Raw genomic sequence first — 230,686 nt, 5'->3', positions numbered from 1 at the left:
TTCCTCGTGGGCTTCGATAACCTTTTTAAAATGGATCCGTGTTCTCAACTCTTTAGTGGATTTCGATTCTTGGAACGATTTCATGTTTTTCTTATAGGCAAACAATGATTCGTTTTCTATTCCACCATTTTCTAGCAATCGGACACTGTACTTGTCACGGACAAGATCTCCCCCCCACTGCCCAACGATAGAGTGCTTGTCTTTAGCCAAGGCTTCCATCGCTGAGACATCTTTAAGATTGAGGGTGTGTTTTGACATCACATCAGAAAAAAACGTAAATGGTATTTCTCGTTTAAATCCGGCAACAAGCGCATTCATTACGGTTGATCCATTCACTCGATCGACATTGATCTTGTTGATGGAATAACCATTTAACAAAGTAGCTACTTGATTAGCATATACAGTGACATATCCATGTTGCTTTTCAACTTCAAAGATAGTAAAGTACTGCTCTCCATGCAAGTCATCAGCAACTAATTCTGTTTCCGGAATTAACAATGCCCATTTTGGATCTGAGGTTGGAAATTTAAAGGCAAGCTGATAGGTGCTGTTAGCTTCCTGGACGATTTCGGAGCTAAAAGCTTCGTTAAGAGGGAAGTTTCCCTCTTGTAGATAAATCATACTTTATACCTCCAATTCCCTTTAATTGTGATTTTTGAGACGGTACCTGAAACTGCAATACCGGATGTACCTGGAGCAATTTCGAAGAAACCACCTCTTTTTCTCAATGTATTTTTCAGATTTCCATTTTTGTCATAGACATTTTGTTTTTTATGACGGCAGTCAATTGTTGCTTTTGTATCAATCGTGAGTTGCATGGTTTGCTTCCCGATGGTGAGAGATACATCTCCATTGCCTTCAATTGTGATAACTGGTTCAGAGTATACAGTTCCTGGATTGTTTACTGTACCGTTACCTGCCAAAGTGACTACCGCATCATTATTTAAGTAGCGGAATGGGTGCATCTTTAACTTGATTTCTAAAGTCCAAGCATGCAAACCGTTCTGTTTAAATGATGCGCTCTGAAAATCAGCATAAAAAATAGAGCCTGGTCGATGACTGAACTCTATTTTATTTTCCTCTGGTTTGAATTGATTGACAATCATTTCGATTTCGCTTGTTTTGACAACGTATAGACTTACTGTCTTATCGTACCCGTCATAAGCTCCATCATAAAGATTGTAATCTCCGTTAGCTCCGTAAATTGTATTTGATTCGACCCTTGGTGTGGCCGTCTGGTCTTCTCCGAAATCCGTCACATAGCAGTTTGGGATTGATCCAGTGTCAAATCCATTTATAATTATGTTAAACATTAGATTCCCTCCCTTGCCATGATTTTAGAATATCTTTGATAGCTGTTTTGCGCTAAAACATCACCGTCCAGATAGGTTTCTGACGGTTTTTCAAGGATAGCAGTAAGGATCTTTTCTAAACTTGCTCTCAGAATTGCTATCTCAGCAACGATATTTTCACCAGTGTAGCTATTTCCGTTTGATGTTTCTTTAAATAAAAATTGCTGGCTGGCATTTTTCATTTCTCGCAAGAATTTGGCATCTTCCGGAATTCCGACCCCTGTTGCATATCTTGGGAAACCGAGATTTTTCATCAGTCGTTTAGTTCTGTCAGCTCGCAATACTTTTGATCCACGAGGCAGATTGAGGACAACATCTCGTCCGTCTGGTATAAATGAGCTTCCGTCTGGTAATGTTACCATTTCTTTATAGACCGCATTTCGCTGGTCATTGACCATTGCAAGACCACCTTCGTGAAAGTCTGTACCATCTTTAAAACCAAGTGCTGCCGCTGCTCCTCCAATCATACGCTTCACAACATCAATGTATACCGTCTTACCTTGCACACTATTGATATTTGATTGAGCGCTCCAAACAGGTCCTGCAGTGTTATCTTGTGCATTGATAGCTTTCACCGGGCTTGGTGTAGCGTTCCAAGCGTTTTGATTTTCAATAGCTTGTCGAGCAGCAGTTATGGCTCCGGTCGAATCACCTAGCTGTGGCTTGACTGGAGACGGTGTGTTGTTCCATTCTTGCTGTTTGGCAATCGCTTGATTAGCAGCGTTAGTTGCACTGCTTGGATCTGCAGTGATTTGTTTGGTAGGTACAGAAAAGTTATTATACAGCCCTAAAGCTCCCATAGCTTGGTTGCTTCCTAATGTAACACCATCTGGAGTAGCGATTAGATCTGTCTTGTGCTGTGTTGGCAATGTTGTAATACTTGCTAATGCACTAGCAATTGCTGTTTGTGTCTTGTCATTTGCGTCAAGGTTAACTACAGGATTCATTCCTGTTAATGCTTGAGCAGCAAGCTTAACACGTTCCATCTTATCACTAGCAGCATCCTTAACAATCAATTCCTTTTCTGCTGGTGTCAATTGATTCCAATGCTCTAAAACGGCTTTCGCACGTTCGCCAGACTCAAGAAATGCTGTGTTTTTCATCAACAATTCTTTTACTTCTGCCGGCATAGCATTGTATTGATCCAGCAATGTTTTGTTATCAAGAATGGCTTGCATACCTTGATGATTTCCAACTACTAACTCTTTTTCTGCTGGGGTCAAGCTGTCCCATTTACCGACTTCGACCAAGGCTTCACCGATTGTCATCTTGGCATTTGTTTCAAGATTGGCATGCTTGAGAATAAATTGCATATTCTCCCAGCCGTTTTCAGCCTGCAATGCTTTTGTGACTTCTTCCTGAGCATTGGTCTTGACTTGTCCAGTTTTAGGATCAAATACCATTCCGTTCCACAAGAGATTTGCATCTCTTGTCTCTTGTGACATATTCTGGACACTTTTAGCCACAAGACCGGATGAACGACCTACGATGTCAGCAAATTGATCTGCCTTAGCCATCATCTTATCGTAATCAAGTCCAAGTTCGGCCCAGCTCTTTCGTAACTCTCTAAAATACAAGTCACGTTGTCGATCATCACCAAAATTAAGCGGTACTTTTTCGCTCAGTTTCTTTTGAAGAGCGGCATACTCACGGCCAAATGCTTCCATTTTGGACTTATGTTGAGCGCTTAACTCTTCCATTTTTTGGTTATATTCAGCTTTATTGAGAGTTCCTTTGTCATACTCTTCTTTTAAAGCTTTTGTCTGGTCTTCGTAAAGTTTGATCTCATCTTTCAACCATTTAGCAACGACTCCGGATCCTTTTCTTAGCTGGGTTTCGTTCAAGTCGTTGATTTGACCATTCATCGCTTTGATGATGGCTGTGCGCTCATCTGCAGAAAACTTCTGTATTTCCAGTTGTTTGTTGATAAATTGGTTCTCGTAGTCGTAAATGAGAGCTTGTTCTTCACGAGTGATCTTACGTTTTTTGTCAGACGCATTTTGATAGATCTGGATGATCTCATCAGTCATTGTCTGTACGTTTTTCTTCTGCTGTTCTGCTTGTGCTACAGCACGTTTTTGGACTTCTTCAGAAGCTCCAATTTTCTCAAGGTTTTTTTGGGTGCGTTGGAGATCCTTATCAATTGCCTTTTGCAGATCGCTCGAAAGTCCTTGCACACTCTTACGGACATTTTCAACGGCTTGAGATCCACCGTTTCCAAAACCAATCATTGCTTGATGGGCATCATCGATTTTAGCTTTTAATTTCGACAGTTCCTCTGCTTGGACCTTGTTTACCGAAGTTCCCCAGGTCCGAGTCCTCTCGTCTGCGTCTGCCATTTCTTTGGCCACTGCAGCAATCACACCAACAGCAACACCGCCTATTAGGACTCCCCAAGTGACAGGGTTCCCAAGCAGTGCGATCCCTTTTGCTAATAGACCAGTAGAAGCTACTGCACCTTCTGCAGCAGTACTTGTCGCAGTGATACCAGTAGTTGCGGTTTTAAATGCAGAAGAAAGACTGTTTCCTTGTTTAAACAATTCGAAGGTCTTGCCTAAAACAGACAACCCTCCACCGACTTTCCCAATACCTTGAGTAAGGAAGCCGATGCCTTTAGTAATACCACCGATCACACCGATACCTTTACCAAGAATTGACAAGGCTGGGCCTGCGCCTGCTGCAAGCAGTCCCCATTTGATGATATTCTGTTGTTGAGACTCGCTCATTTCACTAAATGCCTTAGCCATGTCCGCCAATTTTTGGATCCAAGGTTTTGCAGCTTGCAAGCCAGAATTCATAGCTTTCAAAAGTGGTCCACCAAATTCAATTGCCAAATCAGTGATCTGGTTTTTAAAAATTTTTAATTGAGATTCTGTCGTTTCATAGCGTTTTTGAGCTTCGGTAGTAAGAGCTGTATTTTCTTTCCACGCACTATTTGACCTACGGACAGCTTCTCCCATCTTGTCAGACGCAGAAGCTAGTGATTTGAGCATGTTCCCTTGACGAATTCCAGACATGTCGAGTTCAGCAAGGATACCATCCATGTTTTTGCCTTCTTCATGAGCTTTCTGGAGCCCTTTAATAAATGCTTGCAAAGCTTCAGCTGGTTTTTGCTTCCATGCAGTAGAAAATTGTTCTGCTGTCATTCCTGCTGTGCTTGCAATAAGTTGAAGTTTTTCTTTTGCTCCTTTGCCAACTCCAGCAACAGCTTTCCCGATACCAGTAAGTGTCTGGTTCATCGCAGTTCCACCTGCTTCAGCTTCTATACCTACGCTACTCATTGCAGTGGCAAGACCTAAAATTTCTGGTGTGGTCAGACCAGCTAGTTTACCGCCTGCTGCCAAACGATTGGTCATTTCGACAATATCACGTTCTGTTGTTGCAAAATGGTTACCAAGATCTACTACCGCTGATCCAAAGTGCGCAGACCATGTACCCAGATCTTTTCCAGAAACTTGCATGATATTTCCGATTTTAGCAATTGATGATGCTGCTTCTTCAGAACTCAAGTTGGTAGAAACACCAAGATTGATCATGGTCTTTGAAAAGTCCTTGATTGCTCCAATTGGCACCCCTAATTGTCCAGCTGCTTCTGCAACATTGGCAATTTCAACTGCACTTGAAGGCATTTCTTTTGCCATCTCACGAATACTAGCAGATAACTTATCAAACTGTTGCGGTGTTCCATCTACAGTCTTTTTGACTCCTGCAAATGCCGTTTCATAGTCGATTGCAGCTTTTAAGGCAAATCCAGCACTTGCAATCAATGGGGCACTGACACCTTTTGTCAATGTCCCACCAAAATCAGAAACTTTCTTACCGAATGTTTGAATGTGATCTCCACTTTTAACCAAATTCTTCCCAAGGGCTTCCATTTTACCTGAAAAGCTATTTTCACGGCCTACAGCCTTCAATGCTTGTTCAACTTTGTACAGTTGCCCTTCCATTGCTGATAACTTAGCATTTTCTCGCTCAATATCAGCAGCAGCTTTGTCAAATTTAGCAGATCCAGGATCGAGCTTGTCGAAGTTCTGCTTCATTTGATCGAGTACTTTCTTTTGTGCTTCAATGGCCTGTCCTAAAGACTTGTATTTTGCTTTGAGGAGTTCAGTACTCTTACCATTGTTTTTCAATGTGCTATCGAGCGCTTTGACATTATTTTGGAAATACTTCACAGCGTTCTTTGCACTTGTTAAGCTAGGATTGAACTTTGACACGTCCAGCCCTAGTTCGATATACATTTGTCCTAGTGGCGTTCCACCTGCCATTTTTCCTCCTTTTACAAACAAAAAAAGCCCAAAAAGGCTTTATGCTTCCATTTCTCCAAAAATGTCAGCTAGATCTAAAGACGCATTTTCGGTTTGATCTTTATCAAGATCAATAATTCCGATCAGATCTTCCCAGCTTAATTCCATCACATCATGGACATTCATGTTATATGGTCCATCAGCAACTTCCTTAACGAATTTGTAGAAACGTTTTAATGCGTTTTTAGGATCTATTTTTTCCCCTTTGGGTCCACATCACCCACAAGATGAGCATAGATTTCAGTAAACACTTCAATGATTTTTGCAAAATCAGTATGTTCCAGCAATTGCTCTACTGTCACATTTTCAAATAGTGACGCAATGAAGCCTAATTGTTGATCCAATTTTTCAACTTCTGTCTTATCTGATGTGAGTGAGTCGTTTAATACAAGGTAATCACGGTAATCACGAGTAGTAATTTCTTTACTAGAGTAAAGTACATCTTCTCCAGCTTCGTTCTTCATGGTAAATGTAATTTTTGACATTGTTTGCCTTTCTTTAATTAAAAAAGCACCGAATGGTGCTTATTTCATTTTGTCCAAGTTTTATTTAAAAATTCAATTTTATTGACATCATTATCCGAATGGTCATTATCCATCGCATAAAATATAGCTATGGTTGCCTCTTTCCCAGCTTGTATGACGACACTTTTATCCGATTGAACAGAAACGGTATCATCGTTAGACATAACGGAATCATAAGCAAGATAATTGCCTTTGTCATCGCTCGCAAGGAATTTACCTGGATTGAATTCAATATTCGATGAGTCGTTATTTTTTATAGTCAGTGTTGCCGTTACTGGGATGAAACTTTTAGAGTCATGGTTCATCGCAAGCATTCCGGAAGTTTGTTTTTTCGGTTCGCTGACAGCAATTTGAGTTTTGTCGAAAAGAACTCCGTCCCCAAATTTGTAGCTAGTCAATGAATTCATTCCAAGAACGAAATCATTTGCTTCCAGAAATAAATCGTGATCTACGTTTGATACGTATGTAGAGAGCTTATCTTTTACCATGACAGCTCTGTCTTTCTCTTCCTTTACGCTTTCCAATTCCTTGTGTGTCTTAGAAAGTTGGTTGTTGGAATTTACGAGCATAATAGCAAGTACAATGGAAACTAGAGTGATCATAATTGTTAATGTTATTAAAACTGTATTTTTCTTATTTTTCATAGCAAAACCTCCACAACTTATTATATCAATAATTGTAAAGGTTTACAACGATATAAAGATAAATAAAGGGGCTAAATGCCCCAATTATTATCCTGCTGCTGCCATACCAAGTTTTGCTTTCAATTTCTTGATTTTTGCTTCATCGCTACCAAAGTACATTGTACCGTACTTGTTCTTAGTTTGCTCGTCAGTACTTGCGCCTGCTGCAAATGATACATCTGTAGTAGCAAGCTCTTCAGCTTTATCTTTGATCGTGTTAAGATCGATTGCATCCATTGACAGATTTCCTTTGTAGAAACCGTAGTAAGCTCCACTACCATCTGCGGTATTTGATTCGAGCAAGATCGCAACATCTTTTGAAACTGTGTCAGCTCCAAAGTCAAGGATGTCATCATCGTTTTCATAGCCGAGAGCTTTAACGTAAAGCGCTACTGGAATGTCCAAGAGACCAAGATCTACTTTGACATCTCCAACCCCACGGTTGTTTACATGGTAAGCGATGTTGCTTCCGAATGTTTTTGTAGGGTCGACAGCAAGACCGGAGATTTTTGCGGTTTGAGTCGCACCTTCTCCTTTTTTACCTTGGATGATAAAGAGGTTTTCTCCCTCTGTGATGGTTTGATTCCCATCCAAAATTCGAACTGTAAGGCTTTTAAAACCAACTGTAGCAGTTCCTTGTTTTTGTTGTGTCATATTAAATTTCCTTTCTAATAATCGTCATACAGCTTGCTCTTCCCTTTGTAAGTTCTGGCATCTGCATAGCGTTTGATTTCAGGGATCCATTCATCTAGACCCCCAGCAATTTGGTAGAATCCTTGCGATTCCATCACCTTTTCGACTAACCCTTGCAATTTTTTGCATTCAAATCGGTTAATCGATTCAACGTTGATTTGATAAAGAAATGTTTTTGAAAAGCTCGTATTACTTCCCTGGTCACTTTGGATAGGTGGCCCTAGTGGGATAATAACAATACTCGTCTGATCTGTTGGTAAGGTTTCAGGACGCTCAAATGATTTGATAGTGATCTTAGAAAGTTCCTCATCGCTCATCAGAGCATCATATATTTCTGATATCTTGTCTTTAATCATCCAAGCCCTTCTCCTTTCAATTTAGTTGCTAACCTATATTTAAATTTTTCTTTGTTGGCTTCCGAAAATCTTCGGATAACACCGAATCCCCTTGGGTGGGCCTTTTTGGCATATCCAAATTCGTTCAAATGCTCCAACCGCCAACGTGATCCAGCGCCAAAACCAAGCTTAACCATTGGCACTCCTTCAAAAGCACCCGTTACATTTCCAACTGTTGCGCTTTCAATTGTTTCTCCGGTATCTTTAAAAACTTGTAGGGCAACTTTAAAGTCTTCAAGTGTTTCAGTTGCTGCGCCTTTCAAGGCTCTATTTGCAGATCTTCTTACTTTTGCATCGCCAAGCTTTGCTTCTAAATTCCGGATGACTTCATCGAAGCCTCTTAATGTAGCACCACTAGTCATTTGATCCACCAATAACAACAATTAAATAATCACGGTTGTCATAATCGGGACGAACGTCAATGATCTGCCATTTTTTATTTTCTAATCGGTGATCATTCACTTGTACAAAATGCTTATTATCAGGTTGATAGCTTGTTAAAGGATCTCTAATTTTTAAGGTCATCTTTGCAGTCATTGATTTTCCTGTTGAAATTTCGATATCCTTTAAACTAGGTGAGTAGATTTTTGCGAATGTATAAAATACTTTCTCAAAGCTCACATCCCGGCCATCTAATCCTTCAAGTACTTTTGAGTTATAAAACTCTACTGGAGTTCTTAATTCGCTTGTATTGGTTTCTGGCTTCTTGTATTTAAACTCAGGTTTATTCATCTTCCACAACTACATCTTCGTTTGTATTGTTCGAAGCTACTAAATCGTATTCTTTCACAAAATCAGGTAATTTCTTCATCAATTCGTTCTTTCGATCATCATCGACTTCAAAAATGTCTCCAACGTGTCGGACAACATTTTCTTTTAAGTCAAAGAAATCTTGGATTGTTTCTAGCACTCTTTTCCTCCTATTGGGTGGTTTTGAAGTGATAACTCAAGGAGTTCTCCTTGAAAATTTGCAAAGAAAAACTCGACCTGATCATTGTACAAATATCTTGCACGTTCCAAAACAAGCTCTTCAGTGCGAGAATCTGACAAATCAAAAGCTCCTGTTAAGTCGAGAATTGCTTTTTCGGATGAAACTAACATCCTTGAAAGATTCCCGTCTTCGGCATCATGAAAGATTTTCATCCGCTCCTTGAATGTTCCTAGAAGCGGATGAAGTTGTTTTGTTTCTTCCATTCGGTGTCACCACCTATTATTTAATTTTCAATACCCAGACAGCAGCAGTCTTTTCATCGTGAGCCTTACCGTAAGCAAATTGCTTAGCAGTATAGAGGTTCAAGTCTTCGAGAGCGTAAGTCTCTGTGAAACGACCAAACTCGATTCCACCACCTACGAATGCATCGTAGCGACCTTTTACGAATGTAGTCACTTTACCAGCGGTTTGAGCAACTGATTCAACCAAGATCAAGTTGTACGGCATTGCAGTCACATACGTTCCTTGAGCGTTCAAGGAAGTGTATTGTTTCTTGACATCCCACGCATCCGCTGGATTGACTACCATAACAACATTTCCTTCAACCGCCACTGGGTCACCGTTAGACTTAACAGAGTGATGTTTGTACACCGCAGTCAATTCTTTGACAACTGTTGCAGAGTCAGCAAATGTAAGGTTCGCAGTTTGGGCCTCTTTTTCTGCAAAAGTTGTTTTATTGCCAGCCGCAGTTCCAGTGAGGGTACGAGAAAGACCGATGGGCTTGCCGTCTCCGTCACCGTTCAAGAAAGCAGCTTCCAACGCAGCAGCGAACGCTTCTGTGATTTGAGCGGATACGAATGATTGCAACCAAGCAGGGCCGAATTTTTCAGAATCTTTAGGAATAACTACAAATGCAGTCAATTTATTTTGGATTGCTTCTTCTTCGTTGAATGCTTGTTTCAATTGGCCTTGAATTTCCCCGTTGATCTTGCCCCAAAGAGCTGTTCCGGTCTGAGTTGATTTGAGGAATTTAAGGCGGATGCCAGCATTGCGCAAGCCAATATGTTGCAAGAGCGGGCGAGATTTTACCATATCATCAAAGATACGGTCAATTGTTTCTTGTGGGAAGAGTTTTTCTACTCCTACAGGGGCAGTTTTGTCGATGTCGTTGAAGAATTCACGAGCTTCCGCAGTCAATTTAGCATCATAAGGGTTCATTGCTGAAACTTCCTCATGGGCAGCATGGCGAGCTTGCTCCATCATTTCGTTAGTCATCGACTCGATCATTTCATTGTAGAGCTTCGCTTGTTCTTCTTGAGGTGCGCCATTTGCTACAGCGTTCAAGAAGTTCTGACGAATTTCGTTGAATTTGTTAGATAATTTCATTGTCATTGTATTTTTCCTTTCTAAAATGCAAAAAGACTGAACCCTTTCGGTACAGCCTCGTTTGTGTTATTTTCTGGACTTTCTGGTAGGGTGAATCTTTTCTTTACAAATTCACTATTTTCAAAAGTCTCTTCTGCAATCTGTCGAGCTTCCAGCTTATTAGCTACCAGCTCAGCAATTTTATCAACATCAGGGGTCATTGCTGACTTCATTTTGTCAATAAAATCATGTGGGATCATTGGAGTTTCACTTGCAGCGAATGTAGGAGCAATTTCTCCAGCAAACATGATCCTGTCAGCAAATCCTTGATTTACTGCTGATTCAGCATCAAACCAGGTAGTCTTGTTCATCAGATCCAATAAATCATCTAATGCTTTTCCAGTTTTATCAACATAAGCATTTGCGATTGACTTATTAAAACCTTCAAGCACTCCAGCTTCATGAAGTAGAGTGTTGTGGTCTCCGTCAACTCGTGATGACACGTTATGGATCATGATTTGAGCAGTAGGGCTAATTTCTACTACATCACCAGCCATTGCGATAACGCTCGCTGCGCTTGCAGCAATTCCCACGATTTTAACAACTACTTTCCCTGAGTAGGCCCGTAATGCAGTATAGATTTCGCTACCTGCATATACATCTCCTCCCCCTGAATTGATGTGAACTTCGATGTCCTCACCAGTTTCCGGTAATACTACAGTTTTAGGAGCGGTACAGTCCCAACCAAACCAATCATAAAGCCAAACATCATCGTTTGACACGATTGTTCCTTTAATCGGAATCACTTTCATCTTCTTTCTCACCTCCCTTCTCTACATCCTCACCAAGTTGATAGTTCTTAGTGATCAGAGGCTTGTCGCCCCACGGTACAGCTTCAAGACCAAGTTCCTCACGGACCTCATTAATAAGCATGGAACCAGAAGAAATCAGCTTGTCAATACTTTGAGCAAGAGAGAATTTATCTCTTTGTCCTTCACCGACAATGACAAGTCGCTTATTGTCCTTGTACTCGCTTTTGCTTAGTAAAGCAAAGTTCAGACCATCGCTCATCTTCTTGACAAGCGACTGGTAGCAATAGCTATTAAACATCTTCTGACTATTTTCCAGATTAGCCATATCCCCATGCATCAGAGCAGTGGGAATCCCTAAGATGTCAGCTACCTCATCATCAAATTGCCTACGAAGCTTCTTGAGTTCATCTACTGATAGATTTGATGTCCCGGTAGTGTTGGTCAGTTCAGAATATTCCATTCCTTCTTGAGCTGGGACAATCGCTACTGTCTTGGTCGTAAATGATTTAAAGAGACCATCTGCATATCGTTGCATCTTTTCTCGTTTTGATTCGTCAAAACTTGCATTCGTTCTAGTGCTGAGTACTCCACGAATCTGATTGTTTCGTGCAAGTGCTTCGACTAGTCGGGTGTGTAGTTTTTCATAATCGTTAAAGAGTTGAGTGAAATATTCTTGAAGTCGATTGTTGTTGTATTGCAAGAAAACGACTTCATTCATCTTGAATGGTTTCTGGAAAGTATAATTTTGACAACTCACAGATGTGAATGTATCATCGAACACAGCATATTTCTGTCGGATGTACGAGTCGGCAATTAATAACTGATCGTCATTCGATAAGAAAATTAGCACTTCGTTTTTTGTCAATAAGCGATAAACCGCCTTTTGCCAAAACTCAGAAGCTGATTCATTCTTATTGGGCCTTACATTTAGCAGATAATCCCAATCAGTAGCCTTCTTTTTCCCATTATCGATGAATTTGAACTCAGATCTCGCAAAGATGCGGGCTACAAATTCAGCAGCCTTGTCAATCGACAGGCTCTTTAGTTGCAGATTTCCAAAGATCCGCTCCAGCTCATCAAATTCAAAACTTGGTTCCGGAACTTCTCGCTTGAATAAATTTAGCCATCCCAAGGCACCTCCTCCTTTCTAAAATTTTATGCCTACCACCCACCCGGATATTTTTTATCGTTTGAAGAAAGACTTTTTGGAGCGTTTGAGTTCCTTCTTGATTGATTCAAACTCTTTATTTGTTTGTTCGACATTTTGACCGCAAATATCTTCATGTCGTTTCACGGACTGGCTCAAAGTATTCAATTCAGCACTGATTGAACCAATCTTGTTCAATAGTTCCATGTTTTCTTTGCTTACTACAGCAAGCTCGCATTCAAGGCCTTGGATCTTTTGTTCGAGTTGTTGTTTCTTCTTCATTCGTTTGTTCATTTTGTTGTCCTTTCTAAAATTCCCAATCTTCGATCACATCAAGAAAGTCTCCAACAGTACTCTCCTGAATGATTTCTCTCTTGTAGAGAGCAGCAATAAAGGCATGGAAGCCGTCAGTCTTTCGTCTCAACGGTTCCTTTTTCAAAAATCTCTTGTTTCCGTCTTTGTCTTCTTTGACAAAGGTATTATCGGTATACCAGAGCATTGATTTGTCGTTTTCAAAAATAAATCTTTCATTCGCAAATCCATCTTCAATGATTGGAGCTACCTTCGACTGTATCGCTCCGGGATTTCGCAAGAATTCATACTCAAAATCAGCTTCTTCTAGCAATGGTTTTAGCAAGTCCATTCGAAATCCGTCTGCGCAGACAATTTCGATATTGTACAGCTTGCGCCACTGAATCAATTTATCAACAAGCAATCTTGGATCTATACTTGGACCGTCTACGATAGTGAAGAGCCCTTGCTCCTGCCATTCACGGATTGGAGCTTTGATTTTAAACATATCCAAAAATTGCTTTCTAGCAAAACTGTGTTGCTTCCAGATAAATTCATCACCGTTTTTAAAGAGTAGACCAACGCTGGCAAAGTCTCTGATGCTTGCGTAGTCGAAACCAGCGACACAAGATCTTCCTGAGAGATCTATGCCAGGGCTTCTCAATGCAGCCATTAACTTTTCACGAGTGGTCACATCTTTTTCGATGTCGGCTTCTGGCAGATTCATCCGCTTTGTCATAAATTCTTGTCTGCCTGATGGTTCTAATTCTAAGTCATCATAGTCAGCTTTCGTTCTAGCTAATAGACGTTTGGCATAAGGTGTTGTCTCATCCAGCATTGGATTCGCTTTTGGCCAATTAGTCATATCGTCCACTTCTTCCGGATCATCTAACTTGCAGATAAAAGGGAATAGGCGGAACTCGTCAAGCTCGCCATTCAAGATCTTCATAGATTTTTCAATCATCTTGTCGTAAAACCCTTCACGAACGTGTCCATTTGTACCGTTGTAAAAGGTTCGAGCATGGGCAATCTTACCAAGTCCTGATCGCTGGATTTTAACAGCAGAGTCATTTTCAAACTGGTGAATTTCATCGAATTCAAGGCAGCCATCACGAGCCGAGTCCATTGTCTTTGGGTTGTTTGTCCGATAAGAAAAGACCGAGTTATTCCCTCGGCCTGTAATAGACATCTTTGTCAAATAGTAATGGTCTTCCAATCCTCTTCGCTGGACAGTCTCATAAACTTCCTCAAATGAGACCTTGCCTTGCTTCTCAGAGTTAGCTGTGATAGTCACATCGTAATCTCTGACAGGATAGAGAGGACTGATGAAGAATGCGTCCCGGCTGGACATAAAACCATTCTTTCCTCCCCCACGAGCAAGGGTCAGCAATATTTCATCAAATTGAGGTTCGCCATCTTCTTTCCGAAAAAGAAAGATAAATGGCGTGATGAACTTTTGATACTTAGCCAGTGGAAAGAAATTCTTCTCGGTGAACTGGATATATTTCTCAATCAAATCATTGTCAAAATATAAATCATCCCTCGGATAGATTTTTTCTTTGATGATTTTGAATAAGAGTGAGCGTTCTTTGTTGACTTTGATTTTTCCTGATTTGGCAAGTTCGATGTATTCATCAATCAGAGGATGAGAAATCACAACAGATCACTTCCATCCGATGGTGGTTTCTTCTCGACTGGTGAATTTTCAACCTCAAAGTCAAATGATCGCTCAATCGCTAGTAGCTGATTGCTGGTTGTATTGATTTCTTTGATTAACGAGTTCGCTTTTTGAAATCTTTGCTGACCGTTATGGACAGTGATGACTAATCCATCTTGTTTGAGTCGTTCTTTCAACTCATACAGTAAACGGACCAGATAGAGATAGCGATGAACTTTCTCGTACTGAATCGCATCTTTCTTTCGTGTGCTGAAATTACCGATTTTGGAAAGTAACTGGTTTTCCAATTCTTTTATATTTTTTTCTGAGTATTCTTCCATGAGCCCCCTCCCCCTTAAAAAATAGTGCTTTGCATTTGGACAATCGACCCCTCCCACCGGTTCCCAGAGACCGATTTTTTTCGATTTTTTTCGACCGGGGGGTCTTTGAATTTTTCAAAATTTTAAATTTTCATCCCCACCATTCGTCCGAACGAAAATTTTTATTTTGCAGTTTGGATGATTTGCGAAATTGAAAGCGATTATGGCGCTTATTGTGACACTCCTTGCACAAAGTGCGAAGGTTGTCGATATCTAGAGCAAACTCTGGATAATATTCCAGCTCTTTGATGTGATCGACTTCGAGGTTATCTGTAGTCACCTTCCCCTCATCTCGACACCAGACGCATTCAAAATGATCTCGACTCATCGCTTCGAGTCTTAATTGTCTCCATGGTCTTGAAAGATAAAACTCTCTACGACTTTCTCTTGTCGAAACATCTACTTTCAATTCTTAAATCCTCTGTAACATTTCATACTTTCAATTATCTATTTCTGAAATTCATTATATTATTTCTGAAAACTATGTTGTTTTTCTCTCTTGAATTAGACATATCTTATATTCTGTCTGATTCGCCCCAGCTTTAAAAAGCCAGTAAAATAAATGAATAGCAGGTAACTAATAAAACCAATTAGCATTTTACTCGTTGTGTCTAATTGATAACTATAAATCAAAATTAGACATGGCTTTATCTCGTTGATCCTGTCTAATCCCAATATATCTCAGCGTAATTGCAGGAGATGAATGATTAAATAGATCCATGAGCATTGCCACATCTTTAGTCTTTTTATAGTAATGATAGCCAAATGTTTTTCTCATCGAATGGGTACCGATATTCTCGATCCCACACTCGATAGCTGCGGTCTTCAATATCCAATCGACTGTCCGCCTGTCCAGCGGTTTGTTTTTCCCGATGCGACTTTGAAACAGATAATGATGTAGTGGCATATCTTTGATGTATTCTCTGACTTCCTTCTTCAGAGTCTTTGTCATCTTGAGCTGTTTCCTTTTCCCGGTCTTCTGCTCTTTGATTTTGATATACCAACCTTGCACATCTTTTACTCGTATCCTCAAGATATCTCCTACGCGCAATCCGGAATTGATACCAAATAAAAAGAGTAAATAGTTTCGCTCATTCCATTCTCGAAGATATTCCTTCATTGCCTGGATATCATCTTTGTCACGAATAGGATCCACAATGTTCACAGTGCCACCTCCTTCCTAGGCAAAATAAAAAGCCAGCTTGTGCTGACTTGGTTGATATTAGGAGTACAGGATTCGAACCTGTGACACGCCAGTCATAACCCGACCGCTCTACCAACTGAGCTAACTCCTAACCCGTTTCATAAGGATCCATCGGTTCGGTTTTACCCGATGATATAATTTTACCATCTTATTTTTAAATTTTTTCCACACTTTCGACTGTATTTTTAACTTTTTTCCAAATTAATATTAATTTTAGTGTTCACAGATAGTTCATAGATTTTCTTTTCAAGCCCACTAAAAAATGGCTCGATCACTTCCTTGTAGGCAAGAGACTTACTACAGTGCAAGTATTTAATTGATGCCCCTTCCACTGTCAGAGTTCCATCGATGTAAACCTCTTTGATTGCAGCCCATTGTTTTTCGGGTGTTAGAATTTTGATAGTGCTGATTGCCTCTCGAAGTAATTCGAGACGATGTAGTTCTGGATCCGATTCTTTTTTGATAATATCGGCCAGGGCTTTCGGTGTCATTACCTTATTACTTTTGATTCCTGTATTTGGATCGGTTGGTTTCCAAGGCACTTCTATTTCTTCGATTCGTTCCTTGATTTCTTTTTCAAACGGATACTGTTGCAAAGCCAAAATTAAATACCCAAACCGACTTCTTAGATTCATTTACTATCCTCCCTGCAGTATACTTCTATAATTCCATTCAATCCTAAACTTTCACGATAAGCAAGTGCCTCGGATCTAGCACGGAATTCTTTCTCTGTATACTTTGCTGAATGTTTAGGATCGCTCCAACTTGAACGTCCATGGTATTTCCTAACAACATATACCCTCATTTATTGTCCTCCACATCAATGATATGATCAATAATACGCTTTAAATCTCTTATATTGTCAAATGGCAGCACTGCATCGTGAAGATCTTCAAAGTATGAATCTGTTTCAAAAAACTCTTCCCCAAGTATAGCTATCTCTAGCTTGCCATTTATTTGGGCAATAGATAGAATTCTATTCGCTCGTATTGGTATATGTACATTATCCAAACTCATCATTTCTCCTTTCTGTTTTTAAACGCTATCACACTGGCCCAGATCAAACCAGAGAGCCAGACTAGGCCGAATAATAAATAGATAAAGTTTTGTAGGTCCATGTTAATTCCCATCTATTTGTTATACAGTGTTACGTTGCTTGAGTGAGTGTAATATACCTCGCCATTTTCGAAAGTCACACGAATACTATCTTGTTCGTCATATTTTGCCCATTGCTGTACTTCACCTTCGACAATTCGTCCGTCAACTAGTCTGACTTTTGCGTATTTGAAAGTAAAAGTTGTTCCAAGAATATCTTTATTTCCACACCCCGATAGTGTTATAAAAGACAAACAAACAAAAACTGTGATCAATAATTTTTCTATCATATTTCTACCTCTTCCTCTTATGCTTCATTCAAATACTGGTTAAATACATCTTCGTCAAGAACTCCATTCTCAATTAAAGTCTCAACAGCAATTTCAATTTTAATCAAACGATTTAATTCTTTATTAGGCAATGAAGCCATGATAATCTCTTCCATTATTTCACCTCTACTATTTCTCCCGTGAATTTGTTTTCAAGACCTCTAAACAGTTCATATTCTCCGTTGTTATACGAATAAACTGCCGTCGTTGTCTCTTCCCACTGGCTTCGTGTATATGGGTATTTGTTTGGTCGTTTCATTCTGTTACCTCCTCGACTTTTTTTAGCAATCTTGTAAATCAAAATATTCCATCAGCTTGTCCTGCAATTCTCTTAGAGTCGAGCATTGTTCAAGAAAATCAGATATGTCGTTTATCGTGTCTTCTTTATTTAATGTATTTTCTACAACTGCATCAGCTACCCATTTTGGATGTGTCCCAGCATAAGAAAATTCATCCTGTGGTAACAACTCAAGCAACGCTTCATAGCGCTCCTCAAGAGCAATTAAAGAACCAAAGGCATCTATGTAGTCAGTATCTGCTTTCTTGCTTTCAAACACTTCTGGCTGATTTTGTTTCACAATTTCCGCATAGATAGCAGACCATTCTTTTTCTGAAAAACGTGATTTTTCAACCAATGCACCATATTCAATTTCTTTACCATCTACTGTTACTTTGTAATTCATTCCTTTACCTCCTCTAATTCAATTCCTTCACAATCAAAGACCCAACCAAATCCAGCTTGTTCCAATTTCTTCTTTGTAAGTTTTGAATAAGCTTTACTACTGTAAAAATAAATTGCATCTTCATCAGGATCTCTCATGATGTATTGACCGGATGCTTTTATTTTCACTTTGTAGCGTTTTTCTTTTTTTAACAATTCAGGGCTTTCCCAACGATTCCCAATTTTTGAGTAGTATTTGAGAATGTCTCTTGTTATGTCTATTCTGGTATTTATTGTAATACCTTCACCAAACCATCTGCAATTGTCATAATCATATCTTACAAGAAATATATATTCTTGCGCATTGTTTCTCAGAACATCTGCTTCAAATATCTCATTACCGTTTGCGTCTTCAAGTCCTGTTGATTGCATGAGTTCAACTTTATCCGCCCTACGTAAAAATGTGATCCCGTCCCCAATAGATTCAAATTCACCACGGTTAAAATTAATTTCATCCACTAAATACATTTTCTTGTCGGTCTTGTCATATGCTCTAAATTTTAGAATCATCTTGCACCTTCTGTGAAACTATTAACAATATTTTGCTGTTCAGTATCGATTATTTTGTTTTTATAATTCAATATCGGAGCCATAACATCATTCAGCAGTGCAGGCTTCAAAATGAGTTCATTTGTTGTCAAAAATATTTTACCGTTGATTTTGATTTTGATGTCATGACCGTTAGCAATATGTTCAAGGTCGTTTTTGGATAAATAGATTTCAAATCTACTCATTCTTCCACCTCCTCAATCTCAAACAGCGGACTATTAAACACTTCACCAAACCCAGCTTTTTCAAGCTCTTTGCGGGTGTGTTTTATAACAATACTTTCCCCCCCGCTAGCCATAAAAGTCCAATAACCTTCATCTAGAATATATGCCAAATAGCAAAACAGAGCTCTCAAGTTTTTCATCTTCACCAGATACCGCTTCTCTTTCTCGACTGTATAGCCATTGATCCAAGCGGCAGCAAGTGTTTCTTGATTACGTTCGTGATAAACCCATCTCAGAAGTTCTTCATCTTCTTCGTCTTCTATACACTTAAATAAATCTTGAAAATCCCAATCATTCTCTATAGCATATTTAATATAATCCGCAACAAACTGCGGTACTACCGTCTTCTGCGGTTCGTTTAGTTGTTCAATAAGTTTAATTGCTGCGTCTATCTCAATATATTCTGCCTTGTTACCGAAAAGATTCTTTAAACCTTTTATCCGTTCAATCAACTCTTGTTTATTCATTCTTCCATCTCCTTTGGTGGTTTCGGATAACTCATCCAAAATACTGTGTCTTCATCAGTGTCCTCAAAACCAATTCCTTCCCCATAATCAACCCATATATCAGTGTATATCTTTTGTGTGCTTGGATTATAGACAAGGACTTCTTCATCAATTTCTGGAGTTTTGCCTTCCCAAATAAATTCAATGCCATCATGAAAATATTCCTTTTCATCTTCAGCAATATTCCTTGTTGTTAACTTATTCCATTCATAAAGTGCCACAGTTATGTCTGATGTTCGTTTTGCATTAGCCATTTTTCTCCTCGCTTTCACACAACAAATCCTACTTATCCCATATCATTTTAGCTACCACTAAAATCAAAACAGAAATTACTAGGTCAGCTATTGCAGGCATAAAGACATAGAACCAGCTCCAAGAGATTACACCTAACAATTTCAAAGTTATTAATATCAAAGTTAACCAACTAATAAATCCCATTAATCTACCTCCTCAACTTCAAAGAGTGGATTTGTGAACACATCACCGAACCCGCCTTTTTGCAGCTTTTCCATTGTGTGATGTGAGCGAAGATCTAACGTGTTATTGTCATTGCCGATATACCAATATTTCTGTAAAACGTTCCATTTAAGATATTTGCAATTTTTATCGATATTCTTAACCGCTACGATATATTGTTTTTCTTTCTCGATATGATATCCGTTAACCCAAGCGTCAGCGAATACGTTTTGCCGATTCTTTTCATCTTCACAAAACCACAAATTTACTTCTTCGGGTGCATTTTCTAGCGCAAAATGTAAAGTCTTGTTTTGTCCTCTCACGCAAGAGATCCAGTTCGCCACCGGACGAGGAAGCGTAACTCTTTCTTTTGGTTCGTCTAGCTGCTTGACTAAGTCTAAGATCAATTTCTTTCCGATGGATGGACCGGAAGATAAATATAAAGTTTCTGCACTCTTGATTTTCCCGATTAATTCTTGCTTATTCATTCTTCCACCTCCTCAACTTTCAAGCTTTTTGATTTCACGTTCAACTAGCTCTTTACGTTTTTGTAATTCTTCTAGCTTTTGGGCGTCTAATGCTTTCTTGATAATTTCAAGCCGTTCAATATCAATCCTAAAATTTTCTAGGGAATCAACTTTTCGAGCATACTCTCTGAAATTATTCGCCCAATTCCATTCTTCCCAACCGAAACTATTGTTTAGTTCTCGCACTAAATCATTATATTTATTTCTTAAATCAATATTAATTTGACGCTGATAAAACATTACAAATGTCGCCATTACCAGGACTGACACACAAGCTAAGAACATCACCCAATACATAAGTTCTCCCATTTATTCCACCTCCTCAAACTTTACGAACGTCATCCAGTGGGTTGTTCCTCTTCGTTGTCCAAACAAAGGTTTAAATGGAATGACCTTTAGTATTTCTTTTACATTTACCTGGCAATCAGACCACTTAAAAATTAACGTTCCCCCTGTTTTTAAAACACGCATGCACTCTTCAAAACCTTTAGCCGAATCCTCAGACCAAGTGTCTTTATCAAGTTGTCCATACTGGGCTTTCATTATCGAATTAGGTCCAGCCCATTTTAAATGAGGTGGATCAAAAACAACCAAATTAAAAGTATTATTTTCAAATGGCATATCACGGAAATCGCCAATAACATCAGGATGTACGTTGACTTTTTTACCGTGTATTTCAAAGTTTTCTTTTCTGATATCCATGAAAGTTGTATGGCTTTCATTTTTATCAAACCAAAACATCCGACTACCGCAACAAGCGTCAAGTATTTTAATTTCTTCTGTCATTTTATCCTCCTAAATTGCTAAACGGGACTTCCCACTGATAATCATCATATTCATAACAAACGTCTTTGATAATTTCACCTTTTGAAATTTCAATTTCCTGAGTGAATTCCATGCCACACTCAAATGTAAAAATTTTAATGTCAACATCAAACTTGCTTGAAATTTCTTTATAATTTTCTGGAATAGCACTCCATGCTTGCTTGAAATTATCCAGTTCAACGATACAAAATTTTTCTTCAAGCCAAACTTCTATTTGTTTTTGATCAATAAATGCTCGTCTTGTGTTATTAATGTAAAAATAGGGAGCTGTGTTATTGAATTTAAGCAGAGTGCCATCATATTCATCTTCTAGCGTCACAGTGTCGTTTAATAGCATTTCTTTTAATGCTGATGCAATATTTTCGCTTCTTCCTCTTAATTTAAGAGATCCTTTGGCCCAATTTGGCATTATCTTTTCCTTCCTTGCTTTTTATATATTCGGCAAATCCTCTTCTTTTACGAATGAGCCATCAATCCATTTGCCTTTTCGGTCTTTGATTTCGTTATAGGCCCCAGTGAAGCATTCCAGAAATTCATAACCCAAAATATTGCTGATTGATTTCAAGTAGGCTACAATGCGCACAAGGTTGTGGCGACACATTTTTTTACTTGCTAAATCTTGAGATAGCTGAAATTCACTAATATTGGCATTTAGCAGTTTGAAGCAGTCCATTGCTTCTTTTGGTCTAACACTATCTGCGCTCTTAAAGATACTGTGCACATCTTCCTTGATTAATAATGCAAGCCCTACGATAACAACAGCACAATCACCAACGCTGTCTTTTGTTAGTGCTTCATTCTTTTTCAAGAATCCTGCACATAACTCGCCAAATTCCTCACTTAATTTTAAGGACTGTTTATCTAGCCGGCCCCCGTTTTCTATATCTCGATCAATAAACCATTTTTTTACTTTGTTTAAAATTAAATTCTCCATTTTTACCTCTTTCTATTTTTTCACAAGTTTTAAATTGCCAGTCTCTTTGCCTTTTTTGTTTAAATCTGCATAGAATTTCAATAGCAATTTATCTTTCCCTGTAATTTTGCTTAACTTCTTCAATGATCCGGTACATAAATAACGTCCGTTCTCATATAGCTTATAATCAGCTAACTCATCCGCATCACCCATGAGAGAGTTCTCTCCGATTTGAAAATATTGGCAAATCAGTAGTATGTGACGTTCGTGTACTTTTTTTTGGCCAGTCAATAGACTGCTTATTGTAGTCATTGAGTAGCCTATTTCTTCGGACAATTTTCTAGCTGTTAAGTTATGGCTTTTCATTAAGAGTTTGAGTTGCTCTTTGAAATGTTCTATCTGATTTTTGGTATAGCCTGACATGATACATTGCAATTCCTTTTTAATTATCAATTTCTACTGGATAGAATGTACCGAATGACTTTCTTAAAGCATTTCCTACCTGAATTGCTACCCCACGAGATGCGAATTTCATTGCTTTCGCTTCTTCAGAGAAAGATACATCCAAACCAGTGGTCCCAATCACTACAGATTTTACAAATGGTTTTGCTTGTTTTGATTCATGTTTTAAAATAAACATTACTTCCCATCCTGTTCTAATTTCTGTAGCATTTTATTTTTTGCTTCCTGCAAAGCTTTTTTCTCTCGATCACTTGTTTGATTGGTATAATTTGGTTTTGACCAATCTGGAACGTTTGATTGTTGCTTTGTTGGTTGTCCTTTTGTTTTGCTTTCCTGAAACTTCCGTTCTCGTTCGTTTACTGCTGCAATTGATAACAATCCATCATTTTTCCAATTTTGCAAAATAGCTCTAATATAGCTGAAATTTCTTTTACCATTGTCAGCGGCTAAACTGATAGCTTTTAAGACTACATCTGGTTCCATACCATCCAGAGTGATGAATTCTTTTAAAGTTTCAAATTGGATTCCATCAATTGGTGAAATACGAGACTGATATTCATCTACGATGATTTTGAGCGTATTTTTCTCTAAATCTTTCTCTATATCTATCTCTATTTCTTTCTCTATCTCTATCTCTAACTCTGGTGGATGTTCGTCCGACATTTGTCCGGACAAATGTCCCAATAATATTTTTTGTTTTTCCTTCTCAATTCTTCTGCGATAGTCACGCTTTCTATCAGCTTCTGTGTTCGATTTTCCAATAAATGATTCAATGTCTAGCATAAAAATAGCACCATTGTCCAAAACATCAATTAGGTTCATTTCCTTGAAAATGCTGACAGCTTTTTCTACTACTGCCACAGGATGCCTTGTTATTTTTGAAAGCATTTCAGAATTGAATGGGATTCGATCATTGAACATCAACTTACCGTTATTTTTCAAACTGCGGAGGTAAAGTTTGATTAAAATGTTAGAGTATAGAAAGCCATCTGGCATACTTTCTAGAATGATCATTTCATCGCTGTCATAGAAATTTTCTTTAACTCTTAGGTAGTAATATTTTTTGTTGTCCGACATTCTCATCACCTCCTAAAATGGTAAATCATCATCCTTGATACCCATTGGATTTCCTGCGAATGAAGGTGGCATCTGCTCAGCCATTGAATTCTGATTGGCTGAATTGTCACGTTTTTCAAGAAGCTGAAAGCTTTCAGTAACCACTTCTGTCACATACACACGCTGCCCTTGCTGATTTTCATAATTGCGAGTCTGGACACGACCGGTGATGCCGACAAGGTTACCCTTCTTGGTCCAGTTTGCAAAGTTCTCTGCCGACTTGCCCCAAATCACACAGTTGATAAAGTCAGCATCATATTCACCATTTTGGTTTTTAAAATTCCGATTCACAGCAAGTGTGAACTGCCCGACCGCTTGATTCTGAGGAGTGTATCGAAGTTCTACATCTCTAGTCAGACGACCGATAAGTACAACATTATTGATCATTTTTACCTCCAATCAATGTACATGCCTTTGCCAATGCGTCTAGCGTTGCTTTTTCCTTTGTCTGTGCTTTTTGCTGAAGTAGCATAGCTTTTTCTTTTTCAATTAGCCAGTCCATGTGCACCTTGGCTTTTTCCAAATCTTCGATACCATTTTTCCGACGATAGCGGAGCACATACTTGATGAGATTACCGAGATGATATCCGGTCAACTGCTCATCATTCATAAAATTGCGATGGACCTCGATAGCTTCGAGACCATTCCGCCCCTGGTAGTGTTTTGGAGTGTGTACGTTATCGCTCATAATTCAGACATTCCTTTCACTGTTCTTTTTTGATGAATTTCTGACATTCTCTTATTCCACATTTCACGCTGATATTTTGCTGATTTGTAATACTTCATTTTTGTCTTTTGGCGAACGATTACTTCACGCATCACATAGATTGCGAATACTGAAAGTAAAATGTATGTTACAAGAGCTACTGCTAAAATAATTTCAATTGTTGTCATTTTCTTCTACCTCTTTTGTTTCTTTTTGCGGGAAAAGTTCCCGGTTGAATTTGTTGATCATCACATCTTGAGCCTTATTGGTCTCTTTGATTTTTTCGATACTTTCGGCCCAATGACCTGTACTTTCAAAGTTCATTTGGACCGCATTTTCTAGATCCTTGATGTGTTGTTCTTGTTCGTACATGATTTTCATTGTTGCGCCTGCAAATAATAAGAATAGTGTTGTAAGTGATAAAACAGTAAATTTTAATTGTTTTAAGCTCACTCTAATCACCCCATCATTCTTAAAATCCAGAGCCATCTGATGAAGTTTATCTTCAAATTCGTTATCTGGCAATTTCATCAATTTGGCTTTTTCCTCTACTTTTAGCGGGCGATTGGCGTCTTGCCATTCCATCAATTTTAATAATCTTTTAATAGGATCCATTTCTTCTCCTTCAAATTGTGTTATAATTAGTTCGTAGTTCTTTCAAAGTGCCTTTCTCAAGGCGCTTTTTTATTTTTGCAAGCTTCGACAGAATCGCTGAACATCTTCCAAATTGTAGAGATACTTCCCGCCCTTTCCGGACTGTTGGAATTGAAATTTCCCTTGGTCTCTCCACTCTTCTAGCTTAGTTCTACCCCATCCGGTTGCTTCCTGTAGCTGTTTGATCGGCACCCATGTAATATGTCTGCTTGATCTGCGCTTAGCTTCTTCCATAGCTTTGATGTTGAGTGAAACCAGTTCTTCAAAGAGTTTATCTTTAAATTCTGTTCCAAATAGTTCTAGGACCATTTTTAAAATCCTTCCTATTCTTTATTTTTCTTTTGTTCTATAGCTCTTAAAATTATTTCGTGAGCTATATCTTTTGTGAGCTTTTGTAACTTAATCAAAGCTTCACTATAAGTTTCTGATTGTTCAATTAGCCAGTCAGATAACTTTATAATTTCATCTTCAAAATCCATCTCAAGACCGATGACCTTTCTATATTATTGTGTTAACTTACTATTGACATAAACGATTAAATAAGACCTCTTACTCCTTATGAAAATCGTCTGTCATTTTTTTATGAAAGGAGGAATCTTATGGTTTTAATTAATCAGATGTTACCGGATGAAGTAGGATTTTTATCCCACCGTTTTTCAAGCTCGGAAATCAAAAGAATAGAAACAAAGTCGAAAGCTCTTTTGAAATTTGCAACTTCAACAGATAACAAGACATTCATAGACTTGTTTGTGGTTTATGAAGATGGTCTAGTTATTCTGCATAAAAGTGAGACGTTTGAAATCTGGGCCAATAAAAAACCTAACTTCAAAACTGTTGATGGTGAAGTTATTGTGACTTTTTAATAATGAACGTCCCAGATTCTAGATTAAAAAGAACTTTACCATTTTCTGAACTAAGGACTTGTTTTTTAACAAGTTCTTTTTTAAATTTCATTTTCATCCCCCTTTAGTAATTTTTCTGATATATTGATATCTCTCGAGGACGTTCCCGACCATTAATGAATTCGACTTGAATCACAGTTTTGCCATTTCCGTCCTTTCTTGTTCCATAAAAAATATATAATGCTTGTAAACCGATATCTTCAGCTTGAAAATCAACTCCATTTAAAATAACGTGAGGTATGCTAGAATCACTGCTGATCTTAATTTCTAGATTTTCGATTTGCAATGTCTTTTTTAAAGGTTCGCTCATTTGTTTCTACCTACCCGACTAAACTCATCTGTCCATTACGATTTTTTATTTCAAGTTTGGTATTTGCTGATGGCTCCCAACTATCCCAATAGTCGAAAGCTTTTTCCTCGTCCTTGCGCTTCAATAAGTCGTAGCGTGGAATTCGGAAATAGTCCTTGAAGTCTTTAGCAGCCTGTGAAAATACGGATTGTGCGAAATGTCGGTCACGGTATGCCTGGCTGTCTTTACCACCTAGCAATGCCACGACTTTTTTCTTACGCATTTTTTCCAATGCTAGACAGACCGAAGGGTTGACCGGTTGCTCATTTTTCAGATAATCAACATCAGCTGATAAGATGGACTGGCCTTCTTTCAGCTTTTTTAATTCCTGGAGCGCATGGATCATTGCGTCTTCTACCACTAACTCGGTAGGTTGAATTATCACTTCATTCATTATTCAAATTCTCCTTCTAAAATGTTGCTTTCTTTGCGGATATCGTTTAGGTCGTTAAAAAATCGAAGACCTCGGCTGATAAAACTATCAAATTCATTTCGGATGATTCCGTCTGCTTTCAGAACTTTCTCTTCGTCTGCGTAGATTAGACCGCCCATGCTTGCTAAAAAGTCATTACCCTTCTGCAATAGGCTTGTGATGTTCTTGTAGGCTGAGATTTGCTTCTGTACGCTGTTGAGTTGCCCTTTCGATTCTTCAATCGCTCGAGTCAATTCATCGTACTGAGCAGATTTCTTATCGACCTCTTCACGCTGGGCCAGTGTGTCAGCCAGTTGTTTTTCAATGAATTCGGAGCGTTCTTCCATGGATTTCACGGTTTTAGAGAGTTCCTTATTCTTTTCCAGCAACTGCTTGTTTAGGTCCTGTGTGGCTTTGTAATCGTCCGGGATGACTTCCTTGATGGTTTCCTTGACTTCGGTCTTTGAAGACTTGATTTTCTCATTCTCGTCCCTTAGAAGTTTGTTTGCTTGTTGGCTGAGTTGAAGTTTTTTCTTAACTTCCTGAAGCTCACGTACTGTTGGGGTGTCACCATCTTCAATACGTTGAATCTGCTCCTCTCTCTCTTCTTCTGGAAGAGTTGCAATCAGATGAAGTGCTGTTGTTCCTAAATTTCGTAACGTTTCGAAATTTGGAAGTTCTTTTGCTATCTTCATTGATTTACTAGCAAAATCTTTGTCAATTCCAAGGTTAGTGTACCAATCCATGAATTCCCCATGTACCAGATTGTGCTCTTTCACATGGTTCAAGCGTCTGCCGATTTCCCAAATCGACTGGCCAGCTATTTGCTTGTGATGACTGATTTCAAGTTCTATCTGAGATAGATTATTTGATAAAGCTATTTCGTTCACACGCTTTTTCCTTTCTAAATTTGGTATAATAAAAATAAAACGAGGTGATAGTTATGAGACTAAATCCCGATTGTATTCGAGATATTCTTTTTGTTGTAGAAAATAATGCGACGTATTCAAATGATGTTTCTGAAGAAACGATTTTCAAAGAACTTACTCCAAAATATTCTCGAGAAGAAATCCTCTACCATGTACGACAATGCGAATACAGCGGATTATTCCTCAAAGTAGTACACTATTTTGGAGGTTTCTCCATTGAGGATCTATCACCTTATGGTCATCGTTTCATTAATGATATACGTCAAGATAATAACTGGAGTAAAACAAAGGAAATTGCCAAAAGTGTCGGCTCTTTTTCACTGGATGTTCTGAAAGATATTTCATCACAAGTTATTACCAACCTCATTTCAAATCAACTTGGCGGTAAATCTTAAGTAAACAGTAGCATGGTTGCTTTCAGCCGTGCTTTTTGTTTTGATTGCTTACACACCATTTAATTTTTGGTTATTCAAATAAATGCCGTCTTTTCTTATTTTTAGTTCTTTCATTCTTTTCTCCTACTCCTCAAATTTTTCCCATGACTCATTGATTCGCAATTTTTTGTTAATGCGAAGTTTTAAGTCATCGCTACCTTTTCCTTCTTTGAAAAGTTGAGTTATTGTAGCTGGACTTACACCTACGACAGTCGCTAAGTCTGATCGTGACCACCCTCTTTTTTCGAGAGCTTCCTCTACTAATGAATTCCATCGCTTATGTTGCTGGCTCATCATATCGGCTCCTTTCTGCTTTTTTGTAAAACAGTAAAAGAATTAGTTAAAAACTTTATAAAATTCCTTGACATTTTTTAAAATTAATTCTAAAATTAAGGCATAGTTAAAAGACATCTTAAAACCTTTTATCTTTAATGATTCTCGCTCGCCAAAGCTGTCATTTTTTTAAAAGATTTTATATGTTGTTTTGCTAACTCTTTTACTTTACAAAAACTATTTTAAAACTAATTCTAATTTTTGTCAATAGTTTTTAGAATTAATTTTAAATATTTTTTGTCGTATCTTAGAAAGGTTGATATATCAATGTTTTCGACGTTCGATAAAATTAAAGAACTTTGCCAAAAGCAAGGAATTTCGCTTAACCAATTAGAAGAAAAACTAAATTTTAGTACAAATTATCTTTATAGTATGAAAAAGGGAAATCCGAAAGCTGATAATCTCCAAAAAATCGCTGATTATTTTAATGTGTCCACCGACTACCTCTTGGGACGCACGGAAAATCCAAACATTGCGAAAGATGGTGATGCTTCTGCACCATTGGACCTCAGAGATATTGCTGCGCAATCTATGTTATTTGATGGGAAACCATTGACAGAAGATGACATAGATTTCATTACAGCAGTTCTGGAGGCGCATTTGAAAAATAAATAGAGGTATACTATATGACAGTACAAGAGCTTTGTGCCAAGGAAGGTGTGAATCTCTGCTACTTTGATGGAAGTAATTGGCACAGCCCTGGCTTCTTTAATCCTGCGCTGAATGTTCTAGCACTGGACTTTAATTTGTCAGTAGAAGATCAAAAACAAGTAGCTCTTCACGAGTTAGGACATAAAGAACATACTCCGGTTCAATATGAGCTGAACAGAGAGCTTTGCGAATTACAAGCTGACAGAAGCATGATCCATCACTTGCTTGAAGAAGAGCTGAAATTGATGGATGATGTAAGAGATTTCAATTATCTGCATTTTATGGAGAAATACAGCCTGAAGACCATCGCAAGTGAAACGATGGTCAAAGACGAATATAATTCACTAATTAGTTAAAAAGGAGAAAAATAATGGCTATTTTTGGAAAGAAACACGATGAATCAGAAGAAATTCAACTTTTTGAATCTACTGAAAATGAGAAGACATTTTTCTTTGCTAATCAAAAAACTCTAGTAAGAATTGATGATCATTTCATTCGCATAGCTCGACAAAATACAATCAGCAATGCTTTATTGCAAGGTTTAGATGGGGAAAAATCTATACTACTATCAAAGATTACTGCTTACCAATTGAAAGAACCGGGTAAAACAGTAGGCTATCTTCAATTGATTTTTCCTGGCAGTATTGAGCCTAAAGGTGGAGTGTTTGACGCTGTGAAAGATGAAAATACAATCACGTTCAACAAAGAAGATAAGGCTAAAATATTAGAAATCAAGAATGCTATTGAGGAAGCACTGATAAAGAGTTAAGACAAACAAAAAAGCCCTGCACTCGACATTTGGGGCGTAGAGTACAGGGATACTGTTAAGGCGTAAAAATAGGCTTGAAAAAGCCCTTTTCACTATGCCTATTGTACCAATAAATGAGGGAAAAGGCAATGGAAATTAAATCTTATAAAAAGAAGAATGGTGAAATGGCCTACGGATTTCGGATCTATGTAGGTAAGGAAAACGGAAAAGATAAGTACGTGAAGCGTCAAGGATTTCCAAGCAAAGCAAAGGCACGGGCAGCACTCCTACAACTTCAAGATGATTTGGAAAATGGGGAGCAAGCAAAGAAAGAAATTACAGTTGAGGAAGTTGCAAAGAAATGGCTCAAAGAGTATGCTGACACTGTTCAGGACAGCACCTATATCAAGACTGAAAGAAATATCAAAAATCACATTTATCCTGTCTTTGGTGGTCAAAAAATAGCTTCCATCACTCCTCTTCAATTGCAGGAGCAGGTCAATGAATGGTCCAGAAAATTGGTATATGGGCGCAAGTTGAAAGGTCTGATGAATAACATTTTCAAGTATGCCATCCGTTATGGCTATATTTCAGCCAATCCTGTTGATAGCGTGACCACACTTGTCAAAAAAGAGAGTGATTCTTCTAGTGATTTTTATGATAAAGATGAGCTAAAATCATTCATGAAATTAGTGGATGATACGGATGATCTGAAAAAGAAAGTCATGTTCCGTCTTTTTGCGTTCACAGGGGCCAGAAAAGGGGAGATTTTAGCTCTCAAATGGACTGACTGGATAGATAACACCTTGAACATAAATAAGGCCATTACAAGAGGATTTGAGGGCGAATCTGTGGGGGCTACTAAAAACAAGAGTAGTGTCCGACTGATTAGCCTTGATCAAAGGACAATTGATCTGCTATCAGAGTACAGAAAAATGAATCCTACTACCACTTTCATTTTTGAAAGTCCTGAAGGAAAGCCAATTCCTAGTTCACTACCAAGAAAATGGCTTTTGCAGATTGTCAAAGGGACTGAGGTAAGACCTATCAAGATTCACGGTTTTAGGCATACGCATGCCAGCCTATGCTTTGAAGCCGGAATGACATTGAAGCAGGTCTAGCATCGACTAGGACACAGTGATCTCAAGACAACCATGAATGTCTACACACATATCACCAAGCAAGCCAAGGATGATATTGGTGAGAAATTTGCTAATTATATAGATTTTTAAACCCATCAGCTATCAGGACAGACTCTTTTCAAAAAAAGGTCTGTTTTTGGGTCTGTTCATTTCAAAAAGGTATGGGAAAGAATAGAAAGTATAAAAATAAAAAACATTGAATTATCAATGTTTTGGGAAGTTTTAAGAAGTTTTAGAAAGTATATATGGAGCCGGTGGGAGTCGAACCCACGTCCAAACACCTGCCAGCATATTTGTCTACAACCATAGGTTATGTTTTCTTTTAACAGCTACATGACACATAACTCAAGCCCTGTAGTTGCGAGTCTATCAATCTCTTATCTAACTCCTAGACAAAGCTAGATCGTATCTCGCTAAAATTAAGACCTGTCATCAAACACGAGCGATTCGAATCGGGTCACGCCTGCTGGTGTTTAGGCAGCTAAAGCGTAAGAATTATTATTTTTTGCAGTTATATTTAACTGGCGTTTTACATCCGCTAGATGAGTTGCAAAATATGCCTCATAATGCCTGTCGAATCCGTAACGACCCCAAAACGAATACAATTAGTATATCAAAATGTATCTAAAAATGCAAAAGAAAAAAATTGAACAAGAAGGCTTCCACTGGGGAGCTCCTTGTTCAATTAACTGTTCTTATTGAAGATTCAACTTATATTTGCTGATATAGTGAATGGTGAAGTACATAGAAACAATCTTAATGACTTCATAGATGAGACCTGGAATGAAGTTTGCTCCCAAATCATCAATATTTCCATAAACCAATGCATATCCGACAGCATATGAATCTTTTAATGGATTGACTGCTGTACCGATGATACTTAACACAATACACAAGAGAAAGAAAAACAGAATAGCCTTCAATCCACGACGATTTTGGAAGAGTTGGCCAAGTGCGATTGATACATAAAATAGTAAGATTCCTGAAGCTGTGGTAAAAATCCACCAGATGATAATCCAATAAGCAATAGAATGACTAAAAGCCTCAGCGATAATACTAAATACAGGAGAGAGGTCTTGTCCAATGACAGCGCCCATCACAATAATTGTGATAAAACCACTAAAAAATAGAAGGAATAGGCAGTAAAGACTCGCTACTAAAGCTCCCACAAATTTAGACAAAATGATCGCATGAGGGCTAGCTGGAAGGGTCCAGGTCAAGTAACCTTCACGTCCGTATAAGTTGGAATAGAAACGACGAATAATAATATAGTAGTTACTAAGATAAAGACCAATGACTCCTCCAAAAATGAGAATCCCAAGAGTCCCCGTTATGATTTGCATACTATTGGTTTCCATATCCACAAAACCGTTTGTAGCACTTCCACCAATAACACCTGTAATCACTGACAAACCTAGTGCGATCAGGGTGATCAATAAATACCACTTAGCTGTCGATTTAAATTCATATTTTAATAATTTACCAAACATGGGGTCCTCCTAATAAACACGGAATTGATCACGGAAGATCTCATCGATTGATTTTCCGTGTTGATTGCGCAAAACAGTCGTATTTTCATGCAAGAGGATTCTTCCTTGGTTGATGAAAATCGCTTCATCCAAAACTTGCTCAATATCCGCAATCAAGTGAGTAGAAATCAAGACAGAAGAGTTTGGACGTCGGTTTTGAATAATGGTCCGCAAAATATAATCACGCGCTGCTGGGTCGACCCCACCGATTGGTTCATCAAGGACATACAAGTCAGCTTCACGACTCATCACCAAAATCAATTGTACTTTTTCCTTGTTCCCTTTTGAAAGGCTGTTCAATTTTTGATTTGGATGCAAATGCAAATCGTTGAGCAATTGGTAAGCTCGTTGGACATTAAAATCTGAATAAAAATCTTGGAAATAGCTAATAGCATCACTAATTTTTATATTTTCACTCAGATAAGTCGTATCCGGCAAATAGGAAACAACTTTTTTAGAAGCTGGGGATGGTAATTGACCATGAATATAGATATTTCCAAGGCTTGGTTGCAACAAACCATTAATCAATTTAATGATGGTTGTTTTCCCGCTACCATTAGGCCCCAAAAGGCCAATAATACGGCCAGGTTGGATGTTCAAACTAACATCCATGAGAGCAACTTCATGCCCATAATTCTTTGTCACATGGTCCAAGTAGACCAAAGGATACTGATTCATGTAAATCTCCTTTATTTTCTATTTATGCTATTATACCTTGTCCTCTTGATGATTGCAACTTTATCTGAAAATTTGCTAAGAATTTGAAAATGGTTGTTCAAAAATACAGGTGTAAACAAATCAGAGGTTAGGGAAGCCCCTAACCTCTTGTTTTCATGAATAGAATTTTTAACTAATTCCAAGTGCAATCCGTGCATAGCGGCTCATTTTTTCAACCGTCCAAGCAGGATACCAGACCAACTTCACATCCACAGACGTCACTTCTTCTACTTCTGCTAAAACATCATGAATCTGATCTGTCAGAAGATCCGCTAATGGACATCCCATGGTCGTTAGCGTCATATCAATAATGGTCGCTCCAGTTTCACCATCAAAATGGATCTCGTAAACAAGACCTAAATTAACAATGTCAATCCCAAGCTCAGGATCGATTACCTCTTCCAAAGCATTTAAGATTTTATTTTTAATTTCTTCAATTTGCTCAGTTGTATATGCCATATGACACTTCCTTTTTTTGTTATGTTACTCTCGATAGAATTGCTTGGCTCGGGTTAAAAAGGTCCCCCGGACCTAGGTCGCTTCTTCATTTCTAGGCGACCGTTAAAAATGTCCACTGGACCTAGGTCGCTTCTTCATTTCTAGGCGACCGTTAAAAATGTCCCCCGGACATTTTTAATCCTCAATAAAATCACGCAATGGTTTGCTTCTGCTTGGGTGGCGGAGTTTGCGGAGGGCTTTGGCTTCGATCTGACGGATCCGTTCACGGGTCACGTTGAAGACTTTACCCACATCTTCCAAGGTCCGCATTTTCCCATCATCCAAACCGAAACGTAAGCGAAGGACGTTTTCTTCACGGTCTGTCAGGGTATCGAGGACTTCATCTAATTGTTCACGTAGAACCACACGAGTGGTGTAGTCTACTGGATTTTCAATCACTTCATCTTCGATGAAATCTCCCAAATGGCTATCGTCTTCTTCCCCGATTGGCGTTTCCAAAGAAACAGGCTCTTGGGCAATCTTCAAGATTTCACGCACCTTATCAGGCGTCATATCCATGCGTTCAGCGATTTGTTCAGGCGTTGGGTCTTGTCCCAATTCTTGCAAGAGATTGCGTTGTTCACGAACCAACTTGTTAATGGTTTCCACCATGTGAACAGGGATCCGAATGGTCCGTGCTTGGTCTGCAATGGCACGAGTGATAGCCTGACGAATCCACCAAGTAGCATAGGTAGAGAACTTGAACCCTTTGGTATAGTCAAACTTATCAACGGCCTTCATCAAGCCCATATTTCCTTCTTGGATCAAATCCAAAAATTGCATTCCACGACCAACGTAACGTTTCGCAATGGATACAACCAAACGAAGGTTGGCTTCTGCAAGACGTTGCTTGGCTTCCAAGTCACCTTGTTCCACTAAGATAGCCAATTCTTGTTCTTCTTCATTTGTCAAAAGAGGAACAACCCCAATTTCTTTCAAGTACATCCGTACTGGGTCGTTGACCTTGGCAGAGTTGCTTCCAAGCAATTCCTCATCTGACAATTCTGGCTCTTCTTCATTGTTCAACACACGCGCACTTGGGTTACCATCTTTATCCGTGATCGAAATTCCTGCATCTTGAATCCGTTGCAAAAGATCTTCAATCCCATCTGCATCTAGTGTGAATGGAATAACCAACTTGTCATTAATTTCATCATCTGTTGCAGTTCCACTTTTCTTGTGGCTGCGAATAAACTCTGCAATTTGAACGTCCAATGTTGTAATATCTTTTTGTTCTTTAGCCATTCCTACTCCATTCTTCTTTTTTGAGCGATCAAACGCTCGAGTTCCAATAAAGCTTTTTCCGCATCCCCTGTCGAGGAAGCTTCCTTCACTTTATTTCCAATTTGTTGACTTTCTTTGCGAAGAAGCTCACGATTTCGCGTTTCTTCCACTTCTTCTAATTCACCATCCGCTATCTCTTCTGGCAAATCTTCTTCTACCATCCGGTACCAGGCGTGCTGGACCCCTTCAGGTTGCTCGGACAAATCCTGAGATGTGACTTCTCCATTTTGACAGAGTAATTGGTACAAGATCTGTAACTCCGGTGTGTCAAAGACAAAATCAGGTCGCAAACGGTAATCATTAAGCACCATTGGAAAATCTTTCATCCTACTTAATAAATGATTTTCCGCCTTGATCAAGCGCGTCATCCCACGATTAGGCAGGAGATCGACTGAAAAATTCGACGTTCTTGATCGTCCACCACTTTGATCCTCCTGCCGTTGATGCAAGCGACAATTATTGACAATCTGCTCAATCTGCAAATAATCAAAGTCTGGCAATAAATCTGCCAACTTATAAATATAGGTGTTTTGCGCTGTGATGGAGCGCGTCTGGGCGATCATCGGTGCCAGCTTCTCGACAAACTCAATCTGTGCCTGTAAGTTCTCAATATACTGGGGTTTCCAGTAGTGCATCAAGAATTCAACCTTACTGATCCGCGAATTCTTCAAGAGGGAAGCTAGATCTTCTGGGGAGGTCTTTTTGAGGTACTCATCGGGATCCATCTGATCAGGGATACGGACGATCTCCAACTCCAGATCCTGCAAGACATCCAAGGCCTTAGCGGTTGCTTCAAGTCCCGCCTTATCCCCATCATAGGTCAAAATGACCTTTTTGGTAAAATGAGACAGGTGCTGGACGTGCTCTGGTGTCAAGGCTGTCCCCATAGAGGCGACTGCATTTTCAATCCCAGCTCGATAAGCCGCAATGACATCCATAAAGCCTTCCATGATATACATTTCATGTTGCTTTTTGGCGCTCGTCTTAGCTTGATCCAAATGATAAAGTTCATAACTCTTATTAAATAGACGGGTACTTCGACTATTCTTGTACTTGGCTTGATGACTGCCATCATCCGTTAGTTTCCACAGTCTACCAGAAAAAGCAATGACACGTCCACTATCATCCGTCAAAGGAAACATAATCCGATCCTGAAAGGCATCAAAAACTGTTCCAGCATCTGAGATTGTGAATAACCCCGAATCGGTAATCACTTTCTCAGAGAACTTCTCAGAGAGATTTCGATAGAGATAATTCCCTTCTGCTGGGGCTAAGCCCAATTGAAAATGTCGGATGACCTCATCCGTCAATCCACGTTCATACAGATAATTTCGCGCTTCTTCTCCCATCTTTGTCGTCATCAGAATCGCCTGGTAGAACTTACTGGCTTCCTGATGAATCTCATAAAGTTCTTGGTTGGGATTGATAGACGTTGGTTGAGCCGGCCTTGCTTGGTACTGAAGCGCAATACCCGCTTTTTCTGCTACGATCTGGACCGCATCCATAAAAGCGACTCCACGGTATTCCTCAATAAACTTAAAGACATCTCCCGAGCGACCACATCCGAAACAATGGTAAAACTGCTTGTCTTCAACGACATTAAAAGAAGGAGTCTTTTCACCATGAAAAGGACAGAGCCCTAAAAAATTACGGCCAGCCTTGGTCAAAGAAACAACTTCTCCAATAACTTCAACAATGTTTACACTGTTTTTAATTTCTGCAATCAGCTCTTTATCAACCATAAACAGTGCCTCCATTTTACCATAGATTATCACTTTATATTTTATACTAAAAGTTAGTAAAAGTAAATTTTTTCCTACCGATTTCACACATAAAAGAAAAGATTTTCAACCTTTATCACTAATTTTAAAAAAATGAGGCATATTCCTTGTCAGTCGAATATTTTTCCGTTATACTATCAAAGTAAAAAATTATTATGAAAGGACATATTTAGGATATGTTAAAAGATTTGAAAGCTTTTCTCCTTCGTGGGAATATTGTTGACCTTGCTGTAGCAGTCGTTATCGGAGCTGCATTTGGAGCTATCGTAACATCACTTGTTAACGATATCATCACTCCACTTATTTTGAAACCAGCTATGAAAGCTGCCGGTGTTGATAAGATTGCTAATTTGTCATGGAACGGTGTTGCATACGGTAGCTTCTTGAGCGCTGTGATCAACTTCCTTGTTGTTGGTACTGTTCTTTTCTTCGTAGTGAAAGCTGCTGAAAAAGCTCAAAACCTTGGTAAAAAAGAAGAAGCTGTCGAAGAAGAAGCTCCTGCTCCTACTCAAGAAGAGTTGCTTGCTGAAATCCGCGACTTGCTTGCAAACAAATAATCAGATAAAAAGATCCGATCTTCTAGCTAGAAGATCGGTTTTTTTGTCTTTAACGGATGATAAAAACAAAAAACAGACCGAAGTCTGTTCTTGTATTCAATTAGAATTTTTTACGTTTACGAGCTGCTTCTGATTTACGTTTACGTTTTACAGAAGGTTTTTCATAGAATTCACGTTTGCGTGTTTCTTGAAGAGTACCAGCTTTAGTAACCGCACGTTTGAAACGACGAAGAGCATCGTCAAGAGATTCATTCTTACGTACTACTGTTTTTGACATATTTTTCACTCCCTTCAAGCCTAAAATCTTAATCATTTTATCACACTTTAAGGACGCTGTCAAGATCTTTTGAAACTTTTCTAGCCCTCCTAGCCTTCATATCATTTCTTTTTCCAACTTTTTCATTCTTCCCATTTTATGATACAATGGAAACAAAGAAAACCCTGAAGGAGATACTATGTCAGAAATTTATGATATTACAATTGTTGGAGGCGGACCAGTTGGTCTGTTTGCTGCTTTTTATGGCAATATGCGCCAAGTAAAAGTCAAACTGATTGATTCCTTACCTCAACTGGGAGGGCAACCAGCTATTCTCTATCCAGAAAAGAGTATCCTCGATGTACCTGGCTTTACCAATTTGACTGGTGAAGAATTGAGCAACCGCTTGATCGAGCAAGTCAAACGGTTTGATACGCCGATCTTCCTCAATGAAACTGTAGAGGATATTCGAAAAGAAGGTGACCTCTTCACTATCACTACTTCTCGCCAAGTACATCAGTCTAAAGCAGTCATCATTGCTATGGGTGGCGGTGCCTTTAAACCACGTGCCCTTGACATTGAGGGAGCTGAAGACTTTGATAACGTCCACTACCATGTTTCAAACATCCAGCAATATGAAGGACAGCAGGTGACCGTCCTTGGTGGTGGGGACTCTGCTGTGGACTGGGCTCTTGCTTTTGAAAAGATTGCTCCAACTACAATCGTTCATCGTCGGGACAACTTCCGTGCCCTCGAACACAGTGTAGAAGAGCTCAAACAATCTTCTGTCAGTATCAAAACACCATTTGTCCCTAGTCGCTTGATTGGCGAAAATGGCCATGCCACTCACCTTGAAATCACAAAAGTCAAATCCGATGAAACCGAACTCATCCCGATTAATCACTTATTCGTCAATTATGGCTTTAAATCTTCTATTGGAAACCTGAAAGAATGGGGTGTAGAATTGCAACGCCATAAAATCAAGGTGAACCAAAAGCAAGAAACTAGCCTTCCTGGAATTTATGCTTGTGGAGACTGCTGCTTCTATGAAGGAAAGATCGATCTCATCGCTACAGGCCTGGGGGAAGCTCCAACAGCCGTAAACAATGCCATCAACTACATCTATCCAGATAAAAAAGTTCAACCGACGCACTCAACCAGTTTATAATAAAAAGGCCTTTGGCCTTTCATAATGAGGATAAAGTCTTTTTAAAAAACTTTCCTTAAGTGAGTACGGACGTCAGCGAACTTCGTAGAAGTTCCATGACTAATTATTGAGCCCAAGGGCTCAATAATTCCGAGTGCCTGAAACAATATGTTTCAGGCACTTTTCTCACAGCGGAAAGTTTTTGTATTTTCTTGATTCATTCTAAAAATAGGAACTCATTTTTACTTACTTTTAGAATCGATTAACTTATTTTACTTTAAAATAGTTTCTTCAATCTAAAAAAGGCCTTTGGCCTTTTTTATTTGTCTAAATCGTCTGCGATCTTATTGATCTTACGCAAGCGGTGATTGACACCGCTTTTTGAAATAGGTTTTTGCAAACTATCAGCGATCTGCTGGATGGAATAATCTGGATGGTTCATCCGGATATAGGCAACTTCTTGCAGGTCACTTGGTAAGCTTCCTAGACCGACCGTATCCACAATTTTACTAATATTATTAATGGTTTTCATGCTAGCTGTGACTGTCCGCTGAATGTTGGCCATCTCGGCATTATTGGCCCGATTGAGGTCATTGCGCGTCTCTCTCATGACCTTGATAGACTCAAATTCCTGCATGGCTTGCATGGCCTCTACTACAATGAGAAAATCAATAATATCTTCCGCTCGTTGCAGATAGGTCACCACTCCTTTTTTCCGCTCGATGGTTTTTGCATCTAGTAAAAATCCTTGCATGAGAAGGGCAATTCCTTCCGCGTGGTCTGTATAAACAGAATGAATTTCCAGCTGGTACTTCCCTTTTTCAGGATCCTTGATGGAACCACTCGACAGAAATGCCCCCCGAAGATAAGCACGACTAGCTGCTTCATCTTCTAAAACACTAGCATCAATACCTGTCTCAATCCCAAAGAAGGCATCTGCCAAATGTAAGTCAGCCAGAATCTCTTCCACCTTTTCATCCAAGAATACTGTATAGACACGATTTTTTTTCAAATTGGTTTTTTGGTGGTGGCGAATATCCGATTTGGCCTCATAGAAATGATGCAACAATTCATAGATATGGCGGGCAATCTTGGCATTTTCTGTCGTCACCGAGAGCGTCAAGCCCCCCATTGAAATCCCAAGACTTCCAGACATCTTGATAATGGCAGCCAATTCACTCTTTTCAAATCGCTTGAGAGACAATAATTCTTCTTTTACACGAACCGTAAAACTCATTTTCTCACCTGCACGATCTGCATCAGCTCTTCGACCACTTTTTCGCCATCATGAAAGGCTCCTCCATTGACCAACTTCAAGAAATCAGAAGAAATCACTTGGGGAACTTGCGAGTGCAGCCCCTTGAAATCGTGCTCTACCTGCACCAAGTATTCATCAAATTTGTTACTGTTCATGTAAGCTGCGGGAACCTGATTGATATTGACAAGGACGGTATCGATGAACTTCTCTCCCAAATGTTTATGGAGAACGGCAACGTGGTCACTGTCTGTGAAATGCTCGGTTTCTCCTCTTTGGGTCATGATGTTACAAACATAGGCTACCTGAGCCTTGGTTTCAAGGATGGCTTTCCCAATTTCATCGATCATCAAATTTGGAAGGATCGAGGTAAAGAGCGAACCAGGACCTAAGACGACCATATCACTTTCAAGAATAGCTTCCACCACTTTCTTACTAGCCTTTGGCCGCTCTTGATCGAAGGTATTGGTCACATAGACATGATCAATCATGCCGGTGTAGTTGGCAATGTGGCTTTCTCCTACCACTTCTTTTCCATCTTGAAAGACGGCATGAAGGGTCAAGGGACTATCACTGGAAGGATAGATCTTTCCGGTCGTATGAAAGAATTTGGTTAACAACTGCATGGCATTATAGGTCGAGCCTTGCATCTCCGAAATCCCTGCAATGATCAAGTTTCCCAAAGGGTGTCCAGCCAAAGGTCCATCATCGTCTGCAAAGCGGTATTGAAAGACCTTCTCATAAAAACGAGGCATATCTGACATGGCAACCAGCACATTTCGAAGATCCCCAGGTGGTGTCAATTTTTGGATGTTCTTCCGCAATTCACCTGAACTCCCACCATCATCTGCAACTGTAACAATGGCAGTGATATCGACCGGTTTCTTTCTCAGACTATCGAGGATAACAGAAATCCCTGTTCCTCCTCCAATAACGGTTACTTTAGGTTTTCTCATGAGCGATTCACCGTTTCTTTCCGTCTGTCCTTGTCTCTATGACTGCAATTGACCTGCCAATTTTTTTCTAAATCATGCGCTAAGCGCTCTGCAAAGGCTACTGAACGGTGTTGCCCACCGGTACAGCCCATAGCGATGGTGAGAACGGATTTACCCTCACGTTTATAGGACGGTAAAATAGGAGCGATCAAGTCATGAAGATGACTGTAAAACTCCTCTGATTCAGGGTGATCCATGACATAATCATAGACTGCTGGATCTTGACCGGTTAAATTCCGAAGTTCCAATTTGTAGTAGGGATTTGGAAGGAAACGCACGTCAAAGACAAGGTCAGCATCGATCGGAAGGCCATATTTAAACCCAAATGACATGACCTCAACCCGAAAATCTGGCTGATTGTCTTGACTGGCAAATTGTTCTGCAATGGTTTTTCTCAGATTACGAGGTGTCAACTCAGTCGTATCCACTACATTTTGACTGATATTTTTTAAAGGGGACAAGAGTTCGCGCTCTAGGGTAATCCCATCTAAGACACGGCCATCTGCCGCTAATGGATGGCTACGACGGGTTTCCTTGTATCGTGCTACCAACTCACTATCAGTGGCATCCAAGAACAAGACCTTGAAATCGAGGTCTTCTTGATTGTCCAATTCATCCAAAATGGTGCGAATTTCATTGAAAAAAGAACGGCTCCGCATGTCCACAACAACGGCTAATTTATTGTTATCGGGACTGTGGCGCATGAGCTCAATAAATTTCAGCAAGAGCGCCGGTGGCATATTATCGATGGTAAAGTAACCCAAATCCTCAAACGATTGGATGGCGACGGTCTTTCCAGCACCGCTCATCCCTGTTACCATGACCAGTTGAATCTTACTTTCTGTCATTTTCTCCTCCCATAAATAAAACAGAGTGGCCTACAGTTTCCTGCTCTCCACTCTGTCTTTTTGTCTTTGAATGGTTATTAGGCTTTGATTTCCGCAATAACTTCAATTTCAACCTTCACATCACGTGGCAGGCGTGCTACTTCAACAGCAGATCGAGCTGGAAACTCTGTAGTAAAGACTGTTTTATAGACCTCATTAAAAGGTACAAAGTCATTCATATCACTTAAGAAACAAGTGGTTTTCACCACGTGGTCAAAGTCTGTACCAGCCTCTTCCAAAATAGCCCCAATGTTCTTTAAGACTTGCTCTGTTTGTTCTTGGATGGTTTCGCCAATGATTTCGCCTGTTTCAGGTGACAAGGGAACTTGTCCACTTGCAAAGAGAAGATTCCCTACGATTTTCCCTTGAACATAAGGTCCAATTGCTGCGGGTGCTTTATCTGTATGAATTGTTTTTGCCATAGTATTCTCCAAGTCTATTTACTTCTGCTGGTTTTCTTTTGCTAATTTTTCCCTTTGTAAACGCAATTTGCGCTTAGGATTTAGCGTATTAAAGAGTTCTTCTAGTTTTTCAGCATTCCAAACATCGGCTGCTGAAACAAAATTTCCATTTTCATCTCGAAAAGATATTGGTTTATCTCCCACTGAAAAAGCCTCACTTCTTATTTGGAATCCTTGATCCACTGGGGATCTATCTTAATCTACAAACTCAAATTCAAATTTACCGATCCGGACGATATCGCCATCTTTTGCCCCACGCGCACGAAGGGCTTCATCAACACCCATGCCACGCAATTGACGAGCAAATTTCATGACCGCTTCATCACGATCGAAATTCGTCATATTAAAGAGTTTTTCAAGTTTTTCACCAGACAAGACCCAAGCAGCATCGTCATCCCGACTGATGTCAAAGGCTGGCTGGTCTTCATCAAAGCCATAGTAGACTTCTTCTTGGGCCATTTCGTCTTCTGAATACAAGAGGAATTCTGGCGTTTTGTCTAACAATTCTGCCGTTGCTTCTAACAAGTTGTCCAAACCTTGATGCGCCAAACTAGAGATCGGGAAGATCTGTGGCAATTCATCAAACTCATCGTAATTGGCTGCCAATTTCTTCTTGAATTCTTTCAAGTTTTCTTGGCTCTCTGGCATATCCATCTTATTTGCCACGATAATCTGAGGACGTTCCATCAAACGAAGATTGTAGGTTTCAAGCTCTTTATTAATTTGAACGTAGTCTTCATAAGGGTCGCGTCCTTCACTCGCTGACATATCAATAACATGCAAGATAACACGGGTGCGCTCGATGTGGCGAAGGAACTGGGTTCCTAGTCCGACTCCTTGGCTAGCTCCCTCAATCAATCCAGGAAGGTCAGCGACTGCAAAGGATTCACCTGATGGCGTCCGAACCATTCCCAAATTTGGAACGATGGTAGTGAAATGATAAGCTCCAATCTTTGGTTTGGCTGAAGTGATCACACTGAGAAGGGTTGATTTTCCAACAGAAGGGAAGCCAACCAAACCAACGTCTGCCAAGACCTTGAGTTCTAATTCGAGTTCGCGTTCCTGACCAGGCTCCCCATTCTCAGAAATCTCTGGGGCTGGATTTTTAGGAGTGGCAAAACGAATGTTTCCACGTCCGCCACGGCCACCGTGGGCAACAATGTACTCTTGTCCATTCTCGACTAGGTCCGTAATGACCTTGCCAGTCTCAGCATCTCGGACTGTCGTTCCTTGAGGGACTCGTACATAGAGATCTTCTGCTCCCCGTCCGTGCATCCCTTTGGTCATTCCTTTTTCCCCATTTTGGGCTTTGAAATGCCTGTTATAACGGAAGTCCATCAAGGTACGCAAGCCTTCGTCTACTACGAAGATGACATTGCCACCACGACCTCCATCACCACCCCAAGGTCCGCCATTAGGGACATATTTTTCGCGACGAAAAGCCACCATGCCATCGCCGCCATTTCCAGCCTTGACCTTAATCTTGGCTGTATCTAAAAACATACTCATAAATAGATGATTTCCTTTATTTCTGTGTGCGTCTTAGTAAGAAAGAGCACCAATTGCGGTTGCAAATATTGCACCAACCGTTACAATCAACATAATCACAATGACCACCATCGTGATCATTTCAAATGGTGTTTTTTTACGTTTTCCGTTATCTCCAAAAGCCACTTCTAATACCTCGATTACTATAAATTCATTAGCCCTATTTTACCACGAAATAGGGGATTTTTCAAATCGAGCCTACACAAAAAGACCAGACAGAAGTCTGATCTTTCATTGATCATATTAAGAATCTTTTCTTACACGTAAAATACCAACCGATAGAATTGCTAGGAAGACACCCATGACAAGAACTACCGGTGTCATCTTTTCACCTGTACTTGGAAGAACTTTTTTCTTACCAGGTTTTGGGGCTTCTTCTTTAACAGAAGATGAAGATGATTTCAATGAAGAACTTGATGTGGATGTTGAGTTCGATTTAGAACTGGAACTCGTTGAAGATGATGAGCTTGATGAAGAACTAGAGCTTGATGAAGAACTAGAGCTTGATGAGGAGGTTGAGCTAGGTGTCGGTGGCGTTTGATCTTTCTCACCTAATCCCTCTCCGGATCCTGTTTCCAATCTCAATTCACGGGTTAAACTACGCGGTGCTGGGAAATTGGTTGCTGTCCATGTTAATGTATTATGGACAATATCGCCTACTTTCGTTCCAGGAGCTACTTTTGTAGAATATTCAATATACATTGGCCAATTGTAGTTATCACCAAATTCAATTGTAAAACCAGTGGTCTTTCCATCTGCATTCTTATTGAAAACAGCTTTTTTAGTAAAGTTATCAAGAACTGGAAGACTTAAAATCTGCGCTTCATTCTTAATGCCACCTTCTACAGGAGCAAACCGAACGGCACGCAAGCTACCTTTAACCAATGTTAAACCATCTCCGAACTGGTCTTTAATAACCATTCCACGAAGCATATCTTGGCGGGCATTTAAGATAATCCGCCATTTGATAATGGTTGGATCAGACTTATCTTGGTAACCGTATTTCATCTCATAGTCTCCAGCTTCTCCAGCTGTTTTTTCATAATTCAATGAAAAATCTGTATTTCCTAGTTTAAACTGGATTGGAGATGTTTTTGTAACTACTTCTGAGTCTACTTTTACATCAAAATGAAGAGCAACTCGTTTGTTGAGTGGATGAGATGCGAAATAATCATTAAAGGTAACGGTCACTGTTTTCTTAGCTGTATCAACGACAGCTTTCCCCACCGTCTGACCATTTGATTGACCTTCCTCAAGAACATTGAATTCCAGTGCTGTGTAGAGGGCTAATTCTTTTGGCAAACTAAGAGTTAAGGTATCACCAGCTTGAATAGTTTGCGAATCTGGAAAGGCTAAATAAATACTTGCTGACAATTTTTCATTTGTCAACACCTTGCTTCCATTTGTTAGCGTGTTACCGTCTTTCGTTAGACGTGCTGTCTGTGTATATGATGAGACTTCTGCAGCATGAACTGTTTTAGTCAAACCAGCTGTGAATAGAATCGTTAGCACTAAGGCAAGTGCCCATACAATTTGACGAACCTGTTTCATATATACCTCCTCTGCTCGCCTATTTGCGAGCCATGTTTTTTACAAGGTTAAAGTCCGATTTTTGCTTGAACAACTGCAGCAATGGTATCCACATAATAGTCCACTTCTTCATGAGTTGGTGCTTCTGCCATCACACGAAGGAGGGGTTCAGTTCCACTTGGACGCACGAGGATGCGGCCATTTCCTGCCATTTCCGCTTCCATTTTTTCAATGATTTCACGAATAGCAGGGACTTCCATCGCCTTGTCTTTCATGCTATTTTCAACTCGGATATTGACTAGTTTTTGTGGATAAATAGTTACTTCAGCAGCCAATTCAGATAATTTCTTGCCGGTTTCTTGCATGATTTTAGTCAATTGAACTCCTGTTAATTGACCATCACCAGTTGTATTGTAATCCATGATGACGACATGACCAGATTGTTCACCACCAAGATTGTATCCTGATTTGCGCATTTCTTCGACCACATAACGGTCTCCAACAGCTGTGATTTCTTTTTGAATTCCCTTCGCATCTAATGCCTTGTGGAAGCCGAGATTAGACATGACGGTTGTGACGATCGTATTTTTTTCGAGCAAGCCCTTGCTTGAAAGATAAGAACCGATGATGTACATGATCTTATCGCCGTCTACGATCTCTCCATTTTCATCAACAGCAATCAAGCGATCGCTGTCTCCGTCAAAGGCAAGACCAATCGCTGCACCTACTTCTTTGACTTTCTCTTGCAAATGCTCTGGGTGAGTAGAACCAACCCCATCATTGATGTTCAAACCATCTGGTTTTTCACCGATGACAGTCAATTGAGCTCCCAAATCTGCAAAGATTTGACGGGCACTAGTAGAGGCTGCACCATTTGCTGTATCTAAGACTACGTGCATGCCCTCGAGTTGAACGCCTGTCGATACAAGGAATTCTTGATACTTACGCAAGCCTTCCGGATATTCCATGACCGTTCCTAAACCTTGCGCACTTGGACGTGGAAGGGTATCTTCAGCGGCATCAAGTAAGGCTTCAATTTCAAGTTCGCGATCATCATCCAATTTGAAGCCATCACCACCAAAGAATTTGATGCCATTATCCAAGGCTGGATTGTGGCTAGCAGAAATCATAACTCCGGCGCTGGCTTTTTCCGTACGAACTAGATAAGCAACACCTGGCGTTGCAATCACACCCAACTTGTAGACGCGAATTCCAACAGATAAGAGCCCAGCAATTAAGGCATGCTCTAACATTTCACCAGAAATACGCGTATCACGTCCAACAAATACCAAGGGTGTTTCTTCTTCATGTTGGCTCAACACATAGCCACCGAAACGGCCTAGTTTAAAAGCCAATTCTGGCGTTAATTCTACATTTGCTTCTCCACGGACACCGTCCGTTCCAAAATATTTACCCATTCTTCATTACCTTTTTTACTTTCTAATTACTTGAACTGGAAGAGGTCGACGACGAACTGCTAGAGCTTGACGTAGACGAGCTAGTCTTTGTGGTTACTTTAATCCGTGTTTCACTCGGATTTACCAGACCTGGTAGAACATTTCCTTGGGCATCTACTGCATTTAAGGAAATAGTTCCGCTATAATTTCCACTAATGATTTCACTGGATGGGAAGACAGCTTCGACATGATCGATGCGACTCAAGGTTTCTTGATCGCTGGTCACTTCTACCTTGGTGGTTTCAAGAGTAATATCCGATACCGTTATTCCATCTACAATTTGATTGTCCGGGATCGTGGCCCTGACCGCAAACGATTTTTTGGCTTTCTTCCCGATTTTTACAGAAACTTTTTGAGGCTCTACGGTTGCGGTCAAACCAGCCGGAAGATCTTCCACAATCAACGGCACTTCAACGGTACCTTCCTTGGCCTTACGAAGATCTGCTACCACACGAAACTTCCGAGTGCCCGGTTGCATCTCACTAGCAAGAGCAACCCGGTTTGAACCTTTCAGAAAGACCGTTAGCTCTGATGTCAACCCACTGACAAAGTATGTCTTGTCATTATACTTGGCATCAATTGGAATATTGGTCAAGGTATTGGTGTAGGTCTCTGAGCTGACTTGTCTAGCGCTACTATTATTTTGAAAATTAAAGGAAGACGCATTGATAAACAAGATAAAGGACAATAAGACGGAGGCGAAAACATAAAGAAATTCTTTTTTCGATCTCATTTTGTCACCCTCCCAAATAGACGCTCTTTCCAACTAATCGTTTTATTCTCTTCAGGAACCAAGAAGGCTCTCAATTCTGATTCGAACTCTTCTAAAGTTAAATCGTGTCGGAAGGTTCCATTGTAGGTCACAGAGACCCCACCCGTTTCTTCTGATACCACAAAGGTAAAGGCATCCGAAACTTCAGATAAACCAATGGCTGCGCGGTGACGCGTTCCGAACTCTTTTGAAATTCCAGTATTTTCGGTCAAGGGCAGGTAGGCACAAGAAACAGCGATTTTATCATTGCGGACAATGACGGCTCCATCATGCAAGGGAGTATTAGGAATGAAGATATTAATCAGCAATTCTCCTGAAATTTCTGCATCTAGAGGAATCCCTGTGGAAATATATTCCTGAAGGGTTCTGGCTCCTTGAATGGCTACCAAGGCACCAATCTTACGTGGGCTCATATAAGCTACTGCCTTGACATAGGCCTGCACCATCTTCTCTTCCTGACTGACTTCACTCGTCGTAAAGAATTCTGTCGCTCGACCCAGACGTTCTAAACCAATCCGAATCTCAGGGGAGAAAATCACAACCAGGGCAATAACCCCATAGGTAATGACTTGATTGATCAGCCATGAAATAGTCGTGAGACCTAAGAAATTGGCTAAAAACTGCATCAAGAAAAAGATAATAACTCCACGAACCAAAATCATGATCTTGGTCCCAACGATGGCCTTGATCAAAAAATACAACAACCAAGCCACCAGGGCAATATCGATGATATTGATAATAATACTCCACCAATTCGGGAACAAACTGGTCCAAAATTGTGGATTTGTAAACTGTTGAATATTCATATTCTCATACCTACCACTTCTCTAAAAGACATCATCCTATTATAACACGTTTCAACAGATTTTTCTGTAACCTTCTGACGCTTTTTATGATAAAATATGATTTATGAAGATAAATACAACCTTGGGCCTTCTGGCAGGAAAGCTTTCCGGCTCTATTCTAGAAAAAATGGGGCGGGGATCAACCCTACCAGGTAAAGTAGCCCTCAAATTTGATAAAGATATTCTCAGTCAACTGGCAAAAAACTATGAGATTGTTGTGATTACAGGGACAAATGGGAAAACCCTGACCACTGCGCTGACCGTAGGTATTCTCCAAGAAGCTTTCGGACCGATTTTAACCAATCCAAGCGGGGCCAATATGATCTCTGGGATTACAACGACCTTCTTACGGGCTAAGCGTTCGAAATCAAATCGACCGATCGCGGTACTTGAAATTGACGAGGCCAGCCTCTCTCGGATTTGTGATTATATCCAGCCCAGCCTTTTTGTGGTCACCAATATTTTCCGGGATCAGATGGACCGCTATGGAGAGATCTATACGACCTACCAAATGATTTTGGATGCCATTCACAAGGTCCCAACTGCGACGGTTCTGTTAAATGGAGATAGTCCGCTATTTAATAGTCAGACCTTATCCAATCCGATCCAATATTATGGATTTGATACAGAAAAATCAGAGCCACAACTAGCCCATTACAATACGGAAGGAATCCTGTGCCCGCATTGCCACAACATCCTCAAGTACAAGCTCAATACCTATGCTAACCTGGGAGATTATATCTGTGAACACTGTGGTTTCCACCGGCCACCACTGACCTATGCCGTATCGGATCTCCTCTCTTTAACCCATCGATCTTCCAACTTCCGGATTCAAGGCCAAGACTACCACATCAATATCGGTGGTCTCTACAACATCTACAATGCCTTAGCAGCTGTCTCTGTTGCCGGATTCTTTGGAGTGCAACCTGAAGTCATTAAGCAAGGATTTGATCGCAGTCGCGCTGTCTTTGGTCGTCAGGAAACCTTTAAGATTGGGGATAAGGAATGTACCTTGGTCCTGATCAAAAATCCGGTTGGTGCGACCCAAGCCATTGAAATGATCAAACTAGCCCCTTATTCCTTTAGCTTGTCGGTCCTCCTCAATGCCAATTATGCAGACGGAATCGATACGAGCTGGATTTGGGATGCAGATTTCGAGCAAATCACCCAAATGGACATTCCAGAGATCAACGCTGGCGGAGTGCGCCACTCTGAGATTGCTCGACGACTTCGGGTCACTGGCTATCCTGCAGAAAAGATCACAGAAATGGCTGATTTAAAAGAGGTCTTCCAACGCATCAAGCAACAGGAAACCCCTCACGCTTACATTTTAGCTACCTATACAGCCATGCTAGAATTCCGTGAACTCTTGGCCCAAGAACACCTGATTGAAAAGGAGATGCACTAATGACTTATACTTCTCTAGAATCTTCTGATCAGGCACAGTATCCTTACAGCCTGCGCATTGCCCATCTCTACGGCAACTTAATGAATACCTACGGGGACAATGGGAATATCCTCATGCTCAAGTACGTTGCGGAAAAACTTGGAGCCCATGTCACAGTCGATATCGTCTCTCTCAAAGACCGGTTCGATCCTGATGCCTACGATATCGCCTTTTTCGGCGGCGGACAAGACTACGAGCAGACCATTGTATCTGAGGACCTACCAGATAAAAAAGAAGACCTCGAACGCTTCATTCATGACGACGGGGTAGTCCTTGCCATCTGTGGTGGCTTTCAGCTTCTAGGCCAATACTACATTGAAGCTTCTGGCAAACGCATTGAGGGCCTCGGTATTATGGACCACTATACGCTCAACCAAGTCAACAACCGCTATATCGGTGATATCAAAATCCATAACGAAGAATTTAACGAAACCTATTATGGTTTTGAGAACCACCAAGGTCGGACCTTCTTGGCTGAGGATGAAAAACCACTGGGCAAGGTCGTCTATGGAAATGGGAACAACAAAGAAGATGGATGCGAAGGGGTTCATTACAAGAACGTCTTTGGCAGCTACTTCCACGGTCCTATCTTGTCCCGAAATGCCAATTTGGCCTATCGCCTAGTGAGCACTGCTTTAAAAAATAAATATGGCAAGGACCTTTCCCTACCGGCTTATGAGGAGATTCTAAGCCTAGAGCAGCCGGAAGAGTACGCTGATGTGAAAAGCAAGGCCCCTGCTGAACAATAAGGAGATAATGATGAACAAAAATAATCTACACTACATTGCTTTATTACTTTTAATTTTATTGATTGCTGGTATTTCCCTTGCAAATATGCAAACGGTCACCGTGAATTTCCTCTTGATTCAATTTAAATTACCCTTGATCATTCTGATCTTGCTCTGTGTCCTCTTGGGTGCATTCGTCATGACCTTGGTTAATTTTTCAAAGGGCTTCTCCCTAAAAAAAGAACTCAAGAGCACTCAAAAGCAACTGGAAGAAGAAAAGAAAGAAATCAAGACAGAAGAAAAAGAAAACAACTAAAAAGCACCGATCGGTGCTTTTTTCATGCTGATGTACCTTCTTTTGCTTGTAATTTCTTGGCGATTACTAGAGCTAGGAGTGAAAAGAGAATGACGCCAGCTCCGAGCAGGAGAAAAGATTCTACACGGACACTTGGCAACCAAGTCATCAATCCTTTAGCTACGGGCATAAAGAGAATAGCTAGGGTAAAAATGGTGCTTAAGACCCGGCCCAGATAATCTCCCTCTACCTTGGTTTGAACCTGGGTAAAAAAGTGGATGTTCAAAATTGTCATAAAGAGTTCACAGACCAAATTTCCAGAAAAGGAAAGAAAAGGCGGAAGGGGCAAGCCCATCATGAAGACCCCTACTCCTGTTAAAATCAATAAGATAAGTAGCATTTCCATGCTTGATTTAAATTTATTGGCGATCAAAGCTCCGATGATAGAGCCAATAGCGCCCAAGGTTAAGATGGTCGCATAGGCTCCTTTGACCCCGTAAAGGCGATTGGAAAATGGGAGCAAAAACTCAAAAGCTGCAAAAAAGAAATTAACGCTGGAAGCCACCAACAAGAGAAAGAAAATCTCTTTCTGATGCCAGATATAGTGTAACCCCTCCTTAATATCCGAAAAAATATCTTTTCCTGTAAATTTTTTCTTCTCTTGAACCTTGGCTTCTTCTTTCGGAAGGAATGCAACTAGGACAAAGGCGATGAAAAAGGTCAGGGCATCCAGTAAGAGGGTCGCATGGAGACTGGCAAATTGTAAAACAAGGAAAGAGAACACAGGAGAGCTGACACCGACCACTTGTAAAACCAACTCCAAGTGGGCATTATAGGTCACAATCTCATCTTTCTCTACGACTTCTGTGATAATGGCTTTATTGGCAGGCCGAGAAAAAGCAAAGGCAATGGCCTGGACAATATTGGCAAAAATCAGGGCCGCAATCATCCAACGATCGTTCCTAATAAAAGAAATGCCCAAACAAAGGAGACCACAAACCAAGTCGGTCATCATCAAAATCTTGCGACGGGAAAAACGATCTGAGATCACGCCTCCAAATGGATTAGCTAGTATAGCTGTCACCAACTCTGAAATTTGATAAATCCCTAATACCGTTTTTCCCACCGTCCCCATCGAGGCCAGCCAGACACTATTCCCATAATCATAGAGCATATTCCCTATTTTATCGATAGCCCCACGAGCAATTAATTGGACTGCATGTCGATTCATAAAAAAACCTCCTTCATCTTCTGAAACTATTGTATCAGTTCATGAAAGAGGTTTTCATTTTGTCCCCTATTTGGGAAAATTAATGGTTCACAAATTTATCAAAGGATCCCTACTGTTCTTTTGATTGAAGCTGCTTAGCTACTAGCTGAGCCAAGAGTGAAAAGAGAATAACCCCAGCTCCAATCAAGAGAAATGATTCCATACGGACGCTTGGCAACCAAGTCATCAACCCTTTGGCGATGGGCATAAAGAGAACAGCCAAGGTATAAATTGTGCTCAAGACTCTCCCCAGATAATCATCTTCCACCTTGGTTTGTACTTGGGTAAAAACGTGGATGTCGAAAATGGTCACAAAAAATTCACAGACCAAATTTCCTGAAAAGGAAAGAAGAGGCGGAAGGGGCAAGCCCATTATGAACACTCCTATCCCTGCCATAAGCAGTAAAAACAGGAGAATTCTCATACTTGATTTCATTTTATTGGCAACAAGTGCTCCTAGAATAGATCCAATAGCTCCCAGCGTTAAAATGGTCGCATAAGCTCCTTTAACCCCGTATAGACGATTCGAGAAGGGAAGTAAAAACTCAAAAGCCGCAAAAAAGAAATTGACGCTAGAAGCCACTAATAAGAGAAAGAAAATCTCTTTCTGATGCCAGATATAGTCTAACCCATCCTTGATATCAGAAAAAATATCTTTCCCGGTAAACTGTTTCCTCTCTTGCACCTTAGCTTCTTCTTTCGGAAGGAAAGCCACTAGGACAAAGGCAATGAAAAAGGTCAGCGCATCTAATAAGAGGGTCATATGAAGACTGGCAAATTGTAGAACTAGGAAAGAAAAAACAGGTGAACAGACACTAATAACCTGTAAGACTAACTCCAAGTGAGCGTTATAGGTCACAATCTCTTCTTTCTCTACTACCTCGGTAATAATAGCTTTATTGGCAGGTCGAGAAAAACCAAAGGCAATGGCCTGAACAATATTGGCAACAATCAGAGCCGCAATCATCCAACGATCATTTGTGATAAAAGAAATCGCCAAACAAAGGAGTCCACAAACCAGGTCGGTCGTCATCAAAATCTTGCGACGAGAAAAACGGTCTGAAATCACTCCTCCAAAAGGATTCACGAGAATCCCTGTCACTAACTCAGAAATTTGATAGATCCCTAATACCGTCTTTCCTATAGTCCCCATCGAGGCTAGCCAGACACTATTTCCATAGTCATAGAGCATATTTCCAATTTTGTTAATAGCTCCACGACTAATTAATTGGACCGCATGTCGGTTCATAAAATCTCCTTTATCACTGTCCTATTTAGAACATTCATTTTTTACAAATTTATCAAAGTGTTCTTGATAATAGGCCACCTGCTCTGGCAGTCCCAGCACATCAAAAATGTGCATGGCTTCCCTCATTTGCTGCCGCCCTTCTTCTGTTTGCCCCTTCTGATAGAGGGCAAATCCCTTGAGATAATGAAAGACATTGCGTTCGTATAGCTTGATGCTCTTCCCGATAATCTTTTCTACATAGGCTTCAAAATAGCTGGCATTTTCAAAAGAACAGTGTTCTAAACAATGCTGGTAGCAATTCAGAGCAAGAATCAAGACCAGTTTGCGATGGCGACCAATTTCTTTGTAGAAATCTTCACGCTCCATCACTTCTCTCCCAAGCCGTGTGACATAGTCCACATCATAAAAGCTGTAGAGATTGCCAAAGAGGATCAATTCATACATGGTCCATTCTTCTGTCTGAAAGAGATAGTCCGCCACCTTGTCCAGATCACTCTGCTTCATCGTGTAGCTGGCATCTCTCTGGCAAATCAAGCCTTGTAACAAAATCCAGTTCAATTCAAAATAAAGGGGATTGGTCGAACTTGTAGCCTTTTCCAGTTGTTCTCTTTGAAGCCTTTGAAAACCAGCAATATCATTTGCATAGTAAAGCGGAATAATCTGAGCCATCAAGTCCACATGCTCATGGTGTTGAAAATTTCTGGCCTTATCCATAAAATTCTCAATCGTCACATGGATATTATCTAATATCTCAAAGAAACGCGAGACAGCTAAATCCGACTCGCCCAATTCAAAGCGGGATAACTGAGACGTCGAGCAGGCTTCTCCTGCAGCTTCTTTCAATGAATAATTTTTACTCATTCGAAATTCACGAAAAACTTTTCCTAAATCTTCCATTTGATTACCACTTAAATTCCTTTAAGTACCTTTCTAACTCTTGCAAGTATCCTTCGTAGAATCCCTGATTTTCTTTAACGGAAAAATCTAATTGTCTTAAGTAAGAAATCAGCCAATCAACCAATAGATCATACTGATGAAGAGGTAGGCGTTTCATCTGCTCTTCAACAAAAGAAATGGCCTCTTCGAAGCGCTGCTCTTCTAGGACTTGCTGAAGATAGTGAGCCCCGTTGATGAGTTTTCCTTCCTCATCCTCATACTGCCCCAAATCTAAATTTTGAATCTGTAGGCGCAAAGTTGTACCAATCATGTCGGCTACACCTTTAACCTGCTTCATAAACCAATCATTTTCAGTCGCCATTATGTTCTCCTTATACAAACTAGAAAACTATACTTACTGGGCTAGCGCTTCCCATTCTAGCATGGCTTCTTCTTGCGCGGCGGTCAGCTGGTCGATTTGCTACTGGCTCTCCATGAGTTCGCCAGCGTCAGTGGCCCGCAGCTTCTTTTAACGAATAATTCTTACTGATTCGAAATTCACGAAAAACTTTTCCAAGATCTTCCATCTATTCCACCTGCTCTGACAGTTCTGCCCACTCTTCCATGACCGCTTCCTGCTGGACAGTTAGTTGGTCCAGCTCGCTTTGCAGTTGAACCAAGTCAGCTGCATCGTTGGTGCTATGCATGGTTTCGGTAATGTCTTGGATTTTCTGGTCCAGCTCTTCCATCTCTGCTTCCAATTGCTCAATGCGACGAGTGATTTTCCGGAGTTCCTTTTGGTTTTGCTTTTGCAGATGATACTCATTGCTGGTGACTTCTTCGGCCGAGGAAACAGGCACAGCTTCTGCTTGTGCTGCCGCAAGGGCCTCTAACTCCGCTTTTTTCTCCAGATAATAATCATAGTCTCCTAGATAAAGAGTTGAGCCCTCTTCTGACAGTTCCAAGACCTGTGTAGCCACCCGATTGATAAAGTAACGGTCGTGGCTGACAAAGAGCAAGGTCCCATCAAAATCAATCAAGGCATTTTCCAGCACTTCCTTGCTGTCGATGTCCAAGTGGTTAGTCGGCTCATCGAGAATCAAGAAGTTGTTATTCTCCATGGACAGCTTGGCAAGAAGCAAGCGCGCCCGCTCTCCACCTGACAGCATGCCGACGGTTTTCTTGACATCATCCCCAGAGAAAAGAAAGGCTCCCAGGCGATTGCGAATTTCCACTTCTGGTGTCAGTTTAAAGTCATTCCAGAGCTCATCCAAGACACTGTTGTGAGGGGTTAGCTTACTCTGAGTCTGGTCATAGTAGCCTACCTCGACATTGGCCCCAAAACGAGCTTCTCCCTTGATAAAAGGAATCTGCCCGACAATAGACTTAATAAGAGTAGATTTCCCGATCCCATTTGGTCCTACAATAGCGACCGCATTCATCTTGCGGATATCCAGATTGATGGGCTCTGACAGGATTTGATCGTCATAGCCGACGGCTGCCTCTTCTACTGTCAGGACGACATTGCCTGATGTCTTATCGGAATGGAAAGTCATATGAGCAGACTTAGTCCCAGCTTCCGGCTTGTCTAGGCGCTCCATTTTTTCCAACTGCTTACGCCGAGACTGGGCCCGTTTGGTGGTCGACGCCCGCACCAAATTGCGATTAACAAAGTCTTCCAGCGCAGCAATTTCTTTTTGCTGCTTCTCGTAGTTCTTGGCTTCAGTCAGCAGTTTTTGCTCTTTTTGCTCCACAAAGCTGGAGTAATTACCGACATAGCGGTCCAAGGAGTGCTTGGTCAGGTCCAAGGTAATGGTAGCAACTTTATCGAGGAAATACCGGTCGTGGCTGACAATGAGAAGGGCCCCACTATAATTGACCAGATAGTTTTCCAACCAGGCGATGGTCTCAATATCCAAGTGGTTGGTCGGCTCGTCCAGTACCAAGAGATTTGGTTTTTCCAAGAGCATCTTGGCCAGAGCGAGACGGGTATTTTGCCCACCAGACAGCTCTTCAATCTTCATCTGCCACATGGACTCATCGAACTTAAAGCCGTTGAGAATCGCGCGGATATCTGCTTCATAGGTGAAGCCACCTGCCTGACGGAATTCTTCCGAGAGACGGTCATAGTCCTGCATGAGTTTTTCTAAGTCAGCCCCAGTTTTTTCCCCCATCTCAAGCTCCATCTGCCGCAAAGTTTTCTCCGTTTTACGGAGGTCGTCAAAGACATGGAGCATCTCATCGTAGATGGTATTGGACGACTCAAAGCGGCTATCCTGGGCCAGATAGGAGAGGGAAAGGTCGCGCTTTTTATTGATTTCCCCAGAAGTTGGTTCTTCTTCTCCCACCAAGATTTTCAAGAGGGTAGACTTGCCGGCTCCGTTCTTTCCTACCAGGGCAATCCGGTCCCGTTCATCCACTTGCAGGCTGATATTATCAAAAAGAACCTCCCCTGCAAAAGAGCGTTCAATTTTGTTGGCTTGTAAAATAATCATGTCCTTATTTTACTATCTTTTTTCAGATTAAACAAGGAAAGACGAGCCATCAAAAAAATCCTGAGCCCCTTGAGGCTCAGAACTTTTAGAAAGTATTTTAAAACTTATTCTTCCTTGTATAATTGTCGGACTGCTTCCACATCTGTATCCTGAATACTGTAGAAGGAACCAGCCGGTTGCATGACCGATTCTCCATCAGTGTGGTCCAGCCCAATCGCATGGCCTAACTCATGCTCAGCTGTATTGACAATCCGATCATAACTATAGTTATAGACATAATTTAAAAGATAATGGCGATTGAGACGCACTGTGATGTGGGTGAAGCGGTTGGTTAAGAGGTTGGTCTGAGAGGCAGTCTCTCCTGCAGCAGAAACGGATGCGTTATCCATTTCCGTCAAGACCACATTAGCCTCTTTTTCATTTGTAACCAACTTGAAGGTAAAGGATCCTGTTTGGTTCCAAGCCTCAATAGCATCCCGATAAGCTTTTACAAAAGTTTGACTGATATTGGGATCCAGGTAGACCGTGGCCTCCGCTTTCTCCCAGCGAGCACCGCTATGCTCATGATTGTCTGTCTGCGTAGTCTGTGAGCTAGGTGCCATCCCAAAGCGCGATGCAAACCCCTGATCTCCAAATAAATTGCCGACTTTATAGACAACCTTTTGGGCAGCTCGTCCAAATCCATCCATACCAGAACTAGGAGAATCTGTAAAATAGATGATCCCCACTAGAACGAGAAAACTGATGGCAATGGTCCAGAAAAATCCCCAAAAAAGACTCCAAGCCATGCGAAGGATTCCTATGAAAAATCGAAAAATGGTTCTCATACATTCTCCTTTCTCTTAAAGAAGGTATGCAATTGTAACACCCCATTCTTAAAAATAACTTAAATAACTGCGCTTTCCAGCTTATTGATGAACGGTTACTTTGCCTGTCTGATAATCCAGGCTAATCCCACTTTGAACATTGGGAACAAAGACATTGAACTCAAGGCTCCCATCACTCGATTTGGCTTCGATCTGTGATCCTAATGGAATCAGATCTTCTGGATGGTTGTAGATCAAGGTCACCCGATAGCGGATCCGCTTGTTCTTATCCAGTGCTTTTCGAACCAGGGTCTCATAGTAGTTTTGACCGGTGGAATGAGGATCATTGGCTTGATTGGACCAAGCCGTTTGCACAGCGATATTTTTGGGATTGCTAGTCGAGGCATCAAAACCTTTGAGATTGCCGATCAAGGCGTAGCCCAATAGGTGGCCCCGATCCACAGCATGGTCATACTCGCCTGACAGATTATGGACCTGATGCCAACCTGCTGGTTTCCAATCGGTTAGGCCACTACCTGTTGCATCCCGATCTCTGTACTGGCGAGTCGCCTTGGTCATAATAGCGTTCGCAACCGTCGGTACGGTCTTTCCATTCACTTCTTTTGTCTTGTTATCCGCATAGGGTTGACTAGCCACGCTGGCATCCAGATCTGTGCGATTTCCCTTAACTACAAAGGCTCCAGCACCGTTCCATTCCAAGTCATTCCCTAATTGTGAACGGGCAGATTTCGTTAGTACAGAGCTAGCTAACTCTTTACTAGGTGTTTCTTGTTGGCTACTAGTCACCACCGAAACAACCTGATCCGTCGCTTCTTTCACCGTCGGTTGATTAAAATAATAGCCCCCGATAGCTAGGGCCGTTGCGACCACAAAGCCCGCTAGGGTTTGTTTGGTTCGTTTGCTTACTGTTTGTTTTGCCATATCTCTCTCCAAAAAAGAGCAGCGCTAGATGGGTCATTGACTCGATTCGCTGCTCTCCTTTTTACTCAATTTTAGTTAAAAGCTTATTTGCCTGTTAGCTTTCCAATGATCTCTGACCAAGTGTCCGGAGAGAGAATGGACCATGGATTTTTCCCATCGCCAATCACTCCATAGCCAATGACCAAACCAACTGCAAAAATGATGATTCCAATCACAGCCAACAGGAGGACAATTCCTAGCTGTTTTCCAACATAGCGAAGATTAGTTTTCATCGTCTTCTTCCTCTACACGTTTCACGTCTGCACCTAGCGCCACCAATTTCTCATGGAATTGATAATAACCACGATCTAAGTGACTTAATTTGCTGACCTTTGTTTCTCCTTCTGCTACCAAGCCCATCAAGACCAAGGTTGCACTTGCTCGTAAATCGGTCGACATAACCTCTGCACCTTGGAAGCTTTCCCCTCCAACGATACGAGCTGTATCCCGCATAATATCCGAGTGAACGCCCATCCGACGCATTTCTTCCAAATGCTGGAAGCGATTCTCAAAGACCGTTTCAATCATGGTAGACTCACCTTTAGCCATGGCCATCAAGGCTGTGAATTGAGCCTGCATATCGGTTGGAAATCCTGGGTAGGGAAGAGTTTTAACGGTCACTGGACGGAGCTTACTGATATCCGATTGAATCCGAATTCCATTTTCTTCTTCGGTTACCGTTACACCCATCTCCTGCATCTTAGATAGAAGCGGACGGTTGTGTTCCCAAATGGCATCTTCGATTAAGACATCTCCACCAGTCATGGCTGCCCCAATCATAAAGGTTCCAGCCTCGATGCGGTCTTGCACAACATTGTGGTTTGCACCGTGCAAGCTCTCCACACCAACGATGGTCAAGGTCTCAGTTCCTGCTCCCTTAACATTAGCCCCCATTTTATTCAGCAAGAGAGCTAGGTCAACAATTTCAGGTTCCCGAGCTGCATTTTCAATCACAGTGACTCCATCTGCCAAGGTTGCGGCCATCATAATATTTTGTGTCGCACCTACTGATGGGAAGTCCATATAGACGTGTGCACCTTTGAGACGATCTGCTTTTGCTTCAATATAGCCGGCTGTTTGGGTAATTTCAGCTCCCATGGCTTCCAGACCTTTGAGATGGAGGTCAATCGGACGACTACCGATCGTACATCCTCCAGGCATGGAAACTTTGGCATGGCCATTGCGTGCCAAGACAGGACCTAAGACAACGATAGAAGCCCGCATCTTACTCACATATTTATAAGGCGCTTCCTCTGATAATTTTGCTTGCGCATCTACGACAACTGTATTGTCTTCTTCATTGAAGGTTACTTGTGCATTCAACCCACGAACAACATTGTTCATTGTAAAGACATCTGATAAAACAGGTACATTTTTCAAGGTTGTCACGCCCTCGCTTGCTAGAACTGTTGCAGCAAGAAGAGGAAGGACAGCATTTTTTGCTCCTTCGATTTTGACGGTTCCAACCAGTCGATTATGACCACCATTAACGATTATTTTTTCCATACGGGATTGTTCTCCAATTTCTTAAAGTCACGCTTTCTATCATACCATATTTTTTATAAAATGTGGCTAGAATTGGCCAATAAAAATCTGTCGACTCATCTCATAAACACTGATAAAAAATGAGCTCGCTAGATAGCCGATTCCGACGCTGATCATCAAGATCAAAAAACGGATTTTAACCGCATTTTCAGCACTTACTTTTAAAAACTTTTCCCATTGAACCAGGTTCATCAATAGGTAATAGGCAAAAAAGATAAACAATAGATGGCTTGAAAGATTAAAAATCATTTGAATCATACAGCTATTATACCATATTTGGTCCGTACTTTCTTCTTTTGATTCTCTCCCAACAAAAATAAGGTGAGGACATACCTCCACCTTATTTTGAATATCTTATAAACGATTTCCGACATTAATCCGGTTAATGGCGCGTTGAAGAGCAATTTTAGCACGACGTTCCATATCAACCGAATGCTGATCTTTGGCTTCTTCAATCGCTTTTTCAGCTCGCAGTTTGGCACGTTCTGCACGACTAATGTCAATATCTCGAGCACGTTCGGCAGAATCGGCAACAATGGTAATGACATTATCAGCTACTTCGATAATCCCACCATTGACTGCAATCCAATCAATATGTTTGTCATCGTCGACACGACGAACCTTTACTTGGTCTACAGCCAAAACCGCAATGGTATTGATATGATGAGGTAAAATCCCTAATTCACCATCAATTGTCTTGACAGATACAAATGCGGCATGATGATCATAAACCAGTCCATCCGGTGTAACGATTTGGACGTTCATTTGACTCATCTTTCACCTCTTCTTAGAATCCCATTTTTTCAGCTTTGGCAATCACATCTTCGATCGATCCAACACCACGGAAGGCATCTTCAGGAAGATGGTCATATTTTCCGTCCAAGATTTCTTTAAAACCACGAACAGTTTCTGCAACAGGTACGTATGAACCAGGTTGACCGGTAAATTGTTCGGCAACGTTGAAGTTTTGTGACAAGAAGAATTGGATCCGGCGAGCACGAGCAACCAAGGTCTTTTCTTCGTCAGACAATTCATCCATCCCCAAGATCGCAATGATATCTTGCAATTCATGGTAACGCTGAAGGACGCGTTTGACCTCAGATGCTACTGCATAGTGTTCTTCTCCTACGATTTCTGGAGAAAGGGCACGTGAGCTTGATGCCAATGGGTCAACCGCCGGGTAGATCCCCAATTGTACCAATTTACGTTCCAAGTTGGTTGTTGAATCCAAGTGGGCAAAGGCGGTTGCTGGCGCTGGGTCTGTATAGTCATCGGCTGGCACATAGATGGCTTGGATGGATGTAACAGAACCTTTCTTGGTTGACGTAATCCGTTCTTGCAATTGCCCCATTTCAGTTGCCAAAGTAGGTTGGTAACCAACGGCTGAAGGCATCCGTCCCAAAAGGGCTGATACTTCAGATCCGGCTTGGGTGAAACGGAAGATATTGTCGATAAACAAGAGAACGTCCTGACCTTCAACATCACGGAAGTATTCCGCAATGGTCAAACCAGTCAAAGCAACACGCATCCGTGCTCCAGGTGGCTCATTCATTTGTCCAAAGACCATGGCTGTTTTTTCAATAACGCCAGATTCTTTCATTTCCCAGTAAAGGTCATTCCCTTCACGTGTCCGTTCCCCAACACCAGTAAATACAGAAATACCACCGTGTTCTTGGGCAATATTATGGATTAATTCTTGAATCAAGACGGTCTTCCCAACTCCGGCACCACCGAAGAGTCCGACCTTCCCACCTTTCAAATAAGGGGCTAAGAGGTCAATAACCTTGATCCCTGTTTCAAGAATTTCTTCTGAAGTAGAGAGCTCGTCAAAGGATGGAGCTTTTTTGTGGATGGAGTCACGAGGAGCATCCTCAGGAAAAGGTTGATCCAAGTCAATGGTATCTCCAAGAACATTAAAGACACGTCCTAAGGTTTCTTTTCCGACAGGAACAGAGATTGGACGACCTGTGTCCAAGACTTCCATTCCACGTGTTAAACCATCAGTTGATTCCATGGCGATAGTCCGTACGACCCCATCACCAAGTTCCAAAGCTACTTCAAGAACGACTTTTGATTTTTGTTGGTCATTTTTATAGACTACAAGCGCATTATTGATCTCAGGAAGTTTATCTCCAACGGAAAAGGCAACGTCTACGACGGGACCTACGACCTGAGAAATTTTGCCTAAACTCATGTCATTCTCCTATTCTAAGTAATTTCTACTGCTCAAAAATTCTCTTTCGAGCATCTGTTTTTGTATATAAAATTGTATCCGACAACTATTCAAGGGCACTAGCACCTGCAACGATTTCGGTAATTTCTTGCGTAATCGCTGCTTGACGAGCACGGTTGTATTGAATCGTTAATTCATCAATGACTTTCTTGGCATTGTCTGTTGCAGTTTGCATAGCCATCATCCCCGCAGCATTTTCAGCTGTTTTAGCATCAATAATGGCACCATAGATCATGCTTTCAGCAAATTGAGGGAGCAATTGATCCAAAATGGCATCTCGACTAGATTCCAATTCTAGATTCAATACATAATCCTCATCTGCTTCATTGGGGTCCAAATCAATAATTGGAAGCATCTGTTCCACCCGCATTTGGCTGGTCAAACTGTTGACGTGATGGTTGTAACAGACGTACAACTCATCAAACAAGCCTTCCTGATACATTTGGACTGTTTTCGAAATGATCTTGCGAACTTCCTTAAAGCTAGGTTGATCAGGCAAACCACGCAATTCATAAACCGGCTGAATCCCACGGGCACGGAAGAAATCCGCACCGACACTTCCAATACAGATCACTTCAAAGTCATCTCCAGTTGGATGGTATTCTGCCTTCATTTCCATCATGGTTTTAAGGATGGAGGCATTGTAGCCTCCGACCAAACCACGATCAGATGTAATCACGATATAAGCTGTCTTATTTACCGGCCGACTCACCAACATCGGATGGGATTTGGCATTTTCTGTTTCATGTCCATGGAGCAAGTCTGTTAGTAACTTACGTACCTTAGCGGCATAAACCTGAAAATCCTTGGCTGCTTGCTCAGATTTCCCGAGTTTAGCAGCAGACACCATCTGCATAGCATTGGTAATTTGACTGGTATTTTTAGTGGATGCAATTTTATTTTTTATATCATTTAATGAAACTGCCATCTTCCACTCCTATTTCTATTTGAAATTTGACTGGTTGACAAATTCTGTAAGGGCTGCATCCAGTTCTTCTTCTGCTGGAAGATCATGTGTCGAACGAATCGTCTCAAAGATTTGGTTATAATGTGCTTCAAAGTAATCAAACAACTCTTCTTGGAAACGAAGAATATCGTCTACTGGAACACTATCTAAGAAACCATGAGTCAAGGCATACAAGATCACGACTTGTTTTTCAACTGTCAATGGTTCATGAACAGGTTGTTTCAAGACTTCAACTGTTCGGCGACCACGGTTCAATTTCGCTTGAGTCGCAGCATCCAAGTCACTACCAAATTTCGTGAAGGCTTCCAATTCACGGTATGAAGCAAGGTCGATACGAAGGGTACCCGCAACTTTCTTCATAGCCTTGATTTGGGCAGCTCCCCCTACACGGGATACAGAAGAACCTGCATCAATGGCTGGACGAATACCAGCATTGAACAAACTATCTTGCAAGAAGATTTGTCCGTCTGTGATCGAAATCACGTTGGTTGCGATATAAGCAGAAATATCTCCTGCTTGGGTTTCAATGATTGGAAGAGCTGTAATAGAGCCACCACCCAATTCATCTGAAACTTTAGCTGAACGTTCCAACAAACGGCTGTGGAGATAGAAGACATCCCCTGGGAAGGCTTCACGTCCTGGTGGACGACGAAGAAGAAGGGACAATTCACGATAGGCTACGGCTTGTTTTGACAAATCATCATAGACGATCAAAACGTGTTTACCGTTATACATGAACTCTTCTGCCATGGCAACCCCGGCATAAGGTGCCAAGTAGAGCAATGGAGATGGTTGAGAAGCCGAAGCGGTTACCACAATCGTATAATCCATGGCTCCGTATTTACGAAGAGTTTCTACTTGCGTACGAACTGTTGATTCTTTTTGACCAATCGCCACATAGATACAGATCATGTCTTGACCCTTTTGGTTCAAGATGGTATCGATGGCAATCGAAGTTTTCCCTGTTTGACGGTCCCCGATAATCAATTCCCGTTGACCACGTCCGATTGGAACAAGGGCATCAATGGCTTTCAAACCAGTTTGTAGGGGTTCTGAGACAGATTTCCGTTGCATAACACCAGGAGCTGGTGTTTCGACTGGACGGAATTTATCTGTCACAATCTCACCCAAACCATCTACTGGTTGGCCAAGTGGGTTAACAACCCGACCAATCAAGGCATCCCCTGCAGGGACTTCCATGATTTTACCTGTACGACGGACAGAGTCTCCTTCACGAATATCCGTGAAATCACCTAAGATGATGATCCCGACATCCGTTGTTTCTAAGTTTTGGGCCATCCCGTATGAGCCATTTTCAAAGATCAACAACTCACCACTCATGGCATTTTCAAGACCATGAGCACGGGCAATCCCGTCACCAATGTAGGTTACAACACCTGTCTCAGTGACGTCAAAGTTTGGCTTGAAATTTTCAATTTGTTGCTTAATTAAAGCGCTGATTTCTTGTGCGTTAATCGCCAAAATTCACACCACTTTCTATTTCAATTTAGATTTTATAACTTGCAATTGGTGTTTGAGACTGGTATCCAACGTTTTATGATTGGCTGTCACGACAAAGCCACCAATTAAATCTGGATCGATCTTTTGTTGGATCGAGCGAACTTGAATCCCAAATTTTCTTTCGATAATGGGGATTAGCTTTTGCTCTTGAACAGGATCCAAACCAGCAACCGTCGTAACAGTGACGACAAAAGCGTTGCTCAACAGTTGAATCTGATCCAAACAAATCGTTACAATGTCATAAAATAAGGCTTCACGATGATTGAGAATAACCACTTCAATCAAATGGTCGAGTAATTGTGAATCCGAGGGTTGAAAAAGTCTGAGACTTTTTGCTTTCTCTTCATCCTCTACACCGATATGAGCTAAGAAGTTAGCAAGTCCAGTCTCCTCAAAAATCCCCTTGATTTGGGTCAATTTTTCAAAGACTAGATCTTGTTCTCCTTTTTCAAAGACCAATTGAACAAAAGGCTGGGTATATTTCTCAATCACCATCAGTTGCTTTTTGTCCATTAGGCTTCTCCTAATTCATCAAGATAGCGATCGATCAGTTGGCGTTGACCTTCAGCATCCAGCTCTTGGCTCAACAATTTGCTGGCAAGATTGACAGTGAGATCTGCCACATCACCTTTGATACTGTTCAATGCTTCTTCTTTGTTATGCGCAATTTCTTGTTGCGCTTTTTCTTTCAAACGTACTGCTTCTTGAGTGGCTTCTGAAAGGATCTGAGATTTATTCTTTTCTGCAGTTTCCTTTGCATTTTCGACGATAGACGCAGCTTCTTTGCGGCTACCTGCCAACTCTTCTTCACGTTTACTTGCTAGTTCCTCAGCTTTTTGACGAGCTGATTCAGCTCCATCAATATCATCTGTAATCTTTTTGGCACGCGCTTCTAAAATTCCATTGATATTGTTCCATGCAAATTTCTTTATTAAAAAGATTAATAATAGGAAGGAACCAGCAATGAGAATAAAGTCACCAATAATTTCACTCATTGATACATGCATTCTTCTACTCCTCCTCTACTTACTCTTCACCATTAATTTTCTTACCAATATAAATTGATGACAACATGGTAAACACATAGGCTTGGATACATGAAATGAAAATCGAAAACGCTGTCCACGCCATGCTTCCAATAAAGGCAAATGGATACCAATAAACAGCTTGATGCGACAAAGTCACAAGCAAGCTTGCTAGTACCTCACCCGCAAAGATATTTCCGAAGATCCGAAGGGCCAAGGAGGCAAAGTTCGTTAATTCTTCCAAAATATTCATGGGGGTCATAAATCCGGGTGTCACAAAAGCCTTTAAATATTCCTTCACACCACGTCTGCGAATTCCTTCTACATGGGCGATTAAGGTGATCAAAAATGAAAAGGCAAAGTCATAACCCAGGTTAGCGGTTGGTGATGTCCACAAATTGTAACCATTGGTCGTTTCGATTTTAGCCATCAATCCAATGTTATTGGCTACTAAAAGAAAGAGGAAAAGAACAAACAAGAACAAGGAATAGTCCTTTATGTAATGTTCCCCAATATTTCCTTTTGTAAAGCCTACGACAAAGTCATATGCGTATTCCAGCACATTTTGTTTGCCTTTTGGTCGGATCGACATTTTTCGACTGGCCCAATAAATGAAGCCAAAAACGGCGAAAACAGAAATCAGGGTCATAGCAAGTAGGGTCAAATTAAAAGATACAGGTCCAAGAGTAATCGTTGGATTGATACTTTCTTCCAAGGTTTGACACCTCCTTTTCTAAAATAGAAGCGTCTATTTGATAATAAAGGCCATAACCAAGGTTACGAAGAAAGTACCTTCGACAAAGGCAACACCAAGAATCAAGAGGCTACGCAATTGACCGATAATTTCTGGTTGACGAGACGCAGATTTCAATAAGCTACTCATCATCAAACCTTCTGCCAGTGATACACCAAAACAGGCTAAACAAAGACCTAAAAATGTTAAATTCATGATGAATTCTCCTTTTATAAATTTTACCTCCTTAGTTTACTACTAAAAGATATAATAGTCAAATATTTCCTATAAAAGTAAGCGTTTTAGTGAAATTACGTTATTTTTTTAATATGATAATTTTTCCTATCTACGATTGATTTCTTTTAATTTTTAGACGCTTTGTCCACCTCTATTCATTTTTCCTTCTAAAAAACTCTCACCTGCTCAGCAGATGAGAGAATTCGATTATTTAAAGATAGACGTTTTGAAACTGTCTGTTTGTTGCAGTAATTTCTTAAAGATTTTTTCTTTCAAGGCAAGGGTATTGTCAAATTTGACAGAACCATTCTTCAAACTGGCCTGATCTTTTTCAACCGCAGTTGCAAAGGCTTGTTTTAAGTCATCATAAGTGCTATAAGTAGTCCCATCAACTTCAATAGCCTGAAGTCCATTTTTAGCACTGGTCACCACTTCGTTGAAGTAGGCTTTCTTCCAGTCTTCAAGGGTACTGAATGTTCCATCAGAAATCTTTTGAATGATGTAATCATCCCCTAAAGTCGCATGACCTGCTTGTTTGGATTCTTGTTTATACTTGTTTGAAGCATAGCCTAAGAAGCCTTTTTCATAACCATAGTAGCCCCAGAGTCTAAAGGTATTGTGTTTGAAGGACATGGCTCCAGGAGCCCCTTCACTGGTGTTTCCACCATAGATCCCTGTCATCATCGGCACCGTCACATAGGCTGAGCCAAAGTCTAATGGATTATAGACACCATTTCCAGGACCACGATTGGTCATGAAGTTGTTGGTGATGAGATCATCTACTGAATGTAAGGTGATGGCTTTTTCCTCATCACTCAAAGGACGCACCTTATCAAATTGATTCTTGGTATTAGCCCCTCGGTATTGTTTATCAACCTTCTTGAACCATGCATTGTTCAAGTCTTGACTGCCTTTATTGAGGACGGCTTCTCCTTCTAGGTAATCCAGAAGCATGAGAGTGTCATTATAGCCTTTCATATACCGATCAATTTCGTCACGTGACTTCAAATCATTTGGATTGGTATTGTACCATTGGTTTCCATCGTTAGGACGCTCATAGGCCATGTTGAGACCTAAGGCCTTGTATTCCCCGTTTGGATTGGATACGGATGGTGTTTGCAACATTCCTTGGGCAAAGGCTTCGATATCGGTTCCTTCGCGGTGTCTCCAACCACCTAAGTAAACCATACGGTCATTGACGTGCGTCGTTTCGTGCGTGAAGGCAGAGACCCCAAAGTCACTGATCATATCGGTCACCATGAAGAAGACAGAGTCATCTTTATATGGATTTCCGTAAATTCGCGCCACTGCTCCCATCCGCCAATCTGTCGCATGGTAACGATCGGTTGGACCATACAATTCACGGATTGGAGCCACATCCTTGCCACTGTTGGTATGTCCATAACGGTCTGTACTAATGCCCTTGTAGTTTTGGTTATCAAGGACAGGGGTCGGCACCATATTGTTGCTCTTCAAGAGCTGATTGCGAACCTTATCCGTTGCTAGACGTGACCAGAAATCTAGGTAATTCTGTTGGCCTTTCGCTACCTTGTCAATTTCCTCTTTGAAGGCCGTTCGTTCCGCTTCCGTGTTCTTGCCATATTTCTCGAAGGAACTATAGGCCATAGTGTTGTAAGTTGAAATCAAGAACATATGAGCATCTTTTAAGTTCAAGAGTGGCAAGATCATTTTACCGTGAACATCATTGTTTAAGCCCTCATAGGCTCTGTGTTTAGCAGACGCGAATGCTGGATTGGTCGTCTCAGGCTCCACAATATAGACATTGTCTTTGGTTGCTTTGATGAACCAATCGTTCAAGTCTGTCTCTTTTGTAAAGAGCTCCATATTGTACTTCAAGAAGTCATTGAGGTTACCAGAAAGAGTCGATTTAGCCACGACTTCACGGAAAGCATCGTGGGTACGAGTCCCTTTGATGTAGTCTTCTTTTGAGCCGATTTCAATCAAGCGGTCTAAGACATCAACATTCTTCCCATAGAAGTCTGGCTTGAACAACATGAGTTGCTTGAGATTGACATTATCGAATTTCACCCCGTAATAACGGTTGAGGTAAGAAAGACCCAAAAGAACAGCAGCCTTATTATCATCAATCTTCTTAATGAGCGCACGTTTGGCAGCTTCATCTGTATTTAATTGATGATCTTGGTTTTCAACCAGTTGTTTGACAAAGTGAGTCAGATTGTCCTTGACTTCTTGGAAGCTTTCTTCGAGGTAAAGGTTCTTGATGGCATTGACTTTGTTAGGTCCTGTTCGACCTAAGTGAGTGTAGATTGGATCTGATTGCAATTCTACTGGACTTAGTTTTCCTACGATGGCATCAATGAGATCGCTCCGGTCTTTGTCCACCATATTCGGTGTGTAGATCACTTCACCGAGCTCTGCTACACTGTACTCTTTGACTTGTTTGACCTTAGAATCTTTCGGCATCATGCTAAAGATATCTTTGGTCTTATCCGCGTAATGGATCAGGATGTGATCCGCATCCGCTAGTTTAGTGACAAAATCATTGCCCTTCATAGCGGTCACAGACAAGACTTCCTTGGTCAAGAGAGGACTCGTTGCAGCCAATTTATTCCCTTGGTCGACAATCCATTCTTTGTTGTAGAATGGTTGCAATTTAGCAATATTGCGGTAAGCTAACTCACGAGTCGCATCGTAAGCAGTGATGGCCTTGTATTGATCGTCTTTGCTAACAAGGTGATTGAGCGTATCTTCAATCGGTTTGCTGCTGGTGAATTTATCAGCAGTGATTCCCATTGCTTCGATTTTCTGCTCAGCTTCTGCCAGCGAGATGCTTGGGATTTTACGGGAGTTGTTAAAGGTTTTCTTCCCTTCACTCACGCCTTCCACACTGTAATTGCGCTTGGTTCTTGAATAGGTGAAGTAATCATCAGCGTCGATATCCGAATGTCCGAAGACCATCTCACCAGTTTTGACTTTCATCATGGTGATGTTGTCTTCAATAGTCCCCAAGGCCCAGTTGGTCCCTAGTAATCCACCAGATTGAACCGCTTCTTTGAGTTCAATTGAACCTTTAGCAACGGAGTTTCTGAGAACCCCTTCTTTACCGACTGTGTGGTTATTTCCACCATTTTGAGAGGAATAAACGAGACCTGCAGCTTTGGCTTTGTTCCCAGTGATTTCAGCATCAACGTAAGCTTTTTCAACAACACCTTTCCAGTTCTCGCCAACAACACCCGCTAGATAGCCACCTTTGTTCCCAGCAGCGTGCAGTTTCCCGATAAAGGCGACATTACTTACTTTCCCACTGCCATCAATTTTATTGACGATCCCTGCTACGTCATTGTTCCCAACAACACTTCCTGTTACTTTAACATTTTCAACAGTTGCATTGTTTTTGATAACACCTGCTATTGGGGCTACTCGATCTGTCCCAGGTAGGTCAATATTGACATTTTCAAGCAAGAGATTCTTAACCGAGCCACCTTCGATGTTCCCAAATAATGGTCTTGTAATGTTATGGATGGCAAATTTATTTCCATTCGTACTTTCCAAAATTCCCTTGAAGGCATTGGTCACATAGGATTTCCCTACTGGCTGGACATTAGCCGCATTCATATTGCTACCCAGTTTAAAGGTACCAGTCGGATTGGCTTGCATAGCTTTTACAAGTTCGTTGAAATTGTAGTAGACATCCCCTTCATGAGCTTTGGGTTTTGCAATATAGTGGACATAGTCCTCACTGAACTGGTTGTCCGCAGTCCGTTGGATGAGATCAGGAGCTTTGGCTGTTACTTTGTAGAGGGTCACGCCATCTACCGTTACTTCTTCAATTTTATCAACGGCTAGTTTTGTAACCTTATTATCATAGGTAGTGACCTTTAAGTAGTAAGGCTTCACATCTGATGGTGTTTCAGACAAGAGGCTGCTATCGGTCTCAAGACCTTGGTCATCCACGCTAATCAGACTGGTTTCCTTGATGTTTTTGATTTCAACTTTTTTAAGATCAATTCTCAGTGGTTTTTCCTTGAGAACTTCTTCTTCATCCCCATTTCCACGGTCATACACCATGGTCGTTGCGAGCGTATAATCCTTGTAGTAGTCCAAGTCCGCTAAAGCAGCTGCCAAGTCCGTCTCTGAAAGGGTCAGGGTTTTCACCACTTGATCACCCTTCTTCAATACAGCCTGGATGGACTTGATGGTCACACCGTCTGGTTTATCCAAATGATAAGTAGCTTTAGCACTGCGCTTCAATTCTTCCTTATCGACCTGGGTCAAAGTTAAGGTAGGCTTATCAAGTTCTTTGGTCCCTTGTTGAATGATCTGATCTTGGGCTTGTTCTACTACTTCTTCAGAAATTGTAGGAGCATCCGTTGTCTTAACTCCCTTAATGGTCTTGTAAACCTTGGTGATTTTCTTCTTCCCATTTTTACCGACTTGAGAAACCCTTTCGGATCCTTTTAGCAAGGTGGCATCTTGTTCGGTTACCGTCTTAAATGGAATTTCCTCATACGAAACATCCTCTGTTTGGCCTTCAATCGCCTTAGTCCCACGACTAATTTTTTCTGTCACAGGAGCTTTTACTGTTTCAGTTGTCGTGCTCACGGGTTCGCCAATCTTCTCACCATTGACCGTCTTATAAACACGACGAATCTCCTGGCTACCAGCCTCGCCTTTCTGAAGAAGGCTTTCTTCATCTGTGTAACGATTGGCATCCGTTACATACTCTGTTTCATATGGAAGGATTACCGTTTCTGTCTCTGTTACCGTCCCTTCCGTTACTTGATAGGTTGGGTTCTCCGGTTGAATAGGGGCTTCGCCGACATGGCCTTCTTCTTGTGTCCCTTTAGCTTCCACCACACCTGTATAGGCTGGGTTCTCTGGTTGAACAGGGGCTTCGCCGACATGGCCTTCTTCCTGCGTTCCCTTAGCTTCCACCACACCTGTATAGGCTGGAGTCTCTGGTTGAACAGGAGCTTCACCGACATGGCCTTCTTCCTGTGTTCCCTTGGCTTCTACCACGCCTGTATAGACTGGGTTCTCCGGTTGAACTGGGGCTTCGCCGACATGGCCTTCTTCTTGTGTCCCCTTGGCTTCCACCACACCTGTATAGGCTTGATTCTCTGGTTGAACAGGAGCTTCGCCGACATGGCCTTCTTCTTGTGTCCCCTTAGCCGTTACAACTGGAGAAGGGCTGGGTTGAGGGGTTGGTTGGGCATCTTCTTTTGTCCCAACAGCAAGAATTTGTGAAACTGGTTCTTTGGTGACCTTGCTTTCGACTACTCTGCGAACTTCTTGTCCATCTACCACACTCACTTCCGTCAATATGGTACGCTCCCCATTTTGGCCAGCAGTCAGCACCTTGGTTTGCCCTTTGGCTAATGTAGGATCAGCTTGCTTGACGGTTTCAAATGGCACAGGCTCAGTAGAGACTTCCAGGCTTGGTTTTTCAACTTGAGGAAAGGCTGGAGCGACTTCTGGCGTCACACGCGCTTGTGCTTCCACTTGTGGAATACCTGTACTTGTTTTGATCGTTCCTTCTACAGAAGGTTTCGTTTCCTGCATAGCCTTTGGCTCTCGTAAGCTCGTCTTTTGGACTGACGGGTAGCGCAGATAGCCCACATAGTCATAGCCATCAATTTGAATCACACCATCTGCAAGATCTTCGCTCGATGCGATCGCAAGATCCTGATTATAAGCGCGCAAGACTTGATTTTGTAGGGCTGCGACTTCAACTGGAAGTAGAAGACTTTGTCCCATGGCTCCAATCAAAAGGACGCCCATGACCTTCTTCCGGTGCTTTTTAGAGAGTAAGAGGACCGCAAAGGAAGCAGTGGCTAGACTTAGGCCAAATAGGGCGACTTCCTGACTTCCTGTTTGAGGAAGAACCGACTGAATTGCTTCCTTCTTCTTATAGACGAGATAGAAAGTATCTTCATTTTGATACTCTTCAGGGATTGCATGAATCACCTGTTCTTTTTCTTCAGCAGTTAGCTCTTCTTCTGTCACATATCCTAAGTGCACATGAGTAGGGAGGGTCACCTGATCTGCTTGGACAGGACGAGCCCCTAACAAGCTTCCTCCTAATAAAAAGACTCCAATGGCTACCGGACCAACACCGACAGATAATTTTCGAATCGAATATTTGGTCATTTTTTCAAACGTTTGTTTCGCTTTTTTCATCCTAAAATTCCTATATAGTAATATTTAACCCTCAAGCAAGGACCTGATTGTTTTTAGAGAGGTTGGGATCCTTTCTAGAAATAAGAACCTTCCCGGGATTTTTTACCTTTACCTATCTTATCTTTTTTCTTCTATTTTAGCAAGCTCTAAAACTCAAAAAAATAAACCGTTTTCTTTATAGGAAGAAAGCAACACAAAAAACGCCTCGAAAGGCGTTTGTATTATAGATCTATTTATAAGGATTGGTACAAATCATTGTATCGTTGACTAGCCGTATCCCATGAGAAGTCACGCGTCATAGCTTGCTCTTGGAGACCATACCAAGCCTGTTTGTCATTGTAGTAGACAGCCAAGGCTTCATCAACCGCCCAGTTAAACCAATAACCAGACAAATTATTGAAGCTAAAGCCTGTTCCACTTCCATCAACAGCATTAAACGGTTGAACGGTATCACGAAGTCCGCCGACTTCATGCACCAAAGGAAGGGTTCCATAACGCATGGCCATCATTTGAGAAAGGCCACACGGTTCAAAGCGACTTGGCATCAAGAAGACATCCGACGCTGCATAGATTTCTTGAGCCAATTGGACATCAAATGTGATATTCGCTGAAAGTTTATCTGGGTAGGCTTGACCAAACCAAGCAAAGGCATTTTCAAATCCAGGATCTCCTGTACCGAGCAAGACAATCTGAATATCCTTTTGCAAAAGTTGATGCAACTCTTCTACCACCACATCAAAACCTTTTTGACGTGTCAAACGAGAGACGATCCCAAACAAAGGAACATCATCGCGAACAGGTAGACCAACACGTTCTTGAAGAGCTCGTTTGCTAGCTGCTTTACCTGAAAGATCTGAGAGACTGAAGTGATGCGTCAAGAGTGGATCCGTTTCAGGATTATACAGATCCGCATCAATCCCGTTAACAATTCCGGTCACCTTGCCAGACTCCATTCGAAGGATCTGATCCAAGCCACAACCATATTCGGCAGTCATAATCTCATGCGCATAGCTAGGAGAAACGGTTGTTACACGGTCAGCATATAGAATACCAGCTTTCATCCAGTTCAGGCAATCATTCCACCGAAGCGTTCCATCTGCATAGCGTTCAAATCCAACTCCGAATAGGTCCCACAACATTCCTGGGTCGAACTGACCTTGGAATTCCAAATTATGGATAGTCAATACTGTTTTAATTCCATGATAAGCTTGAATCCAACGGTATTTTTCCTTCAGCAAGAAAGGAATCATCGCCGTATGGTAATCATGGGCATGAAGAACATCTGGAACGAAGTCAACTCGTTCCATCGTTTCTAAGGCCGCGAGCTGGAAGAAGGCAAAGCGTTCGCCATCATCGAAGTCACCATACACATGTCCTCTAAAGAAATAGTGTTGGTTATCAATAAAGTAAAAGGTGACGTCATCGCGCACAATGCGTTTCACACCAACATATTGACTTCTCCAGCCAACCTTGGTCTCAAAATGCAAGATATCTTCAATTTGATCTCCAAACTTAGCCTCTACCATATCATAGTAAGGGAGGATCACGCGCACATCATGACCACTTTTCGCTAAGGATTTAGGAAGAGCGCCAATAACGTCTCCCAAACCACCTGTTTTAGAAAACGGTGCTCCTTCAGCTGCAACAAATAATAGTTTCATTAGACAATATCCTCTGTAACAATCGTTCCTTTTTTAACCACGACAGGTGCTTCTTCTGTCCCACGAATCGTCACACCAGCAGCCACTTCGACACCCTTATCCAGGATGGCATGTTCGACGATTGCATTTTCATGAATCACAACACCAGGGAAGAGAAGACTACTGCGGACCTCTGAACCTTGATGAAGGTGTACCCGACGTGAAACAACGGATCGTTCAACGGTTCCTTCTACAATACTACCCGAAGCAAATTGAGACGATTTAATATGTGAAGTCTTGGAATAATACGTTGGTTCTTCATTCTTCACTTTCGTATACACTTTTTGATTTGGTGAAAAGAGCTTCATGAATTTTTGGTTTTCCAACATATCCAAGTTTGCATGGTAGTAGGATTCCACTGAATGAATATTGGCAAGGTAGCCTGTATATTCAAAGGCAAAAGCATTGTATTCCACTGCCAAATCACGCAAGATATAGCGCAATTTTTGTGGGTATTCTTTCTTGGCTTCTTCTTCAATTTTTTCAATCAACCAAGGAGTGTCCACAATAAAGACATCTGTTGACATGTTGTAGACTTCGTCAGGATCCTTGCCATCAAAAAGTCTTTGCTCTGTAACATGGTCTGTTTCATCAATTTTCAAGACAGCATTGACTTCAGAGATATTTTGAAGATGCAACTTTTTGTAAACAACTGTAATCGGACGGTCAACGCTATTATGCAAGTGGAAAACTTGATTGAGGTCAATATTCATCAAAACATCACAGTTTAAAGCAACTGTTTGGTTGGAACCAGACCGTTTCAAATAGGTCAATAATTGTTGGTAGTATTCTGGCCCTACCGTTGTATTTTCAACTGGAGTATTATAGATTCCGAGGTAATAGTGGCTCAATAAAGTAGACAAGCCCCACTCACGACCTGAACGAATATGGTCAAAGACCGAACTAATATTTTCTTGTTGGAAAATCCCAAAAACACTACGAATACCAGCATTCGCAAGACTAGACAATGGGAAGTCGATTAAGCGGTATTTCCCATCAAACGGTAGGGAGGCTACCGGACGATGGCTGGTCAAAGTGGACATATCATGATACCCAACTGTATTTCCTAAAATGGCTGAATATTTATCAATCTTCATCTGTTGCTACCCCCACTTTTTCATTGTAACCGACAACTTGTACTTCCTCTGTTCCATCAATCACGACACCTTCTGCAATGATTGCACCTTCTCCGATAATCGCGCGTTTCACGACAGCTCCTTTACCGATAATGGCATTGCTCATCACGACAGCATCTTCAACAACTGCTCCTTCACGAACTTGAGCTTCTGTTGATAAGATGGAGTGTTTGACTGTACCGTCTACCGAACAACCGTCGACGACAAGAGAATCTTCGATGTGACCATGTTCTCCAAAGAAGTTTGGTGGTGAAATAAGGTTGCGTGAATAGATTTTCCAGTGACGATCGCGACTATCCAAGGCATTATTTGGATCGATATATTCCATATTGGCTTCCCAAAGAGACTCAATCGTACCAACGTCTTTCCAATAACCATTGAATTCATAAGCATAAACACTTTCGCCTGATTCTAGATAAGTTGGAATGACATTTTTACCGAAGTCTGACATATCGATATCGCTCTTTTCAGCAGCAACCAACATATTGCGCAGACGAGCCCAGTCAAAGATGTAAATCCCCATGGAAGCCTTGGTAGATTTTGGTTCAGCTGGTTTTTCTTCAAATTCAACAATCCGATTATTGGCATCTGTATTCATGATTCCAAAACGGCTTGCTTCCTTCAAAGGTACATCTAGGACTGCAACGGTCAAACTTGCGTTATTATCCTTGTGCGCTTGAAGCATGTCATCGTAATCCATCTTGTAAATGTGGTCCCCAGATAGAATCAAGACATATTCCGGATTGATGCTATCGATATAGTCGATGTTTTGAAGAATAGCATGGCTAGTTCCTTCAAACCAACGATTTCCTTCACTAGCTGAATAAGGTTGGAGAATAGACACACCCGTATTGATTCCATCTAAACCCCAGCTGGAACCATTCCCAATATGGCTGTTAAGGGCAAGTGGTTGATACTGTGTAATCACACCAACATTGTGAATTCCTGAGTTGGCACAGTTTGAGAGAGCAAAATCGATAATCCGATAGCGCCCACCAAATTGAACCGCAGGTTTCGCGATGTTTTTGGTTAATTTTCCAAGACGTGTTCCTTGCCCACCGGCAAGAATTAAAGCGAGCATTTCATTCTTCATTGACTACTTCCTCTTTTTAAAGCTTGGACTCCCTTAGAGTCAACCGATCATCATTTTTTATCTGATGTTTTAGATTTCGTTTTGCGAACCTTCCGTTTCACCTTCCAAATGCTAGCTCCTAAAGCCGGCAAAGTAAAGGTCAAAGTTTGTTCATAATCCTTCCACAGTCCATCTTGAGACTGAACTGTCGGATTGTGCTCTTTCCAGACACCTCCCCATTCTTCTAATTCTGTATTCCAAATTTCTTCATAGACCGCTGATATAGGCACACCAATCGTAAAGTCCTTGCGTTCTACTGGTGCCATATTAAAGACGCACACCAAAAGATCACCCTTACGATTTTTCCGGATCATAGACAAGACGCTCTGATCCCGGTTATCTGCATCAATAATCTCTAAGCCATCAAAGCTATCATCAATCTCCCACAATTCCTTGTGTTCTTTGTAGAAATGATTGAGCTGAGAAGTGAAACGACGCATCTTAGCATTCATTTCATCCTCTAGATTGCCCCATTCCAATTGCTCTTCTGACTTCCATTCCAAAAATTGACCAAATTCTGAACCCATAAAGAGTAATTTCTTACCTGGATGGCAAATCTGATAGGTCAAGAGGTTACGGAGTCCAGCAAATTGATTGTAACGATCTCCCCACATCTTATGCATCAAACTCTTCTTACCATGCACCACTTCATCATGTGAAAATGGTAGTAAGAAGTTTTCAGAAAATGCATACATGAAACTAAAGGTTACCAGGTTAAAGTCAAATTTCCGGTAGATGGGATCTTCTTCGTAGAATCGAAGGATATCATTCATCCACCCCATATTCCATTTATAGTCAAAGCCAAGTCCACCTTCTTCTTCAGGACCCGTGATCTTTTGACCAGCAGAACTTTCTTCTGCAATCATCATGACATCTGGGTGTTCGTTCTTGATAATCGCATTCAACCGTCTAAGGAAATGAACGCCTTCGTAGTTGAGGTTTCCACCATCAATATTTGGTGTCCATGGACCGCTATCGTAGTCAAGATAGAGCATATTGCTCACAGCATCGACCCGAATCCCATCTAAATGATAGGTATCAATCCAAAACTTCAAACTAGAAATCAAGAATGACTGGACTTGATTCTTCCCTAAATCGAAGTTCAAGGCTCCCCATCCGTAGTTATGAGCACGATGTTCATCCTGGTATTCAAAGGTTGGTGTTCCATCATAATAAGCCAAGGCATCATCATTGATAATGAAATGTCCTGGTACCCAATCCACGATCACTCCGATATTGTTGAGGTGGCATTCTTCCACGAAGTCTTGAAACTCTTCTGGGCTACCATAAGTCTGCTCGAGTGCAAAATATCCCATGAGCTGATAGCCCCAACTCAAGCCCAATGGATGGGCCATCACTGGCATAAATTCCACGTGGGTGTAGTTCATCTCCACCAAATATGGAATCAATTCTTCTTTTAGTTGTTTGAAGGTATAGGAACTGTGATCCTCATTACGTTTCCACGATCCTGCGTGAACCTCATAAATATTAACAGGTCGTTCCTTAAAACCAAGTTTTTTGCGGCGTGCTCTCCAGAGACCATCTTTCCAGTTTTTCTCTGGAATGGTCTTAATAATAGATCCTGTATTGGGTCTCTTTTCCATCCATAATGCTAGAGGATCGATTTTTTGCACCTGATGACCATTTTGTCGAGTCACCAAATACTTGTATATATCTCCCTCTTTTGCATCGGAACAGAAGACTTCCCAGACGCCTCCTTCATTACGAACCATTGGAATTTTACGAGCTTCCCAATCAGTGAAATCACCAATCAGATCCACCGCCTGAGCATTGGGAGCCCAAACACGGAAGGTAAAGCCTTCTTGTTCTCCCCTTGTTTCCTTGTGAGCTCCTAAGTACTCTTGAAGATGGAAATTATCCCCTCTTCCAAATGTCCATAAGTCTGTGCTTCTATCCATATACTCACCTCTTTGTTTTTTGAAAGCGTTTTCTATTTGGTATTATTCTACTATAAAATCACTTAATTTTCAAGTTGATTCCTGTAAAATCATGTAAAATTATCAGGAAAAGTTTTTCCATTTTCTTTCCCGAACCTTTTCGATCCTTCCTTGGTCATCCTCCTTATCTTACTTACGATTATACTATATATACGAGGAAAATCAAACAAAAACCGAACATTTAAATCACTATTTTTATTACTAACTAGTTTATTACGAATAAAATGAACATTTTTATGAACAATGTAAAAAAAGACTAAGACAGATTTGTCTTAGTCTTGTTGAATTCTTAGTCTACGTTCACGTATTCTTTTGAAAGTTCAAGAACTTCTTCCATTGTTGAACATTCAGTAAGAGCACGGTTAGCGTATTCTTGCATTTTAGCTGTGTCGAGTTTCTTCATCAAGCTACGTGTACGAAGGACAGATGTAGCTGACATAGAGAACTCATCCAAGCCCATTCCGACAAGAAGTGGAACAGCAGTTTGGTCACCGGCCATTTCACCACACATACCAGCCCATTTGCCTTCAGCGTGAGCCGCCTTGATCACGTTGTTGATCAAACGAAGGATAGATGGGTTATATGGTTGGTAAAGGTATGAAACTTGTTCGTTCATACGGTCAGCAGCCATTGTGTATTGGATCAAGTCGTTTGTACCAATTGAGAAGAAATCAACTTCCTTAGCAAATTGGTCCGCAAGCATCGCAGCAGCTGGGATTTCAATCATGATCCCTACTTGGATATCATCTGCCACAGCAACACCTTCAGCAAGCAATTTCGCTTTTTCTTCTTCAAGAATACCTTTAGCTGTACGGAACTCAGTCAACAAAGCAACCATTGGGAACATGATCCGCAATTTACCGTGGACAGATGCCCGAAGCAAGGCACGCAATTGTGTACGGAACATTTGATTACCAGTTTCAGAGATAGAAATACGCAAAGCACGGTAACCCAAGAATGGGTTCATTTCTTTAGGAAGATCGAAGTAAGGAAGTTCTTTATCCCCACCAATATCCATTGTACGAACGACAACAGGTTTACCGTTCATACCTTCAAGAACAGCTTTGTAGGCTTCGTATTGGTCATCTTCTGTTGGGAAGTCTTGAGAATCCATGTACAAGAATTCTGTACGATAGAGACCAACTGCCTCTGCACCATTATCGTTTACACCTTCAACGTCTTTAGGGGTACCGATGTTGGCAGCCAACTCGAAGTGTTTTCCATCAGCAGTCACTGTTTGAGCATCTTTAAGGAGAGCCCATTCAGCTTTTTGTTTGGCATAAGCTTCACCAGCTGCTTTGAAGGCTGCGATTTGTTCTTCAGTAGGGTTGATCACCACTTCACCAGTGATCCCTGAAACAGCCAAAACATCACCATCTTTGACAAGTTCTGTAATGTTATTTGTACCCAAAACAGCTGCGATTTCAAGTGTACGCGCCATGATAGCTGAGTGACTGGTACGTCCACCGATGTTAGTAACAAAGGCTTTTACGTACTTTTTGTTCAACTGAGCTGTATCAGATGGTGTCAAGTCATGCGCTACCACGATTGCTTCTTCATTGATAGAAGCAGGGTTTGGCAATTTCTTACCAAGCAAGTTGGCAAGGACACGTTTGGTAACGTCGCGAATGTCTGCTGCACGTTCTTGCATGTAAGGATTGTCTTCCATTCCTTCAAAGATTGCAATGAACATGTCAGTGACTTCTTTCAAGCCAGCCTCTGCATTGATTTTTTTCGTACGAATCGTTTCTTTGATCTGACCAATCATTTCAGGGTCAGCGAGAACCATCATATGCGCATCAAAAACTTGCGCTGCTTCTTCACCAAGGCTTGCTACTGCATTCTCCCGAATAAGAGAAAGCTCGTTTTGTGAAGCTTCAAGAGCTGCATCCAAACGAGCTTCTTCTGCACTTGTATCTTCGACTGAAACAGTCTCAAATGATAAGTCTGGTTGAATGAGCAAATATGCCTTAGCAACGGCAACACCGTCAGATGCTGCAATTCCTTTTAGCATTTTTGTCATATTTTTAAGCCAATCCTTCTTTAGTCATTGTTTCTGAAATAGCTGCGATTGCATCATCAGCGTCAGCACCTTCAGCAGAAATTACAACGTCAGCACCTTGACCAACACCAAGGCTCATAACACCCATGATTGATTTCAAGTTAACTGATTTACCTTTGTATTCAAGAGTGATGTCTGATGCAAATTTGCTAGCAGTTTGAACCAACAAAGTTGCTGGACGTGCGTGGATACCTGTTTCTGCCACGATGTGGAAATCTTTAGAAGCCATAATTGGACTCTCCTTTTAAAAAATAGTTTTTGAGTTACCTTTTGATAACCCTTACAATTTGGTATTATATCATCTTTTGAAATTTTTTTCAAGATTTTTATCACTGACTTACAGAAAAAGACTGCGAAAAATCCCAATTTAGATACATTCTAAGAAGTACCTGAAGAATGGAGAACAAATCTTTTCAATTTTCTACTATATTATAAGTAACATTTTCCTCCGCTTTCAAATAAAAAGAAGCAAGTGTACCACAGGATATTGATTCACAAAAAAATTATAACTAATTAAAGATGCTTTAAAGCCTATTCCTATCCCATTTCTTGGAATTTCTCAATTTCCGTTCACCACAATATATTGTGTTTTAAAAACCCCATTTCATATCTTTGCACAATATTTAGTTTTATTTTGTTGACAAGTTGCTGGATTTTGTTTATACTGTTTACAGATTTATATTTCGATAGGAGAACGAAAAAGAAATGGTAACCATTTATTCAAAAAATAATTGTGTTCAATGCAAAATGACCAAGCGATTCCTCGATAGCAATCATGTGGAATACCGCGAAATTAACTTAGATGAACAGCCAGAATTTGTAGAGCATGTTAAGAACCTTGGCTTCAATGCTGCTCCAGTTATTCAAACACCGGATGAAGTATTTTCTGGTTTTCAACCAGCTAAGTTGAAGAAACTTTCTTAATAAACACAGTATTTTGCTTAAATAGGGTCTAGCGTTAGCAACCTAACACTAGACTTTTTACTTGGAAAGAGAGGACTTCTCCTCTTCATTTTTTTGAACTAGAAAAGGATTATTATGGGATTAAAATCTCTTGAAGATGTGACGTATTTTCGTCTTAACAATGAAATCAACCGTCCAGTAAACGGCCAAATCATGCTTCATAAAGATAAAGAAGCTTTGGATGCGTTCTTTAAAGAAAATGTTGTACCAAATACTAAAACCTTTGACTCGATTACAGACAAGATTCAGTACCTTCTCGAGCACAATTACATTGAGAGAGCTTTTATCGAGAAATACCGTCCTGAATTTTTAGAGGAATTGGCCCAATTTATCAAAGATCAAAACTTCCAATTCAAGTCCTTCATGGCGGCCTACAAATTCTATAACCAATACGCTTTGAAAACAAATGATGGAGAATACTATCTTGAAAGCATGGAAGACCGTGTCTTTTTCAATGCTCTCTATTTTGCTGATGGAAATGAAGCTATCGCGCGAGACATCGCAAACGAAATTATCCACCAACGCTACCAACCAGCTACTCCTTCTTTCTTAAACGCTGGACGTGCCCGCCGTGGGGAATTGGTATCATGTTTCTTGATCCAAGTAACCGATGATATGAATGCGATCGGACGTTCCATCAACTCTGCCCTTCAACTGTCTCGTATCGGTGGTGGGGTTGGGATTTCTCTCAGCAACCTTCGTGAAGCTGGAGCACCAATCAAAGGGTATGAAGGAGCCGCTTCTGGAGTGGTTCCAGTTATGAAACTCTTCGAAGATAGCTTCTCTTACTCTAACCAATTGGGACAACGCCAAGGGGCTGGGGTGGTTTACCTCAACGTCTTCCACCCAGACATCATCGCCTTCCTTTCAACTAAGAAAGAAAATGCTGATGAAAAAGTTCGGGTGAAGACTCTCTCACTTGGGGTCGTCGTGCCAGACAAGTTCTACGAGTTGGCGCGTAAGAATGAAGAAATGTACCTCTTCAGCCCATACTCTGTGGAACGTGAATACGGAGTACCATTTAACTACATCGACATCACTGAAAAATACGATGAGTTGGTTGCTAATCCAAATATCCGCAAGACTAAAATTAAGGCACGTGATTTGGAAACTGAAATTTCTAAATTGCAACAAGAATCTGGCTATCCATATGTAGTCAACATTGATACTGCTAACCGGGCAAACCCTGTTGATGGAAAAATCATCATGAGTAACTTGTGTTCAGAGATCCTTCAAGTTCAAGAACCAAGCTTGATCAACGATGCCCAAGAATTTGTTCAAATGGGAACAGACGTCTCCTGTAACCTTGGTTCAACCAACGTAGTTAACATGATGACTTCACCTGATTTTGGTCGTTCGATTCGTGCCATGGTTCGTGCTTTGACCTTCGTTACAGATAGCTCTCATATCGTAGCCGTTCCAACTATTGACCACGGAAATAAACTGGCGCATACCTTTGGTCTTGGAGCCATGGGACTTCATAGCTACCTTGCGCAACAATTGATTGAATACGGATCACCTGAGTCTGTTGAGTTCACAAGTATCTACTTCATGCTCATGAACTACTGGACTCTCGTAGAATCAAACAACATTGCGCGCGAACGTGGTGTTACCTTCCACAACTTCGAAAAATCTGATTATGCCAATGGTACTTACTTTGATAAGTACACGACTGGAGAATTTGTACCAAAATCTGATCGCGTCAAAGAACTCTTTAAAGATATCTTTATCCCAAGTGCTGAGGATTGGGCAGAACTGCGTGCTAAAGTTCAAGCAGATGGTCTTTACCACCAAAACCGCCTAGCTGTCGCACCAAATGGATCTATCAGCTACATCAATGACGTATCTGCTTCTATCCACCCAATTACACAACGGATTGAAGAACGCCAAGAGAAGAAAATCGGTAAGATCTACTACCCTGCAGCAGGATTGTCAACGGAAACGATTCCTTACTACACTTCTGCCTACGACATGGATATGCGAAAAGTCATCGATGTCTATGCTGCTGCAACTGAGCATGTAGACCAAGGTCTTTCACTGACTCTCTTTATGCGCAGCGATATTCCAAAGGGTCTTTACGAATGGAAAACTGAAAACAAACAAACCACTCGTGACTTGTCTATCCTTCGGAACTACGCCTTTAACAAGGGTATCAAGTCTATCTACTACGTCCGTACCTTTACAGATGATGGTGGAGAAGTTGGCGCCAACCAATGTGAAAGCTGTGTCATCTAATCCGCTATCCTAGATAGCTATCAAAAGTCGGTTCGCCGACTTTTTGTGCGGTATTCTATCAATTTATGGTAGAATAGTAACGATTGAATGAATAGAAAAAGAAAGTGATGCAAATGGAAACATACTACAAAGCCATTAACTGGAATGCGATCGAAGATGTCATCGATAAATCGACCTGGGAAAAACTGACAGAGCAATTCTGGTTGGATACACGTATCCCTTTGTCAAACGACTTGGATGACTGGAGAAAGTTATCTAATAAAGAAAAAGACCTAGTTGGTAAAGTCTTTGGGGGATTAACTCTTCTAGATACCATGCAATCTGAAACAGGTGTTCAAGCCCTTCGTGCGGATATTCGTACTCCCCATGAAGAAGCTGTCTTTAACAACATCCAATTTATGGAATCTGTCCATGCTAAGTCATACTCTTCTATCTTTTCTACTTTGAATACCAAGTCAGAAATCGAAGAGATTTTCGAATGGACCAACACCAATCCTTTCCTTCAAAGGAAGGCAGAAATCATCAACGAAATCTATCTCAATGGGACTCCCCTTGAAAAGAAAGTCGCCAGCGTTTTCCTTGAGACCTTCCTCTTCTACTCTGGTTTCTTCACACCTCTCTACTATCTTGGAAACAACAAATTGGCCAACGTAGCTGAGATCATCAAGTTGATCATTCGGGACGAATCAGTTCACGGAACCTATATCGGCTACAAGTTCCAACTTGGATTTAACGAATTACCAGAAGAAGAACAAGAAAAACTCAAAGAATGGATGTATGACCTGCTCTATACCCTCTATGAAAATGAAGAAGGCTATACAGAGAGCCTCTATGACGGTGTGGGCTGGACAGAGGAAGTCAAGACCTTCCTTCGCTACAATGCTAATAAAGCCCTCATGAACTTGGGACAAGATCCACTCTTCCCAGACTCAGCGGATGACGTCAACCCAATCGTTATGAACGGAATCTCAACCGGTACATCTAACCACGACTTCTTCTCTCAAGTCGGAAATGGTTACCTTCTCGGTGAAGTAGAAGCCATGCAGGATGACGATTACAATTACGGACTATAAGAAGAAAAACCTTTCCGTTTGGAAAGGTTTTTAAATGTAGACAACCTATTGTTTTACATAAAACAGATAGATGATTTTCAAAAAATGACTTTTATTTTTTAAAGATTAAAAACTTTCCGCCGTGAGAAAAGTGTCTGAGACATAGTAGTCTCAGACACTCGGAATTCTTGAGACCTTAGTCTCAAGAATTAGTCATGGAACTTCGTAGAAGTTCGCTGACGTCCGTACTCACCTAAGGAAAGTTTTTCAGAAGACTTTATCTTCAATCTGAAACCTTTCCAGACGGAAAGGTTTTTTTGTTGCAATCTTTTTCTAATTGGATCTGCTTCTTTTTTGAAAAAAGAGGTTGAACAAACATCCAACCTCTTCGATAATTACAATTTACCTGCTACAGCATCCAACAATTCTTGGATCTTGGCTTGGTTGCTTCCTCCTGCCATGGCCATGTCTGGTTTACCACCACCACGTCCATCGACGATTGGAGCCAATTCTTTGATCACATTACCTGCATGCACATCTTTTGTCTTGCTGGCTACAAGGACATTGACCTTGTCACCGATGGCTGCGACAAGAACAAGCACATCAGAGTAATCTTTTTGTTTCCAGTTATCCGCAAAGGTACGAAGGGCACCTGCATCTGATACAGAAACTTGGCTGGCAATGTAACGGTGTCCGTTTGCTTCTTGAACATTCTTGAAGACATCACCTGCTGCCGCTGCTGCTGCTTTTTCCTTCAATTCTGCATTTTCTTTTTGCAATTGACGGAGTTGTTCTTGAAGACCTTCCACCTTGTGAGGGACTTCTTTGAGTTGAGGAGCTTTCAAAGTTGCTGCGACTGCTTTCAGAGCATCTTCTTGTTCACGATAAGCTTCAAAGGCTTCCTTACCAGTCACTGCCAAGATACGACGAGTTCCTGATCCGATCCCTTCTTCTTTGACAATCTTGAAGAGACCAATTTCAGAAGTGTTACCTACGTGAGTACCACCACAGAGCTCAACAGAGTAATCACCAATAGTGACAACACGGACTTCCTTACCGTATTTCTCACCAAAGAGGGCCATGGCTCCCATTTCTTTAGCAGTATCGATATCTGTTTCAATTGTTTCGACTGCGATCGCTTCCCAAATCTTTTCATTGACTTGTTGTTCAATAGCTCGCAATTCTTCAGGAGTTACGGCTTGGAAGTGGGTAAAGTCAAAGCGAAGGAATTCTACTTCGTTGAGAGATCCTGCTTGGGTTGCATGGTTACCAAGGATATTGTGAAGAGCCGCATGGAGCAAGTGAGTCGCAGTGTGGTTCTTCATGACACGATGACGACGATTGGTATCGATCGCCAAGGTGTATTCTTGGTTCAAGGCAAGAGGAGCAAGAACTTCAACAGTATGAAGTGGTTGTCCATTTGGTGCTTTTTGAACATCTGTCACTGTCGCTACGACGTTTCCTGCAGCATCCAAGATTTGACCATGGTCCGCAACTTGTCCACCCATTTCAGCATAGAATGGAGTTTCTGCAAAGATCAGTGATGCAGTCCCTTCAGATACAGCTTCTACTTCTGCATTGTCCGCTACAATAGCCACCAACTTAGAAGGCAATTGGCTAGCATTGTAGTTGAAGCTACTTTCAACTGTAATGTTTTGAAGGGTTTCATTTTGCATCCCCATGGATCCGCCTTTAACAGCTGATGCACGCGCACGTTCTTGTTGTTCCTTCATGGCTGCTTCAAAACCTTCACGGTCGACTGTCATACCTGCTTCTTCTGCGATTTCTTCTGTCAATTCCACTGGGAATCCGTATGTATCATAGAGTTTGAAGACATCTTGACCAGCAATCACTGTTTGACCTTTGGCTTTCAAGTCTTCAACGATGGTTTGGGCAAAGTGTTGACCAGAGTTCAAGGTACGAGCAAATGATTCTTCTTCACTCTTGATAATTTTTTCGATAAAGTCTTGTTTTTCAAGTACTTCTGGGTAGTAGCTTTCCATGATCTTCCCAACGGTTGGAACCAATTTATACAAGAAGGTTCCTTCAATCCCCAATTTTTGACCATGCATGGAAGCACGACGGAGGAGACGACGAAGAACGTAACCGCGTCCTTCATTACCTGGAAGAGCCCCATCTCCAATCGCAAATGAAAGCGAACGGATGTGGTCAGCAATCACCTTGAAGCTCATGTTATCGCCATCTGGATCATAGGTTTTACCAGACATCTTTTCCACTTCACGGATGATCGGCATGAAGAGGTCTGTTTCAAAGTTAGTCTTCGCCCCTTGGATAACGGCTACCAAACGTTCCAAACCTGCGCCCGTATCAATGTTCTTGTGTGGTAATTCCTTGTATTCGCTACGAGGAACTGCTGGGTCAGCGTTAAATTGTGACAAGACAATGTTCCAGATTTCGATGTAACGGTCGTTTTCGATATCTTCCGCAAGCAGACGAAGACCGATGTTTTCAGGGTCAAAGGCTTCTCCACGGTCAAAGAAGATTTCTGTATCTGGTCCAGAAGGTCCCGCACCGATCTCCCAGAAATTGTCTTCGATTGGGATCAAGTGACTTGGATCTACACCAACAGCGATCCAACGGTTGTATGAATCCTTGTCGTCAGGGTAATAGGTCATGTAAAGTTTGTCTTTAGGGAAATCAAACCATTCCGGACTTGTCAAAAGCTCATAAGCCCAGGTAATGGCTTCATCACGGAAGTAATCTCCAATAGAGAAGTTCCCCAACATTTCAAACATGGTATGGTGACGGGCAGTCTTCCCTACGTTTTCGATATCGTTGGTACGGATGGCTTTTTGAGCATTGGTAATCCGTGGATTTTCAGGTTTGATGGTTCCGTCGAAGTATTTCTTAAGAGTGGCAACCCCTGAGTTAATCCACAAAAGCGTTGGGTCGTTTACTGGAACCAAGCTAACAGATGGTTCTACAGAGTGACCTTTGCTTGCCCAGAAATCAAGCCACATTTGACGGACTTGTGCACTAGATAATTGTTTCATATTTTTCTCCTAATTTTTTTAAGCTTAATTTGCGCCAGCTTCTAACATTTCGACATAATCGATGGCGACACAAAGTGAGATGACTAAATCAGCGTATTCATCCTCATAGACCGATACTTGGTAGGTAGAGGTTAGATGAAAGAGTTCCTTGCTAATCTCAGCGACGATTTGATCCCGATCATCGAATAATTTGAATTCTAGGTCCCAGATATTTCCTTGTACCCGAAGTCCCAAATCTTCGATATCGTATTTATCCCTGAAGAGCGTCAGTTTTTTATGGATAAAAAAGCGGTCCCCATCCTTCAACTCAACCACAAACTTAGGAAGAAGGCTGATTGTTTTTTTAACGATGTGGCTCACTTCTTGTCCATTCTTATCGTAGATGGTAAAAGTCTTGGGAATCTTAAGAAAAGATCCCTCAACCTGGTACTCAACATTTCCCAACTCATCTTTGATATCGAACCGCTCGCCACCCAATCGAAATTTTTGTTTCACTTGATAGGTTCGCATCTTTTGATCTCCTTTAAAAAGCTCCAGACAACTGCCCATAAACAAAAAACAAGCCACTAAACGAAGGGCGAAAAACCGCGGTACCACCTTCATTCAATGAACTTGTCATTCTTCATTTTATATGCAATTGTCTCAGCCGAGTAGCAAAATCATTTCTCTTCCATGGCTCGCACCCCCGCCACTTCTCTGATTCCGAGTAACAATGATTTATTCTCAACTATTTCATTATACAAGTTCCAAAAGGAACCGTCAACTATTTTTTAGATGATGATTTGCTATCGCTCGTTTGAACACCGATATTTTGCAAATATTGGTTAAATGTTGATTTGAAGGCATCATCTTTGACCTTGATATTAGCATTGGTCATCGCTTTTGCAATAATGCTACGGATGTAGTTGGTATCTTGCTTACGACCGTCAACAATGATCTCTTTCAAACGTTTTTCGTATTTCTTCCAGTCAGAACCTTTTTCTGTCTTCTTATTCAATTTGACAATATAGTAGCTAGCAGAATAGTTTTGACCTGCTGAAACTGTGATCACATCTGAAATCCCATTTTCATCCAACTTAAAGGCAGCTTCTTTGACTTGAGATGGAATATCTGCTGTTCCTGAATCGAACTTGACTTCGCCACCTTTGTCTTTTGTAGCAGTATCTGTCGAATTGTCTTTGGCGATTTGGGCAAAGTCTGCACCTTCCGCTTTAGCTGCTTCCAACACTTCTTTTGCTTTGTCTTCTGAATCTAACTTGATAATTTGTGCTGTTACTTCTGGTGTGTAAGATTCAAAAGCTGCCTTGTAGTCAGACTCTTTGATATCTTTCTTAGCAGCTTGGTTGACTGCATATTCTAACAACATATTGCTACGGATTTGTTTCTTCGCTGTTTCTTCCGTCAAGCCTTGTTGCGCCAAGTAAGCATCGAATCGGTTCCCCAATTGTTTCTTTTGTTTAGCCAATTCTTTATCGACTTCTTTATCAGAAACCTTTGATCCATATTCTTTTTCAAAGACTTTATTGATGGTCATTTGGAAAAGAACTTGTTGAGCACCTTGGTTGTTTTTGATTTCATTATAGAAATCAGAAACTGTAATCGTGTCCCCTTTCATGGTCACGATATCTTTGTTTGTGCCATTGGCACACGCTGCTAGTGTTACGACTGATAGCAAGGTCACAGCACCTGCTACAAGTTTTTTCTTCATGAAAATTATTCTCCATTCCTTTTTAAACTTCTTCTATTTTACCACAAATTAGAGAGAATACCTTAAATTTACCTAAAAAGAGCTAGGATCTGGCAAGGTTACAGTCTCTGTATTTTTCCGAATCATCAAAATACCATCTCCAAGTGGCACCAAACTAGCGGTCAAATCTGGATGATTGAGAGTCGCATGAAAGAGGTTCTGAAGCCCCCGGTAAATGGTTCGTTGCCCACGACGCACTTCCATGATGTCCTTGGCAACATCTCCTCCTTGGAAAATATCATCCAATACCACGACTCCCCCAACCTCTAAGAGTTCGAGAATTCGTGGCAAAAAGACGATGTACTTAGACTTAGCAGAGTCCATAAAGACAAAGTCATAGGTCTCTGTTAAATCCTGCAAGACATCTACTGCATCTCCTTCAAGCAAGGTGATTTGTTTTCTCTGATCGTATTTAGCCAGATTTTCCTTAGCAAAGCCAATCATCTCTTCATTCCGATCAATAGTGGTAATTTGTGCATCGGGAGCATTTTCGGCCATTAAGAGCGCTGAAAATCCAATTGCTGTCCCAATTTCCAGGATTTTCTTTGGTTGTAGGGCTTGCAGGAGTAGTCTAAAGTAAGCTACCGTTTCATGCGGAATAATCGGAATATTTTCCTTGCGGGCGAATGCTTCTAACTCCTCCAAGGCACCTGCTACCGGTTTTTGACGCGTGCGCATAAAGTCAACGATCTCGTCTTTAACCACTGGCCGGCGCATATTGTGGTTGGCATTTTTACTATAAGACTCTACCATCTTATGCGAGTCCTAATTTTTCTACTAGGGCTTCAAATTCATTCAACCGACGTTCAAAGACCGCAAAGGCTGCGTCCAAGTAGTCTTCTTTTTCCATATCCACACCTGCTTTGCGGATGACATTGAGTGGATAATCAGAATTTCCAGCTTTCAAGTAGTCGATATATTTATCACGATCTTCTTGTGTTCCATGAACAATCTTTTCAGCTAAGGCTGAAGCTGCTGCAAAACCTGTTGAATATTGGAAGACATAGTAGTTATAGTAGAAGTGAGGAATCCGAGCCCATTCATATTGGATCTCAGGGTTGTCTTCTTTTGAAAGACCATAGTATTTTTCATTGAGCTCTGCATAAAGGTTGTTCAAGAACTCACTAGTCAAAACGGTACCTTCTTGGTCTGCTTTATGGATGGCATGCTCAAATTCAGCAAACTGCGTTTGACGGAAGACGGTTCCACGGAAGCCATCCAAGAAGTGATTCAAAATAGCAAAACGAGTTGCATCGTCTTCTACTTCTTCTAACAGACGTTCGGTCAGGATATTTTCATTGGTTGTAGAGGCGATTTCGGCAAGGAAGATGGAATAGTCCCCATAGACATAAGGCTGGGTTTCACGGGTATAGCTAGAATGCATACTGTGACCAGTTTCATGCACCAAGGTGAAGAGATTATCCAATGTATCTTGCCAGTTCAACAACATGAAGGCATTGGTATCATAAGAACCACCTGAATAGGCACCTGAGCGTTTTCCTTGGTTGACATGCACATCAATCCACCGTTCGCTAAAGGCACGTTTCACACGAGAAAGGTAGTCCTCACCCAAAACAGCCAAGACTTCTTCTGCTTTGGCCAACGATTCTTCATAGGTAAACTTGTAGTCTGTATCGGATAATGGCGTATACATATCGTACATCTTCAAGTCTGAGATTCCTAGAATTTTTGAACGCAATTGCACATATCGTTGCAAGAGTGGCAAGTGTTTATTCACAGCTGCTACCAAGCTATCATAAACACTTTCTGGTACAAAGTTTTCAGAAAGGGCCGCTTCACGGGCAGATGAGAATTTGCGAACTTTGGCATTGAAGTTGTGAACTTTCACATTGGTTTGCAAGGTTTTAGCATAGGTATGTTGGTACTGTTCATAAACCTTGTAGAGACCTTCGTAAGCTTCTTTACGAACGGCACGATCTTTTGATTCTACCAAAGAAATATAGTTTCCATGGGTTAATTGAACTTCTTCGCCCTTGTCATCATGTACAGTTGGGAAAACAATATCTGCATTGTCCAAGATTTCAAAGGTTTCCCCACCAGCCGCAAAGATCTCACCAGCTCCTGCAAGTAATTCCTCTTCTTTTTGAGACAAGACATGTTCCTTTTTCTCTAGCAAACGATCAAAATAATGACCATATTGTTCCAAGGCTGGAACCTCACTCACAAAGTCCTTGTATTGCTCATCCGTAATGGCCATGAATTCAGGCTCATAGAAGGCAAAGGTTTCACCCATCAAGCTATAAAGAGACATCCCTTTTGATTGGTATTCTTGGTATTTAGCCACTCGTGTGTCTTGGTCATTTTTCATATGAGCATAGACATAGACCTTTTCCAAACGACGGCTCAATTCCAAATATGCATTGGTTGTATCCAACAGTGTTTGCGCTGAATCCAACAAATGACCAGCATAGTGGCTTGCTGCTTTAATATCTGCAGCTAAGCTTGCTGCTTCTTCTTCCCAAGCTTGATCTGTCGCAAAAATTGTCGACAAATCCCATTGGTATTTTTCATCAATTTCATTACGTTGTTTTACCATTTCGATTAATCCTCCAATGGTACTATTTTAGCATAAAAATGAACATTTCGGGAGGATTTCTATCTTAGAAAGTTAGCTTTTCTGTTGAGCATAAAAACGTGGGGGATAGAGGATCTGAACGGGTTGGATCCCTTGCGACTGATAATAGGTCATAAATTGCTGGTAGTAACCTTCTACATCCTCTTTAATTTGGAGCAAGTTCTGTGAAAGGATCGGACGACAAAGAGGATAAAAGAAATCCAGCCCCAGTTCCATCAGATGGTGTCCCTGCATATAGAGTTCTTCCTGAAGCTTCAGCCACTTTGGATGACGATAAAAGAGTTGCTGCTGGATATACGTTAAAAATGTCCGATCGAGCTCGACTGCCATTTGCCGCATGGGTTGCGAAAGATAAGGAGTCCGTAAGACTTCCAGTAAAGACCTTTGGCCAAAAGGAAAAATTTCTGTTTGATAATGCAATCGCCCTCGTAAATCCTCATGGATGAGGTATTGCAGACGTAACTCTTTCTTTGTCAAATCCAATTCCCAAAGATGGAACCCTCGATTCTGACTAAAATAAAGAAAGCCAGCCTGCAGCTCTGTTAGTCTTTTCTTGAGCCACAACTTTTTACCAAGTAACCAATAGACCTGATAACCGTAGGATCGATAAGCATCGCTTCTCTCCTTCAAGCGTTCTAAAGATAGGGAGCTGCACTGCACTTCCAAAGCTAAATTCTTGTCTACTACCAAAAGATCGGCAATTTGTTGAAAGTCTGCTAAATAACTTTCTACTTCTGTATGAGACTCCTTAGAGGCCCAGTCATAAAGACTGGCTTTCAATTCCAGATGTTCAAAACTCTCAGCTTCGTGATGATAGGGACAATGCTGTAATTTTACATGAGCAAAATGAGCCCGTAGAACCGAGCCATTTTTTAGACGCACTGGACTATGACAAGCCAAGCAATAGAAGGGACCTTCTGTCACAGCTGGGATCTCTTCCATACAGTTCCACCGCTTTTGATTGTTATCCATGGCAATAAACATAGGCCAACCTCCTCATCTATATCATTCGAAAAAAAAATAAGAAAAAGGCTGGAAATTCCAACCTTTTCTTCCTTTTATTCTTCAGAATCTGAATCTGAATCATCACTGTCGTCATCTGCAACAGGAGATTTACTCAATTCTTTCTGCATATCTTTCATCTCTTTGCGAGTACTTTCCAACTCTTCTCGAGCATCTTTCAAGCTTTCGATCAGAGCTTCACGGTCTTCTTTAGGAACGACAGTACTATCTGAACCGATGCTTTCCAAGCTTTCATTAAAGATATCTTTTTGGTTTTCTAATCCTTGCTTTAAGGTACTAATCATTGCATCGTATTGTTCTTTTGCAGAACCTGTCACAGAAGTACCTGCTTCTTCAGTAATAGAAACAGATTGATCCATTAATTTTGCAAACAACTTTTTAAAGTCTCCAACTGTTTTAGCCTTGCTGATTTCAGCGTCTGTTAAGAGGCTAGAAGATGAAGTCTCTTCTGAATCTGTTGAGGTATCCTTGCTTTTTGAAGTGTTGGCAGATTTGCTCGTCACTTTAGTAGTTGATTGACTATTTGAAGTTTCCTTCTTTGTGTCTTGTTTGTTTGAACAAGCAGCTAGGGAAACAATCGTCAAAAGAGCAGCTGTCGATAAGATCATTTTTTTCATAAAATGGTCTCCTTTATATTTATTTTACCTCATTCTACCATCGAATACTTTGATTGCCAAATCAATTACTAGTTCTTAATAATATCAAAAAAGCCGGACAAAACACTGTGAAATCAGTGTTTCTGTCCAACTCCTCGATGATTAGTCATACAATTGTAACAATTTCATTAGTCTACTTTGCCACCAAAAAGGCCGTGAGCCTTCCCTTGGGGCATTTTTAAGGCAAAGCTCAGCAAAAAGACGATCCCTACAACCCCTGCTAAAAAGAAACTCATGACTTGGTAACCGCCTCTTTCAATACAGAGGGCTGCGAGGGGTTGTAAAAGAATGGTTCCTAAATAACGAGCTCCTTGGACAATGGCCATAGCAAGAACCAAGTCTTTGCCATTTACCTGTTGGGCGATAAACCGTAAGGAGACCATAATCAAAACCATCCCTGTTGTATGCTTGGCTAAAAGAGTCAAAAGCACTTTTAAGAAGACAGGACTTGGAAGAGCGTAGACAACATATTGAGCAAAAATAATCCCGATTGGAAGAGCGATCAAAACCCGTAAAGGCCAGTGGTCCATGAATCGATCAGAGAAAAAGATCAAGGGAGCTTCCACTACGACGGAGATAGCCACAACTGTTGAGGCAATATGAACTGGTAGACCACTATCCATGAGTAGCTCAGGAATATAGGTATGACCAATATTTCCAACCCCTGAAGCCAAGCCAATCAAAATGATAAAGAAGAGGTAAGGTCCATTGTGAAGAAGGGGACGAATAGAAACTGGCTCTTTAACCTTTTCTTCTTTTTTCTCTCTTGTCTTCATCCGAACGGCACTTAGACAGAAAATGCTGAGTACAATGGTGATCAAAACCGTATAATAGACAGCTTGGGGGCTAAACTGATGATAGACCCAGCCGGCTATTTGAACACCGACCGAGTAGCCAATGGTTCCCCAAACGCGAATCTTCCCAAAAGCGTATGGACTTTGCGTTGCAAAAACTTCCATCATGGGAGCTGTCCCATTCAAACAGACTAGAACAATTCCGTAAAAAACGGTCAGCCAAAAGAGATTGGGGGCCCAAAGAAAACCGAAGACACCACCAATGATCACACTCAGACTGAGGGTCGTCATTTTTACGATTCCAAATCGCTCATTGATATAACCAAAGAAGGGTTGGGCTACCATGGATAAGAAAAAAGCAACCGATACCAAGGTCGACACTTGGGTTGCACTATAGTGCTTTCCCATCAAATAGACGGAAATGAGGGTCGTAAAGAGAGATGTGGACATAAAATAAAAACTATAGAGTAGCATATAAGCCGCATAAGAATTTCGGAATTTTTTCATATAAATCCTTTCTAAAAATATCGGAATGAGACAATGACAAAACCCAACTGACAATCAGTTAGGTTTTATTTTATTCTTTATTGTAGCGCTTTTGAGCATCTTTTTTGCGTCTCTCACGACTTTGTTTTTCAATCGAGAGAATGATGACAAGAATAAGAATGGGAATCAAGATCAGGAAGTGATCTAGCGAAAGCCATTTACTGTGCTTAGCCGTTGTCTTTTTCCCACTTGCTGTTTCTTTGACAAGCTCTGGCTTGGCTCCTTCTTCCACCTTCATATCATCTCGGATACCTTCAGACAAGGTGTAGAGATCATTATCTACTGTCAGATAGCCATCTTTTACCGCAAGGGTCGGTTCTTTAGCCCCTTTTTTAACCGTTGCATAGAAGGGTTTTTCAAGTGTATAGGTCTTGCCGTCAATCTTCTGGACACCTGCATCTAACAATTTTTTATAGCCAAAATCTTTATAGGCTTTTTCGATCAAGGCATTGCCAAACGGATGGCGATAATATTCCCCATCTTGGTCTGCCCAATCTCCTACGCCCATAATGACAGCAATTAAGCGCTGATTGCCCCGTTTGATGGTCGCGATATAATTGAAAGCTCCACGAGGACTTGATCCAGTTTTTAAACCATCCACACCTTTCAAAGCATACTTGGCTCCTGGCAATGAATAATTGTAGGTATCAAAGGTTTCCTCATACGGAGTCCCCTTTTTGACCGTGACTTGTGCTTGATTGGTATAGTTTAAAATATCTGGGTATTGATTGATAAAATGATAGACCAAAATTCCCAAATCACGCGCAGTTGTCTGGTTAGCCGCATCATTTGGATAATTGTTTACCTGATAGTAGCCTTGCAAGGTGGAGATGGCCGCCCCGCTTGGGTTATTCCAGACCGTATTGGTCATCCCCAATTCCTTAGCCTTGGCATTCATACGCTCGATAAAGGCATCTGGATCATTGTTGGACATGAGATTGGCCAACATGAGGGTCGATACATTTGAGGATGGAACCACTGTCATGGTAATCAACTCAGGAATTGTGTAGTCTACCCCAGCAACAATATTATTGTTGGAGATTTCATAGATCTTTCCGATCGCTTGGTCTGAAGCGGTCGCCTTGATCACTGTATCCTTACTGATCTTGCCATTTGCCATATCTTCAAACAAGAGATAGAGCGTCATGAGCTTACTCATGCTGGCAGGATCTCTGACTTCATCGATATTGTCTTTCCAAAGAACATTTCCCGTATTGCCATCAATAATGAGTGAGGAATGTGGACGGTTAATGGCTTGGACATTGTCATTTGGGTACATCTTTTGCGCCATATCCACCAATTCATCCGCACTAGCTAGAATTGGCTGGCATAAGAGACTCAGAAGGAGGCAAATATGGATCAAATATTTTTTTATCATAAACTATTCCTTTATAACAGACTATTCAGCTGGAGGCTAAAACAAGCTTCTAGCCCTCATGCCCTTTTCTCTTGTCTCCCAGTAGATGAAAAGAGCTAATCCCAGCAGATAATTACTTGTATTGTACCATACTTTGAAGCAGAAAAAAACCTATCTAGCACGAATAAATCGGCGATAGGTCCTGTTTTTTATCAACTTAACAAGCTCAAAGCTTCCTTATCCGCAATGATGGTCACATCTGGATGTCCCTGAAGGGCACTTGCAGGCACTTCTTCTGTCTTTTCACCCTCTACTGTTCCTTTAATCGCTTGGGCTTTCGATTCCCCATAAGCAAACAAAACAATCGATTTTGCTGCTAAGATATTAGCAATTCCCATCGAAATTGCCCTGGTTGGTACATCCTCAATTTTATCAAAGAAACGAGAGTTCGCTTCAATCGTAGAAGCATCCAACTGTACTAAATGGGTTTGGCTATCAAAGGATGTCCCTGGCTCATTGAAACCGATGTGTCCATTGCGCCCAACCCCTAGAATTTGAAGATCTACAGGATGTTCTTCTAAAATCTGATTATAACGTGCAACTTCTTGTTCGGCTGTTTCTTCTGCACCTATTGGGAGGTAGCTTTCTTTAAATGGTTTGGCATCAAAGAGATTTTTCTCCATGAAATAACGGTAGGATTGAGGATCATCTCCTGTTAATCCTACATATTCATCTAAGTTAACACTAATTAGATTAGATAAGTCCAAATCACTTTCACGAATTTGTTTGTAAAATTCAAGGGGACTGCTTCCTGTCGCAAGACCTATGGTTTGAGCTCCTTCCTGTAATTTTTCTTTAAACAGATCAAAGGCAACTTTTCCACCCTCAATTTGGTCCTGAACTTCAATAATCTTCATGCGATAGACCTCCTATATCTCTATAGTTTAATTATATGGTATAGACCAATTTTTGTCAAGTGAAACCGCTATCTTTTTTTGTATTTTTTCATTTTCAATTCGATTCGTGATATAATGAAAGGTATGATTGTATCACTATTATTCATCATTTTTTTGATAGGACTTCTTGTTTTTCTCTTATCTTTTTTGATTCACCGAAGAAAAGTCCTAAAGGCAATAATATTTTTGATAGGAACTTGCCTGATGCTTTTAGCTATTGGAACAACCATCTATCTACTCACAAATTTACTTTAAAGGAGCACAAATGAACACAAACGACTTTGACTTTGATTTACCTGAAGAACTGATTGCCCAAACCCCTCTTGAAAAACGCGATGCCTCAAAGCTCTTGATCCTAGATCGAAAAACAGGGCAATTCCAAGACCGTCATTTTGATGCAATTTTGGATGAATTGGAGCCAGGAGATGCTCTTGTCATGAACAATACGCGCGTTCTACCTGCCCGTCTTCATGGAGTCAAACCTGAAACAGGTGGTCACGTCGAATTCCTTCTCCTTAAAAACACCCAAGACGACTGTTGGGAAGTCTTAGCAAAACCTGCAAAACGCTTAAAAGTAGGTGCCACAGTCAGCTTTGGAGATGGTCGTTTGACTGCAACCGTTGAGGAAGAATTAGAGCACGGAGGTCGCATTGTTCGCTTCCATTACCAAGGGATCTTTTTAGAAGTTCTAGAAAGCCTTGGCGAAATGCCACTTCCTCCCTATATTCACGAAAAGCTCGCTGACCGCGAACGCTACCAAACCGTTTACGCCAAAGAAAATGGTTCTGCTGCAGCTCCAACGGCAGGTCTTCATTTCACCCAAGAATTGCTCCAAAAGATTGAAGCCAAAGGGGTCCACCTGGTCTATTTGACCCTTCATGTGGGCCTAGGAACCTTCCGTCCGGTATCTGTAGACAATCTTGAAGACCATGAGATGCACTCTGAATTTTACCAACTTTCTGAAGAAGCTGCTGCGACCCTTCGTCAGGTAAAAGCTGCAGGAAAACGCATTGTAGCTGTTGGAACGACTTCTATTCGAACCCTTGAAACGATTGGAAACAAATTTGATGGAGATATCCAAGCCGATTCAGGCTGGACCAATATTTTTATCAAACCAGGTTATGAATGGAAAGTCGTCGACGCCTTTTCAACCAACTTCCACCTTCCAAAATCAACTCTGGTCATGTTGGTTTCTGCCTTTGCCGGCCGTGAATTAACCCTCGAAGCATACCACCATGCTATTCAAGAACGCTACCGCTTCTTCAGTTTTGGGGATGCTATGTTCATCAAGTAAAGGAGTCCCTCATGAATAAAATTGAAAGCCGCCACCGCTTGATCCGCTCGATCATTTCTGAGCGTAGGATTCATACCCAACAAGAGCTCCAAGAAGCCTTAGAAGCCAATGGCGTTCTCGTTACCCAGTCCACCCTTTCACGGGATGTCAAATCCTTGAATCTAGTAAAAATTAACGAGGGGGATAGCTCCTACTATGCCATGAACACCATCGCTCCTTCCCGTTGGGAAAAGCGCCTGCGGATGTATATGGAAGATGCCTTAGTCATGTTGCGGCCCGTTCAAAACCAGGTCGTTGTAAAAACTCTTCCAGGTCTTGCCCAATCCTTTGGAGCGATCTTAGATGCATTGGAACTCCAAGAAATTGTAGCCACCATCTGTGGAGACGATGTCTGTTTGGTCATCTGCGAAGACAACCAAGGAGCTTTGGATTGTTTTGAAAAATTAAAAGAATTCACCCCACCCTTCTTCTTTAGTAAATAAAAAGTTTGGAAACCAAGTTTCCAAACTTTTTAAAATGTAGACAAACTATCTTAAAATAAGGTGAGCGATTCTGCAAAAAAATTAAAATGTGTTCTAATTTTTTGAATGAATGAAAAAAACACTGAAACTTTCCGCCGTGAGAAAAGTGCCTGAAACAAAATTGTTTCAGGCACTCGGAATTATTGAGAGTAAAACAGTTTGGGAAACTGTTTTAGCCTGAGCCCAGAAATTAAAGAGCGAGGGGGCTCAATACAAATTGAACACGGGCTGCGGATTGTGTCAAAAAGATAAGTTCTCCTAGAATCGAAAGATTCCGCGTCAAACTTCCTATTTTGACTTTACCCGCAGACGCCCTTAGTATCTTGATTTAGTCTTGGAACTTCGTAGAAGTTCGCTGACGTCCGTACTCACCTAAGGAAAGTTTTTAGTATAAGTTTGTCTTCAATCTGAAAGTTTAGAAACTTGGCTTCCAAACTTTTCATGTTGTAGCTAGGCGTTGAATGGCTTCTCGATAGATTTCCATCGCAGCGTAGAGATCGTCAATTTTTGCACATTCATTTGCTTGATGCTCAGTCTGCTCTGCACCTGGGAAAAGAGCCCCAAAGGCAACACAATTTTCCATGGTCCGCGCAAATGTCGCACCACCAGAAGACATAGCTGGCGTCTTATCCCCAGTTTCTTCCTGATAGACGGCCATCAAAGAGCTGACTAAAGGACTATCCAAAGGAACATATAAAGGAGCCAAATAATCAAACTCTTCATATTCCAACTGATAACTAGCCGCAATTTCTTGCAAACGAGCTACTAAGGCATCCTTGTCTGCTAAGACGGGGATCCGAATATCAATTCCGATTTCCGATTGTTCTTGATCGATCACAAGGGTCGCAAGATTAAAGGAAAGATCTCCACTTGGTTCGTCTGTAATTCTGCCAAATAGAGCCTCACCAGTTGCATCCTCACCAACAGCATCTGCGATAAAGAGCAAAGCTGGATGGGGTTGGATGAGGGACAGACTTTCCGCTAAACCGACTATGGCATTGACTCCTTCGGCTGCATCTTTAGAGTGCTTGGAAATACCCAAAACCGTTACAGAATTTTCTGTTTGGCTATACTGAACCCCACTTTGATCCAAAACAGGAAGCAACTCTTCCAAACGATGACCAGCATAGGTCGCCTTGTCTGGAACAACATTGAGGGCCTGACCAGCCTGTAAGGGAAGATCATCCCAACCTGGGCCATGCAATTTCACTTGTAATAAGCCTTTTTCAGCATAGGTTAAGGGGAAAGAGGAATCCGGTGCAAATCCAAGATCTGCTTGCTCTTCGATTTGGTTGTAGCGGTTCATACAGCGCCACAAGGTTTCTTCATCCGTCCCAAAGATAAAGCGGATTCGTTTGGTAAACTGGATGCCATCATCCATCAAACTCTTAACTGCGTAGAGGGCAGCAAGAGACGGTCCCTTATCATCCTGCACACCACGACCTACTAGATAATCACCGACAATGGTCGCTTCAAAAGGTGGCGTTTGCCAATCTTGTAAATCACCGGCTGGAACAACATCCAAGTGACAAAGAACGGCCAGGAGTTCTTCCCCCTGACCGATCTCTGCATATCCATAGTATCCTTCAGGATCTATATATGTTTGAAAACCTAATTCTCGAGCAAGCTCTAAGGTTTTTTCTAGGACATCTTGGATAGCTTGTCCAAACGGTGTTCCATTTTCCCCTTCATTTAATACAGAAGGATAAGAAATGATGGTTTGAAGCGAGTTTAAAAACTGCTCTTTCACATCGTCCTTAATTCTTTTTTTCATGAAACACCTACTTTATTCTATTGCAAGAATGGAACTACAGTTCCGAGTAGAAGAAGGGCAATGGTGATCACAACAATCGCTACAACCAATTTACCCATGAATTTCCACCATGTACTGATTTCAACACGTCCAAGAGCAAGAGCTCCCATTACGATACCTGAAGTTGGTGCGATCAAATTCAAGACACCAGATGCAGATTGGTAAGCTGTGACAATCAAGCTACCTGGTACGTTGACGAATTTACCAAGAGGTGCCATGATCCCCATTGTCGCGCTAGCAAGTCCAGATGATGATGGGATCAAGAATGACATTGGCAAGTAGAAAATGTAAGTCAAGACAATGAACAATTGAGATGAAAGACCTTTAAGTCCTTCTTCACCCCAGTGAAGGATTGTCGCAGTGATCATACCATCGTTCATAATGACTTGGATACCACGTGCTACTGCTACGATAAACGCAACACTCAAGAGGTCAGCTGCACCATTCATGAAGGATGAAATGATTTTATCTTCTTTCAAGCCATAAATGATACCCACAAGGATTCCCATGAAGGCAAAGAGCATAGCTGTTTGAGGGAAGTACCATGTACCAAGAGCATCTGTGTTACCGATCAATTGACCAAGTACTGGAATTTTATGGAGAGATTCGTTAAAGTTGTCAAAGAATGTAATACCCAAATCTTTGAATGGGATAAATCCAGCAACCATGATAACGAATGTTGAGATGAAGACGAGCAAGACACGTTTTTGTTTCTTGTTCATTTGTGAAGGAATTTCTTCACCACTTTCTACGTTGAAGTGTTTCAAATCTTCTTCACGAGTTGCATAAGTCAAGGATGCTTTAGGATCCTTTTGAACCTTGTCTGCATAACGGTATACATAGTAGGTACTAAGAGCAGTCATGACTACCCAGAAAATCACACGGAGCAACAATCCTGATGCACTTGAGATACCAGCTGTATCAGATGCAATAACCGTTGCAAATGGATTCAATGTAGAAGCCAAACATCCGATTTGAGAACCTAGAAGTACAATCGCAACCCCTGTCAAGCTGTCAAAGCCAACAGACATCATAACTGGTACGAGAAGTGGATAGAAGGCCATGGTTTCTTCACCCATACCATAAGTTGTCCCACCAAGGGCAAACAATGGCATCAAGATCAAGATCAACATTTTTTCGCGGCCTTTGTATTTACGAACGATTGAAGCAATCCCTACATCAAGGGTACCTGTTTCGTTCACAACACCAAGGAATCCACCGACCATCAAGATGAAGAAGGCTACGTCAATGGCTGCACTAGTTGGTGCTTTACCAAGCATGGCGTTGATTGGGGCCATCAAGACGTCCCAAATCCCTTGAGGATTTTGTTTCACAGCTTCATAACTACCAGCGATGATGGCTCCACCATCATCAACTTTGTATTGACCAGCTGGAATAATCCAAGTTAACACTGCCATAATGGCAATGATGATTAACAATACGGAAAAAGATGAAGGCATCTTAAATCCTTTTTTCGTTTTTTCACTCATTTGTCTTCCTCCTAACGCAACAAAGTGTGAGTGATGTTTTACAAGAGTCTCTTGTAAAACGCTTACCTATAGACTTATTCTATCACAATAAGCTTTAAAATACTAGTTTTTTCCTAATTTTTCATTAGTCTTTTTGGATGATTGTTCCACTTTCAGATTCAATCAAAGCTCCCAGGTTTTCAAGTGATGTAATAACTGCTTTTCCTTCTGGGCGACCATTTACAAAGGCAATGGCAGCTTCCACTTTAGGAAGCATGCTTCCTGGTGCAAATTGGTCTTGTTTGATATATTCTTCCAATTGAGCCACATTAACATGTTCCAATTTTGCTTGGTCTGGTTTGTTGTAGTTCACAAAGACATAATCGACACCAGTCAAGACGATGAAGAGGTCTGCTTCTACTAATTCAGCCAAACGTTGAGATGCGAAGTCTTTATCGATGACAGCTTCAACACCAGATAGGCTACCATCTGCTTCTTTCACAACTGGGATACCGCCACCACCGGCTGCCACAACGACTTGACCGTCGTTCAACAAAGTACGGATGGTATTGATTTCTTTGATATCCACTGGTTTTGGTGAAGCAACAACTTTACGCCAGCCACGACCAGCATCTTCTTTGAAAGTTGCTCCAGATTTTTCAGCTTCTGCTTTTGCTTCTTCTTCTGAGTAGAATGGACCGATTGGTTTGCTGAGATTGACAAAAGCTGGGTCGTTCTTATCAACAACGACTTGTGTCACAACAGAAGCCACATCTTTTTCAATTCCTTCTTCAAGAAGAGCATTTTGAAGAGCATTTTGAAGCCAGTAGCCAATGCTTCCTTCGGTCATAGCAACTAATGAATCAAGTGGGAAAGCAGGGTTCTTTTCAGAGTTTGCTGCCAAGTGTTGGAGCAAAAGGTTTCCTACTTGAGGACCATTTCCGTGAGTGATGATCAAGTCATCCCCGTTTTTGATTAATTTGACTAAGTGTTTTGCTGTTTCTACAAGTGCTTCTTGTTGAGCTTGTGCAGAAGGATCAGATGAGAGAATAGCATTTCCTCCCAAAGCAACGACGATTTTTCTTGACATAAGTTTTCCCCTTCTATAAAAAATAGGGGCAGGACTAAAGCTAGCAGTCCAGCCCCTATAGCTGTTGGTATACGGTTATAAAGTCTTAAACTTTTGGAATGTACAAGTTACCAAGAGTAGCTGCCATAACCGCTTTGATTGTGTGCATACGGTTTTCAGCTTGGTCAAAGTGACGAGCATATTTGCTACGGAACACTTCGTCAGTAACTTCCATTTCTTCTACGCCGAATTTTTCAGCAACATCTTTACCGTAAACAGTATTTGTATCGTGGAAGGCTGGTAAGCAGTGCAAGAAGATCAAGTCTTCGTTATCAGCTTTCTTAATCAAATCCATGTTTACTTGGTAAGGTTTCAAAAGGGCAACACGTTCTGCAAATTTGTCTTCTTCACCCATTGATACCCAAACATCAGTGTAAAGTACGTCTGCACCTTTCACTGCTTCGTCGGCATCTTCAGTGATCAAGATATGAGCGCCACTTTCTTTGGCAAATCCTTCTGCCAACTCAACGATTTCTTTTTCTGGGAAGAGTTCTTTTGGTGAGAAGATGTGTACGTTCACACCAAGGATAGCACCTGTTACAAGAAGGCTGTTTGCAACGTTGTTACGTCCGTCACCACAGTACACAAGTGTCAAACCTTCAAGGCGTCCAAAGTTTTCTTGAACAGTCAAGTAGTCTGCAAGCATTTGAGTTGGGTGCCATTCGTCAGTCAAACCATTCCATACTGGAACACCTGAGAATTCAGCCAATTCTTCAACCATACGTTGGCTGAAACCACGGAATTCAATACCGTCAAACATACGTCCAAGAACTTTAGCAGTATCTTCTGTAGATTCTTTTTTACCAAGTTGGATGTCGTTTGCACCTAGGTATTCTGGGTGAGCACCAAGGTCGATAGCTGCTGTTGTGAAGGCAGCACGAGTACGAGTTGAAGTTTTTTCAAACAAAAGCGCAATGTTTTTTCCAGCAAGATAGTGGTGTTGGATGTTGCGTTTTTTAAGGTCTTTCAAGTGAGCTGAAAGTCCGATGAGGTATTCTAACTCTGCGCGTGTAAAGTCTTTTTCTGCCAAGAAGCTACGTCCTTGGAACACTGAATTTGTCATTCTAATTGTCTCCTATTTCTTTCTAGTATTGATCAGTAAGAAGGAAGAGCTGATCCCTCAAGACCAGCTCTCGGTCTTCTACATTAGATTTCTTCACGTTCAAATGGCATTGACATACAACGAGGTCCACCACGACCGCGAACCAATTCACTTCCGCGGATCTTGATCAAACGAAGTCCGTATTCTTCTAATTTCTTGTTTGTGACTGTGTTACGGTCGTATACGACTACCACACCCGGTGCGATTGTAAGAGTATTTGAACCGTCGTTCCATTGTTCACGAGCAGCAGCAACTACATTGCCATCACCACAAGGGATCAATGTAACTTTTTCAACACCAAGGTTTTCAGCAAGCAATTCAGCCAAATCACCTTTTTCTTCAACAATCTTCAATGCTTCATTTTCATAGGTTACAGAGAAGACGCGAAGGTTCCCTTGGATTTCTGGGTGGATTGTGAATTTATCGTAGTCCACCATTGTGAATACTGTATCCAAGTGCATGAATTTACGGTTGTTCGCAAATTCGAAGGCCAATACTTTCTTGAAGCCAACGTTCTTCTTGAAGATGTTTACCAACAATTTTTCGATTGATGCAGCATCTGTACGTTGTGAGATACCAACTGCCAATACATCTTTAGAAAGCACCAACTCATCTCCACCTTCGATACGAGTATCTTCTTCACGGTTGTAGACAAGTTCAACTTTTCCACCATAAACTGGGTGGTATTTGAAGATGTATTTACCATACAAAGTTTCACGGTTACGTGTATCTGCGTACATGTGGTTCAATGATACTGCATTACCAATTGTAGCAAATGGGTCACGTGTGAAGTACAAGTTTGGCATTGGATCAATCGCAAATGGATAGTCAGATTCAACAAGGTCTGTCAATCCTTTGTCAGCTTCAGGAATTTCTGGAAGCTCAGCTTTTTGGAAACCAGCCATTGTTTTTTCAACCAACTCTTGGTTGTCTTTAATACCACGAAGGATTTCGCGAATAGCGTTTTTAGTTTGGCGTCCACGAATGTTCGCTTCATCAAGGTATTCTTCGATAAATTGTTCGCGAATTTCTGGAGTAGTCAATGACTCAGCTGCCAATTTTTCAAGATAAAGTACTTCGATTCCTTCATTACGAAGTGCTTCAGCAAATGCGTCGTGTTCTTTTTGAGCATCTTCCAAGAAAGGAATATCATCAAAAAGAAGACGTTCAAGATAGTCAGGCATCAAGTTTTCCAACTCTTTACCAGGACGGTGCAAACAAACTTTTTTCAGTTTTCCAATTTCTGAGAAAACATGAATTGGGTGTGTAGACATCTATAGTCCTCCTTTTTCTTCGAGCTTGTTCATAAGCTTTATTACAATTGTTATTATATCCTTTATTGTTACCGCTTTCATGAAGGATTCTACTTTTTTAATGCAAAGAATTTGGCATTTTCTTGAATTCTTCCTATTTTTTAGTTAATATGAAGCGTTTTCTTTGCATATTTTGTCTTTTATATTGTTTTTATGAATATATATTTTTTTGAAAAAATAAAAAAGATCAACAAATTAATTGATCTCTTTAAAACTCTTTAAAAAGTAGGCTGTATCTAGAAAGGTTAATTGTTTTCTCTCATACTGTATCTTATGAGAATCGATGAGTTTCTTTAAAACTTGATTGACGGTTTCTCGGGTTGTAGCCGCTAATTTGGCCATTTCCTTCATACTGATTGGAAATGGAAGTTGATTTCCTAAACTTTCATAGTCCTTGCACAAGATAGCTAAAGATTGAACCACACGCTCACTGGCACTAGCTGTCACGACATTACGTAGACGCAACTCTTGAAATTCTAAAATTGACGAGAGCTTTCTCGTAATAAAGAGCAACTGCTCCTTACTCTCTTGGGCAGATAATTCATAGAGGTTGACGGGGATAACGAAACAACGCAAATCTGTCACCGCACTAGCTGTATAGTGGTAACGCTCATCCTGAAACATCCCACCATAAGGGAACAGGGCCCCTTTCTTGATATAATCCATATAGGAAAATTGATCAGACGAATCGAATTGCTCAATGCGAGCAAAGCCTTTTGAAAGAAGAAAAATGCGATCCCGCTTATCTCCTGCATAAAATAAAATTTGTCCTTTTTGGATATCCCTAGCATGAATTTCAACAGCTAATTTATCAAATAGCTCCACTGGCAACGCAGAGAAGGCTGGATGCGAGCGGACCAACTGGTAATCTTCCTTTGTAATCATGTTTATACTTCCTCTTATTACTATTAATTAGTATAACATATTTTTTTGATAGAAGAGGGAAAGAAGCCTCTTTAAAACAGAAAAGTATTTCGAAACACCAAGTGAATTTTATGCTACTGTGATAGAAGAAAAGAGAGTGGGACAGAAATCGGTAATTCGTTAGAATTCGATTTCGTCGTCCTACCTCCGCACAGTTGAGTAGGGCTGTAAAAGCTGATGAAATCAGCGTAGTAGAGCCCACTCAACCACTGCGTCTTGCTCGATAATCCAAAGACAATTGAAGAGGCCAGGACTTTTGTCCCAGCCTCTTCCGTCAATTATTCATTCATATTCACACGATGCCATTCATTGATGACATAAGCTAGTTCTCCCAACTGATAAAGACCAACACCACTGATTTCAGAACTTTCTGGGGTCGTTCCACCCAGTCCTGCAGTATAGATGGCAACCAAATAAGGGGTCGATTCATGGACAATGGCATCCACATTGAGCGCTTCCGCAACATAGCCCGGTTTTTGTTGAATGACCAAATCTGGCAAGAATTTCTTATAGTACTCACCTGGGAAAGATTCCCCAATCAATTCCAACAAATCTGCATATTTTTCTTGATGATTCCAAAGATATTGCAAGACATGGATATAATAATCCGTTGTCGTTTTATTATCTTCGCTAAAGGTTTTGACTTCTGGTGAGCGAGATTGACCATAGCGACTGAATAACTTGCGCGCTTGCTCCATTCCCCCTAAACGATCTGCCAAGGCATAGGCTGGGGTATTTTCAGAGTAAACTAATGAATAGCGTTGCATATCAGGGATAGACATGGCTCCATCAAAGGCAGCAACGTAATTGTCATGTTCCCCTACATATTCATAGTAGGTATTGTTAATGTCAAACCGATCTGTTAAATTGAGTTTCCCCTTTGTGACCTCATCCACCACCAACATGTTCAACGGTAGCTTATAGGTACTTCCTGCCGTCATTGGTTGAAGATCATTCATAGCAAATTGCTCTCCTGTAATGGCATTGCGATACGTGAAGGCAACTTGTGACGGATCAATTCCACTTTCCGCTAGGAAATCCTGGACAACCTCTACCAACCCCTTATTAGCATAATCATAGACAAGGCCATAAGCACTCATCGTTTCCATGTCTGCATCGACCACTGCTTGCTTGGCTTCAGGAGATTTGACACGTGGTTTTTTCGTCTCAGGCGTAGACTTTTCTATATCTTTTTCTTTTGCTTCTTTTGTTTTCTTTTCTTTTTTTTCAATTGCTGATGCTGTTGGTTGCGTAACATGCAAGTAGCCCAGTGCGCTTGTTCCCCCTAAGCACAATAGAATACTGATCGCAATCATGATCGAGCGTAGATTAAAATATTTTTTCATACGAGATTAATTATAAAAGATTCTACTGAAAATAACAAGAATTATCAGAAATAGAAAACGATTTCTTTTTAAAAAGATTATTTCTTTTCATCAAAGGCTTATTTTCGTTTAAAGGAGCCCATAATTAGCTTAGCGATCTCACGCGCAATCGTCCGGAATAAGGAACTCAAGAAGGAATCCTTAGCTTTTTCAAGACTGGATTTTCTTGGGCGACCTGGACTGCGTTTTTGCTCTGCTTTTTCCGTCGCAGCTCGTTCTTTTTCTGCTTCTTTTTTCTCCTCTTCTTGTGCTTCCTTGCTTGCTTTAGCTGCTAATTTTTCATAGGCAGATTCCCGATCAATCGTCGTCGCATACTTTTGATGGAAAGGCGATGTCGTGATTAAGGCCAATTGTTCACTTTCATTTAAGAGGTCAAAACTCGATTGAGGAGAGAGAATATAAGCACGCTCAACAACACTAGGTTGCCCCTTCTCATTCAGGAAAGAAACCAAGGCTTCCCCTGTCCCTAATTCTGTGATCACTGTTTCTGTATCAAAGTCTGGATTCGGACGAAAACTTTGGGCAGCCACCTTGATGGCCTTCATTTCTTTTGGTGTATAAGCTCGAAGCGCATGCTGCACACGATTTCCAAGCTGTGCCAAAACAGATTCTGGTAGATCTTGAGGATTTTGGGTAATAAAGTAAATCCCTACACCCTTAGAACGAATCAGGCGCACGACCTGCTCGACCTTCTCAAGAAAGAGCTTGCTTGCATCCTTAAAGAGGAGATGGGCTTCATCAAAGAAGAAAACCAGTTTTGGCTTTTCGGGATCCCCAACCTCGGGAAGTGTTTCAAAGAGGCGAGACAACATCCAAATTAAAAAGGTTGAATACAATTTTGGTGAATGAAAGAGCTTTGTAGCCGAAAGAATATTGATATACCCACGCCCTGATGCATCGAGTTGCATAAAGTCATTTAAATCAAGTGCAGGCTCTCCGAAAAACTGATCCGCTCCTTCTTCTTCAAGAACTAAGAGGCTTCTTTGGATCGCACCGACAGATTGTTTGGTGATATTACCATATTGGGCAGAATAGTCTGAGCTGTGTTCATAGACTTCCTTTAAAAGGCTTTGCAGGTCCTTCAAATCAATCAAGGGCCAATCTTTCTCTTGAGCCACTTTAAAGACAATTGCAAGAATTCCTGATTGAGTTTCATTCAAATCAAGTAGACGAGAAAGAAGCAATGACCCCATTCCTTCGACAGTCGCACGAACAGGATGACCAGCTTGGCCAAAGACATCCCACAATCGAACAGGGAAGGCTTGCGGCTCAAACGGATCTGTGAGACCAAGCAGTTTGTAGCGTTCTTCCAGTTTTGGAGTCCATTGCCCCGCTTTGGCTAAACCAGATAAATCTCCCTTGATATCAGCTAGAAAGACCGGAATGCCCTCTTTGCTTAATTTTTCTGTGAGGACCTTGAGGGTAACTGTTTTCCCTGTCCCTGTTGCTCCTGCAATCAAGCCATGACGATTTAACATCCGCAAATAGATAGGCGTCTCAACGGCTCCTTTAGTAATGGTAATACTAGTCATTTCATTTCTCCCTGAATGTTTCAGTTTTCATTTTAAGGTTTATCTTTTCCTTGCCTAGGCCCTTCAAACCAGGCTTCAGACAAGTAAGACACACTCCTACTAGTGTATCATTTTCCTGACCAAACGCAAGAAATTATACTCCAATTTTTCGGATGCAAATAAAAAAATCTATAAGAGCCAATACTTGCTCTTATAGATTCCTTCATTTTATTATTTTGCTGCTGTAAACAATTCATTAACTTTATTCCAGTTGATCACTGAGAAGAAAGCTTTGATGTAGTCAGGGCGTACGTTACGGTATTTCACGTAGTAAGCATGTTCCCAAACATCCAAACCAAGGATTGGTGTTTTACCTTCAGAGATTGGTGTATCTTGGTTTGCTGTTGAAGTCACTTCGAGTTTGCCTTCTTTGTTGACAACCAACCATGCCCAACCAGAACCAAAACGTGTCGTTGCTGCTGCTGTGAAGGCTGCTTTGAAGTCTTCAAATGAACCAAATGTAGCATCAATCGCTGCAGCAAGTTCTGCTGAAGGAGCTGTTTGTTCTGGAGTCATCAATTCCCAGAAAAGAGCGTGGTTCAAATGACCACCACCATTGTTGATCACAGCTTGGCGAATATCAGCTGGAATGGATTCAACATCAGCTAACAAGCTTTCAAGGTCTTCTCCAATTTCAGGATGTTTTTCAAGAGCTGCATTCACATTGTTTACATATGTTTGATGGTGTTTATCATGGTGCAAATGCATGGTTTCTTCATCGATATAAGGTTCCAATGCATCATAAGCATATGGTAATTCTGGTAAAATGATAGCCATTTTATGGTCCTCTTTTCTTTATTACTGACTTGATGATAACGCAAACAGCTAAATTATTCAACTAATCTGCTTGCGATTTCATTCATCGTTAGATGCTATTAGCTACTTTCAACAGGGCCAAATCAAATAAGTAGTCTTTTTCATATGTTCCACTTTTAATCGCATAATCCGTCTCGATGAAGGTCATCATAGCTTGCTTCAAAAAGGACAGGGAAAGCCTGCGGCTATCCCGTAAGGCAAACTTTACCTGATAAGGATTGACCTTGCGTCCTGACAAGTCCGACAAGCTCGCTACAATTTGGCTTTCGGATTGGCCTTCTTCTGAGAAAATTTTAACTTGAGAAAACATTCGGAATTGCCCCAACAAAATAGCGATCAATTTTATTTCATCTTCTCCTTGTAAGCGAAGATCCTTAACCAAATTTCGGACTTGATCGATTTGGCGTTTGAGAATCATCTGTGTCAGATCAAAAATATTATCTTGCAAGGACTTTGGAACAACCTCCTCGATATCTTGGAGGGTAATCTGACCATCTTCTTTATAAGCCTGCAATAGAGCGAGATTCTTCTGTAACTCTCCAAAATCATAGCCAGATTTTAAGAGCAACTGGTCCAAGGAATCGCCCACAAAGTGTAAGCCCAATTCTTGCGCCTGACCAGAAAAATAACGCTTTAAATCTTGCTCTTTAGGAGTGGTCGCTTCAATGATTTGGGCATCCCGTTTTAGGAGTTTGACCAAGCGGCGCTTACTATCTAATTTTCCTTCTGCAAATATCACCAAACGGGTCGATTCAGAAGGATTTTCCAGATAATTTTCAAATTGCTTCAGATCTTCATCGGTTAAATTGCGTTTTTTGGCAGTGGTCAAATCCAATAAGTGATCCAAAATCACGATTTTTTCATCTGCAAAAAAGGGAAGACTGACCAAATCCAGCTCGACCTCAGCATAGGAGGCTTCCTTCATATCAAAATAAGAATAATTCAAATCTGAGGGATCATAGCCTATTTTTTTTAAAATGTCTTTTTTTAACCATTCAAATTGACCTACATCCTCACCCGTCAAAACAAGAATAGGAGGCAGAGTTTGAACCGTCAGATGTTTAGTGTCAATAATTGCTTGCATGAAACTCTCTTATCTTTATCAGTTTAGTGGATTTCGTGTTCAGTAGCCATCTTTTGTTCCAATGGTGGTTTTTCATCAGACAAATCAGGTGCTGCTACAAAATTAGGAATTTGCTCAAAGGAGTTGCCTCCAAAGCTCCCCCCTGTCGCTGTGACCTGTGGTTCAGAAGCCACTCCCATAGGAGTTTCTACTGGTTGTGGGAAGGTGTTTTTCCCTGGAAGCATCATGAGAATCAAGAGAGAAATAACTGTAATCCCCCAAAGAAATAGGAAAATATCTAGCCCCGTCAATAAATAGAGTAAAACCGGACCAAGATTCAAAAAGATCCAAGACCAATGGATTCCCGCATCCCGCAAGCGACGTACACAAATGGCTTGACTGGGTACTAAAATGAGGAAGTAAAAGAATGCTAAGAAAGCGAGCGCCCATAAACCTGTCTTAGAATGAACAGTTGAAAAATTGAGCGTTTCTTTAGCATTTTGATGGGATAAAGAGGTCACGATGTAAAAAACCCAAAGAGGCAAAGAAATCAGGGAATTCCAGAAAAAAGCTAGCCAAAAATGGGCCCGACTGGTCTTACTTGAAAAATCTGCATACTGTATCCAAAATTGCTTAAATGCGTTCATACAATTCTACCTTTACATCGATTTCACTTTCTATAATAGCAATTTTCAGCATAGAAAGCAAACCTCTCCTCGTCTCTATCGGACTGTTTCTACCCTCCAATGGTTCCATCCAATCAAGCGAATCGCTCCCCTTTCATCGGTACGAAAATAAGAAATAGAGCGTTCCTCTAGACGATCGAGCAATTCTTTGTGAGGATGCTGGTAGCGATTTTTCTTTCCAACAGAGATCAAGGCCAACTGAGGATGTAACTGATCTAAAAACACATCACTAGAGGAACCTTTAGAACCGTGGTGGCCTACTTTCAAGACATCTACTTGTAATTGTGGATCGTTTTTCAATAGTTTTTTCTCTCCAGCTTCTTCCAAATCACCCGTGAACAAAAATCGTTTCTGATAGAACTGCCCATAGAGGACAATCGAATCATCATTTTTACCATCCCCCACTTCATCAGGGGATAAGACTTCTAGATGATGATCAAAAATAGGAAGTTGATCCCCTCTCTGGACTACTTTAATCGGACTATGAAGCTGTTTCAATTTCTCTCGAAATTGAGAATTAGTTAGACTACCTGGACTGACATACACTTTTTTAACTGGGATTTGTTTGGCAACCTCCACCATATCTCCCATATGGTCCTGGTCTGTATGAGTCAAGACTAAAGCATCGAGTTTTCCAACACCTCGACTCTTGAGATAGGGAATCAAGGTTTGATCCGCATTGGCAGATTGACTGCGCTCTTGCCACTTTTCTCCACTTTTAAAAGTGACGCGTCCTCCGACATCAATCAATATGGTTCTTCCTTTCCAATCGCGTAAAAAGATACTGTCTCCTTGACCGATATCCACCATGGTAATCTCATTTTCTAAAGGATGTTTGGTCCAACAAAAGATGAGTAGAATCATGCCTATTAACAGGAAACGACGTTTTTTTTGCTTTCGAAGATCATACAAGATCCCTAAAAGAAGGAAGAGAGCAATCAGAGCTGCTCCCGTCGGCTGACCAAATACCAAAGGTAGCGACGTGAGCTTTGAAATCCAACGAATACACTCCTCTATGAGAAGAAAGAAACTGTTAAAAATTGTAAGGGGCTTTAGAATCGATAAGATAAATAGCACCGTTAAACCTGGAAGAAGAACAAGGTCAAATAAGAAAGAAAAGAGGAAGGTTAAAGGGAGTGACCAGGGTTGAAAAACACTAAAGTAATAGGTCAAAAGGGGCAAAATCCCCAGGCTAATCCAGAAACTTTCCACTAGTAGCTTTTTAAGTCCGGAATAAGAACTGGTATCTACCAAGGTCAAAATAAAGGCATAGGCACAACTCAAGACCCCTCCAGCTGTCAGGAGAAACTTGGGCATGAGCAACATTAAGATCATCAAGGTCATCGCCATATTCTCCATCCCTCGGACCCCCTTTTGAGAGAGGATCTTTTGCAAGAGACTGCGAACCACTGAAACTGAAAAACCTGTCAAGCCAGCATAGACCAAAGAAATTGGAACCATCCAGATATCAACTGTTTCTTGCAAGATTCCTAGACGTAAGAGAGCTTTCCGGATCCCATTGATGAAAAAGCCAACCTGCATCCCAGATAAGGCGAATAAATGGATGATTCCTAAACTCGTGTAAAGCTGGTCCATCTCTTCAAAATCCGTATCTAAATAGCCAAAAAGAAGGCCGGTCATATACTGGTTCATCGGTTGCGGAAAGTGCTCCTTGCTCCAAACAATAGCTTGGCGCCTCCATTGAGATAGCCAGTCAAAAACATTCCAAGTCTGTATAGGAAGCGCGGATTGGATCGCTTCAATTTTTATTTGATAGTGAATCCCCTGTGTTTGCAAATAAGACCGGTAGTCAAATCCTCTAAAATTTCGCTGCCCTTCTGGTTCTTCTATAACACCTTTATATGTCAACTCCAGCAAGTGGGTTTGACTTTGCCACTGCTGTTTTTCTTTTTCTGATTTTAAAGTGTAGAAGACTTGGTAGGTCCTTCCCTGATTTTTAGCACGAAAAGACAGGGCGTCCCCATTGATCTTGATGCTATCTGGAATCAGGCGTAAGTGGGATGGCTGACTTTCTGCTTGTACTGGATGATCCTGTAGTCGCTGAAAGACAAAGAAGGCCGCAAAACAAAGGGTTGCTAAAGCAAGCCCTAGCAAACTTGAGCGCTCCCCTTTATAGTGATGAACCGCTAAAACTCCCACTACTACTAGACCGCTGATCGAAAGCCAAGATGGTTGATAGGTACTAAAATACAGCCATAGGAGCAAAAAGGCGAGATGGACAAGCGAAAAAGGAAGGTCTTTAATCCACCGTGAAAGCATCTCTTAGTTTCTCCAGTGTTTTCTCTCCGATTCCTGAAACATTCTTCAGATCATCCACTGATCGAAAAGGACCATTTGCTTCGCGATAGGCAATAATGTCCTGGGCACGTTTCTGGCCAATGCCTGATACTGTCTGGAGCTCTGATTCAGTCGCTCGATTTAAATGGACCTTACCTGTTTTTTCTGCTGGCGCTGACGAAGTTGCAGAACTTTCTGAACTTCCAAGTGCTGGAACATCCTCTCCTTCTTTAGCCACATAGATCACTGCTTCATCGGAGAGTTTTTGCGCCAAATTGACCGATTGACTATTGGCATCGGCTGTCATCCCACCCGCCTTATAGATGGCATCGTGGACTCTGCTATTGGAGCGCAACTCATAGACCCCTGGTTGTTTGACGGCTCCTTTGACATCGACCGTAATGATCTCAGGTGCATCAGACACAGAAGTCGCCGTCTTTTCTTCTTTAGAACTAGCGGTCTGCACCTTTTCTTTGCTCGAAGTTGAACTAGAAGACTGATAAAGATCCGGTATGGTGGATGCACTTGACTGAGGTCGATGAAAAAGAAAATACCCTCCAAGTAAGAGTCCGATAGCAGTAAGGGCTAAAAAGAGCTTATATTCTTTGATTTTTTCAATGATATCCTCCATAAGAAACCTCCTCTCACTTTTATTATTCGTAAAAATAAAAAAAACTGAGAAAAACTCTCAGTTTTTTTACTTGTTTTTTCGATGTTTGTCCGGATCCCATACAAAACTGGCTAGGTAACTAAAGAGCAAGGTCAAGATGGCCACGACTAAGACAAGAGGAATCAAAAGGATTTTTAACAAACGAATCAAGATAAACGGTTTTGTTGGGGTGTTGATCGCTTGTGCTTCCGCATCCAAGCGGTCAAATTCCTCCTGGATACGGCGGGCAACTTCTGCCACTCCTTCGTCATTCATCTTTTTAATATCCGAAATATCAATGGGATGTCCAAAGTTCATATCAATGCGTTCACCTGTTGCCAACCCTTTCAAGTCTCTTGGACCAGTATAAGTCACTGGCATGATACGGACCTTCGCCATTTTGGCAATGATGGCAACACCACCTTTGACGTCTTGAGAATGACGGCTTCCACTTGGGAACATAATCAAAGAACGGTTGCTCTTTTTCAGCATATTGACAGGATACTTAATAGCTTCTGCTCCCGGATTTTCACGGTCGATCGGAAATGCCCCACACATACGAATCCACCAGCCAAAAATACGATTGGTGAAGAGTTCTTTTTTCGCCATAAAGATAAATTGCTTTGGCTTGGTTGCAAAGGCCATATAGACCGGATCCCACCAAGTCCGGTGAGGGGATACCAGGATGTAGTTCTCTTCCCGATCTGGAATATTGTCCTTATGATGGTAATGGGCATTCCCATTTAAAACCCACAGAATAAAGGCAACAAGGCCACGTAAATAGGTATAAAACATAGTTGTTCCTCAAATCCATTTCATTCGTCTCTCTACAAGATATTCCATCCTGTAAAAGGTTCTTTCTTATTATACCGTATCCTGATTTTGACCGCAAACCTTTTTTAGATAAAAAATGTCTCAGCGGACCGATTCTAGATAGTCTTTTTCTCAAAAAAATGATATCATATTGTCTATGGAAACGAATGAATTAAAGGGGTTATCCCTCAGTGAAGTCCGCAAGAAAATGGATCGCGGACAAACCAATGATTTTACAACGAATACAAGTACCAGTACCTGGCAAATCATCAAGCGCAACGTCTTCACCTTGTTTAATACCTTAAACTTTGTGATTGCCGTAGCCTTGGCTGCTGTACAGGCCTGGAGCAATATGATCTTTTTCGCGGTTATTTGCTTCAATGCCATTACAGGAATCATGACCGAGATGCGCGCCAAGCGGATGATTGATAAACTCAATCTCATGAGTCGTGAGCTGGTGACTGTCATTCGAGACGGGGAAAAAGATGCGATTCCACCAGAGAAGCTTGTCCTAGGTGATCTAATGCTTCTGTCTTCGGGTGAGCAGATCCCTAGTGATGCCGAAGTCATGTCTGGTATCGCTGAAGCCAATGAAGCTATGCTGACTGGTGAGAGTGATCTGGTCTTAAAAGAAGTTGGCGATGAACTGCTTTCTGGTAGTTATATTGCCAGTGGTCAAGTCTATGCCCGTGTCAAGCGAGTTGGAGCAAACAACTATGCCAACAAACTGATGATGGAAGCTAAAACCCTGAAGCCTATCAATTCGCGTATTCTTTATAACTTAGCGAAAATTTCTAGCTTCACTGGTAAAATTATCATCCCATTTGGCCTTGCCCTCTTCTTTGAAGCATTGTTGATCAAGATGCTGCCGATCAAGGATTCTGTCGTGAATTCTTCAACAGCTCTCCTGGGAATGTTGCCAAAAGGAATCGCCCTTCTGACAGTTACGTCTCTCTTGACTGCTGTCATTAAGCTCGGCATGCGCAAGGTACTTGTTCAAGAAATGTATTCCGTGGAAACTCTCGCACGTGTGGATACCTTGTGTCTAGATAAGACCGGTACCATCACTCAAGGGAAGATGACAGTCGAATCTCTCCATAGCTTATCGGATCATTTTTCTGAGGAAACCATCAAAGTTATCCTTTCAGCTTACATGCAATATAGCGAGGACACCAATCCTACTGCTCAAGCTATTCGCAAGGCTTATGGGGAGTTGGAGCATGCTTATACTGCGGAAAACATTATTCCTTTCTCAAGTGATCGGAAATGGGGAGCCATGCACCTATCCAACCTTGGAACCGTCTTTCTCGGTGCTCCTGAAATGCTCCTTAAAGAAAATCCCGCTCCTGTCGTCGAAGCACAAGCTCGTGGATCGCGCGTGCTCGTCTTGGCTCACAGTTCAGAACTGATCAGCATGCAGGAATTGAAACTGCCTGAAAATCTTGAAGGGATTGCGGTTATTGAGATTACAGACCCCATTCGTGAAGGGGCTTCAGATACTCTTGAGTATTTGCGCTCTCAAGGAGTGGATCTCAAAATCATCTCTGGTGACAACCCTGTGACGGTCTCTTATATCGCTCAACAAGCTGGCTTCAAAAATTATGAGAACTACGTCGATTGTTCAAAAATTTCTGATGATCAATTAGTGGATCAAGCAGAAGAAACAGCTATCTTTGGGCGCGTGTCTCCTCACCAGAAAAAACTACTTATCCAAACCTTGAAAGCTGCTGGTCGGATAACTGCTATGACAGGAGATGGGGTCAATGATATCCTTGCTCTTCGCGAAGCAGACTGCTCCATCGTGATGGCTGAGGGAGATCCCGCAACTCGTCAAATTGCCAATATTGTTCTTTTAAACTCTGACTTTAATGACGTTCCAGAAATTCTTTTTGAAGGCCGTCGTGTGGTGAATAACATTGGACGAATCGCTCCAATCTTCTTTATCAAAACGATCTATTCCTTCCTCTTGGCTATCATCTGTATTGCCAGTGCTCTCTTCTTTAACGTCAACTATTTGCTGATTTTCCCTTTCATTCCTATTCAAATCACCCTGATCGACCAATTCGTCGAAGGAATCCCACCATTTGTGTTGACCTTTGAACGCAATATCAAACCGGTTGAAAAACACTTCTTGAGACGTTCCCTTCTGTTAGCCTTACCAAGCGCCTTGATGGTCGTCTTTAGTGTCTTGTTTATTCACCTTTGGGGAGCAAGCCATGGTTGGTCTGCAGCCGATATGTCTACTGTATCCTACTACTTACTTGGCTCCATCGGTTTCCTATCCGTTATCCGTGCTTGCCTGCCGCTAAATATCTGGCGGGCCCTCCTCATCCTCTTCTCTGTAGTAGGATTCTACACATCTGCGGTCGTGTTAAAAAACTTGATCGAGATTTCCCTCCTTACAGCCACTACTTTCCCAGTTTATCTGGCATTGATGGCTATCTTTACAGGAGTCTTTATCCTCACTACGATTCTCCAAAAATATGAATTTGATTGAAAAAAGAGAGTGGGACAGAAATCGGTAATTCGTTAGAATTCGATTTCGTCGTCCCACCTCCGCACAGTTGAGTAGGGCTGTAAAAGCTGATGAAATCAGCGTAGTAGAGCCCACTCAACCACTGCGTCTTGCTCGACAATCCAAAAATAATTGAGAGGCTAGGACTTTTGTCCCAGCCTCTTTTTATGTTTTATCGATCTTTCCCCAAGCTTCTTTTCATGCTATAATAGAGCCATGACAGATATCGAATTAAAAGACGGCGAGCGCGTCAATCAACTTTTTTCAAGTGATGTGAAAATTATACAAAATCGGGAAGTCTTTAGTTATTCCGTGGATAGCGTCCTCCTCTCGCGCTTTCCAAAATTGCCCAAGCGGGGCTTGATCGTAGATCTCTGCGCTGGAAATGGGGCCGTGGGACTTTTTGCGAGTACTCGTACAGAGGCCCAGATCATTGGTGTCGAAATACAGGAACGTCTAGCGGATATGGCAACCCGCTCCATTGCTCTCAATGGCTTGAACCAGCAAATGTCCATGATCACCGATGATCTCAAGCATTTGCCTCAACATATCAAGGGGAGTAAGGTGGATATCATCCTCTGCAATCCTCCTTATTTCAAGGTGGATGAGCATTCCAATCTCAATGAGAGTGAACACTACCTCTTAGCTCGACATGAAATTACCACCAACTTAGATGAGATTTGCCATGTGGCCCAGCGGGTTCTCAAATCAAATGGTCGCTTAGCAATGGTCCATCGTCCAGATCGCTTTTTAGATATCATCGAAACCATGAAACGATACAATCTTGCACCTAAGCGGATCCAGTTTGTCTACCCCAAAGTGACTAAAGAGGCGAATATGTTATTGATTGAGGCGATCAAGGATGGCTCACTGGATGGTTTAAAAATTCTTCCTCCTCTCTTTATTCACAATGAAGATGGCAGCTATACAGACGAGATTCATGAGATCTACTATGGAAACTAAGGCTTACATGTATGTTTTAGAGTGTGCGGATGGCTCTCTCTACACTGGCTATACCACGGATGTCGAAAAACGCCTGAAGACTCACAATGCTGGAAAAGGGGCCAAATACACACGGGCTCGCCTCCCCGTTAAACTTCTTTACAAAGAATCCTATCCAGATAAACCCTCTGCGATGTCTGCCGAAGCTCTCTTTAAAAAGAAATCGCGCCAGGCAAAACTAAACTATATCAAAAAGAACCGTCGGACTCCATAGTCCAACGGTTTTTCATTTACAAAATGGTGATACGGTACTGATGACTCCGTGTCTCTTGAGGGTCCAACTGGATCACACCTTTTTTGTCTTCGAAGAAATCGCCCTCTTCTGCAGATGTGGAAATACCTGTCCAAGGCTCTAAGGCAATGAAGGGGCCCTTGTTATTGGTAGACCAAAGGACCAGATTTTCAAAATCTGCAAAATCAAATTCCAAACCTTTACCTGATTTTTTCGAGATAAGCTTCACAGATTTAGAGGTTAACTGATCTAAAATAATGGCATCTTTTTCAAATAGTTCATGTCGCAAAGGTAGGCTACGCTTATGATCGAAAAATGGCGTCCGCTGCAGGCGATCGACCAATCCAGTTTCTGTGAACAAGAGAGGGACGCTGCAGGTTTCTTCTTTTTCAAAAATCAACTCGTAGTCTTCATAGTCTTCATCTGCTAAAAGGGGACAATGAAAAGCTGGATGCCCTCCAATGAAATAAGGCATGACTTGATCAGACTCTAGATTTTGTACACGATAGGTGATGGTGATTTCTTTCCCTTGTAGTTCATAAACGATTTCAACTCGAAAATGGTAGGGATAATTTTGCAGGCTCTCGTCGTTAGAGGTGATTTCAAAGACAAGACGATGGTCTGTTTGTTCTTTAAGTTCAAACTCTCTCTTCCTAATGAGACCGTGTCTTGGCAGCTGACCTGTCTTCACTCCATCTTTTAGATGATACTGTACTTGGCCATTACGAACGCTTCCGCAAATTGGAAACAAAACAGGCGCTTGTCCCGACCAATACTCCGGATCCCCTTGCCAGAGATATTCTAAGCCTTCTTTATTACGAATGGAGCTCAATTCCCCTCCAAATGTCTTACATTGTACTTCTAGATCATCGTTTTTTAATGCAATCACCATGGACGCCACCTCTTTATGATTAATATAGTTATTATATTCATTATAACCTTTTAGCTAAGATTGTCAATTTTTATCTTTTTCGTTAAAAATTTTTAAAAATATAAGAAAAAAACCTTGACAAAGCTTAGAAATAATTGTAAACTTAATATGTTAACAGAAACATTCCGTTTTAGGAATCCGTTCTTTCTGTTTTCTGACTTTTTTAGGATGCTCCTTATCATGATACATTTTTTCTAAAAGAGTCAGTTATCATTTAGGTCTCCTTATAAATATACAAGGGTTAACAGCTAGTTAACCCTTGTATTTTTGATTTTCATTAAAAAGACGGCCTATTGCTAGACCGTTCTTAGGACTTATTTATCCCCTTTATTGCGGATGACAAATCCATTTTTCTTTTCACTTGACGTACGATGAGGACGTTTGTTGCCTTTGCCTTCAAAGTCCCGGCTGTTTTTATTGGACTTGCGTTTGAAATCACGTCGTCCACCTTCACGGTCATCTCTGCGATTTCGATCACGGCGTTGGTCTCCACGACGGCCATTTCCACGGCCACCTTTGCCTTTTCCACCAACGCCACCACCGGATGGTTTAAATGGCAATGGTTTTTCACGCGCAATTTCAACTTCTGGAAGACTATCTGGATCTTGAACGGTCAAGCTCAAGATATACATAGCCAATTCTTCAGGAGTGAATTCTGCAGCCAATTTGCGAGCATCCTTACCAAACTTCTCAAAGTTCGTTCGGATTTTTTCATCCTCAAAGTCTCGCTCAATTTTCTTCAGCGCTACTTGTTTTTTCGCTTGGAAGGCTTCTGCTGCTGTTGCAGGTTTCATTCCCTTCATCCGCTTTTTAGTCAAGTTCTCAATGATTTGCAAATAGCCCATTTCATTTGGCGAAACAAAGGTAATGGATTGCCCTGTTTTCCCAGCACGACCTGTCCGTCCGATCCGGTGAACATAGCTTTCTGGATCTTGTGGAATATCGTAGTTGTAGACATGGGTCACACCTGAAATGTCCAAACCACGTGCCGCAACGTCCGTTGCCACCAAGACGTCCAAGTTCCCATTTTTAAAGTCACGAAGGACACGGAGACGTTTGTTTTGATCCAAATCTCCGTGAATCCCTTCTGCTCGGAAACCACGGATCTTCAAGCCACGCGTCAATTCATCGACCCGGCGTTTAGTCCGACCAAAGACAATGGCAAGCTCCGGTTGCTCGACATCCATCAATCGAGTCATGGTATCAAACTTTTCGCCTTCTTTGACACGAATATAGTATTGATCGACCAAGTCGGTGGTCAATTCTTTGGCTGCGATCTTAACGTGTTCGGGTTCTTTCATAAACTGAACACCAATGCGTTTGATGGCTTCTGGCATCGTTGCTGAAAAGAGCAAGGTTTGGCGTGTTTCCGGAACACGGCTAATGATGGCTTCGATATCTTCCAAGAAGCCCATATTGAGCATTTCATCTGCTTCATCCAGGATCAAGGTTTCAATATGATCGAGTTTCAAGGCCTTGCGCTTGATCAAATCTAGCAAACGTCCAGGTGTTCCCACAACGATGTGAGCACCTGACTTCAAAGCTTTAATTTGCTTTTCAATGCTTGATCCACCATAGACAGAGCGAACTTTGACACCCTTACTGCGTCCAAAGCGGAAGAGTTCTTCCTGACTTTGAACCGCCAACTCACGCGTCGGAGCAATAACAAGGGCTTGGATTACTGTGTTATCGACATCAATCTTCTCCAAAGTTGGAAGACCAAAAGCAGCCGTTTTACCGGTCCCTGTTTGCGCTTGACCAATGACATCTTTTCCTTCAAGGGCCAAAGGAATGGTTTGTTCTTGGATGGGGCTTGCTTCTACAAAGCCAGCTTTTTCGATTTCTGCTAATAATTCAGCAGATAAGTTAAATTCGTTGAATTTCAATTCTTTCTTCTTTCTAAAAAGTGGTGCGAAGCCACTTTATCAAACTTCTTTCAATGCGAAAACGCACTGATTGCATAGGAAGTCACCTTCCCGGTCACCTGTCGCAAGACTCATCTAAAGAAAAACTAGTCCGTCTGTTTAAGACTACAATTTCTTTAGAGAAAAATGTTTTGCGTCCTAACGGATGTTGTTGGCTAGTATCGTTTTTCAAACAAATAGGCCACAAGATCCTACTTGCGGGAGTCTTCTTTCGAACAGAATCCTTCCATCTGTTCTGCCTCACCAGCATTTCTCTCATACAAGTTTGCAACTTATCTAGTATAACACAATGGACGACCAAATGATAGTCAAAGGAGAATAATTTTATTTTTTAGGAAAAATTTTTAAAAACTTGAAAATAGTCAAGAGGGCAGTTTCCCCTAGATTTAGCTGACTTTCTTCTGACACCGTTCAAGAATCCCTTTAAATAGGAGTATAAAAACTTCGGAAAAACTTTTTTTGGTAGTTCTTGCGTTTTTACAAATAAATATGTATAATACAGTTAGTATCTAAAATATTTCTGTATAAAGAAATAGGATCATTTTATCTGATTCAACGATTTATTCTAAGTTCTGATTTATTTAGAACCACTCAGTACTATTAAATCTACTCCTACTATTTCCAAGAAGATTTTGTACAGTCAATGAACTATTCACACTGCCCCTTCTTTGGAGAGGAGGGCAGGTGTCTAGATGGTTCCTATTTCTCAGATTATTCTAGATACGAAGAGGCTCGGATTTCTCCAAGCCTCTTTTTTATCTTTGTTTCACAATCCACCGCATAACCTTTCCCAAAATGAGCCATAATATAAAGCTACATACGGATACATAAATCCAAGCATTGGGATCCTTTGTCATCGGAAGAGGGATATTCATTCCAAAGAAACCGGTGATAACGGCTAAAACCGCCAACAAGGCTTCAAAGATGGTTAGGGTTGTCAAGTTGTCATTCAAGTTGTTGTTTAGGATATTGTTGTAAGATCCTGACAACTGTTGCAAGACATTGGAAATCAACTCAGTCATCGAAGCCAACTGACGCGCTTCGATCATGGCATCATCAAACTGCTCTTTTTCAACATCATTCATCCTGCGATAAATGGCATGCGCTTTAATATGTTCTAGCAACATCCGATTCTGCTTGGCTGCTGCGACCAGATACACCATACCGGTCTCAAGGTCAGACAGGGCATAAAGATTCTTGGTCGTCGTTGTCTTTCGAAGCAAACGATTGAGTTCATCCTTGTGCTTATCTAAGCGATCAATAATCGGATAATAAGCATTACTGATCATTTCAAGACCTGCAAAAAGCAACTTATAGATCGACAACTCCCCATGGCTTTCCAAATAGCGAACCATTTGTTCAATGATATAGGCATTGTCCTGGTTACTGATGGTCACGAGTCGCGTATCTTGAACGATAAAGGTCATAGGGATGGTTTCGTAGTATTCCTTGTCCTTTTCTAAATCCAATACATTGTAGATAAATGTGATCGTACCGTTTTCTCGATTATAATCCATATGGGCACGTTCGTTCTTATCCATCGCGTACTCAATGGTTTCTTTGTCAATCTCGTATTTTTTATAAAGATATGAGTTTTCAGCAATCATATCCGAGTCGATATTGATCCATTTCCGATCTTGACCCAATTGTTTTTCGATAAACATTCCGTCTCCTTTCTCAACTGTTCTCTATCAAAATGATATTTTTATTTAAAAACTGCACTGGCTAATGCTTGCTGGATTTCAATGACGCTGCTGTCACTCTTGAATTGTAAAACTTCTGAAGGCTCGACTGCAGAAGAGACCCAGATTTTTAATTCGGCATCCAAATCAAAATGACCAGAAGTTTCCACTGAAAAACGAGAGATAGAGCGATAAGGTAAGGACTTATAGGACGTTTTCTTTCCTGTTACTCCTTGCTTATCCACCAAGATCAAACGAAACTCTGTAAAGACGATTAAATCACGAATCAAGCTAAAAGCAAGTGTCACTTGCTCTCCCGGCACCAAGATATCTTCCAGATCTCTTTCTACTTTATCGACATTTTTTTGAGAGGCATTGCCCATCAAACCACTTAATAATCCCATCATTTCTCCTTTAAAAGCGAAAACGGACCTTATCCGTTTTCTTATTCTATTGTTATGGATCGGTTTTGAATCGTTCCTTACCCCATCTTTTCTTCCAGCTCAACGTCTGGATACTTATCTGCAAACCAACGGAGGGCAAAGTCATTTTCAAAGAGGAAGACTGGTTGGTCAAAGCGGTCCTTCGCCAAGATGTTTCGGCTTGAAGACATGCGCTCATCTAAGTCTTCTGGTTTGATCCAGCGAACGGTCTTTTTACCCATTGGGCTCATGACCACTTCGGCATTGTATTCATTTTCCATCCGGTGCTTAAAGACTTCAAACTGAAGTTGACCAACAGCACCTAACATGTATTCACCTGTTTGGTAGTTGGTGTAGAGCTGAATAGCTCCTTCTTGCACCAATTGCTCAATCCCTTTGTGGAAGGATTTTTGCTTCATAACGTTCTTAGCTGACACTTTCATGAAGATTTCAGGCGTAAAGGTTGGCAGTGGTTCAAATTCAAACTTGTTTTTGCCCACTGTCAAAGTATCTCCAACCTGATAAGTACCGGTATCGTAAACCCCAATGATGTCTCCTGCTACAGCATTGCTGACATTTTCACGGCTTTCGGCCATAAATTGAGTCACGTTAGATAACTTAGCGCCCTTACCAGTACGAGGCAGGTTGACGCTCATCCCACGCTCAAATTCGCCAGATACGATCCGCACAAAGGCGATCCGGTCGCGGTGACGAGGATCCATGTTGGCCTGAATCTTAAAGACAAATCCTGAGAAATCCTTATCATAAGGATCGACAAGTTCCCCATCTGTCTTCTTGTGGCCGTGTGGCTCTGGAGCAAACTTGAGGAAGGTTTCCAAGAAAGTCTGCACCCCAAAGTTAGTCAAAGCTGAACCAAAGAAGACAGGAGTTAATTCACCAGCTAAAATCGCTTCTTCTGAAAAGTCATTTCCAGCTTCTTGCAAGAGTTCGATATCATCTTTTACTTGCTCATAGAATGGGTTGTTAGCAAAGAGCTTGTCTCCATCTTCTAGACTCGCAAAGCGTTCATCCCCTTTGTAGAGTTCCAAACGTTGGTTATAAAGATCGTAAAGTCCCTCAAAGGCTTTTCCCATTCCGATCGGCCAGTTCATTGGGTAACTGGCGATTCCCAAGACTTCTTCCAATTCTTGTAAGAGATCCAGTGGCTCACGACCGTCACGGTCCAGCTTGTTCATAAAGGTAAAGACTGGAATGCCACGGTGTTTCACAACCTCAAACAGTTTCTTGGTTTGAGCCTCGATACCCTTGGCAGAGTCTACAACCATAACCGCGGCATCCACCGCCATCAAGGTCCGGTAAGTATCTTCTGAGAAGTCCTCGTGCCCTGGGGTATCTAGGATATTAACGCGCTTGCCATCGTAGTCAAACTGCATGACAGATGAGGTTACCGAAATCCCACGTTGTTTCTCAATGTCCATCCAGTCGGATTTAGCGAAGTTTCCTGTTTTCTTTCCTTTTACGGTACCGGCTTCCCGAATCTCCCCACCAAAGTAGAGCAACTGCTCAGTAATTGTCGTTTTACCAGCATCCGGGTGGGAGATGATGGCAAAAGTACGGCGTTTTTTAATTTCTTCTTGTACGTTCATGTTCCTAATTCTTTCTCTTCTTATTTTTTGATAAATTTACAAATTCATCTCTACATCGGATCTCTCCTCAATTTCTCTATCTGTCCTATTATAGCGAAAATAGGCACTTTTTTCAACGATGATTCTTCTTTGAGAGCAAAAAGAAAGACTAAAATCCGTAGATTCTAGTCTTCTTTTCACGGCTATCAAAAGGCACCAAATCCTCCGCCACCGCCACCATCAGAGAAGCCACCGCCGTCAAAGCCGCCACTGCCATCTGAAGAGTTAATAGAGAAGCTTGAAACACTATAGGAATCATCTGCATAGTTCATCAAGGTAGAGCCGTCTAGGAAGGTATTTGGGGAGGTTGTTAGCCAAAGAACAGTGTCCCAGTCTTCATATGGTAAGGGAATCTGATGATTTTGGAGTACCTGGCTCACTTTTTTTGCTTGGCCATACATGGTTGCATAGACTAAGATGCGATTCCATAGGATGACACTCTCAAGTTCTGCTTGGTTGAAATTTGGAATACTTTCGATCATATTTCGAAAGGCCATCCATTGGAATTGTGAATCCAAGTTCTCTAAGGATTGTAGATGATCTTCACGGATTTTCACAACAATATAAAATGGAATGAATAACAAAACCAAAAGTAAAATAATCCAAAAATAGAATGAAGATAGGTGTGAACCGAATCCAAGAGATAAGAAACACATGCTCACAAATAAGATCAGTAAGAGCCAAAAATGTAAGGCACAGCCTGTTTTAGAAAAAGCTTCTTCTTTCTCAGATAAGTCTCTAAAATAAGAAGGCAATCCTAATTTTGCAATTTCCTTTTCTACCCCTTTTGACAATTGCTGGGCATCCTTTTTTAAAAGCGATTGAACGGCACTTCCGACTTTTCGAATACGGTCTCGTTGTGTGTCTGATTTAGCAGCTCGAAAATCTTTTTTTAAGGCTGCTTTGTCGATTTTATACCTTGAAAATACTTCACTGATATTGATTTCAGATTCTTGATCAAAGATCATTTCAATAAACTTCAATTCAAAATCAGCCAAGCCTTCATAATGGAGACAGGTCAAGGTTTCCCCATTTTCATTCCTAGTCAAACGAAGATTTCCTCGATCAATGAGATCCAATATAGTTGCTTGGATGAGATGATTGAATTTTAATGGTCCTTTCTCTCTAGATATCACCATCCGTTCAAAATCAAGTTGATACAGTGCCTTAGCTAGGACAAGAGGAGGTAAATTCTGTGGTGGTTCGTATAATCGTACTCCTTTTGCAATCCGACGAGTTCTGGTACTGATAAAATACCGGATCCATGGAATGAAAGCGAGGATAAATAAAAGAATCGATACAATTGGTACAACCTTAAGTAGTAGTGTCCGATAGAGGAACGTTTTTTGTTCAATGGATTTCTCTTTTTTGAGAAATTTCTCTTTTCCATTTCCCTTGTTAATCTCATTTGCTTGGTCTCGACGCAGGGCTTCTGTCATTGGCCAATAGGCATGCAGTTCGAGCTTTCCATTTTTTGGAAAATCCTTTGTCCAAATATGATAACCAGTTTCAGTCCGTTCGACTTGGGCTGGTGGATTAAAGTAACCAGTATGGGCATACAGTTTTCCCTGCTTAGCATCCAAGCCATCCACATAAAAATCTAATTTCGCGACTTTCTCATCTCCATCTGAAATAGGAAACCAATTCAGTTCTGCAATATCCTTGTAGAAAGTCAAGAGATGATCAATCTTCCATTTCACTTTGATCTTGACCGTGCCACCGACGATACGGGCATTGTATATTTTTAATTGACGGCCATCTTCCAGGTCTGTTTCCTCTACACGAATCTCTCGTTTTTCCCCATCCACATAGGCTTCCACCTCAGGATTACGATGAATCTTAAACCCTTTTGGAAGAGGATCAGCGCTTCCTAAGGTCACATATTGACCATGATAGCCTGTCTGAAACTGATAGGTGATCTCTTGTGTAAATGTTGCCTGGCTATCTTCCTGCAATTGGAGGTGACCTACATAGGATTCAATCGAATAGCGAACTTCTTCATCCGCATATGCTGTCGTTATTGTACAAAACAAACTCCAAACGAGGGAGATCATTAGCAAGAAACGCTTCATATATTCTCCTTTGATATAAAACAGGGTTGAGACAGAGATGCCCCAACCTTTATACTGGTTATTTTCTCACTTTTACCCGCTCACTTCTACGATTGAAGATCTGATTAAAGAGTAATAAAGCAAGGGCTAAAATACTAGATACAACCAGGTAGTTGAGCCAGACTTTATCCCCTCTCATAATCGGAGGGCGGGCCATCAAACCATAATTACCTCCCGTCAATTGATTGACTCCAACCAGGAATAAATCTAAGGCAAAGGTATAGAGAACAATCTGCCTATTTTTTAAGAGGTTTCGATCATACCATCTCAAGAGATAAATCAAGGAATTGATCAGGAGACAGTAATGTCCGAGGAGGAAAGAAAAGCTCGTAATATGAGGGAAAGTGTAGGGGTCAAAGACTGGATAGCCCAAAGCAAAGATGGCTCCACTCACTCCCATCAAGGCAAAGAACTGTTTGCTTTTCCATCTGTCTGGCAAAAACAAGACCGCAAACATGGCCAATCGACAATGATAAAAAGGTAAACTGTTGGACCAAGGAATGTGGTAGGCAAAATACCAAAGATACAAGCAAATTAACTGGAAGGCTTGTAAGTATTGAAAGCATTTGCGAAATTGCTCATTCTGATAATAGCGAAGTGACATCATGATCGCTGTCACAATTAACAAGACCATCACACTATACCAAAGTGCTGAGATTGCTGGTGGTGCTGTTGATTCTGTAGTGAAAAAATGATGCATAAAGTCTCCTTATTTAAACAGATTCAGGTATTCTTCTTTTCTTACTGTACTGAACGATCGTATTGATGAGGATCAGTGTCCCCGTCATTAGGACTGTCACGATGAAATAGTTGAGCACAAGGCCATGGTCTCCTAGCACAGGTGGCCGACGCAGAAAGCCATAGTTTCCGCCCGTTACAAGGTTGGCTAGAACAATAATGGCATTGACTCCAAAAGTCATCTGACAGATCTTCCAAACAGCCCCTTCTTCCACCTGGTAGGATTGAACCAGATAGATTAGGCAGTTGGCCAAGAGGGCCCAGTGACCAAAGACATTGTTGATCGAGGAAACGTGAGGAAAAGGGTAGGGATAAAAAACAGGATGAACCAAGGCCATAATGGAGCCAAAGACTCCGACTAAGGCAAAATATTGCTTGAAGCTTCCCTTGGGGGCCAAAAGGATAATCCACATGGCCATCCGGCTATGATAGAAGGGAAGACTCTCTGAAAAAGGCAAGCGAGCTGCTAGATACCAAGAGTTGATAATGAGCAACTGAATCAATTGCCCCCAATACCAAAAGTTTTGATAGCCTTTAGAGTGAGCAAATCGAACGGACAGAACTCCCACCACTACCAAAGAAGTCGGCAATAAGAAATACCAGACACCCAATTGAGGAAGGGATGTTGGTTGACTAGTGAAAAATAAGTCCCAAAGTGCCATGATTTCTTTCCCTCATCTACTCTTTTTTCTATTCCGAACGCGAAACGACAGTCTCTTCAACCATCTTGTATTTGTACTTATAACGTTGATTGACCAAGCAAATACCAGCCACCATCACGATGCTGACCAAGAGGTAGTTCAAGAGAGCACCGTGGTCTCCAATGATTGGTGGACGTCGTAAGAAGCCGTAATCTCCTCTGGTCAAAAGATTGACCAAAAAGATGACTGCATTCATACCAAAGGTGATCTTAACAATTCGTAAAGTGTCCTGTTTTTCCGACTGATAAAAATCCTGTAGGTAAATCAAACTATTGGCAAACAAGGCCCAGTGACTAAAAATCAGGTTGAGTACAGTAATATGAGGGAATGGGAAGGGATCAAAGGCCGGATAAACCAAAGCCGCAATGGATCCTAGAACACCCAACAAGGCAAAATATTGCTTGATATAGGTCCCTCTAGGAGCAAAGAGGATCGCAAGCATAGCCAAGCGACAATGATAAAAAGGCAAATTATCCGTCAAAGGCATGTGGGCGAGAATATACCAGGCATTGATTGTCAAGACTTGGATCAACTGTGCCCAATACCAAAAGCGTTGGTAGCTTTTGGACTGCGCATATCTGATGGAAAAGTAGCCAACCACCAACAAAGAAGCTGGCAGAATGAAATACCAGAGCCCAAACTCAGGCGGGGCTGATTTTTGGTTCGTAAACAATAAATCCCAAAATGTCATTTTTCTATTCCTTTAGTTTATAGTAGCCTATTTTTGTATAACTTCCTTCACATTTGCTAGGCTTTTTCTAATTCCTCTACCAATTTGGCTAAATGCATGGAATTACTTCCCTTGATGAGGATTTGGTCCTGCTCTTTTAAGCTTTCCTTGACTTGTTTGACCATGTCCTCAAACTGGTCTTCCTCAGCTGTTTTTTTAAAATAATAAACATGTCCAAGTGGGAACATCTGACTCGCTAATTGAGCTAAGCCCGCAATGTCTTGCCCATAGAAAATAACGGTATCCAAGACATCCGGTGAGAGGCTGAGGATCATTTGGTTGTGCAGATCTACAGATTGCTCCCCTAGTTCTTTCATATCTGCAAGGACGGCTAATTTTCGGCCATTTGGATTCGCAGGAATAGTCGAGAAGGTTTCTAAAATCAAGCGCATAGCCGTCGGATTAGCATTGTAGACATCGGATAAGATATCTGCTCCGTTACTGGCCTTTTTCCATTCCGTGCGGTTGCGCGTCAATTGCAAGGTAGCAAAACTATCACGAATCGCCGCTTCGCTCACTCCTTCTTGCAGGGCAACATAAGCTGCAATCATGGCATTGGTCGCATTGTATTTTCCTGTTACTGGTAGATCAATCGCTTCTTCTAAGAAATTAGCGCGGAAAGTTAAGCTATCCTTTCGCTCTACCAACTCGGTAATAAAAATCTCCTCGTCTGGACCAAAGCGGACCACTTTTTGTTTTTCAGGGAGGTAGGCATTCACAATCGGATCAGCTGGAACCACCAGAAGGCCACCTTCTGGCATGCCATCCGCAATTTGGAGTTTTCCTTTTGCGATCTCACTTCGATCTTTGAAAAATTCCAAATGGGCTTCCCCAATTAAGGTGACAATAGCAGCCTTGGGATGCGCCAGTTCTGACAAGAGATGGATATCTCCTAGATGGTCTTGCCCCATTTCAAGGACGAGTTTGTCTGTCCCTTCTGGCATATGGAGAACCGTATAAGGAAGACCAATTTCATTATTATAGTTTCCCTGTGTTTTATAGGTCAGGTAGGTAGTGGACAAAAGCTGTGCCAACATATCTTTTGTAGTTGTTTTACCATTTGACCCTGTCACAGCAAAAACATCCACTTTTGTCTTTTGAAGATAGGCTGCAGCCAATATTTGAAATGCGCTCAATACATCTTCCACCAAAATATAAGGGTGGCCTTCGATCACTTTCTCTGAAAAAGTGGCTACGGCTCCATTTTCAAAAGCGGTCTCGATGAAATCATGACCATCACGCGCTCCCTTTAACGGAACAAAAAGGTCTCCAGTCCCAATCAAACGGCTGTCAAATTCAGGCTTAACGAGGGCCACATCTTCATATTGGCTGATATCATTTTTTGCATGTACTAGATGAGCAACTTCATGTAATGTGAGATTCATATCCGACTCCTCAGTTCTCCGTAGCGTCGTCCCCAAAGGTCTAGACGCTCGTTTCAAATTCTTCTCATTATACCATATTCTAGACCACAAAAAAAGTGGCTGGGACAGAAGTCCTAGCCTCTTGATTGTTTTTGGATTGTCGAGCAAGACGCAGTAGTTGAGTGGGCTCTACTACGCTGATTTTATCAGCTTTTACAGCCCTACTTAACTGTGCGGAGGTGGGACGACGAAATCGAATTCTAACGAATTACCGATTTCTGTCCCACTCTCTCTTTTCTTACAACAAATGCGCTTCGTGTTTTTGGAAGACTTCTTTTCCAAGCTCTACTAACTTGGTGATCAAATCTGTATAGTTGAGACCCATATTGTCCCAAAGCAAGGGATACATAGACCATTGGGTAAAGCCTGGCATGGTATTGAGCTCGTTTAAGAAGATCTCTCCTTTATCGGTATAGAAGAAATCACAACGAGCTAAGCCTAGACCACCGATCGCACGAAAGGCTTTTTCTGCGTTGGTTTGCATGATTTTCACAACCTCAGGGTCCAATTGAGCTGGAATCGCCATGGTAATTTTGTTATCGATGTATTTGGCATCGTAATCATAGAAGGCCACATCTTTGACAACTTCACCTGGAAAGGTACTTTTCACATCATAGTTTCCAAGGAGCCCAACTTCGATCTCACGCGCATTGACCCCTTGTTCTACCAAGACACGGCTATCGTATTTGAAGGCCAATTCAAGAGCAGTCCGAAGTTCAGTTTGGTTTTCAGATTTTGAAATCCCTACGCTAGAACCCATATTGGATGGTTTAGTAAAGACAGGATAAGAGAGAGTAGCTTCAATTGCAGCAATTTTCTCATCTATATCATCGCCTTCCACTACAGCTACATAAGGAACTTGTGGAATCCCTGCAGACTCCAAGACCCGTTTGGTCGTGATCTTGTCCATCGCGACACTAGAAGCCAAGATGCCACAGCCGACATAAGGCATTTTCAAGACTTCTAAGAAACCTTGAATGGAACCATCTTCACCCATCGGTCCATGAAGAACTGGAAAGACCACTGCTCCTTCCTTGTAAATTGCAGATGGTGCGACTTTCTTAGACCAGTCCACTGTATCGTTGGTCATCAATTTCTCATCATCCTCTGGTTTCTCTTCAAAAGCTTGCGTCTGGATGAAATCTCCTGACTGCGTAATAAAGTAGGTTTGAACCGAAAATGCTTGGTAATCAATCGCGCGCATCACGCTTTCTGCTGAAAGAACAGATACTTCACGTTCTGCACTACGTCCACCATATAACAGGATTAAGTCTTGTTTACTCATAGTTTCTCCCTAATTGTTCCCTTGATTTCTTACTTGATAGTATACCACAATGATAGCCCTTTCGAAAGAACTTCTCTTATAATTCTGTCCGATTTTCGATCGCGCGAAGAAGGGTCACTTCGTCCGCATACTCGATATCGGCTCCAACTGCTAGCCCCCGTGCCAAACGGGTCACTTTGATGCCTGCAGGTTTGAGGACGCGTGAGATATACATAGATGTCGCTTCTCCGTCTGCCGTCGCATTGGTCGCAACAATCACCTCAGTAACTGTTCCATCCATCAAGCGACTGAGCAAACTCTTGAGATTGATATCATCGGGTCCCACGCCATTCATGGGTGAGATCAAGCCATGCAAGACATGATAGCGACCGTGGTATTCCTGGATATTTTCCATAGCAGAGACATCCCGGCTATCTTCTACAACAAGAATGAGGGATGGATCCCGCGTTTCATCTCGACAAATCTCGCAGGTTTCTTCATCAGTCAAATTGCCACAAATACTGCAATACCCTAGCTCACGCTTGGCATTCAGTAAGTTCTTGGCAAATTCATTAACATCATCATCTGACATGCCAATGGTGTAAAAAGCAAGACGGGTCGCTGTTTTGATCCCAATTCCTGGCAACTTGGAATAGCTGTCAATTAATTTTGCAATAGGTGCTGGATAAAGCATAGTTTCCTTTCTAATTCATGGGGTGTTTCTGATTGTATAAGTTAATAATGTCACGCGTAATGGAATGACTAACCGTCGCTTGTAGATTGGTATTATGTGGAAAGACCACCGCTACCGCAATCTTTGGATTATTCGATGGTGCATACGCCACCACATTAGTATTAATGGCTTGTTTGCCCCCATCGACAGTGGTTTCAGCTGTACCAGTCTTTGCACTGATGGGCACACTGGCCCCACGACCAACGGTTTTTCCTGTCGTCAACCCACTCGTACCATTGGCCACTTGGTAAAACCCTTGCTTGATCAAAGCCATGTCCTCCGCTGAGATATGGACTTGATTGAGCTCCTTGGCTTCGATCGATTTTTTCAACTGACCGAGGCCACCTTGATCATTATTGTCATAGATTCCTTCGACGACATGAGGACTCACCCGCTTCCCATCATTTGCAACGGTTGCCGCATACTGAGCCAATTGCATAGGGGTGTAGTTGTCAAACTGGCCAAAGGCATTGGTCAAATAATTGCCGACTGTATACTCTTTCGGGATAAAACCGGTCGATTCATTGGGAAGGTCAATCCCCGTTGATGTTCCAAGACCGTACTCTGCAAAAGTAGAACGCAGTTTTTTCATAGCAGGATCCACTTGATCCACTTGCAAGGTCATATTTGGAGTGTAGGGTTGCCCCATCATCTTAAGGGCAATTTGAACCATATAGGTATTAGAAGAGTATTCCAATGCTTCTACCGCATTGATGGAACGGCTACCGTATTGGGTAAACCAAGAATTGATCGGAGCTGATCCTGCAAAAACAATCGGCTGATCGGTCAGAACCTGATTGCCGGAAATGGCTCCATTTTCCCATCCAGAAGTCAAGGTTGCCCCTTTGACCACGGATCCTGGGACAAAGACGTTGGTCACTGTTCCCAAAGCATCGGTTGATAAATCTTGACTACCAGCCTGGTGTTTGATCCCTGCCATGGCAAGGACTTTCCCTGTATCAGGCTCAAGGGCTACAGCATAGACACCTTCGGAGTAGGTCGCGTTTCCAGCTTGCAACTCTGCGCTAAAGGCAGAGCGGAGAATATCTTCCACCCCTTTTTGGAAATCCAAGTCAATCGAGAGCTTGAGGTTTTCCCCCTTAGCTCCTTTTAAAATGTCTACCACTTTATCCATGTTACCATTTTTATCCAGGAGAATTTCTTTTTCACTGCGTTTTCCTTGAAGGACGTTTTCGTATTCCTTTTCGAGATAAGACGTTCCAACCCGGTCATTGAGAGCATAGCCTTTTTTGACATAGTCCTCGACTTCTTCTGCTGGAAGTCCCGCCTGCTCAGTCGAAACCGTTCCGATGATAGAAGCTAAAGGAGTATCCAGAACCTTGCGGTCCCAGCTGGTCGTGATGGCAATTCCAGGAAGGTCCTGACTGTCAGCCGCGATGGTCGCAATCTGCTCAGCTCCTAGTGCTTGCGTCGAAATAATCCCCGTCGCAAAATTCTCCACAGCATTCATTTGGCTATAAAGATAGATAATCTTTTTCTCATCATCTGTGTAACCGAGTTTTGAAGGGTCAATGCTGTCCGCTGCCGCTTGATAGATTTTAGCTTCTGGTAGACGATTGCCATCAGTATCAAATTTCTTTTTCTCAGGCAGGTGCTCTACGACCTCTTGGTAGACTTTGGTATTGGCTAGATAGTAATCCACTTCTTGCCGTTCGGTCACTTGAGGATTTTCTACATCGACATACTGCAAGAGTTTTCCAGCTGTCTCTCGCATTTCTTGGGCCGTCATTTTACGATCCCGCGTAAAGGTCAAGACTTGTTTTCCCACATTTTCCACCAAGGGCTTACCAGAAGCATCATAAATTTGCCCTCGCACACTCCCTTGTTTGACCGTCTTTTTGGTAGCTTTTGCCAATTTATCCGTATAGTAGGCTTGGTGAGAGATCTGCATATAGCCAAGTCGGGCAATCAGAACCAAAAAAAGAAGGCAAATCAAACTAAACAGCAGGTAGAGTCTGCGTGTTATCGAATGATTCTCAAACTTCCGTATTTTCTTCTTCATGAAATGTTCTATCCTTCTTTTCTAATCAACACTTACCTTCCATTTTACTATTTTTCCAAGAGTATCTCAAGAAAAGGAAGGGACCTTTCCTCCTTTTTTACAAGGAAAAAAGATTGGACCTGTCCGCCCAATCTCTTTTTCTAATAAGTCACAACATTGATTTTTCCTTTGTCATACTCAGCTATGAAAATATCCAACACGTTATCATAGCCTTCTTTTTCCAATTCAGCCCGCAACCACTCTTCACTTTTCCCAATTGTTTCCAAAATTTCAAGCTGAACCACACCATCAGTAATGATCGGGTATTTAGGATTTTCATCCCCCGCACGGACAACGATCATTTGACCGTTTTGTTCAATGACAGCTCGTTTCACTCCCTTTAATTGGAAAATTCCTTGTGAACGCAATTTCAAGGCAACGTCTGAAGCAGAAAGTCCCTTGGATCGACAAGCTTCCGGATCAAGCTTCCCATTTTTGATAATGACAGTTGGTTTGCCATCGATCAAGTGCTTCATAAAACGGACATTGGTATTGAGCCATTTTAAGAGCAAGATCAAAATAGTCCACATCAAGAGAATCACTATGTATTGAAGAATGGTAATGGAGCTATTGTAAATCACCCCACCAATAATTCCCCCCAGAACAAAGTTCTGTATCTGGTCTACTGCAGAACTTGGTGCTAAGTTTCCTTTCCCGGTCACATTGATCACAAATACCAAGGAAATCAAGCCAAGAGCTAATTTAATCAAAATGGTTATAAAATTTACTGTCATTTGTTCACCTCCACAAGTTCTACGTCTGTTTTATATAGATCCATCTTTTCTAATAGATAGCGATCCGGGTCAGAGCCTGCGATAGCTCGGTAATAAACCTCTCCAACTTTCAGAATCGCCCCATCTGTGGCCGCTGAAGTATTGACATAGACATCTTCTTTTTTGACATCCAACTCCTTTGAGATGACTTCAATAAAATGGAGTGAGCGTTGGAACTGGTCATTATTACTTTGGCTATTTTGAAAATTGCTGATACTGATCAAGACCACTACCACCAGAGTTAAAATGGAGATAATAGACAATTCGCGGAATTTGCTATCGTGCTTATTCCGATAGGCTTTCGCCGCAAAAAAACCAGTCAGAAGAATGAGCAAGCCAGATATCCCAATGGTCACCCAGTTTTGCTGGCTGATCTGACTCAATACATAGTCATAAGAGTAAAATTTCATAAAGAACTCCCTTTCTCCAAATGAATTCAATCTATTATAATAGATTTCACAAGAGCTTTCAAGGCATTGTGATCAGAAAATTATTAAAATTTTGTTATAATAAAACTATCAATTATGTCAAGAAAAGGAAACACAATGAAACTCATTTCATGGAATATCGACTCGCTTAATGCTGCATTGACCAGCGATTCAGCACGCGCCAAACTCTCTCAAGAAGTCCTTCAAACCTTGGTCGCTGAGGATGCAGATATCATCGCCATTCAAGAAACCAAGTTATCCTCCAAAGGACCTACTAAAAAACACCTCGAAATTCTTGAGGAACTCTTCCCTGGCTACGAAAATACCTGGCGCTCTTCTCAAGAACCAGCTCGCAAAGGCTATGCTGGAACCATGTTCCTCTATAAAAAAGAGCTTACTCCCGTTGTGACTTTCCCAGAGATCGGTGCTCCTTCGACCATGGACTTGGAAGGTCGGATCATTACTCTGGAATTTGGTGGCTTCTTTGTAACACAAGTCTATACTCCTAATGCCGGTGATGGCCTCAAACGTTTAGCAGAACGTCAAGTCTGGGATGTCAAATATGCGGAGTACTTGGCTGAACTTGATAAGCAAAAACCTGTCCTTGCTACAGGTGACTACAACGTGGCCCACAAGGAAATCGACCTTGCTAATCCAGCCAGCAACCGTCGTTCACCAGGTTTCACAGACGAAGAACGTGCAGGCTTTACCAACCTTCTAGCAGCAGGCTTTACAGATACCTTCCGCCACCTCCACGGTGATGTGCCGGAGCGTTACACTTGGTGGGCACAACGCAGTAAAACCTCAAAAATCAACAATACAGGCTGGAGAATCGACTATTGGTTAACCTCAAACCGCATTGCAGACAAGGTTACTAAATCAGATATGATTGACTCAGGCGCTCGCCAAGACCACACACCGATTGTCTTGGAGATTGAATTATAAGGATTTTCTTTATGAACTACAATGCAGTAATTCCCGAGTTTATGGTATCGAATATAGAACAGTCCCGTTCCTTCTACTGTGATTTACTGGGTTTCACCATTGAATACCAGCGTCTAGAAGAAAAATTTCTCTTCCTGTCTCTTGAAGATTGCCAGCTCATGCTAGAGGAGGGAACAAAGGATGAATTAGCTGAACTAACCTACCCATTTGGTCGTGGAGTCAATATCTCCTTTGGTATAGAGGATGTCCCTAGACTCTATCAGAAATTGTTAGAAGCCAACTATCCTATTCATCGCCCATTGACCAAAAGAAAATTTCGTGTTGACGACCATTATATCTATCCTCATGAATTTGCAGTTTTAGATCCAGATGGCTATTTTTTAAGATTTAGCGAATAAGAGAATAGATCACTAGAGTAGAAAAAGAAACAAAAAAAGAAAGAGACTTGGACAAAAGTCCTAGCCTCTCAATTATTTTTGGATTGTCGAGCAAGACGCAGTGGTTGAGTGGGCTCTACTACGCTGATTTCATCAGCTTTTACAGCCCTACTCAACTGTGCGGAGGTGGGACAACGAAATCGAATTCTAACGAATTACCAATTTCTGTCCCACTCTCTTTTAGTCTTTTGGGGATTATTTCCCAGGAATATTTGGATCTAAGCCCCAAGATTGCTCGAGAACAGGTCTTAAGGCTTTAATCATATCTTCTGAACCTACGATTGTGATATTGTATACTTTATCGCCTTTTTGGAATACCCATTCGTACAAAATGTTCCCATTTTTAAATGTTACTTTTATTAAGAAAGCGTCCTCACTGGCAAAAATAGCTTTTACACCTTCTAAACTAGTTTGATTTTTGGCTTTTCCCCAGAAGCTATATAAACGGTCCGCAAGTAACTGTGCGTCAAAGGTTTCGTTGGGGCCAAGTTCAACAGTATCTTTAGTGTTTGATTCCATTAACAACATATTGTGTTTGTCTGGTGATGAATATTTGAGCGTTTTGCTACTTTGAGTTTTGCTACTTTGAGCTTTGAAATTATATACGACCCAATCTTTAGGGATATTGATATAACCAAAATTTTCATTTCCGATACGTTGAGTATCTGCAAGGGATATTTCTTTTGCCCTAGAAGAAGACCCAGGAGTTGTTGTTTGAGCTTTTGTCGTTGATGCAGTCGTAGTTTCTGTTGCTTTCTTCTCTCCGTTTCCGCATGCTGCTAGTATAAATGCAGATAGAAGCGTTACAGAGCTTAATATTATTTTGTTTTTCATCAGGATTGTTCTCCTTAAAGTGGTTGACTCACAAATATAATATCATTTTTTATAGTTTATTTAAATAGGAAACGCTTTCGATAAAAAGCATAGGGTATAACAAAAGAAAATTTCGTGTTGGTGAACAGTATATCTATCCTCATGAATTTGCAGTTCTAGATCCAGAGGGCTATTTTTTAAGATTTAGTGAATAGAATGAGACAGACTGACTTTCAAGACATAAAAAAACCGGAGCCCTTACATGACGGCTCCGACTTTTTTATCTTCATTGATAGACCAATGATTGATTTTTTTATTTTTTCTTCTCAATGTGATCTTTGAGATCTTCTTGAGCTTTTTTATTGGATTCTGCCTTTTTCTTCAACCATTCTTCTTTGGCCTTGTTAAAGTCTTTTGTTGTGACAACATCTTTAGACATTTCAAGGTATTTGTAGAATGTTCCTGTTCCTTTTGTACCAACCCATGAAGCAGCACGGCTGTATGGTACGGTCCGTTGAAGCATTGGAGCACCACCATTTGAAACAGTTGGAAGCGTAATCGAGCTATCTGTCAACCAAGCTTGCGCTGCAGCATATTTTTCATAGCGTTTTGCTTGATCCAACAATTCAGCATCGGCATCTTTCAACATGTTAGCGTATTGATCCAAACCAACTGTTGCAATGGCTGGGTTGTTTGAACCTGCATCAATACCAAGATAGTAGAAGACAGAACCATTTACTGGGCTGATACTTTCAAGGTAAGTCGATGGGTCTTGATAGTCCGGAGCCCAACCACCGCCTGAGATATCATAGTCTCTTGCAGCAGCTGTATTACTGAAGTAAGTGATGTTTTGGAAATCATCATCCGATACCTTTTGAAGGTCGACAACGACATTATCTGCACCAAGAGCTGACTCTACAGATTGTTTGAAGGAGCTCGCTTGTTGGACCATGCTGTTGTCCACTTGGCTGACAATGTAGTCCAAATGAATTGGGAATTGAACTCCTTGTTTTTGCAATTCAGCTTTGGCTTTCGCAAATGAAGCTTTGGCTTTTTCTGGATTGTAAAGGCTTGTTTGACCATCGTCCAGGCTCACACCCTTCCATTGATCCCCATAGGTAACCAATTGTTTTTCAACGACCTTACCAAAATCTTCTCCATTGACTTGGACATATGTTGGTGGCACCAAAGTGCTACGAAGGGTATTTTCAGCCGCATCAGATCCAGATACTTGTGCCGCATATGATTTGCGGTCAAAACCAAAGTTCACCGCTTGACGGAAGTCCTTGTTTAGAATTGCTTTCTTGGTAGAAGCTTTTTGTTCATCTGTTGTTTTGGCTGTGTGGTCATACTTTTGACGGTCCAAGTTGAATCCAAGATAGTAGGATGTTCCCAATTGCAAACCGTAGACAATGTTGTCGCCAAAGTTTTTCTTGACACTCTTATACGTCGAACTGTTTGGCATAACAGATGCAAAGGAATATTGACCTTTTTCAAAGTTTTTAATGATAGAATCTGGGTTTGATCCATCGTTAAAGGTCAATTTGACATGATCGATATGAACATTTTTCGCATCGTAATAGTCTTTGTTCTTGACCAATTCAATCTCAGATTTCGAAGTCAAAGATTTCAAGTAATATGGACCATTGTATAAGATGCTGCTAGGTTTCAACGAACCAAAATCTTTTCCTTGAGATTTCAAGAAATCCGCATTAACTGGGAAAAGAACACCTGAGGTTGTTTTTGAGTTCCAGAAGCTTTCTGGACGAACCAAAGTATATTGGATGGTGTGGTCATCTAAGGCTTTGACTCCAACTGTGTTAAAGTCTTTGGTTTCCCCTTTTACGTAGGCATCCAAACCTTTGATCGAATTTTGAATCAAGAAGAGACCTTCTGATTTAGACTCAACCGCGTGTTTGATCCCTGTAACAAAGTCTTGAGCCGTTACAGCACCATATTCTTCTCCTTCACTCGTATACCATTTGGCATCCTTTCGAAGTTTGTAAGTATAGGTTAATCCATCTTCAGAGACAGTCCAATCTTCTGCTAGACTTGGCACAAAGTTTCCGTATCGGTCGTTTTCAAGAAGACCATCTACAAGGTTACTTGTGACATCTGAAGTTGTTGTACGAGTTGCAGCGATGTAATCCAAGGTATTTGGATCTGCTGAATAGACGAATGAGTAGGTTGCTTGATTGCTACTACCACCGCCACATGCTGCTAAAAGAAAGGCACCTGCAACAGAAACTCCTGCAAGAGCTAACAGTTTTTTTGCTTTCATCACTATCTCCTTATGTTAGATTTTCTACCATTATACACTATTTCTTAAAAAAAACCAAATTTATTTTAAAAAAGTTCGTTTTTTCTGAATGAATATAATAAGATATAAAGAAAAAGCATCTTGAAATCGATCTCAAAGAAGCCGGATAGGGGAGTCTAGGCACCTACCACCAGATCCAACAAAGATATCACCTTTCAATCCTTTTAATAAATATACGTTTCATTACAAAAAGAACCTCTGCTCTTTCGAGCAGAGGAACTGATTCCTAATCAAAATGATAGAGTTGTGGGTACTGGTCACATTCAGGATTTTTGGGATGGCAGATGGCCCGTCCAAAATAAATCATGGCTTGATGGGCAGCTAGCCATTCGCTCTTTGGCAGAACATCCATGACCCGCTTTTCAACTTCCAATGGCGTCGCTGATTTCTTGACGATATCATGGTGCTTACAAATCCGCTCCACATGGGTATCGACAGCAAAAGCTGGAATACCAAAACCTACACTCATGACAACATTTGCTGTCTTGCGCCCTACTCCTGCTAGACTTTCTAACTCTTCACGAGTCTGAGGCACTTGCCCATCAAAGTTGTCTAGCAATTGTTGGGCACATTTTTTGAGAAATTTGGCCTTATTTCGATAGAGGCCTAATTTAGAAATATGCTTGGCAATATCAGCTTCACTGGCTGCTACCATGGCTTGCGGGGTTGGAAAAGCCGCAAACAAACCTGGTGTCGCTTTGTTAACAGCCGCATCAGTCGTCTGAGCCGAGAGCATAACCGCTACTAACAATTCAAAATGATTACGAAAATCCAGACTTGGCTTGGCATCTGGAAAAAGGGCGATAATTTCTTCGATCACATGACGTGCCCGTTTCTTTGATAAAACCATATTCTCTCCTTTACATTACTAGTCTTTATTATAGCATGAAAGTTCCCTATTTCTGAAAGATTCGACTTCAAAAAAGGACTAGTCCTTAGACGAGTCCTTTTCAATTAGTCTATAAAATGAGTATGCTTGGTAATCCATTGTGTGACCTTGATATTTAACCAGAACACATAGATACCAAATGTAATGATGGTAAAGAACCACCATTTGATCCAATTTCCAAATAACTGCATAGCCGTGCCGTCAAAATACTGACGACGACCATCAATCACGGTATGCTTGACCTTCCAGTTATACATAATGCACACGCCCCAAGGAGCACAAATCCCCAAAGTCAATACTGTAATGAAGGTTGCTAATAAAACATAGCCAATATAGGAAAATAGGCCTCCATCAAAATACGATTCACGATACATGTTCAATTTCCCTATATTTTTTCTACACCAATCTCTTCAAGAAAGTAATCAGGGTTTGAGCAGAGCGTTCGCCAGCCTCTACGATAAATTCATCAAAAGAAATATTGGCTGCGTGATCTGCTGTATCACTCATGGCGCGAATAACCATAAAGGGACGTCCAGCTGCATGAGCGGCTTGGGCAATGGCTGCCCCTTCCATCTCAACTGCCAAGACTTCTGGGAAATGCTCCCGAATTGCTGCGACTTTTTCTTCACTCGCGATAAAGCTATCTCCTGTTGTAATCAAGCCTACATGTGTGGTTGCAGCTTCTTCTTCCAGAACTTTTTTCATTTCTGATACGAAATAGCGACTGGATTCAAAGTAAAGTGGTTGACCTGCCATTTGACCATACTTATAGCCAAATGCTGTCACATCCACATCATGATAGGCCAATTTGTCTGCAAGGACGATATCCCCAACGGCCATTCCCGGCGCAACGGCACCTGCAGAACCCGTATTGATAATGGCTTCCACTTTGAAATCATTGGCCAAGACTGCTACACTCATAGCAGACATGACTTTTCCAATACCACTTTCCACCAAAACGACCTCATGGCGTCCAATTGATCCTGTATAGTAGACTTTTCCAAGACGCAGATGCTTTTCCCCATTTTCAAGGGCTTCAACCAAGATCTTCAACTCCTGGGGCATGGCTGCAATAATTCCAATTTTCATGTCATTTCTCTCCTTGTGACGACCTTATAGACGCCAAATAGCAATGATCAAGGCAATGAGGAGCACAATGATCCAGAACAAAATCTTATTGAGTTTGGATTGGACCACACTTTGTTTGCGCTCTTCAATGCGACGACTCTTGGTCACTGTGGGCTCCACTTGGATCTGCACCGTATCCTGAGAATAACGCTCTTGCGGACGCTCCATACGGCTTTCTCTCATAGGACGTTCATAGCCAAATCCTCTGTGGTCTGTCCGAATAATTTTCGTCTCTTCCGCATCGACCATTTTAGGACCGGTGATATCCTCTCCTCGCCTTGCTCGTTCAATCATTTCATCGGTTAATAAAGGTTTTCCCATCGGATCCTCCTCTATTTATTGATTAAGTCCCAATATTGGATCGCCATGATGGTCTTGGCATCACAGATTTCGCCAGTTTGGATTAAATCTTTGGCTTCCTTCAAGGTCACTTCTAATAACTCTAAGGTCTCATCCGCATCTTGTGGACGTGGATTTTCCACCTTTTTCAAGTTGGTCGCACCATAAAGTTTGATCCGCTCATTACAAAATCCAATGGCTGAATAAAAATCATACAACAACTCTAGATCCGCTGTGTAGCCAATTTCTTCTTCCAATTCGCGCAGAGCAGCCGCTTTAGGGTCTGCATTTTCTCCCTTTTCTAACTTCCCTGCTGGAATCTCCACCGAAGTCCTTTCAATCGCCTTGCGGTACTGCTTGACCAAGATCGTTTTCCCATCTTCTGTGATCGGCAAAACCGCTACTGCTCCGTTATGGAAGATTAAATCACGCTGAGCTTGACCTTTTCCAGCGGGTAGTTCTACTTGATCAGTCACCACTTGGAAAATCGGTCCCTGATAAATTTCCTTGCGCTCAATGGTTTTTTCTTCAAATTGCATGAGATTCTCCTATTTATTTTTAGGATGGTGTGGCAAGCGAAGAGCATACTCTTCTTTATTCACTTGACGGCCACGACCAATCGCAATCGCATCTGCTGGTACATCTTTGGTAATGGTGGATCCAGCACCGACTAAGGAATTGTCGCCTAATTCAACTGGCGCAATAATCGTCGAATTGGATCCGACAAAGACATTGTTTCCAATCGTCGTTTTAAACTTATGTTGGCCATCATAATTCACTGTGATGGTTCCTGCACCAAAGTTAACGTTGCTACCAACTTCACAGTTTCCAATATAGGTCAAATGACCAGCTTTGGTATTTTCGCCAATAGACGAACCTTTGACTTCGACAAAATTTCCAATATGGACATCTTTTGCAAGGCTAGATCCTGGACGAATGTGGGCGTAAGGTCCCACTGTCACGCCATCAGCTACTGTGCTCTCTTCAATCATGGAGTTGGTAATAACGGCACCTGCCCCAATCTCACTGTCCACGATATAAGTTCCATTAGTTAAGACGGTTTCAGCCCCAATTTTTGTGTGCCCTTTTAGGGTAACATTGGCTTCGATTTGTACCTCAGGTGCGATCTCAACATCGATATCGATATAGGCTGCATCCGGATTGACAAAGCTCACTCCATTGACCATGTGGGCTTGGTTAATGCGACGACGCATGATGCCTTCTGCTGTCGCAAGGGCAACGCGGTCGTTAACCCCGAGACTTTCATCAAAATCTTTGAGCGTATAGGCTCCAACTTTCTCTCCTGCTTCTCGGAAGATCCCAATCACATCTGTGATATAGTATTCACCTTGGGCATTGTTGGTATTGATATTCTTCAAAGCTTCAAAGAGGCGGGCATTGTCAAAGACATAAGTCCCTGTATTGATTTCTTTGATTTGTTTTTCAAAATCTGTCGCATCTTTTTGCTCGACGATGCGAAGCACTTCCGCATTGTCATTACGGACAATCCGACCATAGCCAAATGGATTAGCTGCTTCGGCTGTCAAAATCGTTGCCACATTCTTGTGGTTGATATGGAAGTCGATCAAGTGTTTGAGACTGTCACCCGTAATCAAAGGAGTGTCTCCTGCAATGACGAGGGTATGCCCTTCAAGGCCTTTCAAGACTGGCTCTGCCATCATTACCGCATGACCAGTTCCCAATTGTTCGGTTTGTTTGACAAACTCTGTTTGTCCCGCTAAGACTTGCTCTACCAATTCCGCCTTGTGGCCCACAACTGTTACAGTCTTTTCAGGTGAGATGGCTCCAACACTACGGAAGACATGCTCCAACATAGAGATCCCTGCAACCTTGTGAAGAACCTTGGGCAGATCTGATTTCATACGGGTACCTTTCCCCGCTGCTAAAATAATGGCATAATTTGGCATAACATTTCTCTTTTCTGTACAATATCGTACTTATTATACCATTTTTCACCCCTTTTGGAAAATAAGACCAGATCAAAAAACTCTCCGAAAAGGAGAGCGTGTTCTATAATGGATAAACTCTGCGAAATTCTTCTAAAACCACCTTGCTGTCAGGTGTAAAAACCAGACCTGCTTCTCCAAAGCAGTCTTTGAAAAAGTCCTCATGAACCTGACGCCAATAGGCTAAAGATTTGTCTCCCTCACCTTCCTTAAAGGCATGGTCGGCTGACACTTGATGGAAGGGCTGAACAGAAACCTTGGTAATTTCGACAATGCAGATAGCTTGGTTTTGACTGTCTAAGATAACATCAAAGGTTCCTTCTTGGGGAAGGGGTTCGTCCTCTAGTGTATAGAGGTCATAAGCTGAAGCTGTTGCTGTTTTTTCGCCTGTAAACACCAGTTCCGCTAAAAGGTCTGGATCCACTCCAAACGCCCAGGCATCTATCTCATCTCCAATCGAGGGGTTGATTTGTTTGTAGGCATTCCACATTTCTTGAGGTGTCATGAGTTCTCCTTTGTAATTTTTTACTTTCTTCTTTTATATGTTTAAGATGGTCTGGATGGTCAATTTCTAAATCAAAAATCTCTGGAATAGAGCTGTAATGGAGAATACATTCGATACCCATCTGATTCATTTTTTGTATGAAAGAAGTATTAAGATAGCCTGCTACAGCAAAATCAATCTTGTTCTTCTTTGCTTTATCCTGCATCTGTCTCAACATATCTAACATAATTGGACTTTCCATATCATGCCATTGACTGTTTCTCACAGTCGCAAAAATAAAAGAAGTTAAATCATTCATTCCAACTACAATCTTTGAAATGCCCGTTTCCAGTATCCTGTCCAAGTCGAAATAAGCTGATGGTAATTCAATCATCGTGCCGACTTTCCCGGTAAAACCATACTGACGCAATACTGTAATAGCTTGTTTTAATTGTTCGGCATCATTGACAAAAGGAAAAATAACAGACAGATTGGGATTGGTTTGAAAAACTTCCGTAACAACATTAGTCTCAGCCTGAAATTCATCTGGACACGCCAACAAACGCCTGATACCTCTGTATCCAAATAAGGGGTGGCGTTCGTCAAAACACTCTTTAGTCCCGTCTAGACTATTTGCTTCTGCATTTGTTAACTCTGAAAAGCGATACCAGACTTCTTCATCTGAGTACAAATGACAAATAGTGTCTAGATAATCTTTCACAAATTGCTGACAATTTGGTAATAGTATGTTTTGGTTTAGTTCTCTCAACAAGTATTCCCCACGAATCAAGCCGACGTGGTGCAATAAATGGGGATAAACTTTCTCAACAATTTTTTCGCCACTAAGAGCTAGTTGATTTTGCATGTTCATTCACCTCGTCTTAAAAGATACAATATCAGATATCATTATATGACACTTTCCTCTAGTTCAAAAGCTTCATAAGGTTCAACTAACTCATATCCTAAAAATTCTGCTACTTTTTTGGAAGCCTCGTTATGAGCATCCCAAAGTGGAAACATATCTCTATTTAAACTCTCTAGAATCATTGCAGCACCAAGCTTTTTGGCAAATCCATTTCCTTGTTCGTTTGGTCTAGTTGCAACTTCCACTTCAACTGCTTCACGGTAAACTAACCCTGAGGAAATCCCAGCAATCACTTCATTATTTTTAAGAATCACAAAGCCAAATCCACCTTTTAAAGCAAAATCCTGGTAGGACTCAAAATCCCCCTGTAAATCTTGTGACCATTCTTCCTCAGAAAGGCAGTTATAAATACGATTATCAATAGGTACAATATTGTAACCTTTCTCTAACTGACTAACTAGATCATTTAGAAATTCAACTTGAAAATTTGCCTTATCTTTAAAAGAATAGCGAGCAAAAGAAATTAGCTCCAGTTTCTGATGCAGAAAATCTTGCCACTTAGTGTCTTCTGAAATAATAATCTTATAATCTAAACCATATTGCCTAACAAAATCTTCCCAAAATCTAGAATTTAGCTCCCCTGCTAAGTATAGAAAATTCCCAATATCATAAAAACTTGTTGTCCCATCACTGTTTCGGTATACAGTTCCAATTTGAGATTTAAGACCATAGAGAACCATATTTTTCTTCCATGTTTTAAATAGTTCCATTATCCCTCTATTTTACCTTCCAATTCCTATAACTTATCCGTTCTAATTCTGGAAATCCTCGTAACTCTGCCTTCACTTTTAATACTAAAGGCGAGGCATTTTCTTCGGTAATTTCTTCCAAATTCAGCCAAATAACATTTGCTGAATCATTACTTCCATCAAGAACTTCATGAGGAAGGGATTTTTGAGAGCTCTCGAAATCGAGCACTACATCATAAAAGGCCATGGTATGATGTACAGCGAAGTCTTGCCCCTCTTCTTGAACCAGCACGTCATAAATCCTAGGATTTAAGTAACGGCTAAGCGTATAACCCGTCTCTTCCAGAACTTCTCTCTTAAGGGTTTCTGTCAACCCCTCACCGAGTTCCTGACTACCACCCGGTAGATCAAAACGATGTTGATAGGGGCCTCTTGTTTTTTCAATACAGAGAAGTTTCCCATTCTCATAGCAAATGCCGTAGACACCAAAGTGTTTTTTGATTTCCATCAATTCCTCCTACTTCAAACTCCAACCACCATCAATGGTCAAGATTTGTCCCTGCATGGCAGATACCTTCCCACTGGCCAAAAAGAAACTGACTTCTGCCACTTCTTCTGGCTCAATCCAGCGTTTGATAGGTGTTTCACTGGCTACCCAGTCTGCTAAGCCACCGGGTTCAAAGTCCGCAGCAGTCATGCCAGTCTTGACAGCACCTGGAGCGATCCCAAAGACTTGAATGCCAGATTCTGCATAATCCAGGGCCAACTGCTTGGTAAAGCCCGCTAGAGCATGCTTGGAGGAAGTATAAGCGTGACCGCCTCCACCAGCTAGAATAGATGCAATGGAGCACATATTGATGATGATACCTCGCTTCTTCTCCAACATTTGAGTCAGATAATGCCGTGTCAGCTCCACCGGAGTCACATAGTTAATCTCAAAAATCTCCTGAATCTCCTGAGCGCTTTGCTCCAGAAGCGGTTTATAATCGTCCAATACTCCAGCTGTATTGCACAAGACATCTACCTCAGGACACCAGTCAAAAATCGGCGTCAAATCCAAGGTTAAGTCTAGCTGTAAGAAGTGAAACTCACCTGGCAACTGGGGATCAGCTCCCTGATCCACCCCATAGACCTGGTAGCCCTTTTCTAAAAACAAACGAGCTTGCGCCAGACCAATCCCGGAGCTCACGCCTGTAATCAAGACCCGTTTAGTCATGGACTTCCACCCAATCTGTCGCTAGAACATCACAGGGAGTTGGACTCCACATGGAAAAGCCTTCGCCTTCACCAGACACGTTAATGAGGAAATAAGGTGTCACTTCCAGAGCCACTCCATTTTGCTCGATGGTATCAAACAATTGGACATAGTTTTCTCCTCCACCCCATCCTGTTCGTACATATTTTTTCTTGGCCTTTAATCCTGGTAAAATCTCTTCAAATGTCATGGTGTTCTCCTTTGATGTAATTTAATATTGATATGATGAACTTTATGAACTCGTAAAACATATTCATTGTATTTTGTTCACCTTTTTGTGAACCTAAAGAGCATTCATGGCTCTTTTATAATAAGAACTAAATGTTATACAATTGTGATTTCGTTATATTTTAAGGTCTATGGTTTTACAGTTAATTTAAATGTATCTAGCCATAAATCAGCTGGTTCCTAATAATGTTATATCTACACTAACTCAGTAATGTAACTGAATTTATATTTAAATTTTTTTGCTAGGTTTTATCATTTAATTTTGTTCTTTTCTAGTTTGGGCAGTTATACTAGTTTTCACCTTTTTCCAGTTATCTAATCTATTTCTAAATACATACTAGCACAATATACTGTACTGCCATCTTTTTTTACTTCTGAAATTTTTATATTCCTTTCAAAAAACATCATTAGGTAAACTATTATTAAAAAGGTTTTAAATTGTGGTTCAAATCATGTTTGAACTTGTGAAATCCCTTATTAGCGTTTATTTTGAGGAAATTGGAGTAGAGTTATTATTGTAACTAATGCCCCAGTATGGAATATACTGCATATTCTTTTTTCCAGCGTTTTCGTCATAAATTTTTATTTTGTCATTTTCTAACGCAAGAGCAATGAGTTTAGAAGCGATAGATGATTGTTTATTTGTCAATCCGAATCTTTTTCTTAGTGTACTATTTGTCATAAAATTATCTTCTATGTAGAGTAATGCAGAATGATAATAAATAGCATTTATTTTTTCTCTATTCCCCATTTCTTGGATTGTTCGTCGTTGATGTAAAGTAACAACAGTATAATTATCCTTAGCAGCTATATCCGGAGCAGGTAAGTGATTTAATTCCAACGTTAAGATAATCTTATCTATACCGCTACCACGAGACTCTACTAAATGCATCTTTCGAAATAGTTCAGCTAAAGCTTCATTTCGAGAGTAAGGAGGCATATCAAGCAATCTTTCAGGACGATTAAGAGGAGATCCAGGATTTGTGAATACTACTCTATTATCAAATATTTCAATTGTTGGTGAGCTACCTTTTACAGAAAAATCCTGATGTACTATTTGGTTTGCAACTATTTCACGTATAACCAGAGGAGGATAATCTGTATCAGAAGTGATTTGTCCATTATCTTTTAACGTTTCAGGATTACGAGGTAAATGACCATTGATAAATTTTAGTAAACCTTCAAAACCAACGGCAGCTCCTTTACTAGCTGTATTATCAGCTACTGCACTTAGTTTATTATTACCGGCATATCTAATTACTCGTAAAGCATGAGCAGATAAATTTTCAAAATTTTTAAGATTTTTTGCGAATGTAAATGCTCCCATATTGGTTAGATTGAAAGTTTTTCCAGAAGATTCTATCACACCATCTTCTATCATATGAAAAATTATCTCTTCATCGTTTGAATCTTCAAAGTATCCCATCATTTTCAAATAGGAATTAACATCAATCAATTCTTTAATTTCTTCAAATGTACATGCGGTTTTTGCATACTCTCTTTCAAATGATCGCGATTCAAAGGATTTCCACAGTTCTCTTTCCTTTTCAGGATAATCCTTTAAGTTTTTTAATGAAGATCCACTTCTAATGTATCGACTACCGCTAAAAGCAACAGGTCTACCAGCATTCATGTGGATGACTAAAACGACAACATGTTTTTGTTCGATATCATATTCTTCAAAACGAATTGTGATACGAGGATCAAGCATCCTTTCTAACCAAGTAATAAACGGCTCACCCTGTGCATGTTTTTCAGTTTTTGGATAGAATTTTGTACCAATAATTTCTTTTGAAACATCATTAACCCCCCAAATTAAGTATGAGAATTGCTGACCTAACATTGCTGCTGAGTTAGCTAAAGCTGATATATATTTGCCTATACGATCATGATCTTTATTATTAACTTTGTATTCAATAATTTCATCTTCATTTTTATTCAATAATTCTAATAACTTTTTTAAATCTTTATCTTCCATAATTTTTATTTTCCAAGTAAATTCTAAATAGGTTAAAAACGTCGTAAAATCAGCGTTTTTTTATTTTCCAAGTAAATTCCACGTACTCCAATGTCAAGAATTAATTAGTTCAAAGTCTATATAAAAATAGTTTCAAAAAAACTATATCACATATTGTGAAAACCTAGATAAAATTTTCGGTTTTCTTCGAAAAATAACACATACTAACAAAAACTAACATTTTAATTTTTCTTCTATCAAAACTAGAAGAACCAAAATATGTATTTATTTTTTAGCAAATTAATAAGATGACTTATTTCATTTTTAATAGACAGATCAGCCAACATTTTTGAGGTAGGTTTGCTTAATTTGATTTTTTACTTCGTAACTTTCATTATTCCCGATAACTTTTCTTTTGCGAGTACCGTTCCATCTTCTGTCTTAATGTGTAGACGAATACTTACATCTTGTGCAGAATAGCCATTTTCAACAAGCCAAACAGGAAAAGTTTCATTCTTGACCTGCAACACTTTATCAGCAAATTCTTGAATATTATCTTTTGAATTATATTTAAAGTCTTGTGGAACAGTCAGATATAGTATAAGACCTCTCCCTGTAGCACTATAAACTTGCCCAGTTTCTTTTACCAACTCATTCAATTTATTCTGAAATTGACTAGCATATTTTTGAAACTCTTCATCATTAAATTGATTTGATATCGAAGCTGATTCGCTTGATGAACTCACTTCTAATATCGAGGAAGATGCCTGAGTTGTTGTAGATAAATTCAAAGACGAACTGCTCGAACTAACAACAGATCTGACCGAACCTTGTTGAGATTTATCTTCTCGAAAGAATAAACCAAATATAACAAAACTAATTAAAGAGATCAAAGCCGAAATGTTTCGATATTTTATATTAGGTTGTTTTTTTATAAAATACCAAACACCAACTAAACCACAAAATGTGATAAAAGAAATAATGAATCTCATAATAACCTCCTATTCATTTTTCAATCTTATCTTTTACTTTCTTATACTTTTATAAATATTTATAACTACTTCGACTTTTCGAAAATATAATTCTATTATAACCCTCTACCAATTATTCTAGAGTGAAACAATAAGAAATGTAGACGAACTCTATAAAATATAATTTTAAGAAACCAGAACTCTATGTGGAATTCATTAAAGAAATTTATGATTACTATTATTTAAAATCTCTTCAAATGTCATGGTGTTCTCCTTTGTTATCTATTTAACTTTCTCCCTTTATTATACCAAAAAAAGAGCTTTCCCTATACAAAAAGCCAGAGTTCTTCTACTCTAGCTTTCATCTTTTATTTATGTTCTTCTGAATGGCGATACCCATAGCCAAAATAAATTCCTATCCCAATCAAGAGAGCAACTCCAAAGGCCAGCCAGGTCGATAGAGAATACTGGGTCATAAAGGACACACAGACCACAATCGATAGAATTGGCAAGACCGGAACCAAAGGCGTTTTAAATTCACCAGGTCCAGGAGCACCGTGTTCCTTGCGCAATTTCAAGAGGGCAAAGGCCAACATAACCAGGTAAGCCAAGGTACAGATATTTAAAAAGGAAGCGATACTAGCTAGCGGAAAAACTCCACCAGCAATGGCAGCCATTACTCCAGCGACCAGGGTCGCATTTTTTGGGATTCTGGTTTTAGGATCGAGCTGTTTCATCGCTTTTGGCAAAAGGCCATCTCGCGCCAAACTGTAAATCATCCGTGAGAGGGCAAAAGTCATAGAAATGCAGACGGTAATCAGGGTCAAAATAGCGACCAACGATACATAATTCCCTGCCCAGCTAGCTCCTACCTGACGGAGGGCAAAGGCAACCGCATCCTCTACATTTAAGTTCTTAAAAGGAACCATGCCGGTCAAAACCAGGGTAACCAAGATATAAAGAACCGTTGTGATCAAAAGACTAAGGACAATGCCGCGAGGAACGTTCTTTTGTGGTTCCTTGATTTCATCGACCGCCATTGAAATGGACTCAAAACCAAGAAAGGCAAAGAACATGAGCGAAGCGCCAGCCATAATCCCTGTTTGACCACCATAAATTTCGCCAAAGCCATAAGGGGCAAAGTTTCCCCAGTTGCCAGGGTTTAGGTGAAAAATCCCGACAAGAATAAACAAGGTAAGAGCTGAGAACTTGAGTAAGACCAGCAAGGAATTGAAGCGTAAGACGGCTTTTGCATTCATAAGGACCAAGGCTGTGACGAGGACCATGACCAAAATAGGTAAGAGATCCACATAAGTTCCCGCAGCTGGATCAAAAGTCCCATTTAAAGCCGTCGGCAGACGCCAGCCAAGATTGGCCAACAATCCCTTGAAATAAGCAGCCCAACCTGAGGCCACACCTGATACGGCTGTCATGAATTCCATCACGGTCAACCAACCTGCAATCCAGGCTGGAAACTCTCCAAAGATGGCATAGAGGTAGCTATAGGCTCCACCAGTTGAAGGAATGCGGGATGCAAATTCTGCAAAGAAGAGGGCAGATAAGCCGACGCAAAAAGCCGCAATCACAATTGAAATGATCAAGGCTGGACCAGCTAAATTCGCCGCTGCAGTCCCCGTAATCGTGAAGATCCCTGTCCCCACCATGGCACCGATTCCTAAAATAATCAAATCCCACAACCGTAAATAGCGGTTTAACCCTGGGTGAACCTGTCCCCAAGCCTTTTTTCGAAATAGATTCATGTATATTCTCCCATCTAATGAGTTTATTCTATCATACTTGGATAAGAAAGAGAGTGAGACAGAAATCGGTAATTTGTTAGAATTCGATTTCGTCGTCCCACCTCCGCACAGTTGAGTAGGGCATCTTTGGAACTTGAAAAGCGAACAACTACTTAGGAAACTTGCTTAGCAAGTCCTATCTACCACCTCAAAGCAGTGCTTTGAGCACTCAACCACTGCGTCTTGCTCGACAATCCAAAAATAATTGAGAGGCTAGGACTTTTGTCCCAGCCCCCCCTTTTCTTACTATTTATCACTTTCCGTCCTATTCTTTTTCAAAGCACGAATCGTAAACCAATAATAAATAACCAACCCAAAGACGATGATCACTGTGGGCAGAAGAACCGTCATACCAAGATTCTGAACTCCTTGTGCCAAGGTCCAGCGATGTAAGAATCCAACCACTAAAAAGGCGACGATAGGAAAGATGAAAGCTCGTCCAAACTCTTCTTTCCATTGCCAAAGAATGAGAGCCCCGCTAGCCCCTGTCATGAGAAGAGTATCCCAAGGACTAGGGACTACAAACCAAGCAAGAGCTGGCAAGAAGCGGACTCCCACTATTTCACCGACAAAATAGAATCCTAGAACTAGAACAAATGCTACATAAATTGCTTTTTTCGTTTTTTCCTCCGCAAAAATGAGACGACGAAGGAGATAGAAGATGATCCCAACAGCTAGGAGTCCCAAAATGATGTCTGTCAAATAGACTAGTGGCTTGAGCACAAGGACCGCTTGAGAAGCAAAATCACTTAAGAGGCGATAAAATATCACAATACCTGAAAAGATAGCCCCATATTTCAAAACAGACCGCGTCGATTCTTTGGGCATATTTTCGATGATTTGGTCTGCCATTCCCTTTGGATCGAGACCAAAATAGTCCTTGGCCGTTAAGCCATCCGCTCCTGCTTGCGAAAAATCTAGCGCTAGATTATAGACCTGCTCTCTTAAGGCTTTCTCCTCATATAAGAAACCTGCAAAATTGAAATAATCCCAGAGATCTTGGAAATAGGCTTGGTCCTCCTGGCTAAAGGTTTGCATCAAGGCCTGCGTTTCTTCAAAATACATTGCTGATTTCATGCTTCTTCCTTCTTTCTTTGGAGACAAAATACAATAAGGGTCAGGACTAGTCCCATGAGAGGAAGTAACCAGCCTATTAAATGAGCAGTTTCCTGATTCACAAGACGAATCCAGCATCCTGTAACTAGGAAAGTCAGGCCCATGACTAGTAGACTCGACATCAGACGATTCCTGCTTCTAAAAGCCATGACCGTAAACCCAAGTAAGACTAGGACAGCGAGAACAATTGCCCAACCATCTGATAAGAAGAGACTCCCAATGTGGCCAAAATAGATCGAAAATTGTCGTACGATGTTCAGAAATACCATCAGGCTGATCACACTGATAAACATAGCCCAAGACCACTTCATTTCACCATAGCTCTGTTTAGACCAAAGCCACGTGATGAACTGGCTGAACACCAAGAAATTGAGGAGAATGACAACATAGGTCAAGGGTTCGATTTTTAGTGGTGTCATCCAGGTGAAATCCATTAAATAACGCATGCCAACTAAGATCACTCCAATTAGGAAGACGAGTCCCACATAAGATCCTAAAGAGCGTTTAGGCAAATCTGAAAGAACTTGATCCACCATCGCCCGTGGATCCTTTCCAAAATAATCCACTGCCCGAATGCCTTCTTTCTCAGCAACTTTTAGGTCGCAAACCATATTGTAGAGTTGTTCACCAAGTGCTTCATCATCATAAAAATAGGACTTAGCCCCAATATAAGCGACCATTTTTTTCACATAGGCTTGATCCTCTTTCTTTAAATGAATCAATTCATCTGACATTTTTTCTGTATAACTTTCTACCATTCTTCTCCCTCCTTCTTGATACGTTCTACTTTTGTGACTAGCTCCTGCCACTGGTCCCAAAATTCCCCTAAACGCTCTTTTCCAGCATCGCTGAGTGAAAAATACTTACGATCGGGACCATCTGGAGACGGCCTCATTTCCCCATGAATAATTCCTTGTTTTTCTAATTTTTGAAGCAGGGGATAAATGGTCCCAGCGACAATCTTATCAAATCCCATCTCTTTGAGACTTTGAATCAATTCGTAACCATAGATGGCCTTTTTGGAAATAATCTCCAGCACACAGCCCTCCAAGACTCCCTTTAGTAATTGGGACTCCTTCATCCTTCTCACCTCTTTCTTCACATATTCACTAGTTTGTTTTACATACTAGTTTATTCACTATCAGTATACTCTTTCTCAACTAGTATGTAAAGCAAAATAGTAACTTTTAAAAAAAAATTTTTATTCCTTAAAAATCCCTTAAAATCAATGCTTTCACTGTATACTGGTGTGTAAATATGCAAAAAAAGTTCAAAAAACACTTTATTTTATAGATTGATTGGAGTATAATAATTAAAATTATTCAAAAGGAGACACGAATATGAAAAAATCGAAGCTTGCTCTTTTAGCAGGTGTCGCCGCGGCTTCAACGCTTTTCCTTGCTGCATGTGGCTCATCTTCTAATGCGTCAAAAGGGACTACATACAACTACGTGTATGGTACAGACCCTGATTCCTTGAACTATTTGACTTCAAATCGTTCAACTACAAGCGACATTACAACCAACTTGGTCGATGGTTTGTTTGAAAACGATCAATACGGTAACTTAGTGCCTGCTCTTGCTGAGGACTGGTCCGTTTCAAAAGACGGTCTGACTTATACTTACAAGCTTCGAAAAGATGCGAAGTGGTATGATTCAGAAGGAAATGAATACGCTGACGTCACTGCACAAGATTTCGTGACATCTCTAAAATACGTAGCAGATAAAAAATCGGATGCTCTTTACTTGGTTCAAAACTCGGTCAAAGGCTTGGATGACTATGTAAACGGGAAAACCAAAGACTTCTCAACTGTTGGGGTAAAAGCTGTTGATGATCACACTCTTCAATACACTTTGAACCAACCAGAATCTTTCTGGAATTCTAAATTGACGACTGCTACCATGATGCCAGTTAATGAAAAATTCTTGGAATCAGCTGGGAAAGACTTTGGTAGCGTGAAACCAAATGGTATCCTCTACAATGGTCCATACATTTTGAAATCCTTCACTTCAAAATCACAAATCGAGTTGGATAAAAACCCTGATTACTACGACAAGAAAAATGTTCACATCGATACGGTTAAATTGACTTACTTCGATGGATCTGACCAAGACTATCTTGCTCGTAACTTCTCAGATGGGAACCTATCTACTGCTCGTCTCTTCCCAACAAGCTCAACTTACAGCACAATTGAGAAGAAATTCAAGGATAACATCGTTTATACACCTCAAGATTCTACTGTTTACTACGCTTACTTCAACGTTAACCGTCAAAACTACGGTCATACGAAGAAGACGTCTGATGAGCAAAAGAACAGTACTAAGACAGCTCTTCAAAACAAGAATTTCCGTCAAGCCTTGAACTTTGCTTTAGACAGAACTTCCTACAGCGCTCAAGTTAACGGGAAAGACGGAGCATCAAAAACTCTACGTACCCTTCTAGTTCCACCAACATTTGTGCAAGCCAACGGAAAAGACTTCGGTACGCTCGTTGAAGAAAAACTTGCCGCAACAGGAGATGAGTGGAAAGGTGTTAGCTTTGCTGACGCGCAAGATAGCTTGCATAATGCGGATAAAGCCAAAGCGGAACTTGAAAAAGCGAAATCTGAATTGCAATCACAAGGTGTTCAATTCCCAATCCATATCGACTATGTCGTAGACCAATCTTCTAATGCTCTTGTCCAACAAGCAGACTCTATGAAGAGTTCTATTGAAACAGCGCTTGGTAAAGACAATGTCGTGATCGATGTACAAAAATTGTCTACAGACGATGCAGATAACGCTACTTATTTTGCCCAATCACCAGAGCAAAAAGACTTTGATATGGATATCACTGGTTGGGGACCTGACTTCCAAGACCCATCTACTTACTTGGATATCTTAAACTCAACAGATGGTTCAACCTTGACTGGTATGGGACTTGATCCTAAGAAAGACCAAGCACTCATCGAGAAAATTGGTTTGAACGAATACCAAGCATTGCTAGATGCTGCCAATGCTGAAAAATTGGATACCAATGCACGTTATGAAAAATACGCTGCTGCCCAAGCTTGGTTGACAGAAAATGCCATGGTTCTTCCAATCTACTCTAAGGGTGGAGTTCCATCTATCACGAAGGTAACACCATTCTCAAGAGCAAATTCTGCAATTGGTATTAAAGGTGAAACAACCTTCTTCAAATACCAAAAGGTTCAAGACAAGACAGTCACAACTGCTGACTACGAAAAAGCTTATAAGAATTGGTTGAAGGAAAAAGAAGAATCAAACAAAAAAGCGCAAGAAGAACTTGTAAAACACGTGAAATAATCACGATAAAAACACCGAGGTTGAACCTCGGTGTTTTTGATTAAGGAAAAACCTATCCTTGAAACTTTCCTTAGGTGAGTACGGACGTTAGGTGAAATTATCCAGTGGATGATTTCAGCAATCCAGGAAGTTCCATAACTTAGTTTTGGACCTAAGGTTCCAAAACTCCCGAGTGCTAGAAATATTATTATTTCTAGCACTTTTCTCACGGCGGAAAGTTTCGGTATCTATTTAAATAAGCTTAATAATATAGATTATTATAATTCTTTCCGCAACACTTGGCTTCTCCTATGTAAAAAACAGTTTGTCTATTTATTGGATTTTTCATTTCTCAATCTTTTATAGACTCGAACGCTACCTCACGACAATCTTCCGATAACTTCTAGAAGTCAGAAGAAAGACAAGGACATAGGAGATGAAGAAGACAGCGCAGATAGAAAGAGTTGTTTGAAGCACCAAGCCCGCATTGGTTGCTCCTAAGATAGCAACGATTTTTGCGATCATCTTGTAGGCTACTCCTAGGTACAGGAAGGAGAAGAATAATGGAAGAAAAAAGACAGTGAGTATCTGTTTGCGAATGGTGGTGCCGGTTTGCTTTTGGTCCAATCCTACTTGTTGCAAGATCACAAAATTATCTCGATCCTCATGACCCTCTGAAATCTGCTTGTAGTAAATCACGAGAACTGTAGCTAATAGAAAGATCGCCGATAGAAAAATCCCGATAAATAGAAGAGTCCCTGCTGTTTCACGCCAATCTTTCTCTATACTGTATCGATCAAATCCACCAAAATAAGTCGCACCATATTGACTGATTTTGTCTGTCGAATACAGCTCTTTGATCAAGCCAGAAATAAAATCTTGGTTATCTTTATTTTTAGCAGTAATAGAGAATTCCAAATTTTTATCAACTTTTAGTCCCAGTTGGTTCAAGTCAGGGAGGACCAGGTACAAGCCCATTTGGTGTTGAAACAGGTCGGATTGAGGGAGTTTCCCTTGGATAAAATTGGAGTTTAGTTTTTCTTTAATCGTGAAGGTCTTCCCATTGATTTCTAATTGTGCGTCTAATTTTCCAGGATATTGATACCCATAGGCTAGGATTTCATTTTCCCCAAGCTCAACTTTTTGACCGGTCAGTTGCTCATAAGTCGCCTGATCAAAAAAGTAGACTGTTCCTTCTGACTTCAACTCCTGACCAGTTGATGGAGTGGACTGGTCATTCACCTCTAAGCTCCTTCCATCAATCTTTCGAATTTCAGCCGACCAGTATGTAGTCTGTGCCACCTGATAATCTGATAGATGTGTCGCATCGGCTGTTTTCTTAATTTGAGCTTGAACATCCTCAATAACCGATTCTGTTTCAGCATCTGAAGGCATATGCCCCACACTAATCATGTAATCAGAAGGGTAAACCGTATCTAGGTAATTCTGCCCTCCAATAAAGATATTGAGCGACCCGGTTAAGGTGACCAAGACCATGGTGGATAGAATACTAATGGTCGCAAGGCCCGCTGCATTTTTTCGCATCCGTGCTATTAAGTTGGAGACGGATATAAAATTCTCTGGCTTGTAATAGTAGGATTTCCGACCTTTGAGAAATCTTAAAAAGGTAATGGTGCCTGCGTTGAATAAGAGATAAGTCGCAAGAATGACCAAGATAACGGCAATAAAGAATCCTTGAACCGCCGCAACCGGACGCTCTGCTGTTAGCGCTAAATAGAAAGCAATTCCTAAGAGTCCTAGTCCTAAAAGAGTTTGGACCAGCAAGAAGCGTCCTTTCTTCTCTCCTGCCTTTTTCTGTTGCATGAGGTGGAGGGAACTGTAGCGCAAGAGACGGAAAGAATTCAACAAGAGAATGAGGGCAAAAGCTAAGGCTAGCCCAAATAAAGTGTTAAGAACAGCCCCTATCTGGAAGGTCGATTGAATGACGACTGGAAGCCCCATACATTTTAAGAGGAGGGCAAAAATCAAGGGATCAAACAAGAGCCCCAAGCCCAGTCCTACTCCAACTGTGAGGATATAGAAGATAAGCAATTCCCATAAGGTCATGACGAGGAGATGCTTCTTCTCCATCCCCAAAACACTGTATAATCCCAATTCTTTGGAACGATTTTTCATAACATAGCCATTGGCATAAGCCACTAAAATGACGACGACCAGCTGGACGACGAAACAACCAAAACCAAGGACAGCTCTCGCCGTTCGTCCTCCGTAAGAAGTTTCTAAATGAGGGGTCGTTGCCAGGGCAATAAAGCTATAGAGGATCATGGTCGTTAAAATGACAGCTATAGCGAAAGGGTAATACAATTTGCGATTTTGTTTGAGGTTGGAAAGAGCCAATTTACTTGTTAATTTAAACATCACAATCCTCCTTTCCCGCCATGACCGTCAGGGTATCCGAGATTTCTTGGAACATCTGACGCTCTGTCTTTTCCCCGCGGAAAATCTGGTTGTAAAGGATCCCATCCTTGATAAAGAGCACGCGCTTGGCCCGTGCTGCGGCTGCGGTCGAGTGGGTCACCATGAGAATGGTTTGACCCATGGTATTGATATCTTCAAAGACATCTAGTAACGCAGCTGAAGACTTGGAATCCAGCGCCCCTGTTGGCTCATCGGCCAGGAGGATTTCTGGCGAGGTAATGATGGCCCGCGCTACGGCTACCCGTTGCTTTTGTCCACCAGAGATTTCGTAAGGGTATTTTTCAAGCAGTTGGTGAATGCCCAACTCTCGACTGACGCTATCCACCTTGCTCATCATTTCCTTGACCGGTCTGCGAGAAAGGACCAGAGGGAGAAGGATATTGTCCTTGACAGACAAGGTGTCGAGCAGGTTGAAATCTTGAAAGACGAAGCCTAGTTTTTCCCGGCGGAAGCTGGAGGCGTCCTTGTTCTTGATGGTTGAGGTATCTGTGCCATTGAGGTAAACCTGCCCTTCCGTCGGCTGATCCAGCATGGCCAGGATGTTGAGGAGGGTTGATTTCCCAGATCCTGATTCCCCCATGATGGCCACATATTCGCCCTTCTCAACAGTGAAGTGAATATCTTTTAGGGCTTCGACCTGCGTTCCTTGAAAGCGGGTTTTGTAGATTTTTTTGATATGTTGAACGTCTAGTAGGGTCATGGTCCATTCCTTTCTAGCTCGATAAAAGCTTCAATCGTTTTTTACAAATCTATTGTACTAAAACTGAAGCGCTTTCACCATAACATAACCTTACATTTTCCCCTTTATTTCTTACATTTTTGTAAGAAAGCAAAAATAGGCTAGGACTTGAGGTCCTAACCTATTAATTGTTTTGGGATTGTCGAGCAAGACGCAGTGGTTGAGTGGGCTCTACTACGCTGATTTCATCAGCTTTTACAGCCCTACTCAACTGTGCGGAGGTGGGACGACGAAATCGAATTCTAACGAATTACCGATTTCTGTCCCACTCTCATTTTCATTTATGAATTATTCAGCTGATGAAGATGAAGAGATATAAGGTGAAATCATCTTATATGCACTTTCAAGAGCTTGTTTCATAGTGTCACGTCCAGATTTCAATTGTTGTGCAAAAGCAGTACGTCCTTGTTCAGGAACAACTGTATCATCTGAACCACCAGTTGAAAGCGCCGTATCAAATTGAGTTTTTGATTCGTCCAATGTCTTGAGAGCTGGCTCTACTTGTTGAGTATATATAGATCTATGTGATTCTGGAATTTGATCGCCAAGATCTTGAGCATATTTTTTATAGTTATCCACTAATTTACTATAAAGAGTTTTCATATCACCAATTGTTTTGGCGTTATCGATTTCTTCATCGGTCAACAAGACAATTTCTGGAATTTTAACAGAAGAGGTTGCTGATTTAGATGATTTTGATGAACTGCTTGATTTGCTTTCTGAAGTAGATGATTTTTCTACTTTGCTAGAAGAAGCTTTTGCATCTTTGCTTGATGATTCTGAAGCAGTTTTACCAGAACAAGCTGCTAACGTTGCAACTGACAAGAGAGCCACACCGGCTGTAAGAAGTTTTTTCATATTTTTTCTCCTATAAATAAAGAATGAATATATTTTAAATGATTTTCCTTCAATTGTCAAACATTTTCTGTTTTTAAATGCCTATATACTGCTAATTATCACTAGCTTTTAACATTTTTTATATCCTAAAAATTACTTCTTTTGTTGTATTTTTATTCATTCTTTGAATAAACAAAACCAGAAAAACAGTCCTTTTCTGGTTTATTCTTCTTTTTATTGATGAAGTAACTGTGTAAATTCTTCTTGAAGTTCCTTGTTGTCCGTTGGTTTTAGATACATCTTTCCTCCATTGGTCGTTGGAGAATGAAAGACAATGCCTTCTCCTGTATCTGTAATAGCAAAGAAATAACTATGCACATCTGGATACTTGTCCCAATTGCTATAGCGTTCCACGATGCGGTATTTTGCATTTCCTTGACCAGTATCTGTATAAATGGCATCCATCTTACTATTTTCCCCTAGAGTATAGAGGTTGTCTGGTCCTACATCACCACCAGCGATGCCTTTTTGGTAGTTGGGTTGCCCCATCTTTTGACCCCAGGTCTTCATAAATTCTGCTAATTTTGCTGATTTTTCAGCATTCCATGGCGTTTTCCCCTGGCTTTGGGTATCGCCTCCTGATGGTGTGCTTTCAAAGGTTTGCCAGTCAAAACTCTTGAGATCCAGTTTATCCTCATCAGATTTTCCAAAGAGGGCATTCAGATCTGACCCAGGTACCTGAACTTCTTCTTCCTGGACTTTTGTCGCGGCTTGAGGTGTCTTTTCTATTCGTGAAAGCACGGCTACACCACGGCCAGTTCCCGACAACCAGCTGACTTCCAGGACTTCTCCTCCCTTATAGAGGGTTGTCGCATTGCGCGCTCCTCCGTGTCCAGCAACGAAACCTTCTGCAAGCAAGGTCGGCTTTTGGTCCTTGAGGTAGTAGACTCCTGTCGCAAAGTAGCTCCCATCGGTTTGCTGGTTGGCGATGATCATCTCATCTACCCCATCGCTATTTAAGTCCTTAAAGGCATAGCGAACGGCTTCTGGCTGATTGATGACAGTCTCGATCACCCAGCTATTGATCATTCGATCTTCTTTGGCTAATTGAGAATTTAATTTGGAAATAGCATCCAAATCATTTGAAGTGGCAAAAATCTTTTGATAGTCTGAAAAAACAGACTGGTATAATTGTTTGTTGTATGCTTGTTTCTTTGCTGAAGTCTGGCTGGTTGCAACCTCTTTTTTAGGACTGGACTGGCGCTGGTATCTTTGGTAACATCCTGTTAACAAGACCATACTCGAAGCCGCTAATCCCAACTGCATCCAATGTTTTCTTTTCATCTGATCTCCTTTAGTCTCCCGTGTTTTCATACTGATCTTTATTATACTAAAAAAAGTGGGAGTGGGAAAGAACTCCTAAAATTAAAAAGGTTGAAAAGGTTCCCCAAACCTTTTCAACTTTCCCTCCCCCGCATAGCTTCAACAGTCTGGGAGACTGTTGAAGGTTGTAGATAAAGGAAACTTTGTTTCCATCATTAGGTCATCTTTGGAGCTTGAAAAGCGAACGAATACTTAGGAAACTTGCTTCGCAAGTCCTATCTACCACCTTAAAGCAGTGCTTTGAGCAATCAACCACTGCGTCATACAGTTATGCTTATTAAACATAGAAGTCTGGAGAGTTTTTGCTCAGCCACAATTAGTTTTCTTTATTTGGTTTGGTTCTACGATCCGGTTGACTTTCAATATGCTCTTTCACCAAGGCAACCACCTCATCATTGGTTGGAAGGTCCGAGTGCTGGGCATCTTCCCCCGTCACTGTGATCTCCGTATAACTAGCAGCTTGGTTTTGGTAGATATATTTCCCAGCAGAAACACTGGCATCTGGGACCAACTCATCGGAATCATAGGTGATGGTTCCTGCTACTGAATACATATAAAGCGTATTAGGGATGGCTTTTTTCCCCTTGATAAAATCGGCTAACATCTCAGATTTGTTTTGAATATTGGTTTCCGTGAAATTATAGGGAGTTCCGATGGTCATGAGGGTCGTGAGATCCACATCATAATCTTCTAGATAATTTTCGATAAAGGCTGTATAAATCAAGCCTCCGTTAGAATGACCCAAGCCCTTGAAATTATTAAAATTGTATTTTTCTTGAAGGGCTTCAAAGGCTTGATTGAATAGTTTAGCCTGCTTTTTAATATTGCTATAGCCATCTTTGTTGTTTTCAAAACCAACCACAATCACTGGTTCATTGTCCTTGGCATCAATACTACCGCTATAGGTGATATTCCCATCATTCCATACCTTGAGCTTGAGAAGACTGTGCTTGGTGCCTTGGCGGCCTTGGTTGAGCTTGGTCACCAAGCCATCAAAGCGGTTCTCTGTTGCTGAGCTTCCTGGAATCATGATGATGGGCGACAGTTTGGAATTATAAAATTTCTCGATTTTTGAAACATTGGTTCGAGTCCAGCTATAAGAAGGAATGGCTAAACCGATCAAGAAAAGACAGACCAAAGTGAGGACGATGGCTGTTTTTTTAGAGACTTTCATCGCTTTCTCCTTTCACTTTTAGATCTTTTCGAATACGATTTCCCATGCGGACAAATGGTAGATAAAGGAGCACGTCTATCGCAAAACAAAGTATACTGACAGCTAAGGCTCTCAGACTTCCTCCCGTTCCAATGAAAGCATAGAGAAGGCTCGGAGTCCCATCTGGCACTGGATAGACGGCTGCTGGCATCAGCTTAAAGCACAAAGCCACAGCAGCGATGGCCATATTGACCAAGGGGATCAATAAGAAGGGAATCACATATAGAAGATTGAGCAGGACCGGAATCCCTACCATGAAGGGGGCACCGTTATTAAAGAGGCCTGGAAAAATACTGAGGAGACTGACTTTCTTGTCCTTTCGACTGTGGGAGACCAGTAAGATCGCTACCAAAAGTGCTAGGACAGCGCCAATTCCAGCTACCATGCCAAAACTCCGATACAAATTGGTCAAAGTATAGAGATGAGGAATCCCCGTCGTTGTATGATGGGTCACAGCGTAATTCAGATTTTCTAAAGCAAAACTGTCATCCACAATTGAGTTTAGGGCAAAAGCCTGACTGTTGCCGACCCAAGCTGATAAGCCACTGAAGAGTCCCATAACAAAAGTGGACAGGAGATGATGACTGCTTATAGTCAGAGAGCTAAAGAATTGACCGATCATTTGAAAAATACGGTACTGATTGCCAAGAAGGAGAAGAATATTCAGGCTAACCCCCAGAACCAAGGACAAGAAAATGGGACGCACAGTCTTGGGCTGATAGATAAAGTCTTTGTCCACAATCTGGTCGTCACTAGCCTTGGATAGTCGAAAGATCTGTCCGATTAGATAGCCTAAAACAATGGCTAAGAGGATATTGGTCGTCGCAGGTAAGTTAATTCTTGTCAGTTGCCCATCATTGAGTGGTCCCACCAACAATTCCTGAGACCCTACAATCAAGCTGACCAAAAGAGCAGTCACGCCGGCTGTCCCCGTACTTCTACCATAGTGCCCAGCTGTATATTTCCCAGCGAAGTAGGTTGCTAAAGGCCCTGCTAGACCTCCTAGAAAGTTGGAAAAATTAATAAGAACCTGGCTGATAGCTTGATTCCATGGCAACCAACTGTCCATCGAAAAGAGCTGATGGATATAGCCTCGATCAGAAAAGACCGATAAGGCAATCACTCGAATGATTCCTGAAAATAAGAAAAAAGGAAATAAGGAAACCAGGGTTTTCTGGGAAATCTGAATAAAACTTTTTTCTCGTAACCAGAAAAACTTCTGGACTAAATACTTGGTCATGGCGCCCCCTATTGGTGTGTTCACATTGCTTGCTTTCATCTTATTATATCATAGTGGTGAGCAATCCCTTTCATTTGGAGAAGCATCATCTTTTGAGAATACTTTTAAAATTTTCATAATTTTTGAAAAACTCTTTGACAGGGGTCTTCATTTCCTCTATACTATTTGTTAGCTAACAAAACGATGAATCAGGTTACCGTCGGTCCTGCTATGCCCATAGCGATTGGATTTGACGAAAAATGAGAGAGCTAGGATGGATTTTCAGACCATTTTTACAACATTATAGAAAGATTTAGGAGGAATCAGACGTCTATGTCACAAGAAAAAATTTCAGCCAAGGTCTTGTTCGCGATCTTTGCGACAGGGATCCTGTCCTTTTGCGGGGTGGCTGGAGAGACTGCCATGAATATCACCTTCCCGATATTGATGAAGGAATTTGAAATCAACACCGCAACCGTCCAGTGGGTTACGACCATCTATCTTCTAGTGGTTGCCTGTGTGGTCCCCTTATCTGCTTATCTCAAGCGTTCTTTTAAAATGAAGTCCATCTTTTTAGTTGGAAATCTCCTATCTGTTTTAGGTGTTCTTATCGACTTCTTAGCTCCAAATTTTGGCTTTGTGGTCCTGGGGCGATTGGTCCAAGGAATGGGGGTTGGTTTTGCCCTCCCTCTGATGTTTAATATCATTTTAGAACAAGTCCCAAAACGTAAGATCGGTCTCATGATGGGAGTGGGGACCTTGATTACAGCCATTGCACCCGCTATAGGGCCTACTGTCGGGGGACTCTTAACAGCTAGCTTCGGCTGGCGGTCCATCTTTTTAGTTCAATTCCCGATCCTTCTAGCTTCACTAGTTGCAGGACTTCGCTCCATTGAGCAAATCAGTAAAGTCAAGCGGGAAACCTTTGATATCGTGAGCCTTCTTGCCATCATTGCCCTTTTCATAGGGTTGATTCTAGGTATTCATGGCCTAGCGGATCATGCGTTTTTCAGTTTTTCTGTGCTTGGTTGGCTGGTGATCGGAACCTTGGGACTGGTCCTTTTGGTCTGGCGGTCCAATCAGTTAGAGACTCCCATTATCAATCTTTCTATTTTGAAAAATCATCGTCTCACTGGCCATATTCTAGCCTTCTTCACCTTTCAATTAGGCTCTCTTGCCATGAGTTTTCTTCTTCCTAATTATATCCAATTGGTCAACCACTCAAGCACTACGCTTGCAGCCTTGATGCTGCTTCCAGGAGCCATCATTGGAGCTGGCTTTGCTCCTTTCTCTGGTCTGATTCTAGATAAACTGGGGGCCCGCAAACCGATCCTCCTTGGTGCTGCTTTCATCCTTCTGGCCCATTTTCACTTCACCCTCTTGGGCCTGAAGCTGACAAATGGTTTGATTCTCGTCTTTTACATGCTCTTCATGACCGGTATGGGACTTGCCTTTGGAAATATCATGACAAACGGACAGAAACAACTCTCTCTGGAAGAGCAACCCGATGCGAACGCAATCTTTAATACCTTGCAACAATTTGCAGGTGCTGTTGGAACAACTCTGGCTTCCTTGATCGTTGCCATGAGCCAAGCCAATCAAAAGCTGGATTTCACCCAAGCCACAGCTAAAGGCAGTCGCAATGGTTTCATGACCTTATTTGCCTTAGGTATTTTCCAACTCCTTCTCTTATTTTGGGTGGTGGGAAAAGATAATGAAACCAACTAATTTATCTCGTCAAAAAACAGCAGGAAGCCTGCTGTTTTTTATTATCCTTTCCGCACTCGCGTTAGAATGCCATCAGGATCCTCAAAAATTATGCACTTCTGCTAAATAAACCTTGATAGGATAGGTGTATGTCAAATTCTCTCTCCATTTTGCTTGTAATGTCAAATTTTACAACTAAAAGGTTCCATTAAATTGTCTAACTTTTATCATTTGAGTTAAAATCCTTGATTTCTTTCTGTATTTTATTTATAATCATTCTAAATAAGGAAAAGGAGACATTGTATGACTGAAATAAAACATGGAGTAGATGAATCATTTAGCGATCGCTTGAATATTTTGAGAGCTGCGGTTCTAGGGGCCAATGATGGAATCATTTCTATCGCTGGAGTGGTGATCGGGGTGGCCAGTGCCACGCATAACATCTGGATCATTTTCTTATCTGGCTTGTCTGCAATTCTGGCCGGTGCCTTTTCGATGGCGGGTGGTGAGTATGTTTCTGTTTCCACACAAAAAGACACGGAAGAAGCTGCTGTGAACCGCGAACAAGCCTTATTGGATCGCGATCCAAAGTTAGCTAGAGACTCTCTCTACCATGCTTATCTTGAAAATGGAGAATGCGAAACTTCAGCAAAAATTCTGACAGAGCGCGCCTTTCTGAAACACCCCCTCAAAGCCTTGGTCGAAGAGAAATACGGCATTGAATACGAAGAATTTACCAATCCTTGGCATGCAGCTGCATCTAGCTTCCTTGCTTTTTCTATTGGTTCCCTTCCTCCAATGCTCTCTATCATTCTCTTTCCAGCTAACTATCGCATTCCAGTGACAGTCTTCGTTGTTGGACTATCCTTGATCTTCACTGGCTATACCAGTGCGAAACTAGGAAAAGCACCAACCAAGCCAGCCATGCTTCGCAACCTGATCATTGGCCTCCTTACCATGGGAGTAACCTATTTCTTTGGACAACTCTTTAGTATCTAAAAAAGCTGAAACTTTTGTCTCAGCTTTCAGAACGTAGACAAACCCTAGCAACAATAGAAACATTGCCATTTTGTAGGTTGGACACCATAGAATGAAAACTCTTAGGAATGCTGATATAGCGCTATTCTTAAGAGTTTTTTTACTTTCTCTATTTTTAAGAAAATTGTCCAAAATGGACTTTTTCTTATGCTTCTAATAGAGCTTGTGCTTGTTTTTTCAATCCTTCCACTGCTTCATCTGTCAAGACCAATTCACCTGTTCCCCAAGCTTCTGGGTTTACGGTTGTTCCTGTAAAGTCACCCACTACTTGAGTCCGAACGAATGGCAAGAGCGCTTGGTATGCCGCAAACATTGGTTCGTGTCCGGCATTGGCTACTGAAGAAACCGTTACGATCTTGTCTTGGAGGGCAGATGGACCACGTGTTTCTGATAGGTCAAGCGCACGGCTGAGCCAGTCGATCAGGTTTTTCACTACACCTGGAATGGCAAAGTTGTAGACTGGTGAGAAGATCCAGATAGCATCCGCAGCAAGGACTGCATCACGCGCTGCTTGCACAGCTGGCAAGGTTGGCGTTTCCAAATCTTGGTTCATCATTGGGATGCCCTTGTAGTCCAAGTAAGTCACCGTTGCTTTTCCTTCAAGAAGGCTTTCTGCTTTCTGAGCCATTTGGTGGTTGAAAGATCCTTGACGAAGGGATCCGACGATAAATAAAATGTTTCTCATAGTTGCTTTCTCTTTCTGTTGTAAGAATATTTGTTATATTAACTATTATACATGCCCTAGATGTAATGTCAAGAATTACAACTTGGAATTTTAACTTTTACTCCATTTCGATAGGGGAATCCTAAAAAGAGTCAGATAAAAAAGGTTGGACAATAATAGCCAACCTTCAATAAATCATAACCGTATAAATCTATAGAGGATCAACATCCAAGAAAAACAAACCCCAGAGATCTTTACAATCCAATTAATGATGACTTCAAGCCCGCTATCTAGTCTTGCTCGACAATCCAAAAACAATTAAAAGGCTAGGACTTTTGTCCCAGCCTCCTCTCTTTTATGCATGCTCCAGCCCTTTTCGTGTGTTTTCCTTAATGGTTTCGGCTGAATGGAGTAATTTTTCTTTTTCTTCTTCTGTCAAATGCAAGTCCAATCGTTCGATAATTCCTTTTCGACCTACAATCGCTGGATAGCCAAGATAAGTTCCGTATTCTGGACGATAGTTAGAGACCGGCATTTCCTCGTGGCTATCATTGATCACAGCTTCTGCTAAGCGTTGGGCTGCTGCAGCAATCCCAAAGTTGGTATAGAATTTACCAAAAAAGACAGTATGACCACCACGCAAGGATTCGTAGTTAATGGCGTCCAGCTCTTCTTGAGAGAAGAGATCGGTAATAGCATGTCCTTTGACACGGACCTGACTCCAAGCGACAAATTGAGAATTCCCATGCTCACCGAGGTTGTAGCCTGATACACTAGCAGGAGAAACCTGCAAACGATCAGCGACTGCGCGCTTCATCCGAGCTGTATCCAGTAAGGTCCCTGTCCCAATCACCTGCTCTTTTGGAAGGCCGGTATATTGTTGATAGAGTTGAGTGACTGCATCGACCGGATTGGTCACTACCAATAAGACCCCGCTAAAGCCAGAAGCCTTCAAATCACGCGCCACTTGCACCACTTGCTTACTGGTAAAGGGAAGCTCCGCAAAACGGTCATCTGTGTTGTTAGCCTGCAACTCGATATTTCCAAGAGTCGACACCACAACATCCGCATCTTTTAAAGCCGCGTAGTCATTGACCGTGATATGAACCGGATACCCCGTATTGGCAACTGTATCACAGAAATCCAAGGCATCTGCCTTGACCTTTTTCTCATTGGTATCAATCAAGACCAAGTGATCACAGGTGTGTTTCAAAATCATGCTGTGGGCCAAGGTCGCACCCACATGCCCCAAACCAATAATACCAATTTTTCTTGTCATCAGAATCCTCTTTTCTAGTATCGATCACACTGTTGGTGAGGATAGCTCTTTGTTGACTCTATTCTACCACAATTCTAGAAAGGCGGATTGAAAAAATGGGAAAATTTTCAATTTTTTTCAAAAAAGAAAAGAGGCGGTGCCTCCGTTTATGACTTAGGAAAGAAGAGCCTCAATTTCTTCAATGGTTAAGCCCGTCATATCTGAGATAAGCTCAGGTGTCATTCCTCGTGAGACCATTTTGCGGATTAACTGCAGACGTTCTTCATTACGACCTTGTTCCAGGCCTTTTTCTAAACCTTGTTCCAGACCACGTTCCAATCCTTGCTCCAAACCTTCTTCTCGCGCTTCATCAATCGCTGTCTCCATAGTCATATCATAATTTTCTTGAATGCGAATCCGCTCGTCTATCATGGTCTTCTCCTCCTTAGTCCAGCTAGATGAATCTAATAATGAATCTGCATGAGCCACAGCCTGACTGGGAGCTTTTGTAAAGGGAAGATTCCCAAAAAACTCCAACCACTGTCTGCCTGCATCTGTCAGCTTCTCATCTTTATTATACTTGTCTAGCTCTAAAAAGGCAACCTGCAGAAGATTTTGGTGCTTGCCATTTTTATAATAGGTCTTGAGTTGCTTTCCGGACCGGCTATTGGTCAGCCAGTATTTATTGATGGCGGCCTCTTCGTCCAGTAAGAGCGACTTCTCCAAAATCGCAATCCCATAGACGGGCTCCATCTGCTCGTACATCTTATGAGTCTGGCCTTGCTGTCGCAGTTTTTGTACATTCTCCACCAGCTGATTAGCCAAATAATAATGGAACCGATTTAAGAAATACTGCTGCTTGCGAATCTGGATCTCGATGATCACCTCGGTTCCATCATGGAGCTTGGCTCTCACATCCACCGCAGTGGAGAACAAGTCATCCTCCTCATCTCATAGGCCATGCTGTGGGGTTGGCTTCCCTCCACGATCTGAGCGTCTGCCACATCTAGCTCCAAAATATCCCGAATAAATGCTGCTGTCACCTCCGGCAAACTAAAAATCTTCTTGGCCATGATGTCCAAGGTCGGCGATACATGCGCATGTCTTTTTTGCATCCCTGCTCCTTTTCGATAAAAAATAGAGGGAAGGTCCCTCTACTTCTATCATTCGAAAAAAATTTGGGAAATAGGAAGCATCTTATTTTGTCGCATTTTTTAAAGCTTGTTGAAGTTCTTCATCAACCGCATAGACGTATAGCCCGTTAACTCCACGGGTTAACAAAACATTTAACTCATTTCGTAATAATGTTTCTCCGTAATTAATCATTTCACCTGATTCAAGTTTTCTGTTTTGAACAGCACTTTTATTTTTGCTTTCACTTATATCAAAAATAATTTTCCCGTCTCTATATTTGACAGATGGGCCAATGATAACTCCCACATAATTTAGATCAAATCCCTGAACGGTAAACGTTGAGCCAATTTCATGAATCGTTTGAGACTGCTCTATCCAGGATAAATGTTTAGATTCTTTTTCTTTTGCAAGTTGTCTGTTCCACGGACAAGACCAGTCTCCGATACGGACACACCAATAGTCAGAATCCTTTGGTTTTGATTGACTACTATATTCCCAATCATAGGTTGCTGTTAAGCGTGAAATGCCTAAACTCTGATCATTATTTTTTTCCATGATTGCACTTTGAAGTTCCTCAGGAGAGTCAAAAACTTTAATATCATAATCATTATCTCTTGGAACCTCATTCACAACTCCAGTATCAATCAAGTTTCTTATCCACTCAACTGTTTCTTTTGTTGCATGGATACGCATTTGGTTATGTAGCGTAATGAGATTTCCTTTTAAATTGGCTTCATGTTCCAATTTCAAGAAAGCATCATCTGTCCATATTTGGGATTTATTCATGATCTGATTTTCATCATAAACAAGTACTACTACTTTGGATTTAGCGAGCAAATCATTTAAATGATTCCCGCCTAAATAGGCTTGATTTTTTGCAGTCAATAACAAGTGACCTTCATCAACCACTACAATTCCAGCATCAGTTTTTTCTTTTTTCAGAGCATTTAAAAATTGAGTTGGTTTCATCACAACATTAATATTTGATCCACTCTTCCATTCCAATTTTTTCTCAATTTCTTGGTAAACACTGAGTTGATCATCATGATTCACAACCAAATTGATATCATTGTTCTCGCGAATCATCTGAGTATCTTCAGAATTCAACAAATCATCGATGAGGGAACTCATCAAAACCGTTTTCCCTGCACCAGCATCACCCTTTACTAAAATTAGAACTCCTGTTTCATTTTTACTAATGACAGATGTAATTTTGAGCAATATTTCATTTTTTGCCTTCACTTGTTCATCTGTTAACTTGTGAAACGGAGAGGATTTAAATATCGCTGAATTTCGAATAAAACTTTCTGCTGGGAATAAATAATGGTTTTTCCGATTTAGGGTTCTCCATATCTTTGAGAAAATCTCATCTAACTCTTCGGAAGTATAATATTGGTTTTGAGGATTTCCTCTTCTATTCTGAACCCTTTCAACTTGGTCAACACTTGATAAGTAAAGCATTAACCTATTCTCAATATCCAATGTCAAAGATTTATTGAAATGGTTATGCCCAATAACAAACATTTTAGAAGTTTTAGATTGTTCAAATTGTCGCCAGTCTTCTCGGTCCTTCTTTATATCATCTGACAAATGCTGATTTGTTCTACGAATGATATCTGTTGTTTCTCCGACATAAACACTATACTTGTTTTTATTCTCATCGTTTACGATATATACAGTTGGATAATCAAAGATAAGCTTAGAATGTTTCGGAGCAATCGTTTCTTTTAATTGATCAAATGTTCGATTTGAATAATCGATTTCTATAACTACGGGTGATTGAATATTGCTCATTTTTTCTCCAAGTCCGTATATTTTTTATTATTTCCCTTGCTTAATTCTACAGGATATTTTTTTGCATTTATATCAATTTTCTCTTTTATAATTTCTTCTACATCCAGATTCAAATTATCTGCTAACATGAAAGAATACATAAAAACATCCGCAAGTTCTTCTTTGATTTCTTTTAATGACTTTTCAACTACTTCCTCTGATTGTTTCCACTGAAATAGTTCCAACAATTCGCTCGCTTCTAGTGAAATCGAAATGGCTAAATCTTTTTCATTATGAAACTTTCTCCAGTCACGTTCATCTCTAAATTGATTAATTAAGTCGATTAATTCTTTCATCCGTCTATCCTTTTCCTGTACATAATCTCCTATTATTATAGCATGTTTGGGAAAGAAATTAACGCTTTCAAAGCATTTTGTTGGTTTTTCGGGCAAAAAAACGAACCAGGTCTGGTTCGTTCTTTCTTAGTCTAGTTGGATCCCTTTTTCTGCTAGGTTATCTAAGCATTCTTTCAGGTAACCCGCATGATGCTCGGGATAGATGGGGAGGCTCAAGGCTTCCTCTTCCAGTTCTGGGTAGGCTGGGCAGGTCTTTCCTCTGTAGGTCGACTCCCACCACTCTGGGCTGACCTTATAGCCACGAGCGGTCATCTCCTCCATGATCAGACGATGATAGGCATAGAGGCGATAGGGCGAGTAGTCAAAGACATAGTTGACCGTCGCGTGCTTCTTGCCCCAGCCATTACCTCGAAGGGCGCAGCATTCCCGGTGTTGACCCAGGAGCTGGGGACGAGGGAGTTTGGGAATCAAGTCTTGGTGCCAGAGTCTCATCTATTGACCTCCTAGTAGCGTTGAATCTTGTAAGTAGCGATTCGGGTAGCGCTCAAGGAGCGTCTGGATTCCCTTGATCAGATCTTCTTGCTGGGCTTGGCCATGCTGGTATTTCTCAAGTAGCAGCATAAAGTCCGCCTTTTCCTCTGCAGTCGCCTGCTTTTTGAAATAGCCCCAGATATGCTGAAAGGCATTGGAGACCTGGCCACGATTTTCTGGCAAGGCCAGCGCTTGCTGGATCAGGTCCTCGACGTGGCTGACCTCCACCTGGTCTTGCTTGAGGTATTCCCGGATTTCCTTGTAGATATTACTCGAACGACTGAGCACCAGGTATTTATTTTTCGCCCATAGGACTTGGCAGTAATGTTTTTGATCCACTCGTGTCTCCTTTTGATCTTCTCTATCAATAGTCCTCCCATTATACCATGGAAATGATTCATTCCATCAAAAAAAGGCTGGGACAAAAGTCCTGGCCTCTTAATTGTTTTTGAATTGTAGAGCAAGACGCAGTGGTTGAGCGGGCTCTACTACGCTGATTTCATCAGCTTTTATAGCCCTACTCAACTGTGCAGAGGTGGGACGACGAAATCGAATTCTAACGAATTACCGATTTCTGTCCTACTCTCTCTTTCATTGATTACAAGGCTGTGATGGCTGTGATCAAACCAAAGATGATCCCTGGTGCATTGGCTGCAGCAAGTGGAATATCGCGTTCTTTTTTGAAGAGTCCGTAGTAAACCCAAAGGCTACAGTTGATGGCTGCGACAAGGGGTTGAACAAAGTTCCCTTTGTGACCTGCGAGGTTATCCATGATTTGTGGGAAGTAAGACACATACATCATAACAGACATAAAGGTCGCAACCCAACCAAGAATTTTCATTTGTTTTTCATTCATTTTGAAACTACCATTTCCTTTTCTTTTTTTAAAGTATGCACTATTCTACCTTTTGTCCTTTACAAATTCAAGTCTTTTTTTCAAATGTTACCGAACTGTAAAGTGTCACAATCTTGTGATTTTGCAGGAAGATGGATTTCTTTTCGAGAGAGTCTTCTCTCTAGTTGCCATTTTTTTGACACATTGTCTAATTTTGTGCGAATGTAATCATTTTCATCTTGCATAGCATGCAAATTAATTGCATTTTCTTCCTACTTATGCTATTTTAATACACAGAGGTAAAATTTTATGAATAAACAAAAAATCAACCAAATCGTTGGCTCGATCGGTGCCTTTATTGGGATTATCGTTTTCATTGCCTACATCCCACAAATTATTGCTAATTTACAGGGAAATAAGGCCCAACCTTTCCAACCCTTGTCAGCTGCTATTTCTTGCTTGATCTGGGTCATTTATGGTTGGACAAAGGAACCTAAAAAAGACTGGATTTTGATCATTCCGAATTCGGCAGGTGTCATCCTAGGGGGATTGACTTTCCTTACATCACTTTAATAGAAAGTGAACAAAGACTGAACTCTACGGGTTCAGTCTTTTTTGTGTATCCCTTTGAAAAACAAAAACAATCGCAGTCGGTTTTCGTACAAAAAAGCCCGCTATGAGCAAGCTAAAAAAATTGACAATTCTTTTCTTTGAATAACCTTAGCTGGACTATTGTGCAAAAATATCCAAATAATATCTGATTATTATTAGAGTATATTGAAACTTTCCGCTGTGAGAAAAGTGCCTGAAATAATTATGTTTCAGGCACTCGGAATTATTGAGACCTTAGGCTCAATAATTAGTCATGGAACTTCTTCGAAGTTCGCTGACGTCCGTACTCACCTAAGGAAAGTTTCTAATTTAATTTGAGTTTCTTTTCCTAAATCTGCACAATCTTACGATAACTCCGAGAGGTGATCCAAAAGACAACCAGGTAAGTGACGAGAAAGACGGCACAGACACTGAGGGTCACGATGAGGACTTGGCCACTATTGATGACGCCAAGGACTTTGAGGATCAGGCGGATCATATGGTAGGCAAAGGCCAGGTGGACAAAGGCAAAGATAAGTGGGAGGAAGAAGACAGTCCGCACTTGACGGTTGATGGTCCGTTTGACCTCGTGTTCATCGAGCCCCACCTGTTGGAGAATGATGAAGCGGTCACGGTCTTCATAACCTTCTGAAATTTGCTTGTAGTAGATAACGATGACTGTTCCGACCATAAAGATCAACGACAAGAAAATACCAATAAAGAAGATGCCACCAAAGAGGCTATTCAACTCTGCCACATCATTGGCCCGGTTCCCCCCATAGACAAATGTTCCTTGGCCCTGTTGGCTACTCAATTCATCGATCATCTTGTCATAACTAGCTGCCAGCTTGAGTTGCTGGTCTTCGCCAACATTGACATTGAAGCCACCGTAGATATTGGTATTGATGGCAAGTTTTGGAAATTGAGCGATAAAGGCTGAGAGATCTGGCACGATTAGGTAATTGAAATCCTCCGTCAGCATGTTATACATGTTGGGCAAGTGATCCGTGATAAAATCCTTGGTCACTTCTTCCTTTACTTGGAAGTCTTGGCCATTGATAGTAAACTGCTTTTGGCCTTTGAGAGCCTCGTTATGAGCAAAGAGGATAACTTGGTTGCCAGTCAGATCGGCCTCTTCTCCTGTCATCTGCTCATAGCTAGCTGCATCAAAGACCATAAAGACGGTTTTAGGAGTGACGCTGCGTTCGTCAGCTGGATAGACCGTAAAGTCTGTGCCCTTTTGGGATTTGATTCCAAAGTTGGCATAGGTCATCAGGTCACGATTCTTGATCTCAAGCTGGTGCTCAGAAGCAAATTCATCAAATTTCTGATTGATTTGCTCCAGCTCGACCCCTTTTCCTTGGACAGAGAAATCATGAGGAGCCATGATCTTCTTGAACATTTCGCCACCGACATAGATGTTGGTGGCAGCAGAGATCGTCACCAGCACCATGGTCGAGAGGATGGCAATGGTCGCAAGGCCCACCGCATTTTTCTTCATGCGATAGATAAGGTTAGAGACCGAGATCATGTTGTTGGGTTGGTAATAATAGTTCTTCTTTTTCTTAAGAAGATGCAAGAAGACGGTGATCCCAGCATTAAAGAGTAAGTAGGTCCCGATCATAACCAAGACAACGGCTAGAAAGAAGATCAAAATTGCAGACATAGGGTCTTTGACTGACAAAGCCAGGTAGTAGCCAAAACCGAGAGAGGCTAAGCCAATGATGGTTTGGGGCCACAAGAAGCGGGCTTTCTTTTCACCACTAGCCTTCTCACGCGTCAATTGCAGGGCATTCAAACGGAGAATGCGCCAAGCATTGAGAAAAACTAAGAGGCCAAAGATGAGACCAAAGGTGACAAAGACTGCAATCACAATTCCAGGTTGGAAGGTAGATACCAGCTGGACCTTCATTTTCATGAGTTTCAAGAGAAAGGCAAAGATCAGCTTATCAAAGAGGGCTCCGATCAAGACACCGCTTGAGATAGTCACAAAACCAAAAATAAAGAGTTCTTTGAAAATCATGCTGATGAGATGGCGCTTTTCAAGACCTAACATGCTGTAGATTCCCAGCTCCTTGGAGCGGTTTTTCATGACAAAGCTATTGGCATAGAGCACGATGATGGCTCCAGCAGCATTGACCACAAACAGTCCCAAGCCTAGGGTGAAGAGCATGGGAGATCCTCCTCGAAGCTCCTTAATGTGGGGATTAAAGGTCAGGGAGTCAAAGAGGTAGGCGATGGTCACTGCGAGAATGACCGCAATCGCAAAGGGATAATAGAGCTTGCGATTCTTGATGAGATTGGAGCAAGCTAATTTAGTGGTTAATCGAAACATCTACTCCACCTCACTTGCCATGACTGTCAGAGTATCTGAGATTTCTTGGAACATCTGACGTTCTGTTTTTTCCCCGCGGAAGATCTGGTTGTAAAGAATTCCATCCTTGATAAAGAGCACGCGCTTTGCCCGAGCTGCCGCTGCGGTTGAGTGGGTCACCATGAGGATGGTTTGTCCCATTGTATTAATATCTTCAAAGACATCGAGCAAAGCAGCCGAAGATTTGGAATCCAGCGCCCCTGTTGGCTCGTCTGCCAGGAGGATTTCCGGAGATGTGATGATAGCCCGTGCTACAGCCACCCGTTGTTTTTGCCCACCAGAGATTTCGTAAGGGTATTTCTCTAGAAGTTGGTGAATGCCCAACTCCCGACTGACGCTCTCGACCTTGTTCATCATTTCCTTGACCGGTCTGCGAGAAAGCACCAGAGGGAGAAGGATATTGTCCTTGACAGACAAGGTATCCAGCAGGTTAAAGTCTTGAAAGACAAATCCTAGTTTTTCCCGACGAAAGCTAGATGCATCCTTGTTCTTGATGGTTGAGGTATCGGTACCGTTGAGGTAGACCCGTCCTTCCGTCGGCTGGTCCAGCATGGCTAGGATATTGAGGAGGGTCGATTTCCCGGATCCTGATTCCCCCATGATGGCTACGTACTCGCCTTTCTCCACGGTAAAATGAATATCCTTTAAGGCTTCAACCTGCGTTCCTTGAAAGCGGGTTTTGTAGATCTTTTTGATATGTTGAACATCTAGTAATGACATGATTTTCTCCTTTTACTAGTAGATCAAGAAAAATTCTTGAGTTTGGTGTAATACTTGGCGACCAAATTCTACCTTTTCCAGATCGGTTTGGTTACTTGGTTTCTCAGTCTTTTTGAGTTGTTTCATCCATTTCAAGAGTTTCATTTTCTTGACCTCCTTCATTTGATGAGACTATTGTATAAAAAATAAAAGGCGGCTACCATAACCTAACCTTTCATTTTGACCTTTATTTCTTACATTTTTGTAAGATGGGGAAATCTTAATCCATGACCAACTTCTTCTCTTCAAAGTGAATGGCAACCGTCGTGCCTTGGCCGACCTCTGAGTGGAGGGTGATCCTGTGGCCCAATTGCTCTGCGATTTTCTTAGATAGATAGAGCCCCAGCCCTGAAGATTGCTGGGTCAGGTGGCCATTGTAGCCGGAGAAGCCCCGCTCAAAGACGCGGAGCACATCACTATTTTTGATCCCAATCCCGCTATCTTTTATATAGAGAGTCTGGTCTTTAAAATAGATTTCAATTCCACCGGTACTGGTGTACTTGAGGCTATTGGACAAGAGCTGCTCGATAATGACCAGGAGCCACTTACGATCGGTGATGACCTCCTCTTCCAAATCATGCAGATCCACGGTCAAGTTCTTTTGGATAAAAAAGAGGGCGTACTTGCGGACTACTTCTTTGACCAAATCTTCTACCAACACGCGCTTTAAGACCAGATCATCATGAAAACTCTCCAGTCGCAAGTACTGCAAAACCAGATTGGCATAGGAGTCAATCTTGAAAAGCTCCTGCTCCATCTGCTGCTTGACAATGGGTGTCTCGACATCTTGCACCAAGAGCTGGCTGGCCGCAATGGGCGTCTTAATCTGGTGAACCCAGAGGGTATAGTAGTCCATCAGGTCATTGAACTTGGCCTGAGCTGTCTTCCCTTCCTCCAAGCGCGCCTGCTGTTCTTCCGTGTATTTTTCATAAAGGAGATGTTCCAAAGGCGAAGCAACTTCTATTTCCTCATACAGGGCTACTTTGCGATAGTCTTGAAAGGTTATGACGAAATCCCAGACCAAGACACAGAGGCTAAAAAAGCCTAGTACTAGAGTCGCATAGAGGAACACATTCCCCGTCTCTGGAAAGAGATAGGCAAAGACCAAATCGACGATCAAAAAGATAAGCACTAGATAGAGCAAGCGCCTGCGGGATACCACATACTGCCAGAAGATCGTTCCAAATTTATTCATGGGTCAACCCGTAACCGATGCCTTTCTTGGTTTCGATGAAGTTTGACAAGCCAGCCTCCTCTAGTTTCTTGCGAAGGCGGGCCACATTGACAGACAAGGTATTGTCATCAATAAAGAAGTCGCTATTCCAGAGTTCTTTCATCATGTCATCGCGCGCCACGATACTGCCTGCATGCTCAAACAGGACGCGCAGGATCTGAAATTCATTCTTGGTCAGCTTGATGACTTCCCCTTCATACACCAAGTCCGTGGACTTGAGATTGAGGATGGCTCCCCGGTGCTCTAGCAGATTTTGATCTGTCCCAAATTCGTAAGAGCGACGCAAGAGTCCTTGGACCTTGGCAAGGAGGACATTTTGGTCAAAGGGCTTGGTGACAAAGTCATCTCCACCCATATTGATGGCCATGACAATATCCATGGCTTGATCCCGTGAAGAAAGAAACATGATCGGAACCTTTGAAACCTTACGAATCTCCTGGCACCAGTGGTAACCATTGTAGAGAGGCAGGCCAATATCCATGAGGATCAAGTGGGGGTCACTTTCGACAAAGATCCCGAGGACATCCATAAAATCCTCGACTGCGACCACTTCATAGCCCCATTGTTCCAATAATTGTTTGACCTGTTGGCGGATAATTTCATCGTCTTCCACTAAGAGAATTTTATGCATGGCTTTCTTTCCTTCTTTTTTTCTTCTTCCTATTATAACAGATTAAACAGCAGAGAAAAAGGCTGTTTCAGAGGGAAAGAAGAGCTAAGGCCTACTTTCTTGATGGGAGGCGCTTTTTCTCCATCCATTTTTGTGCTATACTGAGAGAAATAAGACACGGGAGGCACAGATGTCGACGATTTTTGATTACCTAAAAGAAGTGACTTACGATTCCATATATGACCGCCCCTTCAAGGAGCTGGATGTCCTCGCATTGACAGAGCTGACCTATCTGCCCTTTGGACACATTGTGCCTCAAGGAGATACAACAGGGATTCCAGTGCGCCTGTCTGATGCAGCAGAGCTAGTCGATCGAACCACCGATTTCATCGTGACAGACCAACACCTGCAATTAGTCGATGACTTAGCTAGTTCAAAGCGTTTTAAAAACATCAAACTCCTCAACTATGTCAACGAATATGACCCCGATGTTCAGAAGCAGTTTGCGGCTATGACCTATCGTCTTACCATGGATGTTTATTTAGTCGTCTTCAGAGGGACGGATGACACCTTGATCGGCTGGAAGGAAGACTTCCACATGACCTATATGGACCATGTCCCAGCTCAGAGGCGCGCAGCCAGCTACCTGCAAAACGTCATGAAGGAATTTCCTAAAGGGCGCTTCTTAGTAGCCGGTCACTCCAAAGGGGGCAATCTCGCAACCTATGCCTGCTCTTACCTTCCAAATCGTCTGTTTGAACGGGTCGATGCCATCTACAGCTACGATGCTCCTGGCCTCAACAGAGCCATTATCGAGACCGAAGGCTACCAGCGGACATCCCCAAACATTCGTCGCTTTGTCCCCCAAGGATCCATCGTCGGCATGATGCTAGAAGTCCCTGAGCCTGCTACGATTGTCAAAAGCCGAGCTTTTGGTGGCTTTGTCCAGCATGACGCTTTTACTTGGATGATTGAGAAAGATAAATTTGTGACCCTAGATCAAACCAGTCCCGATAGCCAGCAGACCGTCGAGACCTTGAAGCAGTGGGTTCGCGAAACATCGGCGGATGAGCGCAAGAAGTTCTTTGATACCTTCTTCGGCCTCTTCTTAGATGCAGGCATTACTTCAATCAATGATTTGAGGAACTTGAAAAATTTCTCCAAGATCAAAGAGATCTTTCAAAATGCTCAAGACCTAGATCCTACAGAAAGGGAAATGCTGGAACGTCTAGCCAAGCAACTCCTCGATACCCGTGTCCAAGCTTGGAAAAAATGGCAGACGGTTCCCCGCATTCTGGTTCAAATGGCAGCATTTTTTAAGTGAAAAAAAGCAGTCGAGTCCTCCTCACCTCTGCTCCTTGAGCACAAAGATTGAGACTCAACAACTGAAAAAAGAGACCACCTCTTCTATTCACTAGAACGCAAAAATCATCTGAAATGTCTTTCAGATGATTTTCTATTTTCTATTGGTCCTGAGAAGATGGAGCATCTGGCGTGCCTTCTTCTATGGAAGCTGGGCTTGCAAGCTCTGTTTCTGTCTCAGTTGTGGCAAGTTTGTTCCCTGCTGAAGCTGCTGCTTCTTTTTCTACCGGAGTTTCTGTAGCTACAGGCGTTTCGACCATGCTAGCTGGTTTCCCCGCTTCGCTTGCAGATGGCACTGCTGCTAACTCTGCCTGAAAGGCTTGGATAGCCTGTAGTAAGGCTGACTTGTCACTCTTTGGATTAGCCAATTGGTCAAAGAGAGCTTCTAAGCGGTCAAATACAGCATCACTAGCCCCCTTGTCCTGCAATTGTTGGTGCAGGGCCATCAATTGGTTATAGAGCTGTTGATAAAGGGCGACATCCCCAATCTGAGGCTCTTCTGTTTGCTTTTGTTTTTGCTTTTCAATGGTGTCACTGATTTCGCGTAACAGAGCTTGTCCACTTGCAATAGCCTTGTCTGGATCCGTCTCATTTCCAAGTTGAGCCAAACTTGCTTCAAAGGCAGTTCGTTTGGCCTGGTCTTCGACTTGTGGCAAGAGCGACTGGATTTGCTCTGAGAGGGCTGTCAGGATGTTGGTTCGTTGACGGGATTCTGTCGCCTTGTCCAACTCTCCATATAAGCCCTTGAGGAAATCATAGACTGCTAAGTTATAAGATGGGGCCTGACTTCCTTTTTGATCCAAAACTGTTTTTTCAATAGGATAGGTTTGGCCTTTCTCTTGAGAGAAGAGCTGGTCAATTGCCTGCTTGGTTTGGTAGAGTTCCATAAAGTGAGCCTTAGCATCCCAGGCTTCTTCAAATGCTTGGGCTCGATAGAGTTTCAAAGCTAGATCTGCCGCCTTGGTGCGCAGTTCTGGTGTCAAGCGCGCATCGCTCAAGCTTTGATAGAAGTACTTGAGATAGTCGACCGAGGTCACACCCGTCCGATCTTGCATCTCCTGAACAGCTTCTAATAGCTTCCCTTCCTGCTCTAAACGCTTGCTGTCCTTGGCAGCATAGGCTTCCTGCAGTTGTGAGACCAACTCTTCCTTCTTCAATTGGAAGGCTTCTGTGTCTAGCAAGCGCACTTGTTCCAGCAATTCCTGGTAACGACGATCGAGGGCTGTCTCTTCTTTTGGTTTGATCGCTTGCGTCGCATGAATGTACTGCTCATCAACCTGTTTGAGACTGGCTAGATAGCCCTCTGTTGAGTTACTTGGGAAACTCTTGACATTTTCCAAGAAGTGGCCCAAGATGAGCTCAATCCGTCTTTGTTGCAATGGATCAGAAGCATAGAGACTGCGGCTTTCTGCTAAGAGCTGGTTGACCCTATCCTCTACGACTTTCTTGTCCAAGTCTCCTTTTTTATATGGCGATTGGATGGTTGGAAGACGGTGGGCTAAGTAGTCTGCTAGTCCTGCTGAACGTACCTTGATGTAGTGGTTGTGATCGCCATGCGGGATGACAAACTGGCCATTTTCAATCTGGAGACTATAAGGTGAAATCCCTGAACGAAGCGCTGTTGCATAGAGTTCATTGATAAAATCTAGTTCAGGATTGCCAGTTTCAAGTGGGATACGGACATGTTCCTTACGAACGGCATAAGGGTGGATGTGGGTCGGATCGTATTCTTGGTCTGGATTGTTAAAGACAAAGAAACCATTGGAAATCTTAATGGCCTCACGAGGGACGCCGTAGGTCTTGCTGATGTATTGGATCTTTTCCTCATCTGAGGCATCGCGAGAATAGCTGGCAACATCATCTGTCAGTGGCTGTCCCTTGTCCTCTTCTTTCTTACCTGCCAGAGTTGCCTCTGCTGCTGCAATCTCTTGAGGAGAGAGGTCCTTTTTATAGAAATAATGAGCGTGGTTGCCATGAGCGACCATGTAACCGTCCTCGTCCTTACTGATGACCATGTCTGCATGGAAACCATGATCGTGCTCCTCTTCGTGCTCGTGATCATGACTGTCCCCATGTTCATGCTCGTGACTATCCCCATGTTCATGCTCGTGCTCATGGTCAATTGGTTTTGTACTTGGACTTGAAGGCCGGTTTGGACTTATTTCAGCAGGTGTAGTAGCACCTTGGGCCCGAAGCAGTTGGAATTGCCGTGCCAGCTCACGTTCTAAAGGAGATAGGGAGCTGTATGGGATAAAGTGGAAATGATCCCCGTGAGGGTAGACAATTCCTTGATCGGTCCACTTGGTGATCTTACTTGGATCAAAGACAGAACCATCAGACTCCACATGACGAGAAGACAGAGGTGTTTTTTGCAATTCTTCCATCAGATTGCTCAGGTTTGGACTCGGTTTCGATGTAGACGGTTTAGAAGTCGTTGGTGTCACATGGGAATTGGTTGGACTTGGTGACACCTGGTTGCTAGCTTGTTTTCCTAAGCTTGGAGAGGCTTGATCTGGAGTCCCTTGATTCTTACCTGCTTCTACACTTGGGCTAGCTAAGTACGAGCTTCCAGCCTGGTGGCCACTTTGACCGCCTAGGACAGAGAGGGCTGCTGCTAACTCGCCAGCAGATAAGGCACTCTTTGGAATATAATGGTAATGTCCACCATGGGGCACAATGAAGCCATCCCCTGTATCTGAAATGACATCTCCAGGGCTAAAGACATAACCATCGTCCGTACGATAGCCTCCTCCTGAATGATTTTTAGCAGTCAGCGTTTCAAGGGTCTTCCCCTCTTTTAGCGCTTGACTAGGTTGACGGAAGTCACGGGTTTTGCCTGCCTTGTGCGAGGAGCTCGCCTGTACCGATCCCGTTTCCCCTTCTTCTTTAGCGCCTCCTTTTTGTTGTTGAGCGATCTCTTCGATCGAGCGCACATTGACAGTATGCTGCGCATCCTTTAAGTAGAGATAGTATTTCCCAGCGCGTTTAATGATATAGCCATCCTTGACCTTGCTGACAATATCAGCTTCTTGGAGCTGATAAGTTGGATCTCGCAAAATCAACTCCTCACTAAAGATGGCATCAAATGGGACCTTACCACTATAGTAATGAAAATGATCCCCATGAGACGTGACAAAGCCTTCATCCGTAATTTTGATGACAATCTGCTCCGCCTGAGTCTTTTCCTTGGCATTGACTGCTTCGATGCTGTCTTCCTTTTTGCTGGAGGCAGTCGATGACGCTTTCTTTTCTGCCTGTAGATACTGAATCTGATTCTTTTTCTCTTCCTTAGCTTGTGGTTGCTGACTGAGCGCATAGGCACATAGCCCTATTCCCAAAGTTGCTACCAATCCAATCGTTCCCTTTTTCTTCATCCTTGATTTACTCCTCTAATTCCTTGGCTAAACTCGCCATATTTTCTTCTAAATTTGCTAATAGATCCTTATCGTTTTGCGGATCCGCTTCCAGTGGATCCAAGACCTTGACACGCGCCCCTGTTGCCTTGGCGATACTATCTGCCACCTTTGACGACGTGTGCTTCTCTACGAAGATCGTTTTCACCTGATAATCTTTGACAAACTGCTGGATCTCCGCCAATTGCCGGGCAGTCGGTTCTTGCTCTGGGGAAATCCCTGCAATCCCCAATTGCTTGAGACCAAAGCGTTTGGCCAGATAAGAAAAGGCCGTATGCTGGGTCACAAAGGTCTTTTGCTTGGCCTTGTCAAAGAGAGGCTGGTAGTGGGCTACCAGTTCCTCACAGTGCTTTTCAAGCTTTTGAGCATTGGCCTGATAGAGCTCCTTGTTCTTTGGATCGATCTCTCCCAAGCGCTGGGCGATAATCTTTCCTTCCTCTGCAATTTTCGCAGGGTCCAACCAGGTATGCGGGTCATACAGGTGCTTGGCTTCTTTTCCCTGACCAGCCTCGACATCCTCTAATCCAGCCACCTTATCAAGGGTCATTCCTTGGCTACCTTCAATCACTCGCAACTTGGACCCTTGAAGATTGGGATCTAAGCGACCGGCCCAAGATTCCAGGGTCTGAGAATGATAGACAAATACATCCGCATCATAGATCTGAGCCACTTCCTTGGTTGAGGGCTCGTAATCATGGATCCCTGCACCGGACTGAACCATCCAGATGTCATTTTGATCCCCAGAGATTTCCTTAACCAGAGCATAGATGGGATAAAAACTCGTGACAATTTTGAGACCTTTTTTAGAAGGGGGCTTGCCTGCATTTCCTTGACTAGCACAAGCTGCAAGCAGAAAGAAACCGAGGAACAAGAGTCCCAGCACCTTCATTTTTCTCCTTTTCATCCTTCACCTCTTTTTTATTTTTATTAACCAGTTTATTAATCAGTTAATTAACTAGTTAATAATACTGCTATTTGTTTGCTTTGTCAAGCCTTTTTTACATTTTTTTCCTTTTAATGCTAGGGACTAACCTTTTACTAGCCTCCACGACCTTTCCCTGCAGAAAAAAAGAGGCTGGGACAAAAGTCCTAGTCTCTCAATTGTCTTTGGATTGTCGAGCAAGACGCAGTGGTTGAGTGGGCTCTACTACGCTGATTTCATCAGCTTTTACAGCCCTACTCAACTGTGCGGAGGTGGGACGACGAAATCGAATTCTAACGAATGACCGATTTCTGTCCCACTCTCTTTTATTGACGGTAGAAATATTGATCAGCTGGGTAGTTTCCTGCAGATTGAGTCACCACCAGACGGGCCTTACTGGTGTCAGACTGATCTCCATCTGGATTTTGGAAGCCAATTTTCAGCAGTCCAATCGCCGCACCGGTCTCACCCATCTTCAGTTCAACATAAGGGATCTTGCTCTTCTTATCTGAGTCCGCAACGGCCTTGAGGCTGCCTTGGCCCTTGACTTTTCCGTCTGCTTGGATGACGATCTCAGCCCCCTTGCCATTGCGCCAAGTTCCAGCTAAGCTAGAGAAGTCTCCTCCGTTAATGGCCGCAATATCCAAGTCTTTCTCTTTTTTCGGTTGTGGGTAGGCTTTCCACCACTCTAGATGGTAATCACGGTAGGCCACGTCACCAAAGAGAATCCGACGTTCTTGGGAAGCTACTCCGTCAGGACCTGTCACACCCGCTGGGATCAAGTACAAGGTTTGCTCCTGCCCTTGGATCGCAGTCGCATTTGCCCCTGTGAAATAAACTTCATAATAGCCTTTTCGCTTCTTGGGCTCTTTTTCTTTATTGAACAAGTAACTTGCCCGAGTGCCTCCACTCCAGAAAGTCCAGCCAGTCTCCCCATTTACAATACTTGGAAAGGCATTGGTCTTGTTTTGGTAATATTCTTCTGGAGTATAGCCATAAAGTTTAAAACCGGAAGCTGCGATTTCCTTTTCATAAGTATCATTGGAATAAGCACCTTCAAACGGTGAGAGATTGCCATCAAGGACGACATCATTTGGATCTGTCGATTTGAAAAAATCCTCCCGATTGGCAAAGACCATCTCGTGGTCGGGATTTTTGTCAGACATGGTGACCGTAATCAAAGGCTTCTTATCCGTCTTGTATTTGAAGACACGAACCGTGACTGTAAAGTCTGTATTGCCATCGGACTTTTTCATCTTGCCTGTCGAAACTTTATTAGATCCTTCGACCTTCCAATCCGTGCTAAATTCAGCGGATACCTTGCCGTCAGCTGTTTGGTAATCGATCTTCCAGGCCTTGCCTTTTTTCTCGATTTTGGCTTCATCCCGTTCATTTGAGACATAGTCACCACTCAAGTCAATAGCTTTTTCCTTTGGCTTGGTGACCTTCTTGCTGGTCTGCTTAAATTCCTTTTGATGGTCTGGTTGGATGTTGGAACTAGAGTAGAGATAGACTCCTCCGATCAGAACAGCTGCTCCGACCAGCCCCAGAATCGGTACCAGGTATTTTTTCTTCCACTTAAGATTCATTTTACTACCTCCATGGAATAAGATCTTTACACTAGTATACCCTAAATCGAAAGTATAGTAAAATTCCCCTCTATGTAGTGGTTTTACCTCTCCACCATATCAGCTAGAAACTAGAATTTATCGTTTTTATAGAACACTTTAATGAACCCAGCTAGCATTATGAAGACCATTCCAGTAATAATTGCCAAGAGAGACGGATTAGAACCTGTATTTGGTAACAATTTCGAATGACCTTGTTTTTGTGAATCAAAGTTGGGTTCTTCTACTTCCATCACCTTAGAAACTGTACTTTTTTCATCTGCCACCGTCCCTTTAGAGACTTGGCTTTGACTATCCGTCTCCTCTTTCTTAGATGTGATCGGGCTTTGAGTCGCTCCTTTGAAATCAGATTGTCCTTTCTCATCGGTTGGCTTCGCTTGTGTCTCTATAGGATCTCCTTCAGGGCTGTTAGGCTCTGTATACTCTTCTTTTTCTGGGAGTGGTGATGGCTGTGATTCTGGCAATTCTTTTGGTTTCAAGCCTACCAATTCATCCAGACTCTTAACAAAAGCAATATAATCAATTGTAACCTCACTATCTCCCGCTTCATCAGAAGATTTATAAAACTCTATTCCGACTTCTCGCGTTGCATCCCGATGTTCAATACTAGATAGATCAAAACGAAGTTCTTTGTAATCTTTCGATAGATCTTGAGACCCACTATCTACCCATTGCCAGCTATCCCCAACTTTGATAAAAAGCTTAGCAGAAAGAGGTTGGCTCGCCTTGACTCGTACAACATACCAATCATAGGAGGAAAGATCTGAAATTTGATTCACCTTTATTTCTGCCTTGTCGTCTTTCTTTAAAGCTAAGGTAGCATGTAAGGCTCCATCCGAAACTGTTCGTCCTTCTCCTTGCCAATCTGTACTTTCTTGGTCAAATGGATAAAGTTTCGCTTCATATGTCTTGTCTGCTTCCTTTTCAGGCAATGTAGCAAGATTTGGATCCGTGATTGCTTTGATTGTATCCATCCTCAATTGCCCTTTTCCTTTATCTCCACCTAAATAAAGAGCAAATTGCGTTACTTTTTTCAAACGTTCCTTGGTGATTTGAGCAGACTGATGACTTTCCCATTGAGCTGGCTTAAACTCTGACAAAGGGATGGTCACAAGCCCATGAACTCCATTGGAAAGGTCAATGTCTTTTTCAAAGCTTACGCCACCAACTTGAATCTGGACTGTCAAATGACGATTGCTTTGCTGATCTGCATCAAGTTCAAATTGAATAGCATTGGCTACTGACCAATCCTTATCGAAAGACAACTGGCGACCAGCATAGCCATTTCGATCCAATTGGTAATCATAGACGAGACGATAACCATCCTGACCCTGCCTTTTTTCTAGAGACATCACGATAGGATCCCCATTAGATGAGTAAGCACGCTCCAAAAGGTCCCGCTCTCCTAAATAATCTTCAAAATCATCCACGACTAGTGGATCTTGAGGTTGGCTTCCTCGTTTGATATATAAGCGATAATTCTGACTTTCAACAATCTTATCTCCTTGGTAATAATCAAATACAAGGTGGGCGACCTCTCTCTTCACATTTTCCGGCAGTGTGATAGTTCCAGTGTAAAAACCATTGACTAAAGATAAGGATACAGGAGCTTGATCATTGAAGCGAGCGGTGACCTTTGTATCTTCTGTCTTAGCTTTAGCAACAATAGTCAAAGTTTGATCCTTGATAAGGCTATCACTCCCTGGCTGTATTACATAGCGTGTAGAAATATGTGGGCTTGTTTGCAATGATTTACCCGTACCATAGATCGTCCCCACTTCTTTTAAAAAGACAGAATGAGGATCTTGATAGAATTTTTGGAAATCAGCCAATAACTCATGGTCTCCCCCAAGATTTCCATTGACATCTCGATAAGGGGTATAGAGATTATTTCCCATGCCAAAATTCGCCCAGGTCATCATATAGGCAATCTTTGAAGCTGCTGGATCCTTTTGTAAAGCATTGAAAATCCGAGTATACCAATCTAAGGTATTACCAGTATTCTTCAATCCTTGTGCGCTATAACCAAACTCTGTCAGAGCTGCTATTTTATTTCGTGCCTCCGCTTCTTTTACCAACATGGTTGTATCCTTTTTTAAAGCTTGGATATAACTGTCTGAACCAGGTTGGTTTTTATCATCGTAACTATCGATTCCTAACACATCAACATAGGCATCACCTGGATAAGTCTTAAAATAACGGTCATTTCCAGCTCCTGGTGAGTAGGCATATAAGAAGTTGTGAACCCCTTTTTGATCTCGTAGGTATTCAACTGTATAGCGATACAAGGCTTTATATTGTTCTGGATTGGTCGTACTTTCCCCCCACCAGAACCAACTTCCGGTCTGTTCATGAAATGGTCTAAAAATAACTGGAATCGTTTTACCTTCGTCTGTTTTAAGATTGTGAGCTAACTCTGCAATGCGGTCTAACCATTGATTAAATTGATTGTTTTTCGATCCTCCTGGTAAAATCTCTTGGACCACATTTCCTGAAGTATCGTTAAAATCTCCTCCTGTCACAAAGTTATGAGGATGGGTACTCATGGTGATAATCCCACCCAATTGATGAGCTGTCTTCATTGAATGAGTCAAATTTGCGATACTTTGTTTAGGATCACCAGAAACACCTGGTTTTTCATAGCCGTCAAGACTCAAGGTATCCCATCCAAAAACAGCTGGATAATCTCCTACAGCATTTTTTACATCCGAGTCTGTCGAACCCGCTCTAGATCCTTCAGAGGTCAACGTTACTCCTTCATCTAGCGCATGTTGCTGTCCAAACAAAATATCCTTCTTCTTGTTTAGGTCTTTTAAGTAGGCATACAATTCTTTGGTTTCTTGACTAGCTTGATCATCTGTCATTGCGAGTAGCCTAGTTTCACTAGTTTGACCAGTCGCTGTATTTTCTGATGATGAAGCTGTAACAGTTGGTATTCCCTGCGAAGTAGCTACTTCTGATAATGTAGACGTTTCTGAACTCACTTGATTGCTTCCAGTAACCTCCTCAACGGTAGGAGCATTCTGCTCTTCTGCTGCCAATACAACTGGAGCAAATAAAAAAATTCCTCCCACTGTTGCACTTAATACTAATTGCTTTTTCATCCCTTGTTTCATTTGATTTTCCTCATTTTTTTAAAAAAGAGAAAACAACGCCCTTGCTAGGCTCAACAGCATCTGCAAGATAAGTTATTTTCTCTTATTTCTTTTTAATTTATCGCATTTTTTTCAATCACTTCTTTGAGCCAGTAACCTGATTTCTTGATCGTCTTCACTTGTGTGTGAATATTGTTCGAAATCAAGCCATAGCGATTTCTGTAGGCATTGGTCCAAGACCAGCAATCAATTGGCGTCCAAAGGTGATAGCCAAAGCAATTAGAACCTTCTTCAATCCCCTTGTGTAACCATTCTAAGTGTTCTTGGATAAAGTTAATCCGGTAGTCATCCTGAATTTGTCCATGTTCATCCATAAATCGTTCTTCACGTGAGACTCCCATCCCATTTTCAGAAACAAACCATGGAATATTTTTATAATTGTCTCGAACATTCAAAGCAATATCATAGATCGCTTTAGGATAGATTTCCCAGCCCTTGTCGATATTCATGCGACGGCCTGGCATATCATAGTTATCAAAGTAACGGCCTGGCATCCAGTCTCCAACAGAATCAGGAGAAATATCTGGTCTCTTAACCCGATTTGGATGATAGAAATTCACACCCAGAAAATCGACCGTATTGTTTCGGAACAATTCTTCATCGCCTTCTTCTGTTTGCCATAATACCCCGTCCTTCTTCAGAACAGCAACCAATTCTTCTGGGAAATGCCCGTGTACAGCAGGCTCTAAAAACATCTTATTGTTCCAAAGTTCAGCAAAGTGAGCAGCATCTTGGTCTTCTTTTTCCTCTGAAGCAGCATAAGTTGGAGTTAAGTTTAAAACTGTTCCAATACGACCGCCATCTTTATCATATCCTTTTTCACGGTAGCGTTCAATCGTTTTAGCCGTTGCCAAATTAAGGTGATAGGCTACTTGAACAGCTTTTTTGCCGTCCACTAATTTTGGATAGTGGAATTGATAAAGGTATTCACCGTCCACTACCACCATTGGTTCATTGTGGACAACCCAGTCTTTAACACGATCTCCGAAATGCTTGAAGCATTGTTCTGCAAAACCAACAAAAAGATCGACAACGTGACGAGATTCCCAACCGCCATATTTATGGTAGAGATCTACTGGTAAATCAAAATGATGGAGATTAAAGATTGGGCGGATTCCATTTGCAAGGAAGGTATCGATCACGCGATTGTAATAGTCCACTCCTTTAGGATCAACCGTATTGGTTTCCAAATCATCAATGAGTCGTGTCCATTGAATCGAAGTTCGTAAACTGTTTAAACCAACTTCTTTCATTTTAGCAATGTCATCTTCGTAGCTATTATAAAAGTTGGATGCTGTATCCGGTCCTACGTAGTTATAAAAGGCTTCGGGTTCAATGTCATACCAATGGTCAAACATATTGCTATGTTTTTTATCAAATCGTCCTTCACTTTGAGGTCCTGATGTAGCAGCCCCCCACCAAAAATTTTCTGGAAATTGTTTCATCACCATTATCTCCTTATTATTCTATGATTCTCTTTCTCATTTCATCGCTGAATCCTGGTAGGTATTCGTGACCATACTCTGGGTAACAGCTTAATTCTTTCTTCGTTTGCAACTCGTTCCATACTGCAAATTGTAATTTGGGATGACAGATGCGATCTTCCAATCCCATTCCCCAAAATACGTCAGCCCGAATCCATGACGCAAAATTCTTTATATCAATATAGTCTAATGTTTCAAAAAATTTTTTCTCGTTTTTGTGTAATGGATCCCGGAATCGAAACCAATAAGCTAATTCCTCATAGGCCGATTGTCCTTGATCCAATTGATAGGCTTTTCGAAAGTCGCTTAAAAACGGATACTGAACAAAGGCTTTCTTGATGGATGGGCTTAGAGCAGCGGTCACTAATGCTAGAGCCCCTCCTTGTGAAACTCCATAGGTCATGATCTCCTGTGGGTCAATCTCTTCCATTTGCTGTAAGACGCGCGTCAGCTGGTAAAGATCCTGATACACCTTTTTGTAATACAGATTGTTTGGGCCATCCTCCACACCACGGATCACATGGCCTTTTAAAGTTCCACCCGTTGTGACCAAACGGTCCTGTGACTTTCCGCCTTGACCTCTAACATCTAACGCAATTACTGCGATTCCTTCAGCAGCTAATGCTACCTTGTCACTCCAATCACCACTACTCACATGGTAACCATGAAACTGAAGAAGGGCTGGAAGTTTTTTATCCTTACTATTTTTAGGACGCAGATATTGACAATAAATCTCAGCTTTTCCTACTCCTTGGAAGCGCAATTCGAAGGCTTCCACTAGTTTCGAAGGAAAAGGGTAGGGAGTTAATTGAAAGGCTAAACCAAGATTTTCAACTTCTTGCTTAGCCTTTTGCCAAAATGCCTCAAAATCGGCTGGTTTTTGATGAGGGCTCCGATAAGAACCCCACTGCTCATAAGCTAATTCTTGATTAATCATACCATCACCTCAAGATAGGAAAGTACTTGATTGGCGATGATGCGAGCTCCTAAAGGAGTTGGATGCACGCCATCTTCTCCTGTCAACGCTTGGGCTCCAACACATTTAGCTTCTTCATTTAGCAGATGATCCAGTGCCACCCATTCAAACTTGAATTCCTGGGCCATCTTTTTTACAACCTGCCTTTTTTGATCCAAATCAACTCTCCAAGTAAGCCGATCCTCTGGAAATGGTAATACAAACGGTTCCAACAATAGAATGTCTTCGACACCCGCCTCCTGCAATTTTTGTAACAAAATCCGGTAGTTCGACTCGAATACTGCATTGATTTCGCGACTTCCAAAATCTGGCCGCCCTACCTGATGCCAAACATCATTGATGCCAATCAGCAAAACCACTTTGGTGGGGTGGAGGCTGGTACAGTCCTCCAATCGATTCAGCAAGTCTTGAAGATGGTCTCCACCAATGCCCCGGTTATAGATAGCCAAGTTGGGAACTTTCTTTTTCAAAGCTTCTCCCACATAGTGGACAAACCCTGTTCCCAAATCAGAGGCTTGACTCCGGTCTCGTCCCCATTCTGTAATACTATCACCGAAAAAAACGAGGCGATCTGTTTCTAAGATCTTCATTTTAGGCCCTCTTTTTAAAATTCGCAACAGCTCCTAAGAGATTGGCATCATTATGGAAACGACAGATCTTGATCTCATAAGGGAGATCGGTTATGCCATTTTCTTCTAATAGCCCCTTCACACGTGAATCCACTTTCTCCAAAAGGTCTGGTCTCACTGAGATGCCTCCTCCAATGACCACCACATCTGGATTGAAAACAAACAAAATGTTGTAAATGCCACGTGCCAACTCATCATACAAGTGGCAGACCGCTTCGATCGCTCCTGCTTCTCCTTTTTCTGCTCTTTCAAACAGTTCTTTTCCTGATATAGAAGGTGAAAGGCCTACTGCTTTTGAATAGGTTCCAGCTACATTCACTGGGCTAGCCAGCATGCTCAAGGAATCCTTGGCGGTTTGAAGCATATAACCAAATTCCCCTGCGAAGAGGGAGCTTCCTTTATAGAGCTCACGATTGATCACGATAGCCCCACCAATCCCAGACCCAATGATGAAGAAGGCTGCATTGGTACTCTCTTTTGCCTCGCCAAATTCTACTTCTGCTAGGGCTGCACAGTTGGCATCATTCTCAATCGATACGGGAAGAGAAAACAAGTCCTCTAATTCCTTGAGAATAGGAAAATTATGAAGATAAGGAACAGCGCTTTTCCCTCGGATTTCTCCAAGAACAGCATCCACTGTTCCGGGACTTGAAAATGCAACTCCTTCAATCGACCTACCAGCATAACTTTCAAAGACCCGATAGAGATTGGCTTTCATTTCTTCCCAGTTTTTTGGAGTTTGAAAAGAAGAAGTTTCTTTTAACCCCTGCTCCTCATAGAGAGCATATTTGACAGCTGTCCCTCCAATATCAAATGCTAAAATTCCCATGATTCACTCCTCTTAATGCTTGACCATCATTTCTACAGAGAACTGATCGTAGCGGTGTACACTGATTGAATACTCAAACGGAGCACCATTACTTAAAAAGCCGATCTGTTCTGCTACTCCAACAGGATCCCCTGTCTCCAGTTGCAATTCTTCTACTTCAATGTCATTTGCTTTTCGTACAGAAATCGTTCGGTGCCCACTTTCAATGTACAACCCTAATTTATCTTCGATATACGTATAAATGGAGCCTTCCAAATCTGTTTTCCTCAATCCAGGAATAATAGACACTGGCATAAAGGTTTTTTCAATAACGGTTGGTTGCTTATTCACCAAACGGACACGATAAATTTCATACACTTGCGTGTCCATAGGAATATTCAACTTACTAGCCACCTTTTCTGTAGCCGGAACAATTTCATATTGAAGAATTTTACTGGTAACCTCCTTATCCGGATGAAAGGCAGAGGTTCCACGCATTTGGTTATCTACAATCAAGCGTTCCATTTCTTCAATGGAGAGTGATTTAACAAAAGTCCCCGATCCACGACGTTTGACAATTAAACCTTCTGAGACAAGGATATCAATTGCTTTTTTTATGGTCAGTTTACTCGCTTGAAAGGTCTCACCCATTTCTTTTTCTGAAGGGAGTTTTTGATCAGGCAAATACTCCCCTTCAATAATTTTCTTTCGAACTGCATTTGCAATGACTTTATATTTTTCCATTGTCTCACTCAACTCTCTTTATTATTCTAGATCTTCCTTATTCTATCATCTTTAGATAAAATAAACGTGAATGAAAATCACCAGGCATTTCTCGCGACCAGAAGTCATTTTGACGTCCAATATAATTTTGGTTCAACAATAGTCCAATCGCTTCTAAATCAGCGCCTGTCCGTACTTGATCCACTCTCTTCTCACTGACATGATATTTTCCATCCGCAAGCAAACCTTGCAATTTCAAACGTTTGTAATTGGGATTTGGTTCTGCCAAAATTTGATAATGGGCAACCAGGGCTTCTTTTTGGTCTTGACTAACCACCATCCAGGCCTTACGATTAGAATCTCCTGTTTCTAAACGGTAGAAGTTTCCTGTATAGATTAAGTTTTGATAAGATTGGTATTCTTTAATATCTAGTTTGATTTGTTCTTTTTCTTCAGGTTCCAGCTTGGTTGGGTCCAATTCATAGCCAAAGCTACCAAACAGTGCTACATTCTTACGCATCTCCAAACTCGTAATCCGAGCCACTTGGTGATTCGGTACAGCTGAAACATGTGATCCCATAGAGGCAATTGGATAAATCATCGACAGACCCGATTGGATTTGAATACGTTCGATAGCATCCGTATCATCACTAGCCCAAATTTGTGGACTATAATACAACATACCTCCATCGAAACGAGCCCCTCCCCCCGCACAGGATTCAATTAAGATGTGAGGGTATTTTTGAATCAGCTTTTCATACAAGCGATAGACCCCTAAAATATAACGGTGACAGACCTCACCTTGTCGATCAGCTGGTAAATGATTGGAGAAGGCTTCTGAAATATAGCGATTCATATCCAACTTTATGTAATCAATTTCCACTTGAGAAAGAATCTGATCCATTTGTCCAAAGATTTCTTCCACTACTTGAGGATTCCCAAAGTCGAGGATATACTGATTGCGTCCATGCGAAATATTTTTCTGACCTTGCCCAATGATCCATTCCGGGTGTTCTTGATACAATGGAGTATCTTTTGAAACCATTTCTGGCTCAAACCACAGTCCAAATAAGAGTCCTTCATCATGCAGGGTTTTCGAAAGTTTCTCGAGCCCTCCAGGAAGTTTTTTACGGTTGACCACCCAGTTCCCCAATGAACCTTCGTCTCGATTTCGGTCACCGAACCAGCCATCATCCAGTACTAAGAGTTCCACCCCTAAATTTTTTGCTTCCCTCGCAATTTCTAGCAACTTTTCTTCATCAAAGTCAAAATAAGTTGCTTCCCAATTATTCAATAAAACTGGGCGTTTTGTATCTCGCCAGCTACTACGAACAAGGTGTTTCTGGAAGAACTGATGGAAGGTCTGACTCATTGCATTTAGTCCGTCTTGACGATAGACCATCACTGCTTCTGGGCTGTCAAAGCTTTCACCATCCTCCAACTTCCATTTGAATTGGAAGGGATTGATCCCCAGTTGAATCCGTAAAACATCAAAATTATCTCGTTCGATTTGAGCAAGGAAATTCCCACTATACAGGAGACAGAAACCAAAAGCTTGACCGCGTGTTTCTGTTGTCGTCGGCTCACAGACCGCTAAAAACGGATTGTGCATGTGACTACTTGCTCCTCGAGTACTTGAGATCTGTTGAACGCCTGTGTGAATCTTATCCCGTTTCAAGTGGGCTTCTTTTGCCCATGCTCCGTCTAAATGAAGCCATTCATAGTTTTCATTTGAAAGATCGAGGCTCAATGAGGCCAATTGATGAAGGTTAAAGTTTTGTCCACTCTGATTTCTGATTTGTTGTTGCCGCGTCAAGACAGCCAAATCTTGGAAGACGGTATAGCGAAGGTCTAGATAAAGTTCTTCATAACGATCCTTGAGATGGATGGTTAATACCTGGGCATCCGGCGCATCTGCAAAGCTTCCTGGAAGCCCCTCTAACACTTCTTTTCCATCCCTTATGCTATAGCCTTGATAGGTGAATTGGAAAACATGGTCACCCGCTTCACTTTCCAAATCGATCGCTGGATAGCGAAAATCAGTTGTTCCAAAAACAGGCATTTCCTGCTTAATGGTTTCAAGAGAGGTCAAGAGACTACCTTCGACTAAATTATTGCCCGGACGAATCTCCCGCTCAATAAAGAGTTCGTAATCTTCCAATTCTGGAATGGGACTTCCAACATAGAGTTGTTCTAAAATCCCTGTTTCTTCCATCACACGAAAGATATAGCTAAAATACTTATTTTGAAGATGAAAAACCTGTTGTTCTTCCTGAATAAAAATCATCTTACTGCACCTTCATCTTTTTCACCAAGATGACAAGGTAAAAATACAAACCTGGAAATAAAAACCAACCAATAATATTTTTTGTGAGTGAAAACCAAATGCCTGCACACAAGCCTAGAAACAAGGTAATAGCAAACAAGGGATCTTTTCGAAAGAGCGAGAAGTTAGTCTCTTCTTTTCCTCCCTTGCCTAAGGCCAAAGCAGTCGCAAATAAGAAGAGAATACACCAAAGGATGCTCGAGAAGACAAAGGCCGTAATCGCAAGCTCGCTTACTTGTCGCATCATGGACATCCACGATGCAAAAATTCCGAAAAATGTCAGGGTCATTAGAAAGGAAATCATATAGGTAATAAGGGTTTGTTCTCTTTTTTTCCCTGACCATTTCCAGATAGATTCGTCTTCTATGTACCGTTCTTGGGCGCATTCTAAACAGTTTTGAATGGTAGCAACCCACGCATAGACCAATCCCTTTCGAAAGAGACTAACCCAAAACAAAACAGATAATTTACCAACATAATAGATTTTTTCAATCAATTGTTTTAGTTTGGATCTTTTTTCCACCATACTTGATTTCCTTTTCTAAGATGAAGTTTCTCCTACTTAACAGCCCCAGAAACCCCATTGTAAATATATTTCTGAAGGGATAAGAAGACGATTAAAATTGGAAGGATGACAATCACAACCCCTGCCAAGATGACTGGCCAGTTTGTCCCATAAGGCCCCTTGAAGGCAAACAAGGCTGTTGAAATAACTTTTAATTTGCGGTCTGGCATGTACAAGAAGGGGCTATAGAAGTCATTGTAGACACCGACTCCACTGATAATTAACATGGTTACGATTGGTGCTTTTAAGTTTGGAAGAATAATTCTCCAGAAGATTCCAAAGTAGCTAGCACCATCTAAAAATGCCGATTCATCAAGGGAAACAGGAATCTCATCCAAGTATTGTAAGAATACATAAACAGAAATGACATCTGTTCCCAAGTTCAAGAGGATAACTGACCAGATTTTGTTAAATAGTCCAAGACCATTAATGATTTGGAAGGTTGCTACCTGGCTGGTGATCCCTGGAATCAACATAGCCAAAACAAAGAGCATCAAAATGGGTTTTTTCAACTTGAACTCAAATCGACTCATCGCATAAGCAAACATAGAAGCGAGGGTCAATTTCCCAACCATACTCACCACAAAGATAAACAAGGTGTTTTTAAATCCTAAGAGCATTTGGCCATTCACAAAGGCTGTTTTGTAATTTGAAAAATCAAATGATTTTGGCAAATCCAAAACTCCACTGCTTAGGAATTCTTTGTTTGTTTTAAAAGATCCAATAAAGACCACTAGGATTGGAAGAAGGGCCACAATGGCTCCTGCCACCAAAATCACATATTGAAGGACCTTCCCTATCGAGACTTTCTGTTTCATTCCTTACTTCCTTTCATTCGTTGCCATTTTTTGAACGAGCGAGACAACAATCACAATCACAAGGAGAATAATTGCCATTGCAGATGCCAGTCCCACTTTATTGTATTTGAAGGCCGTATCAATGGTTTGAATCACAAAGGTCGTTGTTCCATTTGATCCACCAGTCATGATATAAGGGATATCAAATACGCTTAATGATCCGCTGACACCCAAAATAATATTTAAGAAAATGATATTGCGGATACTAGGGACAATGATATAACGGAACTGATCCCAACGGTTTGCACCATCAATCTCTGCCGCCTCATAAACTTCTGGATTGATAGATTGAATCGCTCCTAAGAAGACCAAGAAGTTAAATCCAGTATAGCGCCATACAGAGGTAAAGGCTAGAGAAATATTGTTGATCGAACGATCACCAAGCCAGAGATGGATTTGATCTCCCAATCCGATAGCTTTCAACACTGTATCCAAGGTTCCGTTTCCTTTAAAGAAATAAAGGAAAATGAAACCAATAGCTACCCCATTTAGTAGATAAGGGAAGAAAAGAATTCCTTTCCACAAATTCGCAAATTTCACTTTGAAAGAAAGAATGGTCGCGAACAATAGAGCTACTGCTAATTGGAAAAAGGTTGCAATGAAGTAATACAAACTGGTTTTAAATACAGTAAAGTAATTTGGATTGGTTAAAACCGTTTTATAGTTTTCAAAACCAACATACTTAGCATTTGTGCTATAGCCGTTCCAATCTTGCAAGCTATATTGGAACATTTTGAAGAGAGGGTAGTAAGAAAACGTCAAAATCAATGCGACTGGAATAATCGTAAAGGCAAAGATAATCAACCGTTTTTCTCGATCTCTTTTTGATGTACTTTTAAACATATTCTTCCTCCAAATCAAAAGCTGACAGGGTCAAACTCTTATTTCGTCTTTCTCTGCCAGCTGGTGATCATCCTATTTTTGTGAAACCTTTTCAATCGCTTCTGACCAGCGTTTGTTAAAGTCTTTCATAATATCATCAAAGCTTTCTTTTGAGTTTCCAATAGCAGCATCGATGATACGTTGTTTTTCTTTATCTGTAGAACCAATACCTAATTGTGATTCATCATTGATATCACTAAACAAGGATTCTTTTCCTGCTGGAGCTGGATTTTCTTCAAGCAATTGAACACCAGCTTTTTGACTTGCTTTCAATGATGCTGGATAATCCGCACCTTTCACAGTTGGGAGACCACCATTGTCCTTAGCGTAGTCAGATTCATTCACCAACCAATCCAAGAATTTACGAGCTGCTTCTTTGTGTTTACTATGCTTATTAATACCATAGTTGTAATCTCCTGTAACTGTCATGTATTGTTTGCCATCAGGAGCCGTCATAGGGAAGGCCATATATTGGATATCTTTTGCATTATCAGGATTGGCTTGCTGTACCTGTGGAATTGCCCAGCTACCTAAAACCATAACCCCAATCTTACCGTTTGCAAGATCAACTTTTGATTGTTCCCAATCTGAAGTTGTCGGATCAGCTTCAATCAATTTTTCTTTGCTGACAGTATACAAGGTGTTATAGATGGTGTTCATGACTTTACCATCTTCAAACGGAGCTTTGTCTGTCGTCAATTTGTTTGTGAAGTCTGCATCACCTGCAGCACCAGCTTTTACAAAGTCCCAGTTGGTTAATGTCCATCCAGCTGCATAGTTGGTATACAATGGTGTTACTTCTGAATTATGCTCTTTAACTTTTTTCAGTGCTTTTACAAAGTCTTCAGGAGTTTTTGGAAATTCTTTTACACCTGCATCTTTGAAGACTTTCATGTTTACGACCAAACCAGTCGCATTCATTTGACTTGGAATACCATAACTGATACCGTCATAGGAGCGATCATTCATCCCAAGGTATTTTTTAGAAAGTTCATCTTTTTTACCAAGTGGTTCAAAGAAGTTCTTATAATCTTGAGGTTTAATGTCAGATGGAATCATTAGGATATCCCCATAATCATCACTATTCATACGAGTTTTAACTTGACCCGCATAGTCTGTGATCGTTTGGACCTCAATTTTGATATCAGGATTTTTTTCATTAAATTGTTTAATGTATTCATCCCATTTTCCATTTGTTTCCCAGTCTGTCCGATGGTTGATGAAAGTAATGGTTTCTTTCCCGCTATCCTTAGACTCTCCATTTGAGCATCCCACTAATAATAGAGTTGCAAGAGTTGCAGCTCCTAATCCTAACAAACCTTTTTTCATTAGATTTGCCTCCTTGAATGAATTAATTGTTTTCTTTTATGAATTCATTATAACACAGAAATTTTAAAAAGTATATACTTTTTATTTAAAAATATATACTTTTTGTAAAATATTTTTAAAATCATCGTAAAAAAGAATTTTTTTATCGTTTTTCGATATATTTTTATTGACTTATTTTTTATAAGGAGTATACTATAAGTGAAAAATAAATAAACTTCAAGGAGGCTTGCGATGAAAAACTCAAAAACCTTAAAAAATGTCATTGAAGTCTTGACGGCTTTCATTTACTTCTGTGGCTTTATGACTGTAGCTGCATTAGTCGTCCATCTGCTTTCCCGCATGGGTCTTTTCAAAGATCTCATTCAATCAGGTCGCTTGTCCTTTGATGCGAATGGCATCCAGCTCTTTCCCCAACATCCACAACCTCTCTGGCAGCTGCTCTTCCCACTAGCCTCAAGCGCTATCTATATTTACCTTCTCCTCACCATTCGCAGCTTCCTCCAAAATCTCTACCAAGAAAAGATCTTTTCTCACTCCAACATTAATCTTTGCAACCGAGCTTGGAAGATTCTCTTGGTCTTGTCCTTTATGTCTGGCACACTTGAAACCAGTGGAAATGCTTATCTCCTTCCCTTCACTTTCCAATTTACCTTTAACACAGGGCTTCTCCTTGCCGTTCCAATCGTCTGGGTCTCTGGCAAGATTTTAGAGAGAGGAATTGAGATCGCTGAAGAAAATGAGCTAACCATTTAAGGAGGGTGCCATGATTATCGTCAATCTAGATGTCATGCTGGCCAAGCGAAAAATGAAATCCAATGAGCTAGCCGACAAAATCGGCATCACGACTGCCAACCTCTCCATTCTCAAAACCGGCAAGGCCAAAGCCATCCGCTTCACCACCCTTGAAGCCATCTGCAAAGAACTCGACTGCCAGCCAGGAGATATCTTGGAATACCGGCCTGATGAATAGGAAATGTATTTAAAAATATAATTGGAGATCTTCCTTAGGTGAGGACGGACGGTAGCGAATCCCTTTGGGATTCCATACCTAAGAATTGAGCCAGTGGGCTCAAATCTTCCGAGAGAGGCTGGGACAAAAGTCCTAGCCTCTCAATTGTCTTTGGATTGTCGAGCAAGACGCAGTGGTTGAGTGGGCTCTACTACGCTGATTTCATCAGCTTTTACAGCCCTACTCAACTGTGCGGAGGTGGGACGACGAAATCGAATTCTAACGAATTACCGATTTCTGTCCCACTCTCTCTTTTCTCACTGCGGAAGTCTCCATTAATATTCATTACTAATAGGACTCATCTTCTATCCTTGTAAAATTCAATGATGGGAACTATATCAATACTACAAAAGCACTCCCGCAGGAGTGCTTTTTTATATATGTTTAACCAATAATGCTTCCATTTGGAACAGATGGATCAACTGTTAAGACTGTTAATTGATCCCCGTGTTCTGCGGAAAGAATCATGCCTTGGCTGACATATTTCTTCATCATCTTACGTGGTTTGAGGTTGGCCACGATTTGAAGTTTCTTGCCGACCAATTCTTGTTCATTCGGATAGAATTTCGCGATACCAGAGAGGATTTGACGGTCTTCGCCATCTCCTGCATCTAGGCGGAAGCGAAGCAATTTGTCTGATCCTTCGACACGTTCCACTTCTTTGACTTCTGCTACACGGATTTCAACCTTGTCAAAGTCTTCAAATTTGATCTCATCTTTTTCAGACTTGAGTTCCACTTCTTCTGGAATCCATTCTTTTTCTTGTGGTTTACCAGCAGTCATTTGAGATTGGATGTAGGCAATTTCTTCATCCATGTCCAGACGTGGGAAAATTGGAGTTCCTTTGGCAACTACTGTGACATTTTCAGGGAATCCTGCTAAGGTCAAGTTTTCAAGATCAAAGTCTAAGCCCAAGCCAAGTTGTTCCATGATGGCATTTGAGGTGTTCATCATAAATGGTTGGATCAAGTGAGCCACAACACGGAGGCTGGCTGCCAAGTGAGCCATGACCGCTGCCAATTGTTCCTTGTCGCCATCTTCTTTAGCGAGGACCCAAGGCGCTGTCTCATCGATGTATTTGTTAGTCCGAGAGATAATATTCCATACCGCCTCCAAAGCGCGTGGGTAATCAACCGCATTCATTCGCTTGTGGTACTCTGCAATACTTTCTTCGACCACCTTAGCCAAATCTGCATCAAATGCAGTGACATTTTCGACATAAGTCGGAACTTGACCACCAAAGTATTTGTTGATCATGGCCACCGTCCGGTTGAGGAGGTTTCCAAGGTCATTGGCTAATTCATAGTTGATGCGAGCCACGTAGTCTTCTGGTGTGAAAGTCCCATCTGAACCAACTGGCAAACTGCGCATGAGGTAGTAACGAAGTGGATCCAAGCCGAAGCGTTCCACCAACATTTCTGGGTAGATGACATTCCCTTTAGACTTGGACATCTTGCCGTCTTTCATGACAAACCATCCGTGGGCAATCAAACGTTCTGGCAATTTGATATCCAACATCATGAGAAGGATCGGCCAGTAGATAGAGTGGAAACGAAGGATGTCTTTTCCAACCATGTGGAAGACGGTTCCGTTCCAGAATTTGTCAAAGTTTTCATGATCTTCTTGACCGTAACCAAGAGCGGTCACATAGTTAAGAAGGGCATCGATCCATACATAGACCACGTGTTTTGGATTAGATGGAACTGGAACTCCCCAGGTAAAGGTGGTCCGAGATACCGCCAAGTCTTCCAAACCTGGCTCGATGAAGTTTTTCAACATTTCATTGAGACGGCCATCTGGCGTGATGAAATCAGGTTGTGATTTGAAAAATTCCACCAAACGGTCTTGGTATTTGCTGAGGCGAAGGAAGTAAGATTCTTCAGAAACCCATTCTACTTCGTGGCCTGATGGGGCTACCCCACCGATAACCTTGCCATTCTCATCACGGAAGACCTCAGCCAATTGGCTTTCTGTAAAGAACTCTTCATCAGAGACTGAATACCAACCAGAGTATTCACCCAGGTAGATATCGTCTTGCGCCAGCAAACGTTCAAAGACCTGAGCCACCACTTTTTCATGGTAATCGTCTGTCGTACGGATGAATTTATCATATGAGATATCGAGTAATTGCCAGAGTTCTTTCACTCCAACTGCCATCCCATCTACATAAGCTTGTGGCGTAATTCCAGCTTCTTCTGCTTTTTGCTGGATCTTTTGACCATGCTCATCGAGACCAGTCAGGTAGAAGACATCGTAGTTCATCATGCGTTTGTAACGCGCCAAGACGTCACAGGCAATAGTTGTATAAGCTGAACCAATATGCAATTTACCAGATGGGTAATAGATAGGGGTTGTGATGTAGAATGATTTTGTCATTTTCTTTTCCTTTCAAGGCTAATGAAACCTTATGTAATAACACTTCATTATATCATTTTTAGGAGTCCCTGAAAACCCAAAACCAGCTAGGATCTAAGGAAGACAAGCAAAAAAGCTGACCGAAGTCAGCTTTCTATGATTGATAACGAATCACGCTATCTTACTTACCAAGATAGTATTCTTTTACAACGTTCAATTTTTCGTCAAATTCGAATACCAATGGTGGGAAGTTAGGGATTTCCACATCCATGATTTCGTCGTCTGACAATTGTTTGATGTGTTTAACAAGGGCACGGATTGAGTTACCGTGTGCTCCTACGAATACGTTTTTACCGTCTTTAAGAGCTGGAGCGATTTTATCTTCCCAGAATGGAAGGGCACGTTCCAAAGTAACTTTCAAGTTTTCAGCATCTGGAATTACTGAATCGTCAAGTGAAGCATAACGACGGTCAGTGTGTGCTGAGTGTTCATCATCACGGTCCATTGCAGGAGGCAATACATCGTAAGAACGACGCCAAATGTGAACTTGTTCATCACCAAATTGTTCAGCAGCTTCTGCTTTGTTTTTACCAGTCAAACCACCGTAGTGACGTTCGTTCAAACGCCATGATTTTTCAACTGGAACCCACAATTGGTCAGAAGCTTCAAGAGCCAAGTTAGTAGTTTTGATCGCACGTTTCAATACTGAAGTATAAGCTTGGTCAAATTCGATACCAGCTTCTTTGATCAATTTACCAGCGTCGATCGCTTGTTGTGTACCTTTTTCAGACAAATCAACATCAGCCCAACCAGTGAAAAGGTTAGCTTTGTTCCATTCAGACTCACCGTGGCGAGCAAAAACCAATTTTACCATTAGATGGATCTCCTTTTTATTCTCCGAGGTTTCCCCCGTTTATCTATTTTATTCTACTAGATTTTCAGTAAAAAATCTAGTGGCGACCATAGAAAAGTGCAATTTCTCACAAAAAAGAGCCTGACGGCTCTAATGGAATGTCTTTATCATTGTTTTTGACAGTCAGGGCAAATGCCATAGACGGTCATCTGGGTCTTGGTGATCTGGTAACCACTTTGACTCGCTACTTCTTCGCGAAGATCTGGTACTTCGATGTCCACATCTGCGATACGGCCACATTTTTCACACACCACATTCAAATGGTCATGCCCCATGAAATCAAAATAGGTCGTGGTATCATTGCGAACCTTAATCTCAGAAACGACACCCTCATCAATCAAAACCTTGATATTGTTGTAGACAGTTGCTAAACTCATGCTTGGAAACTGAGGCAATAAATCGCGATAGATCTTCTCAGCGCTTGGATGTTCATGACTCGCCACTAAATAGGAAAGAACTGCTCTGCGGGTATCAGTAATCCGAATGCCCTTAGCACGCAAATTTTGCAAGACTTCTTCCACGCGCTCTTGTTCATGACGATGCAATGCGTTCACTATGATTCCCCCTTTCCAATATGATTTAATCGATTCGTTATCCTTATTATATCATGTTTCAAAATAAATCACTATTTAGAATGCTTTTAATTAAAAAAAATGTCCGGGGGACATTTTTTTCATGAGCCTGAAAACCGAAAAGCGAGTTTATGTCCAGGGGACATTGATTCACTAGCCTGAAATAGATTCATCTACTCTCAGCAGATCCAACTGGTCATCCAGCGCACGGTTCCTAGGATCATTTTGACCACGAGGATCATAAAGCAAAATTCCACAACGAACCACAGCCCTTTCAGTAGATACAAAATAGGTCGGATAAACAACAAGGCAAAGAGTCCTAAAATGAATCGCATGGTCTTTTCTCTCTTTCTTTTTTCCTATTATACCCTTATCCTATAGAGCTGTCCAACAAAAAAACCACCCTAGAAATCTAGGATGGCTTTTCAAAATGCAATTATTTAACTGCTTCTTTAAGAGCTTTACCAGCTTTGAATGCTGGAACTTTAGAAGCTGCGATTTTGATTTCTTTACCAGTTTGTGGGTTGCGACCTTTACGAGCTGCACGTTCACGAACTTCGAAGTTACCGAAACCGATCAATTGAACTTTTTCACCTTTTGAAAGGTATTCTGAAACTGCTGCGAATACAGCGTCAACAGCTGCTGCTGAATCTTTTTTAGTCAATTCTGTAGCTTCTGCCACTTTTGCGATCAAATCTTGTTTGTTAGCCATTTAACAAATCCTCCAAATTTTTTTAGGCTTTACGCCTTAACAGTACTATAATATCTAAAAAAAGCCTTTAGGTCAAGTACTAAACCTGTTTTTTCAAACATTTATTCAGCTTATTCGTAGCGCACCAAAACTGCAAATGCATTCTCACCTGTATGAGTTTGAATAATCGATCCAGTTTCGAGAACAGGGATTGCTTTTTCAACGAGCGATTGCAACTGAGCCTTCATTTCATTGGCCCATTCTGGTGTCCCTGCGTAAGAAATACCGATCTCAGCCACCTTACTATGGGAAAGTTTCTCTACCAATTCATCCAACCATTTCTTAAAGGTCTTGTTTCCACGGCCCTTGACGATTGGTTCCAACTGATGGTCCTTCATTTCCATCACCACACGGATGTTAAGAAGCGAGCTCAAAAGTCCGGTAACACGGCCAATCCGACCACCTTTAACTAGATTTTCCAAGGTAGATACGCCGATATACAACTCTGTCTTTTCTTTGACTTCTTCAATACGAGCTAAAACGGTGTCTAGATCTGCTCCTTCTTTAGCCAACTTAGCTGCCTCAACCACTTGGAACTTCATAGCTTGGTCTGTAAAGCAACTATCAATCACGGTCACATCTGCCCCTGACAAGGTTGCCCCTTGGCGAGCCGCCTCTACGGTTCCTGACAAGGCATGAGACATATGAATTGAAACGATATGAGCTCCGTCTGCTGCTAGTTTTTCATAAATTTCCGCAAAGACTCCAACGGGTGGTTGGCTGGTCTTTGGAAGATTTTTGCTAGACTGCATTAAGCGCAAGAAGTCACCCTCACCCAACTCACTGTCGGAATAAAGGACTCCATCCACCATAACAGAAAGTGGCACAATGGTGATGCCATATTCTTCAACCACTTCAGGCTCAATTGTAATAGATGAGTCTGTAACTATTTTAATATTTGCCATATATTTCTATACTCTTCCTAAGAATGTTCTGCTTTCATTATATCAAAAAACACGGGGTTTTGCAGTGAAAGATATCCATTCCTGCTTCCTCAGTCGTCTGCGGCAGAAAAACCTGTATTATGAAGGACATGGTCATGGACAATGCCTTGATCATCCAAGAGCAATCCATGGAGGACTCCACCAAAGACAGCGCCCCCATCGACACCCATCTTCTGATCTGAAATCCAAAGATTTTCGGTGCCGACTGGCTCATTGAGCAGTCCATAGACTGGTGTATGGCCAAAGACGATCCATTTGTCTGTATGATTCTCCGCTTCATGGAATGGTTTTCGGATCCAGACCTTTTGGTAATCACTGGTTTCTCGCCAATTTTCAAGGGTTAGATCCACACCAGCGTGGACAAAATAATAGGTCTCTGTCTCGTAGTCAAAAGGCAAACGACGGATGAAGGCCACCAAGTCAGGAACGGCATTTTCTACTGCTTGCGCATCCGCAATGCCATCTACAGGAGCATCGAGTGGCCGGCCTAACAGAGAGTTGATGGTCGTATCGCCACCATTTCTTCGGTAGTGGTCATAACGCTCTTCTGGATTGTCCAACCAGGCTAAAAACATGTACTCGTGATTCCCGGAAAGGCAAACCGCTCCGTGATGGTCTACGTAGTCCTTTACGATTTCAATTGATCGTTTGCCATTTTCGCCTCGATCTATCAAATCCCCTAAAAAGACCAATTGAGCTTTTCCATCCCACTCTGTCATGAGCTCTTCTAGCATTTGTGCTTTTCCGTGAATATCTCCGACTACAAAGTATGTTGACATTGTTTCAAACCTTCTTTCTCTTAACGCTTGAGAAGTTGCTCTGCTTGTTGACGGGCAGCTTCCGTTAGATCCTCTCCTGCCAGCATCTTGGCAATTTCTTCGATTCGTTCTTCTCTATTGAGCAAACGAACAGTAGATACAGTTGAGTGTTCATCGCTGATTTTCTCAATATAGAATTGATAATCTGCTGCAGCAATGACTTGAGGCAGGTGAGAAATGGCAAGCACTTGGCCATTTTGACCAATCTTGTGAATTTTCGCTGCGATGGCTTGAGCCACGCGCCCAGAGACTCCTGTATCCACCTCGTCAAAGACAATACTGGTTTTTCCTTCTTTTCGAGAAAAAGCCGACTTAATGGCCAACATCAAGCGTGACAATTCTCCGCCGGATGCTACCTTGACAAGGGGTTTAAAATCCTCACCTGGGTTGGTCGAAATGTAAAATTCGACAGCTTCATTTCCCTCACGATTAAACTTAGCCTTGCTAAAACGCACTTGAAAACGCGCCTTGTCCATGTAGAGATCTGCCAATTCTTGCTGGATTTCATTTTCCAATTCTTGAGCTAGGTCATGCCGTTGATCACTCAAATCTTGAGCCAAGGTGACCAAACTCTTTTCTAGACGTTTGAGTTCTTTTTCCAAGTCCTCAGACGAGAGATCACTTCCGGTGAGAAGGCTATATTCTTTGGTGATTTGCGCCAGGTATTCCAATACGTCCTTGACTTGGCCACCATACTTGCGCGTGATGGAGTGGATCAAATCCAAACGAGATTCCACCTGCATGAGGCGATTGCCATCAAACTCCAGACCATCGACCACATCTTCTAAGCGCTTGGTAATATCCTCAAGGGCATAGAAGGTTTCCGATAACTGGCTTGAGAGCTCTTTGTAGCTGGGATCATATTCTTCAATGCTTTCCAGATCATTCATGGCTGAGCGAACATTGGAGAGGCTCGAAAACTCTTCTGCATCCAGCATGGTATAGGCATTGGTTAGGGTATCAGCAATCATCTTGTGATTGAGCAGGCGTTGGCGTTCTTGCTCCAGACGCAGGTCCTCATCCACTTCCAAGGCAGCTGCCTCAATCTCTGCAATTTGAAACTCCAACATCTCGATACGAGCCTTGTTTTCCTGCTGGTTGCGCTGGAGTTCCACCACTTGTTTGCGCAGGCGTTTGTAGTCTTCAAAAGTCTGACGATAAGCGTCTTTGGTTTGGAAAAAGGCTGCATCCCCAAATTCATCCAGCATGGCGATATGCAATTGGGGCCGCATGAGTTCTTCCTGATCATGCTGGCCATGGATATCCACCAAATGTTGACCGACTGCCTTTAAGACAGACAAATTCACCATTTGTCCATTGATCCGGCTGACACTTCGTCCATTTTGCAGGATCTCTCGGCGAATGATCAATTCATCGGTCCACTCTAGTCCTTGCTCTTCAAAGAGAGCTGTCAGGTGTCGATTGCTCTCAACGGTAAAGAGCCCTTCGATTTCCGCTTTTGGGGCTCCGTGTCGGATGACATCCGTCGTTGCGCGGCTTCCCAGCATCATGTTCATGGCATCGATAATGATGGATTTCCCTGCACCTGTTTCCCCTGTCAGTACCGTCATTCCCTTTTCAAAATTTAAGGAAATCTCTTCGATAATGGCAAAGTTCTTAATCGAAATTTCTAATAGCATAGGCTCTTACCACCCAAAGATTGATTTGAGGATATTCTCTGCTTCTGGTGCGGAATAAGCAATCAACAAGATCGTATCATCATCTGCAACAATACTAAAGATATGCTCCTTATAAATCTCCCGCAAGCGACGTTTGACTAGAGGAGCCGTCCCTGGAACCATGGTGAAATTGACATATTCTCCCATGCGACGATGAGACAAGATATTGCTTTCAATCATCCCAATCCCTTGGTGGTGCTTACGTGGCAATTCATAGACATAGGTCATATCTTTGAGAGGACGTTTTACGATGCCCAATTCTTTGATATCCCGTGATACCGTCGCTTGGGTTGCTGAGATGCCTTCTTCTTTCAAATGTTCGACGATCTCTTCTTGCGTCCCCACTTCATGATCGCGAATGAAGCGACGAATTTTTTCTAATCTGATATTCTTACTCTTCATGTTTAAATTCCTTGTGTGCCAGCTCCACAACAGCCTCCAGCTGCTCTGTAGTTGGCTTTGTTTTCTCTTCTTTTTTTTCTAGATACATCAAAAATTCGATGTTGCCATGACCTCCTTGGATAGGGGAATAATCCACTCCCTTTACCGCAAAGCCATGCGTTCCTGCAAATGTAGCGACCTTTTTAAGGACCGCTAAATGAATCTTAGGATCCTTAATGATCCCATTTTTTCCGATCTGCTCGCGCCCTGCTTCAAACTGAGGTTTCACCAAGGCCACGACTTGTCCATTATCTGCCAAAATCCGGTGAAGGGCTGGCAGAATTAAGTCCAAGGAAATAAAGCTGACATCGATACTCGCAAAGCTCGGTGTCGCTTCAAAATCATCTGGCTCGGCATAGCGGAAATTGAACTGCTCCATCGAGACCACCCGAGGATCATTGCGCAATTTCCAGGCCAACTGATTGGTCCCGACATCCACCGAAAAGACCTGGCTGGCTCCATTTTGCAGCATGACATCTGTAAAGCCACCTGTAGAAGCCCCGATATCAATCGCAATTTTACCCTCTACAGATAAACCGAAGTGGTTCAAGGCTTTTTCTAATTTAAGACCGCCCCGGCTGACATATTTGAGCTTTTCACCTTTTAATTTCAACTCGGTTGCTTCATCAATTTTTTCACCCGGTTTATCAAAGCGCTCACCATTGATAACGGCAACGACAAGGCCTGCCATCACCCCTCTTTTGGCTTGTTCGCGGGTATCAAATAGGCCTTGTTTATAGGCTAATACATCCACTCTTTCCTTAGCCATCTATTCGTAATCCTTCTATTAATTTCTTGATCGCTCGCGGATCAAAGTCGCAAGCAGCTGTAATCTGATCCAACAAGTCCTCGCAAGCGTCTAATTCACTTGTCAGCAAAGCTTTTGATTCTTCCAATCCCAACAGGGCTGGATAGGTCGATTTTTCAGCTACCAAGTCCTTTTGAGGGGTCTTCCCCAAAGCTTCAAAATCAGCGACCAAATCCAAAATATCATCCCGCACTTGAAAAGCCAGGCCTAATTTTTTCCCGATTTTTTCTAAGAGCCGACCAATGTCTGCTTGCAACTCTAAAATCAAACCGGCTGCGATGAAAGGATAGGCAAGGAGGCGTCCTGTCTTATTGGCATGGATAGTCTGCAACTCTGCTAGAGTTAGCTGTTTGTGCTCCCCTTCCATATCAAGGACTTGGCCAGCTACCATTCCACGACTACCGGAAGCATCTGACAATTCGAGGATCAAGGAGACCTTGACCGCATCAGGAAGGGCACTGGCAGCTATCAGCCCAAAGGGATCGAGAAAAAGCGCATCTCCTGCTAAAATCGCCAAGTCTTCTCCAAATTTCTTGTGGTTGGTCAATTGCCCCCGACGGTAATCGTCATTGTCCATAGCAGGCAGATCATCGTGAATAAGGCTTCCTGTATGGATCATCTCCAAAGCCCCTGCTACTTGAAAGTGAGCCTCCGTCAATTCCAGTCCAAAGGCCTCTAACAATTCTAAAAGGAGCAAGGGGCGCAGCCGTTTTCCACCTGCCTGGATCGAATACAGGACCGACTCCACTAAATGGGGGGCAACGGCTTTCTCCTCATAAAAAGAGCGAACTGCTTGCTCTACTCTATTTCGTTTTTCTTCTTGTCTCATGCTAGATCCGCTTCAGTACCATCTGCTTGCATGACCTTGACCAAGGTTTTCTCTGCTTGATCCAAGGTCTCTTGCAATTCTTTTGACAATTTCATTCCTTTTTGGAATTCTGTAATAGCTTCTTCAAGAGCCACGTCCCCACTCTCCAATTTTTGGACGATAGCTTCCAAATCTGCTAAATTTTCTTCAAATTTCTTTTCTTTCGACATGTTTTACCTCTACTTCTAACTGGCCATCTCTCATGATGAGGGACAGCGGGTCCCCTTCTTTTACTTTCGCAACCGAATCCAAGACCTGATCGTCTTGCTTGACCATGGCATAGCCACGCGCAATAATCCGGCTAGTATCCAGCATCAAGAGGGCTTCTGATAAGCCTTGCACCTTGATCTTTTGCTCTTTAAGGACTTGTTCCATTCGGTTGGTTAAGATTCTCTTATCTTGGAGCAGGCGGTCCTGGTAGCGATCAATACGATGCAAAGGAGACGTGGCTTCTAAGCGATGACGCAGACCTTGCAGCTGATTGGCCCCTTGTCCATAAGCATCGCGCATTCCTTGTTTCAAGCGCAATTGCAACTGGTCAATCTTTTGTAGGTAGCCATCATAGAGTCTTTCAGGCTGTCTAAAAATAACCGATTGACTTAATTTGGCCAAGCGTTCACGATTATAGGCCAAGCGATTGGACATAGCTGTTGCCATGCGATTTTCCTGCTTTTGTAAATGGGACAAGAGATCCAACTTCGTTACTGGAGTGGCCAATTCAGCAGCGGCTGTCGGAGTAGCGGCTCGTCGGTCTGCTACAAAATCGGCTAGAGTCGTGTCTGTCTCATGCCCAACACTGGAGATAATCGGAATCCGCGATTCAAAAATGGCGCGCACCACTACTTCTTCATTAAAGGCCCAGAGATCTTCAATTGAACCACCCCCACGACCGATAATCAAGACATCCAAATCATCCCGTTGGTTAGCCCTTTGAATATTAGCAACCACCTCACTAGATGCACCTTCACCCTGAACCTTGGTCGGGTAGAGCACAATCTCAACACCAGGGAAGCGTCGGCTCACCGTTGTGATAATATCGCGAATCACGGCCCCACTTTGACTGGTGATGACCCCGATCTTTCTTGGAAATTGTGGCAGAGCTTGCTTCCACCGATCCTGAAAGAGCCCTTCTTCGGTCAACTTTTTCTTGAGTTGCTCAAATTGGATGGCCAAGGCCCCTACTCCATCTGGCTCAGCCTTTTCAATGACAATGGAATAACTCCCACTTGGCTCATAGAGCTGAATGCGACCGATGACGTTGATCTTCATGCCTTCTTCTAGCTCAAAACCAAAGCTTCGATAAACCCCAGCCCAGACCGTCGCCTGAATAACCGCTTTTTCATCCTTTAATGAAAAATACTGGTGGTTGGGGCGTTTTCGGAAATTGGAGACCTGCCCTGTCAGATAAACCCTTTCCAAATAGGGATCCTTATCAAATTTTAATTTCAAATATTTGGTCAAACTTGATACGGATAAATAGTTGGACATAGGAACTCCTTTCTGCAGAATATGATCAAGTTTAATTATACCAAAAAACACCAAAAAAGGCTGGCAGACAAAGCGAAATCATGAATTTCCTTTCTCCACAATCCTCATTTTATTCAAGTCACTTTCTACTGGTCTTTTTTAAACCAGCTTCCTTATTTTTCACACTTCTCTAATCGTTCAATAAAGGAGCTAAGAAGTGTTTGGAGTTCCCTTCATTAACTCTATGGGAGGAACCGGAAATATCGCCGTTCTCTCTGCATCTGATCGCATGGAAATGATCGCCTTCGCCCAAATGGCCAACCGACTGAGCGGGGCTATCATCCTCATTCTGGGAGGGCTCCTCGCTTCCATTCTCTCCTAAAACAAAAAGACAAGTCACAAGACTTGTCTTTTTTTCTTTAGGAGGCTTTTGTATCCTATTTTTGATAGGTTTTTACGACCCAATTGACCCCTTCATCTGCTGTGAGAGTATAGACGGGATTCTCAGTCGTTTCATAAAAGGTCATCGAGAGAGTTTTACCATCCACAAATACTTCAATTGAGTTGGTATCGCGAATGATCGAAAAATGATGATCCTTTTCAGCATTTAACTGAATCCATCTCGATTGAAATACTGGATTTTCTTTTCCAGAAATGGGGTGCCCAAATTGGTCTCGACTTAAGCTAAAGCGTTTTTGAGAGGCGTCGTAAACCAATTGCAAGACACTATCAGGATCGGTTTCATCGCCATATCCAAGGATAAAGGAGCGACCCGGTTTGGCATCTAGCTCAAACAGGGTTTGTTTCCCTCTAGCTGGGATCGTGATCTGATTGCCCTGGACAATGGTTTCAGACGCATGCTCTACAAGAAAGTGTTCGTTCACTGACTCAGGTAACTCCTGAACCAATCGTCCGTCTTTCAGAGACAATTTTCTTGGAAGAGTCATACTACCTGCCCACCCATGAGCTAAATCATGACTGGGGATAGACCGGTGCCACATTTGCATCCAGGCAACCATGTATCGTTCGCCATTTGGTCCTTGACAAGTTTGAGGGGCATAGAAATCCAAACCACCATCCAATTCATCATAGGAATCGACACGAAAGTGCCCCGTTTCCCAATTCATATCACCGATAAAGGCAACTGTCGAATTTAAATTCCAGTATTTTTCTTGCTGCCTTTCCATTTCAATGGGAGACAGGATCAAGACCCATTTGCCATCTAAAGGAAAGAAATCGGGACACTCCCACATAATCCCTTGCCCTTTTTCACCTTCTAAAAGAACTGATGTAAAGGTCCAATCTACTAGATTACTTGATGCAAATAGGAGAATTTGACCTCTGTCATCTGGCGTCTTAGAAGCAACGACAGCGTAATAGTTTCCTTGGTATTCAAATACTTTAGGATCACGAAAATCTGCAATATCTGCGATCCCCTCAATATGTTGAGCATGGATCACTGGATTAGTAGGCAACTTTTCAAAGGTAATGCCATCTGTCGACACCGCAAGACACTGCGTCTCTTCTCGCTTTTCCTCATCGTCTACATGACCCGTATACAGCAAATAGAGCTTGTCATCTTTCACAATAGCACTACCCGAGAAGCAGCCATCCTTATCATAGCTTTCACTTGGCGCTAAAGCTACTGGCAGTTCTTCCCAATGGAGAAGATCTTTTGATTTGGCATGCCCCCAATGCATGGGACCCCAAACACTATCATAGGGATAGAATTGGTAAAACAAATGGTATTCCCCAAGGAAATAAACAAAGCCATTTGGATCGTTCATCCAGCCGATTGGAGGTAGCAAATGAAATGCTCCTCTATATTGCTGGTTAACCTTTACCCTGTTTTCATCGATATACTGATTTGCTTTTCGAATGCTTTCCTTCATACTGATCACCTACTTAATACCTGTACCAGATCCACCTAGACCTTGAATAATATATTTTTGTGCTACGATATATACTAGAATAAGTGGAATCGTAGAAATTGTCAAAACAGCCATTACTTGATTGATATAAACTGGTTGAGTTGTATTAATGGTTGTAATCGCCACCTGCATTGAAAATTTTGACGAATCGGTTAAAACCATCAACGGCCAGATATAATCATTCCAACTAGAAATAAAGGAAAGAACACCAACTGTTGCAACCGCCGGTTTCGACATAGGCAACATAATCTTGAAAAAGATCCGTAAGATACTTGCACCATCTATTTTTGCAGATTCGATAATTTCTTCTGGAATGGCAATAAAGAAGTTTCGGAAAAGATAAATATTAAAGACACTAGCTAATCCAGGGATAATAACCGCTAAACGATTATTGACTAAGCCAAGTGAATTAATAATTGTAAATTGAGGAATCAACACTGTTTCCATCGGAATGATTAACAATGCCAATAAAAAGCCAAACAGAATTTTTTTACCTGTAAAATTAATTTTTGCAAATGCAAATCCCGCTAAGGCGTTTACTATAATAGACCCAAGTGCAAATGTTCCTGCATAAAAAATACTGTTCCCTAGATATGTTAGAATACTAAAACGGGCAAGAACTTCTTGGTAAGGTTTAAACCAATCAGCTGGATTAAAACTAGGTAAGAATGCTTTCCAACTTGTTAAATTCTTATACACATCTGCTTCTGGCTTCATTGCTGAAACCACCATCCAGATCATAGGAAATAGAAAGAGGCCTGCTAATAGAATTAATAAAACATATTCTAAAATAGTAGTCGGTTTTAAACGTTTCATCCTAATCATCCTCCTTCAAAACTCGCCGTTGTACAAGACTAATCATACCAATCAATGTTGTAAATACTAAGGCAATCGAACTTGAGTAACCAACAAGACGGTCAGTGAAACCTTGTTGATAAATGTAATATACCATAGTGATTGTTGAGTTCAATGGACCACCTTGAGTCATAACCATTGGTTGTACAATCAATTTAAATGCTGAAATCAATGTTGTCAAGAGTACAAACAAGGCAGTTGGTTTCAATAAAGGCATCGTGATATATCTAAATTGAGCCCATTTTGAAAATCCATCCAACTCTGCCGCCTCATAAATATCTTGTGGAATATTTTGCATTCCTCCAAGGAATAACAACATTTGATAACCTGCACCCTGCCATGCAGAAACAAATACAATAGCATACATGGCTTGTTTTGGACTTGTCAAGAATGGTTGTGAAGAAATACCAATTTTATTCAGTAGAGCATTGAGCAAACCATTATTTGGATTTAACAAGTATAACCAGAGGATAGAAATAACGACAAGAGACATCACAACAGGAGCAAAAAATGCTACCTTAAAGAACATATTTCCTTTACGTTTCTTATTAACAATTAAGGCCATCCCGAGAGCCGCACCAAGTTGCACTGGAATAATCCAAACTACAAATTTCAAGGTATTCAAGAAGCTTTTTATAAAGATTGGATCTTGTGCTAAGCGCATAAAATTTTGTAGTCCTACAAATTTTCTATCCTCAGGCGTTAATAGGTAATAATCTGTAAAGGCATAATAGATCACCATACCAACAGGTATCACTAAAAAGATGAAAAGTAATATTAAAGCTGGAGCTAAAAAGCTATAGCCCATAATATTTTCTTTAAGGCGTTCTTTCTTTTTTGTTTCGACTTTATTTTTTTCGCTCATTGTTCGTCTCCTAAGATGAAACTATTAAATAAAATAAGGTGGAAGGTACATTCCATAACTTACCTTCCACCTTTTTGAATGTCAACTATTTATTTAAAGATTGGTCGATTGCTGTTTGCATTTCTTTCGCACGAGCATCTAATACCTTTTGTACATCTGGATTATCTTTATAATAGCTGATATCTTGCATTGCTTGTTGGAAAGCGCGTGAAACTTGTGGATAAGCTACTACAACTGGACGAGCATGAGCCGTTTTAGCATTTTGTTCCATCAAGAAACGCATTGGCTCAGATACTTTGTCCTTAATATTTTTAATTGTTGATTTTCTGATTGGAAGAACACTGTTACCTAAGCTTAGAATTTCACTAGATTCAGTATTTGTAGCAAACTTAACAAATTCAGCGGCTGCTTCTTTTTTATCAGATTTTGTTGTAACGGCTAATTGCCAACTACCTGAAGGTGATACCAATTTCTTCGTTTTATCTGAAACTGGATAAGGAAGAATACCAAAATCAATATCTTTGTAATTTGTTTGTAGGTCTGCAATCGTCCAAGAACCGCTCAGAACCATAGGATATTCACCGGTTTCAAAACCTTTTTCAACAGGACTAACTGTCGTATATCCATCCTTCACAAGATCTTGAATAAATTGAACAGCTTCAACACTTTCCTTGCTATTGAAGTAGCCTTCCGCTTTTGTTCCTTTAGAATTCACAACAGATCCACCATTTGACCAAATAAGAGGCATGTAAGCATATGGCAACATCTCATCGTTTGAATTCAAACGGAAATCAATCGCTGGTTTGTTAAAATGATCTTTTAATTTCTTAGCAATGGCATTAAACTCAGACCATGTCCATGGTTTTTCTAGGGTTGGTAAACTAGCTTCGTCAATCCCTGCTTCTTTAAACATTTTCTTATTATAGTAAACACCTACATTGGATTCTGAATAACCAAATGCATAAAATTTACCATCATAAGTTCCCTGTTGTTTAATACTGTCCAGTACATCATCCATATTATCGTCTTTTAGATAATCATCCAAAGGAGCAATCACTTTTGATTTTGCATAGGCTGCAGTATTAGGACCATCTAGTGTAATGACATCTGGTAAACTATTTGTCGTAACAGCGGCATTAACCTTATCTTCATATCCACCACCACTACCGCTACGTGGAATAAATTCTGTCACAACCTTATATTTCGTTTTCTTTGATTTATTGAAATTATCAACAACTTGTTGCCAAGCTTTTCCCTCAGCTGTTTCATCTGAGAACTGAACCCAGACTTTAATCTCATTTGAAGAACTTGCAGTTTTGGATTTTGATCCCCCACCACATCCTGCAAGCAATCCTAATGATAGTGCTGCAACTACAGATAACTTAATACCTTTACGCATAGCGTCCTCCTTTTTGAAACGTTTCATTTTTTGGTTATATTTTTAAATCAAGCTAAAATAGTTGAGTTTTTTGAAACGTTTCATTTTATAGCTAAATTATAACAGCGCTTTCATAATTTGTCAAGCACTTTTTATAATTTTTTTGTAGTGTTCCCTTCAAAGAAATGTACGGGCAAACTAATCACATTCTTTTCTATTTTTTCTTGTCGAATCAATTTGAGTAATAAATCTACTGCCGCTTGGGCCATCTGAGCTATTTCTTGAACAATGGTCGAAAGTAAGTACGGTTGATCAAAAGCAGGTCTTAAGCCATCAAAACCAATAATTTGATAGTCCTCTAGAGGAGTTTTTCCCATCTCCGTCAAAACTTTTATAACACGTAGAGCCATAAAATCATTTACTGTAAAAATCCCATCAATCTGAGGATGAGCTTCGAAAAAAGACTTAATTTGTCTTTCTGCTTGATCTAACGGTTCTGGCATTTCAAGACTACAGATTTTTGTATTTTGCCGTTTAGCTTCATCTTTAAACCCCCTTCCGCGTTCCGTTGTTTCATTCAAATGTTTGTTCACACCACTAATGTAAGCTAAATTTTGGCAACCTCGTTTGACTAACTCTCGGCAAGCCAGTTGACCACCATGATAATTTTCAGAGGTTACGTAATAGACATTTTCAGAAAAATGACGGTCAATACTAACAAAAGGTAAATTAGAGGAGATATACTTATCGATATCTGAATAGGTGATCCCAATGATCCCATCTACCTTATTTTTTTCAAGTAATTTTATGTACTCTATCTCGTTTTGAGCATCTTTATCTGCATTACAAATCAATAATTTACATTGATTTTTCAACAATTCCTTTTCTACATGATATGCAAACTCAGAAAAGAATGGATGCCAAATGGTTGGAATAAGTAAAGCGATAATATTACTACGATTCGTTTTTAATCCTCTCGCATATTCATCTGGCACATAAGAAAGTTTTTCAATCGCTTGTTGAACTTTTTTTAATGTCACCTCTTTAATGCCTTTTTCGTTATTGATGACACGAGAAACGGTCCCAACACTAACCCCAGCTTCTGCTGCAACATCTTTCATCGTAATCGATTTTTTTTGCTCATTCATTTTCTCACCTCCTTTCATCCATACTATCATGAAAACGTTTCATTTTCAACATTTTCGTTTGAATTGTCACTCCACTTCTTCATCCATTTGGGGATTTCTTGGCTGATGGTCGTCGGTAGAACCACATAGGCCTCCTTGCTCAAGTCTTCTGCAATGGCTGAATGAAGGTAGGTCGCAACCACCACGCGCTCATAGAGACTGACCTGTGGAAATTGACCCGCAAACCCTGCGATCATCCCTGCCAAGGTATCCCCCATTCCACCTGTGGCTTGATAGGGACCACCAACATCTAGCTGATAGCCCTCTTCTTGCCCACTTGTCCAAATGCGGGTATGAGGCCCTTTTTCTACAATGACAGTCCCTTGAGGAAAGTTCTGTACTGCTCTTCGACTCTTGTCTTCAGTCTGGCTTGCTAGATCAAGTCCTGACAGTTTTTCCCATTCTTTTTGATGAGGGGTAAAGACCAACTGAGCCTCTGGCAGGTCAAACTGAGAGGCTGCAAAAAGACTAATAGCTCCGCCATCTAAGATCAAGACCTGCTGGCTAGAGACTTGTTCAAAAATCATGTGCAAGATTGCTTGGTTTTCTGTTGCTTCCTTTAAGCCCGGTCCTACAAGAATCACGCTGGCTTTTTGGAGCTGCTCACAAAGGAGTTCGTGATCTGCCAAATCAAAGCCCATGGCCTCAGGAAGATGGCTATGAAGGGCCGTCAGATTATCTGGATCTGTTGCGACAGTGACCAGCCCCGCACCACTATGAACCGCAGCAAGCGCCGCCATAATGATGGCTCCCCCATAGGGGTAAGTCCCCCCAATCAAGAGCAGGCGACCAAAATCGCCCTTATAAGATCTTGCCTCTCGCTTTGCAATGACACGCTGGATCTCTTCTTTCTGAACTGTTCTCATACCTTCCTCATTTCTAACGAAAAAGGAGAAGCTACGACTCCCCCTCCTTCTTTTATTTTCCTCTGAATTCTGCGAAGACTTGCAAGATCTTAGCAGCCACAGCTTGTGGTTGATTTTGTTTGGCTACCAATTGATCATCCGCATAAGGCTGAAGGGCTGGAAAATCACCAATCTGAACTGCATAAAGAGCTTTTTCAAAGAGCTCGATATCATTTTGATCATTGCCAAAAGCCACGAAATTCTCTCCACAGAGTTCTTCTACTGTTGTCGCTTTATGCGTGTCTGCTGGATTGAGATAGATGCATTTTTCATGCGCATGATAGCGGATATGGGCCTTATCTGTCTTTTCGATCCGCTCGATGATCTCATCCACGAGCTCCTCATGGCCACCCATATAGATCACGACCTTAATCGGATCTGTCAGCTCCTCTAATGAACGATACTGGGCTTTCTTGAGGGGATCTACATTAGCAACAAAAGGAATCTTTTCCAAAATCTGTCCGCTATAATCAAAGGTATCATCCACAAAAAATGGTAGATTGTAATGGCGGCAAAAGCCAAGGACTTCCCGATACACATCCTTGTCCAATTGTTCCTCATATACCAATTGCCCCTGGCGATAGGCCAATCCACCATTTAAGCCTATCACGAGTTGCTGACTCAATGGGTCCCCTAAAAGACCCAAGCAGTCCCGGTAAGAACGTGCAGAAGCAAAGGCAACTTCATGGCCAAATTCTTCTGCTCTCAATAAGACCTGTTTGATTTCATCATCGATTGTGACACCATCGAATGACAGGGTTCCATCTAAATCAAATACAAACTTCATCTTGTTCACACTTTCATTTTTTTAAGGCACGAACAGCTGCTTCGTAGGTCTGCTCCATCAGCATGGTGACGGTCATAGGCCCAACCCCTCCTGGTACCGGGGTAATATGACTGGCCAAAGGTGCAACAGAGTCAAAATCGACATCCCCACACAATTTGCCATTCTCATCGCGATTCATTCCGACGTCAATAACAACGGCGCCTTCTTTCACGAAGTCTGCTGTTACAAATTTGGCACGACCGATCGCAACAACCAAGATATCTGCTCTTCTAGCAATTTTAGGCAGATGATGGGTCCGGGAATGGGTCAAGGTTACCGTCGCATTTTTGGCGAGGAGCAACTGCGCCATTGGTTTTCCAACGATATTGGAACGACCAATCACGACTGCTCGCTTCCCTTCTAGATCAATCCCGTACTCTTTGAACATCTCCATGATACCAGCTGGAGTCGATGGCACCATAATCGGATTTCCAGCCCACAAGCGTCCCATATTCAATGGATGAAAGCCATCCACATCTTTTGTCGGATCAATGGCTAAAAGGACTGCATCCGCATCGATATGCTTAGGCAGTGGCAACTGCACTAAGATTCCATGCCAAAGGGGATCTTGATTGTAGTGTTCGATCACTTCTAATAATTCAGCTTGGCTGATGCTTTCAGGAAGTCGTCTCACTTCACTCCGAAAGCCTGCCGCAATAGCAGAACGCTCTTTATTTCTTACATAGATTTTGCTGGCTGGATTATCTCCTACCACGATGACAACGAGACCAGGCACAACCCCTGTCTCTTCTTTTAATCGTGCTGTTTTCTTCGCAATCTCACCCTGTAATTTTGTAGCGAGCGCCTTCCCATCAATGAGTGTCGTCATATCAATTCTCTTTCTAGTCAAGTAATGAAAATAGTCCTCTCTATTATAGCAGATTTCCACTCTCAAACCTAACTGTTCCTAATTAGAATTTCTTATAGACGAAAACTATAGCCAGATGGACAAAAAATGAGCTTGAGACCACCCCAAACTCATCCACACAGCTGCTTAGTAAAGCAATTCATAAATTTCCATTGCAATTAAATCAATGCTATCAAATGTATAGGTTTCACGCGCTTCAACATCACGAAGTGTAAAGGTTGAACCTTCTTCTTCATTGTGGTTGTAGGCTACTTCAGCGACAACAACACCGTCACGTTCAAAATTACGTTTCAAGTTTCCACCGTCTTTTGTCATCGTCTCCAAACGGTTGATAATCCGTACTAAATGTGATTCCATTTTATTTCTCCTCTTTACTTTCTACTCTCCTATTTTATCATAAAAGAGAAAGCTCTTCCAATAAAAATTCACATTTTTCCATTGATTTGCTCTCTTCTTCAATCCTTAGCGACATTCCGTAGTAAATTCTTGCAAACTTCTAGAATACTGATATAATGAAACTATAAATCTTTGACTATTTTTGACCTTTTAAAAATAGGCTCGTCTCTTGATGGGAAACCATCAAAAACCTACTGTGAGGTATGTATATGCTTTGTCAAAATTGTAAAATAAATGAATCAACCATCCATTTATATACAAATGTAAATGGACGTCAGCAGCAAGTAGACCTCTGTCAAAATTGCTATAAAATTATGAAAACAGACCCAAATAACAGCTTCTTGAAAGGCATGACCCAACGGAGCCAACTCACTGGAGATCCTTTTGAAGATTTCTTCAATAACCTTGGAAACTTCCAAAGTCCGCAAGAACCTCAAACCCCTCCAACTCAATCCGGAGGCAGTTATGGAGGTGGTGGCTACGGCCAAAACAATAACCGTGGTGGTGGTCAAGACCCTCGTCAAGCACGCCCTCAAAAGCCAAAAGGACTGTTAGAAGAGTTCGGCATCAATGTCACAGAAATTGCCCGCAAAGGGGATATTGACCCTGTCATTGGCCGTGACGAGGAGATTATCCGTGTCATCGAAATCCTCAACCGTCGAACCAAGAACAATCCGGTTCTGATTGGAGAACCTGGGGTCGGAAAAACTGCCGTTGTGGAAGGCCTGGCTCAAAAAATCGTCGATGGCGACGTTCCTCATAAATTGCAAGGAAAAGAAGTCATCCGCCTAGACGTCGTGAGCCTCGTTCAGGGAACAGGCATCCGTGGTCAATTCGAAGAACGCATGCAAAAATTAATGGATGAAATTCGTCAACGCGAAGATGTTATTCTGTTCATCGACGAAATCCATGAAATTGTTGGCGCAGGATCAGCTGGTGAGGGTAATATGGACGCTGGAAATATCCTCAAACCAGCCTTAGCGCGCGGAGAACTCCAATTAGTCGGTGCTACTACCCTCAATGAATACCGTATCATTGAAAAAGATGCAGCTTTGGAACGTCGGATGCAGCCCGTTAAGGTCGATGAACCAACGGTTGAAGAAACCATCACCATCCTCAAGGGCATCCAGAAAAAATACGAAGACTACCACCACGTCCACTATACAGACGGGGCTATCGAAGCGGCAGCTATTCTTTCAAACCGCTACATCCAAGATCGCTTCCTGCCAGACAAGGCCGTTGATTTGTTGGATGAAGCGGGGTCTAAGATGAATCTGACCCTAAACTTTGTGGATCCAAAAGTGATCGACCAGCGCTTGATTGAAGCTGAAAACCTCAAAGCTCAAGCGACCCGCGAAGAAGACTTTGAAAAAGCAGCCTACTTCCGCGACCAAATCGCGAAATACAAGGAAATGCAAGGTCAACATGTCACCGATCAGGAAACCCCTGTCATCAGCGAAAAAACGATTGAACACATCGTTGAACAAAAGACCAATATTCCTGTTGGTGATTTGAAAGAAAAAGAACAGTCTCAATTGATCAATCTGGCTTCTGATTTGAAAGCTCATGTGATTGGTCAAGACGATGCCGTAGATAAAATCGCGAAAGCCATTCGACGCAATCGTGTCGGCTTAGGATCGCCTAACCGTCCAATCGGAAGCTTCCTCTTTGTCGGACCAACTGGTGTCGGAAAGACCGAACTGTCTAAACAATTAGCGATCGAGCTCTTTGGCTCTGCAGACAATATGATCCGCTTTGACATGAGCGAATACATGGAAAAACATAGCGTAGCGAAACTAGTCGGAGCTCCTCCGGGCTATGTTGGCTACGATGAAGCTGGACAACTAACGGAAAAGGTTCGTCGCAATCCTTACTCCCTCGTGTTGTTGGATGAAGTGGAAAAAGCCCATCCAGATGTCATGCACATGTTCTTGCAAGTTTTAGATGATGGCCGTTTGACAGATGGTCAAGGCCGTACCGTCAGCTTTAAAGATACCATTATCATCATGACCTCTAATGCTGGAACCGGCAAGGCTGAGGCCAATGTTGGTTTTGGAGCTGCTCGCGAAGGTCGAACCAACTCTGTACTTGGAGAACTCGGGAACTTCTTTAGCCCTGAATTCATGAACCGTTTTGATGGCATCATTGAATTCCAACCTCTATCAAAAGAAAACCTGCTTCAAATCGTTACCCTCATGCTCGATGAAGTCAATCAACGTCTCGCACAAAATGAGATTCATCTGGACGTCACAGAGAAGGTGAAAGAAAAATTGGTCGATCTGGGATACGATCCAAAAATGGGGGCCCGCCCACTCCGTCGTACCATCCAAGACTATATCGAAGATGCTATTACTGATTATTACCTGGAACATCCAAGTGAAAAACAACTCAAAGCCGTCATGACCAGCAATGGGAAAATCTCTATCAAGTCTGCTCACAAACCAGTTGAACAGACTTCAGAATCATAATCAGTAAATGTACATTCAGAGACTGGAAAATCCAGTCTCTTTCTTTTTTTCCTCCAGATTTTTGCTAAAAAATATGATATAATGATGAAAAAATAAGAAAAGAGAAAACCATGACCATTCCAAGTTTTGGTGAAAAGAAACAAGATGTTGCGTATGTGAACCGATACGGTGTCTACGCTGTTATTCCCAATAAGGATCAGGATCAGATCATCCTCGTTCAAGCTCCAAATGGGGCTTGGTTCTTACCTGGCGGGGAAATCGAGGCGGGTGAAGATCACTTGCAAGCTCTGAAACGGGAACTGATCGAAGAATTAGGCTTTACTGCTATTTTAGGGCGATACTATGGCCAAGCAGACGAGTATTTTTATTCTAGCCACCGGGATACCTACTACTACAATCCTGCCTATATTTATGAAGTCGTCGACTACACAGAAACTCAAAAACCACTGGAAGATTTTAACAATCTCTCTTGGTTCCCAGTAGAGGAAGCGATTGAAAAACTGAAACGAGGCAGCCATAAATGGGGCATTGAACAGTGGAAAATTGCCCATAAAAACTAAAGGACTTCTTTCACAAAATAAAAAAAAGTGCTATAATAAATGAAGATAGAGGTCAGGAGGAACTCATATGAAGCTCATTAATACCACCAATAGTCATGCTACCTTGGTTAAAAATCAACTTGCTAGTACTGACGCCTTGCTTGTCGAGGTTTATTCCGCGGGCAATACTGATGTTATTTTTACACAAGCCCCAACCCACTACGAATTGTTGATCAGCAACAAACACCGAGCTATTCGTGAAACTGAAGTAGAATTAATTCGTGAGTTCTTTTTAAAACGTAAGATTGATCTTCAAAACATTGACCAATCCGCTATTAAAACCCTCTACTCTGATAAACTAATTGAAATTTCCTTTCCAATTACTAAGTAAGGCCAATTTGCCTTACTTTTTTCTTTCCCTAATACATAAATCTCTACACTATTCTAGCTATTAAAAGAAGTTCCTTTATGGAACTTCTTTTAATGGCTTTTATTTAGCTTCAAATCCTTCTGCGACTGCGTCTGCAAAGTTCTCTTCGACGATGCTTGCACAGTGATCACAGATGGTTGCGTGGTAGTGGCGTTCAGTCGTTGTTGGATCGATGCGACGGCAACGGTCACAAACTTCACCAGCTGCACGTTCAACCGTGAAGGCTACATCTTCAAAGGCCACTGCATCTTCTGGAGCTGGTCCTTCTGCGATGGTCAACTCGGAAACAATCAAGAGTTGAGCAACATTGCTATCAACAGCTCCAAGAAGTGTTTTCACGACTTCGTTTGGATAAACTGTCAAGTGAGCTTCAAGTGATTTACCAATCACTTTTTCATTCCGCGCTTCTTCCAAGGCTTTTTGCGCTTGACCACGGAAGTCCATGAAGGCTGACCAAGTATCCAAGATTTCTTCCTGGTTGGCAAAAGTCTGATCTTCTGGTAATTCTGACAATTGAACAAAATCTTCGGCTTCAAACTCAAGATAGGACCAGATTTCTTCCGCAGTGTGAGGAAGAATTGGCGTCAAGAGTTTCGTGATTTTCACAAGGATATCATAGAAGACTGTTTGCATTTGACGGCGTTCGAGGGATTTAGCTCCTTCGATGTAAACAACATCCTTGGCAAAATCCAGGTAGAAGGCTGACAAGTCAACGTTGATAAAGTTAACAAGCGCCTTGTAGATCGTCAAGAACTCAAAGTCTTCATAAGCATCACGAATGGTCTTGACAAGCTGGTTAAAGCGAATGGTCATGTACTTGTCAACTGAACGAAGCTCGTCGTAAGCAACTGTATCCTCAGCAGGGTTAAAGTCAGAAGTGTTGGCAATCAAGAAACGAAGAGTATTCCGGATCTTACGGTAAGTCTCAGACACTTGGCTCAAGATATCCATTGAGATACGCACGTCATTACTTGAGTCTACACTGGTTACCCAGAGACGCAAGATTTCAGCACCAAATTGCTTTTCAACATCACTTGGAGCAATGGTATTTCCAAGAGATTTAGACATCTTCTCACCTTTACCATCCAAAGCGAAACCTTGAGATAAGATTTGTTTGTATGGTGCAACACCATGGTTCGCCACAGATGTGATAAGAGATGAGTTGAACCAACCACGGTATTGGTCTGAACCTTCAAGGTAAAGATCAGCTGGGTATTTGAGTTCTGGACGATTAACCACAACCCCATTCCATGATGAACCTGAGTCAAACCAGACGTCCATGATATCTGTTTCTTTTGTAAATTCGCCATTCGGTGAACCTGGATGCGTAAATCCTTCTGGCAAGAGGTCTTTCGCTTCACGTTGCCACCAGATAATAGAACCATGCTCTTCAAAGAGTTGAGCCACATGTTCGATGGTTTCAGCTGTCATGATTGGTGTTCCGTCTTCTGCATAGAAGATTGGAAGAGGCACACCCCAGGCACGTTGACGAGAGATGACCCAGTCACCACGGTCACGAATCATGTTGTAAAGACGCACTTTCCCCCATTCTGAGTGGAATTTCACTTTTTCAATTTCGTCCAAGATATCTTGACGGAATTTTGATACAGAAGCGAACCACTGTGGAACTGCACGCCAGATGATTGGTTTTTTCGTCCGCCAGTCAAATGGGTAGGAGTGAGAGATTTCTTCTTGAGCAAGAAGCAAATCACCAAGTTTTTCGATAACTGTTGGAACAACCTTGTCATAGAACTGACCAGCAAAGTCAGGGCCAGCATTTTCCATCATGATTCCGCGTTCGTTAACAGTAACAGCAACTTCGAGGCCATTGGCAATCCCTACATTGTAGTCATCCTCACCAAAACCAGGAGCGGTATGGACGATACCAGTACCTGAATCAAGGGTTACATGCTCACCAAGGATCACCAATTCATCCACTTCAGGATCCCATGGGTGTTCTGTAACGATATGGTTCAATTCTTTTCCTTGGTAAGTCGCAAGGACTTCAGCATTTTCCCAACCGAATTTTTCAGAAAGGCTTGGCAAGAGCTCAGATGCTACGACATACTTGCGGTCAGATCCAGCAGGTTTCACTACGACATAATCAAACTCTGCACCTACCGTCAATCCACGAGAAGCTGTAACCGTAAATGGAGTTGTTGTCCAGACAACGATGTAGGTATCTGTATCTAGGACACCCTTACCATCT

234 protein-coding genes, 1 tRNA gene, 1 other RNA gene and 4 pseudogenes (2 of these 240 only partly in view) are annotated in these 230,686 nt (G+C 41.5%); 34 read left to right on the top strand and 206 right to left on the bottom strand.

Annotated elements, in window-relative coordinates; all coding sequences use genetic code 11:
* The 45 genes from I2F76_RS01555 to I2F76_RS01335 form a co-directional block, all read right to left on the bottom strand.
* Positions 1-621: the beginning of a phage tail spike protein gene (locus tag I2F76_RS01555; protein ID WP_195487093.1), read on the bottom strand. 3,267 nt of this gene lie to the left of the window's left edge; the window shows 621 of its 3,888 coding nt (coding positions 1-621); the start codon lies at positions 619-621; the stop codon falls past the left edge of the window.
* On the bottom strand, positions 618-1,313 hold the full coding sequence (locus I2F76_RS01550) for a phage tail family protein (RefSeq protein WP_195487092.1): 696 nt from the start codon (positions 1,311-1,313) through the stop codon (positions 618-620). Before I2F76_RS01550 ends, I2F76_RS01555 begins: the two co-directional genes overlap by 4 nt.
* The gene (locus I2F76_RS01545) at positions 1,313-5,620 is read right to left on the bottom strand and encodes a phage tail tape measure protein (RefSeq protein WP_195487091.1); all 4,308 of its coding nucleotides are present in this window, start codon (positions 5,618-5,620) and stop codon (positions 1,313-1,315) included. Before I2F76_RS01545 ends, I2F76_RS01550 begins: the two co-directional genes overlap by 1 nt.
* A 230-nt stretch (positions 5,621-5,850) precedes the next feature.
* Positions 5,851-6,144: a phage tail assembly chaperone G gene (gpG, locus tag I2F76_RS01540; protein WP_009732631.1), complete on the bottom strand. Its 294-nt coding sequence runs from the start codon at positions 6,142-6,144 to the stop codon at positions 5,851-5,853.
* A 44-nt stretch (positions 6,145-6,188) separates the two neighbouring features.
* Positions 6,189-6,827: a DUF4352 domain-containing protein gene (locus I2F76_RS01535; protein ID WP_049506707.1), complete on the bottom strand. Its 639-nt coding sequence runs from the start codon at positions 6,825-6,827 to the stop codon at positions 6,189-6,191.
* 87 nt (positions 6,828-6,914) lie between these two features.
* Positions 6,915-7,520, bottom strand: coding sequence for a major tail protein (locus I2F76_RS01530; RefSeq protein WP_195487090.1), 606 nt, complete (start codon positions 7,518-7,520; stop codon positions 6,915-6,917).
* 14 nt (positions 7,521-7,534) lie between these two features.
* Positions 7,535-7,915 (bottom strand): hypothetical protein, encoded by a 381-nt coding sequence (locus tag I2F76_RS01525; protein ID WP_195487089.1) that lies wholly within the window; start codon positions 7,913-7,915, stop codon positions 7,535-7,537.
* Positions 7,912-8,316 carry a hypothetical protein gene (locus I2F76_RS01520; RefSeq protein WP_009732627.1) on the bottom strand — a complete coding sequence of 135 codons (405 nt, stop codon included), beginning with the start codon at positions 8,314-8,316 and terminating at the stop codon, positions 7,912-7,914. Before I2F76_RS01520 ends, I2F76_RS01525 begins: the two co-directional genes overlap by 4 nt.
* Positions 8,309-8,686: a hypothetical protein gene (locus tag I2F76_RS01515; protein WP_049472237.1), complete on the bottom strand. Its 378-nt coding sequence runs from the start codon at positions 8,684-8,686 to the stop codon at positions 8,309-8,311. The genes I2F76_RS01520 and I2F76_RS01515 overlap by 8 nt, the downstream gene beginning before the upstream one ends.
* On the bottom strand, positions 8,679-8,864 hold the full coding sequence (locus I2F76_RS01510; RefSeq protein ID WP_049472235.1) for a hypothetical protein: 186 nt from the start codon (positions 8,862-8,864) through the stop codon (positions 8,679-8,681). The genes I2F76_RS01515 and I2F76_RS01510 overlap by 8 nt, the downstream gene beginning before the upstream one ends.
* On the bottom strand, positions 8,858-9,148 hold the full coding sequence (locus I2F76_RS01505) for a hypothetical protein (RefSeq protein WP_031575412.1): 291 nt from the start codon (positions 9,146-9,148) through the stop codon (positions 8,858-8,860). Before I2F76_RS01505 ends, I2F76_RS01510 begins: the two co-directional genes overlap by 7 nt.
* 16 nt (positions 9,149-9,164) lie before the next feature.
* Positions 9,165-10,277, bottom strand: coding sequence for a phage major capsid protein (locus I2F76_RS01500; RefSeq protein WP_195487088.1), 1,113 nt, complete (start codon positions 10,275-10,277; stop codon positions 9,165-9,167).
* 14 nt (positions 10,278-10,291) lie between these two features.
* Positions 10,292-11,062: a head maturation protease, ClpP-related gene (locus tag I2F76_RS01495; RefSeq protein ID WP_049506700.1), complete on the bottom strand. Its 771-nt coding sequence runs from the start codon at positions 11,060-11,062 to the stop codon at positions 10,292-10,294.
* Complete coding sequence (locus I2F76_RS01490; RefSeq protein WP_195487087.1) at positions 11,043-12,194, bottom strand: phage portal protein; 1,152 nt, start codon at positions 12,192-12,194, stop codon at positions 11,043-11,045. The genes I2F76_RS01495 and I2F76_RS01490 overlap by 20 nt, the downstream gene beginning before the upstream one ends.
* A 51-nt stretch (positions 12,195-12,245) precedes the next feature.
* Positions 12,246-12,503, bottom strand: coding sequence for a hypothetical protein (locus tag I2F76_RS01485; RefSeq protein ID WP_049488149.1), 258 nt, complete (start codon positions 12,501-12,503; stop codon positions 12,246-12,248).
* A 13-nt stretch (positions 12,504-12,516) separates the two neighbouring features.
* Positions 12,517-14,157, bottom strand: coding sequence for a terminase TerL endonuclease subunit (locus tag I2F76_RS01480; RefSeq protein ID WP_195487086.1), 1,641 nt, complete (start codon positions 14,155-14,157; stop codon positions 12,517-12,519).
* Positions 14,154-14,498 (bottom strand): hypothetical protein, encoded by a 345-nt coding sequence (locus I2F76_RS01475; RefSeq protein ID WP_009732618.1) that lies wholly within the window; start codon positions 14,496-14,498, stop codon positions 14,154-14,156. Before I2F76_RS01475 ends, I2F76_RS01480 begins: the two co-directional genes overlap by 4 nt.
* Positions 14,499-14,628: 130 nt before the next feature.
* Entirely contained in the window at positions 14,629-14,946 is a 318-nt protein-coding gene (locus I2F76_RS01470; protein ID WP_195487085.1) for an HNH endonuclease, read from the bottom strand.
* 213 nt (positions 14,947-15,159) lie between these two features.
* Positions 15,160-15,702, bottom strand: coding sequence for a site-specific integrase (locus tag I2F76_RS01465; protein WP_009732616.1), 543 nt, complete (start codon positions 15,700-15,702; stop codon positions 15,160-15,162).
* Between the two features lie 57 nt (positions 15,703-15,759).
* Positions 15,760-15,832: transfer RNA gene (locus I2F76_RS01460), tRNA-Ile, on the bottom strand.
* Positions 15,833-15,926: 94 nt separating this feature from the next.
* Positions 15,927-16,376: a hypothetical protein gene (locus tag I2F76_RS01455; RefSeq protein ID WP_049472222.1), complete on the bottom strand. Its 450-nt coding sequence runs from the start codon at positions 16,374-16,376 to the stop codon at positions 15,927-15,929.
* 166 nt (positions 16,377-16,542) lie between these two features.
* Positions 16,543-16,758 carry a hypothetical protein gene (locus I2F76_RS01450; RefSeq protein WP_129299843.1) on the bottom strand — a complete coding sequence of 72 codons (216 nt, stop codon included), beginning with the start codon at positions 16,756-16,758 and terminating at the stop codon, positions 16,543-16,545.
* Between the two features lie 113 nt (positions 16,759-16,871).
* Positions 16,872-17,126: a hypothetical protein gene (locus I2F76_RS01445; protein WP_129299842.1), complete on the bottom strand. Its 255-nt coding sequence runs from the start codon at positions 17,124-17,126 to the stop codon at positions 16,872-16,874.
* A 17-nt stretch (positions 17,127-17,143) separates the two neighbouring features.
* Complete coding sequence (locus tag I2F76_RS01440) at positions 17,144-17,281, bottom strand: hypothetical protein (protein ID WP_164978953.1); 138 nt, start codon at positions 17,279-17,281, stop codon at positions 17,144-17,146.
* Entirely contained in the window at positions 17,281-17,424 is a 144-nt protein-coding gene (locus I2F76_RS01435; protein ID WP_164978952.1) for a hypothetical protein, read from the bottom strand. The genes I2F76_RS01440 and I2F76_RS01435 overlap by 1 nt, the downstream gene beginning before the upstream one ends.
* A 22-nt stretch (positions 17,425-17,446) precedes the next feature.
* Positions 17,447-17,848, bottom strand: a complete 402-nt coding sequence (locus tag I2F76_RS01430) for a hypothetical protein (protein WP_129299841.1) — start codon at positions 17,846-17,848, stop codon at positions 17,447-17,449.
* Positions 17,845-18,396: a YopX family protein gene (locus I2F76_RS10520; RefSeq protein ID WP_201089758.1), complete on the bottom strand. Its 552-nt coding sequence runs from the start codon at positions 18,394-18,396 to the stop codon at positions 17,845-17,847. Before I2F76_RS10520 ends, I2F76_RS01430 begins: the two co-directional genes overlap by 4 nt.
* Positions 18,393-18,620 (bottom strand): hypothetical protein, encoded by a 228-nt coding sequence (locus tag I2F76_RS01420; RefSeq protein ID WP_129299840.1) that lies wholly within the window; start codon positions 18,618-18,620, stop codon positions 18,393-18,395. Before I2F76_RS01420 ends, I2F76_RS10520 begins: the two co-directional genes overlap by 4 nt.
* Positions 18,617-19,126, bottom strand: a complete 510-nt coding sequence (locus I2F76_RS01415) for a DUF1642 domain-containing protein (protein WP_129299839.1) — start codon at positions 19,124-19,126, stop codon at positions 18,617-18,619. Before I2F76_RS01415 ends, I2F76_RS01420 begins: the two co-directional genes overlap by 4 nt.
* On the bottom strand, positions 19,123-19,419 hold the full coding sequence (locus I2F76_RS01410; protein WP_129299838.1) for a hypothetical protein: 297 nt from the start codon (positions 19,417-19,419) through the stop codon (positions 19,123-19,125). Before I2F76_RS01410 ends, I2F76_RS01415 begins: the two co-directional genes overlap by 4 nt.
* A 28-nt stretch (positions 19,420-19,447) precedes the next feature.
* Positions 19,448-19,603: a hypothetical protein gene (locus tag I2F76_RS01405; RefSeq protein WP_164978951.1), complete on the bottom strand. Its 156-nt coding sequence runs from the start codon at positions 19,601-19,603 to the stop codon at positions 19,448-19,450.
* Positions 19,603-20,109, bottom strand: a complete 507-nt coding sequence (locus tag I2F76_RS01400) for a DUF1642 domain-containing protein (RefSeq protein WP_129299837.1) — start codon at positions 20,107-20,109, stop codon at positions 19,603-19,605. The genes I2F76_RS01405 and I2F76_RS01400 overlap by 1 nt, the downstream gene beginning before the upstream one ends.
* 12 nt (positions 20,110-20,121) lie before the next feature.
* Positions 20,122-20,457 (bottom strand): hypothetical protein, encoded by a 336-nt coding sequence (locus I2F76_RS01395; protein ID WP_195487084.1) that lies wholly within the window; start codon positions 20,455-20,457, stop codon positions 20,122-20,124.
* Positions 20,458-20,934 carry a class I SAM-dependent methyltransferase gene (locus I2F76_RS01390; RefSeq protein WP_195487083.1) on the bottom strand — a complete coding sequence of 159 codons (477 nt, stop codon included), beginning with the start codon at positions 20,932-20,934 and terminating at the stop codon, positions 20,458-20,460. It abuts the gene before it with no gap.
* Position 20,935: 1 nt separating this feature from the next.
* Positions 20,936-21,382: a hypothetical protein gene (locus I2F76_RS01385; protein WP_195487082.1), complete on the bottom strand. Its 447-nt coding sequence runs from the start codon at positions 21,380-21,382 to the stop codon at positions 20,936-20,938.
* A 21-nt stretch (positions 21,383-21,403) separates the two neighbouring features.
* Entirely contained in the window at positions 21,404-21,907 is a 504-nt protein-coding gene (locus I2F76_RS01380; protein ID WP_129299833.1) for a MazG-like family protein, read from the bottom strand.
* Positions 21,908-21,919: 12 nt separating this feature from the next.
* Positions 21,920-22,309, bottom strand: coding sequence for a helix-turn-helix domain-containing protein (locus I2F76_RS01375; protein WP_129299832.1), 390 nt, complete (start codon positions 22,307-22,309; stop codon positions 21,920-21,922).
* 19 nt (positions 22,310-22,328) lie between these two features.
* Positions 22,329-22,526: a hypothetical protein gene (locus I2F76_RS01370; protein ID WP_129299831.1), complete on the bottom strand. Its 198-nt coding sequence runs from the start codon at positions 22,524-22,526 to the stop codon at positions 22,329-22,331.
* Positions 22,526-23,425: a phage replisome organizer N-terminal domain-containing protein gene (locus I2F76_RS01365; RefSeq protein WP_195487081.1), complete on the bottom strand. Its 900-nt coding sequence runs from the start codon at positions 23,423-23,425 to the stop codon at positions 22,526-22,528. The genes I2F76_RS01370 and I2F76_RS01365 overlap by 1 nt, the downstream gene beginning before the upstream one ends.
* Before the next feature lie 12 nt (positions 23,426-23,437).
* Positions 23,438-23,851, bottom strand: a complete 414-nt coding sequence (ssb, locus tag I2F76_RS01360) for a single-stranded DNA-binding protein (RefSeq protein ID WP_195487080.1) — start codon at positions 23,849-23,851, stop codon at positions 23,438-23,440.
* Positions 23,841-24,152: a DUF3310 domain-containing protein gene (locus I2F76_RS01355; protein WP_195487079.1), complete on the bottom strand. Its 312-nt coding sequence runs from the start codon at positions 24,150-24,152 to the stop codon at positions 23,841-23,843. Before I2F76_RS01355 ends, ssb begins: the two co-directional genes overlap by 11 nt.
* Positions 24,149-24,358: a hypothetical protein gene (locus I2F76_RS01350; RefSeq protein ID WP_195487078.1), complete on the bottom strand. Its 210-nt coding sequence runs from the start codon at positions 24,356-24,358 to the stop codon at positions 24,149-24,151. The genes I2F76_RS01355 and I2F76_RS01350 overlap by 4 nt, the downstream gene beginning before the upstream one ends.
* The gene (locus I2F76_RS01345) at positions 24,345-24,785 is read right to left on the bottom strand and encodes a hypothetical protein (RefSeq protein WP_195487077.1); all 441 of its coding nucleotides are present in this window, start codon (positions 24,783-24,785) and stop codon (positions 24,345-24,347) included. The genes I2F76_RS01350 and I2F76_RS01345 overlap by 14 nt, the downstream gene beginning before the upstream one ends.
* 69 nt (positions 24,786-24,854) lie before the next feature.
* Positions 24,855-25,133 (bottom strand): hypothetical protein, encoded by a 279-nt coding sequence (locus I2F76_RS01340; protein WP_118228323.1) that lies wholly within the window; start codon positions 25,131-25,133, stop codon positions 24,855-24,857.
* Positions 25,134-25,147: 14 nt separating this feature from the next.
* Complete coding sequence (locus I2F76_RS01335; RefSeq protein ID WP_164978949.1) at positions 25,148-25,303, bottom strand: hypothetical protein; 156 nt, start codon at positions 25,301-25,303, stop codon at positions 25,148-25,150.
* A 120-nt stretch (positions 25,304-25,423) separates the two neighbouring features.
* Here I2F76_RS01335 and I2F76_RS01330 point away from each other — a divergent pair, with 120 nt between their 5' ends.
* The gene (locus tag I2F76_RS01330; RefSeq protein ID WP_195487076.1) at positions 25,424-25,687 is read left to right on the top strand and encodes a hypothetical protein; all 264 of its coding nucleotides are present in this window, start codon (positions 25,424-25,426) and stop codon (positions 25,685-25,687) included.
* Between the two features lie 103 nt (positions 25,688-25,790).
* Here I2F76_RS01330 and I2F76_RS01325 read toward each other — a convergent pair whose 3' ends face one another.
* From I2F76_RS01325 to I2F76_RS01315, 3 genes are read right to left on the bottom strand one after another with little or no spacing between them, the layout of a single operon-like run.
* Positions 25,791-26,036 (bottom strand): hypothetical protein, encoded by a 246-nt coding sequence (locus tag I2F76_RS01325; RefSeq protein WP_195487075.1) that lies wholly within the window; start codon positions 26,034-26,036, stop codon positions 25,791-25,793.
* Between the two features lie 10 nt (positions 26,037-26,046).
* Entirely contained in the window at positions 26,047-26,469 is a 423-nt protein-coding gene (locus tag I2F76_RS01320) for an ORF6C domain-containing protein (protein WP_195487074.1), read from the bottom strand.
* Entirely contained in the window at positions 26,469-27,377 is a 909-nt protein-coding gene (locus tag I2F76_RS01315) for a DUF3102 domain-containing protein (RefSeq protein ID WP_195487073.1), read from the bottom strand. The genes I2F76_RS01320 and I2F76_RS01315 overlap by 1 nt, the downstream gene beginning before the upstream one ends.
* Positions 27,378-27,430: 53 nt before the next feature.
* Between I2F76_RS01315 and I2F76_RS01310 the strand changes: the two genes are divergently transcribed.
* Entirely contained in the window at positions 27,431-27,811 is a 381-nt protein-coding gene (locus tag I2F76_RS01310; protein ID WP_195487072.1) for a DUF2513 domain-containing protein, read from the top strand.
* A gap of 123 nt (positions 27,812-27,934) precedes the next feature.
* Here the strand turns inward: I2F76_RS01310 and I2F76_RS01305 are convergent, their stop codons facing one another.
* Complete coding sequence (locus I2F76_RS01305) at positions 27,935-28,147, bottom strand: helix-turn-helix domain-containing protein (RefSeq protein ID WP_009732588.1); 213 nt, start codon at positions 28,145-28,147, stop codon at positions 27,935-27,937.
* A gap of 303 nt (positions 28,148-28,450) precedes the next feature.
* Between I2F76_RS01305 and I2F76_RS01300 the strand changes: the two genes are divergently transcribed.
* From I2F76_RS01300 to I2F76_RS01285, 4 genes and pseudogenes are all read left to right on the top strand, one after another.
* Positions 28,451-28,798 (top strand): helix-turn-helix domain-containing protein, encoded by a 348-nt coding sequence (locus tag I2F76_RS01300; protein WP_049506674.1) that lies wholly within the window; start codon positions 28,451-28,453, stop codon positions 28,796-28,798.
* A gap of 11 nt (positions 28,799-28,809) precedes the next feature.
* The gene (locus tag I2F76_RS01295; protein ID WP_195487071.1) at positions 28,810-29,190 is read left to right on the top strand and encodes an ImmA/IrrE family metallo-endopeptidase; all 381 of its coding nucleotides are present in this window, start codon (positions 28,810-28,812) and stop codon (positions 29,188-29,190) included.
* Positions 29,191-29,204: 14 nt separating this feature from the next.
* On the top strand, positions 29,205-29,603 hold the full coding sequence (locus tag I2F76_RS01290) for a DUF4429 domain-containing protein (protein ID WP_195487070.1): 399 nt from the start codon (positions 29,205-29,207) through the stop codon (positions 29,601-29,603).
* Between the two features lie 128 nt (positions 29,604-29,731).
* A pseudogene (locus I2F76_RS01285) lies at positions 29,732-30,814 on the top strand (tyrosine-type recombinase/integrase).
* Between the two features lie 153 nt (positions 30,815-30,967).
* On the opposite strand, the gene ssrA reads toward I2F76_RS01285, so the two are convergent.
* The 6 genes from ssrA to dnaG form a co-directional block, all read right to left on the bottom strand.
* Positions 30,968-31,316, bottom strand: a transfer-messenger RNA (tmRNA) gene (ssrA, locus tag I2F76_RS01280).
* 103 nt (positions 31,317-31,419) lie between these two features.
* Entirely contained in the window at positions 31,420-32,214 is a 795-nt protein-coding gene (locus I2F76_RS01275; RefSeq protein ID WP_195487069.1) for a hypothetical protein, read from the bottom strand.
* A gap of 9 nt (positions 32,215-32,223) precedes the next feature.
* Positions 32,224-32,931 carry an ABC transporter ATP-binding protein gene (locus I2F76_RS01270; RefSeq protein ID WP_021152925.1) on the bottom strand — a complete coding sequence of 236 codons (708 nt, stop codon included), beginning with the start codon at positions 32,929-32,931 and terminating at the stop codon, positions 32,224-32,226.
* Between the two features lie 168 nt (positions 32,932-33,099).
* The gene (locus I2F76_RS01265) at positions 33,100-33,429 is read right to left on the bottom strand and encodes a metal-sulfur cluster assembly factor (RefSeq protein ID WP_004220168.1); all 330 of its coding nucleotides are present in this window, start codon (positions 33,427-33,429) and stop codon (positions 33,100-33,102) included.
* A 174-nt stretch (positions 33,430-33,603) separates the two neighbouring features.
* Complete coding sequence (gene rpoD, locus I2F76_RS01260; RefSeq protein WP_021152924.1) at positions 33,604-34,713, bottom strand: RNA polymerase sigma factor RpoD; 1,110 nt, start codon at positions 34,711-34,713, stop codon at positions 33,604-33,606.
* Between the two features lie 2 nt (positions 34,714-34,715).
* The gene (dnaG, locus tag I2F76_RS01255) at positions 34,716-36,494 is read right to left on the bottom strand and encodes a DNA primase (protein WP_049496671.1); all 1,779 of its coding nucleotides are present in this window, start codon (positions 36,492-36,494) and stop codon (positions 34,716-34,718) included.
* Positions 36,495-36,709: 215 nt separating this feature from the next.
* Here dnaG and mscL point away from each other — a divergent pair, with 215 nt between their 5' ends.
* Positions 36,710-37,090 carry a large conductance mechanosensitive channel protein MscL gene (gene mscL / locus I2F76_RS01250; RefSeq protein ID WP_049483887.1) on the top strand — a complete coding sequence of 127 codons (381 nt, stop codon included), beginning with the start codon at positions 36,710-36,712 and terminating at the stop codon, positions 37,088-37,090.
* Positions 37,091-37,190: 100 nt separating this feature from the next.
* Here mscL and rpsU read toward each other — a convergent pair whose 3' ends face one another.
* Complete coding sequence (rpsU, locus tag I2F76_RS01245; protein ID WP_000048054.1) at positions 37,191-37,367, bottom strand: 30S ribosomal protein S21; 177 nt, start codon at positions 37,365-37,367, stop codon at positions 37,191-37,193.
* Positions 37,368-37,545: 178 nt separating this feature from the next.
* Between rpsU and I2F76_RS01240 the strand changes: the two genes are divergently transcribed.
* A complete protein-coding gene (locus I2F76_RS01240) occupies positions 37,546-38,514 on the top strand; it encodes an NAD(P)/FAD-dependent oxidoreductase (protein ID WP_195487068.1) in 969 nt (322 codons plus the stop codon).
* A gap of 298 nt (positions 38,515-38,812) precedes the next feature.
* Here the strand turns inward: I2F76_RS01240 and whiA are convergent, their stop codons facing one another.
* The 11 genes from whiA to cdaA form a co-directional block, all read right to left on the bottom strand.
* Positions 38,813-39,730 (bottom strand): DNA-binding protein WhiA, encoded by a 918-nt coding sequence (gene whiA / locus I2F76_RS01235; RefSeq protein ID WP_049518483.1) that lies wholly within the window; start codon positions 39,728-39,730, stop codon positions 38,813-38,815.
* Positions 39,727-40,704: a YvcK family protein gene (locus I2F76_RS01230; protein WP_003017791.1), complete on the bottom strand. Its 978-nt coding sequence runs from the start codon at positions 40,702-40,704 to the stop codon at positions 39,727-39,729. The genes whiA and I2F76_RS01230 overlap by 4 nt, the downstream gene beginning before the upstream one ends.
* Positions 40,701-41,591 (bottom strand): RNase adapter RapZ, encoded by an 891-nt coding sequence (gene rapZ / locus I2F76_RS01225; RefSeq protein WP_003017793.1) that lies wholly within the window; start codon positions 41,589-41,591, stop codon positions 40,701-40,703. The genes I2F76_RS01230 and rapZ overlap by 4 nt, the downstream gene beginning before the upstream one ends.
* A 77-nt stretch (positions 41,592-41,668) precedes the next feature.
* Complete coding sequence (locus tag I2F76_RS01220) at positions 41,669-42,052, bottom strand: RidA family protein (RefSeq protein WP_003006514.1); 384 nt, start codon at positions 42,050-42,052, stop codon at positions 41,669-41,671.
* An 18-nt stretch (positions 42,053-42,070) separates the two neighbouring features.
* Positions 42,071-42,274, bottom strand: a complete 204-nt coding sequence (locus I2F76_RS01215) for a hypothetical protein (RefSeq protein WP_061455439.1) — start codon at positions 42,272-42,274, stop codon at positions 42,071-42,073.
* Positions 42,275-42,286: 12 nt separating this feature from the next.
* Positions 42,287-43,600 (bottom strand): GTPase ObgE, encoded by a 1,314-nt coding sequence (gene obgE / locus I2F76_RS01210; RefSeq protein ID WP_023917726.1) that lies wholly within the window; start codon positions 43,598-43,600, stop codon positions 42,287-42,289.
* Positions 43,601-43,633: 33 nt separating this feature from the next.
* A complete protein-coding gene (locus tag I2F76_RS01205) occupies positions 43,634-43,765 on the bottom strand; it encodes a DUF4044 domain-containing protein (RefSeq protein ID WP_003011566.1) in 132 nt (43 codons plus the stop codon).
* 117 nt (positions 43,766-43,882) lie between these two features.
* Positions 43,883-45,190: an LPXTG cell wall anchor domain-containing protein gene (locus I2F76_RS01200; RefSeq protein ID WP_195487067.1), complete on the bottom strand. Its 1,308-nt coding sequence runs from the start codon at positions 45,188-45,190 to the stop codon at positions 43,883-43,885.
* 47 nt (positions 45,191-45,237) lie between these two features.
* Positions 45,238-46,587 (bottom strand): phosphoglucosamine mutase, encoded by a 1,350-nt coding sequence (gene glmM, locus I2F76_RS01195; protein WP_031573363.1) that lies wholly within the window; start codon positions 46,585-46,587, stop codon positions 45,238-45,240.
* Between the two features lie 22 nt (positions 46,588-46,609).
* Positions 46,610-47,359, bottom strand: a complete 750-nt coding sequence (locus I2F76_RS01190) for a YbbR-like domain-containing protein (RefSeq protein WP_009732570.1) — start codon at positions 47,357-47,359, stop codon at positions 46,610-46,612.
* Positions 47,356-48,204 (bottom strand): diadenylate cyclase CdaA, encoded by an 849-nt coding sequence (gene cdaA, locus I2F76_RS01185; protein WP_070673848.1) that lies wholly within the window; start codon positions 48,202-48,204, stop codon positions 47,356-47,358. Before cdaA ends, I2F76_RS01190 begins: the two co-directional genes overlap by 4 nt.
* Positions 48,205-48,307: 103 nt before the next feature.
* On the opposite strand from cdaA, the gene murT reads away from it, so the two are divergent.
* From murT to I2F76_RS01170, 3 genes are read left to right on the top strand one after another with little or no spacing between them, the layout of a single operon-like run.
* Entirely contained in the window at positions 48,308-49,651 is a 1,344-nt protein-coding gene (gene murT / locus I2F76_RS01180) for a lipid II isoglutaminyl synthase subunit MurT (RefSeq protein ID WP_031573372.1), read from the top strand.
* A complete protein-coding gene (gene gatD, locus I2F76_RS01175) occupies positions 49,651-50,439 on the top strand; it encodes a lipid II isoglutaminyl synthase subunit GatD (protein ID WP_195487066.1) in 789 nt (262 codons plus the stop codon). The genes murT and gatD overlap by 1 nt, the downstream gene beginning before the upstream one ends.
* A gap of 10 nt (positions 50,440-50,449) precedes the next feature.
* Positions 50,450-50,734, top strand: coding sequence for a LapA family protein (locus tag I2F76_RS01170; protein WP_070589415.1), 285 nt, complete (start codon positions 50,450-50,452; stop codon positions 50,732-50,734).
* Positions 50,735-50,756: 22 nt separating this feature from the next.
* On the opposite strand, the gene I2F76_RS01165 is transcribed toward I2F76_RS01170, so the two are convergent.
* The 25 genes from I2F76_RS01165 to I2F76_RS01045 form a co-directional block, all read right to left on the bottom strand.
* On the bottom strand, positions 50,757-51,944 hold the full coding sequence (locus tag I2F76_RS01165; protein ID WP_195487065.1) for an MFS transporter: 1,188 nt from the start codon (positions 51,942-51,944) through the stop codon (positions 50,757-50,759).
* 109 nt (positions 51,945-52,053) lie between these two features.
* Entirely contained in the window at positions 52,054-53,232 is a 1,179-nt protein-coding gene (locus I2F76_RS01160) for an MFS transporter (RefSeq protein WP_195487064.1), read from the bottom strand.
* A 21-nt stretch (positions 53,233-53,253) separates the two neighbouring features.
* A complete protein-coding gene (locus tag I2F76_RS01155; RefSeq protein ID WP_195487063.1) occupies positions 53,254-54,129 on the bottom strand; it encodes an XRE/MutR family transcriptional regulator in 876 nt (291 codons plus the stop codon).
* 4 nt (positions 54,130-54,133) lie between these two features.
* Positions 54,134-54,490: a hypothetical protein gene (locus tag I2F76_RS01150; protein ID WP_195487062.1), complete on the bottom strand. Its 357-nt coding sequence runs from the start codon at positions 54,488-54,490 to the stop codon at positions 54,134-54,136.
* Positions 54,491-54,695: 205 nt separating this feature from the next.
* Positions 54,696-56,603 carry an ABC-F family ATP-binding cassette domain-containing protein gene (locus tag I2F76_RS01145; RefSeq protein WP_195487061.1) on the bottom strand — a complete coding sequence of 636 codons (1,908 nt, stop codon included), beginning with the start codon at positions 56,601-56,603 and terminating at the stop codon, positions 54,696-54,698.
* Positions 56,604-56,707: 104 nt separating this feature from the next.
* Positions 56,708-57,430: a M57 family metalloprotease gene (locus I2F76_RS01140; RefSeq protein WP_195487060.1), complete on the bottom strand. Its 723-nt coding sequence runs from the start codon at positions 57,428-57,430 to the stop codon at positions 56,708-56,710.
* Between the two features lie 81 nt (positions 57,431-57,511).
* On the bottom strand, positions 57,512-58,351 hold the full coding sequence (locus I2F76_RS01135) for a DNA/RNA non-specific endonuclease (protein ID WP_049515169.1): 840 nt from the start codon (positions 58,349-58,351) through the stop codon (positions 57,512-57,514).
* Between the two features lie 83 nt (positions 58,352-58,434).
* Complete coding sequence (locus tag I2F76_RS01130; RefSeq protein ID WP_003006464.1) at positions 58,435-58,623, bottom strand: DNA-directed RNA polymerase subunit beta; 189 nt, start codon at positions 58,621-58,623, stop codon at positions 58,435-58,437.
* Complete coding sequence (gene murA / locus I2F76_RS01125; protein ID WP_049515168.1) at positions 58,613-59,896, bottom strand: UDP-N-acetylglucosamine 1-carboxyvinyltransferase; 1,284 nt, start codon at positions 59,894-59,896, stop codon at positions 58,613-58,615. The genes I2F76_RS01130 and murA overlap by 11 nt, the downstream gene beginning before the upstream one ends.
* Positions 59,897-59,962: 66 nt before the next feature.
* On the bottom strand, positions 59,963-60,193 hold the full coding sequence (locus tag I2F76_RS01120) for a DUF1146 family protein (protein ID WP_003006458.1): 231 nt from the start codon (positions 60,191-60,193) through the stop codon (positions 59,963-59,965).
* Between the two features lie 96 nt (positions 60,194-60,289).
* On the bottom strand, positions 60,290-60,709 hold the full coding sequence (locus I2F76_RS01115) for a F0F1 ATP synthase subunit epsilon (RefSeq protein ID WP_003002471.1): 420 nt from the start codon (positions 60,707-60,709) through the stop codon (positions 60,290-60,292).
* Positions 60,710-60,722: 13 nt separating this feature from the next.
* On the bottom strand, positions 60,723-62,129 hold the full coding sequence (atpD, locus tag I2F76_RS01110) for a F0F1 ATP synthase subunit beta (RefSeq protein WP_049486331.1): 1,407 nt from the start codon (positions 62,127-62,129) through the stop codon (positions 60,723-60,725).
* An 85-nt stretch (positions 62,130-62,214) separates the two neighbouring features.
* Entirely contained in the window at positions 62,215-63,096 is an 882-nt protein-coding gene (locus I2F76_RS01105; RefSeq protein WP_155199440.1) for a F0F1 ATP synthase subunit gamma, read from the bottom strand.
* Between the two features lie 15 nt (positions 63,097-63,111).
* The gene (atpA, locus tag I2F76_RS01100; protein ID WP_003006447.1) at positions 63,112-64,617 is read right to left on the bottom strand and encodes a F0F1 ATP synthase subunit alpha; all 1,506 of its coding nucleotides are present in this window, start codon (positions 64,615-64,617) and stop codon (positions 63,112-63,114) included.
* Positions 64,618-64,632: 15 nt separating this feature from the next.
* Entirely contained in the window at positions 64,633-65,169 is a 537-nt protein-coding gene (locus tag I2F76_RS01095) for a F0F1 ATP synthase subunit delta (protein WP_024055549.1), read from the bottom strand.
* Positions 65,169-65,663 carry a F0F1 ATP synthase subunit B gene (gene atpF, locus I2F76_RS01090; RefSeq protein WP_195487059.1) on the bottom strand — a complete coding sequence of 165 codons (495 nt, stop codon included), beginning with the start codon at positions 65,661-65,663 and terminating at the stop codon, positions 65,169-65,171. The genes I2F76_RS01095 and atpF overlap by 1 nt, the downstream gene beginning before the upstream one ends.
* A 19-nt stretch (positions 65,664-65,682) precedes the next feature.
* Complete coding sequence (atpB, locus tag I2F76_RS01085) at positions 65,683-66,396, bottom strand: F0F1 ATP synthase subunit A (RefSeq protein WP_024055550.1); 714 nt, start codon at positions 66,394-66,396, stop codon at positions 65,683-65,685.
* A 33-nt stretch (positions 66,397-66,429) separates the two neighbouring features.
* Positions 66,430-66,630, bottom strand: coding sequence for a F0F1 ATP synthase subunit C (locus tag I2F76_RS01080; protein WP_003006433.1), 201 nt, complete (start codon positions 66,628-66,630; stop codon positions 66,430-66,432).
* Positions 66,631-66,858: 228 nt separating this feature from the next.
* A complete protein-coding gene (locus I2F76_RS01075) occupies positions 66,859-72,813 on the bottom strand; it encodes a ZmpA/ZmpB/ZmpC family metallo-endopeptidase (protein WP_195487058.1) in 5,955 nt (1,984 codons plus the stop codon).
* 233 nt (positions 72,814-73,046) lie between these two features.
* Complete coding sequence (glgA, locus tag I2F76_RS01070; protein ID WP_195487057.1) at positions 73,047-74,474, bottom strand: glycogen synthase GlgA; 1,428 nt, start codon at positions 74,472-74,474, stop codon at positions 73,047-73,049.
* Positions 74,474-75,610 carry a glucose-1-phosphate adenylyltransferase subunit GlgD gene (gene glgD / locus I2F76_RS01065; protein WP_003006422.1) on the bottom strand — a complete coding sequence of 379 codons (1,137 nt, stop codon included), beginning with the start codon at positions 75,608-75,610 and terminating at the stop codon, positions 74,474-74,476. Before glgD ends, glgA begins: the two co-directional genes overlap by 1 nt.
* Positions 75,600-76,742 (bottom strand): glucose-1-phosphate adenylyltransferase, encoded by a 1,143-nt coding sequence (locus tag I2F76_RS01060; RefSeq protein ID WP_003002477.1) that lies wholly within the window; start codon positions 76,740-76,742, stop codon positions 75,600-75,602. The genes glgD and I2F76_RS01060 overlap by 11 nt, the downstream gene beginning before the upstream one ends.
* A gap of 50 nt (positions 76,743-76,792) precedes the next feature.
* Positions 76,793-78,700: a 1,4-alpha-glucan branching protein GlgB gene (glgB, locus tag I2F76_RS01055; RefSeq protein WP_049506438.1), complete on the bottom strand. Its 1,908-nt coding sequence runs from the start codon at positions 78,698-78,700 to the stop codon at positions 76,793-76,795.
* A gap of 328 nt (positions 78,701-79,028) precedes the next feature.
* Positions 79,029-80,762, bottom strand: a complete 1,734-nt coding sequence (gene ptsP, locus I2F76_RS01050) for a phosphoenolpyruvate--protein phosphotransferase (RefSeq protein ID WP_049474827.1) — start codon at positions 80,760-80,762, stop codon at positions 79,029-79,031.
* A 4-nt stretch (positions 80,763-80,766) separates the two neighbouring features.
* Positions 80,767-81,030, bottom strand: a complete 264-nt coding sequence (locus I2F76_RS01045; RefSeq protein WP_003006411.1) for a phosphocarrier protein HPr — start codon at positions 81,028-81,030, stop codon at positions 80,767-80,769.
* 476 nt (positions 81,031-81,506) lie between these two features.
* Between I2F76_RS01045 and nrdH the strand changes: the two genes are divergently transcribed.
* From nrdH to nrdF, 3 genes are all read left to right on the top strand, one after another.
* Positions 81,507-81,725 (top strand): glutaredoxin-like protein NrdH, encoded by a 219-nt coding sequence (gene nrdH / locus I2F76_RS01040; RefSeq protein ID WP_003006408.1) that lies wholly within the window; start codon positions 81,507-81,509, stop codon positions 81,723-81,725.
* 114 nt (positions 81,726-81,839) lie between these two features.
* Positions 81,840-83,999 carry a class 1b ribonucleoside-diphosphate reductase subunit alpha gene (gene nrdE, locus I2F76_RS01035; RefSeq protein ID WP_195487056.1) on the top strand — a complete coding sequence of 720 codons (2,160 nt, stop codon included), beginning with the start codon at positions 81,840-81,842 and terminating at the stop codon, positions 83,997-83,999.
* Between the two features lie 113 nt (positions 84,000-84,112).
* Complete coding sequence (nrdF, locus tag I2F76_RS01030) at positions 84,113-85,072, top strand: class 1b ribonucleoside-diphosphate reductase subunit beta (RefSeq protein WP_031573445.1); 960 nt, start codon at positions 84,113-84,115, stop codon at positions 85,070-85,072.
* Positions 85,073-85,446: 374 nt separating this feature from the next.
* On the opposite strand, the gene alaS is transcribed toward nrdF, so the two are convergent.
* The 10 genes from alaS to I2F76_RS00980 all read right to left on the bottom strand — a co-directional run bounded on the left by alaS (position 85,447) and on the right by I2F76_RS00980 (position 97,701).
* A complete protein-coding gene (gene alaS, locus I2F76_RS01025; protein WP_004219906.1) occupies positions 85,447-88,065 on the bottom strand; it encodes an alanine--tRNA ligase in 2,619 nt (872 codons plus the stop codon).
* A 24-nt stretch (positions 88,066-88,089) separates the two neighbouring features.
* Positions 88,090-88,575, bottom strand: coding sequence for an LURP-one-related/scramblase family protein (locus I2F76_RS01020; RefSeq protein ID WP_070589439.1), 486 nt, complete (start codon positions 88,573-88,575; stop codon positions 88,090-88,092).
* A gap of 253 nt (positions 88,576-88,828) precedes the next feature.
* A complete protein-coding gene (gene prsA, locus I2F76_RS01015; protein ID WP_195487055.1) occupies positions 88,829-89,773 on the bottom strand; it encodes a peptidylprolyl isomerase PrsA in 945 nt (314 codons plus the stop codon).
* Between the two features lie 72 nt (positions 89,774-89,845).
* On the bottom strand, positions 89,846-90,565 hold the full coding sequence (locus I2F76_RS01010; protein WP_049496750.1) for an O-methyltransferase: 720 nt from the start codon (positions 90,563-90,565) through the stop codon (positions 89,846-89,848).
* Position 90,566: 1 nt separating this feature from the next.
* A complete protein-coding gene (gene pepF / locus I2F76_RS01005; protein WP_195487054.1) occupies positions 90,567-92,369 on the bottom strand; it encodes an oligoendopeptidase F in 1,803 nt (600 codons plus the stop codon).
* 72 nt (positions 92,370-92,441) lie between these two features.
* Entirely contained in the window at positions 92,442-93,392 is a 951-nt protein-coding gene (locus tag I2F76_RS01000) for a competence protein CoiA family protein (protein ID WP_031573462.1), read from the bottom strand.
* A gap of 74 nt (positions 93,393-93,466) precedes the next feature.
* Complete coding sequence (locus tag I2F76_RS00995) at positions 93,467-94,048, bottom strand: lipoprotein (protein WP_031573465.1); 582 nt, start codon at positions 94,046-94,048, stop codon at positions 93,467-93,469.
* A 167-nt stretch (positions 94,049-94,215) separates the two neighbouring features.
* Complete coding sequence (locus I2F76_RS00990) at positions 94,216-95,388, bottom strand: MFS transporter (protein ID WP_195487053.1); 1,173 nt, start codon at positions 95,386-95,388, stop codon at positions 94,216-94,218.
* A gap of 70 nt (positions 95,389-95,458) precedes the next feature.
* The gene (locus tag I2F76_RS00985; protein WP_129299545.1) at positions 95,459-96,805 is read right to left on the bottom strand and encodes a DUF1958 domain-containing protein; all 1,347 of its coding nucleotides are present in this window, start codon (positions 96,803-96,805) and stop codon (positions 95,459-95,461) included.
* Between the two features lie 191 nt (positions 96,806-96,996).
* Positions 96,997-97,701, bottom strand: a complete 705-nt coding sequence (locus I2F76_RS00980) for a glucosamine-6-phosphate deaminase (protein ID WP_195487052.1) — start codon at positions 97,699-97,701, stop codon at positions 96,997-96,999.
* A gap of 304 nt (positions 97,702-98,005) precedes the next feature.
* On the opposite strand from I2F76_RS00980, the gene queA reads away from it, so the two are divergent.
* Complete coding sequence (queA, locus tag I2F76_RS00975; RefSeq protein WP_003006367.1) at positions 98,006-99,034, top strand: tRNA preQ1(34) S-adenosylmethionine ribosyltransferase-isomerase QueA; 1,029 nt, start codon at positions 98,006-98,008, stop codon at positions 99,032-99,034.
* Positions 99,035-99,045: 11 nt separating this feature from the next.
* Entirely contained in the window at positions 99,046-99,516 is a 471-nt protein-coding gene (locus I2F76_RS00970) for an arginine repressor (protein ID WP_003006364.1), read from the top strand.
* A gap of 478 nt (positions 99,517-99,994) precedes the next feature.
* Here the strand turns inward: I2F76_RS00970 and I2F76_RS00965 are convergent, their stop codons facing one another.
* The 14 genes from I2F76_RS00965 to I2F76_RS00900 form a co-directional block, all read right to left on the bottom strand.
* Positions 99,995-101,329, bottom strand: a complete 1,335-nt coding sequence (locus I2F76_RS00965; protein ID WP_195487051.1) for a dipeptidase — start codon at positions 101,327-101,329, stop codon at positions 99,995-99,997.
* A 17-nt stretch (positions 101,330-101,346) separates the two neighbouring features.
* Positions 101,347-102,858: a YfcC family protein gene (locus I2F76_RS00960; RefSeq protein ID WP_195326896.1), complete on the bottom strand. Its 1,512-nt coding sequence runs from the start codon at positions 102,856-102,858 to the stop codon at positions 101,347-101,349.
* A gap of 124 nt (positions 102,859-102,982) precedes the next feature.
* Entirely contained in the window at positions 102,983-103,927 is a 945-nt protein-coding gene (arcC, locus tag I2F76_RS00955) for a carbamate kinase (protein ID WP_003011576.1), read from the bottom strand.
* 85 nt (positions 103,928-104,012) lie between these two features.
* The gene (gene argF, locus I2F76_RS00950; RefSeq protein ID WP_070660144.1) at positions 104,013-105,029 is read right to left on the bottom strand and encodes an ornithine carbamoyltransferase; all 1,017 of its coding nucleotides are present in this window, start codon (positions 105,027-105,029) and stop codon (positions 104,013-104,015) included.
* A gap of 83 nt (positions 105,030-105,112) precedes the next feature.
* On the bottom strand, positions 105,113-106,342 hold the full coding sequence (gene arcA / locus I2F76_RS00945) for an arginine deiminase (protein WP_195422906.1): 1,230 nt from the start codon (positions 106,340-106,342) through the stop codon (positions 105,113-105,115).
* Positions 106,343-106,576: 234 nt separating this feature from the next.
* On the bottom strand, positions 106,577-107,266 hold the full coding sequence (locus tag I2F76_RS00940) for a Crp/Fnr family transcriptional regulator (RefSeq protein ID WP_049472136.1): 690 nt from the start codon (positions 107,264-107,266) through the stop codon (positions 106,577-106,579).
* A gap of 317 nt (positions 107,267-107,583) precedes the next feature.
* On the bottom strand, positions 107,584-108,651 hold the full coding sequence (locus I2F76_RS00935; RefSeq protein ID WP_195487050.1) for a serine hydrolase: 1,068 nt from the start codon (positions 108,649-108,651) through the stop codon (positions 107,584-107,586).
* Between the two features lie 98 nt (positions 108,652-108,749).
* On the bottom strand, positions 108,750-110,222 hold the full coding sequence (locus I2F76_RS00930; RefSeq protein ID WP_195487049.1) for a helicase HerA-like domain-containing protein: 1,473 nt from the start codon (positions 110,220-110,222) through the stop codon (positions 108,750-108,752).
* Positions 110,223-110,432: 210 nt separating this feature from the next.
* Positions 110,433-111,038 carry a superoxide dismutase SodA gene (gene sodA, locus I2F76_RS00925; protein WP_195487048.1) on the bottom strand — a complete coding sequence of 202 codons (606 nt, stop codon included), beginning with the start codon at positions 111,036-111,038 and terminating at the stop codon, positions 110,433-110,435.
* An 88-nt stretch (positions 111,039-111,126) separates the two neighbouring features.
* Positions 111,127-112,161 (bottom strand): DNA polymerase III subunit delta, encoded by a 1,035-nt coding sequence (gene holA / locus I2F76_RS00920; RefSeq protein WP_195487047.1) that lies wholly within the window; start codon positions 112,159-112,161, stop codon positions 111,127-111,129.
* Positions 112,162-112,184: 23 nt separating this feature from the next.
* On the bottom strand, positions 112,185-112,787 hold the full coding sequence (locus I2F76_RS00915) for a DUF805 domain-containing protein (RefSeq protein WP_070666282.1): 603 nt from the start codon (positions 112,785-112,787) through the stop codon (positions 112,185-112,187).
* 75 nt (positions 112,788-112,862) lie between these two features.
* Positions 112,863-115,106: a DNA internalization-related competence protein ComEC/Rec2 gene (locus tag I2F76_RS00910; RefSeq protein ID WP_195487046.1), complete on the bottom strand. Its 2,244-nt coding sequence runs from the start codon at positions 115,104-115,106 to the stop codon at positions 112,863-112,865.
* Positions 115,087-115,755, bottom strand: coding sequence for a helix-hairpin-helix domain-containing protein (locus I2F76_RS00905; protein ID WP_195326891.1), 669 nt, complete (start codon positions 115,753-115,755; stop codon positions 115,087-115,089). Before I2F76_RS00905 ends, I2F76_RS00910 begins: the two co-directional genes overlap by 20 nt.
* 66 nt (positions 115,756-115,821) lie before the next feature.
* Complete coding sequence (locus I2F76_RS00900; RefSeq protein ID WP_024056296.1) at positions 115,822-116,568, bottom strand: lysophospholipid acyltransferase family protein; 747 nt, start codon at positions 116,566-116,568, stop codon at positions 115,822-115,824.
* 175 nt (positions 116,569-116,743) lie between these two features.
* Between I2F76_RS00900 and I2F76_RS00895 the strand changes: the two genes are divergently transcribed.
* From I2F76_RS00895 to I2F76_RS00885, 3 genes are all read left to right on the top strand, one after another.
* Positions 116,744-119,083 (top strand): cation-translocating P-type ATPase, encoded by a 2,340-nt coding sequence (locus tag I2F76_RS00895; protein ID WP_195487045.1) that lies wholly within the window; start codon positions 116,744-116,746, stop codon positions 119,081-119,083.
* 234 nt (positions 119,084-119,317) lie between these two features.
* Positions 119,318-120,064 carry a tRNA1(Val) (adenine(37)-N6)-methyltransferase gene (locus tag I2F76_RS00890; RefSeq protein WP_021152863.1) on the top strand — a complete coding sequence of 249 codons (747 nt, stop codon included), beginning with the start codon at positions 119,318-119,320 and terminating at the stop codon, positions 120,062-120,064.
* Positions 120,054-120,317, top strand: coding sequence for a GIY-YIG nuclease family protein (locus I2F76_RS00885; protein WP_049472126.1), 264 nt, complete (start codon positions 120,054-120,056; stop codon positions 120,315-120,317). The genes I2F76_RS00890 and I2F76_RS00885 overlap by 11 nt, the downstream gene beginning before the upstream one ends.
* Positions 120,318-120,333: 16 nt before the next feature.
* On the opposite strand, the gene I2F76_RS00880 is transcribed toward I2F76_RS00885, so the two are convergent.
* The 15 genes from I2F76_RS00880 to I2F76_RS00810 all read right to left on the bottom strand — a co-directional run bounded on the left by I2F76_RS00880 (position 120,334) and on the right by I2F76_RS00810 (position 137,887).
* On the bottom strand, positions 120,334-121,227 hold the full coding sequence (locus I2F76_RS00880; protein ID WP_195487044.1) for an aldose 1-epimerase family protein: 894 nt from the start codon (positions 121,225-121,227) through the stop codon (positions 120,334-120,336).
* 353 nt (positions 121,228-121,580) lie between these two features.
* Positions 121,581-123,152, bottom strand: coding sequence for a DEAD/DEAH box helicase (locus I2F76_RS00875; RefSeq protein ID WP_150905691.1), 1,572 nt, complete (start codon positions 123,150-123,152; stop codon positions 121,581-121,583).
* Between the two features lie 794 nt (positions 123,153-123,946).
* On the bottom strand, positions 123,947-124,855 hold the full coding sequence (locus tag I2F76_RS00870) for a magnesium transporter CorA family protein (protein ID WP_003006305.1): 909 nt from the start codon (positions 124,853-124,855) through the stop codon (positions 123,947-123,949).
* A 41-nt stretch (positions 124,856-124,896) separates the two neighbouring features.
* Entirely contained in the window at positions 124,897-125,277 is a 381-nt protein-coding gene (locus I2F76_RS00865) for a PH domain-containing protein (RefSeq protein ID WP_004219989.1), read from the bottom strand.
* Between the two features lie 77 nt (positions 125,278-125,354).
* Positions 125,355-126,902, bottom strand: coding sequence for a peptide chain release factor 3 (locus I2F76_RS00860; protein ID WP_070450462.1), 1,548 nt, complete (start codon positions 126,900-126,902; stop codon positions 125,355-125,357).
* A 185-nt stretch (positions 126,903-127,087) separates the two neighbouring features.
* Complete coding sequence (locus tag I2F76_RS00855) at positions 127,088-129,013, bottom strand: DUF2207 domain-containing protein (protein ID WP_195487043.1); 1,926 nt, start codon at positions 129,011-129,013, stop codon at positions 127,088-127,090.
* A gap of 58 nt (positions 129,014-129,071) precedes the next feature.
* Complete coding sequence (locus tag I2F76_RS00850) at positions 129,072-129,752, bottom strand: TIGR02206 family membrane protein (protein ID WP_195487042.1); 681 nt, start codon at positions 129,750-129,752, stop codon at positions 129,072-129,074.
* 13 nt (positions 129,753-129,765) lie between these two features.
* Entirely contained in the window at positions 129,766-130,452 is a 687-nt protein-coding gene (locus I2F76_RS00845; RefSeq protein WP_195487041.1) for a TIGR02206 family membrane protein, read from the bottom strand.
* A 28-nt stretch (positions 130,453-130,480) separates the two neighbouring features.
* Positions 130,481-131,182 (bottom strand): TIGR02206 family membrane protein, encoded by a 702-nt coding sequence (locus I2F76_RS00840; protein ID WP_195487040.1) that lies wholly within the window; start codon positions 131,180-131,182, stop codon positions 130,481-130,483.
* A gap of 56 nt (positions 131,183-131,238) precedes the next feature.
* Positions 131,239-132,606 carry a UDP-N-acetylmuramoyl-tripeptide--D-alanyl-D-alanine ligase gene (locus tag I2F76_RS00835; protein WP_195487039.1) on the bottom strand — a complete coding sequence of 456 codons (1,368 nt, stop codon included), beginning with the start codon at positions 132,604-132,606 and terminating at the stop codon, positions 131,239-131,241.
* 277 nt (positions 132,607-132,883) lie between these two features.
* On the bottom strand, positions 132,884-133,930 hold the full coding sequence (locus tag I2F76_RS00830; RefSeq protein WP_195487038.1) for a D-alanine--D-alanine ligase: 1,047 nt from the start codon (positions 133,928-133,930) through the stop codon (positions 132,884-132,886).
* Between the two features lie 76 nt (positions 133,931-134,006).
* Positions 134,007-134,603 (bottom strand): recombination mediator RecR, encoded by a 597-nt coding sequence (gene recR / locus I2F76_RS00825; RefSeq protein ID WP_021152853.1) that lies wholly within the window; start codon positions 134,601-134,603, stop codon positions 134,007-134,009.
* Positions 134,604-134,613: 10 nt separating this feature from the next.
* Positions 134,614-136,665 carry a penicillin-binding protein PBP2B gene (gene pbp2b, locus I2F76_RS00820; protein WP_195487037.1) on the bottom strand — a complete coding sequence of 684 codons (2,052 nt, stop codon included), beginning with the start codon at positions 136,663-136,665 and terminating at the stop codon, positions 134,614-134,616.
* A 140-nt stretch (positions 136,666-136,805) separates the two neighbouring features.
* Positions 136,806-137,438: a DUF421 domain-containing protein gene (locus tag I2F76_RS00815; RefSeq protein WP_195487036.1), complete on the bottom strand. Its 633-nt coding sequence runs from the start codon at positions 137,436-137,438 to the stop codon at positions 136,806-136,808.
* Complete coding sequence (locus I2F76_RS00810) at positions 137,435-137,887, bottom strand: DUF3290 family protein (RefSeq protein WP_195487035.1); 453 nt, start codon at positions 137,885-137,887, stop codon at positions 137,435-137,437. Before I2F76_RS00810 ends, I2F76_RS00815 begins: the two co-directional genes overlap by 4 nt.
* Before the next feature lie 135 nt (positions 137,888-138,022).
* Between I2F76_RS00810 and I2F76_RS00805 the strand changes: the two genes are divergently transcribed.
* Positions 138,023-138,850 carry an exodeoxyribonuclease III gene (locus tag I2F76_RS00805; protein ID WP_129299564.1) on the top strand — a complete coding sequence of 276 codons (828 nt, stop codon included), beginning with the start codon at positions 138,023-138,025 and terminating at the stop codon, positions 138,848-138,850.
* An 11-nt stretch (positions 138,851-138,861) separates the two neighbouring features.
* Positions 138,862-139,248, top strand: coding sequence for a bleomycin resistance protein (locus I2F76_RS00800; RefSeq protein WP_003014423.1), 387 nt, complete (start codon positions 138,862-138,864; stop codon positions 139,246-139,248).
* 234 nt (positions 139,249-139,482) lie between these two features.
* On the opposite strand, the gene I2F76_RS00795 is transcribed toward I2F76_RS00800, so the two are convergent.
* Positions 139,483-140,121 carry a hypothetical protein gene (locus I2F76_RS00795; protein WP_129299565.1) on the bottom strand — a complete coding sequence of 213 codons (639 nt, stop codon included), beginning with the start codon at positions 140,119-140,121 and terminating at the stop codon, positions 139,483-139,485.
* Positions 140,122-140,222: 101 nt separating this feature from the next.
* Here I2F76_RS00795 and I2F76_RS00790 point away from each other — a divergent pair.
* Positions 140,223-140,315 (top strand): annotated as a pseudogene (locus tag I2F76_RS00790) (VOC family protein); the annotation flags it as partial.
* Between the two features lie 98 nt (positions 140,316-140,413).
* Here I2F76_RS00790 and I2F76_RS00785 read toward each other — a convergent pair.
* The 19 genes from I2F76_RS00785 to I2F76_RS00695 all read right to left on the bottom strand — a co-directional run bounded on the left by I2F76_RS00785 (position 140,414) and on the right by I2F76_RS00695 (position 157,248).
* Positions 140,414-142,381, bottom strand: coding sequence for a peptide ABC transporter substrate-binding protein (locus I2F76_RS00785; RefSeq protein ID WP_195487034.1), 1,968 nt, complete (start codon positions 142,379-142,381; stop codon positions 140,414-140,416).
* A gap of 265 nt (positions 142,382-142,646) precedes the next feature.
* Positions 142,647-143,270 carry an endonuclease III gene (gene nth / locus I2F76_RS00780; protein WP_021152845.1) on the bottom strand — a complete coding sequence of 208 codons (624 nt, stop codon included), beginning with the start codon at positions 143,268-143,270 and terminating at the stop codon, positions 142,647-142,649.
* A 104-nt stretch (positions 143,271-143,374) separates the two neighbouring features.
* Positions 143,375-143,683, bottom strand: a complete 309-nt coding sequence (locus I2F76_RS00775; protein WP_049483430.1) for a hypothetical protein — start codon at positions 143,681-143,683, stop codon at positions 143,375-143,377.
* A gap of 22 nt (positions 143,684-143,705) precedes the next feature.
* Entirely contained in the window at positions 143,706-144,398 is a 693-nt protein-coding gene (locus I2F76_RS00770; RefSeq protein ID WP_021152843.1) for a 5'-methylthioadenosine/adenosylhomocysteine nucleosidase, read from the bottom strand.
* Positions 144,399-144,422: 24 nt separating this feature from the next.
* Positions 144,423-144,758 carry a cell wall synthase accessory phosphoprotein MacP gene (gene macP / locus I2F76_RS00765; protein WP_003006241.1) on the bottom strand — a complete coding sequence of 112 codons (336 nt, stop codon included), beginning with the start codon at positions 144,756-144,758 and terminating at the stop codon, positions 144,423-144,425.
* Between the two features lie 11 nt (positions 144,759-144,769).
* Positions 144,770-145,315, bottom strand: a complete 546-nt coding sequence (locus I2F76_RS00760) for an NUDIX hydrolase (RefSeq protein WP_003006238.1) — start codon at positions 145,313-145,315, stop codon at positions 144,770-144,772.
* Positions 145,316-145,324: 9 nt separating this feature from the next.
* A complete protein-coding gene (glmU, locus tag I2F76_RS00755) occupies positions 145,325-146,704 on the bottom strand; it encodes a bifunctional UDP-N-acetylglucosamine diphosphorylase/glucosamine-1-phosphate N-acetyltransferase GlmU (RefSeq protein ID WP_195487033.1) in 1,380 nt (459 codons plus the stop codon).
* Positions 146,705-146,807: 103 nt separating this feature from the next.
* A complete protein-coding gene (locus tag I2F76_RS00750; protein ID WP_195487032.1) occupies positions 146,808-147,248 on the bottom strand; it encodes an ASCH domain-containing protein in 441 nt (146 codons plus the stop codon).
* Positions 147,190-148,092 (bottom strand): putative PEP-binding protein, encoded by a 903-nt coding sequence (locus I2F76_RS00745; RefSeq protein WP_195487031.1) that lies wholly within the window; start codon positions 148,090-148,092, stop codon positions 147,190-147,192. The genes I2F76_RS00750 and I2F76_RS00745 overlap by 59 nt, the downstream gene beginning before the upstream one ends.
* 41 nt (positions 148,093-148,133) lie before the next feature.
* The gene (locus I2F76_RS00740; RefSeq protein ID WP_070589521.1) at positions 148,134-148,862 is read right to left on the bottom strand and encodes a GNAT family N-acetyltransferase; all 729 of its coding nucleotides are present in this window, start codon (positions 148,860-148,862) and stop codon (positions 148,134-148,136) included.
* 7 nt (positions 148,863-148,869) lie between these two features.
* The gene (locus I2F76_RS00735) at positions 148,870-149,349 is read right to left on the bottom strand and encodes an NUDIX hydrolase (RefSeq protein ID WP_070589523.1); all 480 of its coding nucleotides are present in this window, start codon (positions 149,347-149,349) and stop codon (positions 148,870-148,872) included.
* A 9-nt stretch (positions 149,350-149,358) separates the two neighbouring features.
* Positions 149,359-150,057 (bottom strand): 3-oxoacyl-ACP reductase, encoded by a 699-nt coding sequence (locus tag I2F76_RS00730; protein ID WP_070589525.1) that lies wholly within the window; start codon positions 150,055-150,057, stop codon positions 149,359-149,361.
* A complete protein-coding gene (locus I2F76_RS00725; RefSeq protein WP_070589528.1) occupies positions 150,050-150,286 on the bottom strand; it encodes a DUF2829 domain-containing protein in 237 nt (78 codons plus the stop codon). The genes I2F76_RS00730 and I2F76_RS00725 overlap by 8 nt, the downstream gene beginning before the upstream one ends.
* A 522-nt stretch (positions 150,287-150,808) precedes the next feature.
* Positions 150,809-152,302, bottom strand: a complete 1,494-nt coding sequence (locus I2F76_RS00720) for an ATP-binding protein (protein WP_070589529.1) — start codon at positions 152,300-152,302, stop codon at positions 150,809-150,811.
* Positions 152,303-152,658: 356 nt separating this feature from the next.
* Positions 152,659-153,273, bottom strand: a complete 615-nt coding sequence (locus I2F76_RS00715) for a hypothetical protein (RefSeq protein WP_070589531.1) — start codon at positions 153,271-153,273, stop codon at positions 152,659-152,661.
* A 347-nt stretch (positions 153,274-153,620) separates the two neighbouring features.
* Positions 153,621-155,012 (bottom strand): APC family permease, encoded by a 1,392-nt coding sequence (locus I2F76_RS00710; RefSeq protein ID WP_195422884.1) that lies wholly within the window; start codon positions 155,010-155,012, stop codon positions 153,621-153,623.
* Between the two features lie 285 nt (positions 155,013-155,297).
* Positions 155,298-156,128: a hypothetical protein gene (locus tag I2F76_RS00705; protein ID WP_070589535.1), complete on the bottom strand. Its 831-nt coding sequence runs from the start codon at positions 156,126-156,128 to the stop codon at positions 155,298-155,300.
* A complete protein-coding gene (locus tag I2F76_RS00700) occupies positions 156,125-156,925 on the bottom strand; it encodes a hypothetical protein (protein WP_195487030.1) in 801 nt (266 codons plus the stop codon). Before I2F76_RS00700 ends, I2F76_RS00705 begins: the two co-directional genes overlap by 4 nt.
* Complete coding sequence (locus I2F76_RS00695) at positions 156,919-157,248, bottom strand: PadR family transcriptional regulator (protein ID WP_023917534.1); 330 nt, start codon at positions 157,246-157,248, stop codon at positions 156,919-156,921. The genes I2F76_RS00700 and I2F76_RS00695 overlap by 7 nt, the downstream gene beginning before the upstream one ends.
* A gap of 259 nt (positions 157,249-157,507) precedes the next feature.
* Between I2F76_RS00695 and I2F76_RS00690 the strand changes: the two genes are divergently transcribed.
* Complete coding sequence (locus I2F76_RS00690) at positions 157,508-159,472, top strand: peptide ABC transporter substrate-binding protein (protein ID WP_195487029.1); 1,965 nt, start codon at positions 157,508-157,510, stop codon at positions 159,470-159,472.
* Positions 159,473-159,826: 354 nt separating this feature from the next.
* Here the strand turns inward: I2F76_RS00690 and I2F76_RS00685 are convergent, their stop codons facing one another.
* From I2F76_RS00685 to I2F76_RS00660, 6 genes are all read right to left on the bottom strand, one after another.
* On the bottom strand, positions 159,827-161,830 hold the full coding sequence (locus I2F76_RS00685; RefSeq protein ID WP_195487028.1) for an FtsX-like permease family protein: 2,004 nt from the start codon (positions 161,828-161,830) through the stop codon (positions 159,827-159,829).
* Complete coding sequence (locus I2F76_RS00680) at positions 161,823-162,590, bottom strand: ABC transporter ATP-binding protein (RefSeq protein WP_049486379.1); 768 nt, start codon at positions 162,588-162,590, stop codon at positions 161,823-161,825. Before I2F76_RS00680 ends, I2F76_RS00685 begins: the two co-directional genes overlap by 8 nt.
* Before the next feature lie 327 nt (positions 162,591-162,917).
* Entirely contained in the window at positions 162,918-163,487 is a 570-nt protein-coding gene (locus tag I2F76_RS00675) for a hypothetical protein (RefSeq protein WP_003006147.1), read from the bottom strand.
* 213 nt (positions 163,488-163,700) lie between these two features.
* Positions 163,701-164,810: a DUF4767 domain-containing protein gene (locus I2F76_RS00670; RefSeq protein ID WP_195487027.1), complete on the bottom strand. Its 1,110-nt coding sequence runs from the start codon at positions 164,808-164,810 to the stop codon at positions 163,701-163,703.
* A gap of 355 nt (positions 164,811-165,165) precedes the next feature.
* Complete coding sequence (locus I2F76_RS00665; protein WP_070589546.1) at positions 165,166-166,023, bottom strand: alpha/beta hydrolase; 858 nt, start codon at positions 166,021-166,023, stop codon at positions 165,166-165,168.
* Positions 166,010-167,302 (bottom strand): PTS transporter subunit EIIC, encoded by a 1,293-nt coding sequence (locus tag I2F76_RS00660; RefSeq protein ID WP_195422882.1) that lies wholly within the window; start codon positions 167,300-167,302, stop codon positions 166,010-166,012. Before I2F76_RS00660 ends, I2F76_RS00665 begins: the two co-directional genes overlap by 14 nt.
* 312 nt (positions 167,303-167,614) lie before the next feature.
* Between I2F76_RS00660 and I2F76_RS00655 the strand changes: the two genes are divergently transcribed.
* The 3 genes from I2F76_RS00655 (at position 167,615) to I2F76_RS00650 (ending at position 169,987) form a co-directional block, all read left to right on the top strand.
* Positions 167,615-169,009: an MFS transporter gene (locus I2F76_RS00655; RefSeq protein WP_070589550.1), complete on the top strand. Its 1,395-nt coding sequence runs from the start codon at positions 167,615-167,617 to the stop codon at positions 169,007-169,009.
* Entirely contained in the window at positions 168,996-169,118 is a 123-nt protein-coding gene (locus I2F76_RS10650) for a hypothetical protein (RefSeq protein ID WP_267472561.1), read from the top strand. Before I2F76_RS00655 ends, I2F76_RS10650 begins: the two co-directional genes overlap by 14 nt.
* A 173-nt stretch (positions 169,119-169,291) precedes the next feature.
* Positions 169,292-169,987, top strand: a complete 696-nt coding sequence (locus tag I2F76_RS00650) for a VIT1/CCC1 transporter family protein (RefSeq protein WP_070450388.1) — start codon at positions 169,292-169,294, stop codon at positions 169,985-169,987.
* A gap of 184 nt (positions 169,988-170,171) precedes the next feature.
* On the opposite strand, the gene I2F76_RS00645 is transcribed toward I2F76_RS00650, so the two are convergent.
* The 8 genes and pseudogenes from I2F76_RS00645 to I2F76_RS00610 form a co-directional block, all read right to left on the bottom strand.
* Positions 170,172-170,711, bottom strand: a complete 540-nt coding sequence (locus I2F76_RS00645) for an NADPH-dependent FMN reductase (RefSeq protein ID WP_195487026.1) — start codon at positions 170,709-170,711, stop codon at positions 170,172-170,174.
* A gap of 334 nt (positions 170,712-171,045) precedes the next feature.
* Positions 171,046-171,969: an L-lactate dehydrogenase gene (locus tag I2F76_RS00640; protein ID WP_031576730.1), complete on the bottom strand. Its 924-nt coding sequence runs from the start codon at positions 171,967-171,969 to the stop codon at positions 171,046-171,048.
* Positions 171,970-172,122: 153 nt separating this feature from the next.
* A pseudogene (locus I2F76_RS00635) lies at positions 172,123-173,063 on the bottom strand (Rpn family recombination-promoting nuclease/putative transposase).
* An 82-nt stretch (positions 173,064-173,145) separates the two neighbouring features.
* Positions 173,146-174,876, bottom strand: a complete 1,731-nt coding sequence (locus I2F76_RS00630; protein ID WP_195487025.1) for a DUF2075 domain-containing protein — start codon at positions 174,874-174,876, stop codon at positions 173,146-173,148.
* Positions 174,873-175,211, bottom strand: a complete 339-nt coding sequence (locus I2F76_RS00625; RefSeq protein WP_003006111.1) for a nucleotide pyrophosphohydrolase — start codon at positions 175,209-175,211, stop codon at positions 174,873-174,875. Before I2F76_RS00625 ends, I2F76_RS00630 begins: the two co-directional genes overlap by 4 nt.
* 126 nt (positions 175,212-175,337) lie before the next feature.
* Positions 175,338-175,703, bottom strand: a complete 366-nt coding sequence (locus tag I2F76_RS00620) for a TIGR02328 family protein (RefSeq protein ID WP_049491521.1) — start codon at positions 175,701-175,703, stop codon at positions 175,338-175,340.
* Positions 175,704-176,081: a YbgA family protein gene (locus I2F76_RS00615; protein ID WP_195487024.1), complete on the bottom strand. Its 378-nt coding sequence runs from the start codon at positions 176,079-176,081 to the stop codon at positions 175,704-175,706.
* 259 nt (positions 176,082-176,340) lie between these two features.
* Entirely contained in the window at positions 176,341-176,598 is a 258-nt protein-coding gene (locus I2F76_RS00610) for a SemiSWEET family transporter (RefSeq protein WP_003006102.1), read from the bottom strand.
* Between the two features lie 288 nt (positions 176,599-176,886).
* Here I2F76_RS00610 and I2F76_RS00605 point away from each other — a divergent pair, with 288 nt between their 5' ends.
* Positions 176,887-177,150, top strand: coding sequence for a SemiSWEET family transporter (locus tag I2F76_RS00605; RefSeq protein WP_003012241.1), 264 nt, complete (start codon positions 176,887-176,889; stop codon positions 177,148-177,150).
* A 367-nt stretch (positions 177,151-177,517) separates the two neighbouring features.
* Here the strand turns inward: I2F76_RS00605 and I2F76_RS00600 are convergent, their stop codons facing one another.
* From I2F76_RS00600 to I2F76_RS00585, 5 genes are all read right to left on the bottom strand, one after another.
* Complete coding sequence (locus I2F76_RS00600) at positions 177,518-179,503, bottom strand: FtsX-like permease family protein (protein WP_195487023.1); 1,986 nt, start codon at positions 179,501-179,503, stop codon at positions 177,518-177,520.
* Complete coding sequence (locus I2F76_RS00595) at positions 179,504-180,262, bottom strand: ABC transporter ATP-binding protein (protein WP_049498440.1); 759 nt, start codon at positions 180,260-180,262, stop codon at positions 179,504-179,506. It abuts the gene before it with no gap.
* A gap of 15 nt (positions 180,263-180,277) precedes the next feature.
* The gene (locus tag I2F76_RS10645) at positions 180,278-180,406 is read right to left on the bottom strand and encodes a hypothetical protein (protein WP_023917509.1); all 129 of its coding nucleotides are present in this window, start codon (positions 180,404-180,406) and stop codon (positions 180,278-180,280) included.
* 115 nt (positions 180,407-180,521) lie between these two features.
* Positions 180,522-181,496: a sensor histidine kinase gene (locus tag I2F76_RS00590; RefSeq protein WP_155171457.1), complete on the bottom strand. Its 975-nt coding sequence runs from the start codon at positions 181,494-181,496 to the stop codon at positions 180,522-180,524.
* The gene (locus I2F76_RS00585) at positions 181,489-182,166 is read right to left on the bottom strand and encodes a response regulator transcription factor (RefSeq protein ID WP_003006080.1); all 678 of its coding nucleotides are present in this window, start codon (positions 182,164-182,166) and stop codon (positions 181,489-181,491) included. Before I2F76_RS00585 ends, I2F76_RS00590 begins: the two co-directional genes overlap by 8 nt.
* A 169-nt stretch (positions 182,167-182,335) precedes the next feature.
* On the opposite strand from I2F76_RS00585, the gene I2F76_RS00580 reads away from it, so the two are divergent.
* A complete protein-coding gene (locus I2F76_RS00580; RefSeq protein WP_195487022.1) occupies positions 182,336-183,469 on the top strand; it encodes a DUF2974 domain-containing protein in 1,134 nt (377 codons plus the stop codon).
* A gap of 139 nt (positions 183,470-183,608) precedes the next feature.
* Here I2F76_RS00580 and I2F76_RS00575 read toward each other — a convergent pair whose 3' ends face one another.
* From I2F76_RS00575 to I2F76_RS00510, 14 genes are all read right to left on the bottom strand, one after another.
* Entirely contained in the window at positions 183,609-186,881 is a 3,273-nt protein-coding gene (locus tag I2F76_RS00575; protein WP_195487021.1) for a pneumococcal-type histidine triad protein, read from the bottom strand.
* Between the two features lie 7 nt (positions 186,882-186,888).
* A complete protein-coding gene (locus tag I2F76_RS00570; protein WP_195487020.1) occupies positions 186,889-187,824 on the bottom strand; it encodes a metal ABC transporter solute-binding protein, Zn/Mn family in 936 nt (311 codons plus the stop codon).
* Between the two features lie 344 nt (positions 187,825-188,168).
* On the bottom strand, positions 188,169-189,431 hold the full coding sequence (locus I2F76_RS00565) for a DUF6287 domain-containing protein (protein ID WP_195487019.1): 1,263 nt from the start codon (positions 189,429-189,431) through the stop codon (positions 188,169-188,171).
* Positions 189,432-189,541: 110 nt separating this feature from the next.
* The gene (locus tag I2F76_RS00560) at positions 189,542-192,586 is read right to left on the bottom strand and encodes a glycosyl hydrolase (protein ID WP_070659996.1); all 3,045 of its coding nucleotides are present in this window, start codon (positions 192,584-192,586) and stop codon (positions 189,542-189,544) included.
* Positions 192,587-192,678: 92 nt separating this feature from the next.
* The gene (locus I2F76_RS00555) at positions 192,679-194,070 is read right to left on the bottom strand and encodes a glycoside hydrolase family 1 protein (protein WP_141751189.1); all 1,392 of its coding nucleotides are present in this window, start codon (positions 194,068-194,070) and stop codon (positions 192,679-192,681) included.
* Positions 194,071-194,086: 16 nt separating this feature from the next.
* Complete coding sequence (locus tag I2F76_RS00550) at positions 194,087-195,046, bottom strand: acetylxylan esterase (RefSeq protein WP_195487018.1); 960 nt, start codon at positions 195,044-195,046, stop codon at positions 194,087-194,089.
* On the bottom strand, positions 195,043-195,675 hold the full coding sequence (locus tag I2F76_RS00545; RefSeq protein WP_195487017.1) for an SGNH/GDSL hydrolase family protein: 633 nt from the start codon (positions 195,673-195,675) through the stop codon (positions 195,043-195,045). The genes I2F76_RS00550 and I2F76_RS00545 overlap by 4 nt, the downstream gene beginning before the upstream one ends.
* A 1-nt stretch (position 195,676) precedes the next feature.
* On the bottom strand, positions 195,677-196,543 hold the full coding sequence (locus tag I2F76_RS00540) for an ROK family protein (RefSeq protein ID WP_195487016.1): 867 nt from the start codon (positions 196,541-196,543) through the stop codon (positions 195,677-195,679).
* Positions 196,544-196,555: 12 nt separating this feature from the next.
* Positions 196,556-197,266: a GntR family transcriptional regulator gene (locus I2F76_RS00535; protein WP_195487015.1), complete on the bottom strand. Its 711-nt coding sequence runs from the start codon at positions 197,264-197,266 to the stop codon at positions 196,556-196,558.
* A 37-nt stretch (positions 197,267-197,303) separates the two neighbouring features.
* The gene (locus tag I2F76_RS00530) at positions 197,304-199,532 is read right to left on the bottom strand and encodes an alpha-galactosidase (RefSeq protein WP_070659980.1); all 2,229 of its coding nucleotides are present in this window, start codon (positions 199,530-199,532) and stop codon (positions 197,304-197,306) included.
* Between the two features lies 1 nt (position 199,533).
* The gene (locus I2F76_RS00525) at positions 199,534-200,097 is read right to left on the bottom strand and encodes a hypothetical protein (protein WP_070659976.1); all 564 of its coding nucleotides are present in this window, start codon (positions 200,095-200,097) and stop codon (positions 199,534-199,536) included.
* A 32-nt stretch (positions 200,098-200,129) separates the two neighbouring features.
* On the bottom strand, positions 200,130-200,954 hold the full coding sequence (locus I2F76_RS00520; protein ID WP_070659973.1) for a carbohydrate ABC transporter permease: 825 nt from the start codon (positions 200,952-200,954) through the stop codon (positions 200,130-200,132).
* A 3-nt stretch (positions 200,955-200,957) separates the two neighbouring features.
* A complete protein-coding gene (locus tag I2F76_RS00515) occupies positions 200,958-201,836 on the bottom strand; it encodes a carbohydrate ABC transporter permease (protein ID WP_070659970.1) in 879 nt (292 codons plus the stop codon).
* A gap of 72 nt (positions 201,837-201,908) precedes the next feature.
* The gene (locus I2F76_RS00510) at positions 201,909-203,204 is read right to left on the bottom strand and encodes an ABC transporter substrate-binding protein (protein ID WP_070659967.1); all 1,296 of its coding nucleotides are present in this window, start codon (positions 203,202-203,204) and stop codon (positions 201,909-201,911) included.
* Positions 203,205-203,435: 231 nt separating this feature from the next.
* Here I2F76_RS00510 and I2F76_RS00505 point away from each other — a divergent pair, with 231 nt between their 5' ends.
* Both I2F76_RS00505 and I2F76_RS00500 read left to right on the top strand, forming a co-directional pair.
* Positions 203,436-203,957: a DUF2975 domain-containing protein gene (locus tag I2F76_RS00505; RefSeq protein WP_049489026.1), complete on the top strand. Its 522-nt coding sequence runs from the start codon at positions 203,436-203,438 to the stop codon at positions 203,955-203,957.
* Positions 203,958-203,967: 10 nt separating this feature from the next.
* The gene (locus tag I2F76_RS00500) at positions 203,968-204,174 is read left to right on the top strand and encodes a helix-turn-helix domain-containing protein (RefSeq protein WP_003006064.1); all 207 of its coding nucleotides are present in this window, start codon (positions 203,968-203,970) and stop codon (positions 204,172-204,174) included.
* 423 nt (positions 204,175-204,597) lie between these two features.
* Here the strand turns inward: I2F76_RS00500 and metG are convergent, their stop codons facing one another.
* The 12 genes from metG to xseA all read right to left on the bottom strand — a co-directional run bounded on the left by metG (position 204,598) and on the right by xseA (position 215,850).
* A complete protein-coding gene (metG, locus tag I2F76_RS00495) occupies positions 204,598-206,589 on the bottom strand; it encodes a methionine--tRNA ligase (RefSeq protein WP_049503538.1) in 1,992 nt (663 codons plus the stop codon).
* A gap of 160 nt (positions 206,590-206,749) precedes the next feature.
* Positions 206,750-207,442, bottom strand: coding sequence for a phosphoglycerate mutase (locus I2F76_RS00490; protein ID WP_003012031.1), 693 nt, complete (start codon positions 207,440-207,442; stop codon positions 206,750-206,752).
* Positions 207,443-207,588: 146 nt separating this feature from the next.
* Positions 207,589-208,035 (bottom strand): Fur family transcriptional regulator, encoded by a 447-nt coding sequence (locus I2F76_RS00485; protein ID WP_195487014.1) that lies wholly within the window; start codon positions 208,033-208,035, stop codon positions 207,589-207,591.
* A 454-nt stretch (positions 208,036-208,489) separates the two neighbouring features.
* Positions 208,490-208,765 carry an HU family DNA-binding protein gene (locus I2F76_RS00480; protein WP_003006038.1) on the bottom strand — a complete coding sequence of 92 codons (276 nt, stop codon included), beginning with the start codon at positions 208,763-208,765 and terminating at the stop codon, positions 208,490-208,492.
* Positions 208,766-208,875: 110 nt separating this feature from the next.
* On the bottom strand, positions 208,876-209,709 hold the full coding sequence (locus tag I2F76_RS00475) for a DegV family protein (RefSeq protein ID WP_195487013.1): 834 nt from the start codon (positions 209,707-209,709) through the stop codon (positions 208,876-208,878).
* An 89-nt stretch (positions 209,710-209,798) separates the two neighbouring features.
* The gene (locus tag I2F76_RS00470) at positions 209,799-210,527 is read right to left on the bottom strand and encodes a metallophosphoesterase (protein WP_125826185.1); all 729 of its coding nucleotides are present in this window, start codon (positions 210,525-210,527) and stop codon (positions 209,799-209,801) included.
* A gap of 20 nt (positions 210,528-210,547) precedes the next feature.
* Complete coding sequence (recN, locus tag I2F76_RS00465) at positions 210,548-212,206, bottom strand: DNA repair protein RecN (protein WP_195487012.1); 1,659 nt, start codon at positions 212,204-212,206, stop codon at positions 210,548-210,550.
* A 6-nt stretch (positions 212,207-212,212) separates the two neighbouring features.
* Entirely contained in the window at positions 212,213-212,647 is a 435-nt protein-coding gene (locus I2F76_RS00460; protein WP_003006022.1) for an arginine repressor, read from the bottom strand.
* Entirely contained in the window at positions 212,637-213,455 is an 819-nt protein-coding gene (locus I2F76_RS00455) for a TlyA family RNA methyltransferase (protein ID WP_155200221.1), read from the bottom strand. Before I2F76_RS00455 ends, I2F76_RS00460 begins: the two co-directional genes overlap by 11 nt.
* The gene (locus tag I2F76_RS00450) at positions 213,448-214,323 is read right to left on the bottom strand and encodes a polyprenyl synthetase family protein (protein WP_195487011.1); all 876 of its coding nucleotides are present in this window, start codon (positions 214,321-214,323) and stop codon (positions 213,448-213,450) included. Before I2F76_RS00450 ends, I2F76_RS00455 begins: the two co-directional genes overlap by 8 nt.
* The gene (locus tag I2F76_RS00445; protein ID WP_049483917.1) at positions 214,320-214,532 is read right to left on the bottom strand and encodes an exodeoxyribonuclease VII small subunit; all 213 of its coding nucleotides are present in this window, start codon (positions 214,530-214,532) and stop codon (positions 214,320-214,322) included. The genes I2F76_RS00450 and I2F76_RS00445 overlap by 4 nt, the downstream gene beginning before the upstream one ends.
* Positions 214,510-215,850 carry an exodeoxyribonuclease VII large subunit gene (gene xseA / locus I2F76_RS00440; RefSeq protein ID WP_195487010.1) on the bottom strand — a complete coding sequence of 447 codons (1,341 nt, stop codon included), beginning with the start codon at positions 215,848-215,850 and terminating at the stop codon, positions 214,510-214,512. Before xseA ends, I2F76_RS00445 begins: the two co-directional genes overlap by 23 nt.
* A 217-nt stretch (positions 215,851-216,067) precedes the next feature.
* Here xseA and I2F76_RS00435 point away from each other — a divergent pair.
* Positions 216,068-216,211 (top strand): annotated as a pseudogene (locus I2F76_RS00435) (2-hydroxycarboxylate transporter family protein); the annotation flags it as partial.
* Between the two features lie 55 nt (positions 216,212-216,266).
* Here the strand turns inward: I2F76_RS00435 and I2F76_RS00430 are convergent.
* From I2F76_RS00430 to I2F76_RS00390, 9 genes are all read right to left on the bottom strand, one after another.
* Positions 216,267-217,721 (bottom strand): glycoside hydrolase family 32 protein, encoded by a 1,455-nt coding sequence (locus I2F76_RS00430; protein ID WP_195487009.1) that lies wholly within the window; start codon positions 217,719-217,721, stop codon positions 216,267-216,269.
* Positions 217,722-217,730: 9 nt separating this feature from the next.
* The gene (locus tag I2F76_RS00425; protein WP_161800641.1) at positions 217,731-218,576 is read right to left on the bottom strand and encodes a carbohydrate ABC transporter permease; all 846 of its coding nucleotides are present in this window, start codon (positions 218,574-218,576) and stop codon (positions 217,731-217,733) included.
* 1 nt (position 218,577) lies between these two features.
* Complete coding sequence (locus I2F76_RS00420; RefSeq protein ID WP_014712989.1) at positions 218,578-219,480, bottom strand: carbohydrate ABC transporter permease; 903 nt, start codon at positions 219,478-219,480, stop codon at positions 218,578-218,580.
* 85 nt (positions 219,481-219,565) lie between these two features.
* Positions 219,566-220,879, bottom strand: a complete 1,314-nt coding sequence (locus I2F76_RS00415) for an ABC transporter substrate-binding protein (protein WP_041826251.1) — start codon at positions 220,877-220,879, stop codon at positions 219,566-219,568.
* A gap of 131 nt (positions 220,880-221,010) precedes the next feature.
* Entirely contained in the window at positions 221,011-222,006 is a 996-nt protein-coding gene (locus tag I2F76_RS00410) for a LacI family DNA-binding transcriptional regulator (RefSeq protein ID WP_049486564.1), read from the bottom strand.
* A gap of 26 nt (positions 222,007-222,032) precedes the next feature.
* A complete protein-coding gene (locus I2F76_RS00405) occupies positions 222,033-222,911 on the bottom strand; it encodes an NAD(P)H-hydrate dehydratase (protein ID WP_195487008.1) in 879 nt (292 codons plus the stop codon).
* A gap of 52 nt (positions 222,912-222,963) precedes the next feature.
* Positions 222,964-223,737, bottom strand: coding sequence for an HAD-IIB family hydrolase (locus tag I2F76_RS00400; protein WP_049487481.1), 774 nt, complete (start codon positions 223,735-223,737; stop codon positions 222,964-222,966).
* 13 nt (positions 223,738-223,750) lie between these two features.
* Complete coding sequence (locus I2F76_RS00395) at positions 223,751-224,605, bottom strand: bifunctional methylenetetrahydrofolate dehydrogenase/methenyltetrahydrofolate cyclohydrolase (protein WP_049522594.1); 855 nt, start codon at positions 224,603-224,605, stop codon at positions 223,751-223,753.
* A gap of 165 nt (positions 224,606-224,770) precedes the next feature.
* Complete coding sequence (locus I2F76_RS00390; protein WP_003005989.1) at positions 224,771-225,001, bottom strand: DUF1797 family protein; 231 nt, start codon at positions 224,999-225,001, stop codon at positions 224,771-224,773.
* Between the two features lie 248 nt (positions 225,002-225,249).
* Between I2F76_RS00390 and I2F76_RS00385 the strand changes: the two genes are divergently transcribed.
* The 3 genes from I2F76_RS00385 (at position 225,250) to I2F76_RS00375 (ending at position 228,438) form a co-directional block, all read left to right on the top strand.
* Positions 225,250-227,508, top strand: coding sequence for an ATP-dependent Clp protease ATP-binding subunit (locus I2F76_RS00385; protein WP_195487007.1), 2,259 nt, complete (start codon positions 225,250-225,252; stop codon positions 227,506-227,508).
* Positions 227,509-227,618: 110 nt separating this feature from the next.
* A complete protein-coding gene (locus I2F76_RS00380) occupies positions 227,619-228,068 on the top strand; it encodes an NUDIX hydrolase (protein ID WP_155168827.1) in 450 nt (149 codons plus the stop codon).
* Between the two features lie 67 nt (positions 228,069-228,135).
* Positions 228,136-228,438 carry a DUF1827 family protein gene (locus I2F76_RS00375; RefSeq protein WP_155168825.1) on the top strand — a complete coding sequence of 101 codons (303 nt, stop codon included), beginning with the start codon at positions 228,136-228,138 and terminating at the stop codon, positions 228,436-228,438.
* Positions 228,439-228,537: 99 nt separating this feature from the next.
* On the opposite strand, the gene ileS is transcribed toward I2F76_RS00375, so the two are convergent.
* On the bottom strand, positions 228,538-230,686 hold the 3' portion of the coding sequence (gene ileS, locus I2F76_RS00370) for an isoleucine--tRNA ligase (RefSeq protein ID WP_195487006.1). Its footprint extends 644 nt past the window's final position; 2,149 of the gene's 2,793 nt are visible here — the last part of the coding sequence; the start codon falls outside the window, past its right edge; its stop codon occupies positions 228,538-228,540.

The organism is Streptococcus parasanguinis (genome assembly GCF_015557775.1).
Taxonomy (GTDB): Bacteria; Bacillota; Bacilli; order Lactobacillales; family Streptococcaceae; genus Streptococcus; species Streptococcus parasanguinis_AA.
The sequence above is the reverse complement of the archived record's forward strand: the minus strand, read 5'-3'. Positions and strand labels throughout refer to the sequence as shown.

What these genes read in the sequence shown, in the direction of transcription:
- I2F76_RS01550 (WP_195487092.1), bottom strand. Translation starts at nt 1,313, where the DNA reads ATGTTTAACATAATTATAAATGGATTTGACACTGGATCAATCCCAAAC.
- I2F76_RS01545 (WP_195487091.1), bottom strand. Translation starts at nt 5,620, where the DNA reads ATGGCAGGTGGAACGCCACTAGGACAAATGTATATCGAACTAGGGCTG.
- gpG (WP_009732631.1), bottom strand. Translation starts at nt 6,144, where the DNA reads ATGTCAAAAATTACATTTACCATGAAGAACGAAGCTGGAGAAGATGTA.
- I2F76_RS01535 (WP_049506707.1), bottom strand. Translation starts at nt 6,827, where the DNA reads ATGAAAAATAAGAAAAATACAGTTTTAATAACATTAACAATTATGATC.
- I2F76_RS01530 (WP_195487090.1), bottom strand. Translation starts at nt 7,520, where the DNA reads ATGACACAACAAAAACAAGGAACTGCTACAGTTGGTTTTAAAAGCCTT.
- I2F76_RS01525 (WP_195487089.1), bottom strand. Translation starts at nt 7,915, where the DNA reads ATGATTAAAGACAAGATATCAGAAATATATGATGCTCTGATGAGCGAT.
- I2F76_RS01520 (WP_009732627.1), bottom strand. Translation starts at nt 8,316, where the DNA reads ATGACTAGTGGTGCTACATTAAGAGGCTTCGATGAAGTCATCCGGAAT.
- I2F76_RS01515 (WP_049472237.1), bottom strand. Translation starts at nt 8,686, where the DNA reads ATGAATAAACCTGAGTTTAAATACAAGAAGCCAGAAACCAATACAAGC.
- I2F76_RS01505 (WP_031575412.1), bottom strand. Translation starts at nt 9,148, where the DNA reads ATGGAAGAAACAAAACAACTTCATCCGCTTCTAGGAACATTCAAGGAG.
- I2F76_RS01500 (WP_195487088.1), bottom strand. Translation starts at nt 10,277, where the DNA reads ATGACAATGAAATTATCTAACAAATTCAACGAAATTCGTCAGAACTTC.
- I2F76_RS01495 (WP_049506700.1), bottom strand. Translation starts at nt 11,062, where the DNA reads ATGAAAGTGATTCCGATTAAAGGAACAATCGTGTCAAACGATGATGTT.
- I2F76_RS01485 (WP_049488149.1), bottom strand. Translation starts at nt 12,503, where the DNA reads ATGAACAAACGAATGAAGAAGAAACAACAACTCGAACAAAAGATCCAA.
- I2F76_RS01475 (WP_009732618.1), bottom strand. Translation starts at nt 14,498, where the DNA reads ATGGAAGAATACTCAGAAAAAAATATAAAAGAATTGGAAAACCAGTTA.
- I2F76_RS01455 (WP_049472222.1), bottom strand. Translation starts at nt 16,376, where the DNA reads ATGAATCTAAGAAGTCGGTTTGGGTATTTAATTTTGGCTTTGCAACAG.
- I2F76_RS01450 (WP_129299843.1), bottom strand. Translation starts at nt 16,758, where the DNA reads ATGAGTTTGGATAATGTACATATACCAATACGAGCGAATAGAATTCTA.
- I2F76_RS01445 (WP_129299842.1), bottom strand. Translation starts at nt 17,126, where the DNA reads ATGATAGAAAAATTATTGATCACAGTTTTTGTTTGTTTGTCTTTTATA.
- I2F76_RS01440 (WP_164978953.1), bottom strand. Translation starts at nt 17,281, where the DNA reads ATGGAAGAGATTATCATGGCTTCATTGCCTAATAAAGAATTAAATCGT.
- I2F76_RS01435 (WP_164978952.1), bottom strand. Translation starts at nt 17,424, where the DNA reads ATGAAACGACCAAACAAATACCCATATACACGAAGCCAGTGGGAAGAG.
- I2F76_RS01430 (WP_129299841.1), bottom strand. Translation starts at nt 17,848, where the DNA reads ATGAATTACAAAGTAACAGTAGATGGTAAAGAAATTGAATATGGTGCA.
- I2F76_RS10520 (WP_201089758.1), bottom strand. Translation starts at nt 18,396, where the DNA reads ATGATTCTAAAATTTAGAGCATATGACAAGACCGACAAGAAAATGTAT.
- I2F76_RS01420 (WP_129299840.1), bottom strand. Translation starts at nt 18,620, where the DNA reads ATGAGTAGATTTGAAATCTATTTATCCAAAAACGACCTTGAACATATT.
- I2F76_RS01415 (WP_129299839.1), bottom strand. Translation starts at nt 19,126, where the DNA reads ATGAATAAACAAGAGTTGATTGAACGGATAAAAGGTTTAAAGAATCTT.
- I2F76_RS01410 (WP_129299838.1), bottom strand. Translation starts at nt 19,419, where the DNA reads ATGGCTAATGCAAAACGAACATCAGACATAACTGTGGCACTTTATGAA.
- I2F76_RS01405 (WP_164978951.1), bottom strand. Translation starts at nt 19,603, where the DNA reads ATGGGATTTATTAGTTGGTTAACTTTGATATTAATAACTTTGAAATTG.
- I2F76_RS01400 (WP_129299837.1), bottom strand. Translation starts at nt 20,109, where the DNA reads ATGAATAAGCAAGAATTAATCGGGAAAATCAAGAGTGCAGAAACTTTA.
- I2F76_RS01395 (WP_195487084.1), bottom strand. Translation starts at nt 20,457, where the DNA reads ATGGGAGAACTTATGTATTGGGTGATGTTCTTAGCTTGTGTGTCAGTC.
- I2F76_RS01390 (WP_195487083.1), bottom strand. Translation starts at nt 20,934, where the DNA reads ATGACAGAAGAAATTAAAATACTTGACGCTTGTTGCGGTAGTCGGATG.
- I2F76_RS01385 (WP_195487082.1), bottom strand. Translation starts at nt 21,382, where the DNA reads ATGCCAAATTGGGCCAAAGGATCTCTTAAATTAAGAGGAAGAAGCGAA.
- I2F76_RS01380 (WP_129299833.1), bottom strand. Translation starts at nt 21,907, where the DNA reads ATGGAGAATTTAATTTTAAACAAAGTAAAAAAATGGTTTATTGATCGA.
- I2F76_RS01375 (WP_129299832.1), bottom strand. Translation starts at nt 22,309, where the DNA reads ATGTCAGGCTATACCAAAAATCAGATAGAACATTTCAAAGAGCAACTC.
- I2F76_RS01370 (WP_129299831.1), bottom strand. Translation starts at nt 22,526, where the DNA reads ATGTTTATTTTAAAACATGAATCAAAACAAGCAAAACCATTTGTAAAA.
- I2F76_RS01365 (WP_195487081.1), bottom strand. Translation starts at nt 23,425, where the DNA reads ATGTCGGACAACAAAAAATATTACTACCTAAGAGTTAAAGAAAATTTC.
- ssb (WP_195487080.1), bottom strand. Translation starts at nt 23,851, where the DNA reads ATGATCAATAATGTTGTACTTATCGGTCGTCTGACTAGAGATGTAGAA.
- I2F76_RS01355 (WP_195487079.1), bottom strand. Translation starts at nt 24,152, where the DNA reads ATGAGCGATAACGTACACACTCCAAAACACTACCAGGGGCGGAATGGT.
- I2F76_RS01350 (WP_195487078.1), bottom strand. Translation starts at nt 24,358, where the DNA reads ATGACAACAATTGAAATTATTTTAGCAGTAGCTCTTGTAACATACATT.
- I2F76_RS01345 (WP_195487077.1), bottom strand. Translation starts at nt 24,785, where the DNA reads ATGGATCCTATTAAAAGATTATTAAAATTGATGGAATGGCAAGACGCC.
- I2F76_RS01340 (WP_118228323.1), bottom strand. Translation starts at nt 25,133, where the DNA reads ATGGTCCTAGAACTATTTGGAACAGAATTTAAAGATAAACTCTTTGAA.
- I2F76_RS01335 (WP_164978949.1), bottom strand. Translation starts at nt 25,303, where the DNA reads ATGGATTTTGAAGATGAAATTATAAAGTTATCTGACTGGCTAATTGAA.
- I2F76_RS01330 (WP_195487076.1), top strand. Translation starts at nt 25,424, where the DNA reads ATGGTTTTAATTAATCAGATGTTACCGGATGAAGTAGGATTTTTATCC.
- I2F76_RS01325 (WP_195487075.1), bottom strand. Translation starts at nt 26,036, where the DNA reads ATGAGCGAACCTTTAAAAAAGACATTGCAAATCGAAAATCTAGAAATT.
- I2F76_RS01320 (WP_195487074.1), bottom strand. Translation starts at nt 26,469, where the DNA reads ATGAATGAAGTGATAATTCAACCTACCGAGTTAGTGGTAGAAGACGCA.
- I2F76_RS01310 (WP_195487072.1), top strand. Translation starts at nt 27,431, where the DNA reads ATGAGACTAAATCCCGATTGTATTCGAGATATTCTTTTTGTTGTAGAA.
- I2F76_RS01305 (WP_009732588.1), bottom strand. Translation starts at nt 28,147, where the DNA reads ATGATGAGCCAGCAACATAAGCGATGGAATTCATTAGTAGAGGAAGCT.
- I2F76_RS01300 (WP_049506674.1), top strand. Translation starts at nt 28,451, where the DNA reads ATGTTTTCGACGTTCGATAAAATTAAAGAACTTTGCCAAAAGCAAGGA.
- I2F76_RS01295 (WP_195487071.1), top strand. Translation starts at nt 28,810, where the DNA reads ATGACAGTACAAGAGCTTTGTGCCAAGGAAGGTGTGAATCTCTGCTAC.
- I2F76_RS01290 (WP_195487070.1), top strand. Translation starts at nt 29,205, where the DNA reads ATGGCTATTTTTGGAAAGAAACACGATGAATCAGAAGAAATTCAACTT.
- I2F76_RS01275 (WP_195487069.1), bottom strand. Translation starts at nt 32,214, where the DNA reads ATGTTTGGTAAATTATTAAAATATGAATTTAAATCGACAGCTAAGTGG.
- I2F76_RS01270 (WP_021152925.1), bottom strand. Translation starts at nt 32,931, where the DNA reads ATGAATCAGTATCCTTTGGTCTACTTGGACCATGTGACAAAGAATTAT.
- I2F76_RS01265 (WP_004220168.1), bottom strand. Translation starts at nt 33,429, where the DNA reads ATGGCATATACAACTGAGCAAATTGAAGAAATTAAAAATAAAATCTTA.
- rpoD (WP_021152924.1), bottom strand. Translation starts at nt 34,713, where the DNA reads ATGGCTAAAGAACAAAAAGATATTACAACATTGGACGTTCAAATTGCA.
- dnaG (WP_049496671.1), bottom strand. Translation starts at nt 36,494, where the DNA reads ATGGTTGATAAAGAGCTGATTGCAGAAATTAAAAACAGTGTAAACATT.
- mscL (WP_049483887.1), top strand. Translation starts at nt 36,710, where the DNA reads ATGTTAAAAGATTTGAAAGCTTTTCTCCTTCGTGGGAATATTGTTGAC.
- rpsU (WP_000048054.1), bottom strand. Translation starts at nt 37,367, where the DNA reads ATGTCAAAAACAGTAGTACGTAAGAATGAATCTCTTGACGATGCTCTT.
- I2F76_RS01240 (WP_195487068.1), top strand. Translation starts at nt 37,546, where the DNA reads ATGTCAGAAATTTATGATATTACAATTGTTGGAGGCGGACCAGTTGGT.
- whiA (WP_049518483.1), bottom strand. Translation starts at nt 39,730, where the DNA reads ATGAGTTTTACGGTTCGTGTAAAAGAAGAATTATTGTCTCTCAAGCGA.
- I2F76_RS01230 (WP_003017791.1), bottom strand. Translation starts at nt 40,704, where the DNA reads ATGAGAAAACCTAAAGTAACCGTTATTGGAGGAGGAACAGGGATTTCT.
- rapZ (WP_003017793.1), bottom strand. Translation starts at nt 41,591, where the DNA reads ATGACAGAAAGTAAGATTCAACTGGTCATGGTAACAGGGATGAGCGGT.
- I2F76_RS01220 (WP_003006514.1), bottom strand. Translation starts at nt 42,052, where the DNA reads ATGGCAAAAACAATTCATACAGATAAAGCACCCGCAGCAATTGGACCT.
- obgE (WP_023917726.1), bottom strand. Translation starts at nt 43,600, where the DNA reads ATGAGTATGTTTTTAGATACAGCCAAGATTAAGGTCAAGGCTGGAAAT.
- I2F76_RS01200 (WP_195487067.1), bottom strand. Translation starts at nt 45,190, where the DNA reads ATGAAACAGGTTCGTCAAATTGTATGGGCACTTGCCTTAGTGCTAACG.
- glmM (WP_031573363.1), bottom strand. Translation starts at nt 46,587, where the DNA reads ATGGGTAAATATTTTGGAACGGACGGTGTCCGTGGAGAAGCAAATGTA.
- I2F76_RS01190 (WP_009732570.1), bottom strand. Translation starts at nt 47,359, where the DNA reads ATGAGATCGAAAAAAGAATTTCTTTATGTTTTCGCCTCCGTCTTATTG.
- cdaA (WP_070673848.1), bottom strand. Translation starts at nt 48,204, where the DNA reads ATGAATATTCAACAGTTTACAAATCCACAATTTTGGACCAGTTTGTTC.
- murT (WP_031573372.1), top strand. Translation starts at nt 48,308, where the DNA reads ATGAAGATAAATACAACCTTGGGCCTTCTGGCAGGAAAGCTTTCCGGC.
- gatD (WP_195487066.1), top strand. Translation starts at nt 49,651, where the DNA reads ATGACTTATACTTCTCTAGAATCTTCTGATCAGGCACAGTATCCTTAC.
- I2F76_RS01170 (WP_070589415.1), top strand. Translation starts at nt 50,450, where the DNA reads ATGAACAAAAATAATCTACACTACATTGCTTTATTACTTTTAATTTTA.
- I2F76_RS01165 (WP_195487065.1), bottom strand. Translation starts at nt 51,944, where the DNA reads ATGAATCGACATGCAGTCCAATTAATTGCTCGTGGGGCTATCGATAAA.
- I2F76_RS01160 (WP_195487064.1), bottom strand. Translation starts at nt 53,232, where the DNA reads ATGAACCGACATGCGGTCCAATTAATTAGTCGTGGAGCTATTAACAAA.
- I2F76_RS01155 (WP_195487063.1), bottom strand. Translation starts at nt 54,129, where the DNA reads ATGGAAGATTTAGGAAAAGTTTTTCGTGAATTTCGAATGAGTAAAAAT.
- I2F76_RS01150 (WP_195487062.1), bottom strand. Translation starts at nt 54,490, where the DNA reads ATGGCGACTGAAAATGATTGGTTTATGAAGCAGGTTAAAGGTGTAGCC.
- I2F76_RS01145 (WP_195487061.1), bottom strand. Translation starts at nt 56,603, where the DNA reads ATGATTATTTTACAAGCCAACAAAATTGAACGCTCTTTTGCAGGGGAG.
- I2F76_RS01140 (WP_195487060.1), bottom strand. Translation starts at nt 57,430, where the DNA reads ATGAGAACCATTTTTCGATTTTTCATAGGAATCCTTCGCATGGCTTGG.
- I2F76_RS01135 (WP_049515169.1), bottom strand. Translation starts at nt 58,351, where the DNA reads ATGGCAAAACAAACAGTAAGCAAACGAACCAAACAAACCCTAGCGGGC.
- I2F76_RS01130 (WP_003006464.1), bottom strand. Translation starts at nt 58,623, where the DNA reads ATGAAAACTAATCTTCGCTATGTTGGAAAACAGCTAGGAATTGTCCTC.
- murA (WP_049515168.1), bottom strand. Translation starts at nt 59,896, where the DNA reads ATGGAAAAAATAATCGTTAATGGTGGTCATAATCGACTGGTTGGAACC.
- I2F76_RS01120 (WP_003006458.1), bottom strand. Translation starts at nt 60,193, where the DNA reads ATGATTCAAATGATTTTTAATCTTTCAAGCCATCTATTGTTTATCTTT.
- I2F76_RS01115 (WP_003002471.1), bottom strand. Translation starts at nt 60,709, where the DNA reads ATGAGTCAAATGAACGTCCAAATCGTTACACCGGATGGACTGGTTTAT.
- atpD (WP_049486331.1), bottom strand. Translation starts at nt 62,129, where the DNA reads ATGAGTTTAGGCAAAATTTCTCAGGTCGTAGGTCCCGTCGTAGACGTT.
- I2F76_RS01105 (WP_155199440.1), bottom strand. Translation starts at nt 63,096, where the DNA reads ATGGCAGTTTCATTAAATGATATAAAAAATAAAATTGCATCCACTAAA.
- I2F76_RS01095 (WP_024055549.1), bottom strand. Translation starts at nt 65,169, where the DNA reads ATGGACAAAAAGCAACTGATGGTGATTGAGAAATATACCCAGCCTTTT.
- atpF (WP_195487059.1), bottom strand. Translation starts at nt 65,663, where the DNA reads ATGCATGTATCAATGAGTGAAATTATTGGTGACTTTATTCTCATTGCT.
- I2F76_RS01080 (WP_003006433.1), bottom strand. Translation starts at nt 66,630, where the DNA reads ATGAATTTAACATTTTTAGGTCTTTGTTTAGCCTGTTTTGGTGTATCA.
- I2F76_RS01075 (WP_195487058.1), bottom strand. Translation starts at nt 72,813, where the DNA reads ATGAAAAAAGCGAAACAAACGTTTGAAAAAATGACCAAATATTCGATT.
- glgA (WP_195487057.1), bottom strand. Translation starts at nt 74,474, where the DNA reads ATGAAACTATTATTTGTTGCAGCTGAAGGAGCACCGTTTTCTAAAACA.
- glgD (WP_003006422.1), bottom strand. Translation starts at nt 75,610, where the DNA reads ATGAAGATTGATAAATATTCAGCCATTTTAGGAAATACAGTTGGGTAT.
- I2F76_RS01060 (WP_003002477.1), bottom strand. Translation starts at nt 76,742, where the DNA reads ATGAAGAATGAAATGCTCGCTTTAATTCTTGCCGGTGGGCAAGGAACA.
- glgB (WP_049506438.1), bottom strand. Translation starts at nt 78,700, where the DNA reads ATGGATAGAAGCACAGACTTATGGACATTTGGAAGAGGGGATAATTTC.
- ptsP (WP_049474827.1), bottom strand. Translation starts at nt 80,762, where the DNA reads ATGACAAAAATGCTAAAAGGAATTGCAGCATCTGACGGTGTTGCCGTT.
- I2F76_RS01045 (WP_003006411.1), bottom strand. Translation starts at nt 81,030, where the DNA reads ATGGCTTCTAAAGATTTCCACATCGTGGCAGAAACAGGTATCCACGCA.
- nrdH (WP_003006408.1), top strand. Translation starts at nt 81,507, where the DNA reads ATGGTAACCATTTATTCAAAAAATAATTGTGTTCAATGCAAAATGACC.
- nrdE (WP_195487056.1), top strand. Translation starts at nt 81,840, where the DNA reads ATGGGATTAAAATCTCTTGAAGATGTGACGTATTTTCGTCTTAACAAT.
- nrdF (WP_031573445.1), top strand. Translation starts at nt 84,113, where the DNA reads ATGGAAACATACTACAAAGCCATTAACTGGAATGCGATCGAAGATGTC.
- alaS (WP_004219906.1), bottom strand. Translation starts at nt 88,065, where the DNA reads ATGAAACAATTATCTAGTGCACAAGTCCGTCAAATGTGGCTTGATTTC.
- I2F76_RS01020 (WP_070589439.1), bottom strand. Translation starts at nt 88,575, where the DNA reads ATGCGAACCTATCAAGTGAAACAAAAATTTCGATTGGGTGGCGAGCGG.
- prsA (WP_195487055.1), bottom strand. Translation starts at nt 89,773, where the DNA reads ATGAAGAAAAAACTTGTAGCAGGTGCTGTGACCTTGCTATCAGTCGTA.
- I2F76_RS01010 (WP_049496750.1), bottom strand. Translation starts at nt 90,565, where the DNA reads ATGGTAGAGTCTTATAGTAAAAATGCCAACCACAATATGCGCCGGCCA.
- pepF (WP_195487054.1), bottom strand. Translation starts at nt 92,369, where the DNA reads ATGGTAAAACAACGTAATGAAATTGATGAAAAATACCAATGGGATTTG.
- I2F76_RS01000 (WP_031573462.1), bottom strand. Translation starts at nt 93,392, where the DNA reads ATGTTTATTGCCATGGATAACAATCAAAAGCGGTGGAACTGTATGGAA.
- I2F76_RS00995 (WP_031573465.1), bottom strand. Translation starts at nt 94,048, where the DNA reads ATGAAAAAAATGATCTTATCGACAGCTGCTCTTTTGACGATTGTTTCC.
- I2F76_RS00990 (WP_195487053.1), bottom strand. Translation starts at nt 95,388, where the DNA reads ATGAAAAAATTCCGAAATTCTTATGCGGCTTATATGCTACTCTATAGT.
- I2F76_RS00985 (WP_129299545.1), bottom strand. Translation starts at nt 96,805, where the DNA reads ATGATAAAAAAATATTTGATCCATATTTGCCTCCTTCTGAGTCTCTTA.
- I2F76_RS00980 (WP_195487052.1), bottom strand. Translation starts at nt 97,701, where the DNA reads ATGAAGATTATTGAAGTTCAGGACCAAATTGAGGGTGGAAAAGTTGCC.
- queA (WP_003006367.1), top strand. Translation starts at nt 98,006, where the DNA reads ATGAACACAAACGACTTTGACTTTGATTTACCTGAAGAACTGATTGCC.
- I2F76_RS00970 (WP_003006364.1), top strand. Translation starts at nt 99,046, where the DNA reads ATGAATAAAATTGAAAGCCGCCACCGCTTGATCCGCTCGATCATTTCT.
- I2F76_RS00965 (WP_195487051.1), bottom strand. Translation starts at nt 101,329, where the DNA reads ATGAAAAAAAGAATTAAGGACGATGTGAAAGAGCAGTTTTTAAACTCG.
- I2F76_RS00960 (WP_195326896.1), bottom strand. Translation starts at nt 102,858, where the DNA reads ATGAGTGAAAAAACGAAAAAAGGATTTAAGATGCCTTCATCTTTTTCC.
- arcC (WP_003011576.1), bottom strand. Translation starts at nt 103,927, where the DNA reads ATGTCAAGAAAAATCGTCGTTGCTTTGGGAGGAAATGCTATTCTCTCA.
- argF (WP_070660144.1), bottom strand. Translation starts at nt 105,029, where the DNA reads ATGACAAATTCAGTGTTCCAAGGACGTAGCTTCTTGGCAGAAAAAGAC.
- arcA (WP_195422906.1), bottom strand. Translation starts at nt 106,342, where the DNA reads ATGTCTACACACCCAATTCATGTTTTCTCAGAAATTGGAAAACTGAAA.
- I2F76_RS00940 (WP_049472136.1), bottom strand. Translation starts at nt 107,266, where the DNA reads ATGATTACAAAGGAAGATTACCAGTTGGTCCGCTCGCATCCAGCCTTC.
- I2F76_RS00935 (WP_195487050.1), bottom strand. Translation starts at nt 108,651, where the DNA reads ATGAAAAAATATTTTAATCTACGCTCGATCATGATTGCGATCAGTATT.
- I2F76_RS00930 (WP_195487049.1), bottom strand. Translation starts at nt 110,222, where the DNA reads ATGACTAGTATTACCATTACTAAAGGAGCCGTTGAGACGCCTATCTAT.
- sodA (WP_195487048.1), bottom strand. Translation starts at nt 111,038, where the DNA reads ATGGCTATCATTTTACCAGAATTACCATATGCTTATGATGCATTGGAA.
- holA (WP_195487047.1), bottom strand. Translation starts at nt 112,161, where the DNA reads ATGCAAGCAATTATTGACACTAAACATCTGACGGTTCAAACTCTGCCT.
- I2F76_RS00915 (WP_070666282.1), bottom strand. Translation starts at nt 112,787, where the DNA reads ATGAACGCATTTAAGCAATTTTGGATACAGTATGCAGATTTTTCAAGT.
- I2F76_RS00910 (WP_195487046.1), bottom strand. Translation starts at nt 115,106, where the DNA reads ATGCTTTCACGGTGGATTAAAGACCTTCCTTTTTCGCTTGTCCATCTC.
- I2F76_RS00905 (WP_195326891.1), bottom strand. Translation starts at nt 115,755, where the DNA reads ATGGAGGATATCATTGAAAAAATCAAAGAATATAAGCTCTTTTTAGCC.
- I2F76_RS00900 (WP_024056296.1), bottom strand. Translation starts at nt 116,568, where the DNA reads ATGTTTTATACCTATTTACGTGGCCTTGTTGCCTTTATTCTGTGGGTT.
- I2F76_RS00895 (WP_195487045.1), top strand. Translation starts at nt 116,744, where the DNA reads ATGGAAACGAATGAATTAAAGGGGTTATCCCTCAGTGAAGTCCGCAAG.
- I2F76_RS00890 (WP_021152863.1), top strand. Translation starts at nt 119,318, where the DNA reads ATGACAGATATCGAATTAAAAGACGGCGAGCGCGTCAATCAACTTTTT.
- I2F76_RS00885 (WP_049472126.1), top strand. Translation starts at nt 120,054, where the DNA reads ATGGAAACTAAGGCTTACATGTATGTTTTAGAGTGTGCGGATGGCTCT.
- I2F76_RS00880 (WP_195487044.1), bottom strand. Translation starts at nt 121,227, where the DNA reads ATGGTGATTGCATTAAAAAACGATGATCTAGAAGTACAATGTAAGACA.
- I2F76_RS00870 (WP_003006305.1), bottom strand. Translation starts at nt 124,855, where the DNA reads ATGTTTATCGAAAAACAATTGGGTCAAGATCGGAAATGGATCAATATC.
- I2F76_RS00865 (WP_004219989.1), bottom strand. Translation starts at nt 125,277, where the DNA reads ATGGGATTATTAAGTGGTTTGATGGGCAATGCCTCTCAAAAAAATGTC.
- I2F76_RS00860 (WP_070450462.1), bottom strand. Translation starts at nt 126,902, where the DNA reads ATGAACGTACAAGAAGAAATTAAAAAACGCCGTACTTTTGCCATCATC.
- I2F76_RS00855 (WP_195487043.1), bottom strand. Translation starts at nt 129,013, where the DNA reads ATGAAGCGTTTCTTGCTAATGATCTCCCTCGTTTGGAGTTTGTTTTGT.
- I2F76_RS00850 (WP_195487042.1), bottom strand. Translation starts at nt 129,752, where the DNA reads ATGCATCATTTTTTCACTACAGAATCAACAGCACCACCAGCAATCTCA.
- I2F76_RS00845 (WP_195487041.1), bottom strand. Translation starts at nt 130,452, where the DNA reads ATGGCACTTTGGGACTTATTTTTCACTAGTCAACCAACATCCCTTCCT.
- I2F76_RS00840 (WP_195487040.1), bottom strand. Translation starts at nt 131,182, where the DNA reads ATGACATTTTGGGATTTATTGTTTACGAACCAAAAATCAGCCCCGCCT.
- I2F76_RS00835 (WP_195487039.1), bottom strand. Translation starts at nt 132,606, where the DNA reads ATGAATCTCACATTACATGAAGTTGCTCATCTAGTACATGCAAAAAAT.
- I2F76_RS00830 (WP_195487038.1), bottom strand. Translation starts at nt 133,930, where the DNA reads ATGAGTAAACAAGACTTAATCCTGTTATATGGTGGACGTAGTGCAGAA.
- recR (WP_021152853.1), bottom strand. Translation starts at nt 134,603, where the DNA reads ATGCTTTATCCAGCACCTATTGCAAAATTAATTGACAGCTATTCCAAG.
- pbp2b (WP_195487037.1), bottom strand. Translation starts at nt 136,665, where the DNA reads ATGAAGAAGAAAATACGGAAGTTTGAGAATCATTCGATAACACGCAGA.
- I2F76_RS00815 (WP_195487036.1), bottom strand. Translation starts at nt 137,438, where the DNA reads ATGACAGTAAATTTTATAACCATTTTGATTAAATTAGCTCTTGGCTTG.
- I2F76_RS00810 (WP_195487035.1), bottom strand. Translation starts at nt 137,887, where the DNA reads ATGAAATTTTACTCTTATGACTATGTATTGAGTCAGATCAGCCAGCAA.
- I2F76_RS00805 (WP_129299564.1), top strand. Translation starts at nt 138,023, where the DNA reads ATGAAACTCATTTCATGGAATATCGACTCGCTTAATGCTGCATTGACC.
- I2F76_RS00800 (WP_003014423.1), top strand. Translation starts at nt 138,862, where the DNA reads ATGAACTACAATGCAGTAATTCCCGAGTTTATGGTATCGAATATAGAA.
- I2F76_RS00795 (WP_129299565.1), bottom strand. Translation starts at nt 140,121, where the DNA reads ATGAAAAACAAAATAATATTAAGCTCTGTAACGCTTCTATCTGCATTT.
- I2F76_RS00785 (WP_195487034.1), bottom strand. Translation starts at nt 142,381, where the DNA reads ATGAAAGCAAAAAAACTGTTAGCTCTTGCAGGAGTTTCTGTTGCAGGT.
- nth (WP_021152845.1), bottom strand. Translation starts at nt 143,270, where the DNA reads ATGGTTTTATCAAAGAAACGGGCACGTCATGTGATCGAAGAAATTATC.
- I2F76_RS00775 (WP_049483430.1), bottom strand. Translation starts at nt 143,683, where the DNA reads ATGTATCGTGAATCGTATTTTGATGGAGGCCTATTTTCCTATATTGGC.
- I2F76_RS00770 (WP_021152843.1), bottom strand. Translation starts at nt 144,398, where the DNA reads ATGAAAATTGGAATTATTGCAGCCATGCCCCAGGAGTTGAAGATCTTG.
- macP (WP_003006241.1), bottom strand. Translation starts at nt 144,758, where the DNA reads ATGGGAAAACCTTTATTAACCGATGAAATGATTGAACGAGCAAGGCGA.
- I2F76_RS00760 (WP_003006238.1), bottom strand. Translation starts at nt 145,315, where the DNA reads ATGCAATTTGAAGAAAAAACCATTGAGCGCAAGGAAATTTATCAGGGA.
- glmU (WP_195487033.1), bottom strand. Translation starts at nt 146,704, where the DNA reads ATGCCAAATTATGCCATTATTTTAGCAGCGGGGAAAGGTACCCGTATG.
- I2F76_RS00750 (WP_195487032.1), bottom strand. Translation starts at nt 147,248, where the DNA reads ATGACACCTCAAGAAATGTGGAATGCCTACAAACAAATCAACCCCTCG.
- I2F76_RS00745 (WP_195487031.1), bottom strand. Translation starts at nt 148,092, where the DNA reads ATGCAAAATCAACTAGCTCTTAGTGGCGAAAAAATTGTTGAGAAAGTT.
- I2F76_RS00740 (WP_070589521.1), bottom strand. Translation starts at nt 148,862, where the DNA reads ATGGAACTATTTAAAACATGGAAGAAAAATATGGTTCTCTATGGTCTT.
- I2F76_RS00735 (WP_070589523.1), bottom strand. Translation starts at nt 149,349, where the DNA reads ATGGAAATCAAAAAACACTTTGGTGTCTACGGCATTTGCTATGAGAAT.
- I2F76_RS00730 (WP_070589525.1), bottom strand. Translation starts at nt 150,057, where the DNA reads ATGACTAAACGGGTCTTGATTACAGGCGTGAGCTCCGGGATTGGTCTG.
- I2F76_RS00725 (WP_070589528.1), bottom strand. Translation starts at nt 150,286, where the DNA reads ATGACATTTGAAGAGATTTTACCAGGATTAAAGGCCAAGAAAAAATAT.
- I2F76_RS00720 (WP_070589529.1), bottom strand. Translation starts at nt 152,302, where the DNA reads ATGGAAGATAAAGATTTAAAAAAGTTATTAGAATTATTGAATAAAAAT.
- I2F76_RS00715 (WP_070589531.1), bottom strand. Translation starts at nt 153,273, where the DNA reads ATGAGATTCATTATTTCTTTTATCACATTTTGTGGTTTAGTTGGTGTT.
- I2F76_RS00710 (WP_195422884.1), bottom strand. Translation starts at nt 155,012, where the DNA reads ATGAATCTATTTCGAAAAAAGGCTTGGGGACAGGTTCACCCAGGGTTA.
- I2F76_RS00705 (WP_070589535.1), bottom strand. Translation starts at nt 156,128, where the DNA reads ATGAAATCAGCAATGTATTTTGAAGAAACGCAGGCCTTGATGCAAACC.
- I2F76_RS00700 (WP_195487030.1), bottom strand. Translation starts at nt 156,925, where the DNA reads ATGGTAGAAAGTTATACAGAAAAAATGTCAGATGAATTGATTCATTTA.
- I2F76_RS00695 (WP_023917534.1), bottom strand. Translation starts at nt 157,248, where the DNA reads ATGAAGGAGTCCCAATTACTAAAGGGAGTCTTGGAGGGCTGTGTGCTG.
- I2F76_RS00690 (WP_195487029.1), top strand. Translation starts at nt 157,508, where the DNA reads ATGAAAAAATCGAAGCTTGCTCTTTTAGCAGGTGTCGCCGCGGCTTCA.
- I2F76_RS00685 (WP_195487028.1), bottom strand. Translation starts at nt 161,830, where the DNA reads ATGTTTAAATTAACAAGTAAATTGGCTCTTTCCAACCTCAAACAAAAT.
- I2F76_RS00680 (WP_049486379.1), bottom strand. Translation starts at nt 162,590, where the DNA reads ATGACCCTACTAGACGTTCAACATATCAAAAAAATCTACAAAACCCGC.
- I2F76_RS00675 (WP_003006147.1), bottom strand. Translation starts at nt 163,487, where the DNA reads ATGAAAAAACTTCTTACAGCCGGTGTGGCTCTCTTGTCAGTTGCAACG.
- I2F76_RS00670 (WP_195487027.1), bottom strand. Translation starts at nt 164,810, where the DNA reads ATGAAAAGAAAACATTGGATGCAGTTGGGATTAGCGGCTTCGAGTATG.
- I2F76_RS00665 (WP_070589546.1), bottom strand. Translation starts at nt 166,023, where the DNA reads ATGAAAGTCTCTAAAAAAACAGCCATCGTCCTCACTTTGGTCTGTCTT.
- I2F76_RS00660 (WP_195422882.1), bottom strand. Translation starts at nt 167,302, where the DNA reads ATGACCAAGTATTTAGTCCAGAAGTTTTTCTGGTTACGAGAAAAAAGT.
- I2F76_RS00655 (WP_070589550.1), top strand. Translation starts at nt 167,615, where the DNA reads ATGTCACAAGAAAAAATTTCAGCCAAGGTCTTGTTCGCGATCTTTGCG.
- I2F76_RS10650 (WP_267472561.1), top strand. Translation starts at nt 168,996, where the DNA reads ATGAAACCAACTAATTTATCTCGTCAAAAAACAGCAGGAAGCCTGCTG.
- I2F76_RS00650 (WP_070450388.1), top strand. Translation starts at nt 169,292, where the DNA reads ATGACTGAAATAAAACATGGAGTAGATGAATCATTTAGCGATCGCTTG.
- I2F76_RS00645 (WP_195487026.1), bottom strand. Translation starts at nt 170,711, where the DNA reads ATGAGAAACATTTTATTTATCGTCGGATCCCTTCGTCAAGGATCTTTC.
- I2F76_RS00640 (WP_031576730.1), bottom strand. Translation starts at nt 171,969, where the DNA reads ATGACAAGAAAAATTGGTATTATTGGTTTGGGGCATGTGGGTGCGACC.
- I2F76_RS00630 (WP_195487025.1), bottom strand. Translation starts at nt 174,876, where the DNA reads ATGAGCAATATTCAATCACCCGTAGTTATAGAAATCGATTATTCAAAT.
- I2F76_RS00625 (WP_003006111.1), bottom strand. Translation starts at nt 175,211, where the DNA reads ATGAAAGAATTAATCGACTTAATTAATCAATTTAGAGATGAACGTGAC.
- I2F76_RS00620 (WP_049491521.1), bottom strand. Translation starts at nt 175,703, where the DNA reads ATGAGACTCTGGCACCAAGACTTGATTCCCAAACTCCCTCGTCCCCAG.
- I2F76_RS00610 (WP_003006102.1), bottom strand. Translation starts at nt 176,598, where the DNA reads ATGAATGAAAAACAAATGAAAATTCTTGGTTGGGTTGCGACCTTTATG.
- I2F76_RS00605 (WP_003012241.1), top strand. Translation starts at nt 176,887, where the DNA reads ATGAATAAACAAAAAATCAACCAAATCGTTGGCTCGATCGGTGCCTTT.
- I2F76_RS00600 (WP_195487023.1), bottom strand. Translation starts at nt 179,503, where the DNA reads ATGTTTCGATTAACCACTAAATTAGCTTGCTCCAATCTCATCAAGAAT.
- I2F76_RS00595 (WP_049498440.1), bottom strand. Translation starts at nt 180,262, where the DNA reads ATGTCATTACTAGATGTTCAACATATCAAAAAGATCTACAAAACCCGC.
- I2F76_RS10645 (WP_023917509.1), bottom strand. Translation starts at nt 180,406, where the DNA reads ATGAAACTCTTGAAATGGATGAAACAACTCAAAAAGACTGAGAAACCA.
- I2F76_RS00590 (WP_155171457.1), bottom strand. Translation starts at nt 181,496, where the DNA reads ATGAATAAATTTGGAACGATCTTCTGGCAGTATGTGGTATCCCGCAGG.
- I2F76_RS00585 (WP_003006080.1), bottom strand. Translation starts at nt 182,166, where the DNA reads ATGCATAAAATTCTCTTAGTGGAAGACGATGAAATTATCCGCCAACAG.
- I2F76_RS00580 (WP_195487022.1), top strand. Translation starts at nt 182,336, where the DNA reads ATGTCGACGATTTTTGATTACCTAAAAGAAGTGACTTACGATTCCATA.
- I2F76_RS00575 (WP_195487021.1), bottom strand. Translation starts at nt 186,881, where the DNA reads ATGAAGAAAAAGGGAACGATTGGATTGGTAGCAACTTTGGGAATAGGG.
- I2F76_RS00570 (WP_195487020.1), bottom strand. Translation starts at nt 187,824, where the DNA reads ATGAAAAGGAGAAAAATGAAGGTGCTGGGACTCTTGTTCCTCGGTTTC.
- I2F76_RS00565 (WP_195487019.1), bottom strand. Translation starts at nt 189,431, where the DNA reads ATGAATCTTAAGTGGAAGAAAAAATACCTGGTACCGATTCTGGGGCTG.
- I2F76_RS00560 (WP_070659996.1), bottom strand. Translation starts at nt 192,586, where the DNA reads ATGAAACAAGGGATGAAAAAGCAATTAGTATTAAGTGCAACAGTGGGA.
- I2F76_RS00555 (WP_141751189.1), bottom strand. Translation starts at nt 194,070, where the DNA reads ATGAAACAATTTCCAGAAAATTTTTGGTGGGGGGCTGCTACATCAGGA.
- I2F76_RS00550 (WP_195487018.1), bottom strand. Translation starts at nt 195,046, where the DNA reads ATGATTAATCAAGAATTAGCTTATGAGCAGTGGGGTTCTTATCGGAGC.
- I2F76_RS00545 (WP_195487017.1), bottom strand. Translation starts at nt 195,675, where the DNA reads ATGAAGATCTTAGAAACAGATCGCCTCGTTTTTTTCGGTGATAGTATT.
- I2F76_RS00540 (WP_195487016.1), bottom strand. Translation starts at nt 196,543, where the DNA reads ATGGGAATTTTAGCATTTGATATTGGAGGGACAGCTGTCAAATATGCT.
- I2F76_RS00535 (WP_195487015.1), bottom strand. Translation starts at nt 197,266, where the DNA reads ATGGAAAAATATAAAGTCATTGCAAATGCAGTTCGAAAGAAAATTATT.
- I2F76_RS00530 (WP_070659980.1), bottom strand. Translation starts at nt 199,532, where the DNA reads ATGATTTTTATTCAGGAAGAACAACAGGTTTTTCATCTTCAAAATAAG.
- I2F76_RS00525 (WP_070659976.1), bottom strand. Translation starts at nt 200,097, where the DNA reads ATGGTGGAAAAAAGATCCAAACTAAAACAATTGATTGAAAAAATCTAT.
- I2F76_RS00520 (WP_070659973.1), bottom strand. Translation starts at nt 200,954, where the DNA reads ATGAAACAGAAAGTCTCGATAGGGAAGGTCCTTCAATATGTGATTTTG.
- I2F76_RS00515 (WP_070659970.1), bottom strand. Translation starts at nt 201,836, where the DNA reads ATGTTTAAAAGTACATCAAAAAGAGATCGAGAAAAACGGTTGATTATC.
- I2F76_RS00510 (WP_070659967.1), bottom strand. Translation starts at nt 203,204, where the DNA reads ATGAAAAAAGGTTTGTTAGGATTAGGAGCTGCAACTCTTGCAACTCTA.
- I2F76_RS00505 (WP_049489026.1), top strand. Translation starts at nt 203,436, where the DNA reads ATGAAAAACTCAAAAACCTTAAAAAATGTCATTGAAGTCTTGACGGCT.
- I2F76_RS00500 (WP_003006064.1), top strand. Translation starts at nt 203,968, where the DNA reads ATGATTATCGTCAATCTAGATGTCATGCTGGCCAAGCGAAAAATGAAA.
- metG (WP_049503538.1), bottom strand. Translation starts at nt 206,589, where the DNA reads ATGACAAAATCATTCTACATCACAACCCCTATCTATTACCCATCTGGT.
- I2F76_RS00490 (WP_003012031.1), bottom strand. Translation starts at nt 207,442, where the DNA reads ATGGTAAAATTGGTTTTTGCTCGCCACGGTGAGTCTGAATGGAACAAA.
- I2F76_RS00480 (WP_003006038.1), bottom strand. Translation starts at nt 208,765, where the DNA reads ATGGCTAACAAACAAGATTTGATCGCAAAAGTGGCAGAAGCTACAGAA.
- I2F76_RS00475 (WP_195487013.1), bottom strand. Translation starts at nt 209,709, where the DNA reads ATGGCAAATATTAAAATAGTTACAGACTCATCTATTACAATTGAGCCT.
- I2F76_RS00470 (WP_125826185.1), bottom strand. Translation starts at nt 210,527, where the DNA reads ATGTCAACATACTTTGTAGTCGGAGATATTCACGGAAAAGCACAAATG.
- recN (WP_195487012.1), bottom strand. Translation starts at nt 212,206, where the DNA reads ATGCTATTAGAAATTTCGATTAAGAACTTTGCCATTATCGAAGAGATT.
- I2F76_RS00460 (WP_003006022.1), bottom strand. Translation starts at nt 212,647, where the DNA reads ATGAAGAGTAAGAATATCAGATTAGAAAAAATTCGTCGCTTCATTCGC.
- I2F76_RS00455 (WP_155200221.1), bottom strand. Translation starts at nt 213,455, where the DNA reads ATGGCTAAGGAAAGAGTGGATGTATTAGCCTATAAACAAGGCCTATTT.
- I2F76_RS00450 (WP_195487011.1), bottom strand. Translation starts at nt 214,323, where the DNA reads ATGAGACAAGAAGAAAAACGAAATAGAGTAGAGCAAGCAGTTCGCTCT.
- I2F76_RS00445 (WP_049483917.1), bottom strand. Translation starts at nt 214,532, where the DNA reads ATGTCGAAAGAAAAGAAATTTGAAGAAAATTTAGCAGATTTGGAAGCT.
- xseA (WP_195487010.1), bottom strand. Translation starts at nt 215,850, where the DNA reads ATGTCCAACTATTTATCCGTATCAAGTTTGACCAAATATTTGAAATTA.
- I2F76_RS00430 (WP_195487009.1), bottom strand. Translation starts at nt 217,721, where the DNA reads ATGAAGGAAAGCATTCGAAAAGCAAATCAGTATATCGATGAAAACAGG.
- I2F76_RS00425 (WP_161800641.1), bottom strand. Translation starts at nt 218,576, where the DNA reads ATGAAACGTTTAAAACCGACTACTATTTTAGAATATGTTTTATTAATT.
- I2F76_RS00420 (WP_014712989.1), bottom strand. Translation starts at nt 219,480, where the DNA reads ATGAGCGAAAAAAATAAAGTCGAAACAAAAAAGAAAGAACGCCTTAAA.
- I2F76_RS00415 (WP_041826251.1), bottom strand. Translation starts at nt 220,879, where the DNA reads ATGCGTAAAGGTATTAAGTTATCTGTAGTTGCAGCACTATCATTAGGA.
- I2F76_RS00410 (WP_049486564.1), bottom strand. Translation starts at nt 222,006, where the DNA reads ATGAATGAGCAAAAAAAATCGATTACGATGAAAGATGTTGCAGCAGAA.
- I2F76_RS00405 (WP_195487008.1), bottom strand. Translation starts at nt 222,911, where the DNA reads ATGAGAACAGTTCAGAAAGAAGAGATCCAGCGTGTCATTGCAAAGCGA.
- I2F76_RS00400 (WP_049487481.1), bottom strand. Translation starts at nt 223,737, where the DNA reads ATGAAGTTTGTATTTGATTTAGATGGAACCCTGTCATTCGATGGTGTC.
- I2F76_RS00395 (WP_049522594.1), bottom strand. Translation starts at nt 224,605, where the DNA reads ATGACGACACTCATTGATGGGAAGGCGCTCGCTACAAAATTACAGGGT.
- I2F76_RS00390 (WP_003005989.1), bottom strand. Translation starts at nt 225,001, where the DNA reads ATGGAATCACATTTAGTACGGATTATCAACCGTTTGGAGACGATGACA.
- I2F76_RS00385 (WP_195487007.1), top strand. Translation starts at nt 225,250, where the DNA reads ATGCTTTGTCAAAATTGTAAAATAAATGAATCAACCATCCATTTATAT.
- I2F76_RS00380 (WP_155168827.1), top strand. Translation starts at nt 227,619, where the DNA reads ATGACCATTCCAAGTTTTGGTGAAAAGAAACAAGATGTTGCGTATGTG.
- I2F76_RS00375 (WP_155168825.1), top strand. Translation starts at nt 228,136, where the DNA reads ATGAAGCTCATTAATACCACCAATAGTCATGCTACCTTGGTTAAAAAT.